The sequence below is a fragment of the [Enterobacter] lignolyticus SCF1 genome (assembly GCF_000164865.1).
GTDB classification, from domain to species: domain Bacteria; phylum Pseudomonadota; class Gammaproteobacteria; order Enterobacterales; family Enterobacteriaceae; genus Enterobacter_B; species Enterobacter_B lignolyticus.
Genome location: NC_014618.1, coordinates 284,472 through 509,195, shown reverse-complemented (window position 1 = coordinate 509,195; position 224,724 = coordinate 284,472). Strand labels below are relative to the sequence as shown.

General features: G+C 57.6%; 226 protein-coding genes, 2 tRNA genes, 4 rRNA genes and 1 pseudogene (2 of these 233 running past the window's edge). 88 read left to right on the top strand and 145 right to left on the bottom strand.

Translation table 11 applies throughout. The annotated features are described in order from the left end of the window. The 3 genes from gltB to dcuC form a co-directional block, all read left to right on the top strand. A protein-coding gene (gene gltB / locus ENTCL_RS02445) for a glutamate synthase large subunit (protein ID WP_013364517.1) crosses the window boundary here: on the top strand, positions 1-3,790 show its 3' portion. 671 nt of this gene lie to the left of the window's left edge; 3,790 of the gene's 4,461 nt are visible here — the last part of the coding sequence; its start codon lies off the left edge, out of view; its stop codon occupies positions 3,788-3,790. Between the two features lie 12 nt (positions 3,791-3,802). Beyond that, positions 3,803-5,221 (top strand): glutamate synthase small subunit, encoded by a 1,419-nt coding sequence (locus tag ENTCL_RS02440; RefSeq protein ID WP_013364516.1) that lies wholly within the window; start codon positions 3,803-3,805, stop codon positions 5,219-5,221. A 354-nt stretch (positions 5,222-5,575) separates the two neighbouring features. Beyond that, the gene (gene dcuC, locus ENTCL_RS02435) at positions 5,576-6,943 is read left to right on the top strand and encodes an anaerobic C4-dicarboxylate transporter DcuC (RefSeq protein WP_013364515.1); all 1,368 of its coding nucleotides are present in this window, start codon (positions 5,576-5,578) and stop codon (positions 6,941-6,943) included. 42 nt (positions 6,944-6,985) lie between these two features. Here dcuC and sspB read toward each other — a convergent pair whose 3' ends face one another. The 5 genes from sspB to zapE all read right to left on the bottom strand — a co-directional run bounded on the left by sspB (position 6,986) and on the right by zapE (position 10,618). Next, a complete protein-coding gene (sspB, locus tag ENTCL_RS02430; RefSeq protein ID WP_013364514.1) occupies positions 6,986-7,471 on the bottom strand; it encodes a ClpXP protease specificity-enhancing factor in 486 nt (161 codons plus the stop codon). Positions 7,472-7,475: 4 nt separating this feature from the next. After that, entirely contained in the window at positions 7,476-8,114 is a 639-nt protein-coding gene (gene sspA / locus ENTCL_RS02425; RefSeq protein WP_013364513.1) for a stringent starvation protein SspA, read from the bottom strand. Positions 8,115-8,428: 314 nt separating this feature from the next. Further along, positions 8,429-8,821, bottom strand: coding sequence for a 30S ribosomal protein S9 (rpsI, locus tag ENTCL_RS02420; RefSeq protein ID WP_000829818.1), 393 nt, complete (start codon positions 8,819-8,821; stop codon positions 8,429-8,431). A gap of 15 nt (positions 8,822-8,836) precedes the next feature. Then, positions 8,837-9,265: a 50S ribosomal protein L13 gene (gene rplM, locus ENTCL_RS02415; protein ID WP_013364512.1), complete on the bottom strand. Its 429-nt coding sequence runs from the start codon at positions 9,263-9,265 to the stop codon at positions 8,837-8,839. 219 nt (positions 9,266-9,484) lie between these two features. Further along, a complete protein-coding gene (gene zapE / locus ENTCL_RS02410) occupies positions 9,485-10,618 on the bottom strand; it encodes a cell division protein ZapE (protein ID WP_013364511.1) in 1,134 nt (377 codons plus the stop codon). Between the two features lie 189 nt (positions 10,619-10,807). Here zapE and zapG point away from each other — a divergent pair, with 189 nt between their 5' ends. From zapG to degS, 3 genes are all read left to right on the top strand, one after another. Then, positions 10,808-11,206 carry a Z-ring associated protein ZapG gene (gene zapG, locus ENTCL_RS02405; RefSeq protein WP_013364510.1) on the top strand — a complete coding sequence of 133 codons (399 nt, stop codon included), beginning with the start codon at positions 10,808-10,810 and terminating at the stop codon, positions 11,204-11,206. Positions 11,207-11,377: 171 nt separating this feature from the next. After that, on the top strand, positions 11,378-12,754 hold the full coding sequence (gene degQ / locus ENTCL_RS02400) for a serine endoprotease DegQ (RefSeq protein WP_013364509.1): 1,377 nt from the start codon (positions 11,378-11,380) through the stop codon (positions 12,752-12,754). A 90-nt stretch (positions 12,755-12,844) separates the two neighbouring features. Next, positions 12,845-13,915, top strand: a complete 1,071-nt coding sequence (gene degS, locus ENTCL_RS02395; protein ID WP_013364508.1) for an outer membrane-stress sensor serine endopeptidase DegS — start codon at positions 12,845-12,847, stop codon at positions 13,913-13,915. A 56-nt stretch (positions 13,916-13,971) separates the two neighbouring features. Here degS and mdh read toward each other — a convergent pair whose 3' ends face one another. After that, a complete protein-coding gene (mdh, locus tag ENTCL_RS02390; RefSeq protein WP_013364507.1) occupies positions 13,972-14,910 on the bottom strand; it encodes a malate dehydrogenase in 939 nt (312 codons plus the stop codon). 413 nt (positions 14,911-15,323) lie between these two features. On the opposite strand from mdh, the gene argR reads away from it, so the two are divergent. The 3 genes from argR (at position 15,324) to yhcN-B (ending at position 16,818) form a co-directional block, all read left to right on the top strand. Beyond that, on the top strand, positions 15,324-15,794 hold the full coding sequence (argR, locus tag ENTCL_RS02385) for a transcriptional regulator ArgR (RefSeq protein WP_013364505.1): 471 nt from the start codon (positions 15,324-15,326) through the stop codon (positions 15,792-15,794). A gap of 380 nt (positions 15,795-16,174) precedes the next feature. Next, positions 16,175-16,438, top strand: coding sequence for a peroxide/acid stress response protein YhcN (yhcN, locus tag ENTCL_RS02380; protein ID WP_013364504.1), 264 nt, complete (start codon positions 16,175-16,177; stop codon positions 16,436-16,438). A 113-nt stretch (positions 16,439-16,551) separates the two neighbouring features. Further along, complete coding sequence (yhcN-B, locus tag ENTCL_RS02375) at positions 16,552-16,818, top strand: DUF1471 family stress response protein YhcN-B (RefSeq protein WP_013364503.1); 267 nt, start codon at positions 16,552-16,554, stop codon at positions 16,816-16,818. Between the two features lie 68 nt (positions 16,819-16,886). Here the strand turns inward: yhcN-B and ENTCL_RS02370 are convergent, their stop codons facing one another. The 4 genes from ENTCL_RS02370 to aaeX form a co-directional block, all read right to left on the bottom strand. After that, a complete protein-coding gene (locus tag ENTCL_RS02370) occupies positions 16,887-17,162 on the bottom strand; it encodes a barstar family protein (RefSeq protein ID WP_013364502.1) in 276 nt (91 codons plus the stop codon). 159 nt (positions 17,163-17,321) lie between these two features. After that, positions 17,322-19,292 carry a p-hydroxybenzoic acid efflux pump subunit AaeB gene (gene aaeB / locus ENTCL_RS02365; protein WP_013364501.1) on the bottom strand — a complete coding sequence of 657 codons (1,971 nt, stop codon included), beginning with the start codon at positions 19,290-19,292 and terminating at the stop codon, positions 17,322-17,324. A 5-nt stretch (positions 19,293-19,297) separates the two neighbouring features. Then, positions 19,298-20,230: a p-hydroxybenzoic acid efflux pump subunit AaeA gene (gene aaeA / locus ENTCL_RS02360; protein ID WP_013364500.1), complete on the bottom strand. Its 933-nt coding sequence runs from the start codon at positions 20,228-20,230 to the stop codon at positions 19,298-19,300. A 7-nt stretch (positions 20,231-20,237) separates the two neighbouring features. Beyond that, complete coding sequence (aaeX, locus tag ENTCL_RS02355) at positions 20,238-20,441, bottom strand: p-hydroxybenzoic acid efflux pump operon protein AaeX (RefSeq protein ID WP_013364499.1); 204 nt, start codon at positions 20,439-20,441, stop codon at positions 20,238-20,240. Positions 20,442-20,568: 127 nt separating this feature from the next. Here aaeX and aaeR point away from each other — a divergent pair, with 127 nt between their 5' ends. Next, on the top strand, positions 20,569-21,495 hold the full coding sequence (aaeR, locus tag ENTCL_RS02350; protein ID WP_013364498.1) for an HTH-type transcriptional activator AaeR: 927 nt from the start codon (positions 20,569-20,571) through the stop codon (positions 21,493-21,495). Here aaeR and fucR read toward each other — a convergent pair. The 9 genes from fucR to csrD form a co-directional block, all read right to left on the bottom strand. Then, positions 21,492-22,211, bottom strand: coding sequence for an L-fucose operon activator (gene fucR, locus ENTCL_RS02345; protein WP_013364497.1), 720 nt, complete (start codon positions 22,209-22,211; stop codon positions 21,492-21,494). The genes aaeR and fucR overlap by 4 nt on opposite strands. A 48-nt stretch (positions 22,212-22,259) precedes the next feature. Then, positions 22,260-23,705 (bottom strand): metalloprotease TldD, encoded by a 1,446-nt coding sequence (tldD, locus tag ENTCL_RS02340; protein ID WP_013364496.1) that lies wholly within the window; start codon positions 23,703-23,705, stop codon positions 22,260-22,262. An 86-nt stretch (positions 23,706-23,791) separates the two neighbouring features. After that, positions 23,792-27,592: an AsmA2 domain-containing protein YhdP gene (gene yhdP / locus ENTCL_RS02335; protein WP_013364495.1), complete on the bottom strand. Its 3,801-nt coding sequence runs from the start codon at positions 27,590-27,592 to the stop codon at positions 23,792-23,794. Positions 27,593-27,629: 37 nt separating this feature from the next. Continuing rightward, on the bottom strand, positions 27,630-29,099 hold the full coding sequence (rng, locus tag ENTCL_RS02330) for a ribonuclease G (protein WP_013364494.1): 1,470 nt from the start codon (positions 29,097-29,099) through the stop codon (positions 27,630-27,632). Continuing rightward, entirely contained in the window at positions 29,089-29,682 is a 594-nt protein-coding gene (locus ENTCL_RS02325) for a Maf family protein (protein ID WP_013364493.1), read from the bottom strand. The genes rng and ENTCL_RS02325 overlap by 11 nt, the downstream gene beginning before the upstream one ends. Before the next feature lie 15 nt (positions 29,683-29,697). Continuing rightward, entirely contained in the window at positions 29,698-30,186 is a 489-nt protein-coding gene (gene mreD, locus ENTCL_RS02320) for a rod shape-determining protein MreD (protein WP_013364492.1), read from the bottom strand. Beyond that, positions 30,186-31,163: a rod shape-determining protein MreC gene (gene mreC / locus ENTCL_RS02315; protein ID WP_013364491.1), complete on the bottom strand. Its 978-nt coding sequence runs from the start codon at positions 31,161-31,163 to the stop codon at positions 30,186-30,188. The genes mreD and mreC overlap by 1 nt, the downstream gene beginning before the upstream one ends. A 69-nt stretch (positions 31,164-31,232) precedes the next feature. Beyond that, complete coding sequence (gene mreB / locus ENTCL_RS02310; RefSeq protein WP_000913396.1) at positions 31,233-32,276, bottom strand: rod shape-determining protein MreB; 1,044 nt, start codon at positions 32,274-32,276, stop codon at positions 31,233-31,235. A 293-nt stretch (positions 32,277-32,569) separates the two neighbouring features. After that, the gene (gene csrD, locus ENTCL_RS02305) at positions 32,570-34,510 is read right to left on the bottom strand and encodes an RNase E specificity factor CsrD (RefSeq protein ID WP_013364490.1); all 1,941 of its coding nucleotides are present in this window, start codon (positions 34,508-34,510) and stop codon (positions 32,570-32,572) included. A 218-nt stretch (positions 34,511-34,728) separates the two neighbouring features. Between csrD and acuI the strand changes: the two genes are divergently transcribed. From acuI to ENTCL_RS22555, 12 genes are all read left to right on the top strand, one after another. Next, positions 34,729-35,703, top strand: coding sequence for an acrylyl-CoA reductase (NADPH) (gene acuI, locus ENTCL_RS02300; RefSeq protein WP_013364489.1), 975 nt, complete (start codon positions 34,729-34,731; stop codon positions 35,701-35,703). Positions 35,704-35,780: 77 nt separating this feature from the next. Beyond that, on the top strand, positions 35,781-36,782 hold the full coding sequence (msrP, locus tag ENTCL_RS02295; RefSeq protein ID WP_044611871.1) for a protein-methionine-sulfoxide reductase catalytic subunit MsrP: 1,002 nt from the start codon (positions 35,781-35,783) through the stop codon (positions 36,780-36,782). Beyond that, the gene (gene msrQ / locus ENTCL_RS02290) at positions 36,783-37,382 is read left to right on the top strand and encodes a protein-methionine-sulfoxide reductase heme-binding subunit MsrQ (RefSeq protein ID WP_013364487.1); all 600 of its coding nucleotides are present in this window, start codon (positions 36,783-36,785) and stop codon (positions 37,380-37,382) included. Between the two features lie 235 nt (positions 37,383-37,617). Next, positions 37,618-38,070, top strand: coding sequence for a type II 3-dehydroquinate dehydratase (aroQ, locus tag ENTCL_RS02285; RefSeq protein ID WP_013364486.1), 453 nt, complete (start codon positions 37,618-37,620; stop codon positions 38,068-38,070). Positions 38,071-38,092: 22 nt separating this feature from the next. Beyond that, a complete protein-coding gene (gene accB / locus ENTCL_RS02280) occupies positions 38,093-38,560 on the top strand; it encodes an acetyl-CoA carboxylase biotin carboxyl carrier protein (protein ID WP_013364485.1) in 468 nt (155 codons plus the stop codon). Between the two features lie 10 nt (positions 38,561-38,570). Further along, positions 38,571-39,920, top strand: coding sequence for an acetyl-CoA carboxylase biotin carboxylase subunit (accC, locus tag ENTCL_RS02275; protein ID WP_013364484.1), 1,350 nt, complete (start codon positions 38,571-38,573; stop codon positions 39,918-39,920). Between the two features lie 102 nt (positions 39,921-40,022). Next, entirely contained in the window at positions 40,023-40,265 is a 243-nt protein-coding gene (locus tag ENTCL_RS02270) for a YhdT family protein (protein WP_013364483.1), read from the top strand. Further along, positions 40,255-41,706 (top strand): sodium/pantothenate symporter, encoded by a 1,452-nt coding sequence (panF, locus tag ENTCL_RS02265; protein ID WP_013364482.1) that lies wholly within the window; start codon positions 40,255-40,257, stop codon positions 41,704-41,706. The genes ENTCL_RS02270 and panF overlap by 11 nt, the downstream gene beginning before the upstream one ends. Before the next feature lie 12 nt (positions 41,707-41,718). Further along, positions 41,719-42,600, top strand: a complete 882-nt coding sequence (prmA, locus tag ENTCL_RS02260; protein ID WP_013364481.1) for a 50S ribosomal protein L11 methyltransferase — start codon at positions 41,719-41,721, stop codon at positions 42,598-42,600. Between the two features lie 356 nt (positions 42,601-42,956). Then, positions 42,957-43,922, top strand: coding sequence for a tRNA dihydrouridine synthase DusB (gene dusB, locus ENTCL_RS02255; RefSeq protein ID WP_013364480.1), 966 nt, complete (start codon positions 42,957-42,959; stop codon positions 43,920-43,922). A gap of 25 nt (positions 43,923-43,947) precedes the next feature. Next, complete coding sequence (gene fis, locus ENTCL_RS02250; protein ID WP_000462905.1) at positions 43,948-44,244, top strand: DNA-binding transcriptional regulator Fis; 297 nt, start codon at positions 43,948-43,950, stop codon at positions 44,242-44,244. Positions 44,245-44,386: 142 nt separating this feature from the next. After that, positions 44,387-44,551: a DUF2556 family protein gene (locus ENTCL_RS22555; protein WP_013364479.1), complete on the top strand. Its 165-nt coding sequence runs from the start codon at positions 44,387-44,389 to the stop codon at positions 44,549-44,551. A gap of 36 nt (positions 44,552-44,587) precedes the next feature. Here ENTCL_RS22555 and envR read toward each other — a convergent pair whose 3' ends face one another. Beyond that, positions 44,588-45,268: an acrEF/envCD operon transcriptional regulator gene (gene envR / locus ENTCL_RS02240; RefSeq protein WP_013364478.1), complete on the bottom strand. Its 681-nt coding sequence runs from the start codon at positions 45,266-45,268 to the stop codon at positions 44,588-44,590. 351 nt (positions 45,269-45,619) lie between these two features. Here envR and ENTCL_RS02235 point away from each other — a divergent pair, with 351 nt between their 5' ends. The 7 genes from ENTCL_RS02235 (at position 45,620) to ENTCL_RS02205 (ending at position 54,959) form a co-directional block, all read left to right on the top strand. Then, positions 45,620-46,759 carry an efflux RND transporter periplasmic adaptor subunit gene (locus ENTCL_RS02235; RefSeq protein WP_013364477.1) on the top strand — a complete coding sequence of 380 codons (1,140 nt, stop codon included), beginning with the start codon at positions 45,620-45,622 and terminating at the stop codon, positions 46,757-46,759. Positions 46,760-46,774: 15 nt separating this feature from the next. Then, positions 46,775-49,885: an efflux RND transporter permease subunit gene (locus tag ENTCL_RS02230; protein WP_013364476.1), complete on the top strand. Its 3,111-nt coding sequence runs from the start codon at positions 46,775-46,777 to the stop codon at positions 49,883-49,885. Positions 49,886-50,106: 221 nt separating this feature from the next. Next, positions 50,107-50,328 (top strand): lipoprotein, encoded by a 222-nt coding sequence (locus ENTCL_RS02225; protein WP_013364475.1) that lies wholly within the window; start codon positions 50,107-50,109, stop codon positions 50,326-50,328. 476 nt (positions 50,329-50,804) lie between these two features. Further along, positions 50,805-51,830, top strand: coding sequence for an amino acid ABC transporter substrate-binding protein (locus tag ENTCL_RS02220; protein ID WP_013364474.1), 1,026 nt, complete (start codon positions 50,805-50,807; stop codon positions 51,828-51,830). Positions 51,831-51,898: 68 nt separating this feature from the next. Beyond that, positions 51,899-53,080, top strand: a complete 1,182-nt coding sequence (locus tag ENTCL_RS02215; protein ID WP_013364473.1) for an amino acid ABC transporter permease — start codon at positions 51,899-51,901, stop codon at positions 53,078-53,080. A gap of 9 nt (positions 53,081-53,089) precedes the next feature. After that, entirely contained in the window at positions 53,090-54,193 is a 1,104-nt protein-coding gene (locus ENTCL_RS02210; protein WP_013364472.1) for an amino acid ABC transporter permease, read from the top strand. 7 nt (positions 54,194-54,200) lie between these two features. Next, positions 54,201-54,959: an amino acid ABC transporter ATP-binding protein gene (locus ENTCL_RS02205; RefSeq protein ID WP_013364471.1), complete on the top strand. Its 759-nt coding sequence runs from the start codon at positions 54,201-54,203 to the stop codon at positions 54,957-54,959. 49 nt (positions 54,960-55,008) lie between these two features. Here ENTCL_RS02205 and rrf (ENTCL_RS02200) read toward each other — a convergent pair. The 6 genes from rrf (ENTCL_RS02200) to ENTCL_RS02175 all read right to left on the bottom strand — a co-directional run bounded on the left by rrf (ENTCL_RS02200) (position 55,009) and on the right by ENTCL_RS02175 (position 60,237). Then, positions 55,009-55,124 (bottom strand): 5S ribosomal RNA (rrf, locus tag ENTCL_RS02200). 39 nt (positions 55,125-55,163) lie between these two features. After that, a tRNA-Thr gene (locus ENTCL_RS02195) sits at positions 55,164-55,239 on the bottom strand. A 14-nt stretch (positions 55,240-55,253) separates the two neighbouring features. Then, a 5S ribosomal RNA gene (gene rrf, locus ENTCL_RS02190) occupies positions 55,254-55,369 on the bottom strand. Between the two features lie 65 nt (positions 55,370-55,434). After that, positions 55,435-58,340, bottom strand: a 23S ribosomal RNA gene (locus tag ENTCL_RS02185). 194 nt (positions 58,341-58,534) lie between these two features. Continuing rightward, positions 58,535-58,610, bottom strand: a tRNA-Glu gene (locus ENTCL_RS02180). A gap of 86 nt (positions 58,611-58,696) precedes the next feature. Continuing rightward, a 16S ribosomal RNA gene (locus tag ENTCL_RS02175) occupies positions 58,697-60,237 on the bottom strand. The 16S, 23S and 5S rRNA genes sit together here with 2 tRNA genes alongside, the layout of an rRNA operon. 460 nt (positions 60,238-60,697) lie before the next feature. Between ENTCL_RS02175 and ENTCL_RS02170 the strand changes: the two genes are divergently transcribed. Further along, on the top strand, positions 60,698-61,252 hold the full coding sequence (locus tag ENTCL_RS02170; RefSeq protein ID WP_013364470.1) for a gamma carbonic anhydrase family protein: 555 nt from the start codon (positions 60,698-60,700) through the stop codon (positions 61,250-61,252). Here the strand turns inward: ENTCL_RS02170 and ENTCL_RS02165 are convergent. From ENTCL_RS02165 to dprA, 6 genes are read right to left on the bottom strand one after another with little or no spacing between them, the layout of a single operon-like run. After that, positions 61,228-61,485 carry a DUF1488 family protein gene (locus ENTCL_RS02165; RefSeq protein WP_013364469.1) on the bottom strand — a complete coding sequence of 86 codons (258 nt, stop codon included), beginning with the start codon at positions 61,483-61,485 and terminating at the stop codon, positions 61,228-61,230. The two genes, ENTCL_RS02170 and ENTCL_RS02165, sit on opposite strands and share 25 nt — an antisense overlap. Next, entirely contained in the window at positions 61,482-62,300 is an 819-nt protein-coding gene (gene aroE / locus ENTCL_RS02160; RefSeq protein ID WP_013364468.1) for a shikimate dehydrogenase, read from the bottom strand. Before aroE ends, ENTCL_RS02165 begins: the two co-directional genes overlap by 4 nt. 4 nt (positions 62,301-62,304) lie before the next feature. Then, the gene (gene tsaC / locus ENTCL_RS02155; RefSeq protein ID WP_013364467.1) at positions 62,305-62,877 is read right to left on the bottom strand and encodes an L-threonylcarbamoyladenylate synthase type 1 TsaC; all 573 of its coding nucleotides are present in this window, start codon (positions 62,875-62,877) and stop codon (positions 62,305-62,307) included. Beyond that, positions 62,867-63,424, bottom strand: a complete 558-nt coding sequence (locus ENTCL_RS22550; RefSeq protein WP_013364466.1) for a DNA topoisomerase family protein — start codon at positions 63,422-63,424, stop codon at positions 62,867-62,869. The genes tsaC and ENTCL_RS22550 overlap by 11 nt, the downstream gene beginning before the upstream one ends. Before the next feature lie 22 nt (positions 63,425-63,446). Further along, positions 63,447-63,920 (bottom strand): DUF494 family protein Smg, encoded by a 474-nt coding sequence (gene smg / locus ENTCL_RS02145; RefSeq protein ID WP_013364465.1) that lies wholly within the window; start codon positions 63,918-63,920, stop codon positions 63,447-63,449. Further along, a complete protein-coding gene (dprA, locus tag ENTCL_RS02140) occupies positions 63,892-65,016 on the bottom strand; it encodes a DNA-protecting protein DprA (RefSeq protein ID WP_013364464.1) in 1,125 nt (374 codons plus the stop codon). Before dprA ends, smg begins: the two co-directional genes overlap by 29 nt. Before the next feature lie 131 nt (positions 65,017-65,147). Between dprA and def the strand changes: the two genes are divergently transcribed. From def to mscL, 5 genes are all read left to right on the top strand, one after another. Continuing rightward, on the top strand, positions 65,148-65,657 hold the full coding sequence (gene def / locus ENTCL_RS02135) for a peptide deformylase (protein WP_013364463.1): 510 nt from the start codon (positions 65,148-65,150) through the stop codon (positions 65,655-65,657). A 14-nt stretch (positions 65,658-65,671) separates the two neighbouring features. Further along, positions 65,672-66,619 carry a methionyl-tRNA formyltransferase gene (gene fmt / locus ENTCL_RS02130; protein ID WP_013364462.1) on the top strand — a complete coding sequence of 316 codons (948 nt, stop codon included), beginning with the start codon at positions 65,672-65,674 and terminating at the stop codon, positions 66,617-66,619. A 52-nt stretch (positions 66,620-66,671) separates the two neighbouring features. Next, entirely contained in the window at positions 66,672-67,961 is a 1,290-nt protein-coding gene (gene rsmB / locus ENTCL_RS02125) for a 16S rRNA (cytosine(967)-C(5))-methyltransferase RsmB (RefSeq protein WP_013364461.1), read from the top strand. Positions 67,962-67,982: 21 nt separating this feature from the next. Beyond that, positions 67,983-69,359, top strand: a complete 1,377-nt coding sequence (trkA, locus tag ENTCL_RS02120; protein ID WP_013364460.1) for a Trk system potassium transporter TrkA — start codon at positions 67,983-67,985, stop codon at positions 69,357-69,359. Between the two features lie 146 nt (positions 69,360-69,505). After that, on the top strand, positions 69,506-69,916 hold the full coding sequence (gene mscL, locus ENTCL_RS02115; protein WP_013364459.1) for a large-conductance mechanosensitive channel protein MscL: 411 nt from the start codon (positions 69,506-69,508) through the stop codon (positions 69,914-69,916). Here the strand turns inward: mscL and ENTCL_RS02110 are convergent, their stop codons facing one another. The 31 genes from ENTCL_RS02110 to rpsJ form a co-directional block, all read right to left on the bottom strand. Beyond that, positions 69,917-70,132: an alternative ribosome-rescue factor A gene (locus ENTCL_RS02110; RefSeq protein ID WP_013364458.1), complete on the bottom strand. Its 216-nt coding sequence runs from the start codon at positions 70,130-70,132 to the stop codon at positions 69,917-69,919. A 57-nt stretch (positions 70,133-70,189) separates the two neighbouring features. Beyond that, positions 70,190-70,615: a Zn(2+)-responsive transcriptional regulator gene (gene zntR, locus ENTCL_RS02105; protein WP_013364457.1), complete on the bottom strand. Its 426-nt coding sequence runs from the start codon at positions 70,613-70,615 to the stop codon at positions 70,190-70,192. Positions 70,616-70,619: 4 nt separating this feature from the next. Next, on the bottom strand, positions 70,620-70,988 hold the full coding sequence (locus ENTCL_RS02100) for a DnaJ family domain-containing protein (protein WP_013364456.1): 369 nt from the start codon (positions 70,986-70,988) through the stop codon (positions 70,620-70,622). A gap of 106 nt (positions 70,989-71,094) precedes the next feature. After that, positions 71,095-71,481 (bottom strand): 50S ribosomal protein L17, encoded by a 387-nt coding sequence (rplQ, locus tag ENTCL_RS02095; RefSeq protein WP_002919206.1) that lies wholly within the window; start codon positions 71,479-71,481, stop codon positions 71,095-71,097. Between the two features lie 40 nt (positions 71,482-71,521). Next, on the bottom strand, positions 71,522-72,511 hold the full coding sequence (locus ENTCL_RS02090) for a DNA-directed RNA polymerase subunit alpha (RefSeq protein ID WP_002209013.1): 990 nt from the start codon (positions 72,509-72,511) through the stop codon (positions 71,522-71,524). 25 nt (positions 72,512-72,536) lie between these two features. Next, positions 72,537-73,157, bottom strand: coding sequence for a 30S ribosomal protein S4 (gene rpsD, locus ENTCL_RS02085; protein WP_013364455.1), 621 nt, complete (start codon positions 73,155-73,157; stop codon positions 72,537-72,539). 33 nt (positions 73,158-73,190) lie between these two features. Next, positions 73,191-73,580, bottom strand: a complete 390-nt coding sequence (gene rpsK, locus ENTCL_RS02080) for a 30S ribosomal protein S11 (protein ID WP_001029684.1) — start codon at positions 73,578-73,580, stop codon at positions 73,191-73,193. 16 nt (positions 73,581-73,596) lie between these two features. Continuing rightward, positions 73,597-73,953 (bottom strand): 30S ribosomal protein S13, encoded by a 357-nt coding sequence (rpsM, locus tag ENTCL_RS02075; protein ID WP_013364454.1) that lies wholly within the window; start codon positions 73,951-73,953, stop codon positions 73,597-73,599. Between the two features lie 146 nt (positions 73,954-74,099). Then, on the bottom strand, positions 74,100-74,216 hold the full coding sequence (rpmJ, locus tag ENTCL_RS22545) for a 50S ribosomal protein L36 (protein ID WP_000868187.1): 117 nt from the start codon (positions 74,214-74,216) through the stop codon (positions 74,100-74,102). A gap of 31 nt (positions 74,217-74,247) precedes the next feature. Continuing rightward, the gene (gene secY, locus ENTCL_RS02070) at positions 74,248-75,579 is read right to left on the bottom strand and encodes a preprotein translocase subunit SecY (RefSeq protein WP_013364453.1); all 1,332 of its coding nucleotides are present in this window, start codon (positions 75,577-75,579) and stop codon (positions 74,248-74,250) included. 7 nt (positions 75,580-75,586) lie between these two features. Continuing rightward, complete coding sequence (gene rplO, locus ENTCL_RS02065; RefSeq protein ID WP_013364452.1) at positions 75,587-76,021, bottom strand: 50S ribosomal protein L15; 435 nt, start codon at positions 76,019-76,021, stop codon at positions 75,587-75,589. Positions 76,022-76,024: 3 nt separating this feature from the next. Continuing rightward, positions 76,025-76,204 (bottom strand): 50S ribosomal protein L30, encoded by a 180-nt coding sequence (gene rpmD / locus ENTCL_RS02060; protein ID WP_001140434.1) that lies wholly within the window; start codon positions 76,202-76,204, stop codon positions 76,025-76,027. Positions 76,205-76,209: 5 nt separating this feature from the next. Beyond that, positions 76,210-76,710 carry a 30S ribosomal protein S5 gene (gene rpsE, locus ENTCL_RS02055; RefSeq protein ID WP_002438697.1) on the bottom strand — a complete coding sequence of 167 codons (501 nt, stop codon included), beginning with the start codon at positions 76,708-76,710 and terminating at the stop codon, positions 76,210-76,212. A gap of 14 nt (positions 76,711-76,724) precedes the next feature. Then, entirely contained in the window at positions 76,725-77,078 is a 354-nt protein-coding gene (rplR, locus tag ENTCL_RS02050; protein WP_000358956.1) for a 50S ribosomal protein L18, read from the bottom strand. A 9-nt stretch (positions 77,079-77,087) separates the two neighbouring features. After that, on the bottom strand, positions 77,088-77,621 hold the full coding sequence (gene rplF / locus ENTCL_RS02045; RefSeq protein WP_013364450.1) for a 50S ribosomal protein L6: 534 nt from the start codon (positions 77,619-77,621) through the stop codon (positions 77,088-77,090). Between the two features lie 12 nt (positions 77,622-77,633). Further along, positions 77,634-78,026, bottom strand: a complete 393-nt coding sequence (gene rpsH, locus ENTCL_RS02040; protein ID WP_012908428.1) for a 30S ribosomal protein S8 — start codon at positions 78,024-78,026, stop codon at positions 77,634-77,636. 33 nt (positions 78,027-78,059) lie between these two features. Beyond that, on the bottom strand, positions 78,060-78,365 hold the full coding sequence (gene rpsN, locus ENTCL_RS02035; protein WP_013364449.1) for a 30S ribosomal protein S14: 306 nt from the start codon (positions 78,363-78,365) through the stop codon (positions 78,060-78,062). A gap of 14 nt (positions 78,366-78,379) precedes the next feature. Then, on the bottom strand, positions 78,380-78,919 hold the full coding sequence (gene rplE / locus ENTCL_RS02030) for a 50S ribosomal protein L5 (RefSeq protein ID WP_001096200.1): 540 nt from the start codon (positions 78,917-78,919) through the stop codon (positions 78,380-78,382). Positions 78,920-78,933: 14 nt separating this feature from the next. Beyond that, positions 78,934-79,248 (bottom strand): 50S ribosomal protein L24, encoded by a 315-nt coding sequence (rplX, locus tag ENTCL_RS02025; RefSeq protein ID WP_000729185.1) that lies wholly within the window; start codon positions 79,246-79,248, stop codon positions 78,934-78,936. Positions 79,249-79,258: 10 nt separating this feature from the next. Further along, positions 79,259-79,630, bottom strand: coding sequence for a 50S ribosomal protein L14 (gene rplN, locus ENTCL_RS02020; RefSeq protein ID WP_000613954.1), 372 nt, complete (start codon positions 79,628-79,630; stop codon positions 79,259-79,261). A 164-nt stretch (positions 79,631-79,794) separates the two neighbouring features. Next, on the bottom strand, positions 79,795-80,049 hold the full coding sequence (gene rpsQ / locus ENTCL_RS02015) for a 30S ribosomal protein S17 (protein WP_000130100.1): 255 nt from the start codon (positions 80,047-80,049) through the stop codon (positions 79,795-79,797). Continuing rightward, positions 80,049-80,240 (bottom strand): 50S ribosomal protein L29, encoded by a 192-nt coding sequence (gene rpmC / locus ENTCL_RS02010; RefSeq protein WP_008457158.1) that lies wholly within the window; start codon positions 80,238-80,240, stop codon positions 80,049-80,051. The genes rpsQ and rpmC overlap by 1 nt, the downstream gene beginning before the upstream one ends. Continuing rightward, positions 80,240-80,650, bottom strand: a complete 411-nt coding sequence (rplP, locus tag ENTCL_RS02005; protein WP_002919759.1) for a 50S ribosomal protein L16 — start codon at positions 80,648-80,650, stop codon at positions 80,240-80,242. Before rplP ends, rpmC begins: the two co-directional genes overlap by 1 nt. A 12-nt stretch (positions 80,651-80,662) precedes the next feature. Continuing rightward, positions 80,663-81,361 (bottom strand): 30S ribosomal protein S3, encoded by a 699-nt coding sequence (gene rpsC, locus ENTCL_RS02000; protein WP_006817277.1) that lies wholly within the window; start codon positions 81,359-81,361, stop codon positions 80,663-80,665. A 17-nt stretch (positions 81,362-81,378) separates the two neighbouring features. Next, the gene (gene rplV / locus ENTCL_RS01995; protein WP_002919773.1) at positions 81,379-81,711 is read right to left on the bottom strand and encodes a 50S ribosomal protein L22; all 333 of its coding nucleotides are present in this window, start codon (positions 81,709-81,711) and stop codon (positions 81,379-81,381) included. Positions 81,712-81,725: 14 nt separating this feature from the next. Beyond that, a complete protein-coding gene (rpsS, locus tag ENTCL_RS01990; protein ID WP_001138115.1) occupies positions 81,726-82,004 on the bottom strand; it encodes a 30S ribosomal protein S19 in 279 nt (92 codons plus the stop codon). Between the two features lie 16 nt (positions 82,005-82,020). Continuing rightward, the gene (gene rplB / locus ENTCL_RS01985) at positions 82,021-82,842 is read right to left on the bottom strand and encodes a 50S ribosomal protein L2 (protein WP_007369812.1); all 822 of its coding nucleotides are present in this window, start codon (positions 82,840-82,842) and stop codon (positions 82,021-82,023) included. A 17-nt stretch (positions 82,843-82,859) separates the two neighbouring features. Then, positions 82,860-83,162 (bottom strand): 50S ribosomal protein L23, encoded by a 303-nt coding sequence (rplW, locus tag ENTCL_RS01980; RefSeq protein WP_013364448.1) that lies wholly within the window; start codon positions 83,160-83,162, stop codon positions 82,860-82,862. Then, a complete protein-coding gene (gene rplD / locus ENTCL_RS01975; protein ID WP_000424395.1) occupies positions 83,159-83,764 on the bottom strand; it encodes a 50S ribosomal protein L4 in 606 nt (201 codons plus the stop codon). Before rplD ends, rplW begins: the two co-directional genes overlap by 4 nt. A 10-nt stretch (positions 83,765-83,774) precedes the next feature. Then, the gene (rplC, locus tag ENTCL_RS01970) at positions 83,775-84,404 is read right to left on the bottom strand and encodes a 50S ribosomal protein L3 (protein ID WP_013364447.1); all 630 of its coding nucleotides are present in this window, start codon (positions 84,402-84,404) and stop codon (positions 83,775-83,777) included. A 32-nt stretch (positions 84,405-84,436) separates the two neighbouring features. Further along, positions 84,437-84,748, bottom strand: coding sequence for a 30S ribosomal protein S10 (rpsJ, locus tag ENTCL_RS01965; RefSeq protein ID WP_001181005.1), 312 nt, complete (start codon positions 84,746-84,748; stop codon positions 84,437-84,439). 378 nt (positions 84,749-85,126) lie between these two features. Between rpsJ and ENTCL_RS01960 the strand changes: the two genes are divergently transcribed. After that, complete coding sequence (locus ENTCL_RS01960) at positions 85,127-85,600, top strand: prepilin peptidase (RefSeq protein ID WP_044612054.1); 474 nt, start codon at positions 85,127-85,129, stop codon at positions 85,598-85,600. Here the strand turns inward: ENTCL_RS01960 and bfr are convergent. The 11 genes from bfr to fkpA form a co-directional block, all read right to left on the bottom strand. After that, positions 85,584-86,060 (bottom strand): bacterioferritin, encoded by a 477-nt coding sequence (gene bfr, locus ENTCL_RS01955; protein ID WP_013364445.1) that lies wholly within the window; start codon positions 86,058-86,060, stop codon positions 85,584-85,586. The two genes, ENTCL_RS01960 and bfr, sit on opposite strands and share 17 nt — an antisense overlap. A gap of 71 nt (positions 86,061-86,131) precedes the next feature. Beyond that, on the bottom strand, positions 86,132-86,326 hold the full coding sequence (gene bfd / locus ENTCL_RS01950; RefSeq protein ID WP_013364444.1) for a bacterioferritin-associated ferredoxin: 195 nt from the start codon (positions 86,324-86,326) through the stop codon (positions 86,132-86,134). A 178-nt stretch (positions 86,327-86,504) separates the two neighbouring features. After that, positions 86,505-87,689 carry an elongation factor Tu gene (tuf, locus tag ENTCL_RS01945; protein ID WP_013364443.1) on the bottom strand — a complete coding sequence of 395 codons (1,185 nt, stop codon included), beginning with the start codon at positions 87,687-87,689 and terminating at the stop codon, positions 86,505-86,507. A gap of 70 nt (positions 87,690-87,759) precedes the next feature. Next, entirely contained in the window at positions 87,760-89,874 is a 2,115-nt protein-coding gene (fusA, locus tag ENTCL_RS01940) for an elongation factor G (RefSeq protein WP_013364442.1), read from the bottom strand. 96 nt (positions 89,875-89,970) lie between these two features. After that, positions 89,971-90,441: a 30S ribosomal protein S7 gene (gene rpsG, locus ENTCL_RS01935; protein WP_013364441.1), complete on the bottom strand. Its 471-nt coding sequence runs from the start codon at positions 90,439-90,441 to the stop codon at positions 89,971-89,973. Between the two features lie 96 nt (positions 90,442-90,537). Further along, positions 90,538-90,912, bottom strand: coding sequence for a 30S ribosomal protein S12 (gene rpsL, locus ENTCL_RS01930; RefSeq protein WP_000246815.1), 375 nt, complete (start codon positions 90,910-90,912; stop codon positions 90,538-90,540). A gap of 124 nt (positions 90,913-91,036) precedes the next feature. Continuing rightward, the gene (gene tusB, locus ENTCL_RS01925) at positions 91,037-91,324 is read right to left on the bottom strand and encodes a sulfurtransferase complex subunit TusB (protein ID WP_013364440.1); all 288 of its coding nucleotides are present in this window, start codon (positions 91,322-91,324) and stop codon (positions 91,037-91,039) included. A 7-nt stretch (positions 91,325-91,331) separates the two neighbouring features. After that, on the bottom strand, positions 91,332-91,691 hold the full coding sequence (tusC, locus tag ENTCL_RS01920; protein ID WP_013364439.1) for a sulfurtransferase complex subunit TusC: 360 nt from the start codon (positions 91,689-91,691) through the stop codon (positions 91,332-91,334). Then, the gene (gene tusD, locus ENTCL_RS01915) at positions 91,691-92,077 is read right to left on the bottom strand and encodes a sulfurtransferase complex subunit TusD (RefSeq protein ID WP_013364438.1); all 387 of its coding nucleotides are present in this window, start codon (positions 92,075-92,077) and stop codon (positions 91,691-91,693) included. The genes tusC and tusD overlap by 1 nt, the downstream gene beginning before the upstream one ends. Further along, on the bottom strand, positions 92,077-92,799 hold the full coding sequence (locus ENTCL_RS01910; protein ID WP_013364437.1) for a helix-turn-helix transcriptional regulator: 723 nt from the start codon (positions 92,797-92,799) through the stop codon (positions 92,077-92,079). The genes tusD and ENTCL_RS01910 overlap by 1 nt, the downstream gene beginning before the upstream one ends. Positions 92,800-92,969: 170 nt before the next feature. After that, the gene (gene fkpA / locus ENTCL_RS01905) at positions 92,970-93,809 is read right to left on the bottom strand and encodes an FKBP-type peptidyl-prolyl cis-trans isomerase (protein ID WP_013364436.1); all 840 of its coding nucleotides are present in this window, start codon (positions 93,807-93,809) and stop codon (positions 92,970-92,972) included. A gap of 217 nt (positions 93,810-94,026) precedes the next feature. Between fkpA and ENTCL_RS01900 the strand changes: the two genes are divergently transcribed. Continuing rightward, positions 94,027-94,245 (top strand): protein SlyX, encoded by a 219-nt coding sequence (locus tag ENTCL_RS01900; RefSeq protein ID WP_013364435.1) that lies wholly within the window; start codon positions 94,027-94,029, stop codon positions 94,243-94,245. 49 nt (positions 94,246-94,294) lie between these two features. Here ENTCL_RS01900 and slyD read toward each other — a convergent pair whose 3' ends face one another. The 4 genes from slyD to kefG form a co-directional block, all read right to left on the bottom strand. Further along, on the bottom strand, positions 94,295-94,882 hold the full coding sequence (slyD, locus tag ENTCL_RS01895) for a peptidylprolyl isomerase (RefSeq protein ID WP_013364434.1): 588 nt from the start codon (positions 94,880-94,882) through the stop codon (positions 94,295-94,297). A gap of 94 nt (positions 94,883-94,976) precedes the next feature. Then, complete coding sequence (locus tag ENTCL_RS01890) at positions 94,977-95,177, bottom strand: YheV family putative zinc ribbon protein (protein WP_013364433.1); 201 nt, start codon at positions 95,175-95,177, stop codon at positions 94,977-94,979. 11 nt (positions 95,178-95,188) lie between these two features. Further along, on the bottom strand, positions 95,189-96,994 hold the full coding sequence (gene kefB / locus ENTCL_RS01885; RefSeq protein WP_013364432.1) for a glutathione-regulated potassium-efflux system protein KefB: 1,806 nt from the start codon (positions 96,992-96,994) through the stop codon (positions 95,189-95,191). Continuing rightward, on the bottom strand, positions 96,994-97,545 hold the full coding sequence (kefG, locus tag ENTCL_RS01880; RefSeq protein WP_013364431.1) for a glutathione-regulated potassium-efflux system ancillary protein KefG: 552 nt from the start codon (positions 97,543-97,545) through the stop codon (positions 96,994-96,996). Before kefG ends, kefB begins: the two co-directional genes overlap by 1 nt. A 124-nt stretch (positions 97,546-97,669) precedes the next feature. On the opposite strand from kefG, the gene ENTCL_RS01875 reads away from it, so the two are divergent. From ENTCL_RS01875 to ENTCL_RS01860, 4 genes are all read left to right on the top strand, one after another. Continuing rightward, positions 97,670-99,574, top strand: a complete 1,905-nt coding sequence (locus tag ENTCL_RS01875) for an ABC transporter ATP-binding protein (RefSeq protein WP_013364430.1) — start codon at positions 97,670-97,672, stop codon at positions 99,572-99,574. A 77-nt stretch (positions 99,575-99,651) separates the two neighbouring features. Next, positions 99,652-100,674, top strand: a complete 1,023-nt coding sequence (locus ENTCL_RS01870; RefSeq protein ID WP_013364429.1) for a hydrolase — start codon at positions 99,652-99,654, stop codon at positions 100,672-100,674. Further along, positions 100,671-100,889 (top strand): YheU family protein, encoded by a 219-nt coding sequence (locus tag ENTCL_RS01865; RefSeq protein WP_013364428.1) that lies wholly within the window; start codon positions 100,671-100,673, stop codon positions 100,887-100,889. The genes ENTCL_RS01870 and ENTCL_RS01865 overlap by 4 nt, the downstream gene beginning before the upstream one ends. 39 nt (positions 100,890-100,928) lie before the next feature. Then, on the top strand, positions 100,929-101,798 hold the full coding sequence (locus tag ENTCL_RS01860) for a phosphoribulokinase (RefSeq protein ID WP_013364427.1): 870 nt from the start codon (positions 100,929-100,931) through the stop codon (positions 101,796-101,798). Positions 101,799-101,865: 67 nt separating this feature from the next. On the opposite strand, the gene ENTCL_RS01855 is transcribed toward ENTCL_RS01860, so the two are convergent. Further along, complete coding sequence (locus ENTCL_RS01855; RefSeq protein WP_013364426.1) at positions 101,866-102,270, bottom strand: OsmC family protein; 405 nt, start codon at positions 102,268-102,270, stop codon at positions 101,866-101,868. Positions 102,271-102,576: 306 nt separating this feature from the next. Between ENTCL_RS01855 and crp the strand changes: the two genes are divergently transcribed. Together crp and ENTCL_RS01845 are read left to right on the top strand one after the other, a co-directional pair. Beyond that, the gene (gene crp / locus ENTCL_RS01850; RefSeq protein WP_000242758.1) at positions 102,577-103,209 is read left to right on the top strand and encodes a cAMP-activated global transcriptional regulator CRP; all 633 of its coding nucleotides are present in this window, start codon (positions 102,577-102,579) and stop codon (positions 103,207-103,209) included. Between the two features lie 53 nt (positions 103,210-103,262). Then, a complete protein-coding gene (locus tag ENTCL_RS01845; RefSeq protein WP_013364425.1) occupies positions 103,263-105,344 on the top strand; it encodes a YccS/YhfK family putative transporter in 2,082 nt (693 codons plus the stop codon). On the opposite strand, the gene argD is transcribed toward ENTCL_RS01845, so the two are convergent. From argD to ppiA, 5 genes are all read right to left on the bottom strand, one after another. After that, positions 105,331-106,554: a bifunctional acetylornithine/succinyldiaminopimelate transaminase gene (argD, locus tag ENTCL_RS01840; RefSeq protein ID WP_013364424.1), complete on the bottom strand. Its 1,224-nt coding sequence runs from the start codon at positions 106,552-106,554 to the stop codon at positions 105,331-105,333. The genes ENTCL_RS01845 and argD overlap by 14 nt on opposite strands. Positions 106,555-106,634: 80 nt before the next feature. Then, positions 106,635-107,198, bottom strand: a complete 564-nt coding sequence (gene pabA, locus ENTCL_RS01835; RefSeq protein ID WP_013364423.1) for an aminodeoxychorismate synthase component 2 — start codon at positions 107,196-107,198, stop codon at positions 106,635-106,637. A gap of 31 nt (positions 107,199-107,229) precedes the next feature. Next, positions 107,230-107,832, bottom strand: coding sequence for a putative adenosine monophosphate-protein transferase Fic (locus ENTCL_RS01830; protein WP_013364422.1), 603 nt, complete (start codon positions 107,830-107,832; stop codon positions 107,230-107,232). Continuing rightward, on the bottom strand, positions 107,822-107,989 hold the full coding sequence (locus tag ENTCL_RS22525) for a YhfG family protein (RefSeq protein WP_013364421.1): 168 nt from the start codon (positions 107,987-107,989) through the stop codon (positions 107,822-107,824). The genes ENTCL_RS01830 and ENTCL_RS22525 overlap by 11 nt, the downstream gene beginning before the upstream one ends. 105 nt (positions 107,990-108,094) lie before the next feature. Then, positions 108,095-108,667 (bottom strand): peptidylprolyl isomerase A, encoded by a 573-nt coding sequence (gene ppiA / locus ENTCL_RS01825; RefSeq protein WP_013364420.1) that lies wholly within the window; start codon positions 108,665-108,667, stop codon positions 108,095-108,097. 277 nt (positions 108,668-108,944) lie between these two features. On the opposite strand from ppiA, the gene tsgA reads away from it, so the two are divergent. Further along, positions 108,945-110,132 carry an MFS transporter TsgA gene (tsgA, locus tag ENTCL_RS01820; RefSeq protein WP_013364419.1) on the top strand — a complete coding sequence of 396 codons (1,188 nt, stop codon included), beginning with the start codon at positions 108,945-108,947 and terminating at the stop codon, positions 110,130-110,132. 9 nt (positions 110,133-110,141) lie between these two features. Here the strand turns inward: tsgA and ENTCL_RS01815 are convergent, their stop codons facing one another. Beyond that, positions 110,142-111,458, bottom strand: a complete 1,317-nt coding sequence (locus ENTCL_RS01815) for a cytosine deaminase (RefSeq protein WP_044611869.1) — start codon at positions 111,456-111,458, stop codon at positions 110,142-110,144. 238 nt (positions 111,459-111,696) lie between these two features. On the opposite strand from ENTCL_RS01815, the gene nirB reads away from it, so the two are divergent. The 3 genes from nirB to cysG are packed head-to-tail and all read left to right on the top strand — an operon-like array spanning position 111,697 to position 115,992. Then, entirely contained in the window at positions 111,697-114,240 is a 2,544-nt protein-coding gene (nirB, locus tag ENTCL_RS01810) for a nitrite reductase large subunit NirB (RefSeq protein ID WP_013364417.1), read from the top strand. Then, positions 114,237-114,563 (top strand): nitrite reductase small subunit NirD, encoded by a 327-nt coding sequence (nirD, locus tag ENTCL_RS01805; protein ID WP_013364416.1) that lies wholly within the window; start codon positions 114,237-114,239, stop codon positions 114,561-114,563. The genes nirB and nirD overlap by 4 nt, the downstream gene beginning before the upstream one ends. Positions 114,564-114,618: 55 nt before the next feature. Beyond that, positions 114,619-115,992, top strand: coding sequence for a siroheme synthase CysG (cysG, locus tag ENTCL_RS01800; protein ID WP_013364415.1), 1,374 nt, complete (start codon positions 114,619-114,621; stop codon positions 115,990-115,992). On the opposite strand, the gene ENTCL_RS01795 is transcribed toward cysG, so the two are convergent. The 20 genes from ENTCL_RS01795 to ENTCL_RS01700 form a co-directional block, all read right to left on the bottom strand. Continuing rightward, positions 115,989-117,080, bottom strand: coding sequence for an aminotransferase class V-fold PLP-dependent enzyme (locus ENTCL_RS01795; protein WP_013364414.1), 1,092 nt, complete (start codon positions 117,078-117,080; stop codon positions 115,989-115,991). The two genes, cysG and ENTCL_RS01795, sit on opposite strands and share 4 nt — an antisense overlap. Before the next feature lie 15 nt (positions 117,081-117,095). After that, positions 117,096-118,400 (bottom strand): YhfT family protein, encoded by a 1,305-nt coding sequence (locus ENTCL_RS01790; protein WP_013364413.1) that lies wholly within the window; start codon positions 118,398-118,400, stop codon positions 117,096-117,098. A 12-nt stretch (positions 118,401-118,412) separates the two neighbouring features. After that, entirely contained in the window at positions 118,413-118,766 is a 354-nt protein-coding gene (locus ENTCL_RS01785) for a DUF2620 domain-containing protein (protein ID WP_013364412.1), read from the bottom strand. A gap of 10 nt (positions 118,767-118,776) precedes the next feature. Continuing rightward, positions 118,777-119,652 carry a phosphotriesterase-related protein gene (locus ENTCL_RS01780; protein ID WP_013364411.1) on the bottom strand — a complete coding sequence of 292 codons (876 nt, stop codon included), beginning with the start codon at positions 119,650-119,652 and terminating at the stop codon, positions 118,777-118,779. Then, positions 119,645-120,877 carry a phosphopentomutase gene (locus tag ENTCL_RS01775; protein ID WP_013364410.1) on the bottom strand — a complete coding sequence of 411 codons (1,233 nt, stop codon included), beginning with the start codon at positions 120,875-120,877 and terminating at the stop codon, positions 119,645-119,647. Before ENTCL_RS01775 ends, ENTCL_RS01780 begins: the two co-directional genes overlap by 8 nt. Continuing rightward, positions 120,877-122,040: a YhfX family PLP-dependent enzyme gene (locus ENTCL_RS01770; protein WP_013364409.1), complete on the bottom strand. Its 1,164-nt coding sequence runs from the start codon at positions 122,038-122,040 to the stop codon at positions 120,877-120,879. Before ENTCL_RS01770 ends, ENTCL_RS01775 begins: the two co-directional genes overlap by 1 nt. 78 nt (positions 122,041-122,118) lie before the next feature. Beyond that, a complete protein-coding gene (locus tag ENTCL_RS01765) occupies positions 122,119-122,469 on the bottom strand; it encodes a hypothetical protein (RefSeq protein WP_013364408.1) in 351 nt (116 codons plus the stop codon). A gap of 16 nt (positions 122,470-122,485) precedes the next feature. Further along, entirely contained in the window at positions 122,486-123,391 is a 906-nt protein-coding gene (gene yhfZ / locus ENTCL_RS01760) for a GntR family transcriptional regulator YhfZ (protein WP_013364407.1), read from the bottom strand. Between the two features lie 183 nt (positions 123,392-123,574). Beyond that, entirely contained in the window at positions 123,575-124,579 is a 1,005-nt protein-coding gene (trpS, locus tag ENTCL_RS01755; RefSeq protein WP_013364406.1) for a tryptophan--tRNA ligase, read from the bottom strand. Then, on the bottom strand, positions 124,572-125,333 hold the full coding sequence (gene gph / locus ENTCL_RS01750) for a phosphoglycolate phosphatase (protein ID WP_013364405.1): 762 nt from the start codon (positions 125,331-125,333) through the stop codon (positions 124,572-124,574). The genes trpS and gph overlap by 8 nt, the downstream gene beginning before the upstream one ends. Continuing rightward, positions 125,326-126,003 (bottom strand): ribulose-phosphate 3-epimerase, encoded by a 678-nt coding sequence (rpe, locus tag ENTCL_RS01745; RefSeq protein WP_013364404.1) that lies wholly within the window; start codon positions 126,001-126,003, stop codon positions 125,326-125,328. Before rpe ends, gph begins: the two co-directional genes overlap by 8 nt. Before the next feature lie 17 nt (positions 126,004-126,020). Next, on the bottom strand, positions 126,021-126,854 hold the full coding sequence (gene dam / locus ENTCL_RS01740; protein ID WP_013364403.1) for an adenine-specific DNA-methyltransferase: 834 nt from the start codon (positions 126,852-126,854) through the stop codon (positions 126,021-126,023). A 68-nt stretch (positions 126,855-126,922) separates the two neighbouring features. Continuing rightward, entirely contained in the window at positions 126,923-128,254 is a 1,332-nt protein-coding gene (gene damX / locus ENTCL_RS01735; RefSeq protein WP_013364402.1) for a cell division protein DamX, read from the bottom strand. A 91-nt stretch (positions 128,255-128,345) separates the two neighbouring features. Beyond that, the gene (gene aroB / locus ENTCL_RS01730) at positions 128,346-129,434 is read right to left on the bottom strand and encodes a 3-dehydroquinate synthase (RefSeq protein ID WP_013364401.1); all 1,089 of its coding nucleotides are present in this window, start codon (positions 129,432-129,434) and stop codon (positions 128,346-128,348) included. 57 nt (positions 129,435-129,491) lie between these two features. Next, complete coding sequence (gene aroK, locus ENTCL_RS01725) at positions 129,492-130,013, bottom strand: shikimate kinase AroK (RefSeq protein WP_013364400.1); 522 nt, start codon at positions 130,011-130,013, stop codon at positions 129,492-129,494. A gap of 280 nt (positions 130,014-130,293) precedes the next feature. After that, positions 130,294-131,532, bottom strand: coding sequence for a DNA uptake porin HofQ (gene hofQ, locus ENTCL_RS01720; protein ID WP_013364399.1), 1,239 nt, complete (start codon positions 131,530-131,532; stop codon positions 130,294-130,296). Beyond that, positions 131,444-131,848: a HofP DNA utilization family protein gene (locus ENTCL_RS01715; RefSeq protein WP_013364398.1), complete on the bottom strand. Its 405-nt coding sequence runs from the start codon at positions 131,846-131,848 to the stop codon at positions 131,444-131,446. Before ENTCL_RS01715 ends, hofQ begins: the two co-directional genes overlap by 89 nt. Further along, positions 131,841-132,275 (bottom strand): HofO family protein, encoded by a 435-nt coding sequence (locus tag ENTCL_RS01710; protein WP_013364397.1) that lies wholly within the window; start codon positions 132,273-132,275, stop codon positions 131,841-131,843. The genes ENTCL_RS01715 and ENTCL_RS01710 overlap by 8 nt, the downstream gene beginning before the upstream one ends. Further along, a complete protein-coding gene (locus ENTCL_RS22370) occupies positions 132,259-132,798 on the bottom strand; it encodes a PilN domain-containing protein (protein WP_013364396.1) in 540 nt (179 codons plus the stop codon). Before ENTCL_RS22370 ends, ENTCL_RS01710 begins: the two co-directional genes overlap by 17 nt. 1 nt (position 132,799) lies before the next feature. Further along, the gene (locus tag ENTCL_RS01700; protein WP_013364395.1) at positions 132,800-133,513 is read right to left on the bottom strand and encodes a type IV pilus biogenesis protein PilM; all 714 of its coding nucleotides are present in this window, start codon (positions 133,511-133,513) and stop codon (positions 132,800-132,802) included. Positions 133,514-133,631: 118 nt separating this feature from the next. Here ENTCL_RS01700 and mrcA point away from each other — a divergent pair, with 118 nt between their 5' ends. Continuing rightward, complete coding sequence (mrcA, locus tag ENTCL_RS01695; protein WP_013364394.1) at positions 133,632-136,184, top strand: peptidoglycan glycosyltransferase/peptidoglycan DD-transpeptidase MrcA; 2,553 nt, start codon at positions 133,632-133,634, stop codon at positions 136,182-136,184. 35 nt (positions 136,185-136,219) lie between these two features. Here mrcA and nudE read toward each other — a convergent pair whose 3' ends face one another. Further along, on the bottom strand, positions 136,220-136,780 hold the full coding sequence (gene nudE / locus ENTCL_RS01690) for an ADP compounds hydrolase NudE (RefSeq protein ID WP_013364393.1): 561 nt from the start codon (positions 136,778-136,780) through the stop codon (positions 136,220-136,222). A gap of 310 nt (positions 136,781-137,090) precedes the next feature. Between nudE and ENTCL_RS01685 the strand changes: the two genes are divergently transcribed. The 5 genes from ENTCL_RS01685 to pckA all read left to right on the top strand — a co-directional run bounded on the left by ENTCL_RS01685 (position 137,091) and on the right by pckA (position 143,242). Further along, complete coding sequence (locus ENTCL_RS01685) at positions 137,091-139,232, top strand: intracellular growth attenuator family protein (protein WP_013364392.1); 2,142 nt, start codon at positions 137,091-137,093, stop codon at positions 139,230-139,232. Between the two features lie 67 nt (positions 139,233-139,299). Further along, positions 139,300-139,968 carry a GMP/IMP nucleotidase gene (yrfG, locus tag ENTCL_RS01680; protein ID WP_013364391.1) on the top strand — a complete coding sequence of 223 codons (669 nt, stop codon included), beginning with the start codon at positions 139,300-139,302 and terminating at the stop codon, positions 139,966-139,968. A 10-nt stretch (positions 139,969-139,978) separates the two neighbouring features. Then, positions 139,979-140,380: a ribosome-associated heat shock protein Hsp15 gene (gene hslR, locus ENTCL_RS01675; protein WP_013364390.1), complete on the top strand. Its 402-nt coding sequence runs from the start codon at positions 139,979-139,981 to the stop codon at positions 140,378-140,380. A gap of 23 nt (positions 140,381-140,403) precedes the next feature. After that, a complete protein-coding gene (gene hslO, locus ENTCL_RS01670) occupies positions 140,404-141,282 on the top strand; it encodes an Hsp33 family molecular chaperone HslO (protein WP_044612050.1) in 879 nt (292 codons plus the stop codon). Positions 141,283-141,622: 340 nt separating this feature from the next. Next, on the top strand, positions 141,623-143,242 hold the full coding sequence (gene pckA / locus ENTCL_RS01665; RefSeq protein ID WP_013364388.1) for a phosphoenolpyruvate carboxykinase (ATP): 1,620 nt from the start codon (positions 141,623-141,625) through the stop codon (positions 143,240-143,242). A gap of 83 nt (positions 143,243-143,325) precedes the next feature. On the opposite strand, the gene envZ is transcribed toward pckA, so the two are convergent. Both envZ and ompR read right to left on the bottom strand, forming a co-directional pair. Continuing rightward, positions 143,326-144,678 (bottom strand): two-component system sensor histidine kinase EnvZ, encoded by a 1,353-nt coding sequence (envZ, locus tag ENTCL_RS01660; RefSeq protein ID WP_013364387.1) that lies wholly within the window; start codon positions 144,676-144,678, stop codon positions 143,326-143,328. Further along, positions 144,675-145,394: an osmolarity response regulator transcription factor OmpR gene (gene ompR / locus ENTCL_RS01655; RefSeq protein ID WP_001157751.1), complete on the bottom strand. Its 720-nt coding sequence runs from the start codon at positions 145,392-145,394 to the stop codon at positions 144,675-144,677. Before ompR ends, envZ begins: the two co-directional genes overlap by 4 nt. Before the next feature lie 227 nt (positions 145,395-145,621). Here ompR and greB point away from each other — a divergent pair, with 227 nt between their 5' ends. The 5 genes from greB (at position 145,622) to feoC (ending at position 151,701) form a co-directional block, all read left to right on the top strand. Next, entirely contained in the window at positions 145,622-146,095 is a 474-nt protein-coding gene (gene greB / locus ENTCL_RS01650) for a transcription elongation factor GreB (RefSeq protein ID WP_013364386.1), read from the top strand. A gap of 103 nt (positions 146,096-146,198) precedes the next feature. Beyond that, positions 146,199-148,532: a Tex family protein gene (locus ENTCL_RS01645; RefSeq protein ID WP_013364385.1), complete on the top strand. Its 2,334-nt coding sequence runs from the start codon at positions 146,199-146,201 to the stop codon at positions 148,530-148,532. 346 nt (positions 148,533-148,878) lie between these two features. After that, the gene (feoA, locus tag ENTCL_RS01640; protein WP_013364384.1) at positions 148,879-149,106 is read left to right on the top strand and encodes a ferrous iron transporter A; all 228 of its coding nucleotides are present in this window, start codon (positions 148,879-148,881) and stop codon (positions 149,104-149,106) included. A 30-nt stretch (positions 149,107-149,136) separates the two neighbouring features. Further along, positions 149,137-151,455, top strand: a complete 2,319-nt coding sequence (gene feoB / locus ENTCL_RS01635) for a Fe(2+) transporter permease subunit FeoB (protein ID WP_013364383.1) — start codon at positions 149,137-149,139, stop codon at positions 151,453-151,455. A 9-nt stretch (positions 151,456-151,464) separates the two neighbouring features. Beyond that, on the top strand, positions 151,465-151,701 hold the full coding sequence (gene feoC, locus ENTCL_RS01630) for a [Fe-S]-dependent transcriptional repressor FeoC (protein WP_013364382.1): 237 nt from the start codon (positions 151,465-151,467) through the stop codon (positions 151,699-151,701). A gap of 39 nt (positions 151,702-151,740) precedes the next feature. Here the strand turns inward: feoC and ENTCL_RS01625 are convergent, their stop codons facing one another. Further along, complete coding sequence (locus ENTCL_RS01625; RefSeq protein ID WP_013364381.1) at positions 151,741-152,010, bottom strand: YdgH/BhsA/McbA-like domain containing protein; 270 nt, start codon at positions 152,008-152,010, stop codon at positions 151,741-151,743. 129 nt (positions 152,011-152,139) lie between these two features. Next, positions 152,140-152,913, bottom strand: coding sequence for a pimeloyl-ACP methyl ester esterase BioH (gene bioH, locus ENTCL_RS01620; protein ID WP_013364380.1), 774 nt, complete (start codon positions 152,911-152,913; stop codon positions 152,140-152,142). Between the two features lie 42 nt (positions 152,914-152,955). On the opposite strand from bioH, the gene gntX reads away from it, so the two are divergent. The 3 genes from gntX (at position 152,956) to gntT (ending at position 155,899) form a co-directional block, all read left to right on the top strand. Then, positions 152,956-153,630 carry a DNA utilization protein GntX gene (gene gntX, locus ENTCL_RS01615; protein WP_013364379.1) on the top strand — a complete coding sequence of 225 codons (675 nt, stop codon included), beginning with the start codon at positions 152,956-152,958 and terminating at the stop codon, positions 153,628-153,630. Positions 153,631-153,688: 58 nt separating this feature from the next. Beyond that, on the top strand, positions 153,689-154,264 hold the full coding sequence (nfuA, locus tag ENTCL_RS01610) for a Fe-S biogenesis protein NfuA (protein WP_013364378.1): 576 nt from the start codon (positions 153,689-153,691) through the stop codon (positions 154,262-154,264). A gap of 318 nt (positions 154,265-154,582) precedes the next feature. Further along, positions 154,583-155,899 (top strand): gluconate transporter, encoded by a 1,317-nt coding sequence (gene gntT, locus ENTCL_RS01605; RefSeq protein ID WP_013364377.1) that lies wholly within the window; start codon positions 154,583-154,585, stop codon positions 155,897-155,899. A 74-nt stretch (positions 155,900-155,973) separates the two neighbouring features. Here gntT and malQ read toward each other — a convergent pair whose 3' ends face one another. Further along, a complete protein-coding gene (gene malQ, locus ENTCL_RS01600) occupies positions 155,974-158,061 on the bottom strand; it encodes a 4-alpha-glucanotransferase (protein ID WP_013364376.1) in 2,088 nt (695 codons plus the stop codon). Between the two features lie 9 nt (positions 158,062-158,070). After that, positions 158,071-160,464, bottom strand: coding sequence for a maltodextrin phosphorylase (malP, locus tag ENTCL_RS01595; protein ID WP_013364375.1), 2,394 nt, complete (start codon positions 160,462-160,464; stop codon positions 158,071-158,073). 567 nt (positions 160,465-161,031) lie between these two features. On the opposite strand from malP, the gene malT reads away from it, so the two are divergent. After that, positions 161,032-163,737 carry an HTH-type transcriptional regulator MalT gene (gene malT / locus ENTCL_RS01590; protein WP_013364374.1) on the top strand — a complete coding sequence of 902 codons (2,706 nt, stop codon included), beginning with the start codon at positions 161,032-161,034 and terminating at the stop codon, positions 163,735-163,737. A gap of 9 nt (positions 163,738-163,746) precedes the next feature. Here malT and ENTCL_RS01585 read toward each other — a convergent pair whose 3' ends face one another. From ENTCL_RS01585 to glpE, 3 genes are read right to left on the bottom strand one after another with little or no spacing between them, the layout of a single operon-like run. Further along, positions 163,747-164,505, bottom strand: a complete 759-nt coding sequence (locus tag ENTCL_RS01585) for a DeoR/GlpR family transcriptional regulator (protein ID WP_013364373.1) — start codon at positions 164,503-164,505, stop codon at positions 163,747-163,749. A gap of 17 nt (positions 164,506-164,522) precedes the next feature. Next, entirely contained in the window at positions 164,523-165,353 is an 831-nt protein-coding gene (gene glpG / locus ENTCL_RS01580) for a rhomboid family intramembrane serine protease GlpG (protein ID WP_044611867.1), read from the bottom strand. Positions 165,354-165,397: 44 nt separating this feature from the next. Beyond that, complete coding sequence (glpE, locus tag ENTCL_RS01575; RefSeq protein ID WP_013364371.1) at positions 165,398-165,724, bottom strand: thiosulfate sulfurtransferase GlpE; 327 nt, start codon at positions 165,722-165,724, stop codon at positions 165,398-165,400. 210 nt (positions 165,725-165,934) lie between these two features. Here glpE and glpD point away from each other — a divergent pair, with 210 nt between their 5' ends. Then, positions 165,935-167,443, top strand: coding sequence for a glycerol-3-phosphate dehydrogenase (gene glpD, locus ENTCL_RS01570; RefSeq protein WP_013364370.1), 1,509 nt, complete (start codon positions 165,935-165,937; stop codon positions 167,441-167,443). A 45-nt stretch (positions 167,444-167,488) separates the two neighbouring features. Here the strand turns inward: glpD and glgP are convergent, their stop codons facing one another. The 6 genes from glgP to asd all read right to left on the bottom strand — a co-directional run bounded on the left by glgP (position 167,489) and on the right by asd (position 178,226). Next, the gene (glgP, locus tag ENTCL_RS01565; RefSeq protein WP_013364369.1) at positions 167,489-169,936 is read right to left on the bottom strand and encodes a glycogen phosphorylase; all 2,448 of its coding nucleotides are present in this window, start codon (positions 169,934-169,936) and stop codon (positions 167,489-167,491) included. A 17-nt stretch (positions 169,937-169,953) separates the two neighbouring features. Beyond that, positions 169,954-171,387: a glycogen synthase GlgA gene (gene glgA / locus ENTCL_RS01560; protein ID WP_013364368.1), complete on the bottom strand. Its 1,434-nt coding sequence runs from the start codon at positions 171,385-171,387 to the stop codon at positions 169,954-169,956. Further along, positions 171,387-172,682: a glucose-1-phosphate adenylyltransferase gene (gene glgC / locus ENTCL_RS01555; protein WP_013364367.1), complete on the bottom strand. Its 1,296-nt coding sequence runs from the start codon at positions 172,680-172,682 to the stop codon at positions 171,387-171,389. Before glgC ends, glgA begins: the two co-directional genes overlap by 1 nt. A gap of 21 nt (positions 172,683-172,703) precedes the next feature. Then, the gene (gene glgX, locus ENTCL_RS01550; protein WP_013364366.1) at positions 172,704-174,686 is read right to left on the bottom strand and encodes a glycogen debranching protein GlgX; all 1,983 of its coding nucleotides are present in this window, start codon (positions 174,684-174,686) and stop codon (positions 172,704-172,706) included. Then, a complete protein-coding gene (gene glgB, locus ENTCL_RS01545; protein WP_013364365.1) occupies positions 174,683-176,869 on the bottom strand; it encodes a 1,4-alpha-glucan branching enzyme in 2,187 nt (728 codons plus the stop codon). Before glgB ends, glgX begins: the two co-directional genes overlap by 4 nt. Positions 176,870-177,119: 250 nt before the next feature. Then, entirely contained in the window at positions 177,120-178,226 is a 1,107-nt protein-coding gene (gene asd, locus ENTCL_RS01540; RefSeq protein ID WP_013364364.1) for an aspartate-semialdehyde dehydrogenase, read from the bottom strand. A gap of 211 nt (positions 178,227-178,437) precedes the next feature. Here asd and ENTCL_RS01535 point away from each other — a divergent pair, with 211 nt between their 5' ends. Beyond that, positions 178,438-179,031 carry a YhgN family NAAT transporter gene (locus ENTCL_RS01535; protein WP_013364363.1) on the top strand — a complete coding sequence of 198 codons (594 nt, stop codon included), beginning with the start codon at positions 178,438-178,440 and terminating at the stop codon, positions 179,029-179,031. Between the two features lie 37 nt (positions 179,032-179,068). On the opposite strand, the gene gntU is transcribed toward ENTCL_RS01535, so the two are convergent. The 5 genes from gntU to ENTCL_RS01510 form a co-directional block, all read right to left on the bottom strand. Beyond that, positions 179,069-180,409 (bottom strand): gluconate transporter, encoded by a 1,341-nt coding sequence (gene gntU / locus ENTCL_RS01530; protein WP_013364362.1) that lies wholly within the window; start codon positions 180,407-180,409, stop codon positions 179,069-179,071. Continuing rightward, complete coding sequence (gene gntK, locus ENTCL_RS01525; RefSeq protein WP_013364361.1) at positions 180,406-180,939, bottom strand: gluconokinase; 534 nt, start codon at positions 180,937-180,939, stop codon at positions 180,406-180,408. Before gntK ends, gntU begins: the two co-directional genes overlap by 4 nt. Positions 180,940-181,065: 126 nt before the next feature. Continuing rightward, on the bottom strand, positions 181,066-182,061 hold the full coding sequence (gene gntR / locus ENTCL_RS01520) for a gluconate operon transcriptional repressor GntR (protein WP_013364360.1): 996 nt from the start codon (positions 182,059-182,061) through the stop codon (positions 181,066-181,068). A 103-nt stretch (positions 182,062-182,164) separates the two neighbouring features. Then, positions 182,165-182,860 (bottom strand): pirin family protein, encoded by a 696-nt coding sequence (locus ENTCL_RS01515; RefSeq protein WP_013364359.1) that lies wholly within the window; start codon positions 182,858-182,860, stop codon positions 182,165-182,167. A gap of 122 nt (positions 182,861-182,982) precedes the next feature. Further along, positions 182,983-184,020 (bottom strand): oxidoreductase, encoded by a 1,038-nt coding sequence (locus ENTCL_RS01510; protein WP_013364358.1) that lies wholly within the window; start codon positions 184,018-184,020, stop codon positions 182,983-182,985. A 393-nt stretch (positions 184,021-184,413) separates the two neighbouring features. Here ENTCL_RS01510 and yhhY point away from each other — a divergent pair, with 393 nt between their 5' ends. Then, entirely contained in the window at positions 184,414-184,908 is a 495-nt protein-coding gene (gene yhhY, locus ENTCL_RS01505) for an N-acetyltransferase (RefSeq protein WP_013364357.1), read from the top strand. A gap of 48 nt (positions 184,909-184,956) precedes the next feature. Here yhhY and ggt read toward each other — a convergent pair whose 3' ends face one another. Further along, positions 184,957-186,708: a gamma-glutamyltransferase gene (gene ggt, locus ENTCL_RS01500; RefSeq protein ID WP_013364356.1), complete on the bottom strand. Its 1,752-nt coding sequence runs from the start codon at positions 186,706-186,708 to the stop codon at positions 184,957-184,959. Between the two features lie 123 nt (positions 186,709-186,831). On the opposite strand from ggt, the gene ENTCL_RS01495 reads away from it, so the two are divergent. Beyond that, positions 186,832-187,173 carry a DUF2756 family protein gene (locus ENTCL_RS01495; protein ID WP_013364355.1) on the top strand — a complete coding sequence of 114 codons (342 nt, stop codon included), beginning with the start codon at positions 186,832-186,834 and terminating at the stop codon, positions 187,171-187,173. Positions 187,174-187,201: 28 nt separating this feature from the next. Here the strand turns inward: ENTCL_RS01495 and ugpQ are convergent, their stop codons facing one another. From ugpQ to livK, 10 genes are all read right to left on the bottom strand, one after another. Further along, positions 187,202-187,942 carry a glycerophosphodiester phosphodiesterase gene (gene ugpQ / locus ENTCL_RS01490; protein WP_013364354.1) on the bottom strand — a complete coding sequence of 247 codons (741 nt, stop codon included), beginning with the start codon at positions 187,940-187,942 and terminating at the stop codon, positions 187,202-187,204. Next, positions 187,939-189,012: a sn-glycerol-3-phosphate import ATP-binding protein UgpC gene (locus ENTCL_RS01485; protein ID WP_013364353.1), complete on the bottom strand. Its 1,074-nt coding sequence runs from the start codon at positions 189,010-189,012 to the stop codon at positions 187,939-187,941. The genes ugpQ and ENTCL_RS01485 overlap by 4 nt, the downstream gene beginning before the upstream one ends. Before the next feature lies 1 nt (position 189,013). Beyond that, a complete protein-coding gene (gene ugpE, locus ENTCL_RS01480; RefSeq protein ID WP_013364352.1) occupies positions 189,014-189,859 on the bottom strand; it encodes a sn-glycerol-3-phosphate ABC transporter permease UgpE in 846 nt (281 codons plus the stop codon). Then, the gene (ugpA, locus tag ENTCL_RS01475) at positions 189,856-190,743 is read right to left on the bottom strand and encodes a sn-glycerol-3-phosphate ABC transporter permease UgpA (protein ID WP_013364351.1); all 888 of its coding nucleotides are present in this window, start codon (positions 190,741-190,743) and stop codon (positions 189,856-189,858) included. Before ugpA ends, ugpE begins: the two co-directional genes overlap by 4 nt. A 105-nt stretch (positions 190,744-190,848) precedes the next feature. Next, on the bottom strand, positions 190,849-192,165 hold the full coding sequence (gene ugpB / locus ENTCL_RS01470) for a sn-glycerol-3-phosphate ABC transporter substrate-binding protein UgpB (protein WP_013364350.1): 1,317 nt from the start codon (positions 192,163-192,165) through the stop codon (positions 190,849-190,851). Between the two features lie 266 nt (positions 192,166-192,431). Beyond that, positions 192,432-193,145: a high-affinity branched-chain amino acid ABC transporter ATP-binding protein LivF gene (gene livF / locus ENTCL_RS01465; protein ID WP_013364349.1), complete on the bottom strand. Its 714-nt coding sequence runs from the start codon at positions 193,143-193,145 to the stop codon at positions 192,432-192,434. Position 193,146: 1 nt separating this feature from the next. Further along, complete coding sequence (livG, locus tag ENTCL_RS01460) at positions 193,147-193,914, bottom strand: high-affinity branched-chain amino acid ABC transporter ATP-binding protein LivG (RefSeq protein WP_013364348.1); 768 nt, start codon at positions 193,912-193,914, stop codon at positions 193,147-193,149. Beyond that, the gene (locus ENTCL_RS01455; protein ID WP_013364347.1) at positions 193,911-195,188 is read right to left on the bottom strand and encodes a high-affinity branched-chain amino acid ABC transporter permease LivM; all 1,278 of its coding nucleotides are present in this window, start codon (positions 195,186-195,188) and stop codon (positions 193,911-193,913) included. The genes livG and ENTCL_RS01455 overlap by 4 nt, the downstream gene beginning before the upstream one ends. Further along, on the bottom strand, positions 195,185-196,111 hold the full coding sequence (gene livH / locus ENTCL_RS01450) for a high-affinity branched-chain amino acid ABC transporter permease LivH (protein ID WP_013364346.1): 927 nt from the start codon (positions 196,109-196,111) through the stop codon (positions 195,185-195,187). Before livH ends, ENTCL_RS01455 begins: the two co-directional genes overlap by 4 nt. Before the next feature lie 50 nt (positions 196,112-196,161). Further along, the gene (gene livK / locus ENTCL_RS01445) at positions 196,162-197,271 is read right to left on the bottom strand and encodes a high-affinity branched-chain amino acid ABC transporter substrate-binding protein LivK (protein WP_013364345.1); all 1,110 of its coding nucleotides are present in this window, start codon (positions 197,269-197,271) and stop codon (positions 196,162-196,164) included. A gap of 419 nt (positions 197,272-197,690) precedes the next feature. Here livK and panM point away from each other — a divergent pair, with 419 nt between their 5' ends. Next, the gene (gene panM, locus ENTCL_RS01440; protein WP_013364344.1) at positions 197,691-198,074 is read left to right on the top strand and encodes an aspartate 1-decarboxylase autocleavage activator PanM; all 384 of its coding nucleotides are present in this window, start codon (positions 197,691-197,693) and stop codon (positions 198,072-198,074) included. Between the two features lie 50 nt (positions 198,075-198,124). On the opposite strand, the gene ENTCL_RS01435 is transcribed toward panM, so the two are convergent. Together ENTCL_RS01435 and ENTCL_RS01430 are read right to left on the bottom strand one after the other, a co-directional pair. Continuing rightward, the gene (locus ENTCL_RS01435; protein ID WP_157865522.1) at positions 198,125-199,228 is read right to left on the bottom strand and encodes a branched-chain amino acid ABC transporter substrate-binding protein; all 1,104 of its coding nucleotides are present in this window, start codon (positions 199,226-199,228) and stop codon (positions 198,125-198,127) included. A gap of 205 nt (positions 199,229-199,433) precedes the next feature. After that, positions 199,434-200,699 (bottom strand): 4-aminobutyrate--2-oxoglutarate transaminase, encoded by a 1,266-nt coding sequence (locus ENTCL_RS01430; RefSeq protein ID WP_013364342.1) that lies wholly within the window; start codon positions 200,697-200,699, stop codon positions 199,434-199,436. Between the two features lie 117 nt (positions 200,700-200,816). Between ENTCL_RS01430 and pdxR the strand changes: the two genes are divergently transcribed. Continuing rightward, positions 200,817-202,295: a MocR-like pyridoxine biosynthesis transcription factor PdxR gene (gene pdxR, locus ENTCL_RS01425; protein ID WP_013364341.1), complete on the top strand. Its 1,479-nt coding sequence runs from the start codon at positions 200,817-200,819 to the stop codon at positions 202,293-202,295. Between the two features lie 28 nt (positions 202,296-202,323). Here pdxR and rpoH read toward each other — a convergent pair whose 3' ends face one another. The 4 genes from rpoH to ftsY all read right to left on the bottom strand — a co-directional run bounded on the left by rpoH (position 202,324) and on the right by ftsY (position 206,609). Continuing rightward, a complete protein-coding gene (rpoH, locus tag ENTCL_RS01420) occupies positions 202,324-203,181 on the bottom strand; it encodes an RNA polymerase sigma factor RpoH (RefSeq protein WP_013364340.1) in 858 nt (285 codons plus the stop codon). Between the two features lie 278 nt (positions 203,182-203,459). Continuing rightward, positions 203,460-204,518 carry a permease-like cell division protein FtsX gene (ftsX, locus tag ENTCL_RS01415; RefSeq protein ID WP_013364339.1) on the bottom strand — a complete coding sequence of 353 codons (1,059 nt, stop codon included), beginning with the start codon at positions 204,516-204,518 and terminating at the stop codon, positions 203,460-203,462. After that, the gene (gene ftsE, locus ENTCL_RS01410; RefSeq protein ID WP_013364338.1) at positions 204,511-205,179 is read right to left on the bottom strand and encodes a cell division ATP-binding protein FtsE; all 669 of its coding nucleotides are present in this window, start codon (positions 205,177-205,179) and stop codon (positions 204,511-204,513) included. The genes ftsX and ftsE overlap by 8 nt, the downstream gene beginning before the upstream one ends. A 2-nt stretch (positions 205,180-205,181) precedes the next feature. Continuing rightward, positions 205,182-206,609, bottom strand: a complete 1,428-nt coding sequence (ftsY, locus tag ENTCL_RS01405; RefSeq protein ID WP_013364337.1) for a signal recognition particle-docking protein FtsY — start codon at positions 206,607-206,609, stop codon at positions 205,182-205,184. A 152-nt stretch (positions 206,610-206,761) separates the two neighbouring features. Between ftsY and rsmD the strand changes: the two genes are divergently transcribed. Together rsmD and ENTCL_RS01395 are read left to right on the top strand one after the other, a co-directional pair. Then, positions 206,762-207,358 (top strand): 16S rRNA (guanine(966)-N(2))-methyltransferase, encoded by a 597-nt coding sequence (gene rsmD, locus ENTCL_RS01400; RefSeq protein ID WP_013364336.1) that lies wholly within the window; start codon positions 206,762-206,764, stop codon positions 207,356-207,358. Beyond that, entirely contained in the window at positions 207,348-207,620 is a 273-nt protein-coding gene (locus tag ENTCL_RS01395) for a DUF1145 family protein (protein ID WP_013364335.1), read from the top strand. The genes rsmD and ENTCL_RS01395 overlap by 11 nt, the downstream gene beginning before the upstream one ends. A 3-nt stretch (positions 207,621-207,623) precedes the next feature. On the opposite strand, the gene ENTCL_RS01390 is transcribed toward ENTCL_RS01395, so the two are convergent. Then, complete coding sequence (locus ENTCL_RS01390) at positions 207,624-207,974, bottom strand: DUF2500 domain-containing protein (protein WP_162098838.1); 351 nt, start codon at positions 207,972-207,974, stop codon at positions 207,624-207,626. A 138-nt stretch (positions 207,975-208,112) separates the two neighbouring features. On the opposite strand from ENTCL_RS01390, the gene ENTCL_RS01385 reads away from it, so the two are divergent. Further along, complete coding sequence (locus ENTCL_RS01385; RefSeq protein ID WP_013364333.1) at positions 208,113-208,739, top strand: lysoplasmalogenase; 627 nt, start codon at positions 208,113-208,115, stop codon at positions 208,737-208,739. Between the two features lie 73 nt (positions 208,740-208,812). Further along, positions 208,813-211,017: a Zn(II)/Cd(II)/Pb(II) translocating P-type ATPase ZntA gene (zntA, locus tag ENTCL_RS01380; RefSeq protein WP_013364332.1), complete on the top strand. Its 2,205-nt coding sequence runs from the start codon at positions 208,813-208,815 to the stop codon at positions 211,015-211,017. Between the two features lie 43 nt (positions 211,018-211,060). Here the strand turns inward: zntA and tusA are convergent, their stop codons facing one another. After that, positions 211,061-211,306, bottom strand: coding sequence for a sulfurtransferase TusA (tusA, locus tag ENTCL_RS01375; RefSeq protein ID WP_013364331.1), 246 nt, complete (start codon positions 211,304-211,306; stop codon positions 211,061-211,063). A 167-nt stretch (positions 211,307-211,473) separates the two neighbouring features. Between tusA and ENTCL_RS01370 the strand changes: the two genes are divergently transcribed. The 16 genes and pseudogenes from ENTCL_RS01370 to ENTCL_RS01295 all read left to right on the top strand — a co-directional run. After that, complete coding sequence (locus ENTCL_RS01370) at positions 211,474-212,139, top strand: 7-cyano-7-deazaguanine/7-aminomethyl-7-deazaguanine transporter (protein ID WP_013364330.1); 666 nt, start codon at positions 211,474-211,476, stop codon at positions 212,137-212,139. 73 nt (positions 212,140-212,212) lie between these two features. Further along, positions 212,213-212,770 (top strand): DcrB family lipoprotein, encoded by a 558-nt coding sequence (locus tag ENTCL_RS01365; protein WP_013364329.1) that lies wholly within the window; start codon positions 212,213-212,215, stop codon positions 212,768-212,770. 349 nt (positions 212,771-213,119) lie between these two features. Next, positions 213,120-213,509, top strand: a complete 390-nt coding sequence (locus ENTCL_RS01360) for a hypothetical protein (protein ID WP_013364328.1) — start codon at positions 213,120-213,122, stop codon at positions 213,507-213,509. Positions 213,510-213,800: 291 nt separating this feature from the next. Further along, entirely contained in the window at positions 213,801-214,520 is a 720-nt protein-coding gene (locus ENTCL_RS01355; RefSeq protein ID WP_013364327.1) for a beta-ketoacyl synthase chain length factor, read from the top strand. Continuing rightward, positions 214,502-215,330 (top strand): annotated as a pseudogene (locus tag ENTCL_RS01350) (lysophospholipid acyltransferase family protein). Before ENTCL_RS01355 ends, ENTCL_RS01350 begins: the two are co-directional and overlap by 19 nt. Further along, the gene (locus ENTCL_RS01345; protein ID WP_013364325.1) at positions 215,305-215,562 is read left to right on the top strand and encodes a phosphopantetheine-binding protein; all 258 of its coding nucleotides are present in this window, start codon (positions 215,305-215,307) and stop codon (positions 215,560-215,562) included. The pseudogene ENTCL_RS01350 and the gene ENTCL_RS01345 overlap by 26 nt, the downstream one beginning before the upstream one ends. Positions 215,563-215,575: 13 nt before the next feature. Then, positions 215,576-215,827 (top strand): acyl carrier protein, encoded by a 252-nt coding sequence (locus tag ENTCL_RS01340; protein WP_013364324.1) that lies wholly within the window; start codon positions 215,576-215,578, stop codon positions 215,825-215,827. A 6-nt stretch (positions 215,828-215,833) separates the two neighbouring features. Then, positions 215,834-216,415, top strand: a complete 582-nt coding sequence (locus ENTCL_RS01335; RefSeq protein ID WP_013364323.1) for a COG4648 family protein — start codon at positions 215,834-215,836, stop codon at positions 216,413-216,415. After that, positions 216,412-217,758, top strand: a complete 1,347-nt coding sequence (locus ENTCL_RS01330) for an AMP-binding protein (RefSeq protein WP_013364322.1) — start codon at positions 216,412-216,414, stop codon at positions 217,756-217,758. Before ENTCL_RS01335 ends, ENTCL_RS01330 begins: the two co-directional genes overlap by 4 nt. Next, on the top strand, positions 217,745-218,098 hold the full coding sequence (locus tag ENTCL_RS01325; RefSeq protein ID WP_013364321.1) for an ApeI family dehydratase: 354 nt from the start codon (positions 217,745-217,747) through the stop codon (positions 218,096-218,098). Before ENTCL_RS01330 ends, ENTCL_RS01325 begins: the two co-directional genes overlap by 14 nt. Further along, positions 218,089-219,768, top strand: a complete 1,680-nt coding sequence (locus tag ENTCL_RS01320; RefSeq protein WP_013364320.1) for a glycosyltransferase family 2 protein — start codon at positions 218,089-218,091, stop codon at positions 219,766-219,768. Before ENTCL_RS01325 ends, ENTCL_RS01320 begins: the two co-directional genes overlap by 10 nt. A 4-nt stretch (positions 219,769-219,772) precedes the next feature. Beyond that, the gene (locus ENTCL_RS01315) at positions 219,773-220,195 is read left to right on the top strand and encodes an acyl-CoA thioesterase (protein WP_013364319.1); all 423 of its coding nucleotides are present in this window, start codon (positions 219,773-219,775) and stop codon (positions 220,193-220,195) included. Further along, positions 220,192-220,797 (top strand): outer membrane lipoprotein carrier protein LolA, encoded by a 606-nt coding sequence (locus tag ENTCL_RS01310; protein WP_013364318.1) that lies wholly within the window; start codon positions 220,192-220,194, stop codon positions 220,795-220,797. The genes ENTCL_RS01315 and ENTCL_RS01310 overlap by 4 nt, the downstream gene beginning before the upstream one ends. After that, entirely contained in the window at positions 220,766-223,108 is a 2,343-nt protein-coding gene (locus ENTCL_RS01305) for an MMPL family transporter (protein ID WP_013364317.1), read from the top strand. Before ENTCL_RS01310 ends, ENTCL_RS01305 begins: the two co-directional genes overlap by 32 nt. Then, positions 223,105-223,686: a DUF3261 domain-containing protein gene (locus ENTCL_RS01300; RefSeq protein ID WP_013364316.1), complete on the top strand. Its 582-nt coding sequence runs from the start codon at positions 223,105-223,107 to the stop codon at positions 223,684-223,686. Before ENTCL_RS01305 ends, ENTCL_RS01300 begins: the two co-directional genes overlap by 4 nt. Before the next feature lies 1 nt (position 223,687). After that, positions 223,688-224,724 carry the 5' portion of a beta-ketoacyl-[acyl-carrier-protein] synthase family protein gene (locus tag ENTCL_RS01295; RefSeq protein WP_013364315.1) on the top strand. It continues 133 nt past the right edge of the window, so only the first 1,037 of its 1,170 coding nucleotides appear in the window; its start codon is at positions 223,688-223,690; the stop codon falls past the right edge of the window.

Sequence of the window (224,724 nt, the reverse complement as noted above, 5' to 3'; positions counted from 1 at the left end):
GCGCTGGCCGCTGGCGCAGCCGTTCCGCTATCTGGCACATAACGGCGAGATCAACACCATCACCGGCAACCGCCAGTGGGCACGGGCGCGTACCTACAAGTTCCAGACGCCGTTGATTCCCGACCTGCACGATGCCGCGCCGTTCGTGAACGAAACCGGCTCCGACTCCAGCTCGATGGATAACATGCTCGAACTGCTGCTGGCAGGCGGGATGGACATTGTGCGCGCGATGCGCCTGCTGGTGCCGCCAGCCTGGCAGAACAACCCGGATATGGACCCGGACCTGCGCGCCTTCTTCGACTTTAACTCCATGCACATGGAGCCGTGGGACGGCCCGGCAGGTATCGTCATGTCGGACGGACGCTACGCCGCCTGTAACCTCGACCGTAACGGCCTGCGCCCGGCGCGCTACGTCATCACCAAAGACAAGCTCATCACCTGCGCCTCTGAGGTCGGCATCTGGGACTACCAGCCTGACGAAGTGGTCGAGAAAGGCCGCGTTGGCCCCGGCGAGCTGATGGTCATCGACACCCGCGTCGGCCGTATTCTGCACTCTGCGGAAACCGACCATGACCTGAAGATCCGCCACCCGTATAAAGAGTGGATGGAGAAGAACGTTCGCCGCCTGGTGCCGTTTGAGGATCTGCCGGACGAGGACGTGGGCAGCCGCGAGATGGGCGATGACATACTCGCCAGCTACCAGAAACAGTTTAACTACAGCGCTGAAGAGCTCGACTCGGTTATCCGCGTACTGGGCGAGAACGGCCAGGAGGCGGTCGGCTCAATGGGCGACGATACCCCCTTCGCCGTGCTCTCCAGCCAGCCGCGCATCATTTACGACTATTTCCGCCAGCAGTTCGCGCAGGTCACCAACCCGCCGATCGACCCGCTGCGCGAAGCGCACGTGATGTCGCTGGCCACCAGCATCGGCCGTGAGATGAACGTCTTCTGCGAAGCGGAAGGCCAGGCCCACCGCCTGAGCTTCAAATCGCCGATCCTGCTGTACTCCGATTTCAAACAGCTGACCACCATGCAGGAGGAGCACTATCGCGCCGACACGCTCGATATCACCTTCGACGTGAGCGAAGCGAGCCTTGAAGCGACGGTGAAAGCGCTGTGCGACAAGGCGGAGCAGATGGTCCGCAACGGTACGGTTCTGCTGGTGCTGTCCGACCGCAATATTGCGAAAAACCGCCTGCCGGTGCCGGCGCCGATGGCCGTGGGCGCGATCCAGACCCGTCTGGTCGATAAGAGCCTGCGCTGCGACGCCAACATCATCGTGGAAACCGCGAGCGCCCGCGACCCGCACCACTTCGCCGTGCTGCTGGGCTTTGGCGCGACCGCGATTTACCCGTACCTCGCCTATGAGACCCTGGCGAAGCTGGTCGACAGCAAAGCGATTGAAAAAGATTACCGCCATGTGATGCTCAACTACCGCAACGGCATCAACAAAGGCCTGTACAAAATCATGTCCAAAATGGGCATTTCGACTATCGCCTCCTACCGCTGCTCGAAGCTGTTCGAAGCCGTCGGCCTGCACGACGACGTCGCCAGCCTCTGCTTCCAGGGCGTGGTCAGCCGCATCGGCGGCGCCGGTTTTGATGACTTCCAGCAGGATCTGCTGAACCTGTCCAAACGGGCCTGGCTGGCGCGTAAGCCGCTGTCCCAGGGCGGCCTGCTGAAGTACGTCCACGGCGGCGAATATCACGCCTACAACCCGGACGTCGTTCGCACGCTGCAGCAGGCGGTGCAGAGCGGCGAATACAGCGATTATCAGCAGTATGCCGCGCTGGTGAACGAGCGTCCTGCCGCCACCCTGCGCGACCTGCTGGCGCTGAACCCTGGCGATGAGGCCGTGAGCATCAACGACGTGGAGCCAGCAAAAGCGCTGTTTAAACGCTTTGATACCGCCGCCATGTCCATTGGGGCGCTGAGCCCGGAAGCGCATGAGTCGCTGGCGGAAGCGATGAACAGCATCGGCGGTTTCTCTAACTCCGGCGAAGGCGGTGAAGACCCGGCGCGCTACGGCACCAGCAAAGTGTCCCGTATCAAGCAGGTGGCCTCCGGCCGCTTCGGCGTCACGCCAGCGTACCTGGTCAACGCCGACGTCATTCAGATTAAAGTCGCTCAGGGCGCGAAGCCGGGCGAAGGCGGTCAGCTGCCGGGCGATAAAGTCACCCCGTACATCGCCAAACTGCGCTACTCGGTACCGGGCGTGACGCTTATCTCCCCGCCGCCGCACCACGATATTTACTCTATCGAGGACCTGGCGCAGCTGATTTTCGATCTCAAGCAGGTCAACCCGCAGGCGATGATCTCCGTGAAGCTGGTCTCCGAGCCGGGCGTGGGCACTATCGCCACCGGCGTCGCCAAAGCCTATGCGGACCTCATCACCATTGCCGGTTACGACGGCGGCACCGGCGCAAGCCCGCTCTCCTCAGTGAAATACGCGGGCTGCCCGTGGGAGCTGGGGCTGGTGGAAACCCAGCAGGCGCTGGTCGCTAACGGCCTGCGCCACAAGATTCGCCTGCAGGTCGACGGCGGCCTGAAGACGGGGCTCGACATCATTAAAGCGGCGATTCTCGGCGCGGAAAGCTTCGGCTTCGGTACCGGCCCGATGGTGGCGCTGGGCTGTAAATACCTGCGTATCTGCCACCTGAACAACTGCGCCACTGGCGTAGCGACCCAGGATGACAAACTGCGTAAGAACCACTACCACGGTCTGCCGTTCAAAGTGACTAACTACTTTGAATTTATCGCCCGCGAAGTGCGCGAGCTGATGGCGCAGCTGGGCGTCAAACGGCTGGTGGATCTCATTGGCCGTACCGACCTGCTCAAAGAGCTGGACGGATTTACCGCCAAGCAGCAAAAGCTGAACCTGGCGAAGCTGCTGGAAACGGCAGAACCTCACCCGGGTAAAGCGCTGTACTGCACTGAAAACAACCCGCCGTTCGACAACGGCGTGCTGAACGCGCAGCTGCTGCAGCAGGCAAAGCCGTACGTCGACGACAAGCAGAGCAAAACGTTCTGGTTCGATATTCGCAACACCGACCGCTCGGTTGGCGCATCGCTGTCCGGCTATATCGCCCGGACGCACGGCGACCAGGGGCTGGCGGGCGACCCGATTACTGCGCACTTTAGCGGTACCGCGGGCCAGAGCTTCGGCGTCTGGAACGCGGGCGGCGTTGAGCTGCACCTGATCGGCGACGCTAACGACTACGTCGGCAAAGGTATGGCGGGCGGACTGATCGCAATTCGCCCACCGGTGGGGTCGTCTTTCCTCAGCCATAAAGCGAGCATCATCGGCAACACCTGCCTGTACGGCGCGACCGGCGGTCGCCTGTACGCCGCAGGCCGCGCTGGCGAACGTTTCGGCGTGCGTAACTCCGGCGCCATCACCGTCGTGGAAGGTATCGGCGACAACGGCTGTGAGTACATGACCGGCGGTATTGTCTGCATTCTCGGGAAGACCGGCGTCAACTTCGGCGCAGGGATGACCGGCGGCTTCGCCTATGTTCTCGACGAAGACGGCGACTTCCGTAAACGCGTCAACCCGGAGCTGGTAGAGGTGCTGGACGTCGACACGCTGGCTATCCACGAAGAGCATCTGCGCGGCTTGATTACCGAGCACGTACAGCTTACCGGCTCCCAGCGCGGCGAAGAGATCCTGGCGAACTGGCCGGCGTTCTCCGCGAAGTTCGCGCTGGTTAAACCGAAGTCCAGCGATGTGAAAGCGCTGTTGGGTCACCGTAGTCGTAGCGCAGCAGAGCTGCGCGTGCAGGCGCAGTAAGGGGTTGTGGTCATGAGTCAAAACGTATACCAATTTATCGACTTACAGCGTGTTGATCCGCCAAAGAAAGCGCTGAAGATCCGTAAAATCGAATTTGTGGAAATCTACGAGCCGTTTTCAGAAGGCCAGGCCAAAGCGCAGGCAGACCGCTGCCTGTCCTGCGGCAACCCGTACTGCGAATGGAAATGCCCGGTGCACAACTACATCCCGAACTGGCTGAAGCTGGCCAACGAGGGGCGTATCTTCGAAGCCGCCGAGCTGTCGCATCAGACCAACACCCTGCCGGAGGTCTGCGGCCGCGTTTGCCCGCAGGACCGCCTGTGTGAAGGTTCCTGCACCCTGAACGAAGAGTTCGGCGCGGTGACTATCGGCAACATCGAGCGCTACATCAACGATAAAGCGTTCGAAATGGGCTGGCGCCCGGACATGACCGGCGTGAAGCAAACCGACAAACGCGTGGCCATCATTGGGGCAGGCCCGGCGGGCCTCGCCTGCGCCGACGTGCTGACCCGTAACGGCGTCAAAGCGGTGGTGTTCGATCGTCACCCGGAAATCGGCGGTCTGCTGACCTTCGGCATCCCGGCCTTTAAGCTGGAAAAAGAGGTGATGACCCGCCGCCGTGAGATCTTCACCGGTATGGGTATCGAGTTCAGACTCAATACCGAAGTGGGTCGCGACGTGCAACTGGATGATCTGCTGAAAGAGTACGATGCGGTGTTCCTTGGCGTCGGTACCTATCAGTCCATGCGCGGCGGGCTGGAGAACGAGGACGCGAACGGCGTCTTCGATGCGCTGCCGTTCCTGATAGCCAACACCAAACAGATGATGGGCTATGGCGAAACTGCCGACGAGCCGTACGTTAGCATGGAAGGGAAACGCGTTGTCGTGCTCGGCGGCGGCGATACCGCCATGGACTGCGTGCGTACCTCCGTGCGTCAGGGCGCCACTCACGTCACCTGCGCCTACCGTCGTGACGAAGAGAACATGCCGGGCTCGAAGCGCGAGGTGAAGAACGCCCGCGAAGAGGGCGTCGAATTCCAGTTCAACGTGCAGCCGCTGGGCGTGGAAATCAACGCCAACGGACGGGTATGCGGCGTGAAGATGGCGCGCACCGAAATGGGCCAGCCGGATGCGAAGGGCCGCCGTCGCGCGGAGATCGTCGCCGGCTCCGAGCACGTTGTTCCGGCCGATGCGGTGGTGATGGCGTTTGGTTTCCGTCCGCACAGCATGGAATGGCTGGCGAAGCACAGCGTCGAGCTGGATTCCCAGGGCCGCATTATCGCCCCGGAAGGCAGCGACAACGCTTTCCAGACCAGCAACCCAAAAATCTTTGCCGGTGGCGACATCGTTCGCGGATCCGACCTGGTGGTGACGGCGATTGCCGAAGGCCGTAAGGCGGCGGACGGGATCATGAGCTATCTGGAAGTGTAAGACGAATCAGGCCTGAAAAACGCCCGGCAAGGCAACCTGCCGGGCGTTTTTTTATTTCCTGTCTACCCGCCAGACCACGGTCGATGATTAGAAATCATATAAAATACAAATATTATTCTTTGCCAGATTAACCATAGTTATTTTAATTCATCTGACCTTTCACCCACTTGATGAAATCTGCGAATGTGAAGTTGATAATTTATCATAACAGCATGGTTTATAACCATAAATCACAAAACAAGCAGTTTAAAAATAAGATGTGCACGCCATAAAATCAGCCAGAAAAAATATAACATCCGTTTTCATATCACCTTTTTACCTAATTTTTCTTCTTTTCTGGCATGGAGTGCAACAATGTTCGGCATCATTATCTCTGTCATCGTTTTATTTACGATGGGTTATTTGATCCTTAAAAATTACAAACCGCAGGTCGTGCTGGCCGCAGCCGGGATCTTCCTGATGTTGTGCGGCGTCTGGCTGGGGTTCGGCGCACTGCTCGCTCCCGATAAAAGCAGCGGCTATCTGTTAGTCGATATCTACAACGAAATTCAGCGGATGCTCGCCAACCGTGTCATGGGGCTGGGGCTTTCCATCATGGCGGTAGGCGGCTATGCCCGCTACATGGAGCGAATTGGGGCCAGCAGGGCCATGGTCAGCCTGCTAAGCCGCCCGCTGAAGCATATCCGCTCACCCTATATTGTACTTGCCGCGACCTATATCATTGGTCAGATTATGGCGCAGTTCATCACCAGCGCATCCGGACTCGGTATGCTGCTGATGGTAACGCTTTTCCCCACCCTCATTAGCCTGGGCGTGAGCCGCCTTTCTGCCGTGGCGGTCATCGCAACAACGATGTCGATTGAATGGGGGATCCTGGAAACTAACTCCATTTTTGCCGCCCAGGTGGCAGGGATGAAGATTGCCACTTACTTCTTTAACTACCAGCTGCCGGTCGCCTCCTGCGTGATTCTCGCCGTCGCCATCACGCACTTTTTCGTCCAGCGCGCATTTGATAAGAAAGCGAAACTCGCCGAAGCTGACAGCGCGGAACAAAAGGCGCTGGAAAATGTGCCGCCGTCCTATTACGCCATACTGCCGGTCATGCCGCTGATCCTGATGCTCGGCTCGCTGTTTCTCACCCATGAAGGTCTGATGAAGGCAGAGTTGAATCTGGTGGTGGTGATGCTGATGAGTATGACGCTGAGCATGTTTGTGGAATTTTTCCGCAAGCACGATCTGCGTGAAACGATGGCTGACGTACAGGCCTTTTTCGACGGCATGGGGACGCAGTTTGCTAACGTCGTGACATTGGTAGTGGCGGGCGAAATTTTCGCGAAAGGCTTAACCACCATCGGAACCGTCGATGCGGTAATTAAGGGGGCGGAACATTCCGGTCTGGGCGGCATCGGCGTGATGATCATCATGGCGCTGGTCATTGCCACCTGCGCGATCGTGATGGGCTCCGGCAACGCGCCGTTTATGTCCTTCGCCAGCCTGATCCCAGATATCGCAGCCGGTCTGCACATTCCCGCCGTGGTGATGATTATGCCGATGCACTTTGCCACCACGCTGGCGCGTGCCGTATCGCCAATTACCGCAGTGATTATCGTGACGTCAGGGATTGCCGGCGTCTCGCCATTTGACGTGGTGAAGCGTACAGCGATCCCGATGGCGGTAGGGTTTGCGGTGAACATGATCGCCACCATCGCACTGTTTTATTAAAACGCGGATAAAAAAACAGGCCCGAGCGGGCCTGTTGGACGACTATTTGACAACGCGCAGTGCCGGACGGCCACCGCGCGGCGGCGGCGTATCGTCCGGATCGTGATCATCAGGCTTATCGCCATCGATAAGCGACATCACCGTATCGCTTTCGGCACTCGCGCCTGCGTCATCGTTGAGGCTCTCGACCTCTTCATCATACGCAGCTTCCGGCTCGAACATGGTGCCCGCGCCGTTTTCACGCGCATAGACAGCCAGTACGGCCGCCAGCGGCACCGATACCTGGCGAGGAACGCCGCCAAAGCGCGCATTAAAGCGCACTTCGTCGTTGGAGAGCTCAAGATTACCGACCGCGCGCGGCGCAATATTCAGCACAATTTGCCCGTCACGCGCATATTCCATCGGAACATGAACCCCTGGCAGCGTCACATCCACCACCAGATGCGGCGTCAGCTCGTTATCCAGCAGCCATTCATAGAAGGCTCGCAGCAGATAAGGGCGGCGTGGCGTCAGTTGTGATACATCCATTCAGTTAGCCCCGGCCAAGACGCATTTCACGTTCGGCTTCAGTTAAAGAGGCGAGGAAAGAGTCACGCTCAAACACGCGCGTCATGTAGCCTTTCATCTCTTTCGCACCCGTGCCAACCAGCTCAACGCCCAGCACCGGTAAACGCCACAGCAATGGCGCCAGGTAGCAGTCAACCAGGCTGAACTCATCGCTCAGGAAATAGGGTTTCTGCGTGAACACTGGCGCAATCGCCAGCAGCTCTTCTCGCAGCTGTTTACGCGCTGCATCAGCCTGAGCGGCGGTGCCGGTCTGGATGGTGTTCATCAGCGTGTACCAGTCTTTCTCGATACGGTGCATATACAGACGGCTTTCACCGCGGGCAACCGGATAAACCGGCATCAGCGGCGGGTGTGGGAAACGCTCATCAAGATATTCCATGATGATGCGGGACTCCCACAGCGTTAGCTCGCGATCCACCAGTGTCGGTACGCTTTGATTCGGGTTGAGGTCGATCAGATCCTGTGGCGGATTGCCCTGCTCCACGTGCTCAATCTCAAAGCTGACACCTTTCTCAGCCAGCACGATGCGGACCTGATGGCTATAGATGTCAGTAGGACCAGAAAACAGCGTCATTACCGAACGTTTGTTGGCAGCGACAGCCATGAAAACCTCCAGGTATATTCAGAATTTTTGTACTGCTGCCAGCCACCGCGTGGCCAGCCAGATGTTAAGCCCGGGTAGCAATGAACGGCATTTCTGTTCACGAACCAAACAAAAAATGAACAATCACCAGCATTTGGGCAGAAAATTGGATGATAGTTTACCAGATTTTATGGGCTTTGTGGTGAAGGGATTCTGGAAATGCTGAAATAAGTGGCGAAAACAGGCGGTTTGGTTGTGGATAAGGGCGGTTTTATCCATAAAAAAACCCGCCGAAGCGGGTTTTTTCGCCAAATGTTCTGCCGAAGCAGAAACAATTAACGCTTGGAGAACTGCGGACGACGACGTGCTTTACGCAGACCGACTTTCTTACGTTCAACCTGACGAGCGTCACGAGTAACGAAGCCAGCTTTACGCAGTTCAGAACGCAGGGACTCGTCGTACTCCATCAGAGCGCGGGTGATACCGTGACGGATCGCACCAGCCTGACCAGAGATACCACCACCTTTAACGGTGATGTACAGATCCAGTTTTTCAACCATGTCGACCAGTTCCAGCGGCTGGCGAACTACCATGCGGGCAGTTTCGCGACCGAAGTACTGTTCCAGAGAACGCTGGTTGATAACGATTTTGCCGTTGCCCGGTTTGATGAACACACGAGCTGCGGAACTTTTGCGGCGACCAGTGCCGTAGTATTGATTTTCAGCCATTGCCTATAATCCCGATTAGATGTCAAGAACTTGCGGTTGCTGTGCCGCGTGGTTGTGCTCGTTACCCGCGTAAACTTTCAGTTTACGGTACATAGCACGACCCAGCGGGCCTTTTGGCAGCATGCCTTTAACCGCGATTTCAATCACACGCTCAGGACGGCGAGCAATCATCTCTTCAAAGGTCGCTTCTTTGATACCACCGATGTGGCCGGTGTGGTGGTAGTACATTTTGTCTTCGCGCTTGTTGCCGGTTACAGCAACTTTTTCTGCGTTCAGAACGATGATGTAGTCACCGGTATCAACGTGCGGTGTGTATTCCGCTTTATGCTTACCGCGCAGGCGACGAGCCAGTTCAGTAGCCAGACGGCCCAGAGTTTTACCGGTCGCGTCAACAACATACCAGTCGCGCTGTACGGTTTCTGGTTTAGCTGTAAAAGTTTTCATTAAAAGCTTACCCAAATAATTAGTTACACGTTGGTGAACACCCAAACGTTTAGTCAGTTGAGGTTCACACGACAAAGTCCGGCAAACCTACCCCTTCGAATAGCCTATGCCGACACATAGAAAGTTTCGGGAAAAAAACCTTCTCGTAACGTGGGGTCGCAAGATTATAGAGAAGTCGAGGTTAAAGATCGACCCCTAAATGTGATTTCCAGCGGGTTTTTAGCCCGCCAGGTGTTCGCGCTTAAGGTACTCTTCGCTCTGCATCTCCTGCAGGCGCGATAAACAGCGCTGAAACTCGAACTTCAGACGCTCGCCCTGATAAATGTTGTACAGCGGCACTTCCGCGCTCACCACCAGCTTTACGTGGCGCTCATAAAACTCATCCACCAGCGCGATAAACCGGCGCGCTTCGTTCTCTGAGTGTGGAGTCATCACCGGCACATCGAACAGCATTACGGTATGAAACAGCCGCGACAGCGCGATGTAGTCATGCTGGCTGCGGGCGTCGACGCACAGCGTGCTAAACGAGACGGCCAGCGTCTGATTCTCTGCGCCCATCGTCTGCAGCGGTCGGTGGTTTATCTCAAGCAACGGCGCGTTTTCTCGCGGCGCGCCGGCCAGCGCCAGCCACAGCTTGTCCATCTGCTGGCGCGTTGACGCCGTCAGCGGCGACAGCCACAGATGGGCCTGGGTCAGGGTGCGCAGGCGGTAGTCAACGCCGGCGTCGACGTTCATTACCTCGCAGTGCGTTTTAATCGCCTCGATAGCGGGCAGGAAGCGCGCGCGCTGCAGCCCGTTGCGGTAGAGCTCGTCCGGCGGAATATTGGATGTCGCCACCAGCGTGATGCCGCGGGCGAACAGGGCTTTCATCAGCCCGCCAAGCAGCATTGCATCGGTAATATCGGAGACAAAGAACTCATCAAAGCACAGCACGTCCGTTTCGGCCTTAAAACGGTCGGCAATGATTTCCAGCGGATCGGTATGCCCCTGCAGCGCCGTTAGCTCCTCATGCACCCGCAGCATAAAGCGATGGAAGTGCAGCCGCTGTTTGCGCCCCTCCGGCAGGCTATGGTAGAAAAGATCCATCAGCCAGGTTTTCCCCCGCCCAACGCCGCCCCACATATATAGCCCACGCACTGACGGCACGACGACGGGTTCGCGTTTGCCCAGCAGCCTGCTGAACGTCGCACGCAATCCTCCGTTGTTCGTTACCGCTGCGGAGTGTGGACGAGACGTTAGCGCCTGGTAGATAGCCTCGAGCCTGGCAACCGCCTCTTGCTGGACGTCATCGGGCTGATGGCTGCCCGCGCTCAGGGCTTCCAGATATCGCGATGTAGGGGTAATGCTTTGCATAAGTTGTTGTTATTCCCTGAAAAGCAACGTGCCGTAGTTCACGGTTGTCGAAAAAAAGGCCGTTCTACACTACGCGATGTGCGCCCGGGATTCCACTTCTAAGGGAATAGCGGTTATAGTGGCACTATCGGGCGCAGGCGAAGAGCCTCAGAGCCACCCTACGGAACCACAAAATAACGGGAGAAGTTCATGACCTGGGAATATGCGCTAATTGGATTAGTCGTCGGTATCATCATTGGCGCCGTCGCGATGCGTTTTGGTAACCGCAAATTGCGTCAACAGCAGGCACTGCAGTACGAACTGGAAAAAAACAAAGCAGAGCTGGATGAGTATCGTGAAGAGCTGGTCAGCCATTTTGCCCGCAGCGCGGAGCTGCTCGACACGATGGCTCACGACTACCGCCAGCTGTATCAGCACATGGCGAAAAGCTCCAGTAGCCTGCTGCCGGAAATGAGCGCGGAGTCCAATCCGTTCCGCAACCGTCTGGCCGAATCCGAAGCCGGCAACGATCAGGCGCCGGTGCAGATGCCGCGCGACTACTCCGAAGGCGCCTCTGGCCTGCTGCGCAGCGGCGCAAAACGCGATTAACGCCTTATTACAGTTATTTTTTACGGGCGCAGCCGCTGCGCCCGCCCTTCCCGACTCATCCCAGCTATTATTTAATCACCAGCCTCATTGTTAGCCGTTTGAAAATTCAATAACATCGGATTGTTTTAGGCGGTCTTTTTCTCACACCTCAGGTTACGAGAGCCAGCATCGATGAAGAAAAATACATTACTATTAAGTGCATTAGCGTTAAGTGTTGGATTATCTCTCGGCGCCGCTGCGCCGGTCGCCGCCTCTCTGCCGACGCAGGTCCCGGGTCAGGGTCAGCTGCCAAGCCTTGCGCCGATGCTGGAAAAGGTTCTCCCGGCTGTCGTGAGCGTGCAGGTTGAAGGAACCGCCACGCCCGCTCAGCGTGAACAGATACCGGAAGAGCTGAAAAAGTATTTTGGCGAAGGGGGGCCGGACAGTCAGCAGGCGCAGCCTTTCGAAGGGCTGGGCTCGGGCGTCATCATCGATGCGAAAAAAGGCTATGTGCTGACCAATAACCACGTTATCAGCCAGGCGCAGAAAATCAGCGTTCAGCTCAACGACGGCCGTGAATTCGACGCCAAACTGGTCGGCAGCGACGACCAGAGCGATATCGCGCTGATTCAGATTCAAAACCCCAGCAACCTTACGCAGATAGCCATCGCCGACTCCGACAAACTGCGCGTCGGCGATTTCGCCGTCGCCGTCGGCAACCCGTTCGGCCTTGGGCAAACCGCTACCTCAGGCATTATCTCCGCGCTGGGACGCAGCGGCCTGAACCTTGAAGGCCTGGAAAACTTCATCCAGACCGATGCCTCTATCAACCGGGGCAACTCCGGCGGGGCTCTGCTGAACCTTAACGGCGAACTCATCGGCATCAACACCGCGATTCTGGCGCCCGGCGGCGGCAGCATCGGCATTGGCTTCGCCATCCCGAGCAATATGGCGCAGACGCTCGCCGATCAGCTGATTAAGTACGGCGAAATCAAGCGCGGCCTGCTGGGCATCAAGGGCATGGAGATGACCGCAGATATCGCGAAGGCCTTTAATATCAACGTTCAGCGCGGCGCCTTCGTCAGCGAAGTGCTGCCAGGCTCCGGCTCAGCGAAAGCAGGTATTAAATCCGGGGACGTTATCGTCAGCCTCAACGACAAGCCGCTCAGCAGCTTTTCCGAGCTGCGCTCGCGCATCGCCACGACGGCGCCGGGCACCAAAGTGAAACTCGGCCTGCTGCGCGACGGGAAACCGCTGGACGTTGAGGTCACGCTGGATAAGAGCACCTCGTCGACCGCCAGCGCCGAGCTTATCTCGCCGTCGCTGCAGGGGGCGTCGCTCAGCGACGGCCAGATGAAGGATGGCACCAAAGGTATTGTCATTAATGACGTCGACAAGGCCAGCCCCGCCGCTCAGGCCGGTCTGCACAAGGACGATGTGATCATTGGCATCAACCGCCAGCGGATACAGTCGATTGCCGAAATGCGTAAGCTTCTGGAGGCAAAACCGGCGATTATTGCGCTGAACGTCATGCGCGGTAATCAGAGCCTCTACCTGATCCTGCGCTAACGGCTGCACGCTTACGGACATCGCCCGCGTGTGATGTCCGGTTAAGTCGTGGTATGCTGCGCCAGTTTCCTTACCAGCGATAACTGCATCATGTTTGTAAAGCTCTTACGTTCGGTCACAATCGGTTTGATTGTCGGCGGCCTGCTGTTGGTCGCTATGCCCTCTTTACGCCAGTTTAACGCGCTGTCGTCGGTCCCTTACGACAGCGCCGATGAGTCGCCGGCGAGCTATAACCCGGCGGTAAAACGCGCGGCGCCTGCGGTGGTGAACGTCTATAACCGCGGGGTGAATTCCAGCAGCAATAACCGGCTGGAGATCCGCACGCTTGGCTCCGGCGTCATCATGGATGAACGCGGCTATATCATCACCAACAAACACGTCATCAACGATGCCGACCAAATTATTGTCGCGTTGCAGGATGGCCGCGTCTTCGAAGCGCTGCTCGTCGGCTCCGACAGCCTGACTGACCTTGCGGTGCTGAAAATCAATGCCGCCGGCGGTCTTCCGGTCATCCCCATCAACCCAAAACGCATACCGCACATTGGGGACGTGGTACTGGCCATCGGCAACCCCTATAACCTCGGACAAACCGTGACTCAGGGGATTATCAGCGCCACCGGGCGTATTGGTTTAAACCCGTCGGGCCGACAAAACTTCCTGCAAACCGATGCGTCGATTAACCACGGCAACTCCGGCGGCGCGTTGATTAACTCGCTGGGCGAGCTGATGGGCATCAACACGCTGTCGTTTGACAAGAGCAATGACGGCGAAACACCGGAGGGGATCGGCTTCGCCATTCCTTTCCAGCTGGCGACCAAGATCATGGATAAGCTGATTCGCGACGGGCGGGTTATCCGCGGCTATATCGGCATTGGCGGCCGCGAAATTACGCCAATGCACGCGCCGCAGGGCGGCGGGCTCGATCAGATTCAGGGTATTGTGGTGAATGAAGTCTCCCCAGGCGGCCCGGCCGCGCTGGCAGGCATCCAGGTGAACGACGTCATCATCAGCGTCAACGGCAAACCGGCCATCTCGGCGCTGGAGACCATGGACCAGGTTGCAGAGATCCGCCCGGGCTCCGATATCCCGGTGGTGGTGATGCGTGACGACAAGCAGATAACCCTGAAGGTTACCGTGCAGGAATATCCGGCAACCAACTGACAGCCATAAAAAAACCGGAGCATTTCAGCTCCGGTTTTTTTCAGGACGCGCTTCGCTTATTTGTTCACGAACTCTTCGCCCAGGGTGATATCTTTCTTCAGCGTGTCCAGCATGCCTTCCAGCGCCTGCTGTTCAAACGCGCTCAGGGCGCCAATCGCACGACGCTCTTCGATACCGTTTTTGCCCAGCAGCAGCGGCTGAGAGAAGAAACGCGCATACTGGCCGTCACCTTCTACATAGGCGCATTCAACCACGCCTTTCTCGCCCTGCATGGCGCGCACCAGAGACAGGCCGAAACGAGCTGCCGCCTGGCCCATAGACAGCGTTGCCGAACCGCCGCCCGCTTTTGCTTCAACCACTTCGGTACCCGCATTCTGGATACGTTTGGTCAGGTCAGCGACTTCCTTCTCGGAGAAGCTTACGCCCGGGATCTGCGACAGCAGCGGCAGAATGGTCACGCCGGAGTGTCCGCCGATAACCGGCACTTCAACGTCGGTCGGCTGCTTGCCTTTCAGTTCGCCCACAAAGGTGTTTGAACGAATGATGTCCAGCGTGGTGACGCCGAACAGTTTGTTCTTGTCGTAAACGCCCGCTTTTTTCAGCACTTCGGCCGCGATAGCCACCGTGGTGTTAACCGGGTTAGTAATAATGCCGATGCAGGCTTTCGGGCAGGTTTTCGCAATCTGCTGCACGAGGTTTTTCACGATGCCGGCGTTAACGTTGAACAGATCGGAGCGATCCATCCCAGGCTTGCGCGCTACGCCTGCGGAGATCAGCACCACGTCTGCGCCTTCCAGCGCCGGTGTTGCATCTTCACCGGAGAAGCCTTTGATTTTTACTGCGGTCGGGATATGGCTGAGGTCAACTGCCACACCAGGGGTCACTGGCGCGATATCGTACAGAGAAAGTTCTGAGCCGGAAGGCAGTTGGGTCTTAAGTAGTAGGGCAAGCGCCTGGCCAATACCGCCAGCTGCGCCGAGGACTGCGACTTTCATCCTAAACTCCTTATTATGGTTAATTTCATCTACCGTAACTCCGTTGCGGCAACCTTAATTCACGAGGTTAATAATGACAATAAACTTAGCAGAAGAATGCGGGGTTCCCCGCAGCAATGCATGTCATCGCACATTCTGCAACCTGTGACAGGTATCCGCGACAACGTAATCGGTAGACTGCTGGTTACAATACACCCGGCAACTGCGGCAAAACAACATCATTTTTATAACAATTGGTTTACTTTTTCCCTTATTTGCGTCCCGTGACGAAAGCATGTTTCTCGATAACAAATTTTGATAAAATCTGCGGCTTTCATAACATTATTTCAGCCATTATCACGGCAGATAGTTTGCATAAAAATTCATCCATATGCATAATAATGTTGTTTTTACGGCCATTACACGGGTGACTTATGCGAAGCTCGGCGAAGCAAGAAGAATTAATCAAGGCGTTCAAATCGCTGCTTAAAGAAGAAAAATTCAGCTCTCAGGGAGAGATAGTCCAGGCGCTGCAGGAGGAGGGCTTCGATAATATCAATCAGTCCAAGGTCTCCCGCATGTTAACGAAGTTTGGCGCCGTGCGTACCCGCAACGCCAAAATGGAGATGGTCTATTGCCTCCCGGCGGAGCTTGGCGTTCCGACCACCTCCAGCCCGCTGAAAAACCTGGTGCTGGATATCGACTACAACGATGCCGTCGTCGTCATCCATACCAGCCCGGGCGCCGCGCAGCTTATCGCCCGCCTGCTGGATTCATTGGGCAAAGCCGAAGGTATCCTCGGCAGCATTGCCGGTGACGACACGATTTTCACGACGCCCGCCCGCGGTTTTACCGTGAAAGATCTCTACGAAGCCATTCTGGTGCTGTTCGAACAAGAGCTCTGATCCCCCTTCACTCTCCGGCCTGGGTCGGAGAGTTTTCCCGTTACTGATGCCAACGCAGCCGCTACATTCCCCCGCTGTTTATTTAACATTTAGTGCGTTTCACCACCCAAAATCATTCACCCAGTGAATACAACTAAGCAAAATCGCACAAAACATCAAACCCACTTATCGCCATGATTTAATTATAAATATTTTCAATTCCATGCCTGTTAATCACATTTTTAATTCTTTTGCGTTATAAAAATGACGTTTTTTGACATTTAATTACCCAAGCAACAATTAGCAGAGTATTAATTTACGCGGTGACTAGTGTATACTTGATTTTGTGATGAGGGTCACGAAACAAAGGCCCTGATAAAAAATTCGACGAGGTGAATATTATGAAAATCAAAACCACAGTTGCCGCTCTGAGCATCCTTTCCGTTCTCTCTTTCGGCGCTTTCGCAGCAGATTCCATCAATGCAGATCAGGCGGCAAACCGCCAGTCCCTCGGTACCGTATCCGTGGGCGCAGTAGGGTCTTCACCGATGGACATGCACGACATGCTGAATCAAAAAGCGCAGGAGCAAGGCGCTTCTTCTTATCGCGTCATTGAAGCACGCACCGGCGACCACTGGCACGCGACTGCTGAACTGTACAAATAAGGTTTTCCGATAGTCGGACATACATGTTGAATTTTCCGTTGCGGCACCAGGCATAAAAAAACGCTGTTCACACCTTCTTGCCGCAATGAGCACCCTATTCCGGAGTAAAGATCATGAAAAAAGCACTTATCATCGCATCACTGGGCCTGGCTTCCGTTCTTTCCTTTAGCGCAGGCGCTGCAGTACATCAGGTTACCGCCGAGCAGGCGCAAAACCTGCAGTCTATGGGGACTATCTCTGTCTCCCAGATTGGCAGCGCGCCGATGGATATGCGTCAGGAGCTGGCAGCAAAAGCCCAGCAGGAAGGCGCCAGCAGCTACCGTATTATTGAAGCGCATACCGGCGACACCTGGCATGCGACTGCAGAACTGTACAAATAAACCCTCGTCGTCTAATCCGACGACTTGCCCCCGCCTGTCGGGGGCTTTTTTTTTGGGTTTATTGCGCTTTACCGGTGACGTACGTTAAAACGCAGCGCCCCTTCCAGCTCTTCCTCCGCCTCATCGAACAGTAAAATCAGCGCACCGTAGCGCCGACGCTGCTTTTCCGCCAGATGGATAAACTCTATCTCCAGCGGAAGCGGGAGGTCGCTGCGGGTGACGACCTTCCAGAGTGAATCAAGATCGCTGACATCATCGCGTTGCAAGGCAAATACCTGAGAAAACTCGCGATAAAAATCCCCCTGAGTGTCTATCTTATTAAAATCAAACGTGTAGATTTTCATAGCCTGCGCTCTCCTCCCCCGACGGGCAGCCGTGGCCGCCCTGACCTTTATCGCTCACCATCCCCCGATGTACAGACGGTCGCCCCCGGCCTGGTTATGCCTTTTACTAACGAGTAAGTATAGCGATAAAAAAACCGACGCTTTCGGCGTCGGTTCTCGCTATTGGCTTTCCGTCAGCGCACGCTGGTATTTGCGCAGCATCCCCGCCAGGCGCTCCACAGGCTCCGTCACCTGCGGCGGCGCCTCCCAGATTCGCAGCTTCTCCTGGTAGACATCCAGCTCTTCCAGCAAGCGGTTAAAGTAGCGGCGCCGCCGGTCATCGCTGCTGGCGGAAATCAGCTTATCCGCCGTCCGTCGCATCTGGCGGTGAAACAATGAGAGGTCGTCATTCACCGGCACCGGCGCATCGCGCAGGCGCTGATGGGCGATGATGAGCGTCAGCGCGAGGCGAAACTTCGCCAGATCGCCGGGAAATTTATTCAGCAGTAAAAACAGCTGCTGGTACAGCGCCGGCAGGTGGTTTTCCTTACGACGCGCCGTATTGGTCGTCAGCGACGAGACTGCCGCCGACACAAACTGGTTCAACAGCACGCGCCCAGTGCGCGACTGCGAATTGTCGCGCACCAGCAGAATGACCATCAGCGCCACAAAGCAGCCCACCAGCTGGCCCAACGCGCTGTCGAGAAACTGGCTGAAGTGGAAGGTCATGGGGTTATCAAGCACGATAATATTAATGGTGCTGGCCAGCGCGCCCAGCGACCCCAGCCGCCGTTTCTGCACCTCAATACCGATAAAGAACGCCAGCACCGCCAGGCTCAGGCAGAGCAGCAGCATGCTTTGCTGCGTCGAGGGGATAACCACCAGGAAGAAAAAAGCGCCAATCGGCAGCGCGGCGACCGTGCCATACAGAAAGTCGATGGCAACCATACGCGGGTTGGGCAGACGCATCGCCAGCGAGGTCACAACGGCGATCATCACCATAGCGCCGCTGCCGGATGTCCAGCCGGTCCACAGCCAGAACAGCGTGCCGAGCATGCAGGAGAGTGTGGTACGCCAGAAGTTGATCATTGCGTGGTGGCGCTCAGCGGACTCCGCCTTCACTACCACTTCGCCCTGCAGAATCTCCTCTTCACGGGTGCTAATCTTCGCATTGCCGACGACGCCGCGCTTGAGCAGCTGATAGCGAGTCGCGGCCCCGACCCAGCTGTACAGGGTGACCGGCGTATCGTGTTCACCGGTCCAGCTCAGGATACGGCGCATACGCTTGAGCTGTTTATGCACGTCCTGCGCCGTTTGCGCCGGCGCGTTAAACATTTCGCGCCAGGCGTCGGTAATCAGCTCGGGGCGCGTATTCTGAATAAGGTACGTTTCACACGCCTGGGTGATGAGCGTCAGCGACAGCGTATTCAGCGCCTTCAGACGGCGGTTGGCTTTCGCCCAGCGGGAAGATTCCATATTCAGGTTGCTGCGCATGCCGTCCAGCGCCTGCGTACGCCGCACCAGCGCGCTCCAGGCGTTATCCACTGCAATGCTGTCGCCGTGACGGATGCAAAGCTGCATCAGGGCGTACTGATCCACCAGCAGAGCGTCCAGTTCGCGGTCGATCTCCTGTTTGATGGATCGGGGAGAAAAGAGCAGATCGGCGACGATCGCGCAGACAATGCCAATCACGATTTCGCTGCAGCGCTCAACGGCAAACTGCGGCGTCAGCAGCGGCGCGCTCTGAATGGTGATAATAATGATAAGCGCGGTGTATCCCGCCAGCCCCCAGGCGTAGGAGTTTTCTACCCGCACCAGGGAAGAGATCCAGGTACAGAAACCGGCCCACAGGCAGCAGACCAGGATCATCAGCAGCGGCGCGCGGATCATCACAATGATAATCGTCAGCGCCGCAATACAGCCGATGAACGTGCCGCAGATACGCAGCATCCCGCGATAGCGGATGGCGCCGGACCACGGTTCGCCGCCTGCGGCAAACGCCGGGCCTGCCGCCACAATCGCCGCGGTGAGCACCGCCCAGCGCGGCGTTTCCAGTTCGAAATGAAAGCCGACAAACAGCGCCAGCACGATGGCGCAGGCGAGCTTAACCGCAAAGCGCAGGTGCTGGGGGGCAATAGTGAAGATCCCCATCGCGATTAACCGAACTCACGCAGGCGCATGGCGAGCTTCTGGAAGACGGTCATCTGTTGCGTATCGCGGTCTTTCTCGCCGGTGATAATCACCGTCGCGGTCGTGCCCGCAGGCCAGAGCTCCCCCTGCTGCGCATCAAGACGAATACGCACCGGAACGCGCTGGGCAAGGCGCACCCACTCAAGATTAGAGTCAACGGTCGCCATGCCTTTTGCATCGCGGCTGCTGCTGGCATTCGTCACGCCCGCCGCCATGCTATCCACCGTACCTTTGATAACCCGGCTGCTGCCCAGCGGCGTAATCTCCGCCCGGTAGCCGGGACGGACGCCTTCCAGCTTGGTTTCTTCCATATAGGCCATCACGTAGAAAGAGTCTTTTTTTACCAGCGCCACCGCCGTTGAGCCGCGGGTTATAAACTCACCGCTATATACATTCAGGTTCGTCACCCAGCCATCGGCGGGGGCGCGAATCACGGTCCGCTCGAGATCCAGACGCGCCAGATCCCGCGTCGCCTGCGCTTTAGCAAGCTGATGCTCGACGGTCTGCAGAATATTGTTCGCCTGGTCTATTTCCTCGCGCGACATGGCCTGAACGCCAAGCTGATTACGACGCCCCGCTTCGCGGCGCTTTTCGGAGGCCAGCGCCTGATAGTAGGCAACGTCGGCATCGGCTTCCTCAAGCGCTTTCTGATAGCGCGGCTGATCGATGGTAAACAGCACCTGATTTTTACGCACCAGTTGGTTATCCTTGACCTCAACGTCGGTGATAAGCCCGGCGACATCAGGCGCAATAGCCACGACGTCGGCGCTGAATCGGGCGTCGCGGGTCCACGGGGATTCGGTGTAATAGACCCAGGCGCGAAAGATAGCGATGAACGCCAGCAGCACCAGAATCAGCGTGATGGCGGTACGGGAAATTTTTGTTGTTAGTGTTTTCACAACGACCTCAGACGAACAAGCGCGATATCAAATAAAACAGGCAGCAATACAGCGCCGTATTGAACAGCGCCGGATGCCAGACAAAGTCGTAAATCCCGGTAGGGACCAGCACCCGACGCAGTAGCCAGAACAGGGCCAGCGACAATAGCAACTCAAAGAAGATCGGCGGAAACGAGAGGCCGAAAATCACAATGACGGGAAAGAGACTCATGTTGACCTTGACTTAGAGAGCAGGTGAGAAGCGATGCTTTTATTATTCAGCTAACAGTATTTTAACGTAACTGTGAGTCGGTTATCTATAATGTGTGATCTAAATCACTTTTAAGCCAGAGTGAATAATGGAACGATTAAAACGCATGTCGGTATTCGCCAAAGTGGTTGAGTTTGGCTCGTTTACCGCCGCCGCAAAGCAGCTACAGATGAGCGTTTCCTCCATCAGCCAGACGGTCTCCAGGCTGGAGGATGAGCTGCAGGTCAAGCTCCTGAACCGCAGTACGCGCAGCATTGGCCTGACGGAAGCGGGTAAAATCTACTACCAGGGCTGCCGCCGGATGCTGCATGAAGTTCAGGATGTTCACGAGCAGCTTTACGCCTTTAACAACACCCCCATCGGCACGCTGCGCATCGGCTGTTCTTCAACCATGGCGCAAAATGTGCTCGCAAAAATCACCGCCGAGATGCTGAAAGAGTACCCGGGACTGACGGTCAACCTGGTCACCGGCATCCCGGCGCCCGACCTTATCGCCGACGGTCTGGATGTCGTCATCCGCGTCGGCGCGCTGCAGGACTCAAGCCTGTTTTCACGGCGCATCGGCTCCATGCCGATGGTCGTCTGCGCCGCCAAAAGCTATCTGCAGCAGGCGGGGACGCCGGAAAAGCCCGCCGACCTCGCCAGCCACTCCTGGCTTGAATATAGCGTTCGTCCATACAATGAATTCGAGCTTATCGGCCCGGAGGGGATCGCCACCCGTCTTACCCCGCAAGGCCGCTTCGTCACCAACGATCCGATGACGCTGAGCCGCTGGCTAAACGCCGGCGCCGGAATCGCCTACGTGCCGCTGATGTGGGTGATCGATGAGATCAACCGGGGCGAGCTGGAGATCCTGCTGTCCCGCTACCAGTCCGACCCGCGCCCGGTGTACGCCGTGTATACCGAAAAGGATAAACTGCCGCTGAAGGTGCAGGTCTGCCTCGACGCGCTGAGCGACTATTTTGTGGAGGTCTCACAGCTTTTTCAGGACGCGCGCAGCCGTGGGAAAGTTTAGGGCGCCAGCTCCGGTTCCGCGTCGGAAACCAGGTGCGTGACCTCGCTCAGCGGGCCAATGCGCACCACGCTCGCGCGGTTGAACTTGCTTTTATCCATCAGCAGGAGCGACTGGGACGCCCGCTTCAGCAACAGCGACTTAAAGCGGGCGTTATGCTCGCTGGAATCCCACAGGATACCGTCGCCATCCACGCCTTCGCAGGAAAAAATAAACAGATCGATTTCCAGCCCCTTAAGCTGCGAGGCCAGCGCCGGATTCAGGTAATAGCCAAACTGACGCTGCAGCTGCCCGCCGGAACTGATGAGCTGCACGCGCTCGCGCTTGCCTAACTCGACGCAAACCGGATGGCTGTTCGTGAAGACGGTCAGCGCGATATCCGGCAGCTGGCGCGCCAGAAACCAGCAGGTGGAGCTGGCATCAAGGGCGATGGTCATGCCCTGTTCTATCCACGCCAGCGCGTGTCGGGCAATATCTGACTTGTGGGCGTAATGGCGCTTGAGGCGAGTCTGGAAGGGGGATTCGTTGTTGTGATTATCATGCCGGATAATCCTCGCCTGGCCGTGGCTGCGCTGGATCATACCGCGCTGCTGCAGGGCGCTGAGATCGCGGCGGATCGTCTCGATACTGACGTTCAGCCGGGCAGCCAGCGATTCGGTCGTCAGGCTCTGCGCCTGATGCAGAAGCTCAAGAATGGCCTGTTGGCGCTCAGCTTTCACACCGCCTCTCCCTAAAAAAATGCCCGCAAAACGCGGGCATTATCGCCGTCAGGCGGTTCCGCCTACCGTGAGGTTGTCCACCTTAAGCGTGGGCTGCCCTACGCCGACCGGCAGGCTTTGGCCCTCTTTGCCGCAGACGCCGACGCCGTTATCGAGCTTCAGGTCGTTGCCGACCATCGAGATCTGCTGCATCGCCTCAATGCCGGAGCCGATAAGCGTTGCGCCTTTCACCGCTTTGGTCACTTTGCCTTTTTCAATCAGGTACGCTTCGGAGGTCGAGAAAACAAACTTACCGGAGGTGATATCGACCTGGCCGCCGCCGAAGTTCGGCGCATAAATCCCATAGTCTACGGATTCAATGATTTCCTGCGGCGTGGACTTGCCCGCCAGCATATAGGTGTTGGTCATGCGCGGCATCGGCAAATGCGCATACGATTCACGCCGCCCGTTGCCGGTTGGGTTAACCCCCATCAGGCGCGCATTGAGCTTGTCCTGCATATATCCTTTCAGTACGCCGTTTTCGATAAGCACGTTGTACTGCCCCGGCGTACCTTCGTCATCAATGGCCACAGAGCCACGACGATCGGCGATCGTACCGTCGTCCACGACGGTGCACAGCTCAGAGGCCACCAGCTGTCCCATCTGCCCGCTGAAGACCGAGGTGCCGCGGCGGTTGAAGTCGCCTTCCAGACCGTGCCCTACCGCCTCATGCAGCAGCACGCCCGGCCAGCCCGCGCCCAGCACGACCGGCAGCGTACCCGCAGGCGCCGCCACGGCGGAGAGGTTAACCAGCGCCATACGCACCGCCTCTTTCGCCCAGGCGTCCGCCCGCACCTCGCCATCGAGGTCGGCCAGGAAATAGTCGTAGCCGAAGCGTCCGCCGCCGCCGCTGGAGCCGCGCTCGCGCTTGCCGTCCTCTTCCACCTGCACGCTGACGGACAGACGCACCAGCGGACGAACGTCCGCCGCCAGCGTACCGTCCGTGGCGGCCACCAGAATCAGCTCATAGACGCCGGTCAGGCTGGCGGTGACTTCCTGCACGCGCTTATCGGCGGCGCGAGCGGTTTTATCCACCCGACGCAGGATGTCCAGCTTCTCTTCACGGCTCATGCTCTGTAGCGGGTCGATACTGGTATAGAGCGGCGAATGGGCCACGGCGCCCAGGGTTTTCACCTTCCCGTCGCCGCTGTCGCGCACGATGGTCCGCGCCGCCTGCGCGCTCTGCTCCAGCGCCAGCAGGCTTATCTGGTCGGCGTAGGCAAAACCGGTTTTCTCGCCGCTGACCGCACGAACGCCGACGCCCTGGTCAATATTGTACGAACCGTCTTTAATGATGCTGTCTTCTAACACCCAGGATTCGTGATAACTCGACTGGAAATAGAGATCGCCATAATCAAGACGGCGCTCAGCCAGTTGGCCAAGTATGGCAAACAGGTCCTGATGACTCAGGCCGTTTGCCGACAGCAGATGTTCACTTACCAGGTTCAGACTCATCGTTTTGCTACTCTTCGGTGACCGCTAACAGGGCGGAAAATCAGTTTTATCTATTGAGAGTGGGGTAATTTACTACGCCCGTCAAATCATTGCTTTTTGTTGTCGCTTCGCGCCTGACGCAGCACCTCGTTGATCTGCGGCTGATCGATTGGGCCGACAATGCGGTAGCGAAGAATGGAGACTTTGCTCCATAGCGGCCCCAGCACCTTACTGGCGGCAAAGACCGCCGCGCCGACGATCGGGTTAATGGCAAACGCCGTAGCGACCCCCACCGTGGCGGAGATTTCCGGCGCAACGATCGCCTCCATATCAAGCCGGCGGCGAACGAGGTCAACGGAGCCTTTCATTGCAATATCCGCTTCCAGACCGTCCACCAGGGTATCGTCCGTATTCAGCACGCCGTCTTTGATCCACGCGGTGCTGTGAATGGAGTCAAACCAGAAGCCTTCGCTGAAGGTATCGCTGAAATCAAAACGCAGTTTGCGCAGCAGAGCATCCACGCTCAGCAGGCGCAGCAGCTGACCCGCGTGGCCGGTGCTGATATCGGTAAACTCGCCTTTCCCCAGCGTGGTTTTCAGGATGCCGTTCAGTGACGCGACATCCGGTTTCCATGGCGAGGCGCGCCAGTGCAAATCGTAGTCCACATCAAACGATGAGCCGCGAATCGGGGTGGAAACGCCGAAGAAATCAGCCGCCGTATTCAGGTTTTTACCTTTTACCCGGCCCTTGAGCGACGTCCGCTCGCCGCCCGGCGCGTTCACCCATTCACCGTCGGACGTCAGGCGAGAAAAACCGGTATCGATCAAACCGTTGGACAGCGAAAGCGTGTCGCCTTTTACCGCGAAATCCCCGTCGATGCGGCCATATTTCTGTCCCCACAGCCAGCATTCGGCGCAGCGCAGCTGCAGATCGGGCCAGCCGCGGAAGCTAATTCGCTTATCGCCGGGCGCGGCATCTACCGCCGTCAGGTTGTTCGACGACACCGCCGACGGGTTGTAGTAGAGATAACGAATCGTCGCCTGCCACGGCGCGTTATTGCGAATGGCCAGCGTGGCGTTGATTTCACGTCCCTGGGCCTCCACCCGGGTGCCGTTCGCCTGCGGCTGCGAGACGATGCTCAGGTTGTTCCACTGCTGTCCCGCCATCGTCAGCGCCGGTGTACGCAGCGTCACCTGTTCAGGGAAGACCGCGGCGCCGCTGACGGTGTCTGCCGCCCCCTGGCGGAAGAGCGCCAGCCACTGCGCGCCGTCCATCGGCGGCAAATTCAGCTCAACGCCCGCCGCATCCGGCAGCGGCGGTACGCTGCGGCTGTCCGACGCCCAGATGGCGCGATCCAGCGTCAGCTTCTTATTCAGCAGCCAGCGGCTGTTGATGTGGTTATTGCCGCCGATATTGCCCGTCAGATCAAATTGATTCAGACCGCCGTCGACGTTAATTTTCATCGGCAGCGGTTTACCCGCGGTTTTGTCTGCCGGAGCCGGTAAGCGACTGCTTACATTTTTCAGATCGCCGGTGAGCGCGACCTTGTAGTTCACGCTGCCGTGGTACGGCAGATCGATAGCGACATTTCCCTGCCACGGCACGCTGCCGCTAAGGGTATCGTCCATCGCCTTCGGCAGCAGACCGGTGCGCGCGGGCTGCCAGTCGGCGTCCATATTCACCGATACCTGATAGGACTTCGCGCCTTCGGTCGTGGTGAAACCGACGTTCAGCGGCTGATTAAACCAGTTCGCCGTCAGCGGCCCGCTTTTCAAATCGCCATTGGCAAAGCTGAACTGGCCGCGCAGGTTCTTTAAGGTGCTGTTCAGCGGCTTGATAAACAGATCGTTGTCCTTCAGGCGGACATCGCCCGTGGCCAGCACCTTTTTGCCATTGAGCGGGATATCAAGGTGTAAGCGAGCATTCACATCGCCACTCAGCTGAAGCTCATCAAGCGTTGCGCCGAGCGAATCCTTTAGCGGCGTCTCGTTAAAGTACGGACCGACGGCCTTACCCGGACCGTTGATATCCGCATCAATCAGCAGCTTTTCGTCGGCATAATCGGGAATGTTCGCCGTCAGGTTCGATGCCGTGACGCCGCCAAGCCCCACCTTATCCGACTGCATCCACAGACCGTCGTTAAGGAAGTTGAGGTTGATGTCCAGGTTCGTCAGCGCAGGCCAGTCGGGCTGGAAAGCAAAGGTCGCCTTATGCAGCGGCACCCACACCTGAAACTGCCCTTCGTTGTGCTTATACGGGAACAGATGCGGGTTACCGCCGTACACCAGCGTGGCGTTTTCCGCCTGCCCGCCCTGAATGGCGCCGCTGAGGTAATCCACCAGCGCCTTGCCCATCAAGTTTTCCGGGAAGTAGCGCCAGGCCTGACCGCCGTCGTTGGTGCTGATACCGGCCAGGATGCCAAGCCAGGGCTCGTCGCCCTCCGGCTGCAGCCAGCGGAACCCGCCGTGCGCGCGTACGCCGGTCGCCTGGACGTCAATATCGCGGCCATCGAGCATAAAACCCTTTTCGTTCTTCACCCACTGCAGGTTGGCCACGCCTTTGGCAACCTCCAGCGGCGCGCGGAATACGGTTTCGTACGGCATTTTAGCCTGCGCCACCGTCAGGTTCAGCGCGCCGTTTTCAACGCTGCCTTGCGCGCGCCCGGAAAGATGCTCCACGCCCGGCAGCAGCTTCCACTGCTTCCATGCCAGGTTGCTCCACGCGGCCTGAAAACGGGTTTTCTCGGTTGCGCTTAGCGGAATATCCAGCGCCAGCGTGTCAATCTGCCCGCTGGGCTGCATCGTTTGCCAGATATCGCCAAGCGACGGCGAAAGCTTCGCCGCAATCGGCAGCAGGCCGGTCATATCGCCCAGCTCAAGGTTGCTGGCGCGAATACGCAGCTCGTCGCTTCGCGCGCGGTCTTTACCGCCCACCGCCTGATTCGGGAACCAGGCCAGGGTCAGCGCGCCCTGCGGCCAGCGTTTGCCGTCAATCGCGATGCGGGTATCCGGAATGCGGAACTGCCAGCCGCCCTGCTCGCTGGAGACATGGGCCGTCAGGTTATCGACAACAAGATCGTGGGTGCGTTTGTCGCCTTTCCAGCTGGCGCCGCCCTGCTTCAGCCAGACGTCGCCGCTGGCGATATCGCCTTTATCCAGCGTCATCCAGCCCTCAAGGCTGAACCGCGCCGACGTCAGCGCGATATTGTCCTGCATCCAGCGGCCAAGCCAGGGCTTCACGTCGATATCATCGGCCTGCAGCCAGACGCGCCCTTCGTTCAGCAGACCGTTTTCATCGCGCAGATCCATGCGCACCTTCATCACGCCGTGCTGCCCGGTCAGACTCGACAGGCTGAGCTCGCCCTCGGCCCGGTGACGGTTTTTACCGTTAACCCAGGTGAGCTGTGGGATCGACAGTTCGGCCCGCTGCCCGGAAAGGGTCAGGAAGCTCAGGTGGCTGTCACGCAGGGTGAAATGGTCGAACTGGCGTAAAAAGAGATCGCCGATGCGATCGGTTTTCAGCGGTTCGCCTTCGGTATTGCGCTGCAGCGGCGTGTTGGTGCGAATCTGCAGCTGCCAGAAGGTGAGCTGGCGGAACTGCCAGCGCATATGCAGGAGGCTTTGCCAGACGTCCAGCGCCAGCGTCACGCGCCGCGCCGAGAGCGTGCCGCCGTCATTAAGCTCGGTTTTGATGTCGCGAACGTCGAGCGTCGGCCCAAAGTTTTGCCAGTTTGCCGTAAGCTCAGACGCCTCCACCCGGTGGCCGGTGGCCTGCGAAATTTTCGCCAGCAGCTGCGGGCGCCAGTCGTTCAGATGCGGCAAAACGAGACGCAGGCCACTCACCAGCAGCGCGACGGCGACAATCAGTGTTGCAACGGTGAGCAGAATAATCCCCGGCAAACGCCTCACGCATCTCTCCTTGTTAACCGAACGGCAAGCAGCGTACTTACATCATTACTACGTCAAACTGCTCCTGATTATAGAGCGGCTCAATTTGTACTTTGACCTGTTTGCCGACGAAAATCTCAACTTCCGCCAGCGCGTGGGACTCTTCCCCTTTCAGGGTTTCTGCAACCGCCGGAGACGCATAGACCAGGAAGCGGTCGGAATCATAGGCATGATGTACGCGAACAATCTCGCGCATAATTTCGTAGCAGACCGTTTCGACCGTTTTCACCGTCCCGCGGCCATGGCAGGTTGGACATTCGTTACACAGCACATGTTCCACGCTCTCGCGGGTGCGCTTGCGGGTCATTTCCACCAGCCCCAGCTGCGAGAAGCCGTTAATGCTGGTTTTCACGCGATCTTTGCTCAGCGCCTGTTCCAGTGAGTGCAGCACGCGACGACGGTGATCTTCATTGCTCATGTCAATAAAGTCGATGATGATGATGCCGCCAAGATTGCGCAGGCGAAGCTGGCGCGCAATGGCCTGCGTCGCTTCGATATTGGTATTGAAAATCGTGTCGTCAAGGTTACGGTGGCCGACGAACGCCCCGGTGTTGATGTCGATGGTGGTCATCGCTTCGGTTTGATCGATGATCAAATAGCCGCCGGACTTCAGCTCGACCTTGCGCTCCAGCGCGCGCTGAATTTCATTTTCGACATCGTAGAGATCGAAAATCGGCTGACGCCCGCTGTAGTGCTCCAGCTTGCTGGTCATCTCCGGGATGTACTCGGCGGTAAACTCGAGCAGCGCGTCGAACGTCAGGCGGGAGTCTACGCGGATGCGGTCAAGCTGCGCGTCGGCAAAATCGCGCAGCACGCGCTGCGCCAGCGCCAGCTCGCCGTACAGCTGGTAGCGGGTCTGATGGCGTTTTTTCCTCTCCATGACCTTGGTCCATACCCGCTTAAGATAGGCGGCATCGGAGGCTAAATCCTCTTCGCACACCCCTTCCGCCGCGGTACGGATAATAAAGCCGCCCTGCTCATCGCAGTAGTCGGTGACCACTTTTTTCAGACGCTCGCGCTCGGCTTCGCTCTCAATGCGCTGGGAGACCCCAACGTGCGAGGCGCCGGGCATAAACACCAGATAGCGTGACGGCAGGGTAATGTCGGTCGTCAGGCGCGCGCCTTTCGTGCCGAGGGGGTCTTTCACCACCTGCACCATGAGATCCTGCCCCTGGCGCACCAGTTCGGAAATGTCGCGGACCGCGAACTGCTTTTGCTCTTCGCCGGCAACGCATTCGGTATGCGGCATGATGTCCGAGGCGTGGAGGAACGCGGCCTTATCCAGACCAATATCTACAAAAGCCGCCTGCATACCCGGTAGGACACGGCTTACGCGACCCTTGTAGATATTGCCTACTATTCCGCGCCGCGCTTCGCGCTCAATATGGATTTCCTGCAGAATGCCACCGTCGATGTACGCCACGCGCGTCTCCGATGGCGTGATATTTACTAATAATTCAGCCGTCATGTTTATCCCTTTGCTCACGCAGTGAGTTAAAGTTACCGAGCAACTCATACGTTTCCACCAGCGGTAAGCCGACTACGGCGTGATAGCTGCCATTTATCTTCCTGACAAAACAGCCACCCAGCCCTTGAATACCGTATGCACCTGCTTTATCCATAGGTTCACCGCTGGCGATATAGCCGGCGATCTCCTCGTCTGACAATACTCTGAACGTCACGTCTGTCATCACCAGGCAGTCGATGACCTGCTGCCTGTCGGCCAGCGCCACCGCCGTCATTACCTGATGCGTTTGCCCGGAAAGCTGGCGCAGCATTGCCGCGGCATGCGCCGCGTCACGCGGCTTTTCCAGCACTTCGCCGTTCAGCACGACTATCGTATCCGCTCCCAGCACCGGCAGGTCGCGCGCGGCCAGCGCGACGCCCGCCTGCGCTTTCTCACGCGCCAGTCGGGCAACGTAGTGCGGCGCGCTTTCCTGCGGCTGGCGTTGTTCTTCAATACCGGGCACCAGACGTTCAAAGGTGACGCCCAGTTGGGTCAGCAACTCCTGACGACGGGGAGAGCCGGAAGCAAGATACAGCATAGTCATAGAAACCTTTATTGCTTATTGCACCGCGAATTGCTGGCGAATTTTACGCATCAGCAGGAACAGCCAGGGCCAGAGTACGCCGTTAACTACACTACTCCAGAACACTTCCGGTCGGAAAGAGACGTTGATCACTAAAAACTCTGCCCAGAAAACAACGACATCCACCGCCAGCGACAGCAGCATGACCACCAGAGCCTGCTGCCACAGCGCCAGGTTGCGGAACAGCTGATACTTAAGCGCGACCAGATACGCAATGATGCTAAGCGACAGGGCGCGGACGCCCAGCGTTGAGCCACTGATCAGATCCAGTATGGCACCCATGATAAAACCCGTGCCGACATTGACCCGATGCGGCAGCGCCAGAATCCAGTAAAGCAGGATCAACAACACCCAGTTTGGCCGGAATACGATCAGCGTATCCGGCCAGGGCATAACTTGCAGCAAAAGTGCTATCAGAAACGAAAGCCAGATGACCCAACGTCCCTGGCTACGGTAGCTCGACACTATTGCCCTCCTGGGGAAGGAGGTTGCGACATTCCGGTCGCAGGCGCCGGAGGCCCCATGGTGTCAGCCGGCGGCAATACCTGCGGCATCATCTGCATCAGGCGCTCGTTTGCCACACGGTGAACCTCTTCCGGCGTCATGGGGTTGCTGCCGTTGCGATCGGCGCCCCACAGCAGCAGCAGATAGCGCAGGCGCTGCAGCCCCGCCGTCGGACGCGCCTGAATCACGGTGTAAGCGCGCTGGGTATCCAGCTTCACGGAGGAGACCACCGCAACCGGGTAGCCTTCCGGGAAGCGACCGCCAAGGCCGGAGGTCACCAGCACATCGCCGACGCGAATATCGGTGTTGGCTGGCAGATGCTCAAGCTGCAGATCGTCCGTGCAGCCGTTACCCGCCGCAATTACGCGGATATCGTTACGCAGCACCTGAATCGGCAGCGCATGGGTGGCATCGCAAATCAGCAGCACGCGGCTGGTCAGTTTTGCTACGGCGACCACCTGACCGACGACGCCTTTGTCGCTGATCACCGGCTGGCCTTCGTAAACGCCGTTCACGCTTCCCTTGTCGATAACAACCTGATCGCTATAGGGATCGTTAACGGTTGAAATCACCTGGGTGACCATTTTCTGCTCGTCCTGACGCAGCGGCGAACCTAAAAGCTCGCGCAGGCGGGCGTTCTCCTGCTTGTACTGCCCCAGCATCAGGAGATCGCTGTTTTTCAGCAGCAGTTCCTGGCGCAGCGCACGGTTTTCCAGCTCCAGCCGATCGCGAGAGGCGAGCGTTTGCGAGATGCTGTCCAGTAATTCACGGGGACCGTTAGAAACAAAGTAGAAAGGACTGACGGCGGTATCCATGTACGTTCGGATCTGGCTGAACGTACCGAGGCGGCTGTCGGCGATAATGACGCCGAGCGCCACCAGCACCGCCAGAATAAGGCGAATCTGTAGCGACGGGCCACGGCTAAAAATGGGCTTCATAGGCTATGCGTATTCTCGTGTCAGTGAAATCAAGGGGCAACGGCATCGTTACCCCAGACTTCAGGCTGACTACTCTTCGCTGAACAAGTCGCCGCCGTGCATGTCGATCATTTCCAGCGCCTTGCCGCCGCCACGCGCGACACAGGTCAGTGGATCTTCTGCAACTACGACAGGAATTCCTGTCTCTTCCATTAACAGGCGGTCGAGGTTACGCAGCAGCGCACCACCACCGGTCAGAACCATACCGCGCTCGGAAATATCGGAAGCCAGTTCCGGCGGGCACTGCTCCAGCGCCACCATCACCGCGCTCACGATACCGGTCAGCGGCTCCTGCAGCGCTTCCAGAATTTCGTTCGAGTTCAGGGTGAAGCCGCGCGGCACGCCCTCAGCCAGGTTACGGCCGCGAACTTCGATTTCGCGCACTTCGTCGCCCGGGTAAGCAGAACCGATTTCGTGCTTGATACGCTCAGCGGTCGCTTCACCGATCAGGGAGCCGTAGTTACGACGAACGTAATTGATGATGGCTTCGTCGAAACGGTCGCCGCCGATACGGACAGAAGAGGAGTACACCACGCCGTTCAGGGAGATAACCGCCACCTCAGTGGTACCGCCACCGATATCCACCACCATAGAGCCGGTCGCTTCAGACACCGGCAGGCCGGCGCCGATAGCTGCCGCCATCGGTTCTTCAATCAGGAAAACCTCACGAGCGCCAGCGCCCTGAGCGGATTCACGGATCGCGCGACGTTCAACCTGGGTGGCGCCAACCGGCACACAAACCAGTACGCGCGGGCTTGGGCGCATGAAGCTGTTGCTGTGCACCTGCTTAATGAAGTGCTGCAGCATTTTCTCCGTGACGAAGAAGTCAGCGATAACGCCGTCCTTCATCGGGCGAATCGCTGCGATATTACCCGGTGTACGGCCGAGCATCTGTTTAGCATCATGACCGACCGCTGCCACGCTTTTCGGCGAACCGGCACGATCCTGGCGAATGGCCACAACAGAAGGCTCATTCAGTACGATGCCTTGTCCTTTCACATAAATGAGGGTATTCGCGGTACCCAGGTCAATGGACAGGTCATTGGAAAACATGCCACGAAATTTTTTCAACATACTAAGGGATAATCCTGAAAGCTGGGGCGGAAAACAAAATCCGCTTACTTTACCAACCACACGCAGCAGCGACAAGGCGCAAAAATCATCTGCTACGGTGAAAATTAGTGCAGTTCGTTTCCTTTGTTACAAATTCGATCCGATATCCTCAGGATCGCAGCGCTCCTCGCTGACATTGCAACCTGTCAAAGGACGATCACCGTCATTTCGCTCGAATCACCGGACGGGCAGACATGCATATCCCCGGAGAAACAGCGCGCGTTATTCTACGTGAATTCACGCTAAACGGCAGGTCAAACAGAGTATCTTTGCGAATATTTTTTCACGTTCGTGTCAAGTGGTTGTGACGCGGCAAAAAATTCGCCCTGACCACCAGAGACACCACACTCAGCAAGCACCTGCCATTCGTTTCGACTACGTAAACCGGTGGCGAATACCCGGGTCGGGGTGCCTTTGCAGGCCTCGACCAGGCTTTGCACCAGCAGCTGGTTTTCACTACGTTTCTCAATATTACGCACGATCCCCGGATGGAGCTTGATGATCTCCACCGTCAACTGCTTGATCCAGCCCGTCCCGACCAGCGTGAAACCCGCCTGGATCACCGCAACTCTCACCCCTAACGCATTGACTAAACGCATCACGGGCTGCAAACGGCTGATATGTTGACAAACATCGGCCTCTGCAAGTTCAAAAATAATCCGTTTACGCTGCGCTTTTTCACACTGCATTAACGTATCACGCAGCCAGCGCTGGAAGCGAGGGCGAATCAACGCCTCTGCCGTGACCTGTAGCGCGAGGGTCTCCTCCGGCCAGAACGTCAGGAACGGCAGGAGCCTGGTTATCTGCAAGCGGTCATACTCTTCGGCCAGACCGAACTCCAGCACCATCGGCATATACTCCGCCGCGCTGACCTCTTCTTTACCGTCAAAAAGGCGGCACATCAGCTCGCGATGGTGGACGTATCCGTCGCGCATGACGGCGGGCTTCTGATAAAAACGCGGACCGCCGCGGCTGAGCATCTGTTCGATAAGCGTGCGCCAGCGCACGTTGCCGCGCCCTTTCTCGGGCAGGGTGTCGTCGTATACGGCCCAGCTGTTGCTGCCCTGCAGGACCGCGTTACGTACAGCGGCTTCGGCATGCTCCATAACCTGCAGCGGAGTCTGCCCGCTGCGCCAGGCGCAGACGCCGATGTGCATCATGTCGTCGCTGTCGAGAATTTTACTGGCCGGCAGCGCATCCAGCGCTTTAAGCAGCTGGCCCGCGATGCTGTCGGCCTCTTTTAAGGTGCGATGCGGCAGCAATACCGCGAAGTCGCTGCGGTGGTAACGCGCCAGCAGCGCGCCGGGATAGCGCATCATAAAGGTCGAGAGCAGATTAATAATGGTAAAGAAGTGTTCTTCCGCGGCCGCCCGCCCCCAGTTGTCGCGGACCAGATCAAACTCCGGCAGGCGAATCAGCATCACAATGCCGTGCGCGCCGACTTTTTCCTGGTCCTCAAGCAAGGTCGCCAGCTGGTTATCGAAGAACGCGCGGTTGTTCAGGCCGGTTTTGGTGTCCTGCGCGGCGTAGGAGCGAATCAGCGTGTCCATGCGGCTGCGCTGTTCGCTGGCGAACTGAATTTCAGACAACAGGGCATCCAGCGCGCTGCTGGTACGGGCCGGCCACTCATGCACGTTGCCCCGCACCTGGCTGCCGCGTTCACCGTTAAGAATGCGCGTTGAGCGCAGCTCCAGCAGCTCCTGGCCGGAAAGCTGGTTACGCAGCCAGCGTACGGAAAAGAAGATCACCAGCACCATAAAGCCGATAGCGACCGTTAACGGCGCGGTGGTTAACAACGAATGAAAGTAGTTCACCATCGGATCCTGATACACCATATGAAGGGTCATACCAGGGTGTTTTATCAACGGGACGGAGACTTCACGGTATTGGTAGCTGCTGCCCATCGGCCGATAGCTGCTGGCGCGCGAATGGCTGAATACGGTTTTGTCGTTGACGACAGCATCCATACGGACGATGTCAACCGGCACCAGCAGCTCGTCCAGCTGGTTGTCTATCTTATCAAAAGAGGTGGTCAACAGACGGGAATCGATAACGGTCGCAACGGCGCGGACGCGGTACTCTAGCTTGTACTGAATACCGTTATAAAAGCTCAATGAACTGCCGATAAGCGTGACAAAGATAGCCAGACCGGTCAGCAACGTCATAAAGGCTGAAAATTTCGTCGTTAATCGCATCCCTGTATTAACTCCGTTGGTTAAAAACATCCCGGACTCGCATCCGGCGCCCGCATTGACGCAAAAAATGAGTAAGCACTAACTTTCCTGAAGAACTCAGCATACTACCAGAGAGAGTAGATCTGGCAATTTATTGCGATAAGTCGGCATCAACTTTTCGTTAGCGAGTATAGTCATCAGAAATTATTTTCCAATCGTTGTTCAACTGAGGAAGGGCTATGCAAGCATTAATCTTGGAACAGCAGGACGGTAAAACCCAGGCGTCGGTGCAATCCATCACGGATGACCAGCTGCCGCAGGGCGATGTGATGGTCGACATCCAGTGGTCCAGCCTGAATTATAAGGATGCGCTGGCGATCACCGGCAAGGGTAAAATTATCCGCAGCTTTCCGATGGTGCCCGGCATCGACTTCGCAGGTATTGTGCACAGCAGTGAAGATCCGCGTTTTCATGCCGGCCAGCAGGTCGTGTTGACCGGCTGGGGCGTTGGGGAAAACCACTGGGGCGGACTGGCTCAGCGCGCCCGCGTCAGGGGCGAATGGCTGGTAGCCCAACCTGAAGGGCTAAGCAGCCGCCAGGCGATGATTATCGGCACCGCAGGCTTTACCGCCATGCTGTGCGTGATGGCGCTGGAGGATGCCGGTATTCGTCCGCAGGACGGTGAAATCGTGGTGACCGGCGCCAGCGGCGGCGTCGGCAGCGCGGCGGTGGCTATCCTGCATAAGCTGGGTTATCAGGTCGTCGCCGTTTCCGGTCGCGAAAGCACCCATGACTACCTGCGCCAGCTGGGCGCAAACCGGATCCTTGGCCGCGAAGAGTTCGCCGAAACTCGTCCGCTGGAAAAACAGCTGTGGGCCGGTGCGGTTGATACCGTGGGCGATAAGGTGCTGGCGAAAGTTCTGGCGCAAATGAACTACGGCGGCTGCGTTGCCGCCTGCGGCCTGGCAGGCGGTTTTGCGCTGCCGACCACGGTGATGCCGTTCATTTTGCGTAATGTGCGTCTGCAGGGCGTCGATTCGGTGATGGCGCCTGCCGCGCTGCGCGTACGGGCATGGAAGCGCCTGGTACAGGATCTGCCTTCTTCTTTTTATACCCAGAGCGCGACCGAAATCACGCTGGCGCAGGCGCCGGAGTATGCCGCGCGCATCATGAACAACCAGACCCAGGGCCGCACGTTGGTAAAAATCGCCTAATCTTCAAATTTTCGTGACATATTCGCGTAAATGACCGCCCTCCGTCATGCTTAGGAAAACGTATGACGGAGGGCGCCATGAAGCCGAAAAAGTTGACGGAAGCCGATGTAACGGCGGAATCCGTATTTTTGTTGCAGCGCCGCCAGGTGCTGAAAATGCTGGGGATCAGCGCCACCGCGTTGAGCCTGTCGCCCAGCGCGCAGGCGGATTTACTGAGCTGGTTTAAAGGGCACGACCGCCCGCCGGCCCCCTCCGGTAAACCGCTCGATTTTACGCGCCCCGCCGAATGGCAAAACTCGTTGACGCTTACGCCGGAAGACAAAGTGACCGGGTACAACAACTACTATGAGTTTGGTCTGGATAAGGCCGACCCGGCGGCCAATGCCGGGAGCCTGAAAACCGACCCGTGGACGCTGACGATTAACGGTGAAGTCGCCAAACCCCTGACGCTCGACCACGATGCCCTCACCAAACGTTTCCCGCTGGAAGAGCGCATTTACCGGATGCGCTGCGTCGAGGCCTGGTCCATGGTGGTGCCATGGATAGGTTTCCCCCTCCATAAGCTGCTGGCGCAGGTCGAACCCACCAGCAATGCCAAATACGTGGCGTTTAAAACCATTTATGCGCCGGAACAAATGCCGGGCCAGAAAGACCGCTTCATCGGCGGCGGGCTGGAGTATCCCTATGTCGAAGGGCTGCGGCTTGATGAGGCCATGCACCCCCTGACGATGCTCACCGTCGGCGTCTATGGCAAAGCGCTACCGCCGCAAAACGGCGCCCCCATCCGCCTGACGGTGCCGTGGAAATACGGCTTTAAGGGGATTAAGTCGATTGTCAGCATCACGCTGACCCGCGAACTGCCGCCAACCACCTGGAACCTGGCGGCGCCGAACGAGTACGGGTTTTACGCCAACGTGAACCCGCACGTCGATCACCCACGCTGGTCGCAGGCGACAGAGCGCTTTATCGGTCCTGGCGGCCTGCTGGACGTCAAGCGCCAGCCGACATTGTTGTACAACGGTTATGCCGAGCAGGTCGCGCCGCTGTATCGCGGCCTGAATTTACGGGAGTATTTCTGAGTGCGTTTAACGGCAAAACAGGTCGTCTGGCTCAAGGTCGCGCTGCACTTAGCGGCATTTTTACCTTTTCTTTGGCTCTTCTGGGCGGGTTATCAGGGCTATTTCAGCGCCGATCCGGCAAAAGACATCCAGCATTTTACGGGCAGGATGGCGCTAAAACTGCTGCTGGCGACGCTGCTGGTATCGCCACTGGCGCGCTACGCGAAACAGCCGCTGCTAATCCGCACCCGCCGCCTGCTGGGGCTATGGTGCTTTGCCTGGGCGACGCTGCATTTAACCAGCTATGCGCTGCTCGAGCTGGGGATCCATAATCTGGGGCTGCTGGGGCAGGAGGTGGTCAACCGCCCCTACCTGACGCTCGGGCTGATAAGCTGGGTTATCCTGCTGGCGCTGGCGGCAACCTCTCTTCAGCTTGCCCAGCGAAAACTTGGCTCGCGCTGGCAGAAACTGCATAACTTCGTCTATCTGGTGGCGATCCTCGCCCCCATCCACTACCTCTGGTCGGTGAAAATTTTGTCGCCGCAGCCTATCATCTACGCCTTTCTTGCCGTTATCCTGTTGGGATGGCGCTACAAGAAGTTCCGCCAGTGGTTCCGTTAATGCACGATTCTGTGCGATTTCCCGCAGATCTTCCGCCTGATGCTGAACTTTTTCGGACAGGCGGTTGATTATCTTCCCTGATAAGACCAGTATTTAGCTGCCAAATGCTACGAAATCGTTATAATGTGCGACTTTGGTTTTCCTGACAGGGGATTTTCTCCTCTGAAAAGGTGACAAGTGCGTATCGAAGGTATATTTTGTTTTTTACCGGAGAGTTGCAGGAGATAGCTGCATAATGGCAGACAAGTTTCGCATTTTGCTTTTGAACGGACCGAACCTGAATATGCTCGGAACCCGCGAGCCGGAGAAGTACGGCACCCTCACGCTCACGGAAATTGTTAACCGTTTGACGGCAGAAGCTGACGCGCTGAACGTGTCGCTCGACCATTTGCAGTCCAATGCTGAGTACGTCATCATCGACCGAATTCATCAGGCTAAAGACGTTATTGACTATATCCTGATCAATCCGGCCGCGTTTACGCACACGAGCGTGGCGATTCGTGATGCGCTGCTGGCGGTGAGTATCCCGTTTATCGAGATTCACCTGAGCAACGTGCACGCGCGGGAGCCTTTCCGGCACCATTCATATCTCTCTGACATCGCCGCTGGCGTCATCTGCGGATTAGGCGCTGACGGCTATTCATACGCTTTACAGACGGCAGTAAAACGCCTGTCACAATCACACTAAACAAAGAGTACGGAACCCACTCATGGATATTCGTAAGATTAAAAAACTGATCGAGCTGGTTGAAGAATCAGGCATCGCTGAACTGGAAATTTCTGAAGGCGAAGAGTCTGTACGTATTAGCCGTGCGCCGGCAGCAAACGCTTTCCCGATGATGCAGCAGGCTTATGCGGCGCCGATGATGCAGCCGCAGATGGCTCCGGCCGCCGTCGCCGCGCCAGCAGCAGTTGCTGAAGCGCCAGTAAAAGCGGAAATCAGTGGCCACATCGTACGTTCCCCGATGGTTGGTACTTTCTACCGTACGCCAAGCCCGGATGCGAAAGCGTTTGTGGAAGTTGGCCAGAAAGTGAATGCAGGCGATACCCTGTGCATCGTTGAAGCGATGAAAATGATGAACCAGATCGAAGCCGACAAATCGGGCGTGGTGAAAGCCATCCTGGTCGAAAGCGGTCAACCGGTAGAATTTGACGAGCCGCTGGTCGTCATCGAGTAACGAGGCGTACATGCTGGATAAAATTGTTATCGCCAACCGCGGCGAAATCGCATTGCGTATTCTTCGTGCCTGTAAAGAGCTGGGCATCAAGACCGTCGCCGTGCATTCAAGCGCGGACCGCGATTTAAAACACGTATTGCTGGCGGATGAGACGGTCTGTATCGGCCCGGCTCCGTCCGTGAAAAGCTATCTGAACATCCCGGCCATCATCAGCGCCGCTGAAATTACCGGCGCAGTCGCTATCCATCCGGGTTACGGCTTCCTGTCCGAAAATGCCAACTTTGCCGAGCAGGTTGAACGTTCAGGCTTTATCTTCATCGGCCCGAAAGCCGACACCATCCGCCTGATGGGCGACAAAGTGTCTGCGATCACCGCGATGAAAAAAGCAGGCGTTCCGACCGTACCAGGCTCTGACGGCCCGCTGACCGACGATATGGATGCTAACCGCGCTCATGCCAAACGCATCGGCTATCCGGTTATCATCAAGGCGTCCGGCGGCGGCGGCGGTCGCGGTATGCGCGTTGTACGCAGCGATGCCGAGCTGGCGCAGTCCATTTCCATGACCAAAGCTGAAGCAAAAGCTGCGTTCAGCAACGATATGGTATACATGGAAAAATACCTGGAAAATCCTCGTCATATCGAGATTCAGGTGCTGGCTGACGGCCAGGGCCACGCCATCTACCTGGCTGAACGTGACTGCTCCATGCAGCGCCGCCACCAGAAAGTGGTCGAAGAAGCGCCGGCGCCGGGCATCACCCCGGAACTGCGCCGCTACATCGGCGAGCGCTGCTCCAAAGCGTGTATTGATATCGGCTACCGCGGCGCAGGCACCTTCGAGTTCCTGTTCGAAAACGGCGAGTTCTACTTCATTGAAATGAACACCCGTATTCAGGTTGAACACCCGGTTACCGAGATGATTACCGGCGTAGACCTGATCAAAGAGCAGCTGCGTATTGCGGCCGGTCAGCCGCTGTCCATCAAGCAGGAAGACGTGGTGGTTAAAGGCCATGCGGTAGAGTGCCGTATCAACGCCGAAGACCCGAACACCTTCCTGCCGAGCCCGGGCAAAATCACCCGCTTCCACGCGCCTGGCGGTTTTGGCGTGCGTTGGGAATCGCATATCTACGCCGGTTACACCGTACCGCCGTACTATGACTCAATGATCGGCAAGCTGATTTGCTACGGCGAAACCCGCGAGGTGGCTATCTCCCGCATGAAGAACGCGCTGCAGGAGCTTATCATCGACGGCATCAAAACCAACGTTGATCTGCAGACTCGCATCATGAACGACGAGAACTTCCAGCATGGTGGGACTAACATCCACTATCTGGAGAAAAAACTCGGTCTTCACGATAAGTGATCCTGACGCGTAGAGAAAAAGGCCGGCCTACCGGCCTTTTTTTTCGCCCGTATTTTTCCCATGCGGTACAATCCCCGCTTTCTTGACACTTAGGGAATATCCATGGACAAGCGTTTTGTTCAGGCCCACAAAGAAGCACGCTGGGCGCTGGGGCTAACCCTTCTTTATCTTGCAGCATGGTTAGTGTTTGCTTACTTACCTGATTCTCAGCAGGGTATCACCGGTTTACCGCACTGGTTCGAGCTTGCCTGCCTGCTGATCCCGCTGGTATTCATCCTGCTATGCTGGCTGATGGTGCGTTTTGTGTTCCGCGACATCTCCCTGGAGAATAACGATGCAGCATGAAGTTATCGCCGCGCTAATCATTTATCTGCTGGTTGTGTTCGGCCTTTCCATTTACGCCATGCGCCAGCGTCGAACCGGCACCTTCCTGAGCGAATACTTCCTCGGCAGTCGCTCAATGGGCGGATTCGTGCTCGCCATGACCCTGACCACCACCTATATCAGCGCCAGCTCGTTTATCGGCGGGCCGGGCGCCGCCTATAAGTACGGCCTGGGATGGGTGTTGCTGGCCATGATCCAGGTGCCGACTATCTGGCTGTCGCTGGGGATTCTGGGCAAGAAGTTCGCCATCCTCGCCCGTCGCTATAACGCCATTACGCTGAACGATATGCTGCAGGCGCGCTACCAGAGCCGCGTGGTGGTGTGGGTCGCCAGTATCAGCCTGCTGGTCGCGTTTGTCGGCGCGATTGCGGTGCAGTTTATCGGCGGCGCCAGACTGCTGGAGACCGCCGCAGGGATCAACTATGAGACCGGGCTGCTCATCTTCGGGATCACCATCGCGCTGTATACCGCCTTTGGCGGTTTTCGCGCCAGCGTGCTGAACGACACCATGCAGGGGATGGTAATGCTGGTCGGGACTATCGTCCTGCTGGTTGGCGTCATTCATGCCGCAGGCGGCCTGCACAGCGCCGTAGACAAGCTCCAGCACATCAATCCCCAGCTGGTGACGCCGCAGGGGGCGGATAATATCCTGACGCCGACGTTTATGACCTCCTTCTGGGTGCTGGTCTGCTTCGGGGTGATTGGGCTACCGCACACGGCGGTGCGCTGTATCTCTTATAAAGACAGTAAGGCCGTCCATCGCGGCATTCTTATCGGCACCGTCGTGGTGTCGCTGCTGATGCTGGGGATGCATCTGGCCGGCGCCCTGGGCCGCGCCGTGATTCCTGACCTCACGGTTCCGGATCTGGTCATCCCAACCCTGATGCTGCAGGTACTGCCGCCGTGGGCGGCGGGACTTTTCCTCGCAGCGCCGATGGCGGCGATTATGTCCAACGTGAACGCGCATCTGCTGCAGGCGTCCGCGACCATCATCAAAGACCTGTGGCTCAGCGCGCATCCCGCTAAACTGCATAATGAGCAGCGTCTGAAGCGCATCTCAACGGCCACGACGCTCGTCATCGGCGTGCTGATGATGCTGGCCGCCTGGCGTCCGCCGGAAATGATAATCTGGCTGAATCTACTGGCCTTCGGCGGGCTTGAAGCGGTGTTCCTCTGGCCGCTGGTGCTCGGGCTGTACTGGGAGCGCGCCAACGCCGCTGGGGCGCTCAGCGCCATGCTGGTCGGCGGCGTGCTGTATGCCGTGCTCGCCACCCTGAAAATACAGTATCTGGGCTTTCATCCGATCGTCCCATCGTTACTGCTTAGCTTGCTGGCTTTCGTTATCGGGAACCGTTTCGGTCACCCCGTACCGCAGGCCGCCAGCATCACTGTTAATGACTAAAAGAGTTTTGCCATGCCATGGATCCAACTGAAACTGAATACCACGGGTGCGAATGCTGAAGAGCTTAGCGATGCGCTAATGGAAGCGGGCGCCGTTTCCATCACTTTTCAGGATACCCACGATACGCCCGTATTTGAGCCGTTGCCGGGTGAAACCCGCCTGTGGGGCGATACCGACGTCATCGGGCTGTTTGACGCTGAAACCGACATGAAAGAGGTGGTGGCGATCCTGGAGCATCACCCGCTGCTTGGCGCAGGTTTTGTGCATAAGATCGAGCAGCTGGAAGACAAAGACTGGGAGCGCGAATGGATGGATAACTTCCACCCGATGCGCTTTGGCGAACGCCTGTGGATTTGCCCGAGCTGGCGCGACGTGCCGGACAAGAATGCGGTTAACGTCATGCTCGATCCGGGCCTGGCGTTCGGCACCGGCACGCATCCGACAACGTCGCTGTGCCTGCAGTGGCTGGACGGCCTCGATCTGAACGGCAAGACGGTGATCGATTTTGGCTGCGGATCCGGGATCCTCGCCATCGCCGCGCTGAAGCTTGGCGCGGCAAAGGCTATCGGGATCGATATCGATCCACAGGCCATCCAGGCCAGCCGCGATAACGCCGAGCGTAATGGCGTCTCTGAGCGTCTGGAGCTGTATCTGCCGAAGGACCAGCCAGAGGCCATGAGAGCCGATGTGGTGGTCGCCAACATCCTGGCTGGCCCCTTACGCGAGCTGGCGCCGTTAATCAGCGTGCTGCCCGTTGAGGGCGGTTTGCTGGGCCTTTCCGGTATCCTTGCAAGCCAGGCCGACAGCGTGTGCGAAGCGTACGCCGATCTCTTCCGCCTCGACCCGGTCGTGGAAAAAGAAGAATGGTGCCGTATTACGGGTCAGCGTAAGTAATTTCCGCATGCGGCCTGCGGGCCGCATGTCGTTTTGCCCCTACCGGATAATTGACAAAAATGGGAGCCACATCTCATTACGATGCCCTTTTTTGCTCACAAAAACAGCGTTTTATTCCACATAAACGACTTCTGAAACAACAAAAAATGAGAAGTTGTACGATTTTATAATTGGACATAAAACCATCATAAAAAAATAACCTAATGATTAATATGATTATTTACCATATGAATTTCCCTTTCCCGGCGATTCATTGATCTACAACACGGGATTGCTCAAAGTTTGGCCTTTCATCTCGTGCAAAAAATGCGTAATATACGCCGCCTTGCAGTCACAGTATGGTCATTTCTTAACTCATGCGCATCGGACACTACCAGCTCAGAAATCGCCTGATCGCAGCACCTATGGCTGGCATTACAGACAGACCATTCAGGACGCTGTGCTACGAGATGGGAGCCGGTTTAACCGTTTCCGAGATGATGTCCTCCAACCCACAGGTGTGGGAGAGCGACAAGTCCCGTCTGCGGATGGTGCACGTTGATGAACCAGGTATTCGTACCGTGCAAATTGCCGGTAGCGTGCCTGAAGAGATGGCGGAAGCCGCGCGTATTAACGTTGAAAGCGGCGCCCAAATTATTGATATCAATATGGGTTGCCCGGCAAAGAAAGTGAATCGCAAGCTTGCAGGTTCAGCCCTTTTGCAACACCCGAGTCTGGTGGAGTCGATCCTGACCGCGGTGGTGAAGGCAGTGGACGTTCCTGTCACTCTCAAGATTCGCACTGGCTGGGCGCCGGAACACCGTAACTGTGTAGAGATTGCCAAGCTGGCTGAAGGTTGTGGCATTCAGGCTCTGACTATTCACGGACGCACTCGCGCCTGCTTGTTTAACGGAGACGCTGAATACGACAGCATTCGGGCAGTTAAGCAGACAGTTTCCATTCCGATTATCGCGAATGGCGACATTACTGACCCGCTTAAAGCCAGAGCGGTACTGGACTATACGGGGGCGGATGCCCTGATGATAGGACGTGCTGCTCAGGGAAGACCCTGGATCTTTCGGGAAATCCAGCATTATCTGGACACTGGAGAGCTGCTCCCTCCCCTGCCTCTGGCAGAGGTGAAGCGCTTACTTTGCGCACATGTTCGGGAATTGCATGACTTTTATGGCCAGGCAAAAGGGTACCGAATCGCGCGAAAACATGTCTCCTGGTATCTCCAGGAACATGCTCCGGATGACCAGTTTCGGCGCACATTCAACGCCATTGAGGACGCCAGCGAACAGCTGGAGGCGTTGGAGGCATACTTCGAAAATTTTGCGTAAACAGAAATAAAGAGCTGACAGAACTATGTTCGAACAACGCGTAAATTCTGACGTACTGACCGTTTCTACCGTTAACTCTCAGGACCAGGTAACTCAAAAACCTCTGCGTGACTCGGTAAAACAGGCACTGAAGAACTATTTTGCTCAACTGAATGGTCAGGACGTTAATGACCTCTATGAGCTGGTACTGGCTGAAGTAGAACAGCCCCTGTTGGACATGGTGATGCAATACACCCGTGGTAACCAGACCCGCGCAGCCCTGATGATGGGCATCAACCGCGGTACTCTGCGTAAGAAACTGAAAAAATACGGCATGAACTGATTCAGTTTATGACGGATAAAAAGGCGCTAACCGGCATGGGGAAGCGCCTTTTTTATTACCGCCGCCTCTCTCTCCTCTCTTGCCAGCCCCCGTTTTCGTGTATATTGCCAGCCATTCACGCAATCAATCATCAGGTGCCGTTATGCTCCGTAAGTACGGGTGGCTCATCGTTTTCACGCTGTTTATGTTCCTGTTTGACACTCTCATCATGCAGTGGATTGAGCTGCTGGCGACCGACTACGAGAAGTGCCGCAACATGGACTCCGTCAACCCGCTCAAGCTGGTCAACTGCGCCGAGCTCAAATAGCGCGGTAACGTCGTATTACCGCGCGAAGAGATGCGCTCACCCCGCTCTGGCGGCCCGCATAACGACGGGAGAGGAGATTTTCCCGACGGAGGAGAGCGGCAAATGGGAAGACGCAAAGGTCGCCAGTATATTATCCACCAGCAAAGGCGCCTGCTGCTGAAGGTTGAATCTTTCCGGATCCATCAGCCAGTTTTTTACCACACCGCTGAAGAAGCTGTGCAATATCATTAGCATTAACTCGACATTGGTGTCAGCAGATATACTGCCGTTACGGATACAGGCCTGCAGTAAATGACGTACGTTGTCATAGCGAAAGCCAATTCGTTGCCGTATTTCACTTTCAGACATCATATCTTTGTTGAATTCACACTTATGATACAAAATTTGCATCAACGCCCGCATGCGCGGCGTCACCGCAATATATATCAGCGAAACAACAAATAGCTCACGCATATATTCAAGAGGATTATCCTTTTCGCATTGTATCAAGCTGTGTTCAATGATGTCACGAAAGGGAATTTGTTCTCGCCATATTTCATTAAATAGCTCGTTTTTATTATTGAAATGCCAGTACACTGCGCCACGCGTGACGCCAGCGGCATCGGCAATATCTGTCAGCGTCGTGTCGGACACGCCGCGCAGCGCAAATTGCTCGATAGCGGACTCAATGAGCAGTCGCCGCGTTAGCAGTGCATCGGCCTTTGTTTTCCTGGCCATAGCATAACCTCTGAGTTGCAGAACAGAACGATAGGGAAAGCAATAATATTTCGATCGCTGATTTATCCGAAGCGGATTATTAACCAGAAAAAACACATTGTCGATATCCTCTCAATATATAAAGACAACAAATAAAACAAGCAAACATATTCACGGAACAAATAAATATTAGCGCTCAACGATTTATAAAGAGACCGCCGTCGTTTTTTTGTTTATGCGTGCTTTTGCCGCCATATTAAAAATATCATCACTTACATCCTGTGTTTTTTATTTGTAGCATAGCAAGCTGTTTTTATTTTCTCTTTCACCGACGCAGTCGTTTTTCGCTACGTCGGTTATTAAGGACTTGCAATGACGACTCACGCCAGGATTACTTTATTAACCAGCCTGATAGTTTCGGCTGTACTGCTTACCGGGTGCGATGGCTCGGGAAATCAACAAGTTCACGCTCAGGCGCCGCAGGTTAGCATTCATGTGGTAAGCCAGGCGCCCATTTCCGTCACCACCGAGCTGCCGGGCAGAACCAGCGCGTTTCGCGTTGCAGAAGTTCGTCCGCAGGTAGACGGCATCATTCTGCATCGCAACTTTGTCGAAGGTAGCGATATCCAGGCGGGCGAGTCGCTTTATCAAATCGACCCGGCGACCTATCAGGCGGCCTGGGACAGCGCCAAAAGCGACGAAGCCAAAGCCGAAGCGGCGGCGACTATCGCTCACCTGACCGTGAAGCGCTATGCTCCGCTGCTGGGTACCCAGTACGTCAGCCACCAGGATTACGATCAGGCCGTCGCCAACGCGCGTCAGGCGGATGCCGCCGTGCTGGCAGCGAAAGCCGCCGTTGAAAGCGCCCGCATCAATCTGGCGTATACCAAAGTCTCTTCCCCCATCAGCGGCCGTATCGGTAAATCCAACGTAACGGAAGGCGCGCTGGTCACCAACGGTCAGTCTTCCGCCCTTGCGACCGTCCAGCAGCTGGATCCCATTTATGTCGACGTCACGCAGTCCAGCAGCGACTTCATGCGTCTGAAGCAGGAAAGCCTGCAGCGGGGCAGCGATACCAAAAGCGTGCAGCTGCTGATGGAAAACGGCCAGCCTTATGCGCTGAAAGGGTCGCTGCAGTTCTCCGACGTCACGGTGGATGAAAGCACCGGCTCCATTACCCTGCGCGCTATTTTCCCGAACCCGCAGCACACGCTGCTGCCCGGCATGTTTGTCCGCGCGCGCATTGATGAGGGCGTCGACCCGCAGGCCATTCTGGTCCCTCAGCAGGGCGTAACCCGTACGCCGCGCGGCGATGCGACCGTGATGCTGGTCAATGACAAAAACCAGGTCGAAGCGCGTACCGTCGTGGCCACGCAGGCCATCGGCGACAAGTGGCTTATCGCCAGCGGCCTTAAGCCCGGCGACAAAGTAATCGTCAGCGGCCTGCAAAAAGTGCGCCCGGGCGTAACCGTGAAGGCTGAAGAGGACGCCGCGGCGTCTGTCGCGCAATAAGGTACGGATCACGCTATGTCTAAGTTTTTTATCTACCGACCGGTATTTGCCTGGGTGCTGGCAATTATCATGATGATTGCGGGCGGCCTTGCGATTTTGCAGCTGCCTATCGCCCAATATCCGACAATCGCGCCGCCTGCCGTAGCTATTTCCGCCACCTACCCCGGCGCAGACGCCCAGACGGTACAGGATACCGTGACCCAGGTTATCGAACAGAATATGAACGGTATCGATAACCTGATGTATATGTCCTCCACCAGCGACTCCGCGGGCGGCGTCACCATCACGCTGACCTTTAAATCAGGGACCGACCCGGATATCGCCCAGGTACAGGTGCAGAATAAGCTACAGCTGGCGACGCCGCTGCTGCCGCAGGAGGTTCAGCAGCAGGGGATCAGCGTTGAAAAGTCGAGCAGCAGTTTCCTGCTGGTCGCCGGGTTTATTTCCGATAACCCGACCACCTCTCAGGATGATATCTCCGACTACGTCGCCTCAAACGTCAAAGACGCCATCAGTCGTCTCAACGGCGTGGGCGACGTTCAGCTGTTTGGCGCGCAGTATGCAATGCGTATCTGGCTCGACGGCAATTTGCTGAACAAATACAACCTGACGCCGGTCGACGTTATCAACCAGTTGAAAATCCAGAACGATCAGATTGCCGCAGGCCAGCTCGGCGGAACGCCGGCGGTCAAAGGGCAGCAGCTCAACGCCTCGATAATCGCCCAGACCCGCCTGAAGGACCCGGTAGAGTTCGGTAACGTCACGCTGCGGGTAAATGCCGACGGCTCCGTCGTTCATCTGAAGGACGTGGCGCGCATTGAGCTTGGCGGCGAGAACTATAACGTCGTCGCCCGCATCAACGATAAACCAGCCTCTGGCCTGGGTATCAAGCTCGCCACCGGCGCCAACGCCCTCGACACGGCGGCGGCGATTAAGGCGAAGCTCGCCGAACTGCAGCCCTTCTTCCCCCAGGGAATGAAGGTGGTTTATCCGTATGACACAACGCCGTTCGTGAAGATTTCCATTCACGAAGTGGTGAAGACGCTGTTTGAAGCGATAATCCTCGTCTTCCTCGTCATGTATCTGTTTTTGCAGAACATGCGGGCCACGCTTATCCCAACCATCGCCGTACCCGTCGTGCTGCTAGGGACCTTCGCAGTATTATCGGCATTTGGCTACTCCATCAATACGTTAACGATGTTCGGGATGGTGCTCGCGATAGGCCTGCTCGTCGATGACGCCATCGTGGTGGTAGAAAACGTCGAGCGCGTAATGGTCGAAGACAAGCTGCCGCCAAAAGAAGCGACCGAAAAATCGATGTCGCAAATCCAGGGCGCGCTGGTCGGCATCGCCATGGTGCTGTCGGCCGTGTTTGTGCCAATGGCCTTCTTCGGCGGCTCCACGGGCGCGATTTACCGCCAATTTTCTATCACCATCGTCTCGGCGATGGCGCTGTCGGTACTGGTGGCGCTGATCCTGACCCCGGCGCTGTGCGCCACCCTGCTGAAACCCGCGGCGGCGGATCACCACGAGAAGAAGGGTTTCTTCGGCTGGTTTAACGCGAAGTTCGATAACAGCGTAAACCACTACACCAATAGCGTAAGCCGCATTCTGCACGGCACCGGGCGCTATCTTCTCATCTATGTACTCATCGTCGCCGGAATGGCGGTACTGTTCATGCGCCTGCCCACCTCCTTCCTGCCGGAAGAGGACCAGGGGGTATTCATGACCATGATCCAGCTGCCTTCCGGCGCCACGCAGGAGCGTACGCAAAAGGTGCTGGATGAGGTCTCTCACTACTACCTGAATAATGAGAAAGCCAACGTTGAAAGCGTCTTTACGGTTAACGGCTTTAGCTTCAGCGGTCAGGGACAAAACTCCGGGATGGCGTTTGTCAGCCTGAAGCCCTGGGAAGAGCGGAGCGGTACGGCCAACAACGTAGAGTCGATCATCAAGCGCGCCACCATGGCCTTTAGCCAGATAAAAGACGCAATGGTGTTCCCGTTCAACCTGCCGGCCATTATCGAGCTGGGCACCGCCACCGGTTTTGACTTCGAGCTTATCGACCAGGGCAACCTGGGCCACGATGCGCTCACCCAGGCGCGTAACCAGCTGCTTGGTATGGTGAAACAACATCCGGACCAGCTGGTCCGCGTTCGTCCGAACGGCCTCGAAGATACGCCGCAGTTTAAGCTCGATGTGGATCAGGAAAAAGCGCAGGCGCTGGGCATTTCGCTTTCCGATATCAACGAGACCATTTCGGCGGCGCTCGGCGGGTACTACGTCAACGACTTCCTTGACCATGGTCGAGTGAAGAAGGTCTACGTCCAGGCCGACGCCCGCTTCCGTATGCTGCCTGGCGATATCAACAATATGTACGTTCGCAGCGCCAACGGCGAGATGGTGCCGTTCTCCTCGTTCGTCACCTCGCACTGGGTGTACGGCTCGCCGCGCCTGGAGCGCTACAACGGTCTGCCGTCGATGGAGCTGCTCGGTGAAGCGGCGCCGGGTAAAAGTACCGGGGATGCGATGCTCCTGATGGAGCAGCTGGCGGGCCAGCTGCCAACGGGTATCGGCTATGACTGGACCGGAATGTCTTATCAGGAGCGGCTCTCGGGCAACCAGGCGCCTGCCCTGTACGCTATTTCGCTGATCGTGGTGTTCCTGTGCCTGGCCGCGCTGTATGAAAGCTGGTCGATTCCCTTCTCGGTGATGCTGGTCGTGCCGCTGGGGGTCATTGGCGCGCTGCTGGCCGCATCGCTGCGCGGTCTGAATAACGACGTTTATTTCCAGGTTGGCCTGCTCACGACGATCGGCCTGTCCGCGAAGAACGCCATCCTGATCGTCGAGTTCGCCAAGGACCTGATGGAAAAAGAGGGTAAGGGCATCATCGAAGCCACGCTTGAAGCATCGCGTATGCGATTACGCCCGATTCTGATGACCTCACTGGCGTTTATTCTGGGCGTAATGCCGCTGGTGATCAGCCGCGGTGCGGGAAGCGGCGCGCAGAATGCGGTAGGCACCGGCGTGATGGGCGGGATGCTGACCGCAACGCTGTTGGCCATCTTCTTTGTTCCGGTGTTTTTCGTCGTCGTCAGGCGGCGGTTCACCAAACACGCCGACTAAATTCCCCATCACCAACAGGCGCCTTCCCGGCGCCTTTTTTTTCGCCTGCATCATTTCTACATAATTAGCGCGTCGGCCTGACCGTTTCTCCACGATGTTTACGAAGCTCATAAATTGAGATTATTTCCTCTGCCCATCCCCCTTATCAGCAGTGGTAAAATAAGCTATTCCGTAATGCGCCATACGCTGGTGTAAGAGACGGATTATTCAGAGGTAACATTATGAAAAAATTAATTTTAGTGACGCTGCTAACGACGTTACTGGCGGGTTGCGCCCATGACTCTCCCTGTGTCCCCGTTTATGACGACCAGGGCCGACTGGTTCATACCAATACCTGTATGAAAGGCACCACTCAGGATAACTGGGAAACCGCAGGGGCAATTGCCGGCGGCGCCGCCGCGCTGGCAGGCCTGACGTTAGGCATTGTGGCGTTAACCAAATAACCGGTAAAGCGCGGGTTCTCCCGCGCTTTGCGCCATCTCTGAGCACAACGTTTTGTATTAATTCAGAAAGCCAGCGCCCTATCTGCCTTTCCAGACAATTAACCCATGTTAATTCTCGTAAAATAGTCCTTTTCTCTTATTGCTTTCTTATTTCTCCGCACGCTAATTCATACGACATTAGCCATTCATTTTCAGATTAATATTCACCTGAGAAATCAATTTTTATTTATCCCCCGTCACAAAACTATTTCGCTCCAATTTGTGGCGCAGGTTGTAATTTTGCACCACTGCGGGGCGCTTGTTTTTTTCTTTCCTGTCTACACTCACTTTATTGCCTCTCGGCTACTTAGCATTTGGTCGATTGCAATTCTGGCATTCCCTTTGCTTGAACAGGAATGGCCACAGCCAAAGACAAGGTCTGACGTTCTTCTGAGCGTCTCATTTATAACGATAAATTTCGCCACACAGGATGCTTTATGAAAAAGACGACAATCGCCAGTTTTGTCGCGGCGGGGGTGCTGTTCGCCATTGCCTCCCAGGCGCATGCCGGTGCCACCTTTGACGCAATAAAGAAAAAAGGTTTTGTGCAGTGCGGTATTAGCGATGGTTTACCTGGCTTCTCCTATGCCGACGCTGACGGCAAATTTACCGGTATTGATGTTGACGTGTGCCGCGGCGTTGCCGCTGCCGTATTTGGCGATGCCAGCAAGGTGAAATATACCCCGCTGACGGCGAAAGAGCGCTTCACGGCGCTGCAGTCCGGCGAAGTGGATCTGCTGTCGCGCAATACCACCTGGACGTCATCGCGTGATGCCGGAATGGGCCTGTCTTTTACCGGCGTAACCTATTACGACGGCATTGGCTTCCTGACGCACGACAAGGCCGGGCTTAAAAGCGCGAAAGAGCTGGATGGCGCGACCGTCTGTATTCAGGCCGGTACCGATACCGAGCTGAACGTGGCGGATTATTTTAAAGCCAACAACATGAAATACACCCCGGTGACGTTTGACCGTTCTGATGAATCGGCGAAAGCGCTGGAGTCCGGGCGCTGCGATACGCTGGCCTCGGATCAGTCTCAGCTGTATGCGCTGCGCATCAAGCTGAGTAAGCCGACCGAATGGGTGGTTTTGCCAGAAGTTATCTCTAAAGAGCCGCTGGGGCCGGTCGTTCGCCGTGGTGATGACGAGTGGTTTGCCATCGTTCGCTGGACGCTGTTCGCCATGCTGAACGCCGAAGAGATGGGCATCAACTCGAAGAACGTCGACGAAAAAGCGGCAAATCCGTCAAACCCGGATATGTCGCACCTGCTGGGTAAAGAAGGGGATTTCGGCAAAGACCTGAAGCTGGATAACAAGTGGGCCTATAACATCATCAAGCAGGTGGGCAACTACGCCGAGATTTTCGATCGTAACGTAGGTGCCGACAGTCCGCTGAAGATTAAGCGCGGACAGAACAACCTCTGGAATAACGGCGGTATTCAGTACGCTCCGCCGGTACGTTAATGCAGTTGCGGTAACGGGCATCGCGTCAGCGGTGCCCACTCTGAAGTCCTGGTTGCTGAGGTTTTCTTATGTCCCATCGCCGCCTGACCGTGAAAGGATCGCTCTCCCTTTCAAACCCTACGGTTCGCGCCTGGTTGTTTCAGATTGTCGCCGTCGTGGCGATCGCCAGCATCGTTATTTATCTGATACATAACACCATTACGAATCTGAACAACCGCGGTATCACCTCGGGATTTGCTTTTCTCGATCGCAGCGCCGGGTTCGGTATCGTGCAACATCTGATTGACTATCAGGAAGGCGATACCTATGGCCGCGTGTTCGTCGTCGGATTACTGAATACCCTGCTGGTCTCCGCGTTGTGCATTGTTTTTGCCTCAATCATCGGTTTTTTTCTGGGGCTGGCCCGCCTGTCGGAAAACTGGCTGCTGCGCAAACTCTCCACGCTGTACATTGAGGTTTTTCGCAACATTCCGCCCCTGCTGCAGATTTTCTTCTGGTACTTCGCCGTACTGCGCAACCTCCCCGGGCCGCGGCAGGCGGTTGACGCCTTCGACCTTGTGTATCTGAGCAACCGCGGGCTATATATCCCCGCGCCGCAGCTCGGCGAAGGCCTGCTGGCATTTACCGGCGCTGTGCTTCTCGCCATCGTGATTTCCATCGGACTGTACCGCTATAACCAAACGCACCAGATCAAAACGGGGCAGCTACGCCGCACCTGGCCGACGGCGCTCGGCCTGCTCATTTTCCTGCCGCTGCTGGCGCACTGGACGTTTGGCGCAGCGATACACTGGGATATCCCGCAGCTTCGCGGTTTTAACTTCCTCGGCGGTATGGCCCTGATCCCGGAGCTGGCGGCGCTGACGCTGGCGCTGTCGGTCTATACCTCAGCGTTTATTGCCGAGATAATTCGCGCCGGTATTCAGGCCGTTCCGTACGGGCAGCATGAGGCGGCGCGTTCGCTGGGCCTGCCGAACCCGGTGACGTTGCGCCAGGTGATTATCCCGCAGGCGCTGCGCGTGATTATCCCGCCGCTCACCAGTCAGTACCTGAATATCGTCAAAAACTCCTCGCTGGCGGCGGCCATCGGCTATCCCGATATGGTGTCCCTGTTCGCCGGAACCGTGCTTAATCAGACCGGACAAGCTATTGAGACGATTGCCATTACTATGTCGGTATACCTGATTATCAGCCTGAGCATTTCGCTGCTGATGAATATCTATAACCGCCGTATGGCGCTGATTGAGCGTTAAGGAGCCATGATGACAAAAGCACTTCTGTCACCGTCTTCCCGCCCCGTCGGCGCAGGGAAAAACCCGGCGGTTGTCTGGGCGCGTAAAAACCTGTTCTCCAGCTGGTCCAACACTCTGCTGACGCTATTCTGCCTGTGGCTGCTGTGGAAGCTTCTGCCGCCGCTGATCGACTGGGTATTTTTGCAGGCGAACTGGGTCGGCAGCACCAGAGCGGATTGTACGAAATCCGGCGCCTGTTGGGTCTTTATCCGTGAGCGCTTCGGACAGTTCATGTATGGGCTCTATCCGCACGATCAGCGCTGGCGAATCCACCTGGCGCTGGTTATCGGCGTGCTGACGATTATCCCGATGTTCCTGAAAAGGCTCCCGCAGCGCGGACGTTATATTGCCTGCTGGGCCGTGCTGTATCCGCTGATCGTCTGGTGGCTGCTGTATGGCGGCTTTTTCGGCCTCGATCGCGTTGAGACCCGGCAGTGGGGCGGACTGACCCTGACGCTGATTATTGCCTCGGTGGGCATCGCCGGCGCGCTTCCCTGGGGCATTCTGCTGGCGCTGGGGCGTCGCTCGACCATGCCCGTGGTCCGCATTCTGTCAGTTATTTTTATTGAATTCTGGCGCGGCGTGCCGCTCATCACCGTACTGTTTATGTCCTCGGTGATGCTCCCCCTGTTTATGTCGGAAGGCACCAGCATCGACAAGCTTATCCGCGCGCTGGTCGGCGTGATTCTGTTCCAGTCAGCCTATGTGGCGGAAGTCGTGCGCGGCGGCCTGCAGGCCTTACCAAAAGGGCAATATGAAGCTGCGGAATCGCTGGCGCTGGGATACTGGAAAACGCAGGGGCTGGTGATTTTACCTCAGGCGCTGAAGCTGGTTATCCCAGGGCTGGTGAATACCATCATCGCCCTGTTTAAAGACACAAGCCTGGTGATCATCATCGGGCTTTTCGATCTGTTCAGCAGCGTGCAGCAGGCTACCGTTGATCCGGTATGGCTTGGGATGTCCACCGAGGGATATGTGTTTGCCGCACTGATCTACTGGATCTTCTGCTTTAGCATGTCGCGCTACAGCCAGCACCTGGAAAAGCGCTTTAACACCGGGCGTACACCGCACTGAGGACACTATGAGTCAAACGATCTTACAACCGGCCGACGCGATGATTACGCTGGAAAACGTGAATAAATGGTACGGCCAGTTCCATGTATTAAAAGACATTAACCTGAACGTTAAGCACGGTGAGCGTATTGTGCTGTGCGGTCCCTCAGGATCGGGAAAATCGACGACTATCCGCTGTATTAACCATCTTGAAGAGCATCAGCAGGGGCGGATTGTTGTCGATGGCATCGAGCTCAACGAGGATATCCGCAATATCGAGCGCGTCCGTCAGGAAGTCGGGATGGTGTTTCAGCACTTCAATTTATTTCCCCACCTGACCGTGCTGCAAAACTGCACGTTGGCCCCTATTTGGGTGCGAAAAATGCCGAAAAAGGAAGCGGAAGCCCTGGCGATGCACTACCTGGAGCGGGTACGTATTACTGAGCACGCCAACAAGTTTCCTGGCCAGATCTCCGGCGGCCAGCAGCAGCGTGTCGCCATTGCGCGTTCGCTGTGCATGAAGCCGAAAATTATGCTGTTCGATGAACCTACCTCCGCGCTGGACCCGGAGATGGTAAAAGAGGTACTTGATACGATGATTGGTCTTGCGCAGTCGGGGATGACGATGCTCTGCGTCACGCATGAGATGGGTTTTGCCAGAACCGTTGCTGACCGGGTTATCTTTATGGATCGCGGTGAAATTGTGGAACAGGCGCCGCCAGACGAATTCTTTGCCCACCCGAAATCAGAACGTACGCGGGCATTTCTGTCGCAGGTTTTGCATTAGCAGAAAGCAAAAAGGCCATCCTTTCGGATGGCCTTTTTGCTTGTTTGATGTCTGGCAGTTCCCTACTCTCACATGGGGAGACCCCACACTACCATCGGCGCTACGGCGTTTCACTTCTGAGTTCGGCATGGGGTCAGGTGGGACCACCGCGCTTTTGCCGCCAGACAAATTCTTTTTAACTTGCCGAACTTTAACCTTAAAAACTGGTGCTGATACCCAGAGTCGAACTGGGGACCTCACCCTTACCAAGGGTGCGCTCTACCAACTGAGCCATATCAGCACACTAAATTTGATGCCTGGCAGTTCCCTACTCTCACATGGGGAGACCCCACACTACCATCGGCGCTACGGCGTTTCACTTCTGAGTTCGGCATGGGGTCAGGTGGGACCACCGCGCTTTTGCCGCCAGGCAAATTCTGTTATCTGTATCAGGCTGAAAATCGTCTCAAATCCGCCAAAACATCTTCGGCGTTGTAAGGTTAAGCCTCACGGTTCATTAGTACCGGTTAGCTCAACGCATCGCTGCGCTTACACACCCGGCCTATCAACGTCGTCGTCTTCAACGTTCCTTCAGGACTCTCAAGGAGTCAGGGAGAACTCATCTCGGGGCAAGTTTCGTGCTTAGATGCTTTCAGCACTTATCTCTTCCGCATTTAGCTACCGGGCAATGCCATTGGCATGACAACCCGAACACCAGTGATGCGTCCACTCCGGTCCTCTCGTACTAGGAGCCAGCCCCCCTCAATTCTCCAGCGCCCACGGCAGATAGGGACCGAACTGTCTCACGACGTTCTAAACCCAGCTCGCGTACCACTTTAAATGGCGAACAGCCATACCCTTGGGACCTACTTCAGCCCCAGGATGTGATGAGCCGACATCGAGGTGCCAAACACCGCCGTCGATATGAACTCTTGGGCGGTATCAGCCTGTTATCCCCGGAGTACCTTTTATCCGTTGAGCGATGGCCCTTCCATTCAGAACCACCGGATCACTATGACCTGCTTTCGCACCTGCTCGCGCCGTCACGCTCGCAGTCAAGCTGGCTTATGCCATTGCACTAACCTCCTGATGTCCGACCAGGATTAGCCAACCTTCGTGCTCCTCCGTTACTCTTTGGGAGGAGACCGCCCCAGTCAAACTACCCACCAGACACTGTCCGCAACCCGGATCACGGGTCCACGTTAGAACATCAAACATTAAAGGGTGGTATTTCAAGGTTGGCTCCATGCAGACTGGCGTCCACACTTCAAAGCCTCCCACCTATCCTACACATCAAGGCTCAATGTTCAGTGTCAAGCTATAGTAAAGGTTCACGGGGTCTTTCCGTCTTGCCGCGGGTACACTGCATCTTCACAGCGAGTTCAATTTCACTGAGTCTCGGGTGGAGACAGCCTGGCCATCATTACGCCATTCGTGCAGGTCGGAACTTACCCGACAAGGAATTTCGCTACCTTAGGACCGTTATAGTTACGGCCGCCGTTTACCGGGGCTTCGATCAAGAGCTTCTCCCTAAGGATAACCCCATCAATTAACCTTCCGGCACCGGGCAGGCGTCACACCGTATACGTCCACTTTCGTGTTTGCACAGTGCTGTGTTTTTAATAAACAGTTGCAGCCAGCTGGTATCTTCGACTGATTTCAGCTCCACCCGCAGGGGCTTCACCTACATATCAGCGTGCCTTCTCCCGAAGTTACGGCACCATTTTGCCTAGTTCCTTCACCCGAGTTCTCTCAAGCGCCTTGGTATTCTCTACCTGACCACCTGTGTCGGTTTGGGGTACGATTTCGTGTTACCTGATGCTTAGAGGCTTTTCCTGGAAGCAGGGCATCTGTCACTTCAGCACCGTAGTGCCTCGTCATCACGCCTCAGTGTTGAAGTGCTCCGGATTTGCCTGGAACACACACCTACACGCTTAAACCGGGACGACCGTCGCCCGGATGACATAGCCTTCTCCGTCCCCCCTTCGCAGTAACACCAAGTACAGGAATATTAACCTGTTTCCCATCGACTACGCCTTTCGGCCTCGCCTTAGGGGTCGACTCACCCTGCCCCGATTAACGTTGGACAGGAACCCTTGGTCTTCCGGCGAGCGGGCTTTTCACCCGCTTTATCGTTACTTATGTCAGCATTCGCACTTCTGATACCTCCAGCAACCCTCACAGGCCACCTTCAACGGCTTACAGAACGCTCCCCTACCCAACAACACATAGTGTCGCTGCCGCAGCTTCGGTGCATGGTTTAGCCCCGTTACATCTTCCGCGCAGGCCGACTCGACCAGTGAGCTATTACGCTTTCTTTAAATGATGGCTGCTTCTAAGCCAACATCCTGGCTGTCTGTGCCTTCCCACATCGTTTCCCACTTAACCATGACTTTGGGACCTTAGCTGGCGGTCTGGGTTGTTTCCCTCTTCACGACGGACGTTAGCACCCGCCGTGTGTCTCCCGTGATAACATTCTTCGGTATTCGCAGTTTGCATCGGGTTGGTAAGTCGGGATGACCCCCTAGCCGAAACAGTGCTCTACCCCCGAAGATGAATTCACGAGGCGCTACCTAAATAGCTTTCGGGGAGAACCAGCTATCTCCCGGTTTGATTGGCCTTTCACCCCCAGCCACAAGTCATCCGCTAATTTTTCAACATTAGTCGGTTCGGTCCTCCAGTTAGTGTTACCCAACCTTCAACCTGCCCATGGCTAGATCACCGGGTTTCGGGTCTATACCCTGCAACTTAACGCCCAGTTAAGACTCGGTTTCCCTTCGGCTCCCCTATTCGGTTAACCTTGCTACAGAATATAAGTCGCTGACCCATTGTACAAAAGGTACGCAGTCACCCCATTAAGAGGCTCCCACTGCTTGTACGTACACGGTTTCAGGTTCTTTTTCACTCCCCTCGCCGGGGTTCTTTTCGCCTTTCCCTCACGGTACTGGTTCACTATCGGTCAGTCAGGAGTATTTAGCCTTGGAGGATGGTCCCCCCATACTTCAGACAGGATACCACGTGTCCCGCCCTACTCTTCGAGTTCACAGCGTGTGCATTTTCGTGTACGGGGCTGTCACCCTGTATCGCCGGACTTTCCAGACCGTTCCACTAACACACGCGCTGATTCAGACTCTGGGCTCCTCCCCGTTCGCTCGCCGCTACTGGGGGAATCTCGGTTGATTTCTTTTCCTCGGGGTACTTAGATGTTTCAGTTCCCCCGGTTCGCCTCATTAACCTATGGATTCAGTTAATGATAGTGTGACGGATCACACTGGGTTTCCCCATTCGGACATCGCCGGGTCAAAGGTTCATATCACCTCGCCGGCGCTTTTCGCAGATTAGCACGTCCTTCATCGCCTCTGACTGCCAGGGCATCCACCGTGTACGCTTAGTCGCTTAACCTCACAACCCGAAGATGTTTCTTTCGATTCATCACCGGCTTGCGATAATTTGAGAGACTCGAACACACCATTAAAGATGTGTCGTTTCAATTTTCAGCTTGATCCAGATTTTTAAAGAGCAAATATCTCAAACGTGACTCGGAAGTCAGTTTTGAGATACTGAGGCAGGCGACTTTCACTCACACAACCAGCAAGTGGCGTCCCCTAGGGGATTCGAACCCCTGTTACCGCCGTGAAAGGGCGGTGTCCTGGGCCTCTAGACGAAGGGGACACTGAAGTCTGCTTCGGCAAGACGCCTTGCTTTTTACTTTTCATCAGACAATCTGTGTGAGCACTACAAAGGCAGGTTCTTTAAGGTAAGGAGGTGATCCAACCGCAGGTTCCCCTACGGTTACCTTGTTACGACTTCACCCCAGTCATGAATCACAAAGTGGTAAGCGCCCTCCCGAAGGTTAAGCTACCTACTTCTTTTGCAACCCACTCCCATGGTGTGACGGGCGGTGTGTACAAGGCCCGGGAACGTATTCACCGTGACATTCTGATTCACGATTACTAGCGATTCCGACTTCATGGAGTCGAGTTGCAGACTCCAATCCGGACTACGACATACTTTATGAGGTCCGCTTGCTCTCGCGAGGTCGCTTCTCTTTGTATATGCCATTGTAGCACGTGTGTAGCCCTGGTCGTAAGGGCCATGATGACTTGACGTCATCCCCACCTTCCTCCAGTTTATCACTGGCAGTCTCCTTTGAGTTCCCGGCCTAACCGCTGGCAACAAAGGATAAGGGTTGCGCTCGTTGCGGGACTTAACCCAACATTTCACAACACGAGCTGACGACAGCCATGCAGCACCTGTCTCACGGTTCCCGAAGGCACTAAGGCATCTCTGCCGAATTCCGTGGATGTCAAGACCAGGTAAGGTTCTTCGCGTTGCATCGAATTAAACCACATGCTCCACCGCTTGTGCGGGCCCCCGTCAATTCATTTGAGTTTTAACCTTGCGGCCGTACTCCCCAGGCGGTCTATTTAACGCGTTAGCTCCGGAAGCCACTCCTCAAGGGAACAACCTCCAAATAGACATCGTTTACGGCGTGGACTACCAGGGTATCTAATCCTGTTTGCTCCCCACGCTTTCGCACCTGAGCGTCAGTCTTCGTCCAGGGGGCCGCCTTCGCCACCGGTATTCCTCCAGATCTCTACGCATTTCACCGCTACACCTGGAATTCTACCCCCCTCTACGAGACTCAAGCCTGCCAGTTTCGAATGCAGTTCCCAGGTTGAGCCCGGGGATTTCACATCCGACTTGACAGACCGCCTGCGTGCGCTTTACGCCCAGTAATTCCGATTAACGCTTGCACCCTCCGTATTACCGCGGCTGCTGGCACGGAGTTAGCCGGTGCTTCTTCTGCGAGTAACGTCAATCACTGCGGTTATTAACCACAATGCCTTCCTCCTCGCTGAAAGTACTTTACAACCCGAAGGCCTTCTTCATACACGCGGCATGGCTGCATCAGGCTTGCGCCCCATTGTGCAATATTCCCCACTGCTGCCTCCCGTAGGAGTCTGGACCGTGTCTCAGTTCCAGTGTGGCTGGTCATCCTCTCAGACCAGCTAGGGATCGTCGCCTAGGTGAGCCGTTACCCCACCTACTAGCTAATCCCATCTGGGCACATCTGATGGCATGAGGCCCGAAGGTCCCCCACTTTGGTCTTGCGACGTTATGCGGTATTAGCTACCGTTTCCAGTAGTTATCCCCCTCCATCAGGCAGTTTCCCAGACATTACTCACCCGTCCGCCACTCGTCACCCGAGAGCAAGCTCTCTGTGCTACCGTTCGACTTGCATGTGTTAGGCCTGCCGCCAGCGTTCAATCTGAGCCATGATCAAACTCTTCAATTTAAAAGTTTGATGCTCTTAGAATTAAACTTCGTAATGAATTACGTGTTCACTCCAGAGACTTGGTATTCATTTAGTGTCCGAGGACATTAAGAATCCATGTCACTTTGAGTGCCCACACAGATTGTCTGATAAATTGTTAAAGAGCAGTTGCGACGCGCTTCAGCGCTCTGTCGCGAGGTGGCGTATATTACGCTTTCCTCTTTCAGAGTCAACCCTGATTTTCAGGATTTTTTCTCTTCGTTGCTACGACCATCTGGTGAAGTGTTTCACGTTGTCGTCTCAACGGAGGCGCATTATAGGGATCCCAGTTTTTAGCACAAGTGTTTTTTAGATCTTTTTTTCCAACTGCTGTTTTTTCACTCTTTTTGCTGCGATCCCGTACGATCTGCTTATTTTTTGAGGCGAATCCCGCCCTTATAAGGCGATAATACCCTTCTGAGCGATCGTAATTGAGGTAATCATGTCTGCAAATATCCGTCCCTATAAAACCATATGCCCCACTCTGGGCCAGCGCATAATGATCGACGCCACCAGCGTCGTCATTGGCGACGTCCGTCTTGCCGACGATGTCAGTATCTGGCCGTTGGTCGCGATTCGCGGCGACGTTAACTATGTCGGGATCGGTCCTCGCACCAATATTCAGGATGGCAGCGTTCTGCACGTGACCCACAAATCCTCTTATAACCCTGAAGGTAACCCGCTGGTTATCGGCGCCGACGTCACCGTTGGACACAAGGTCATGCTGCACGGCTGCACCATAGGAAATCGGGTGCTTGTCGGGATGGGGTCTATCGTACTCGACGGCGCGGTGATTGAAGATGATGTCATGATTGGGGCAGGTAGCCTGGTGCCGCAAAACAAGCGCCTGGAAAGCGGCTACCTTTACCTCGGCAGCCCAGTAAAACAGATCAGGCCGTTAAGAGACGACGAACGGGAGGGGTTGAAATACTCGGCGAACAACTATGTGAAATGGAAAGACGAGTATCTGGATCAGGACAACCAGATCCAGCCCTGATCGTCTTCGCAATTATCACGAATCGCCGCTTCCGCTTCATCCTCAAGATCCCAGCGATGAAGCCTGAAAGCCTCTAACCACTGTGCTGGCGTATCCCCACCGAAGCGATGCGCCAGCGTCACAGCGCCGACGGCGCAGGTCATCTGCATCCCGTTGACCAACGCCGGGAAGCAGATGCAATGCTTTTGCGCATCCCACATTTCTCGATCGGGAAACTGGATCGCCTGATTCATCGGGCAAGCTCCTGCCCAAGCGCAGCGATCACCGGCTCCGTCTGCGGCAAGACGCCATGCCACAGTAAAACCGCATGCGCCGCCTGGGCCACCAGCATACCGAGCCCGTCAGCACAATGTTTTGCCCCGTGCTGCTCACACCATGCAAGGAACGGCGTGGTTCCTTTCTGATAGAACATGTCATAACAGTAGACGGTCGGGTGGATCAGCGATGCTGGAATGGCCGGGACATCCCCGCTTATTCCGCTGGAGGTCGCATTAATGATGAGGTCGAATTCACACTCCGCCAGCGCCTCCATCGCTATCGCCCCGACGCTCCCCGTGTGGGCAAAGAGGTTCGCCAGCTCGCGCGCCCGGGAAAAGGTACGGTTGGCGATCGTTACCGCGCAGTTCAGCGATAAAAGCGGCAAAATGACGCCGCGCGCCGCGCCGCCAGCGCCAATCAGCAAAATACGGCAGCCCGGCCTGATAAAGGAGAGCCGTTCCAGGTCGCTTAGCAGGCCGATACCGTCGGTGTTGTCCCCCAGCAGGCGGCCATCCTCCAGACGCTTGAGCGTATTCACCGCTCCGGCGAGCGCCGCGCGCTCGGTCAGCTCATCGGCTCTGGCGAAGGCCTCTTCTTTAAACGGCACCGTCACGTTGGCGCCCTTGCCGCCCTGGCGAAAGAACGCATCAAGGGTATTCAGGAAATCATCCAGCGGCGCCAGTACGCGACCATAAGGATGTTCAATCTTCAGCTGCTGCGCAAAACACTGATGAATAAAGGGCGACTTGCTGTGAGCAATCGGGTTACCAAATACCGCGTAAGTTTCCATCGTATTACCCCTGGCGGAAGAGTTCGCCCGTCAGGGCATCGCGAATTTCAGAAGGGTTCAGGCGCCCTCCGGTTTCACCGACAACGACCGGAAAATGCTCACCGAACTGCGCAAGCACCTCTGCCGTTGTCCGGCACGGCGGGAGCCCGGTAAGGTTCGCGCTGGTGGAAACCAGCGGTTTGCCATAGGCCTCGCATAGCGCCACCACCAGCGGATGGTCGGTAACCCGTACGGCAAGAGAATCAAACTTGCCGGTAAGCCAGCGCGGCGTTTGCTCACGGGCAGGAAAGACAAAGGTGACCGGACCCGGCCAGCGGGCGAATACCGCCTCGCGCTGCGCCGGCGTCAGCACTGAGTCATCAATATAGGGCTTCAGTTGCTCAAAGCTCGCCGCGATCAGAATCAACCCTTTCTCGACGGGACGTTGCTTAAGCTCAAGCAGGCGCATGACCGCAGTTTCACTGTCCGGATCACATCCGACGCCAAATACGGCTTCGGTGGGATAGGCGATAACATTTTTATTGTTCAGCGCCGCAACGGCACGCGCGATGGACTCTGTTTGCAGGTTACTGTTCACTGATTTGTTCCGCCGGTATCGGCTTTCCACATTGTTTACTGGCACAAAAGCGCTTCACGCCCTGTGCCGTTTTCTTTTCAATAAGCAGCGGGTAATGGCACTCGGGGCACTCCCCGGCTACAGGCTTAGCGTTAATAACAAACTGGCAATCCGGGTAGCGATCGCAGGAATGGAAGGTTTTACCGAAGCGCGAACGGCGCTGAACCAGATGGCCCTCATGGCACTGCGGACACGCGATGGAGGTGTCGTCAGGCTTATCGATAAGTTCCGTATGCTCACACTCCGGGTAGCGGCTGCAGCCGATGAACATCCCGAAGCGCCCCTGCCTAAGCACCAATTCAGCGCCGCAGGCAGGACATAGCTGCCCCTCCAGAACCTTAACGATATGTCCGTCCGCCTGGCTCTTCAGGGGACGGACATAATCACATTCTGGATAATGGGAACAACCGAGAAACGGTCCGTGCTTACCGGACCGAATAACCAGTTCGGCCCCGCACTGCGGGCAGGGCTCATGTTTACGCACCGAAAACAGTGCTGATTTGGCCATAACAACTCTTGTAGCTGCAAAATTAGTGCAGCATACCTTCATTCACTTCGAAGAGTAACTCTTCCATTTGTTGATACGCATTTTCACAGCCCGGGATATTAAACAGAACCATCAGAATGACCCATTTCAGATCTTCCAGCTCAAATTCTGCGGTATCCAGCGCCATGACTCGCTCAATCACCATTTCACGCGTTTCGAGGTTCAGCACCTGAATCTGTTCCAGGAATAACAAAAATCCCCGGCAACTGGCATCTAACCTTTCACACTCTTCAGCCGTATAAATACGTACGGAGAGCGGATCCGAAGCGAGCTGCATCGGTTCGGCAAGGCCTTCCTGATAATCAGCTAACTTCTCAAGCCATAACAAAGCGTTATAAATGTCTTCCCGATCAAACCCCGCATCGGTAAGATCCCGTGTCAGTTTGTCCTGATCCACCCGCATTTCTGCTTCATTGTGGATATAAGTCTCAAACAAATACATGAGTACGTCGAACATGGCATGCCCTCCTTAATCGGACATAGCCGCCGGGTACAGCTGCGATCCATCCTGCTAACTCCAGTTCAAGCAGCTGGGCTACCGTTTCTGGCACAGGTTGGCCGGCACGTTCAGCGACAACGTCAACAGGTGTTACCTCATCTCCTACGTTAGCCAGGAGTGCCGGAAATGGCAATGCTACCTCTTCCGTATCTATGGAATAATTTGAGAATTCAGTCCTGTCTGGCAACCAGCGTAAACCATACTGCAAGCTTTCAAGAATCTCCTCCGCCGACGTCACCGGCGTGGCGCCCTGCTTGATCAGCCAGTGCGGTCCTTCACAGCCTGGATTGCCCAGCGGCCCGGGGATCGCATACACCTCCCTTCCCTGTTCGGCGGCGATGCGCGCCGTCACTAAAGAGCCGCTTTTTATCGCCGCTTCAACCACCAGCACGCCCCGGCTGAGCCCGCTGATGATCCGGTTGCGTCGGGGGAAATGCGGCGCCCGTGGCGGTTGATCGAGAGGAAACTCCGACACCAGCGCACCGCCGCTGTCGAGGATGTGTTGGGCAAGCGATGCGTGACAGCGAGGATAGTGATGAAACAGGCCATTGCCGAGAACCGCAACGGTTTTACCGCCGACGGCCAGCGCGGCACGGTGCGCGACGCTGTCGATACCCCGCGCCAGCCCGCTGGTTATCGTCAGCTGATGCCTCGCCAGCGTTTCACAAAACACGCATCCCCAGCGTTCGCCATACCAGCTGTGATTGCGGCTGCCGACGACGGCCAGCTGCTGGGATGACAGCAGCTCCGGCGGCCCGGCGACAAAAAGCGCGGCGGGGTAATCGACGATAGCGCGAAGCGACTCGGGGTATAAAGGGTCCGTCGCCAGCAGCAGATGGCGATCGTGCGCATCAAGCCAGCGCAGCGTTTTTTCCACTGACGATTCAGGAAACGCCATAAACTGGGCAAACTGTTTTGCCGTCAGAGGGGCGTTTTCAGGCACCAGCTTCCCGGCTGCGGCTAAGGAAATGAGTTTTTCGGCAGCCTCACGCATCCGCTCGCCGTATAACCCATTGACCGACATTAGACGAATCCAAATTTCAGTGGGCGCCATCTCCCTCTCTCCTTGCCATAAGCGGCTCCGGCAATCCTTGCGATTGGTCAGTGATGCTGTCAATCAGAGGGGGATTTGTCTAGAATAGAGGTAATAATCTTTCCAACTCCTGAACTCAACTCTGGATAACTATGGCAGTTTTGCAAGTGTTACACATTCCGGACGAGCGCCTTCGCAAAGTCGCCGAGCCGGTACAAGAAGTAAATGCAGAGATTCAGCGTATCGTTGATGATATGTTCGAAACGATGTACGCCGAAGAAGGCATTGGTCTGGCTGCTACCCAGGTGGATATCCATCAGCGTATCATCGTTATCGATGTTTCTGAGGATCGCGAACAGCAGCTGGTCCTGATTAACCCTGAGCTGATTGAGAAAGACGGCGAAACGGGCATCGAAGAAGGCTGTCTGTCCGTCCCTGAACAGCGCGCGCTGGTGCCTCGCGCCGAAACGGTAAAAGTCCGCGCGCTCGATCGTGACGGCAAGCCGTTTGAATTAAACGCCGATGGCCTTCTGGCTATCTGTATCCAGCACGAAATGGATCATCTGGTAGGTAAGCTGTTTATCGATTATCTGTCCCCGCTGAAACAGCAGCGTATTCGCCAGAAGGTCGAAAAACTGGATCGCATGAAAGCCCGTGCTTAAGGACAAGAACTAACGTGTCAGAATCACTTCGCATCATTTTCGCTGGTACCCCTGACTTTGCAGCGCGTCATCTTGACGCGCTGTTGTCGTCCGGCCACCAGGTCGTCGGCGTGTTCACTCAGCCCGACAGGCCCGCGGGCCGCGGTAAAAAACTCATGCCAAGCCCGGTCAAAGTGCTGGCGGAAGAAAAAGGTCTGCCGGTTTTCCAACCCGTCTCGCTGCGTGCGCAGGAAAACCAGCAGCTCGTTGCCGCGCTCAATGCCGACGTTATGGTTGTGGTGGCCTATGGCCTGATTCTGCCTAAAGCCGTGCTGGATATGCCGCGCCTGGGCTGCATCAACGTTCATGGTTCGCTGCTGCCGCGCTGGCGCGGCGCGGCGCCAATTCAGCGTTCGCTGTGGGCTGGCGACGCCGAAACCGGCGTGACCATCATGCAGATGGATGTTGGTCTGGACACCGGCGATATGCTCTACAAGCTGTCCTGCCCGATTACCGCCCAGGACACCAGCGCGACGCTGTATGACAAACTGGCCGAACTGGGGCCGCAGGGGCTTATCGCCACGCTAAAACAGCTGGCGGAGGGCGCAACGCGACCCGAAGTTCAGGATGAATCACAGGTTACCTATGCGGAGAAGCTGAGCAAAGAGGAAGCCCGCGTCGACTGGACGCTTTCCGCGGCTCAAATTGAACGCTGCATCCGGGCATTTAATCCGTGGCCGATGAGCTGGCTGGAAATCGACGGTCAACCGGTAAAAGTATGGCAAGCGGCGGCGCTCCCGGGCCCTGTCAACGCCGAGCCGGGCACAATCCTCGACGCCAGCAAGCAGGGTATTCAGGTCGCAACAGGCGACGGTATTCTGAGTCTGCAATCGCTCCAGCCTGCGGGCAAAAAAGCGATGAGCGCCCAGGATCTGTTGAATTCACGCCGGGAGTGGTTTATTCCCGGTAACCGTCTCGCCTGATATTAATTATCTCTAAAGCCCGGTACTGCCGGGCCTTTTCATTTTTGCGCTTATGAAAAAACATCAAAACTTACGCAGCCTGGCCGCCCAGGCCGTTGAACAAGTCGTAGAGCAGGGCCAGTCGTTAAGCAACGTTCTGCCGCCTTTACAGCAGAAAGTCGCCGACAAAGACCGGGCGCTGCTGCAGGAGCTGAGCTTTGGCGTGCTACGCACGCTCCCACAGCTGGACTGGTTGATTACTCAACTGATGTCCCGCCCGATGACCGGAAAACAGCGCACCGTCCACTATCTGATTATGGTGGGTCTGTACCAGCTGCTGCATACCCGTATCCCTGCGCATGCCGCGCTCGCCGAAACGGTTGAGGGCGCCGTCGCTATCAAACGTCCTCAGCTAAAAGGGCTGATAAACGGCGTACTGCGCCAGTTCCAGCGTCAGCAGGAGGCGCTGCTGGCCGAGTTCGCGACCAGCGACAGCCGCTTCCTGCATCCGGACTGGCTGGTTAAACGCATCAGAAAAGCCTACCCGCAGCAGTGGCAGGCCGTTCTGGAGGCCAATAACCAGCGCCCGCCAATGTGGCTGCGCGTCAACCGCACGCATCATACCCGTGATGCCTGGCTGACTCTGCTGGAAACGTCCGGGCTTAAAGGGTATACCCATCCACGCTACCCAGACGCGGTAAGGCTCGAAACACCGACGTCCGTTCAGGCGTTGCCCGGGTTTGATGCCGGATGGGTCACCGTGCAGGACGCCTCAGCCCAGGGCTGTATGCGTTTTCTGATGCCGGAAAACGGGGAGACAATCCTCGATCTCTGCGCGGCGCCCGGCGGTAAGACCACCCATATTCTGGAAGTGGCTCCTGAGGCGAACGTTCTGGCCGTCGATATTGATGAGCAAAGGCTTTCCCGCGTGTATGACAACCTCAAGCGTCTGGGCATGAAGGCCGAGGTTAAGCAGGGTGACGGCCGCTATCCGTCGCAGTGGTGCGATGGGCGACAGTTCGATCGTATTCTGCTGGATGCACCCTGCTCCGCGACGGGCGTTATCCGCCGTCACTCCGACATAAAATGGCTGCGCCGCGACCGCGATATCGCCGAGCTTGCGCTGCTGCAGGCGCAAATTCTGGATGCCGTCTGGCCACACCTGAAGCCTGGCGGTACGCTGGTTTATGCGACATGCTCCATTTTACCGGAGGAGAACGCGGAGCAGATCGCGGCCTTCCTGAAGCGTACCGGCGACGCGGTACTCAGCGAAACAGGAACGCCGGAGCAACCCGGGCTGCAAAATCTCCCGGCGGCAGATGAAGGTGACGGCTTCTTTTACGCTAAGCTCATCAAACGGTAACAGGATAACGGGCGACGACTGATGAAAATTATCATTCTTGGGGCCGGACAGGTCGGCGGTACGCTGGCAGAAAACCTGGTAGGCGAGAACAACGATATCACCATTGTCGATACCAATGGCGATCGTCTGCGCAGCCTGCAGGATAAGTTTGACCTGCGCGTCGTTCAGGGCCATGGTTCACACCCGCGCGTCCTGCGCGAGGCGGGGGCGGACGATGCCGACATGCTGGTTGCCGTAACCAGTTCAGATGAAACGAACATGGTCGCCTGCCAGGTGGCCTACTCCCTGTTCAATACGCCAAACCGCATTGCGCGCATCCGCGCGCCGGACTATGTCCGCGATGCGGAGAAGCTTTTTAATTCCGATGCCGTCCCCATCGATCACCTTATCGCACCAGAACAGCTGGTCATTGACAGCATATACCGTCTGATTGAGTATCCGGGCGCGCTGCAGGTGGTTAACTTCGCCGAAGGCAAAGTGAGCCTCGCGGTGGTGAAGGCCTACTATGGCGGCCCGCTGGTCGGTAACGCGTTGTCGACCATGCGTGAACACATGCCGCATATCGACACCCGTGTCGCGGCGATTTTTCGCCATGACAGACCTATCCGTCCCCAGGGCTCAACCATTGTCGAAGCCGGCGATGAGGTCTTCTTTATCGCCGCCTCGCAGCATATTCGCGCGGTGATGAGCGAGCTCCAGCGTCTCGAAAAACCGTATAAGCGGATTATGCTGGTCGGCGGAGGGAACATCGGGGCAGGGCTCGCGCGTCGTCTTGAAAAAGACTATAGCGTGAAGCTTATCGAGCGCGATCAGCAGCGGGCATCTGAGCTGGCTGAAAAATTGCAGAATACCATCGTCTTCTACGGTGATGCGTCGGATCAGGAGCTGCTGGCAGAAGAGCATATCGATCAGGTCGATCTGTTTATCGCCGTCACCAACGATGACGAGGCCAATATTATGTCCGCCATGCTCGCCAAGCGCATGGGCGCCAAGAAGGTGATGGTACTCATCCAGCGTCGCGCCTATGTAGACCTGGTGCAGGGCAGCGTCATTGATATTGCTATCTCGCCTCAGCAGGCAACCATTTCGGCTCTGCTGAGCCACGTACGTAAAGCGGATATCGTCGGCGTGTCTTCGCTTCGGCGCGGCGTCGCTGAGGCCATCGAAGCGGTGGCCCACGGCGACGAAAGCACGTCACGCGTGGTTGGCCGGGTTATCGACGATATTAAGCTGCCGCCGGGTACGATTATTGGCGCCGTCGTACGGGGTAATGAGGTTCTTATTGCGAACGATAATTTGCGTATCGAGCAGGGCGATCATGTAATTATGTTCCTGACGGATAAAAAATTTATTACCGACGTCGAGCGGCTTTTCCAGCCAAGCCCCTTCTTCCTGTAATTCCCCAGGGCGCCCCAACGGCGCCCTTTTTATTAACCCCTGAAATATGAAGGGGTTAATAATTATCTGCTGAGCAACGCTGTGTAATGGAAAATGACTAAACATTTGTTAAACTAATAAATGTCAGCAGGTTCAAGGAGAATAAAATGAGCTTTATTAAAGAGTTTCGCGAATTCGCGATGCGTGGAAATGTTGTCGACCTGGCGGTGGGTGTCATTATCGGCGCAGCATTCGGTAAGATTGTCTCGTCGCTGGTTGCCGATATTATTATGCCGCCGCTCGGGCTTCTGATTGGCGGTGTAGACTTCAAACAGTTCGCCATCACGCTACGCGCAGCGCAGGGAGATGTACCGGCCGTCGTCATGCACTATGGCGTATTTATTCAGAATATTTTTGATTTCGTCCTCGTCGCCTTCGCCATCTTTATGGCAATTAAGCTGATGAACCAGCTCAACCGTAAAAAAGAAGAGCCCGCAGCCGCGGCAGCGCCGTCAAAAGAAGAAGTTCTGCTTACCGAGATTCGCGATCTGCTGAAAGAACAAAACAAGCGTTCGTAATCAGGCCGCAGAAAGCAGAAGGCCAGTGGTAAAAAAGCGAATCACTTTCTTGCCACTGGCCTCCCAGTTACCCCGGTTACCTTGTTTTCCTTTGCGCTGATAGCTTCCTTTCCCCTTCTTATTTTTCTCCACGCGCTGTCGAAACAGCGGATCGTGCAATAACGCTTCTATCGCATTATCCTTAATTTGCCCTTTGGTGTGCTGATACCGGCTCATGGTGTCTCCAGATGTGAGTGTAAATCGCCGCGAGTGTAGTCCTGGGTCTGAAAATAATCAACACCCAGGTTTGCTGGTTTCCGCGCCCTGCTCAAGGGCTTCAAGAATCGAGCAGTAAACGCTGCTGTGCGCGGTGCCGCAGCAGGCGTCGTTCAGTCGCTGCAGCGAGCGCCGCATCGTTTGTAATTCTTCAATACGCGCTTCCACTTCGCTTAGCCGTGCCTGAACGATCCCTTTCGACTCCTGACAGGTATGATGTTCAGGATCGATACGGATCGACAATAATTCGCGGATCGCCTCAAGGGTAAATCCGAGCTGACGGCCGTGACGGATAAAACGCAAGCGCTGCAGGTCGCTGTCCGTATACAGGCGAAAGCCGCCTTCGGTGCGAATATCATGATCCATCATCTGCTGCTTTTCGTAATAACGAATGGTATCCGGCGTTACGCCCGCCAGCTTCGCCAGTTCGCCAATGCGATACATAGTATTACTCCTCGGAGATTTTATGCGTGAGCTTATCAGCATACGCGCCATGAAGAAAATCCGTACTCAGCCCGGCCTGCCGCAGCTTCACTTCAAGCAGCGTCAGACGTTTGCTGACCTCCTGGTACCGCGGATCTTCCCGTCGAATACCCTTCAGTATGTCGAGTAACTCGATCGCTTCTTTGCGTTGTTCAAGCTCCGGTGGCAAACAGCCGGAATTTTTGAGCAACCGATAGCCCGCGCGCAGTTCGATAGGGACATGGGAATCATCATCCAGCGCCAGCGGTTCACCGCTGCCGGGAAGATTATTCAGCTCGCCCTTGCGCATAGCATCAACGATATGACGTTCCGCCCACTGGTCGAGCAACCACATGGCAACACCCCGAGGTGAACAAAAAGAATACAGATATTGTAGGTAAGTGGGGGCTCTGAGGATATAAAAAAACCCGCCGGGGCGGGTTTTTTTAATTCACTGCAGATTACTCTGCAGCTGCTTCTGCTTTCGGCTCAGCACGATCAACCAGCTCGATGTATGCCATCGGCGCGTTGTCGCCTGCACGGAAGCCACACTTCAGAATGCGAGTGTAACCACCGGCGCGGCTCGCGAAACGCGGGCCCAGCTCGTTAAACAGTTTTGCCACGATCTCGTTATCACGAGTACGGGCGAATGCCAGACGACGATTAGCAACGCTATCAGTCTTGGCAAGAGTAATCAGCGGCTCAACTACGCGACGCAGCTCTTTCGCTTTAGGCAGGGTCGTCTTGATGATCTCATGACGAACCAGTGAACCTGCCATATTGCGGAACATAGCCTGGCGATGGCTGCTGTTGCGGTTCAGTTGACGACCACTCTTACGATGGCGCATGACCTTATCCTTCTCAGTAAAACCTTAACCTGTGATCCGGTTACTCGTCAGCAATGCTTGCCGGCGGCCAGTTTTCCAGGCGCATGCCCAGAGACAGACCACGAGAGGCCAGCACGTCTTTAATCTCGGTAAGAGATTTTTTACCCAGGTTCGGCGTTTTCAGCAACTCAACCTCGGTACGCTGTACCAGATCACCGATATAGTGGATAGCTTCTGCCTTGAGGCAGTTAGCAGAGCGGACAGTCAATTCCAGATCGTCAACAGGGCGCAGCAGGATCGGATCGAATTCTGGTTTCTCTTCTTTCACTTCCGGCTGACGTACATCACGTAAGTCAACGAAAGCTTCCAGTTGTTCTGCCAGGATGGTTGCCGCACGACGAATCGCCTCTTCAGGATCGATTGTGCCGTTGGTTTCCATTTCGATGACCAGCTTGTCCAGGTCGGTACGCTGTTCTACACGCGCAGCTTCAACATTGTAGGCAATACGCTCTACAGGGCTGTAGCAGGCGTCGACCAGCAGACGGCCGATTGGGCGCTCATCTTCTTCCGAATGAATTCGGGCAGAAGCCGGCACATAACCGCGACCGCGCTGAACTTTGATACGCATATTGATAGATGCGTTCTCATCAGTCAGGTGGCAGATCACGTGCTGCGGCTTGACGATTTCGACATCACCGTCGTGGGTAATGTCGGCTGCAGTCACAGGGCCAATGCCAGATTTATTCAGAGTAAGAATAACTTCATCTTTGCCCTGAACTCTCACCGCCAGCCCTTTCAGGTTGAGCAGGATTTCAAGGATATCTTCCTGAACGCCTTCTTTGGTGCTGTACTCGTGCAGTACACCATCAATCTCAACCTCGGTCACCGCGCAACCCGGCATCGATGAGAGCAGAATACGGCGCAGTGCGTTACCCAGAGTATGGCCGAAGCCACGCTCTAAAGGCTCAAGGGTCACCTTGGCGTGCGTCGAACTCACTTGCTCGATATCGACCAGGCGCGGTTTTAGAAACTCTGTCACAGAACCCTGCATTGTGTCCTCTCTTTGGTACTAAGCTTTACTTGGAGTAAAGCTCGACGATCAGGTGTTCGTTAATGTCCGCAGACAGATCAGAACGCTCCGGCTGACGCTTGAACGTACCTTCCATCTTGCCAGCATCAACTTCCAGCCAGGTTGGCTTTTCACGCTGCTCAGCCAGCTCCAGAGCGGCTTTCACGCGAGATTGCTTTTTCGCTTTCTCACGAACGCTGACAACGTCATTCGCTTTAACCTGATAAGAAGCGATGTTAACAACACGACCGTTTACCATAATTGCTTTGTGGCTAACCAGCTGGCGTGCTTCTGCACGAGTGGCGCCGAAGCCCATACGGTATACAACGTTGTCCAGACGACCTTCCAGCAGAGCCAACAGGTTTGCACCGGTGTTGCCTTTCAGACGTGCTGCTTCTTTGTAGTAGTTACGGAACTGACGCTCCAGCACACCGTAGATACGGCGAACTTTTTGCTTTTCACGCAACTGCACACCATAGTCAGACAGACGCGGTTTACGCGCACCGTGCTGGCCAGGAGCTTGTTCAATTTTACACTTGGTATCGATCGCGCGAACGCCAGACTTAAGGAATAAGTCGGTGCCCTCACGACGGCTCAGCTTGAGCTTAGGACCCAAATATCTTGCCATTTTCTTTCTCCAACAAACCTGGAAAACGAAGCGTTATACGCGACGTTTCTTCGGCGGACGACAACCGTTATGAGGGATCGGAGTCACATCAGTAATGTTAGTGATGCGGAAACCAGCGGCGTTCAGAGCACGAATAGTAGATTCGCGGCCTGGACCCGGACCTTTAACCATAACTTCCAGATTCTTGATACCGTATTCTTTAACGGCATCTGCACAACGCTCTGCAGCAACCTGAGCTGCGAACGGAGTGGATTTGCGAGAACCACGGAAACCGGAACCACCGGCTGTTGCCCAACCCAATGCGTTACCCTGACGATCAGTAATAGTAACGATGGTGTTGTTGAAAGAAGCATGGATATGAGCCACGCCGTCAGAGACTTGCTTTCTTACACGTTTACGTGCACGAATTGGTGCCTTTGCCATTATTCAATCACCCCGATTATTTCTTGATCGGTTTGCGCGGACCCTTACGGGTACGTGCGTTGGTCTTGGTACGCTGACCGCGAACCGGGAGACCACGACGATGACGCAAACCGCGATAGCAACCAAGATCCATCAGGCGCTTGATGCTCATGCTAATTTCACGGCGCAGATCACCTTCAACGACAAATTTGGCAACTTCGTCACGCAGCGTGTCGATTTGTCCTTCAGACAGCTCACTGATCTTAACATTTTCAGCGATACCCGCAGCAGCCAGGATGGCTTTAGAACGGGTCTTGCCGACGCCGTAGATCGAAGTTAATGCGATCACAGCATGTTTCTGATCAGGAATGTTAATGCCTGCTATACGGGCCACTATGCACTCCTACTATTTAATATGTACGCACCATGCTGAAAAGCCCGTTTTCAGGATACTCAAATGGAAACGTACAGACATACAAAAGATTGGCTGGCTAATCTAGCCAGCTCAATCCAACTTTGCAAGAAAAATATGCGAAAAAATCAGCCTTGGCGCTGTTTATGCTTCGGCTCGGCACTGCAAATCACGCGGATGACGCCATCACGCTTAACGATTTTGCAGTTACGGCATAATTTCTTGACGGAAGCACGAACTTTCATTTTTACTCTCCGTAACTTCTCGGGCGACCAGTTAGCGGCCGTAGCCTTTCAGGTTCGCCTTCTTCAATGCAGACTCATACTGACTGGACATCATCAGAGTTTGCACTTGAGCCATAAAGTCCATAATCACGACGACAACGATAAGCAGCGAAGTCCCACCGAAGTAGAACGGCACTTTCATTGCATCACGCATGAACTCCGGGATCAGGCAGATAAAAGTGATGTACAACGCACCGACCAGGGTCAGACGAGTCATTACTTTATCGATATACTTCGCCGTTTGCTCTCCCGGACGAATTCCTGGTACAAATGCACCGGACTTCTTCAGGTTATCTGCTGTTTCACGCGGGTTGAAGACCAACGCCGTGTAGAAGAAACAGAAGAAGATGATTGCAGACGCATAGAGTAACACATAAAGCGGTTGCCCAGGCTGCAAATACAGCGAAATTGTTGTCAGCCAGTTCCAACCAGTACCGCCCCCGAACCATGACGCGATGGTCGCCGGGAACAGAATAATACTGGAAGCGAAAATTGCCGGGATTACCCCCGCCATATTCACTTTCAGCGGTAAATGTGTGCTCTGTGCAGCATAGACACGACGACCCTGTTGACGTTTCGCGTAGTTTACCACAATGCGGCGTTGACCACGTTCAACGAAGACAACAAAGAAGGTCACTGCAAATACTAATACTGCAACCAACAGCAACAGGAGGAAGTGCAGGTCGCCTTGACGCGCTTGCTCGATAGTGTGGGCGATGGCTGGCGGGAGACCCGCAACGATACCAGCGAAGATAATGATCGAGATACCGTTACCGATACCACGCTCAGTAATCTGTTCGCCGAGCCACATCAGGAACATAGTTCCTGTGACCAGACTTACAACAGCGGTGAAATAGAATGCAAAGCCTGGGTTAATCACCAGGCCATGCATACCAGGCATATTCGGCAGACCGGTAGCAATACCGATCGACTGGAATATCGCCAGCACCAGAGTGCCGTAGCGGGTGTACTGGCTGATCTTACGACGGCCAGATTCCCCTTCCTTCTTGATCTCCGCCAGCGTCGGGTGAACCACCGTCAGCAGCTGGATAATAATCGATGCCGAAATGTACGGCATGATACCCAGAGCAAAGATAGAAGCACGGCTGAGAGCACCACCAGAGAACATGTTGAACATTTCAATGATGGTGCCTCGCTGTTGCTCAAGCAGTTTGGCAAGTACAGCGGCATCAATACCAGGGATCGGAATAAAAGAGCCAATACGGAACACAATCAGCGCACCGATTACAAACAACAGTCTGCGTTTCAGCTCGCCTAAGCCACCTTTGGCACTTTGAAAATCTAATCCCGGTTGTTTAGCCATCTGCTACTTATTCCTCGATTTTACCGCCAGCAGCTTCGATAGCAGCACGAGCGCCTTTAGACACACGCAGGCCACGAACAGTTACCGGACGAGTTACCTCACCAGCCAGGATCACTTTCGCGAACTCGATCTGGATACCGATAATGTTAGCTGCTTTCAGCGTGTTCAGGTCTACTACGTCGCCTTCTACTTTAGCCAGATCGGACAGACGAATTTCTGCCGTGATCATTGCTTTACGAGAAGTGAAACCGAATTTCGGCAGACGACGGTACAGAGGCATCTGACCACCCTCGAAACCGCGACGTACGCCACCGCCAGAACGAGACTTCTGACCTTTGTGACCACGACCACCGGTTTTACCGAGGCCAGAACCGATACCACGACCCAGGCGTTTACCCGCCTTTTTGGAGCCTTCGGCCGGAGACAGAGTATTTAAACGCATCTCTTACTCCTCAACTTTAACCATGAAGGAAACCGCGTTGACCATACCACGAACAGCAGGAGTATCCTCACGCTCTACGGTGTGGCCAATACGACGCAGACCCAGGCCAAGCAGCGTTGCCTTGTGTTTCGGCAGACGACCGATTGCACTGCGGGTTTGAGTAATTTTAATAGTCTTTGCCATGGTCATTACCCCAGAATTTCTTCAACGGATTTACCACGCTTGGCAGCGACCATTTCTGGAGAATTCATATTTTCCAGGCCATCGATAGTTGCACGAACCACGTTAATCGGGTTGGTGGAACCATACGCTTTAGCCAGAACGTTATGAACTCCAGCGACTTCCAGAACGGCGCGCATTGCACCACCGGCGATGATACCGGTACCTTCGGAAGCCGGCTGCATGAATACACGAGAACCCGTGTGAACACCTTTAACCGGGTGCTGCAGGGTGCCGTGGTTCAGCGCGACGTTAATCATATTGCGACGGGCTTTTTCCATCGCTTTCTGGATCGCTGCTGGAACTTCACGCGCTTTACCGTAACCAAAACCAACGCGACCGTTACCATCGCCAACTACAGTCAGAGCTGTGAAGGAGAAAATACGACCACCTTTAACGGTTTTAGATACGCGGTTTACCGCGATCAGCTTTTCCTGCAGTTCGCCAGCTTGTTTTTCGATGTGAGCCATCTTACACCTCTACCTTAGAACTGAAGGCCAGCTTCACGGGCAGCATCTGCCAGTGCCTGGACACGACCATGATATTGGAACCCGGAACGGTCAAAGGACACATCTTTAATGCCTTTTTCCAGAGCGCGTTCAGCGACAGCTTTACCCACAGCTGCGGCCGCGTCTTTGTTACCGGTGTACTTCAGTTGTTCAGCGATAGCTTTTTCTACAGTAGAAGCAGCTACCAGAACTTCAGAACCGTTCGGTGCAATTACCTGTGCGTAAATATGACGCGGGGTACGATGTACCACCAGGCGAGTTGCGCCCAGCTCTTTGAGCTTGCGGCGTGCGCGGGTCGCACGACGGATACGAGCAGATTTCTTATCCATAGTGTTACCTTACTTCTTCTTAGCCTCTTTGGTACGCACGACTTCGTCGGCGTAACGAACACCCTTGCCTTTGTAAGGCTCAGGACGACGGTAGGCGCGCAGATCTGCTGCAACCTGGCCGATCACCTGCTTATCAGCGCCTTTCAGCACGATTTCAGTCTGAGTCGGACATTCTGCAGTGATACCCGCCGGCAGCTGATGGTCAACTGGGTGAGAGAAACCTAAAGCCAGGTTTACTACGTTCCCTTTGACCGCTGCACGATAACCTACACCAACCAGCTGCAGCTTCTTAGTGAAGCCTTCGGTAACACCGATAACCATTGAGTTCAGCAGGGCACGCGCGGTACCAGCCTGAGCCCAGCCATCCACGTAACCATCACGCGGACCGAAGGTCAGAGCATTATCAGCATGTTTAACTTCAACAGCATCGTTGAGAGTACGAGTCAGCTCGCCGTTTTTACCTTTGATCGTAATAACCTGACCGTTGATTTTTACATCAACGCCGGCAGGAACAACGACCGGTGCTTTAGCAACACGAGACATTTTTTCCTCCGATTAGGCTACGTAGCAGATAATTTCGCCACCAAGACCAGCCTGGCGCGCTGCACGATCAGTCATAACACCTTTAGAGGTAGAAACAACCGCGATACCCAGACCCGCCATAACTTTCGGCAGCTCATCTTTACGTTTGTAGATGCGCAGACCTGGGCGACTGACACGCTGAATGCTTTCTACAACAGCTTTACCCTGGAAGTACTTCAGAGTCACTTCCAGTTCCGGCTTGGTGTCGCCTTCAACTTTAAAATCTTCAATAAAACCTTCTTCCTTCAGCACGTTGGCGATTGCCACTTTCAGCTTGGAGGAAGGCATGGTGACCGCAGCTTTGTTCGCGGCCTGACCGTTACGGATACGGGTCAGCATATCCGCGATCGGATCTTGCATGCTCATCTGTCTTTACTCCCGTGATTCAATTGGTGACAATTACCAGCTAGCCTTTTTCAGACCCGGGATTTCACCGCGCATTGCGGCTTCACGGACCTTGATACGGCTCAACCCGAACTTCCGCAGGAAACCATGCGGACGACCAGTTTGACGGCAGCGGTTACGCTGACGAGACGGGCTGGAATCACGCGGCAGAGACTGCAGCTTGAGAACAGCATTCCAACGATCTTCGTCGGAAGCGTTCACATCAGAAATGATCGCTTTCAGTTCAGCGCGTTTAGCGAAGAATTTATCAGCTAAAGCTACGCGCTTTACTTCGCGTGCTTTCATTGATTGCTTAGCCATTCAGTAACCCTACCTTACTTGCGGAACGGGAAGTCAAAGGCAGCCAGCAGAGCACGGCCTTCTTCGTCAGATTTCGCAGTAGTGGTAATGGTAATATCCAAACCACGCACGCGGTCGACTTTATCGTAGTCGATTTCTGGGAAGATGATCTGCTCACGGACACCCATGCTGTAGTTACCACGGCCATCGAATGACTTAGCGGACAGGCCACGGAAGTCACGGATACGCGGTACAGCAATAGTGATCAGGCGCTCAAAGAACTCCCACATGCGTTCGCCACGCAGAGTTACTTTACAGCCGATCGGATAGCCCTGACGGATTTTGAAGCCTGCAACTGATTTGCGTGCTTTGGTGATCAGCGGTTTTTGACCGGAGATTGCTGCCAGGTCAGCTGCTGCGTTATCCAGCAGTTTCTTGTCAGCGATCGCTTCACCAACACCCATGTTCAGGGTGATCTTCTCGACCCGAGGGACTTGCATGACAGAATTGTAGTTAAACTCAGTCATGAGTTTCTTAACTACTTCGTCTTTGTAGTAATCATGCAGTTTCGCCATCGTACTACTCCAAATTACTTGATAGTTTCGCTGTTAGACTTGAAGAAACGGACTTTTTTGCCGTCTTCGAATCTAAAGCCTACACGGTCAGCCTTGCCGGTTGCCGCATTGAAGATTGCAACGTTAGAAACCTGAATAGCAGCTTCTTTTTCAACGATGCCACCCGGTTGGTTCAGAGCCGGAACCGGCTTCTGGTGTTTCTTAACCAGGTTGATACCTTCAACAATGACCTTGCCGGAAGACAGGACATTCTTAACTTTACCGCGCTTACCTTTATCTTTACCGGTTAACACGATAACTTCGTCATCACGACGGATTTTCGCTGCCATGATTCGCTCCTTAGAGTACTTCTGGTGCCAGAGAGATAATTTTCATGAACTTCTCGTTACGAAGTTCACGAGTTACCGGCCCAAAAATACGCGTACCGATAGGCTGCTCGCTGTTATTGTTTAAAATAACGCATGCATTACCATCGAAGCGAATGACAGAACCGTCCGGGCGACGAACACCCTTCTTGGTGCGCACCACTACCGCCTTCAGCACATCACCTTTTTTGACCTTACCACGCGGAATTGCTTCTTTGATGGTGATCTTGATGATGTCGCCTACGCCTGCGTAGCGACGGTGCGAGCCACCCAGAACCTTGATACACATTACGCGACGTGCACCGGAGTTGTCGGCGACGTTCAGCATAGTCTGTTCTTGGATCATTTCAGTGCTCCGCTAATGTCAACTACTACTGAGACCCGAAATCAGGTCGTTAAAAAAGCCCCATATCGGGGGCGCGGCATTATAACACCGCTCAAACGATATGGGTAGAAAAAATAAACGGCCCATCGCTGAGCCGTTTATTCGTATCGAGAATGCGTACTGTATTACAGAACCGCTTTCTCTACAACGCGAACCAGCGTCCAGGACTTAGTCTTGGACAGCGGACGGCATTCGCGGATTTCAACCACGTCACCGATACCGCATTCGTTGTTCTCGTCATGTACGTGCAGTTTGGTCGTACGCTTGATGAATTTACCGTAGATCGGGTGTTTCACAAAACGTTCGATAGCAACAACAATGGATTTCTCCATTTTGTCGCTAACTACGCGACCTTGCAGAGTACGGATTTTATCGGTCATTACGCACCCGCCTTCTGAGTCAGTAAAGTCTTAACGCGTGCGACATCACGACGCACTTGCTTCAACAGGTGAGTCTGTTGCAGCTGGCCACTTGCAGCCTGCATGCGCAGGTTGAACTGTTCGCGCAGCAGATTCAGCAGCTCAGTGTTCAGCTCTTCAACGCTTTTTTCACGCAGCTCTTTTGCTTTCATTACATCACCGTCTTAGTTACAAAGGTGGTTTTGATAGGCAGTTTCGCTGCTGCCAGGCCGAAGGCTTCACGGGCCAGCTCTTCCGGAACACCGTCCATTTCATACAGGACTTTACCCGGCTGAATCAAGGCAACCCAGTACTCCACGTTACCTTTACCTTTACCCATACGAACTTCCAGCGGCTTTTCGGTGATCGGTTTGTCCGGGAATACACGGATCCAGATCTTACCTTGACGCTTAACTGCACGGGTCATTGCACGACGTGCTGCTTCGATCTGACGTGCAGTCAGACGACCACGGCCAACAGCTTTCAGACCGAAAGTGCCGAAGCTAACATCCGTACCCTGCGCCAGACCACGGTTGCGGCCTTTGTGCACTTTACGGAATTTTGTACGCTTTGGTTGTAACATCAGCGACGCTCCTTATTTACGGCCTTTACGCTGCTGCTTTTTAGGTTGAGCAGCCGGTTCCGGTTGTTCAACAGCAGCCATACCACCCAGGATCTCACCTTTGAAGATCCATACCTTAACGCCGATTACACCATAAGTGGTGTGCGCTTCAGAGGTGTTGTAGTCGATGTCAGCACGCAGAGTGTGCAGCGGAACGCGACCTTCACGGTACCATTCGGTACGTGCGATTTCCGCGCCGCCCAGACGGCCGCTAACTTCAACTTTGATACCTTTAGCGCCCAGACGCATTGCGTTCTGTACAGCACGCTTCATCGCACGACGGAACATAACGCGACGTTCCAGCTGAGAAGTAATGCTGTCAGCAACCAGTTTTGCGTCCAGTTCAGGTTTACGCACTTCGGCGATGTTGATCTGTGCAGGAACGCCAGCGATATCCGCTACGACCTTGCGCAGTTTTTCTACGTCTTCGCCTTTCTTACCGATAACGATGCCCGGGCGAGCGGTGTGAATGGTCACACGGATGCTCTTAGCCGGACGCTCGATAACGATACGAGATACGGACGCTTTAGCCAGTTCCTTAGTCAGGTACTGACGTACTTTAAAGTCGCTGTCCAGGTTGTCAGCGAATTCTTTGGTGTTCGCAAACCAGGTTGAGTTCCATGGTTTTACAATACCCAGGCGAATACCATTAGGATGTACTTTCTGACCCATTGCTAGTCTCCAGAGTCTCAGCGATCGGACACAACCACAGTGATGTGGCTGGTGCGCTTCAGGATGCGATCTGCACGACCTTTTGCACGCGGCATAATGCGCTTCATGCTCGGGCCTTCGTCTACGAAAATTTTCGCAACTTTCAGATCGTCAATGTCAGCGCCATCGTTGTGTTCAGCGTTAGCAATGGCAGATTCCAGAACTTTCTTGACCAGTACAGCCGCTTTCTTATTGGTGTAGGTCAGAATATCCAGGGCCTGCGACACTTTCTTACCGCGAATCAGGTCAGCAACAAGGCGAACCTTCTGAGCAGAAGAACGAGCATGGCGATGTTGAGCTAAAGTTTCCATCTCTTCCTCCTACCTTATTTCTTCTTCGCTTTTTTATCAGCAGCGTGGCCGCGATAAGTACGAGTCGGTGCGAATTCACCCAGTTTGTGACCGACCATTTCGTCGGAAACAAATACTGGAACGTGCTGACGACCATTATGGACAGCGATGGTCAAACCGATCATGTTAGGAAAGATCGTTGAACGACGGGACCAAGTGCGCAGGGGCTTCTTGTCTCCGCTTTCCACCGCTTTCTCTACCTTCTTCAGCAAGTGCAGGTCAATAAAAGGACCTTTCTTGAGAGAACGTGGCATGGCTTATCCTCTAAAATTATTTGCTACGGCGACGTACGATGAATTTATCAGTACGCTTGTTGCTGCGGGTCTTCTTACCTTTGGTCTGAACGCCCCACGGAGTTACCGGGTGCTTACCAAAGTTACGACCTTCACCACCACCATGTGGGTGGTCGACTGGGTTCATCGCAGTACCGCGAACGGTAGGACGAACACCACGCCAGCGTGCAGCACCTGCTTTACCCAGAACGCGCAGCATATGCTCAGCATTGCCAACTTCGCCCAGAGTAGCGCGGCACTCTGCTTCGACTTTACGCATTTCACCAGAGCGCAGACGCAGGGTGACATAAGCACCGTCACGAGCAACGATCTGAACGTAAGTACCAGCGGAACGTGCCAGCTGACCGCCTTTACCTGGTTTCATTTCTACGTTATGAACGGTAGAACCCACCGGGATATTGCGCATCGGCAGGGTGTTGCCTGCTTTGATTGCAGCATCAACGCCAGACTGAATCTGGTCGCCAGCTTTCAGGCCTTTAGGGGCCAGGATGTAACGGCGTTCGCCATCTTTGTACAGAACCAGCGCGATGTTCGCGGAACGGTTCGGATCGTACTCAAGACGCTCAACAACTGCCGGGATACCGTCTTTGTTGCGTTTAAAGTCAACAATACGATAAGCCTGCTTGTGGCCACCACCGATGTGACGAGTGGTGATACGGCCATTGTTGTTACGACCACCGGATTTGCTGTTTTTTTCCAGCAGCGGAGCAAAAGGTTTGCCCTTGTGCAGCTCTGGGTTAACCACTTTAACGACGTGGCGACGACCCGGAGATGTCGGTTTACATTTAACAACTGCCATTGTATTACTCCTCCGACTTACTCAGCGCCGCCAACGAAGTCCAGATTCTGGCCTTCTTCCAGGGTGACGTAAGCTTTTTTCCAGTCGCTACGACGACCGACACGCTGTCCGTGACGCTTCACCTTGCCTTTAACAACCAGGGTACGTACGGTATCAACTTTGACTTCAAACAGTTTCTGCACAGCAGCTTTGATTTCTGCTTTAGTCGCGTCTTTAGCAACTTTGAGAACGATGGTGTTTGTTTTTTCCATCGCAGTAGACGCTTTTTCAGAAACGTGCGGTGCGCGCAGCACCTTCAGCAGACGTTCTTCACGAATCATGCCAGCATCTCCTCAACTTGCTTAACAGCATCAGCAGTCATTACGACTTTGTCGAAGGCGATCAGGCTAACCGGGTCGATACCAGTCGCGTCACGTACGTCAACCTTGTGCAGGTTACGTGCGGCCAGGAACAGGTTCTCGTCCAGCTCACCGGTGATGATCAGCACATCTTCCAGAGCCATGTCTTTCAGTTTCTGTGCCAGCAGCTTGGTTTTCGGCGCTTCAACAGAGAACTTCTCGACAACGATCAGACGATCCTGACGTACCAGTTCGGACAGAATGCTTTTCAGCGCGCCGCGGTACATCTTTTTGTTAACTTTTTGACTGTGGTCCTGCGGACGAGCAGCGAAGGTTACGCCACCGGAACGCCAGATCGGGCTCTTGATAGAACCAGAACGCGCACGGCCGGTACCTTTCTGGCGCCACGGTTTTTTACCGGAACCAGTTACTTCAGCACGGGTCTTCTGAGCACGAGTACCCTGACGAGCACCAGCTGCGTAAGCAACAACAACCTGATGTACCAGCGCTTCGTTGAAATCACGACCGAAGGTAGTTTCGGAAACAGTCAGCGCGCTCTGCGCGTCTTTCAATACTAATTCCATTGCTATCTCCTCACGCCTTCACAGCTGGTTTAACGATCAGGTCGCTACCGGTTGCACCCGGGACAGCACCTTTAACCAGCAGCAGGTTGCGCTCAGCGTCAACACGTACTACGTCCAGGCTCTGAACGGTTACACGCTCGTTACCCAGCTGACCTGCCATTTTCTTGCCTTTGAACACTTTGCCCGGAGTCTGGTTCTGACCGATAGAACCCGGAACGCGGTGAGACAAGGAGTTACCGTGAGTAGCGTCCTGGGTACGGAAGTTCCAGCGCTTAACGGTACCAGCGAAACCTTTACCTTTAGAGGTGCCGGTTACGTCAACTTTTTTAACTTCAGCAAACAGTTCAACGCTAATGCTCTGACCTACGGTGAACTCTTCGCCTTCAGCCAGACGGAATTCCCACAGACCACGGCCAGCTTCTACGCCAGCTTTAGCGAAGTGACCCGCTTCCGGCTTGGTTACACGGTTAGCTTTTTTAGCACCGGTGGTAACCTGGATAGCACGGTAGCCGTCGTTAGCCAGATCTTTAACCTGAGTAACGCGGTTTGCTTCAACTTCGATTACGGTTACTGGGATAGAAACGCCATCTTCAGTGAAGATGCGGGTCATGCCCACTTTTTTACCGATTAAACCAATCATTGTATCAACCTCTCAATCGCTCGATGACCTGATTAACCCAGGCTGATCTGCACGTCTACACCGGCAGCCAGATCCAGACGCATCAGAGCATCAACGGTTTTCTCGGTTGGCTCAACGATGTCAACCAGACGCTTATGAGTGCGGATTTCGTACTGATCGCGCGCGTCTTTGTTAACGTGCGGGGAGATCAGAACGGTAAAGCGCTCTTTGCGGGTCGGCAGCGGGATCGGACCACGGACTTGCGCACCAGTGCGCTTAGCAGTCTCGACGATTTCCGCGGTTGATTGATCGATCAGACGATGATCAAACGCTTTCAGGCGGATACGGATTCTTTGGTTCTGCATGAGACCAGAGCTCCAATTATTTTATAAACGAAAATGATTACTCCTCTAGCCCATTACGATTGATGGGTGAGTGTAACCGTTCTTGCGTAGTTCCCCGATTGGGAACATTGTTTGACAGTAAAATTTACTGTCAGGGTTCATATCGAACCTGCCGTCAATTTTGACAAGCCCGCGCATTATACGCAAATTACAGCGCGAAGCAAGCGGTGTTTATAAAATCAGCAACGCTGAAGTGCGGCGGTGATTCCCGGCGCGACGGCAAGTCATGTAACGCAGGCAGTATGAGCGGAAGCCCTCACGCATTGTCGGTAACGGACGTTTGCCAGACCGGGACGTACGCCCTCACACTCCTGGCAACGCTGTTGCTGGACAACCATGATGATAACCGCCCTCCCCTTCCTGCTGATTTACCTGATGCTGAATGTCGCTCTGAGCCTTTGCGATCTCAAACGTCACCTTTTGCCCGATGCGCTTACCTGCCCGCTGCTCTGGTTCGGGCTGCTTTTTAATCTTGTCTGCCATGAAGCGCGGTTGCCGCAGGCCGTCCTCGGCGCCATCGCCGGCTATTGCGCATTCGCAGCGGTGTACTGGGGATATAAGCTCATTCGAAAACGGGAAGGGCTGGGATACGGCGATGTTAAACTGCTGGCTGCGCTGGGCGCCTGGCATGGCGGGTCGCTGCTTCCCTGTCTTGTCACGCTGGCGTCGGCTCTGGCGCTGTTGACTCTGGGGGTTCAGATGGCCCGCAGGCGATCCCTGCAGGCAATAAAAAACCCGCTGCCGTTTGGGCCATATCTGGCGGCAGCGGGTCTTATCTGCGGGTGGAAGAACCTGCTTATTCTTCCACTTTAATTTGCGACTGGAGGTAGTTTTGCAGGCCGATTTTACCTATCAGATCCAGCTCGGTTTCAAGCCAGTCGATGTGCCCTTCTTCATCCTTCAGAATTTCGATCATCATGTCACGGCTGACGTAGTCATGCACGCTGTCAGCATAGGCGATCGCTTCACGCAGGTTCTTTGCCCCATCCAGCTCTAGCGCCAGATCGGAACGCAGCATCTCTTCGACATCTTCGCCAATCCCGAGCTTACCGAGATCCTGCAGATTGGGAATCCCCTCAAGAAACAGAATACGCTCGATGTATTTATCGGCGTGCTTCATTTCATCAATGGATTCGTGATATTCAACATCGTTGAGGCGCATCAGGCCCCAGTTCTTAAACATTCTCGCATGGAGAAAGTACTGGTTTATCGCGACAAGCTCATTTCCCAATAATTTATTGAGATAATTTATGACCTTAACATCACCTTTCATTTTGTAGTCCCTCCGCTTCCACTCATTGAAGCGTAGATCGGGCTACCGGGATGTCAAAAAAAGATTAGACCTCAGGCAATCTCTTTATATTCCGGCATCTGCGTTAATTCATCTTGCATGATTTCACGCGCGGCGCGAACGCATTTACCGCATTGATTTCCCACAGGAATAAATTTACGGAGCTGCTGGAAGGATTGCGGATGGAACTGACGTACAGCCTGGCGAATTTTTTTATCGCTTACACCATTACACAAACAAACGTACATGATCGCTCCCGTTCAATTTATGCGCAAAGTGTAAATGAGAATAGTTATAATTACAATAGCACAAATAAGGAACCGGTGCGGTGAGACGCCAATAAAATGCGATCAAATGTGTCGTCGTAAATAACAGACAACAAAAAGGGCGCCGAAGCGCCCTTTTTAATTCGGGGATAATAAATTATTAGCCCAGAACTTTCGCTACAACGCCCGCGCCAACGGTACGGCCGCCTTCACGGATTGCGAAACGCAGACCATCGTCCATCGCGATCGGGTGGATCAGGGTAACAACCATTTTGATGTTGTCGCCCGGCATTACCATCTCTACGCCTTCCGGCAGTTCGATGGTGCCAGTCACGTCAGTTGTACGGAAGTAGAACTGCGGACGGTAGCCTTTGAAGAACGGAGTGTGACGGCCGCCTTCGTCTTTGGACAGGATGTACACTTCAGATTCGAACTTGGTGTGCGGGTTGATGGTGCCCGGCTTCGCCAGTACCTGACCACGTTCGATTTCTTCACGTTTGATACCACGCAGCAGAACGCCAACGTTCTCACCCGCACGGCCTTCATCCAGCAGTTTGCGGAACATTTCAACGCCAGTACAGGTAGACTTCGCAGTCTCTTTGATACCAACGATTTCAACTTCTTCGCCAACTTTGATGATACCGCGCTCTACACGACCGGTAACAACGGTACCACGACCGGAGATGGAGAATACGTCTTCGATCGGCAGCAGGAACGGCTTGTCAATCGCACGCTCTGGTTCCGGGATGTAAGAATCCAGGAAGCCAGCCAGTTCGATGATTTTCGCTTCCCACTCTGCTTCGCCTTCCAGCGCTTTCAGAGCAGAACCACGAACGATCGGCGTGTCGTCGCCCGGGAAATCGTACTGAGACAGCAGTTCACGCACTTCCATCTCAACCAGTTCCAGCAGCTCTTCGTCATCAACCATGTCGCATTTGTTCAGGAACACGATGATGTACGGAACGCCTACCTGACGACCCAGCAGGATGTGCTCACGGGTCTGCGGCATCGGGCCGTCAGTCGCAGCAACAACCAGGATCGCGCCGTCCATCTGCGCAGCACCGGTGATCATGTTTTTAACATAGTCGGCGTGGCCCGGGCAGTCTACGTGCGCGTAGTGGCGAGTCGGGGTGTCATATTCAACGTGAGAGGTGTTGATGGTGATACCACGAGCTTTTTCTTCCGGCGCGTTATCGATCTGGTCGAATGCGCGAGCGGAACCACCGTAGGTTTTAGCCAGAACGGTAGTGATGGCAGCGGTCAGGGTAGTTTTACCATGGTCAACGTGGCCGATAGTGCCGACGTTGACGTGCGGTTTTGTACGTTCAAATTTTTCTTTAGACACGGCTATATTCCTTACTATAGTGCTCTCCCCTTCAGGAGAGAGCACGGGACTTTGGTTTTAACCCTGCGGCTTATTTACCACGGGCTTCAATAACGGCCTGAGCAACGTTGTTCGGCGCATCATCATACTTCAGGAATTCCATGGTGTATGACGCACGACCTTTGGTCAGAGAACGCAGCTGAGTTGCGTATCCGAACATTTCAGACAGCGGTACTTCAGCGTGGATCTTAACGCCAGTCACTTCAGTTTCCTGACCGCGCAGCATACCACGACGACGGCTAAGGTCACCGATAACGTCACCAGTGTTCTCTTCCGGCGTTTCTACTTCAACCTTCATGATCGGCTCAAGCAGAACAGGTTTTGCTTTCTTAAAGCCTTCTTTAAAGGCGATAGAAGCTGCCAGTTTAAACGCCAGCTCGGAGGAGTCAACGTCATGGTAAGAACCGAAGTGCAGACGCACGCCGAGATCAACTACCGGGTAACCCGCCAGCGGACCTGCTTTCAGCTGCTCCTGGATGCCTTTATCAACGGCCGGGATGTATTCGCCAGGAATTACACCACCTTTGATGTCGTTGATGAACTCGTAACCTTTCGGGTTAGAGCCCGGCTCCAGCGGGTACAGGTCGATCACAACGTGACCGTACTGACCACGACCACCAGACTGCTTGGCGTGTTTACCTTCAACATCGGTAACTTTCGCGCGAATCGCTTCACGGTAAGCAACCTGAGGTTTACCGACGTTCGCTTCAACGTTGAATTCACGCTTCATACGGTCAACGATGATGTCGAGGTGCAGTTCACCCATACCAGCGATGATGGTCTGGTTAGATTCTTCGTCAGTCCATACGCGGAAAGACGGGTCTTCTTTCGCCAGACGGCCCAGAGCCAGACCCATTTTTTCCTGGTCAGCTTTGGTTTTCGGTTCTACTGCGATGGAGATTACCGGCTCCGGGAATTCCATACGTTCCAGAATGATCGGCGCATCCGGGTCACACAGGGTGTCACCAGTAGTTACGTCTTTCAGACCGATAGCTGCAGCGATGTCGCCAGCGCGAACTTCTTTGATCTCTTCACGCTTGTTAGCGTGCATCTGAACGATACGACCGAAACGCTCACGTGCAGATTTCACGGAGTTCAGTACGGTATCGCCAGAGTTAACCACACCGGAGTACACACGGAAGAAGGTCAGGTTACCAACGAACGGGTCGGTAGCGATTTTGAACGCCAGCGCAGAGAACGGCTCGTCGTCGCTTGCGTGACGCTCAGCCGGAGTATCTTTACCGTCGTCCAGAATACCGTTGATCGCAGGAACGTCAGTCGGCGCCGGCAGGTAATCAATTACCGCATCCAGCATTGCCTGAACACCTTTGTTCTTGAACGCAGAACCACAGGTTACCAGGATGATTTCGTTGTTCAGAACGCGCTGACGCAGAGCTTTTTTGATCTCTTCTTCAGTCAGTTCTTCACCACCCAGGTATTTTTCCATCAGCTCTTCAGAAGCTTCAGCTGCGGATTCGATCAGGTTCTGGTGCCATTCGTCAGCCAGGTCCTGCATGTCAGCCGGGATATCTTCGTATTCGAAGGTAACGCCCTGATCTGCATCGTTCCAGTTGATGGCTTTCATTTTCACCAGGTCAACAACGCCGGTGAAACCTTCTTCAGCACCAATTGCCAGCTGCAGCGGAACCGGGTTCGCGCCCAGACGGCTTTTGATCTGACCAACAACTTTCAGGAAGTTAGCGCCCATACGGTCCATTTTGTTAACGAACGCGATGCGCGGAACTTTATATTTGTTAGCCTGACGCCATACGGTTTCAGACTGCGGCTGAACACCACCAACTGCGCAGTAAACCATTACCGCACCATCAAGAACACGCATGGAACGTTCTACTTCGATAGTGAAGTCAACGTGCCCCGGGGTGTCGATGATGTTTACGCGGTGCGGTTCATACTGTTTAGCCATACCAGACCAGAATGCAGTAGTCGCTGCAGAGGTAATGGTAATACCACGCTCCTGCTCCTGCTCCATCCAGTCCATGGTAGCGGCGCCGTCGTGAACTTCACCGATTTTGTGGTTTACACCGGTGTAGAACAGAATACGTTCGGTAGTAGTGGTTTTACCGGCGTCGATGTGCGCACTGATACCGATGTTACGGTAGCGTGCGATGGGTGTTGTACGAGCCATTTGATTCCTCGTTTATTTCTTTAGGCGTTCAGTTAAGTTATCCAGAGCGGGCGGCTTACCTGAAGCGCCCGCCTGGTGACTATGACTCCGAAGGGATTACCAACGGTAGTGAGCGAACGCCTTGTTGGCTTCGGCCATACGGTGAACGTCTTCACGTTTCTTAACTGCAGTACCTTTGTTGTCTGCAGCATCAGTGAGTTCGTTCGCCAGGCGCAGAGCCATGGATTTATCACCGCGTTTACGAGCAGCTTCAACGATCCAACGCATTGCCAGAGCATTACGACGAACCGGACGGACTTCAACTGGAACCTGATAAGTAGAACCACCTACGCGGCGGGACTTAACTTCGACGGTCGGGCGCACGTTTTCGAGCGCAACTTCGAAGGCTTCCAGTTCATTTTTACCAGAGCGCTGAGCCAGGGTCTCAAGAGCACTGTATACGATTGATTCTGCAGTAGATTTTTTACCATCTACCATCAGGATATTGACAAATTTAGCCAGCAGTTCTGATCCGAACTTCGGATCCGGCAGAATTTTACGCTGACCAATGACGCGACGACGTGGCATGGAAATACTCCGTTGTTAATTCAGGATTGTCCAAAACTCTACGAGTTTAGTTTGACATTTAAGTTAAAACGTTTGGCCTTACTTAACGGAGAACCATTAAGCCTTAGGACGCTTCACGCCGTACTTGGAGCGAGCTTGCTTACGGTCTTTAACGCCGGAGCAGTCAAGCGCACCACGAACGGTGTGGTAACGAACACCCGGGAGGTCTTTAACACGACCGCCACGGATCAGGATCACGGAGTGCTCCTGCAGGTTGTGACCTTCACCGCCGATGTAGGAGGTGACTTCGAAACCGTTAGTCAGACGCACACGGCAAACTTTACGCAGTGCGGAGTTCGGTTTCTTAGGGGTGGTGGTATATACGCGAGTACATACACCACGTTTCTGCGGGCAGGCTTCCAGCGCTGGCACGTTGCTTTTAGCAACTTTGCGAGCACGTGGTTTGCGAACCAGCTGGTTAACTGTTGCCATTAAATAGCTCCTGGTTTTAGCTTTTGCTTCGTAAACACGTAATAAATCGCCTCATATAATATGAGGACGCGAAATTTTAGGGCCATGCCGAAAGGGTGTCAAGAAATATACAACGATCCCGCCATTACCAGGCCAGATGCGCCGGATGCTGAACCGCAAGTCTGACGAAATCAGTATAGTCAACCCTGACAACGCTGCTCGAAATTTGACCGGAAAGCCCACGGGCTTCAATGTCTTCCTGCAGGGCATACAAGGTTATGGGGGCGGCGAGAAGAATATCAAGGAAGCGGTTCCCCTCAAGGGCGGCGACAACGCCATCCGACAGTAGCAGCAGCGCGTCGCCCTCTTTGACGAGACGGAGTTTAGCTACAAGATCGTTTTGCCAGGGAGAATCGCTGAGCGTATGCAGCATGTCGGCCTCAGAATCGTAAAATCACATCGTAGTCGTCAAGACGCTGGCGCAGCGCGTCCGGCTCCAGCTCCTGCGCGTCGACCACCCGCGGCAGGGCGTCGGGCAGACCGCGCTCCCGCCAGGAGGCGGCGCACAGCCAGCAGCTTTCAATATCGTAGAGGGGCAGCAGCCTGAAGGTGGCGATATAGTCGCGGGCGAGGATCCCGGCGGGCTGCTGATCTTTGAGCAGCTGGAACACGCCGTCGCCGACAAAAAAGACGCCGATATCTTCCGTTAATGCGGACGTCGCCAGCAGCGCGTCCAGCCCTTCCCTGCCCGCGCTCGAACCGTGCGGCGCGCTCATAAACACAATAGCGACACGTTTCATCAGAATTGCACCATACGATCGCAGGTTAATGACGCCTCGGCCAGCGCCCCAAGACCGCTCAGCGTAAAGCCTGGCTGCAGGTTAAACGTCGCAAGCCCCAGCTGTCCGGCCTCGGTTTCATCCGCGATCCCGCGCCGTAACGCCGCCGCCACGCAGATATGTAGCGCCACGCCGTGCTCCTCGTGCAGCGCCTGCCAGGCGCGCACAAGATCGAACTCATCGCTGGCGGGCGACGTGAGCTGGTTGGCGTTATACACCCCTTCGCGGTAGAAAAAGACGCTGATGAGCTCATGGCCTTCCGCCAGTAGCGCCCGGGCAAACTGCCAGGCGCTGCTGGCCTGCTGCGTACCGTAGGCCGGGCCCGTCACCATCAGGGCAAAGCGCATTACTTGTCCTGCCCCTGGAAATCACCGCTCTTGAACTGGCGAATATAGAGGTACACCGTGTGCTTCGAGATATTCAGACGGTCGGCGACCTGGTTAATCGCGTCTTTAATATCAAAAATCCCTTTCTCATAAAGGTTAAGGACGATCTGACGGTTTTTAGCGTTATTGGAAACGTTTCGATCGGCATTGACCTCTTCGATAGTGAACTCCAGCGTTTGGGTTACCAGGTCCTCAACGGACGAGGCGAAGTTAACCTGGGAGTTCACCTCCGGAGTTTCCGGCGGAATAAAGGTGCTCATGATTTGCGAGAACGGGACATCGAGGTTCATGTTGATGCACAGCAGACCGATGACCCGGTGATCGCGATTACGAATCGCAATCGTCACCGACTTCATCAATACGCCGCTTTTGGCGCGAGTGAAGTAGCATTTGGAAACGCTGCTATCCGCCCCGGTCATATCGTGCAGCATGCGCAGCGCGAGATCGGTAATCGGCGACCCAATTTTGCGGCCGGTATGTTCACCGTTAGCGATACGAATGGCGGAGCATTTAAGATCCTGCAAGGAATGCAGCACGATTTCGCAATGAGAGCCAATGAGCATCGCTAACCCATCCACCACCGCTTCGTACGACTTCAGAATATCGAAATCGGTCTGGTCGAAAGGACGTTGATCCAGCAAATCAAGCTCACTGGTTTCGTTGGTTAATAGCGACCTGGACATGAAAAAAGCACTCCTTTTCAGGAGCCTGTCGTTAGGTTGTCAGGGCAGGCTCATTATCATCATCAAAAATAAGGCATCTAAAGTAATACGCGCACCAGACGCTTTCCAGCGTTAATTATATTGCGCCCAATAAAAAACCGCCGCCCTTTCGGACGGCGGCTTTCACAGACTTACTTTTTCGTGGCGTCTGCTGCGGCTTTGCTGTCTGCGGCGGCGGCAGGCGCTGCATCCGCTTTGGTATCCGCTTTCGCCGCTGGTTTGATGTCCAGCAGCTCTACGTCGAAGACCAGCGTAGAGTTAGCCGGGATACCCGGAACGCCGGTTTTGCCGTAGGCCAGATCCGGTGGGATGACCATCTTGATTTTGCCGCCTTTCTTGACGTTCTTCAGGCCTTCAGTCCAGCCCGGGATAACGCCATCAAGACGGAAGGAGAGCGGTTCGCCGCGGGTGTAAGAGTTGTCGAACTCTTTACCGTCAATCAGCGTGCCTTTGTAGTTGACGACGACGGTGTCGCTGTCTTTGGGCGCATCGCCGGTCCCTTCTTTCTCTACTTTGTACAGCAGGCCGGTAGAGGAGGTTTTCACGCCCTTCTCTTTGGCGAAGGCGTCACGGAAGGCTTTGCCTTTCGCTTCGTTATCAGCAGCGTCTTTTTCCATTTTATCCTGAGCTGCGGTCTTCACGCGGGTCTCAAAGGCCTGCAGAGTCTGCTCGATTTCCTGGTCGGAGAGCTTGCTCTTATCAGCAAAAGCATCCTGAACACCGGCGATCAGCTGCGCTTTATCCAGTTTGATGCCCAGTTTTTCCTGCTCTTTCAGGGAATTTTCCATGTAACGACCCAGCGAAGCGCCCAGTGCGTAGGCGGATTTCTGGTCGTCATTTTTGAATGCTGCTTTGCTGTCGGCAGCCGGTGCCGCTTTTGCTGCGGCCGCATCGGCGGCAAAGGTCAACGGTGCATTCAGCGCAACGGCCATCGTGGTTGCCAGCAGCGTTACTTTAAACAGTGATTTCATCCATTTCTCCAGGGCCGGGGCATCTCACCCCAGGGTTAACGTCAATGAGAAGCGTACTATAAAACGTTGTAGAAGAAATCTACATACGCACGCTTCTGAATGTCAGATCTTTTCAGACTATTTTTGTGTAAATTAGTTTCCTCTTCACGCGGATAAAGCTGCATGCGGCGACAAAGTTAAGTAGAATCCGCCACCGAATTGGGAAAAGGGGTGAAAGATGAACGATACCGCACTGGAAACGCGTCTGGCAGAACTGGAAAGCCGGCTGGCATTTCAGGAAATCACCATTGAAGATCTCAACCGAACCGTCACGGCGCACGAGATGGAGATGGCGAAATTGCGCGACCATATTCGCCTGATGGCGGAAAAGCTGAAGGCGACGCAGCCCTCGCTGATGGCCTCACAGTCCGAAGAAACGCCGCCGCCGCACTATTGAGACGTAAAAAAAGCGGGTTTCCCCGCTTTTTTTATGCCTGAAGGCGAAATCAGTGGCAGCCGCAGCCGCCGTTTCCGCCGCAACCACCTTTGCCGTGCTCGTGGTCATGACCGTGGCCATGGCCGCCGCAGCAACCGTCGTGGTCATGGTCATGATCGTGGTGGTGATCGTGCTCGCCGTGAACGTGGCCATGAGCCAGTTCTTCCGCCGTTGCTTCACGAATCGCCACGACTTCCACGTGGAACTTCAGGTTCTGGCCAGCCAGCATGTGGTTGCCATCGACGACCACGTGGTCATCTTCAACTTCAGTGATTTCAACCGGTACCGGACCCTGGTCGGTTTCCGCCAGGAAACGCATACCCACCTGCAGCTCGTCAACGCCCATGAAGACGTCTTTCGGTACGCGCTGTACCAGGTTTTCATCATACTGACCGTAGGCGTCGTTGGCGCCAACTTCAACGTCAAACTTATCGCCCGCTTCGTGACCGTCCAGCGCATTTTCCAGGCCGGAGATCAGGGAACCGTGACCATGCAGGTAGTCCAGCGGCGCACTCACCGGAGACTCATCAACCAACACACCGTCTTCTGTACGTACCTGATAGGCCAGGCTGACCACCAGGTCTTTTGCTACTTTCATGATATCTCCTGAGCATGGGAAGAATAGTGGCGCAGATTGTAGCGGAATTCTGCAGCCGTGTACCCCTTAGCTTAAAAAAAGGCGCTGGAGATCGCTAGTCCGGATGGAAAATGCCAATCACCTGTTCGTCTTTGCGTACGTGCTCGCGGGCTTCTTTATCCGCTTCGCGCATCTGGTGACCGCACTTAACGCATTCAACAATATCGACATTGTTCTCGCGCCACATGGCCAGTGAATCCTGCGCCTGGCAGGCCGGGCATTTCGCTCCGGCAATAAAACGTTTACGTACCGCCATCACTCACCTTCTTATTCAAATTCATCCCAACCGTCCGGCTGGCGACGTTCCTGCTGCATTTCCCGGTGGAAAATTTCTTCCAGCTCTCGCCGGGCTTCCCGCACGCGGGAAATTTGCTGCGTATCGCTGTGCACCGGCATCAGCTCGCGCAGCATCCGCATATCCAGACGGCGAAAGTGCAGCTGGGCGCGATGCGCCTGATGCGGATGCATCCCCAGCGAGATTAGCGCCTTCCGGCCAAGCTCCAGCGCGCTGGAAAACGTCTCGCGGGAAAACAGTCTGACCCCCGCCTGCAGTAGCTCATGCGCCTCCACGCGGCCGCGGGCGCGCGCAAGGATATGCAGGTGGGGAAAATGCTGCTGGCAAAGCTCCACCAGCTTCATCGTATCTTCCGGCTCATTGCAGGTTATCACGATAGACTGCGCCTGCTCCGCGCCAGCGGAGCGCAGCAGCTCAAGCTGCGTGGCGTCGCCGTAATACACTTTATACCCGTATTTACGCATCAGGTTGACGGCGCCGATATCGCGCTCCAGTACGGTAATACGCATCTTATTGGCCATCAGCAGGCGACCTATCACTTGGCCGAAGCGCCCGAAACCGACAATGATGACCTGGGGTTTATCGTTTTCCACCCACTGCGCTTCACCTTCCTCTTCCGGGCCGTTCAGGCGACGGGCCAGCAGCGCGTCAATGGCTTTCATCAGCAGCGGCGTCGTCACCATCGATAGCGTCACGGTCACCAGCAGCAGCGCCATCTGGTCATGCTGGAACAGCCGCTGCGACGACGCGGTAGAAAATAGCACGAAGGCGAACTCGCCGCCCTGGCTCAGCACCCCGGCAAACTGCATACGCTCAGAGCTTCTCAGGCCGTAGACGCGCGCCAGCACGTACAGCACCAGCGTTTTCACCATCACCAGCGCCACAACGCCGCCGACCACCAGCAGCAGGTGGTGATACAGCACGCCGAGGTTCAGCGCCATACCGACCGAGATAAAAAACAGCCCCAGCAGCAGCCCTTTGAAGGGTTCAATGGCGATTTCCAGCTCGTGGCGGTATTCGCTTTCCGCCAGAAGAACGCCCGCGATAAAGGTGCCCAATGCCATCGACAGCCCCAGGGAATCCATAAACAGCGCCGAGCCCAGCACCAGCAGCAGGGTTGCGGCGGTAAACACCTCCCTGACGCCGGAGCCGGCAATAAAGCGGAAAACGGGGCGCAGCAGAAAGCGCCCGCCAATCAGCATACCTGCGAACGCCAGCACCTTCAGACCAAGAGTAAGCCAGTCCGGATGCTCATCGCCGCTCCCCGCCAGCAGCGGCACCAGCGCCAGCGCCGGGATCACCGCCAGGTCCTGGAACAGCAGCACGGAAAAGCCGAGCTGCCCGACCTCGCTGCGGTTCATCCCCCTTTCCCGCATCAGCTGTAGCGCCATCGCCGTTGAGGACATCGCCAGGCCGATCCCCCCGACGACCGCCGCCTGCCAGGAAAAATTCGTCAGCATCAGCAAACCGCCGAGAACCGCGGCGCTAATGGCGACCTGCAGCGCGCCAACGCCAAAAATCGAGCGTCTCAGTTGCCAGAGCTTCAAGGGGTTCAGCTCAAGGCCGATGATAAACATCAGGAACACCACCCCAAGCTCGGAGAAATGAAGGATCTCCTCCACATCGCTGATAAACCCAAGCCCCCAGGGGCCGATAGCGATCCCGGCGAGCAGGTACCCCAGCACAGCGCCAATACCGATGCGCGCCGCCAGCGGCACTGCGACAACGGCGGCGAACAAAAACAGCACGCCCGCCAGCAGAAGACCTGTTCCTTCCATCATCGGCCTCCCGGGGTAATGGGTGACGCCAGCCATTCGCCATACGCTTTGGCATGGCTTGCCAGCTCTTCCGGCGGCTGACGGCGCGCCCAGTAGATAATGATGGGCGTCATCCAGTGCATACGGCACATTGCGGCCGTCAGCTCGAACGGACGCAGAATATCGCTCATCGGATAGCGGTTGAGGCCATCGTAGCGGTACGCCGCCTCCGGCTCGCCGGTGGTGATGACGCTACGCCAGTACTTTCCCGCCAGCTGATTCCCCCCGGCTCCGCTGGCAAAACCGCGGCTTAATACCCGGTCGAGCCACTCTTTCAGCAGCGACGGGCAGCTATAGGTATAAAGCGGGTGCTGAAACACGATAACGTCATGCTCGCGCAGTAACGCCTGTTCATACGGAATATCGATAAAAAAATCGGGGTAGTGCGCGTACAGGTCGTGTACGGTCACATTTTCTAATTGCCGCGCCGGCTTGAGCAAAACCCGGTTTGCCACCGAGTCCTGTGATTCCGGATGGGCATACAGCAGCAAAACTTTCGCTGTCTTTGACATCACCCCCTCCCGGTTTTGTGTATTGTTGTCGTTTTGGGCTACCATGGCGCCCCGGTGCGGCAATGGAACCACACCTTACATTATCATAATGACAATTTAACATAGTCTGAACATACGGCGCCTTATGATTGTTTTCTCCTCGTTACAAATTCGTCGCGGCGTGCGCGTCCTGCTGGATAACGCCACTGCCACCATTAACCCGGGCCAAAAAGTCGGCCTGGTGGGCAAAAACGGCTGTGGGAAATCCACGCTCCTGTCGCTGCTGAAAAACGAGATAGCCGCGGATGCCGGTAGCTTTACGTTTCCCGGCAACTGGCAGCTGGCCTGGGTCAACCAGGAAACCCCGGCGCTGGCGCAACCGGCGCTGGAGTACGTCATTGACGGCGATCGCGAATATCGCCAGCTGGAAGCCGAACTGAATGCCGCCAACGCGCGCAACGACGGCCACGCCATTGCCACCGTTCACGGCAAGCTCGACGCCATCGACGCCTGGACTATCCGCTCGCGCGCCTCCAGCCTGCTGCACGGTCTGGGCTTTAGCAACGAACAGCTGGAGCGCCCGGTCAGCGACTTCTCCGGCGGCTGGCGTATGCGCCTCAACCTCGCGCAGGCGCTGATTTGCCGCTCCGACCTGCTGCTGCTCGACGAACCGACCAACCACCTCGATCTCGACGCCGTTATCTGGCTGGAGAAGTGGCTGAAGAGCTATCAGGGCACGCTGATCCTCATCTCCCACGACCGGGACTTCCTCGATCCGGTGGTGGGCAAAATTATTCATATCGAACAGCAGACCCTGTTCGAGTACACCGGCAACTACTCATCGTTTGAGATTCAGCGCGCGACTCGCCTTGCCCAGCAGCAGTCGATGTACGAAAGCCAGCAGCAAAAAGTGGCGCATTTGCAGAGCTTTATCGACCGCTTTAAGGCGAAAGCCTCAAAGGCCAAACAGGCCCAGAGCCGCATCAAAATGCTGGAGCGCATGGAGATGATCGCCCCGGCGCACGTCGATAACCCGTTTCATTTCAGCTTCCGCGCGCCGGAGAGCCTGCCCAACCCGCTGTTGAAGATGGAGAAAGTCAGCGCCGGCTACGGCGAACGCACCATTCTGGACTCCATTAAGCTCAACCTGGTGCCGGGTTCGCGCATCGGTCTGCTGGGGCGTAACGGCGCCGGTAAATCCACGCTTATCAAGCTGCTGGCCGGCGAGCTGCAGCCCATGCACGGCGAGATTGGCCTGGCGAAGGGCATCAAGCTCGGCTATTTCGCCCAGCATCAGCTCGAGTATCTGCGCGCCGATGAGTCTCCGCTGCAGCATCTGGCGCGCCTGGCGCCGCAGGAGCTGGAGCAGAAGCTGCGCGACTACCTCGGCGGCTTCGGCTTTCAGGGCGATAAGGTGACGGAGAACACCGAGCGTTTCTCCGGCGGTGAAAAAGCGCGTCTGGTCCTGGCGCTTATCGTCTGGCAGCGTCCGAACCTGCTGCTGCTCGACGAACCGACCAACCACCTCGATCTGGATATGCGCCAGGCGCTGACCGAAGCGCTGATCGATTTCGAAGGCGCGCTGGTCGTCGTTTCGCACGACCGTCACCTGCTGCGCTCCACCACCGACGATCTCTATCTGGTCCACGACGGCAAGGTTGAGCCGTTTGACGGCGACCTGGAGGATTACCAGCAGTGGCTGAGCGACCTGCAAAAGCAGGAAAGCCAGCCTGATGACGCGCCAAAGGATAACGCCAACAGCGCCCAGGCGCGTAAAGACCAGAAGCGCCGGGAAGCGGAGCTCCGTACCCAGACGCAGCCGCTGCGTAAAGAGATTGCCCGTCTGGAAAAAGAGATGGAAAAGCTGCACGCGCAGCTGGCGAAAGCGGAAGAGAAGCTGGGAGACAGCGGGCTGTATGATGTCGAGCGAAAAGCGGAACTGGCAGAGTGCTTACAGCAGCAGGCCAGCGCGAAATCCGGGCTTGAAGAGTGTGAAATGGCCTGGTTAGACGCGCAGGAGCAGCTTGAGCAAATGATGCAGGAAAGTTAATTCTGGCTCGAATTCATAAACACGAAATCTGTCTGGCGGTATAGTAAAACGTAGAATCTTGATAACATCGCACCGTTATGGCTCAAATTACCCCAGTAGATTTCGAACTACCGCCCGCAAACAGCGCTGATTTCATCCCGATGCGGGGTGTGCGTAACCGCCACCTGCAAACGATGATCCCGCGGCTGATCCGCCGTCGGTTAAAATTCACCCCGCACTGGCAGCGGCTTGATCTTCCCGACGGCGACTTTGTCGATCTCGCCTGGAGTGAAGACCCGCAGCAGGCGAGACACAAACCGCGGCTGGTGGTGTTCCACGGCCTTGAAGGCAGCTTATACAGCCCCTACGCCCACGGATTGATTCATGCCGCGAAACAGCGCGGCTGGCTCGGCGTGGTGATGCATTTCCGCGGCTGCAGCGGCGAACCTAACCGCAATCAGCGAATTTACCACTCCGGCGAAACAGAAGACGGCACCTGGTTTTTACACTGGCTGCGCCGTGAATTCGGTACGGTGCCGACCGCGGCCGTCGGCTACTCGCTGGGGGGCAATATGCTCGCCTGCCTGCTGGCCAAAGAGGGCGCCAGCGCGCCATTGGATGCCGCGGTTATCGTCTCCGCGCCGTTTATGCTCGAGGCCTGCAGCTACCACATGGATAAAGGCTTCTCGCGGGTCTACCAGCGCTATCTGCTGAATCTGCTCAAAGCGAACGCCTCGCGCAAGCTCAAAGCGTATCCCGGCACGCTGCCCGTCGATCTTAAACAGCTCAAGAGCGTGCGCCGCATCCGCGACTTCGACGATCTGATCACCGCGAAAATCCACGGCTTTGCCGATGCGATAGACTACTATCGCCAGTGCAGCGCAATGCCGGTGCTGAGCCAGATAACCCATCCGACGCTGATTATCCACGCGAAGGACGATCCGTTTATGGATCATCACTCCATTCCCGCTCAGGAAGAATTGCCAGCGAATATTCAGTATCAGCTGACGGAGCATGGCGGTCACGTAGGCTTTGTCGGCGGCACCCCGCGGCGCCCGCAGATGTGGCTGGAACAACGCATTCCGGACTGGCTGACGCGCTGGTTAGGAGCCGCGCCATGATCATTCCCTGGCAGGAACTCGATCCGCAGACGCTGGATAATCTGATTGAAAGCTTTGTCTTGCGTGAAGGCACCGATTATGGTGAACATGAACGAACGCTTGAAGACAAGGTCGCCGACGTCAAACAACAGCTACAACGCGGGGAAGCCGTACTGGTGTGGTCAGAACTGCACGAGACGGTCAATATTATGCCCCGCACCCAGTTTCGCGGCTGACTATACTAAAACAATTGCTTATTCAGGGAGTTGTTCGACATGTCAGCCAAACATCCGGTGATCGCCGTAACCGGCTCCAGCGGCGCAGGAACCACCACAACCAGCCTCGCCTTTCGTAAAATCTTTGCCCAACTGAACCTCCGCGCGGCGGAAGTGGAAGGCGACAGCTTTCACCGCTACACCCGTCCGGAGATGGACATGGCCATCCGTAAGGCGCGCGATTTAGGCCGTCATATCAGCTACTTCGGTCCGGATGCTAATGATTTTGGCCTGCTGGAGCAGACCTTTACCACCTACGGGCAAACGGGGAGCGGCCAGTCGCGCAAATACCTGCACACCTACGATGAAGCGGTACCCTGGGACCAGGTGCCGGGAACCTTTACCCCCTGGCAACCGCTGCCGGAGCCTACCGACGTGCTGTTCTACGAAGGGCTGCACGGCGGCGTCGTGACGCCGCAGCACGATGTGGCGCGCCATGTGGACCTGCTGGTCGGCGTGGTGCCCATCGTCAACCTGGAGTGGATCCAAAAGCTCATTCGCGATACCAGCGAGCGCGGCCACTCCCGCGAAGCGGTGATGGATTCGGTAGTGCGCTCAATGGAAGACTACATCAACTTTATCACGCCGCAGTTTTCGCGCACCCATATCAACTTCCAGCGCGTGCCGACGGTCGATACCTCGAACCCGTTCGCCGCCAAAGGCATCCCCTCGCTGGATGAGAGCTTCGTGGTGATTCATTTCCGCAATCTGGAAGACATTGACTTCCCATGGCTGCTGGCCATGCTGCAGGGCTCATTCATTTCACATATGAATACGCTGGTGGTGCCGGGCGGCAAGATGGGGCTGGCAATGGAGCTTATCATGACGCCGCTGGTGCAGCGGCTGATGGAAGGGAAGCGGATCGCCTGATCATAGTCCCTCTCCCGGTCAGGAGAGGGTCAGGATGAGGGCATCAACGCGCACGATGCCCCCTCCATTACGCCTCAATCACTTCGTATGAATGCGTGATATTCACCGCTTTCTCCAGCATTAACGCCACCGAGCAGTATTTTTCCGCCGAAAGATCCACCGCGCGCGATACGGCCGCATCCTTAAGCGCTTTGCCTGTCACGATGAAGTGCAGGTTGATGTGGGTAAACAGGCGCGGCGCCTCTTCGCGGCGCTCGGAAGTCAGCTTCACTTCGCAGTCGGTCACGTCGTTGCGCCCTTTTTGCAGAATCGACACCACGTCAATAGCGCTACAGCCGCCTGCCGCCATCAGCACGACTTCCATCGGGCTTGGCGCTTTATCACCGGAGTTGCCATCCATCAGGATCTGGTGGCCGGAAGCTGACTCACCCAGAAAGGTTAAACCTTCGACCCACTTCACTCGCGCTTGCATATTCGTTAACTCCTGGTTGCATTTTTTCTGACAGATTACGCGTACATAACATTTCTCGCAACGGAAGGCGACCTGCGTCATGCTGAAGCGAGACACCAGGAGACATGCGGCGAAAGCTATGCTAAAACAGTCGGGATGCTACAGTAATACATTGAAGTACTGCATGTATGCAGAGGACATCTCAATTACAGGCTGCATCAAAATCCGACAGCCGACTTCCCAGGTACAGGGAAGGATACGATTGCAAAGCCAGTGGCAATCTCATTGCTGCCGCTGGAGAAAGCTTATAACAGAGGATAACCGCGCATGGTGCTTGGCAAACCGCAAACAGACCCGACTCTTGAATGGTTCTTGTCTCATTGCCACATTCATAAGTACCCATCGAAGAGCACGCTGATTCACCAGGGTGAAAAAGCAGAAACGCTGTATTACATCGTGAAAGGCTCCGTTGCAGTACTCATCAAGGATGAAGAAGGGAAAGAGATGATCCTCTCTTACCTGAACCAGGGCGATTTCATCGGTGAATTAGGCCTGTTTGAAGAAGGTCAAGAGCGTAGTGCCTGGGTACGTGCTAAAACTGCATGTGAAGTGGCTGAAATTTCATACAAAAAATTCCGTCAGCTGATCCAGGTTAACCCGGATATTCTGATGCGCCTCTCTTCTCAGATGGCTCGTCGCCTGCAGGTGACCTCTGAAAAAGTCGGCAACCTCGCCTTCCTGGACGTTACGGGTCGTATCGCGCAAACCCTGCTGAACCTGGCGAAACAGCCGGACGCCATGACGCACCCGGACGGTATGCAGATCAAAATCACCCGTCAGGAAATTGGTCAAATCGTGGGCTGTTCTCGCGAAACGGTAGGCCGTATCCTGAAAATGCTCGAAGATCAGAACCTGATCTCCGCCCACGGTAAAACCATCGTGGTTTACGGTACCCGCTAAGTCCACCACACGGCGTATTGCCCCCGCAACACGCCGTTTTTGTCTTTATACTCATGTGGCGCCGACTGATTTATCACCCCGAAGTTAACTACGCATTGCGGCAGACGCTGGTGCTCTGCCTGCCGGTTGCCGTCGGCCTGTTCCTGGGCTACCTGAACTACGGTCTGCTGTTTTCCCTGGTCCCCGCCTGCTGCAACGTCGCCGGCCTCGACACGCCCCATAAGCGCTTTTTCAAGCGCCTGATTATCGGCGGCTCGCTGTTTGCCGGCTGCAGCCTGGCGGTACAGCTGCTGCTGGCGCAGGACGTTCCTTTGCCGCTGATCCTCACCGGGCTTGCCATGACGCTCGGCGTCACCGCCGAGCTCAGCAGCCTGCACGCGCGCCTGCTCCCGGCCTCGCTCATCGCCGCCATCTTTACGCTCAGCCTTGCGGGCAATATGCCGGTGTGGGAGCCGCTGTTGATCTACGCCTGCGGCACCCTCTGGTACGGCGTATTTAACTGGTTCTGGTTCACCCTGTGGCGCGAGCAGCCGCTAAGAGAATCCCTCAGCCTGCTCTACCGCCAGCTTGCCGACTACTGCGAAGCCAAATACAGCCTGCTGACCCAGCATACCGACCCGTCGACCGCGCTGCCGCCGCTGCTGAACCGCCAGCAAAAGGCGGTTGACCTGATCACCCAGTGCTACCAGCAGCTGCACATGCTCGCGGCCAATAAGAACAGCGAATATAAGCGCCTGCTGCGCGCTTTTCAGATGGCGATGGATCTGCAGGAGCATATCTCCGTCAGCCTGCACCTGCCGGAAGAGGTGCAGAAGCTGGTCGAACGCAGCCACGCCGAAGCGGTGATCCGCTGGAACGCGCAGACGGTCGCCGCGCGCCTGCGGGTAATGGCTGACGATATCCTCTACCACCGCTTCCCGCAGCGCTTTTCAATGGACAAACAAATAGGCGCGCTGGAAAAAATCGCCCGCCAGCATCCGGATAACCCGGTCGGGCAGTTCTGCGCCTGGCACTTCAGCCGGATCGCGCGCGTTTTGCGCCTCCAGCGGCCGCTGTACCCGCGCAATCTTATGGCGGATAAAGAGCGTCGCCTGCCGCTGATCCCTGCGCTCAGAAGCTATCTGTCGCTTAAATCACCGGCCTTTCGCAACGCCGCGCGCATCAGCGTGATGCTGAGCGTCGCCAGCCTGATGGGGGTGGCGCTGCATCTGCCGAAGCCGTACTGGATAATGATGACGGTGCTGTTTGTGACGCAAAACGGCTATAGCGCGACCCGGGTCAGAATCTTTCACCGGGCGGCGGGAACGCTGGTCGGACTGGTTATCGCCGCCGGGGCTCTGCATTTCCACGTGCCGGAAGGCTACACTCTGGCGGCGATGCTGCTCATTACGCTCATCAGCTACCTGACGATTCGGAAAAACTACGGTTGGGCGATGGTCGGTTTTACCGTCACGGCGGTGTACACGCTGCAGCTGCTGACCCTCAACGGCGAGCAGTTTATCGTCGCCCGCTTTATCGATACGGTAATAGGCTGTCTGATAGCGCTTGGCGGGATGGTCTGGCTCTGGCCGCAGTGGCAGAGCGGCCTGCTGCGCAAAAACGCCCACGACGCGCTGGAGGCCGACCAGGACGCGATGCGTCTGATCCTGAGCGATGACCCGCAGGCGCCGACGCTCGCCTACCAGCGTATGCGGGTCAATCAGGCTCACAACGCGCTGTTTAACTCGCTCAACCAGGCCATGCAGGAGCCCGGCTTCAATTCGCACTATCTGGCGGATATGAAGCTGTGGGTGACCCACAGCCAGTTTATCGTCGAACATATCAACGCCATGACCACGCTGGCGCGCGAGCATAATATGCTGACGCCGGATCTGGCCGAGCGCTACCTGCAGTCGTGCGAAATCGCTCTGCAGCGCTGCCAGCAGCGCCTTGAGTATGACGAGCCCGGCGGCAGTAACGATGCCAACATCATGGAGTCGCCTGAAATGCTGTCCCATGGTCCGTTAAGCACCATGGAGCAGCACCTGCAGCGCGTGCTTGGCCACCTCAGCACCATGCACACCATTTCGTCGGTGGCCTGGCGCCAGCGCCCGCGTCATGGGATCTGGCTGCGCACCCGGCTTAGCGAGCGCTAACCACCGCGCCGACCGCACGGGCAAAGCGCGCCATCCCTTCATCGATGTCCGCGCTTTCCACCACCAGCGACGGCGCAAAGCGCATTACGTCCGGCCCGGCGTTAAGCACCATCACTCCCGCCTGCGCGCCCGCGTGTAAAAACTCGCGCGCGCGCCCTTTGTACTGCGGTTTTAGCTCGGCGCCGATCAGCAGCCCCATCCCGCGGATCTCGCTGAAGACATCAAACTGCGCGTCTATCTGCTGCAAATGACCGACGAACTGCTCACGTTTGGCGCTCACGCCGTTCAGCACTTCAGGCGTATTGATAATGTCAAATGCCGCCCCGGCGACCGCACTGGCCAGCGGGTTGCCGCCATAGGTTGAGCCGTGCGACCCCACATGAAAGGCGCTGGCGATATCCTGTGTGGTCAGCATCGCACTGACCGGAAAACCGCCGCCCAGCGCTTTCGCGGTGGTGAGAATATCCGGGGTCACACCGTAGTGCATATAGGCAAACAGCGACCCGGTACGCCCCATGCCGGACTGCACCTCATCAAACACCAGCAGCGCCTGATGCTTATCGCACAGCTCGCGCAGACCCTGCAAAAACGCGGGCGTCGCCGCCGTCACGCCGCCTTCGCCCTGAATCGGCTCCACCACCACCGCGCAGGTATGGTCATCCATCACCGCGGCAACGGCGTGCAGATCGTTAAACGGCACATGGATAATATCGGCCGGTTTGGGACCGAAGCCATCGGAGTATTTCGGCTGTCCGCCAACGGAGACGGTAAACAGCGAGCGCCCGTGGAAGGCGTTATGGAAGGCGATAATTTTGCTTTTATACGGGCTGTGGCGGGTTGAGGCATAGTAGCGCGCCAGCTTAAAGGCGGTTTCATTGGCCTCGGTCCCGGAGTTCATAAACACCACGCGCTCGGCAAAGGTCGCATCAATCAGCTTACGCCCCAGACGCAGCGCCGGTTCGTTAGTAAACACGTTGCTGGTGTGCCACAGGGTTTCGCCCTGGCGCTTGAGCGCCTCCACCAGCGCCGGATGGCAGTGCCCCAGCGCCGTTACGGCAATGCCGCCCGCGAAATCAATATACTCCTTGCCCTGCTGATCCCACACACGGCTTCCCTGCCCTTTCACCGGAATAAATTCCGCCGGGGCATAGATAGGGAGGATCACTTCATCAAAAGTCGCGCGGGTAATTGCGGGTTGAACGGTCGCCATGTCGGTCCTCTTATGCTGCTGTGATTATGAAAATATAATCACAAAATATGCATAAAAAATCATTACATGGCAACCAGAATTCAACGATTCAGAAAGTTCGCCAGCAGGGCGTGCCCCTGTTCGCTCAGGATGCTCTCCGGGTGAAACTGTACGCCTTCGAGATCCCACTCGCGGTGGCGGATCCCCATAATCTCGCCGCTCTCGCTCCAGGCCGTCACCTCAAAACACGCTGGCAGGGTGGCCGGGTCTATCACCAGAGAATGGTAGCGCGTCACCGTCAGCGGATTATTCAGCCCGAGGAAAACGCCCTCGCCGCAATGGCTGACCGGGGAGGTTTTTCCGTGCATCACCTTTGCCGCCCGCACGATGGCGGCGCCGAACGCCTGCGCTATCGCCTGATGGCCGAGACAGACGCCAAGAACGGGCGTTTTACCGGCGTAATGGCGAATCACCTCAAGGGAAACGCCGGACTCATCCGGCGTGCAGGGCCCCGGCGAAATGACGATTTTCGTCGGCTGAAGGCGGGCAATCTCCGCAAGCGTCACCTCATCGTTACGCCGCACCAGCACCTCCGCGCCCAGTTCACAGAAATACTGGTAGAGGTTCCAGGTAAACGAATCATAGTTATCGATAAGCAGGATCATGACGGCTCCGGTGACAGCAAACCGCGCTATTCTACTCAGAATCCTGCGCTTCGCTCACCACTTTAGTGAACAATTCCGTTAAGGGCGCCGGGTCGCCCATCGCTCCGCTTTGATTTGCCTGGCTCCACGCCTCGGGCGTTATTCCCTGCCAGTCGAGCAGGTAGCCTGCGTGAATGGCGAGCTGCTCGAAAAACACCCTCTGCGCCAGCCCGCTGCCAATGCGAAACGGGTGCAGAACGTTAATCTCGCAGTAGTAATGCGCCAGCCGCGCCACAAACGCCGTTTTATCGAGGCCGGAAAGGTATGCCTCCTCTTCCAGCGCGCGCATCAGCGCATTGCCCTCTTTCTCTATCCAGGCAAAGTGGCAGAAGCGGGTATCGCCCTGGTAGATATCGACTTCGCGGTATTTCCCCGCCCAGTCGAAAATATCCTGGTACAGCGCGTGATGGATGGCGCAGAGCCAGGGAAGCCCTCGCACCTGCGGGCCTAACGTCAGCGTCGCGGCACGCAGCGCCGTAAATTCCCAGGCAGCCTGCTCAAGTTTGCGCGTCTGGTGGATCCCCAGCCGGTTGCGCATCACGTTAAGACCGGGATACAGGTAAGGATCGCGATCGTCGCCGTATTTATCGCTCATAGTGCCTCCTGAGCGCCTCAAGACGTTCCCGCGCCTGCTCGTCGGTGAGTATGACCCTGGCGATTTCGACCCCTTCAAGGCGACGGCTGGCCTGAAAATTGGCATTACGGGTGTGTTCCCAGAGCCGGGACTTCTGCTTGTCGGTGAGTTTTTTCATCTGAACCTCCCTGACGCTTCCCCTTTTGCCACAAGTATAAGCAGCAATTTCAGGTTGCGCAGGAAGGTGGAAATTGCGCGGGCGGCTTACCCGCGCAGGAGGCGATTACGGCAGGAGTTTTGCAGACAGGATAACCACCGGCTTGGACGGCACATTCTGGTACGGGCCGACGTCGTGAGTCGGAACCTGGGAAATTTTATCCGCCACGTCCATCCCTTTTACCACCTTACCAAACACCGCATAGCCAAAATCACGCTGGCCGTGATCGAGGAAAGCGTTGTCGGCAACGTTGATGAAGAACTGGCTGGTCGCGCTGTCTTTATCGGCAGTACGCGCCATCGCGATGGTGCCGCGGGTATTACGTAACCCGTTATCCGCTTCATTTTTGATTGGCGGATTAGGCTGCTTTTGCTGCATTTGCTCGGTAAAACCACCGCCCTGAACCATAAAGCCCGGGATCACGCGGTGGAATGTGGTGTTGTTATAGAAACCGCTGTTCACATACTTCAGGAAGTTTTCTACTGATACTGGCGCTTTCTGGCTGTTCAACTCCAGCTCAATATTGCCCGCAGAGGTCGTCAGCAGCACGTGCGGGTCGCCTTTCGCGGCCAGCGCAGCGGGAGAAATCGCCGAGATTGCAAAAACAGCCGCCACGGCAGCGAGCGTAGATTTGAGCATGTAAATTCCTTAACGGGAGCAGTAGAAAAAGCAAGTGGCTTGATTCTAAAAGGCGATCGGCTGGCAGGCCAGCCTTTTACTTAATTTTACGCATTAGAAATAGTTGTAACGTCAGTGCCGCCCCACGACAAATAGCTAGATGTGACAAACATCACTTTCACGAATGTATTTTTTCATGAATTACAGAATAAACCTTTGCCGCCGTCACTATAATGAATAAAATCCGCCCACCCAACGCATTGTCAATGCGCTTTACGTTTCTATTCACAGGCCAGTCATGACTAACAGCAATCGTATTAAGCTCACATGGATCAGCTTTTTCTCCTACGCCCTCACCGGTGCGTTAGTGATTGTTACCGGGATGGTAATGGGAAATATTGCCGATTATTTCCATTTACCCGTTTCCAGTATGAGCAACACGTTTACCTTCCTCAACGCCGGGATCCTGATCTCTATTTTCCTTAACGCCTGGCTGATGGAGATCGTGCCGCTGAAAACGCAGCTGCGCTTTGGCTTCCTGCTGATGGTACTGGCGGTGCTGGGGCTGATGTTCGGCCAGAGCCTGACGCTGTTCTCGCTGTCGATGTTTGTTCTGGGCCTGGTCAGCGGGATCACCATGTCGATTGGCACCTTCCTGATTACCCACATGTATGAAGGCCGTCAGCGCGGCGCGCGCCTGCTGTTTACCGACTCCTTCTTCAGCATGGCCGGGATGATTTTCCCAATGGTAGCCGCCTGGCTGCTGGCCCGCACCATTGAGTGGTACTGGGTGTACGCCTGCATCGGCCTGGTCTACGTCGCGATTTTTGTGCTGACCCTGGGCTGTGAGTTCCCGGTGCTGGGCAAACAGGCGAAGCCGGAAGCCGACCAGCCGGTAGCGAAAGAGAAATGGGGCGTCGGCGTGCTGTTCCTGTCTATTGCCGCGCTCTGTTACATCCTCGGCCAGCTGGGCTTTATCTCCTGGGTGCCGGAATATGCGAAAGGCCTCGGCATGAGCCTGAACGACGCCGGTAAGCTGGTCAGCGATTTCTGGATGTCGTATATGTTCGGCATGTGGGCGTTCAGCTTTATCCTGCGCTTCTTCGATCTGCAGCGCATCCTGACCGTTCTGGCAGGTATGGCGGCGGTGCTGATGTATCTGTTCATCCACGCCAGCCCGGAAAATATGCCGTGGTTTATCCTGACGCTGGGCTTTTTCTCCAGCGCTATCTACACCTCCATCATCACGCTCGGCTCTCTGCAGACGAAAGTCGCTTCGCCGAAGCTGGTTAACTTTGTGCTCACCTGCGGCACCATCGGCACCATGCTGACCTTCGTGGTCACCGGCCCTATCGTGGCGCATAGCGGCCCGCAGGCCGCGCTGATGACCGCAAACGGCCTGTATGCTGTGGTGTTTATCATGTGTTTCGCGCTCGGTTTTGTTACCCGTCACCGCCAGCACAACGCGGCGACGTCCGCCCACTAAGCGCCTTGCTTACGCCCCTTTGCTGTCGGTGAAGGGGCTGTTTCGGGTAAAAAACATCTCTTCGCCGCCGTTATCCATCTGGATCCAGGTTTGCGCCAGCTGGGTGCTGGCAATCACCCGCCCCTGGCGAATCGACCAGCGCACCGGCACCTGGCAGCGCACCGCCTCAAAGCCGTTTTCCGCAGGCAAAATCACCAGATTCGCCGGATTCCCCTCGGCGATACCGTACTCCGTCAGGCCAAAGGCGCGCGCGCTGTTGTCGGTAATCAGCTTCAGGCTGTCGTTGATTTGCGGGTATCCCATCATCTGGCAAACGTGCAGCCCCATGTGCAGCACCTGCAGCATGTTGCCGGTACCCAGCGGGTACCATGGGTCAAAGACATCGTCATGGCCGAAGCAGACGTTGATTCCCGCGTCGAGCAGCTCCTTTACCCGGGTAATGCCGCGGCGTTTCGGATAATCGTCGAACCGCCCCTGCAGATGGATATTCACCAGCGGGTTCGCCACAAAGTTGATACCGGACATCTTCAGCAGGCGAAACAGCCGCGACGTATAGGCACCGTTGTAGGAGTGCATCGCCGTGGTGTGGCTCGCCGTCACCCGCGCGCCGATTCCCTCCTTCAGCGCCAGAGCCGCAACCGTCTCCACAAACCGCGACTGTTCGTCATCGATTTCATCGCAGTGGATGTCCAGCGGGCGGTCATACTTCTTCGCCAGCGCAAAGGCGATATGCAACGACTCCACGCCATACTCGCGGGTAAACTCGAAGTGAGGGATTGCGCCGACCACGTCCGCCCCCAGCTGTAACGCCTTTTCCAGCAGCCCAGCGCCGCCGGGGTAAGAGAGAATCCCCTCCTGCGGGAAAGCGACTATCTGTAACGTCACCCAGGGCGCCACCTCCTGCTTTACTTCCAGCATCGCCTTCAGCGCCGTGAGCGTCGGGTCGGAAACATCCACATGCGTGCGGACGAACTGAATACCGTTGGCGATTTGCCACTTCAGCGTCTTCCAGGCCCGGGCCTTCACGTCCTCGTGGCTCAGCAGCGCCTTGCGCTCCGCCCAGCATTCGATACCTTCAAACAGCGTGCCGGATTCGTTCCAGCGCGGCTCCCCGGCGGTCTGGGTCGTATCCAGGTGAATATGCGGCTCAATAAACGGCGCGACGGCCAGACCGCCGCGCGCGTTAAGTACCTCTAAACTCTCATGCCGGCTTTCCCCCATCGGAGTAATCGACCGAAAGCGGCCGCCCTCAATGCCCAGCTGCCATAGTCCGTCACGCCCAGCCAAACGCACATTCTCAATCAGCCACAACGGTGTCGTGCTCATCCTCATCTCCCCGTACTGCATGTTGAACGCTCTGCCTATTTTTTACGTCAAAACCCCTGCTTTTTGTACATAAATCCGACAGGCGTGAAAAGCCAGCGAATTCCGTCACTTATAAATTTCCTGACAAATCAATCGCATACCCATTAAGTGGTAGGTAAAGCCGTATTTGATTTGCATCAATAAGCGCGCAAGCTGAATCGTTAAGGTAGGCGGTAATAGAAAAGAAATCGAGGCAAAAATGAGCAAAGTCAGACTCGCTATTATCGGTAACGGCATGGTCGGCCACCGCTTTATTGAGGATCTTCTCGATAAAGCACCGGCGGACCAGTTCGATATTACCGTTTTCTGTGAAGAGCCGCGTATCGCCTACGACCGCGTCCACCTCTCCTCCTACTTCTCTCACCACACGGCGGAAGAGCTGTCGCTGGTACGCGAGGGCTTCTACGAGAAGCACGGCATCAAGGTACTGGTCGGCGAACGGGCGATCACTATCAACCGTCAGGAAAAAGTGATCCACTCCAGCGCGGGCCGTTCCGTGTTTTACGACAAGCTGATCATGGCGACCGGCTCTTACCCGTGGATCCCGCCGATCAAGGGCGCGGAGACGCAGGATTGCTTTGTTTATCGCACCATTGAAGACCTCAACGCCATCGAATCCTGCGCTCGCCGCAGCAAGCGCGGCGCCGTCGTCGGCGGCGGCCTGCTGGGCCTCGAAGCGGCCGGCGCGCTGAAAAACCTCGGCGTGGAAACCCATGTGATCGAATTCGCCCCCATGCTGATGGCGGAACAGCTCGATCGGATGGGCGGCGAGCAGCTGAAGCGCAAAATTGAAAGCATGGGCGTGAAGGTTCACACCAACAAGAACACCAAAGAGATCGTTCAGGAAGGCAGCAACGCGCGTAAAACCATGCGCTTTGCCGACGGCAGCCACCTTGAAATCGACTTCATCGTATTCTCCACCGGCATTCGCCCGCGCGATAAGCTGGCCACCCAGTGTGGTCTGACGGTCGCCGAACGCGGCGGGATCATGATTAACGATACCTGCCAGACCTCCGATCCGGATATTTACGCCATCGGCGAATGCGCGAGCTGGAACCGTCGTGTTTACGGCCTGGTCGCGCCCGGTTACAAGATGGCGCAGGTCGCCGTTGACCATATCCTTGGGACGGAAAATACCTTTGAGGGCGCCGACCTGAGCGCCAAGCTCAAACTGCTGGGCGTCGACGTTGGCGGCATCGGCGATGCCCATGGCCGTACGCCGGGCGCCCGCAGCTACGTTTACCTCGACGAAAGCAAAGAAGTTTACAAGCGCCTCATCGTAAGCCAGGACAACAAAACGCTGCTCGGGGCGGTGCTGGTCGGCGATACCAGCGACTACGGCAACCTGCTGCAGCTGGTGCTGAACGCCATCGAACTGCCGGAAAACCCGGACTCGCTGATTCTCCCGGCGCACGCCAGCCACGGCAAACCGGCTATCGGCGTTGATAAACTGCCGGACAGCGCGCAGATTTGCTCCTGCTTCGACGTCACCAAAGGCGCGCTTGTCGCCGCCATCAACAAAGGCTGCCATACCGTAGCCGCGCTGAAGGCCGCAACCAAAGCCGGTACCGGCTGCGGCGGCTGTATCCCGCTGGTCACGCAGGTGCTGAACGCCGAGCTCGCCAGACAGGGCATCGAAGTCAACAACAACCTCTGCGAACACTTTGCCTTCTCGCGCCAGGAGCTGTATCACCTGATTCGCGTGGAAGGGATCAAATCCTTCGACGAGCTGCTGGCGAAATACGGTAAAGGCTACGGCTGCGAAGTGTGTAAACCTGTCGTCGGTTCGCTGCTGGCATCCTGCTGGAACGAGTATGTGCTCAAGCCTCAGCACACGCCGCTGCAGGACACCAACGATAACTTCCTGGCCAATATCCAGAAAGACGGCACCTACTCGGTTATCCCTCGCTCTGCGGGCGGCGAGATTACCCCTGAAGGGCTGCTGGCCGTCGGTCGTATCGCGCGCGAATTTAACCTGTATACCAAAATTACCGGCTCCCAGCGCATCGGCCTGTTCGGCGCGCAAAAAGACGATCTGCCGGAAATCTGGCGCCAGCTGATTGAGGCGGGCTTCGAAACCGGTCACGCCTACGCTAAAGCGCTGCGCATGGCGAAAACCTGCGTCGGCAGCACCTGGTGCCGTTACGGCGTGGGCGACAGCGTCGGCTTCGGCGTCGAGCTGGAAAACCGCTACAAAGGGATTCGCACCCCGCACAAAATGAAGTTCGGCGTGTCCGGCTGTACCCGCGAATGTGCGGAAGCCCAGGGCAAAGACGTCGGGATTATCGCCACCGAAAAGGGCTGGAACCTGTACGTCTGCGGCAACGGCGGCATGAAGCCGCGCCACGCCGACCTGCTGGCGGCGGACCTCGATCGCGAGACGCTGATCAAATACCTCGACCGCTTTATGATGTTCTATATCCGCACCGCCGATAAGCTGACCCGTACCGCGCCGTGGCTGGACAACATGGAAGGCGGTATTGATTACCTTAAGAGCGTCATCATCGACGATAAGCTCGGCCTGAACGCCCACCTCGAAGAAGAGCTGGCGCGCCTGCGCGAGGCTTTCGCCTGCGAGTGGACCGAAACCGTCAACAACCCTGCCGCTCAGGGCCGTTTCAAACACTTTATCAACAGCACCCAGCGCGATCCGAACGTTCAGATTGTCCCTGAACGCGAGCAGCACCGTCCGGCCACGCCGTACGAGCGTATTCCGGTCACGCTGGTGGAGGAAAACGCATGAGCCAGTGGGTAAACATCTGCAACATCGACGATATTCTGCCAGCGACCGGCGTGTGCGCGCTGCTGGGCAATGCGCAGGTCGCGATTTTCCGTCCACATCATGATGAACAGGTCTTCGCCATCAGCAACATAGACCCGTTCTTCGACGCAAGCGTGCTCTCCCGCGGCCTTATCGCAGAACACAATGGTGAGCTGTGGGTCGCCAGCCCGTTGAAAAAACAGCGTTTCCGTCTGCGTGACGGCCTGTGCATGGAAGATGAAAGCCGCTCCGTTGCACATTTCGACGCGCGCGTGAAGGACGGTCAGGTACAATTGAAAGCCTGATAGCGTAGCCCGGCGGCCCCTGTCGCCGGGTCTTTACTCCTTGTGCGAGATTCCTATGGATCATTTACCCATCTTTTGCCAGCTGCGCGGCCGCGACTGCCTGCTGGTTGGCGGCGGCGATGTTGCCGAACGGAAAGCGCGTCTGCTGCTGGATGCCGGCGCGAAGCTGACGGTTAACGCCCTCGATTTCGTCCCTCAGTTTCGCGTCTGGGCCGACGCCGACATGCTGACGCTGGTCGAAGGTGAGTTTAATGCAGCGCTGCTGGACGCCAGCTGGCTGGCGATCGCCGCCACCGACAGCGACACCGTCAACGCGCGCGTCAGCGCGGCCGCCGAATCTCGCCGTATTTTCTGCAACGTTGTGGACGCGCCGAAGCAGGCAAGCTTCATTATGCCGTCGATTATCGATCGCTCGCCGCTGATGGTCGCCGTCTCGTCAGGCGGCACATCGCCGGTGCTGGCGCGCCTGCTGCGGGAAAAGCTGGAATCTCTGCTCCCTCAGCACCTCGGGCAGGTGGCGCATTACGCAGGAGCGCTGCGCGCCCGCGTAAAGCGGCAGTTTGCCACCGTCGGCGAGCGCCGCCGCTTCTGGGAAAAGCTGTTTGTTAACGACAGGCTGGCGCAGTCGCTGGCGAATCAGGACCTTAAAGCGATTGAGGACACGACCGAAACGCTGCTTCGCGAGCCGCTGGAGCATCGCGGTGAAGTGGTGCTGGTCGGCGCCGGTCCCGGCGATGCCGGACTGTTAACCCTCAAGGGCCTGCAGCAGATCCAACAGGCGGATATCGTCGTCTATGACCGCCTGGTCTCCGATGAGATCATGAATCTGGTTCGCCGCGATGCCGACCGCATATTCGTCGGCAAGCGCGCGGGCTACCACTGCGTTCCCCAGGAAGAGATCAACCAGATCCTGCTGCGCGAAGCGCAAAAGGGAAAACGCGTGGTGCGCCTGAAGGGCGGCGACCCGTTTATTTTCGGCCGCGGCGGCGAAGAGCTGGAAACGTTGTGCAGCGCGGGCATTCCGTTCTCCGTGGTGCCGGGCATTACCGCCGCCTCAGGCTGCTCAGCGTACGCCGGCATTCCGCTGACCCATCGCGATTATACCCAGAGCGTGCGCCTGGTTACCGGACACCTGAAAACCGGCGCAGAGCTGGACTGGCAAAATCTGACGGCAGAGAAACAGACGCTGGTGTTTTACATGGGGCTTAACCAGGCCGCCACTATCCAGCAGAAGCTGATCGAGCACGGTATGCCGAAAGAAATGCCCGTCGCGCTGGTTGAAAACGGCACCGCCGTCCAGCAGCGCGTGGTCGACGGGACGCTGGCCGACCTGAACGAACTGGCAGGCCAGGTCGTCAGCCCCTCGCTTATCATCGTCGGGCGCGTCGTAGCCCTGCGCGAGAAGCTGAACTGGTTTTCACACCATTAACCGCCAGAGGCTGCGCAGCTCTGCTGTAAAATCCGCAGTACGGTCTCTTCTCCGCTGCGATTAGGGTTAATGCGGATTGCGTAGCGTTCTATCCCGGGATTCGCTTCGCGAAAGGTTCCGGACAGCCGATAGAACAATGGCGGGATCTCATATTTTGACTCCGCCCCCACCGGATACGGCAGCGCCCCCAGGCGCTGCGCGTGCTCCAGCACCTGCATAGCGATTGGCCGATGAAACTCCACCAGCAGTACCTTTGACTGCGCATTAGCCACCACCGCCTGCTTCACCTCAGGAACAGCGCCGTTGTTCAGCATGATCTGCAGGCGCTCGGTAACGCCCGCCTGCACCGCGTGCATTACCGGCGCAAACGCCAGCCCGCGCAGTACCTCCAGCGCCTGCGCCCCCTGAATCTGACTACCTCCGGAGTACATCGTGGCGCGGATGCGGGCAATGGCCTCCGTATCACCCACGACTACGCCAACGCCCTCGGGGCCGAACAGCTTAAAACTGGAAAAGGTAGACAGCGTGGCGCCATATTCACAGCCGATAGACGGCGTCTTCATCACCGCATAGTTATCGTCGGTCAGCGTGGGAATACCGGCCGTATGGAGCAGTCCCAGCACCGCATCCAGCCGATACTTGTCCTCCGGACGCTGACGGGTATGCTGCACCAGCGCGGCATTTGGTCGCTGCTCCTCAATGGCGCTGGCAAGTGAGGCCGGGTCATTAAAATCGACGGGCGTCAGCGTCAGCCCCATTTGCTCGATGATGACCGCCGTCGTCGGATAAACGGGCGCATCATGAATCAATAATCGCGTCCCTGGGCCTGTCAGCGCCGCCAGTCCGGCCCGAATCGCGCCGGTCCCGGCGCCCTGCACCAGAACCGCCGCCCCGGCATGAAAGACCTCTGCCAACACAGCCTCCACCCGCTGCGTTGTACGGGGCTGGTTCAGACCGGGCACCAGCCCCAGGTCGCCGCCGCCAAGAAAATCAGCGCCAGGGAAATGTCGGCAAATCGCGTCCACCAGCGCGAACTGCTTATGCTGCGCTTCCACCAGCGTCATGCTCTGTAACGGATACGTTTTCATCGCGTTATCTAAACCTTATGCCGGAATAAATAAACCAAGCCAGTACAGCAGGTTCAGTACAATGCCGGTGATCAACACCGCCACCACCGGAGCCGCCATTTTTTGTACCGGACGTCCCAGCGCTTCGTTGAAGAAATACAGCGCCGCCGCGATAGAGAAACCGGTATAGCCTGCCATTTTAATCGCCGCGAAGATGGAACCCACCAGCAGCGCCAGTTCCATCAGCATATTCATGGCGTTACGAATGTTGTCCGAGGCGTTGCGTACCGACGGATAGCGCCCCAGCCATTTGCCGATAGAGCGCAGCAGCAGCACCTCGGCAGAAATCACCAGCGCACCCAGCACGGCCGCCAGCAGCGGGTTTGGCACCAGATATCCCACCGCATAAACGAAAGTAAACCCCGCCACCGCGTACACGCCTGTCGCCAGCGCGGTAGTCGCAATCATCGGCACAAACCCCAGACCGCGCATAAATTCCGCCAGCGCCGCCTGGTTAATCAGTGACTGGGACTGCTCCGGCGTAACGCCCGCTGCATAGGCTTTTTCCAGCGTAAAGATAGAGACCTCGCTACCCGCGAAAATTTTCATGCTGGCGACAGCAGCAATCAGCGCTCCCACAATCGCGATATAAGGTAAGTTTTTAATAATGCGTGAGGTTCGCTCCTCAAATACCGACATACCGCTGGCATCCTCTTCACCCTGGCCGCGGTGGCGTAAATCCCGGGTAATGGCAATACCCAGCAGCACGACCATGCCAACAAAGATCTCAATGGACTCCGGGCTCAGGTGTGGGAAGAAACGCACCACCACTACGCGGGTCATCAGTACGATGACAGCAGCAACCAGCCCGCTTTTCCAGCCGAACTGGTAGAAAATCGCCACCAGCGGAAACAGCGCAAATGCCGACACTACCGGAGAGCTTAGTTCGCCCAACGAGCCCAGCACATCGACAGGCAACGCGGTAAGCAGGTGGTTCACCGGCAGCAGGCAGGTCAGGATCAGAATGCCCCACACCGCCCCCATGCCAAACGCCAGAATACTATTGGCGGCCAGCACGCCCAGAATATCCGTCGGTAAAAACAGCAGCCACGCATTGAGTAGCCCCGTCTTCAGGGTAAACGAGATCCCAACCGACGCGACAAAGCCAATACTCAAGCCAAAGGCGATGCTCCCCGCCTCGCGACGGTTCATATAACCCTCAATCAGCTGCGGCAAAATGGGTCGTATACCGTCGTGAAAAACGGCGGCGGAGCGGTGTGCCAGCAGCGACGTCATTCCGGTCAGACAGGCGACCACAATAAGTTGTATATAGAACGCCATACGTGAGCCTTTTTATTTTAAGTGGTTGATAAGCAGAGGTATCGCATGTTCGACATGCTCAACAGAGAGGCCAAACGCCACTTTCCCTTCCGCGATCATTTTGGCGATATGTTCGTCTTTCGCCTTAATACCCGGTTTGGCAATGGTGCAGCTTTTGTTAAAACCAATCACTGCAATGGCAATCGACAAGGCCGCGCCAGCACCGGTGTTACAAGCGCCGATGTAGTAATCCAGTTGGCCGGATTTCACCTTCATCGCCGCTTCCATATCGTTGTAAATAAACACCTCAAAGCAGCCAGGCGCCGTGGTTTCGATGGTTTTCTTAATCTGTTCACGCTGTAAGCCAGCAACACCAATTTTTTTCATCTTGTTATCCTTACCGGAAAAAACGAGCAGGGTTATCGCGCAGCATCAGATCCACGTCAGCCTGGCTAAACCCGGCCTGATGAAGCTGCGGTACAAAGGTTGTCAGCAGATAGTCGTAACCATTACCGCCATTGGCCTTCAGGTGAGAACGGCGCGTCACGTCCATCGACAGCATTACGTGCCCCAACAGCCCGCGCTCGCGCAAGGCACTCAGCATCTGGATGCGTTTTTCGTCGGGGTAGTAGTTGTTTTTACCGATAGTGTCGAACTGCACATAAGCGCCGGAATCAATCATGCGCAGAATGTTGTCGAGGTTGTCTTTCAGGTCACAATGACCGATCACGACCTGTGAGAGATCTACGCTGTATTTTTTCAGCAGCGCAATCTGTTCAAGTCCCATCGTGCTGAAAGAGGTATGGGTTGAGACGGGACGTCCGGTTTCGTTGTGCGCTACGGCAGCGGCATAAAACACCTTCTCCTCAAGCCCGGTGATTACACCTTTGCTGGAGCCGATTTCAGCAATAACGCCCGCTTTCAGCCCGGTGTCGTCGATGCCGATTTCTATCTCATCGATCATCTCCTGCGCCAACTGCCGGACAGAGCGCTCTGCAACATGCTCAGGAAAGAATGCGTGCTGATAATATCCGGTGCAGGCAATCACGTTGATGCCGGTATCATGCATTAAATCCAGTAAAAACTGTGGATTACGCCCCATATAGCGGTTGGTCATTTCAACGATATTGCGCACTCCACGCTGTACCAGAGTGTGCATTTCGTCGCAAATGAACGCGTACTGATCCAGGCGGCAATCGATGTCGCCCTTAAAGCCCGATAAATCAATATGCAGGTGCTCGTGAGCATAGGTGTAGCCAGAGGGATCAATCATCTTTCGAATTCCTCGCGGACATGATGAGCGGAAGAAAAGAGCGACCGTTCTCGGGCGCCTCGGCGCCAAAAAACGCGCAGACGGTAGCGCCGACATCAGACAACGTGGCGCGCAAGCCAAGCCTGGCCGGGGCCTGTCCCGGCCGCCAGATAAGCAGAGGAACGTTTTCGCGGGTGTGTTTGCTGTGCCCGATAGTAGGATCATTACCGTGGTCAGCCATCACTATCAGACAATCGTCGGGCGTCATCTCATCAATGAGCAGAGCCAGTTCACGGTCGACCAGCCGTAGCCTGTCGGCATAGCGTGCGGTATCCTGCGCATGCCCGGCGAGGTCGGTTTCCTGAATATTGGTACAGATAAAAACCGTTTCCCTGGCCGTAAAGGCCTGGCGGGTGATGTCCATAATGCGCTGACTATCCACTATGTTCTGCCAGCTTTCGCCATGCGGGTTACTGACGATATCTGCCACTTTGCCAACCAGCACGGTCGTAACGCCACCGTCATGAAGACGGGCCGGAACCTGCACCGTCTCGTCTACGCCATACCCCATATGCACTACCTGAAAGCCGTGCTGGTACACCCCCGAACGCGGCGCATTGATACCAACATAACGCTGCTCTTTTTCCTCAACGGCAGCGAAAATTTGCCGCGTGCTGGCAAGCTTCCCGCCAAAAGCGATAACGCGACCAACCTCGACCTGCTCACGCACCACGCGGCCGATGGCTTTCACCTCGTCAAAGCTTTTCTCACTGAGATTGCCGGTAATGTTGTAGACCTGCCCCAGATCGGCCTCGAGGTTATCCCCCACCGCCACGGCGCCATCCACCAGCAGCCACGACAACCCCTCACCTTGCCGTTCCGTGTGCCAACCCGCTATACGGAGCGCCGACTCAACCTTATCGATGACCGCGCTAAAGGGCATACGCAGCGGCGTACGCGGTCGGGTACCGAGAATCTCCTGATGCCCCATGAACGTATCGCCCCCCTCATGCTGTAGCTCGGCGACACCCCAGACGGCGTCAGGAGATGGTTGCATCATGCCAGGCGTATAGCCGAGCGCATTTATCAGCCCCAGTTTCTCCAGCGTCGGTAGACTCAGCGCGGGAAAGGCCTCCAGAATATGTCCGCAGGTATTTGCGCCGATATCCTGGGGGCGAACCTGCGGTACGTCCGCCATTGCGCCAACGCCAAAGCTGTCTATCACCACCACCACGAATCGCGCCATTACGCCTCCAGACTATTGCCGAGACTGTCATAACGCGCCGCGATACAGGGCTCCCCCTGCTGTACCCCACAAACCAGCACCACATCGCTGCGGGTCACAAATATCTGCGTGCGAAAACAAAAAAGGACAGCGCTCCCCACCGGATAGTTGCCCTCAAGCGGCAGGTAGTAATCGATACTGCTGTCGTCGATTGTTCCCAGGCGCGCATCGCAGGCGCTGTCGCTTCCCGGCGTAAACACCAGCGCGTTTCTGGCATGCCCGCGGCGATAATAGCCGCCGCCGTAGCAGTAGCTGCGACCGCGAAAGTGATGCGAGATCTCACTCAGCCAAAGCATGGCGATATGCTCGGGCTGATCGCCTCTCTGGTTGGCCGGAATCGTCCCCGTCAGCGCATGTCCGGGTTCAGAGTGGGTCACGCCGTAACCAGCAAGCAAAGGTAACGATGTGCAGCTGGTCGCCGATGGCGCATTTAACTGTGCTAACGCTACCCCCTGCGCCAGCAGCGTATCGCGCGCGCTCACCAGCGAGTGCAAATTGGGCGTCGGCATAATTTCCCCTAGCGCATCGTCCCAAAGCAGACAGGGGAAATGCGTCAGACCGACCAGCTGAATTCCAGGCATTACCTGCAGCGCCTCTACGGCGGCGGCCAGGTCAGACAACGCAAATCCGCTCTCTTGTCCCGGGTAGAGGAAATCCTGCTCGCCGTAGACCTTCAGCATCACGGACTGCGTCACTCCCGCCCGTACCGCCGCACGGGAAACTTCATGGGCTTTTTCCAGCGAGAACAACGTAATCACCTCCGTCCCCTCCCGAACGGCCGCCTCGACCTGCGCCGACGGGATTTGCACCAGATGTCCCTGATGAGCCACTTTCAGACCGGCGCGACGCATTACCCGGCTTTCCTTGTAATCCACTGCGACAATGCCCTGATAGCCAAGCTCCAGAAGCCTCTGCGCAAGCCAGGGGTTCCGCCCCAGCTGCTTGGTCATCAGGTACAGCGTAATGCCGTGTCGTCGTGCGACATCAACCAGCAATCGACCATTTTCCAGTACCTGATCGACGTCGATGACCCAGCTATCCGGTGCGATTTTGCCCTGCTGCCATAGCCGATGCGCGGCGCTGATGAGTGCAGGGTTCTGGCGCTTTAATGCTTCAACAAACATCGTATTGCCCCATATCCATTTACCAGACAAATATTCATTTTTTTGAATATTTAACCTAAAAACGTCAACGTCAGCGAGTTAATCCGCCATCCACAACCCGTACAGGTTTGCCAGCAGATATCCTTCTTCATTTTCATGTACGGTGACCGCAAACTCCTGTAGCAGGGCGCAATGTGCCTGGTGTACCTGAGACCAGATGCTGGATAGCCTTATCTCCTGCAGGAGATCGCCATCAAGAGGTTCGATAACCTCCCCGCGGCGGCTGCGCATCAACGCGCTGGCCATGTGGGTAACCGCCATCGCCCCCTGCTCGCTATAGACCGGAAGCTGCCACTCTTTATCCAGCCGTTGAACCACCTTCAGCATGCCGCTACAGATATCGCGGTCGATGACGCCTGCTTCACACAGCAGATTGAGCCTGTTTTCCATCTCATTCGCCTTCATATTAATAACTGGGTTCCTGCTCGCCGTTCACCACGCGTTGCTGGTGCGCCAGCAGCGCATTTTCATCCACCACGGCCCTGATCAGCTGCTGCATGGGATAATCATCGGCACGCGTTAAGATAACCGCCTCCGTTGCCTGCAAAAACTGCGGTTCCTCCCTTAACGCAATGGCTTCAAGTCCTAACATTGTCAGCTCAGCCTCGGCGGCGACGTTCCAGATAACGGCATCGATATCCCCCTTCACGATGCGCGGCAAACTCTCATGGTACGAGAGATCAACGCGCTCAACGGGGCGACCCGCGAAGTAAACTTCGGTCATAATCTTCTGGTCCGCAGAGCGGTTATCGAGTCCGACACGTTTGACGGTATCCGCCTCTCCCTTGCGGCAAATCAGCTTATGCTCGCCGACGTAGGTATGCGGCCCCAGCGCCAGCGCGATATGCAGGCCGTTATGCGTCAGATAGCTTTCTGCCGCCAGCCGCGATACCACCGCCATGTCATATACGCCGTTAAGCAGACATTCAACGCGAATATCGGCACCGCGCATATGGGCGTAATAGAACGGGATATCCTCAAACTGCGCCTTTAACCCACTCGCCAGCCCTTCGTACAGACGCGTATAGGGCAACGGCATCGCGCAAACCACGCTACTGATATCCAGATGCGCCAGCAGCGCCTTGTTGTCCATATCCACCAGAAAGCTACCGTTGCGACCGCGGCGCTCAATGCGAATTGCTCCGCCCGCCTCCAGCGTTTTCAGGGCAGCCTGCGTCAGCCCAACGGACGTGCCGCATTCAGCTGCCAGTTCTTCTATGGTTTTTAATCGGTTACCGCGCTCCTGACCCAGCAAATAGCGAGCCAGCGTGGTTAACGTCATTCCTTCTTTTTTTATAAACGTCCGATGCATCTTTTATCTTCAGTATTTTGAATATTTATATCTTCAACAAAATGAAAATAAGGCACAAGCCCCAATAGCGCAAAGGGTGAATGGGGTCACACAATACGGAATTATTCTCTTTCAGGCAGGTGCAGGGATAAAAAAACCGGGGTCTGAGTGGACCCCGGTACGGTTAGCAACGGCTCGTCGTAATTACGGATGTGCCACAAAACCGATCGCTTCATACACCGCCTTCAGCGTTTCAGAAGCGCGGGCACGCGCTTTGGCGGCGCCCTCTTTCATGACGTTCTGCAGGAAGGCTTCATCGTTGCGATAGCGGTTATAGCGCTCCTGCAGCTCGCTCAGCATACCGGATACCGCATCGGCAACGTCGCCCTTCAGATGGCCGTACATTTTGCCTTCGAAATGCTGCTCCAGTTCCGGAATGCTCTTGCCAGTGACGCCGGCCAGGATATCCAGCAGGTTGGAAACGCCCGCTTTGTTCTGCACGTCGTAGCGAACCACCGGCGGCTCGTCGGAATCCGTCACCGCGCGTTTAATTTTCTTCACGACCGACTTCGGATCTTCCAGCAGGCCGATAACGTTGTTGCGGTTATCGTCAGACTTGGACATCTTCTTCGTCGGCTCCAGCAGGGACATCACGCGCGCGCCGGATTTCGGAATAAACGGCTCCGGCACCTTGAAGATATCGCCGTAGATAGCGTTAAAACGCTGCGCGATATCGCGGCTCAGCTCCAGATGCTGCTTCTGATCTTCGCCGACCGGCACCTGATTGGTCTGATACAGCAGAATGTCCGCCGCCATCAGCACCGGGTAGTCGAACAGGCCGGCGTTGATGTTTTCGGCATAGCGCGCGGACTTGTCCTTAAACTGGGTCATACGGCTCAGTTCGCCGAAATAGGTGTAGCAGTTCAGCGCCCAGCTCAGCTGCGCGTGCTCCGGCACGTGAGACTGGACGAAGATAGTGCTTTTTTCCGGGTCGATGCCGCAGGCGAGGTACAGCGCCAGCGTATCCAGCGTCGCTTTACGCAGCGCCTGTGGGTCCTGACGCACGGTGATCGCATGCTGGTCAACAATGCAATAAATGCAGTGGTAGTCGTCCTGCATGTTTACCCACTGACGCAGCGCACCCATATAGTTACCGATGGTCAGTTCACCTGAAGGCTGTGCGCCGCTAAAAACGATGGGCTTAGTCATTTTTTAATTCCTGATGTTCACTGTGCGGGAGCCCGAGAGCGGGCAATAAATCGTTAAAATGGTCAAAGAGGAAGTCCGGATTGCTGAGCGCAATCGCCTCGCCGTAGTTATAGCCGTAGGTCAGGCCGACGGAGCAGCAGCCGGCCGCCGCAGCGGCGAGAATATCATTGCGCGAATCCCCGACAAAGAGCAGCTCTTCCGGTTTCAGGGATAATTTTCCGGCCACCAGCAGCAGCGGCTCCGGGTGCGGCTTTTTGTTCTTCACGTCATCGCCGCCCACCACCACGGTGAAATATTTGGCGATATCCAGCGCTTCCAGCAGCGGCGCAACGAACGGCGTCGGCTTGTTGGTTACTAACGCCAGCGGCAGGCCTTTGGCATGCAGCGCGCCCAGCGTATCGGCGACGTCCGGGAACAGGAAGCTGCCCTCTTCGGCAAACTCGGCATAGTAGCGGTCAAACAGCTTACGCAAAATACGCTGCTGTTCAGGCTTTGAAATATCGTCGCCCTCGACGGACGGTTTACCCTGCGCGGCACGCTGAACGGCACGCTCCTGACGCGCCCAGGTCAGGGCGCGTTCCATCAGCACATCGGCGCCGTTGCCAATCCAGGTCACGACGCGCTCTTCGCCCGCCGTCGGCAGCTCCAGCGCGTAAAGCGCGCTGTCCACAGCCGCGGTCAGACCCGGCGCGCTATCAACCAGCGTACCGTCGAGGTCGAACGCAACACCCCGAATTGCCTGTAATTTACTCATGACTTACCTTTGCCAGTTCACGGCGCATTTCATCAACCACTTTCCTGTAGTCGGGCTGATCGAAGATAGCGGAGCCTGCGACAAACATGTCTGCGCCTGCCGCTGCGATTTCTGCAATGTTGCTCACTTTAACACCGCCGTCCACTTCGAGGCGAATATCATAGCCGGATTCGTCAATACGACGGCGCACTTCACGCAGCTTATCCAGCGTCTGCGGAATGAAAGATTGCCCGCCGAAGCCCGGGTTCACCGACATCAGCAGAATCACGTCCAGCTTATCCATCACGTAGTCCAGATAGCTCAGCGGCGTCGCCGGGTTAAAGACCAGGCCCGCTTTACAGCCGTGTTCTTTAATCAGCTGCAGCGAACGGTCGACGTGCTCAGAGGCTTCCGGGTGGAAGGTAATAATGCTGGCGCCCGCCGCGGCGAAATCAGGAATGATGCGATCGACCGGTTTCACCATCAGGTGAACGTCAATCGGGGCAGTGATGCCGTATTTACGCAGAGATTTCAGCACCATCGGGCCGATGGTCAGGTTGGGCACGTAGTGGTTATCCATCACATCGAAATGCACCACATCCGCACCCGCTGCCAGCGCTTTCGCAGTATCTTCACCCAGACGGGCAAAGTCGGCCGACAGAATTGAAGGGGCAATCAAAAACTGTTTCATCCGCATCTCCTTGAAAACTATTTTTTGCTTTTGGTGGCCGGGCGATACAGCGCCAGCAGTTCATCCACCTTCTTACGCGTGCCGCCATTACTGCTGATGCTGCGTCGTACCTTCACGACGTGCAGTTTGTTGGCCTGTTGATACCATTCACGGGTCAGCGCCGTGTCATGGTTTGAAATTAACACCGGGATCCGCTTGCTGACCAGTTCTTCCGCTATTTCAGCCAGGTGAGCCTGCTGCTCCTGGCTGAAGCTGTTGGTGTGGTAGGCGGTAAAGTTGGCCGTCGCCGATAGCGGCGCATAGGGCGGATCGCAGTACACCACGGAACTGGCGTCGGCTCGCGCCATGCTCTGGGCGTACGACTCGCAGTAAAACTCCGCGTTCTGCGCTTTGTGCGCGAAGTGGCGCAGCTCATTTTCCGGGAAATAGGGCTTCTTATAACGGCCAAACGGCACGTTAAACTCACCCTTGAGGTTGTACCGGCACAGGCCATTGTAACCGTGGCGGTTCAGGTACAAAAACAGCACCGCGCGGCGAAACGCGTCCTGGCTTTGATTAAATTCGTCGCGGAGCTGGTAATAGACGTCCGCATCGTTAGTTGTCGGGGAGAACATCGCCTGCGCCGCCGCGATGTATTCATCGGTACGCGTTTTAACGATGTTATAGAGATCGATGAGATCGCTGTTGATATCGGCAAGGATATAACGTGAAAAATCGGTGTTCAGGAACACCGATCCGGCCCCGACAAAGGGCTCGACAAGACATTCGCCCTTCGGCAAATGTTTTTCGATATCGTTCAGCAGGGGGAATTTCCCCCCTGCCCACTTCAGAAAAGCGCGTTTCTTTTTCATGCTGTCTGACTGCTTACCACTTTCTCCGGCTGTGGAGAAAAAGCTCCGACAGCATCCTGCGCTTAACATTACTTCAGATCGGACTGTACCTGATGCAGCGGTTTCGCCCACGGGTTTTTCGCCTGCACATCGGCTGGCAAAGTCGCTACCGCGCGTTTCGCATCTTCTTTAGTCGGATACATGCCGCTCACCAGCACATACCACGGCTGACCGTTGCGGGTCGTCTGATAAACCACATAGCTCTTCAGATTCTCTTTCTTCGCCCAATTGTTGAGATTGTCGTAGTTAGAAGAGGAGCTCAACTGCAGCGTATAGTGGCCTGACGGCGCGGACTTCAGCGAACCGACATCGCCGGCCTCTTTCCCGCCTGCCGCCGTTGGCGCTGCCGTCGCTGCCGTTGCCGCCGTTGCGGCTGGCGCCGCGGTTGCCGCAGGAGCAGAGGTCGTAGCCGCCGGTTTCGTCGGCGCTGGCGCCGTAACCGGTGCCGTCTGCTTCACGGGCGCTGGCGTTGCCGCAACGGTCGTTTCCGTACGTTTCGGCTGTGCAACCGGCTTCGGTTCGGTCATCGTTTTCGCCGTTGCCTGAGGCTTGGTCTGCGGCTTCGGCTCGATAACGGCATGTTTACGTTCCGGACGAGCGGCTTCGGTGCGCGGCTCGCTGGTCGTCGTTACCTGACGCGGCGCGCTGCCGCCGCGAACCGGCGCGACGGTTGCCGGTTCCGTTGGCAGCGTGGAGTTCACCGCGCTGTCAACCTGACCCTGCTGCTGCGTTAAGGCATTGTTCAGGTCGCCCTGAACCTCGACACGCTGCTGGCCTTCAGGCGCTGCGGCGTTTTGCCCCTGCGTTGGGGTAGAAGAGATTGGCGGTAAAGAGACATCCTGCGAAGGCGCGCCAGCGGTCTGCTGGCCTGCCGGAGCCGCCGCGCCAGGCGCAGGCTGCGCGCCGTTGGCCTGATCGGCGCTCGCTGCGCTATTCGCGGACAGATCGATGTTCTTTTCCGCTGTGGAAGCCTGCTCGCTGGAAGGCGCGGACGGCGCTTTCAGCGCAGAACCAATACCCACAATCAGCAGCAGCAGAACCAGAATGCCCAGCCCCATCATGATGTACTGACGAGAGGCAGGTTTGCGGGGCGGTGATTTTTTACGTTTACGCGGACGACGCTCTACGGCCTCTTCAGACCCTTCGTCGTCATCCGATGCGTGATATTCTTCTTCATCGTCGCGCGCGCGTGTTTCGCGAACTTTGCGGGTGCGTGACGGGCGAGGCTCATCCGCATCGAGATCCAGCTCGTCAAAGTTGATCTGCGGTTCGCTATCGCGATCGGAAGATTGACGGGAACGACCAGCACGACGATCGCTGGGATCGGGTTTCAGCTCGTCTTCTGGTTTGAATTCATCCATTTAACACCCCACTAAAAGGCTTATGCCAACGACAATTGCACATCACCTGAAGTTATAAAGCCGCATGGCGCGGCCTGACCTTTCTTATTCGTTACGCCTGCTGGCAATCAGCAATCGCGCCAAGTACGACATCGTGCGCGACACCGCCACGCACTTCACTTTTACCTATCGCCAGCGGCAGCACTAAACGCAGCTCGCCAGCCAGCACCTTTTTATCACGCATCATATGCGGCAGATACGCCTGCGCTGACATTTCCCGCGGACCCGTCACCGGCAGCTTCGCACGCTTGAGCAGCGTAATAATGCGCTGCGTATCCTGCGCGCTAAACTGGCCAAGACGCTCCGATGCGCGCGCCGCCATCACCATACCGGCGGCAACAGCCTCACCGTGGAGCCAGTTTCCGTAGCCCATTTCCGCTTCAATGGCATGACCAAACGTATGCCCAAGATTCAGTAAAGCACGTAAGCCGGTTTCGCGCTCATCTGCAGCAACAACTTCGGCTTTCAGCTCACAACAACGGCGAATACAGTACGCCATCGCTTTTTCATCCAGCGCCATTAGCGCATCGATGTTGTTTTCCAGCCACTGGAAGAACTCGCCGTCCAGAATGATGCCGTACTTAATCACCTCAGCGAGGCCGGAAGAGAGTTCACGCGCGGGCAGCGTTTTCAGACAGTTGAGATCGACCACAACCGAAACGGGCTGCCAGAAGGCGCCAATCATGTTTTTACCGAGGGGATGGTTGACCGCCGTTTTACCGCCAACGGAAGAATCAACCTGAGACAGTAGCGTGGTCGGAACCTGAATAAAACGCACGCCTCGCTGATAGCTCGCCGCCGCAAATCCGGTTAAATCGCCCACCACGCCGCCGCCCAACGCGACCAGCGTTGTATCGCGGCCGTGGGGTTTTTTAAGCAATGCGGTGAATACCGTGTCCATCACCGCCAGCGTTTTGTACTGCTCGCCGTCAGGGAGGATGACGCTGTCGACCTTAACACCCGATTGCTCCAGCACGGCGCGAACCGTGTCCAGATACAGCGGCGCCAGCGTTTCGTTGGTGACCAGCATGACCTGGTCGCCCGACTTGAGTGGCATGAAGGAAGCTGGGTCGTTAAACAAACCAGCCGCGATGGTAATCGGGTAACTGCGTTCCCCGAGAGTTACTGTGAGCCTCTCCATAACGCGACATCCACCTTAGTTGCTTAAATTCACTGATGTTAAGCTAGTCAACCAGAATCAGTTGCTTTCCAGCATATGAATAATCTGGTTCGCGACGACTTTCGCGCTCTGATCGTCAGTCCGGATGGTGACATCAGCGATTTCTTCATACAGCGGATTGCGTTCGTCAGCCAGCGCTTCCAGAACTTCACGCGGCGGAGTCGCAACCTGCAGCAGCGGGCGCTTCTTGTCGCGCTGCGTGCGCGCCAGCTGTTTCTCAATAGTGGTTTCCAGGTACACCACAACGCCGCGGGCGGAGAGACGATTGCGCGTTTCGCGGGATTTCACAGAGCCGCCGCCAGTTGCCAGCACAATACCCTGTTTTTCCGTCAGCTCATTGATGATTTTTTCTTCACGATCGCGGAAACCTTCTTCGCCTTCAACGTCGAAGACCCAGCCTACGTCAGCACCAGTGCGTTTCTCAATCTCTTGATCAGAATCGTAGAATTCCATGTTGAGCTGTTGGGCTAACTGGCGCCCAATAGTGCTTTTGCCGGCACCCATAGGCCCAACCAGAAAGATATTGCGTTTCTCTGCCATTTTTTCGGTACTACTAAGACTATTCGTTAATAATAAACCCGCGACGCAGATACCCAGCGCCGCAGGACATGAACTGAAACCTCATATGCGATAGTGCGAGAGTCAGATCAAAAATTATCTCAATACTCCGACAGGTTTGGCAACTCGAATTATTGTGAGCATACATCGCCGGATTTTGCGGGAGACAGACTCTCAAATCGGTACTCCTTGTATGCTAAATCCGGCCTCACGTCAAACACCTGAAACGTGTTCAGCGAGAAAAACTCCGGGTACGAATCCCCTACTGTACAGAAATGATACGCGGCGTGATAAAGACGACAAGCTCGCGCCGCTCATGGTCTTTCCCGTCGTGGCGGAAAAGTTGCCCAAGCCAGGGGATGTCTCCCAACAGCGGGATGCCGTCGCGCGCTGATTTGTTTTTTTGCGAGAAAATCCCGCCCAACGCCAGCGTTTCTCCGCTTTTAACCTCAACCTGCGTTTCAATTTCCTGTTTGTCGATGGCCAGCACTTCGCCGTCAGCCTGCTGCAGCACCTGCCCCGGCATGTTCTCGCTGATGCGCAGCTTGAGGCGCACGCGCCTGTCGTCCAGAACGGTGGGCGTGACCTCCATCCCCAGCACCGCCTCTTTAAATTCAACCGACGTCGCGCCGCTATCGCCGCTGGATACCTGATAGGGAATTTCGCTCCCCTGTTTGATGCTGGCGGGCTGCAGATGCGAGGCAAGCAGGCGCGGGCTGGCGATAATCTCAAGCTGCTGCTGTTGCTCCAGCGCCGAAAGCTCAAACTCCAGCAGGCGCCCGTTGATACGTCCGATATTAAACCCTGCCCGGCTGGTGGCATCCGTTACGGATAAATCGCTCGACAGCGTGGTGAATTTCCCCCGCCCGGGAGGGCTGTCGGCATCCGCCAGGGTCCACTTCACCCCAAGCTCCCGCAGGCTCTTCTCATTCATCGTCACAATATGCGCCGCCAGCTCCACCTGCCCGACGGGCTTGTCCATCTCCTCCGCCCAGGTCTGAATATCGCTAAGATGGCGCTCGTCGTCGCGCACCAGCAGACGGTTTGTCCGCTTATCCACCGTCATCGCGCCGCGGGGGCTGAGCAGCTTTTCCCCGGCCTTCGCCAGCTCTCCGGCATCGGCATAGCGCAGCGCGATGCTCTGCCCGCGCAGCGGCAGCGTCTGCCGACGCTTCTCCTGCTCCGTTTCAAGCCGCGACTGCTTTGCTTCCTGCCAGGCATGGCTGTGGATAAACAGCACCGCGCCCTGCGAGGTCATCGTCAACCCGGCGCTGCTCAGTACGGTTTGCAGCGCCTGCATCCAGGGGATGTTGGTAAGCTGCAGCGACAAAACGCCATCCACCTCCGGACCGATAACGATATTCCGCCCATCCAGCGCCGCCAGGGTCTGCAGCACCTGCGCCACCGGCACCTCATCGACGGTCAGCGTGACGGCGTTGACCTTTCCCTTCGCGGGCGCTGTCGCCAGCAGCAGCGTCAGCAACACGTCTGTGGTTTTCATGATTGTTCGCTCCCTCTTTTTGCCAGCGCCACGCGGCGGACTCGCAGCGCTCTCCGGCCCGCACCTCAATTTCCTCTGGCGACAGCCGGATTATCCGCCAGCCGTTTTCCAGTACCTGCCCCTGGATTAGCCGCTGCCATTTCCCCGCGTTATCCATCACCAGGCCAATCGCAAACCGCTCGCTGCTGACGACGCCGCGATAGCGCCATTGGGACACCTGCGCCACGGCGCAGGTGTCTACCGCGGGCTGGAAAGGGTCGCGCATCGCCAGCAGCAAAGGGAGAAAAACCAGAAGCACGACGCGCCCGCTAGCCACGATCGAGCGACTCCAGGCGCAGCGTCAGCTGCAGCCGACCGTTTTCCGGCGCCAGCCGAAAGCTTTTTACCGCCATGCCTCGCCGGGTGAGTGCGGTGAAAATGTCGGGGACGACGGGCCACTCCACGCCAAGCGCCAGCTCCCCGCCGCTGTCGTCAGGCAACCAGCGCAGCAGCGTGCTGCCCGGCATCTGAAAATCGACGGGGGAAAATGCCAGCGTCCTTTCCGGCGCTTTTTCATTGCGGGTCGACGACAGCGCCAGCGTTTTACGCCACTGCGCCCGCAGCGCCGGCTGCGCATTTACAGACGGAATATCCCGGCTCACCGCGACCTCTCCCGCCCCATACGCAAGGAGTAAAACGGCGCACCACGTTCCCCAGCGGATTTTCGCCGAACAGCGGCACCAGCGTTCAGGGAGATGTCGCATTCGCGTCTCCTGGCAACAGCTGTACGTTAAACTGCCAGCGGCCGTCGGCATCCCGCAGCGTTGCGCCCGGTTTTCCTCGCCGCAGCCCGGGAAGCTCCGCAAGCGCGCGATCCAGCGCGGCCAGCGCCGGGAAGCGATTCGCCTTGCCCGCCAGCGCCAGCGCGCCTCCCTGCCACTCAAGCGCGGTAAGCCAGGCCTGTTCCGGTAGCGCGTCGCCTATCGCCGCAAGCCACAGCGACCAGCGTCGTGTCTCCTGCTGGCGAACCAGAATTTGCGCCAGCGCGGTGCGCTGTGCGGCATCTGCGGCCAGCCGCTGCTCACGTACGGTCAGCGCCTGCTGTAAACGGCGCGCCTCCTGTACCCAGAGCGTATTCAAGGCGCGGTCAGACATATTCATCGCCACGTTTACGGCAAGATTCAGGGCAACCATCAGCAGCCCGCCGATAAACATGAGCGCCCAGAAGCGCAGGCGCTGCCGCCGTAGGGCGTCCCGCCAGGGCAGCAGGTTCACCATCGCCGCCATATCAGTGCCCCCCTGCCGCCAGGGCGATGGCTATCGCAAAGTCATCCGCCGCCTGCGGCAACGGAGGATAAAGCTGGCTTACCGTCTTCCAGGGATTAAAGTAGCGACGCTCATCAGGATCGGCCGCGCACTGCAGCAGGCCCGGTTCGGCCTCCTGGCTGCATCCCCAGCCGCTATGGGTCGCCCACAGCCACTGTTCGCCGTTATGCCAGGTCACGCCCGGCTGGTCATCCGCAAGCCACGGCAGGAAATTTTGCAAAGCGCAGGCATCGGGCGTGATAGCGTCCACCCGGACGCCCGCCGCGGCGAGCGGCTCCTGTAGCTGCGCGATATCGCGCTTACGGGCCGCCGTCACGGTAAATTCAGTCGTATCGCGGGCAGTGTAATCAAAGACCAAATCCGCCTGCGGCATGTCCAGATGCTGCGCCAGCGTAGCGGCTATCCACCGGCTTTCATCGCTCTCCAGCAGCGCCAGCTGCGGCCTGGGAAGCGTTTTTTGCAGCGTTTTCGCGGCGGGAAACGCCAGCATGATGCGATGCTGCAGCGGGAGCTCCTGCCGCCACTGCCGCAGACGAACAGCATCGCCGGGCTCGCCCTCAAGAGGCAGCCGCCACCAGCGGCGAAGGGCCCATCCGGCCCGCGTACGCTGCAGCGCCACGCTGAGAACACAATCTGGTTGGATATGCAGTCCGACATGCCAGCGCCTGTAAGCCATTCTTACGATCTCCTTATCCGTCAAACCATTCCGGCTATATCAATGCTTCTGGCTTGCCTTTATACTACCGCGCGTTTGTTTATAAACTGCCCAATTGAAACGAAATGGGAAATCTCCGGTGAAGTTCGTAAAGTATTTATTCATCCTTGCAGTCTGTTGCATTCTGCTGGGAGCAGGCTCGATCTACGGCCTCTACAAGTATATTGAGCCCCAGCTCCCCGACGTCGCCACGCTGCGGGATGTACGCCTGCAAATTCCAATGCAGGTCTATAGCGCTGAAGGCGAGCTTATCGCCCAGTATGGCGAGAAGCGTCGTATTCCCGTGACGCTGAACCAGATACCGCCAACCCTGGTGAAAGCGTTTATCGCGACGGAAGACAGCCGCTTCTATGAGCACCACGGCGTCGACCCGGTAGGGATCTTCCGTGCGGCCAGCGTGGCGCTGTTCTCCGGCCATGCGTCGCAGGGCGCCAGCACCATTACCCAACAGCTGGCGCGTAACTTCTTCCTCAGCCCTGAAAAGACGCTGATGCGTAAGATCAAGGAAGCGTTTTTGGCGATTCGCATCGAGCAGTTGCTGAATAAAGACGAAATCCTTGAGCTCTATCTGAACAAGATTTACCTCGGCTATCGCGCTTACGGCGTCGGGGCGGCGGCCCAGGTCTACTTCGGGAAAACCGTCGACCAGCTGACGCTCAACGAGATGGCGGTGATTGCCGGTCTGCCGAAAGCGCCGTCGACCTTCAACCCGCTGTACTCCATGGATCGCGCCACCGCGCGTCGGAACGTGGTGCTTTCGCGTATGCTGAGCGAGGGATACATCACGCAGGCGCAGTACGATGAAACCAGTCGCGAACCCATTGACGCAAGCTACCATGCCCCGGAAATCGCCTTCTCTGCGCCGTACCTGACCGAAATGGTGCGCCAGGAGATGGTCAACCGCTACGGCGATAAAGCTTACGAAGACGGCTATCGCATCTACACCACCATCACCCGTAAGGATCAGCTGGCCGCCCAGCAGGCCGTACGTAACAACGTGATGGATTACGACATGCGCCACGGCTACCGCGGCCCGGCAAACGTGCTGTGGAAAGTGGGCGAAACGCCGTGGGACAGCAAGAAAATCACCGATTCGCTGAAAAGCCTGCCGACCTACGGGCCGCTGGAGCCTGCGGTGGTGACTGCGACAGGTCCGCAGGAAGCGACGGTGATGATGGCGGACGGCACCTCTGCCGCGCTGAGCATGGACGGTATGCGCTGGGCGCGTCCGTATCGTTCGGACACCCTGCAGGGCGCCACGCCGCGCAAGGTGACCGATGTGGTGCAGACCGGTCAGCAGATCTGGATCCGCCAGGTGAACAACAGCTGGTGGCTGGCCCAGGTGCCGGACGTGAACTCCGCGCTGGTCTCCGTCAATCCGCAAAACGGCGCGATTATCGCGCTGGTCGGCGGCTTCGACTTTAACCAGAGCAAGTTCAACCGCGCCACCCAGGCGCTGCGCCAGGTCGGCTCCAACATTAAGCCGTTCCTCTACACCGCCGCCATGGACAAAGGGTTAACGCTGGCCAGCGTACTCAACGACGTACCGATCTCCCGTTGGGATGCGGGCGCCGGCTCCGACTGGCGGCCGAAAAACTCGCCGCCGGAGTATGCCGGTCCTATCCGTCTGCGCCAGGGCCTGGGGCAGTCGAAAAACGTGGTGATGGTTCGCGCCATGCGCGCGATGGGTGTTGACTATGCCGCTGAGTATCTGCAGCGCTTCGGCTTCCCGGCCGACAACATCGTCCACACCGAATCGCTGGCACTGGGTTCGGCCTCCTTTACGCCGCTGCAGGTCGCGCGCGGCTATTCGGTGATGGCCAACGGCGGCTTCCTGATAGACCCCTACTTCATCAGCAAGATTGAAAATGACCAGGGCAACGTGCTGTTTGAGGCCAAACCGAAAATTGCCTGCGCCGATTGCGATATCCCGGTAATTTACGGCGATACGCCGAAATCTAACGTGCTGGAAAACAAAGATGTTGAAGATGTGGCTATCTCCCAGGAGCCGCAGAACGCCAACGTGCCAATGCCCAGCCTTGAGCAGGCCAACCAGGCCTTAGTCGCCCGCAGCGGCGGCCAGGAATATGCGCCGCACGTCATCAGCACACCGCTGGCGTTTCTGATCAAGAGCGCGCTGAACACCAACATCTTCGGCGAACCGGGCTGGCAGGGCACCGGCTGGCGTGCAGGCCGCGACCTGCAGCGTAAGGATATCGGCGGGAAAACCGGTACCACCAACAGCTCGAAAGATGCCTGGTTCTCCGGCTACGGTCCGGGCGTCGTCACCTCGGTGTGGATTGGCTTTGACGATCACCGCCGCGACCTGGGCCGGACGACGGCGTCGGGCGCCATTAAGGATCAGATCTCCGGCTACGAAGGCGGCGCCAAAAGCGCGCAACCGGCGTGGGATGCCTTTATGAAGAGTGTGCTTCAGGGCGTTCCTGAGCAGCCGCTGACGCCGCCTACCGGCGTGGTGACGGTCAATATCGACCGCAGCACCGGGCAGCTCGCCAACGGCGGCAACAGCCGTGAAGAGTACTTTATTGAGGGCACGCAGCCGACGCAGCAGGCGGTGCATGAGGTGGGAACCACGCTTATCGATAACGGCGAGACCCACGAGCTGTTCTGATCGAAAAAGGCGCCGCTGGCGCCTTTTTTATTGGGTTACAGTTTTCCCTGCGCCTGCAGCCACTCTCGAAGCAGGAACAGCGCGCTGACGTTGCGGGCTTCGTTGAAGTCCGGGTCCTCAAGCAGGTCCATCAGATGCGTAAGCGGCCAGCGAACCTGCGGCAGCGGTTCAGGCTCATCGCCCGGCAGGGATTCCGGGTAGAGGTTTTCCGCGACCACGATGTTCATTTTGCTGGAGAAGTACGACGGCGCCATGCCGAGCTTGCGCAGGAACGTCAGGTCGTTCGCGCCGAAGCCGACTTCTTCTTTCAGCTCGCGGTTAGCGGCTTCAAACACGCTCTCGCCCGGATCGATAAGCCCTTTGGAAAACCCGAGCTCATAGGATTCAGTGCCGACGGCGTATTCGCGGATCAGGATCAGATGGTCGTCAATAATCGGCACAATCATCACGGCTTCCCGCGAAGAAGGACGCATGCGCTCATAAACGCGACGCTCGCCATTACTGAATTCCAGGTCCACACTTTCAACGGTAAACAGCCGGGAGCGGGCAACCGCTTCAACATTCAGAATGGTGGGTTTTTTTAGTGGTTTATCCATAGTGCCGGGTCTTTGCTGTGGAAACAGGGTAATTGTGCGACATACCGCACGGTTTCGGCAATTCCTATCATCTGATATTTACATTTCTGCAACCTTTAGCATCAACTCCTTTTTTAGACAAAAAGTCAAGAGGTTGCAAAGGTTTTGAGAATTTGCTGATATTCCCCTGCGTCGGCCTTTGATACTCTTAAACGTTGCTTCAGAATGTGTAACGTTCTGTGCGACACGTGCCGATAGCTAACTACGGGCTCACGTTCAGCGTTAATGGTCAACCGACGAAACCTGTAAGAATAAGTATGATGGGAAAAGCATGGGCACATTTTTGATTTTCTTCGCTGCTATGCTGGCCTGCGCATTGCTTGCAGGGTGGTTATTCCGGTTGCGCGCGCAGCGCCGACGCCTCCCCTTGTTGCATGCCTTTGCCGGCGCAACAACGCGTAAGCTGACGGACGAAGAGCGCAGCGCCGTTGAAGGCTATCTCGATGGTCTGAACCATGTACTGCAGGTTCCGGCGTCCGGCGCCGCGCCTGACGCCATGGCGCTCACGGCGCAAAGCCATACCGTCTTTGCCGTCACCCGCGCGATCACCCGCTACGGCATCACCACCGACGATCCGCATAAATGGCGCTACTTCCTTGATGCCGTCGAAGTCCATTTGCCGCCCTTCTGGGAACAGTACATCACGGATGAAAACAGCGTTGAGCTAATCCATACCGATGCGATGCCGCTGATTATTTCCCTGAACGGCCACACCCTTCGCGATCACAAGCAGGAGGCCCGCGGCTACGCGCTGGAGCAGCGCTCCGCTACCCAGGCCTCCATTCGCGGCGAAGAGAGCGAGCAGATAGAGCTGCTGAACATTCGCCAGGAAACCCACGAAGAGTATGCGCTTGGCCGCCCTGACGGCCTGCGCGAAGCGCTGCTGGTCGTCAGCGCCTTCGCGCTGTTTTACTGCTGCCTGATAGCCCCCGACGTTTTTGCGCCATGGCTGGTCGGCGGCGCTACCCTGCTGCTGGCCGCGGGTTTGTGGGGGCTGTTCGCCCCGCCGCCTAAAACGGCGCTACGTGAAATCCACTGCCTGCGCGGTACGCCGAAGCGCTGGGGTCTGTTCGGTGAAAACGATCAGGAACAGATTAACAATATTTCGCTCGGCATTATCGATCTCATCTACCCACGCCACTGGCAGCCGTATATTGCGCAGGATCTCGGCCAGCAGACGGATATCGATATCTACCTCGACAGGCATGTCGTCCGCCAGGGGCGTTTTTTATCGCTGCATGATGAAGTGAAGAACTTCCCGCTGCAGCACTGGCTGCGCAGCGCCGTCATCGCGGGCGGCGCTCTGCTCATCGTCATTATGCTGTGGGTAAGCGTACCGCTCGGCATGCCGTTCAAATTCACCCTCTCATGGCTTAAGGGCGCCCAGACCATCGAGGCCACCACGGTCAATCAGCTGGAGAAAGCGGGCGTCAGAATCGGCGATACCCTGCATCTGAAGGGGACCGGGATGTGCAACATTCGCACCCCGGGCTCGTGGACTGCCCAGGAAAACTCGCCGTTTACCCCGTTTGACTGCTCGCAGATCATCTGGAACGACGCCCCGCCGCTGCCGCTGCCGGAATCTGACACCGTGACCAAAGCCACCGCGCTGATGCAGGCGGTAAACCGTCAGCTGCACCCAAGCCCCGACGACAGCTCGCGCGTCAGCCCGGCGCTGCGCTCAGCCATTCAAAAATCCGGGATGGTGCTGCTGGATGATTTTGCGGATATCGTTCTGAAAACCCAGGATTTATGCGCAGGAGAAGACGAATGCGCGCGGCTGAAAAACGCGCTGGTGAACCTCGGCAACACCCGCGACTGGGAGACGCTCACCAAGCGTGCCAGCGCCGGGAAGCTGGACGGCGTCAATGTGCTGCTGCGTCCGGTAAGCGCCGAGTCGCTGGAAAATCTGGTCACCACCTCGACCGCGCCGTTCGTGATGCGGGAGACCGCCCGCGCGGCCCAGGCGCTCAATAGCCCGGCGCCCGGCGGTTTTCTTATCAGCAGCGACGAGGGCAGCGATTTAGTATCGCAGCCGTGGCCTGCGGTTTCGCTGTACGATTATCCAGCCCATGAACAGTGGGGCGAGTTCCAGCGGCTGGCGGGGATGCTGATGCATACGCCGTTCAGCGCCGAAGGCATTGTGACCAGCGTTTACACCGACGCCAACGGCACGCAGCATATCAATCTGCACCGTATTCTCGACAGAGCGGGGCTGTGGCGCTATCTCGGCACCACGCTGCTGATGCTGACGATGCTGGTCTGCGCCGCCTGGAACGGCGTGCTTGCGCTTCGCCGCTATCAGCGCCATCGCGAGCGCGTGGCTGAGATCCAGAAATACTACGACAGCTGTATGAACCCGGTGCTTATCCCTTCACCCGAATCGCTGCATTCGGACACGCCCGATCGCTGACGCCCGAACTCCTGAAGCGCGGCAGGTTGTGATACCCTGTCGCGCAATTCTTCCGCGGAGGTTTAGCATGCATCTGAATATTGCCTGGCAGGAGGTCGATACCGTTCTGCTTGATATGGACGGCACCCTACTCGATCTCGCGTTCGATAACTATTTCTGGCAAAAGCTGGTGCCGGAAACCTACGGCGCACGGCTCGGTATCTCCCCGCAGGAAGCGCAGCTGGCTATCCGCCAGGAGTACCACGCCGTGCAGCATACGCTAAACTGGTACTGTCTGGATTACTGGAGCGAACGCCTGGGGCTGGATATCTGCGCCATGACGACCCGGGAAGGCCCGCGCGCCGTGCTGCGCGACGACACCGTACCGTTTCTCGACGCCCTGAAAGCCTGCGGTAAGAAGCGGATTTTGCTCACCAACGCGCACCCGCATAACCTCGCGGTCAAGCTGGAGCATACCGGGCTTGCCTCGCACCTTGATTTATTGCTTTCCACCCACACATTTGGTTATCCGAAAGAGGATCAGCGCTTGTGGCAGGCGGTGGCGTCTGAAACCGGCCTCAACGCAGACAAAACGCTGTTTATCGACGACAGCGAGCCGATTCTTGATGCCGCGGCCCGGTTTGGCATTCGCTACTGCCTGGGCGTCACCAACCCGGATTCTGGGCTGGCGGAAAAGACCTACCAACGTCATCCGGGGTTAAATGATTATCGCCGCCTGATCCCTGCGCTCAGGTGAAGGAGCCGTCATGAATGACAAACCCGCCGAGGCCGTGCGTCTCGATAAATGGCTGTGGGCAGCCCGGTTTTATAAAACCCGCGCGGTCGCTCGCGAGATGATCGAAGGCGGAAAGGTGCACTACAACGGCCAGCGCAGCAAGCCCAGCAAAGTGGTGGAGCTGAACGCGACGTTGACTCTTCGCCAGGGAAACGACGAGCGCACGGTGGTGGTGAAAGGCATTACCGAGCAGCGGCGCCCGGCAAGCGAAGCCGCGCTGTTATACGAAGAAACGGCGCAAAGTATTGAGAAAAGGGAAAAAGTGGCGCTGGCGCGCAAAATGAACGCGCTTACCATGCCGCATCCTGACCGTCGTCCGGACAAAAAAGAGCGCCGCGACCTGATGAGATTTAAATCTGGAAACAGTGAATAACTGGCTCCCCGAGAGAGAAAATGATGATTCAACACGATCAATTACATCGCTATCTGTTTGAAAACGTTGCCGTACGCGGCGAGCTGGTTACCGTATCGGAAACCCTGGACCAGATTCTGGCAAACCACAGTTACCCGCAGCCGGTGAAAACCGTGCTGGCGGAGCTGCTGGTCGCCACTAGCCTGCTGACCGCCACCCTGAAATTCGCAGGCGACATCACCGTGCAGCTGCAGGGCGATGGCCCCATGTCCCTGGCGGTGATTAACGGCAACCACAACCAGCAGCTGCGCGGCGTGGCGCGTATCCAGGGCGACATTCCGCAGGATGCGTCGCTGAAAACGCTGGTCGGCAACGGCTTCCTGGTCATCACCATCGCGCCGGAAGAGGGTGAACGCTACCAGGGCGTCGTCGGTCTGGAAGGCGATACCCTGGCGGCCTGCCTGGAAGACTACTTCATGCGCTCCGAGCAGCTGCCGACGCGTCTGATTATCCGTACCGGCGAGCACGACGGTAAGCCCGCGGCGGGCGGTATGCTGCTGCAGGTGATGCCGGCGCAGAACGCGCAGACGCAGGATTTTGAACACCTGGCGACGCTGACGGAAACCATCAAAGCCGAAGAGCTGTTTACGCTGCCGGCCAACGACGTGTTGTGGCGCCTGTATCATGAAGAGGAAGTGACGCTTTATGACCCGCAGTCCGTTGAGTTCAAGTGCACCTGCTCCCGCGAGCGCTGCGCCGATGCGCTGAGAACGCTGCCGGATGAAGAGGTCGACAGCATCCTCGCCGATGACGGCGAGATAGACATGCACTGCGACTACTGCGGCAACCACTACGTGTTCAACGCGATGGATATCGCCGAGATCCGCAACAACGCCTCCCCGGCGGATCCGCAGATCCACTAAGCCAGCCGCGCGCCTGCCCTTCTCCTCTGCCGGAGAAGGGTTGATGGCCCCCGCGACCTGAATCGATTTTCCCTGAAAGTTTTTCGTTATTTTCTTTCAGGAATGCGATTACCTTCACATTAACGCAGTTATTTAAACCATTCTTTAACCATTTAAGAACATTTCCCCCAAATAAAGCGCCATTCCTGACATAATCCGTCTCCTTCGAGACAGGAGTCACAGAGTTTTTCGTAAGTACGCGGTTTTTCCGGATACGTAAATCTATGAGCCTGGTCGCGGTCAATCGACCCATGACAACCCTACAATCATTAGCAGTATATATTGGCTAAGGAGCAGTGAAATGCGCGTTAAAGGTATAACCCCGCAGGATCTCAAGGCTTATGGAATCAACGACGTTCAGGATATCGTCTACAACCCCGACTACGATACGTTGTATCAGGAAGAGCTCAATCCCAACCTGGAAGGTTACGAGCGCGGTGTGTTAACGAATCTTGGTGCTATCGCCGTCGACACCGGTATTTTTACCGGCCGTTCGCCGAAAGATAAGTATATTGTCCGCGACGACACGACACGGGATACCGTGTGGTGGTCAGATAAAGGTAAAGGGAAGAACGATAACAAACCGCTCTCCCCGGAGACCTGGCAGCACCTGAAGCAGCTGGTGACTCATCAGCTTTCCGGCAAGCGACTGTTTATCATCGACGCTTATTGTGGCGCAAACGCCGATACGCGTCTGTGCGTCCGTTTTATCACCGAGGTGGCCTGGCAGGCGCACTTCGTGAAAAACATGTTCATTCGCCCAACCGACGAAGAGCTGGCAACATTCAAGCCGGATTTCGTGGTCATGAACGGTGCGAAGTGCGTGAACCCGCAGTGGCAGGCGCAGGGGCTGAACTCCGAAAACTTCGTGGCCTTCAACCTGACCGAGCGTATTCAGCTTATCGGCGGCACCTGGTACGGCGGCGAAATGAAAAAAGGGATGTTCTCGATCATGAACTACCTGCTGCCGCTGAAAGGCATCGCGTCGATGCACTGCTCCGCTAACGTGGGCGAGAAAGGCGACGTGGCGGTGTTCTTCGGGCTTTCCGGCACCGGTAAAACCACCCTGTCCACCGACCCGAAACGTCGCCTGATCGGCGATGACGAACACGGCTGGGACGATGACGGCGTGTTCAACTTCGAAGGCGGCTGCTACGCGAAGACCATCCGTTTGTCAGAAGAAGCGGAACCGGACATCTATCACGCCATCCGCCGCGATGCGCTGCTGGAAAACGTCACCGTGCTGGCCGACGGCACCATCGATTTCGACGATGCGTCGAAAACGGAAAACACCCGCGTCTCTTACCCGATTTACCACATCGACAACATCGTGAAGCCGGTGTCGAAAGCCGGGCACGCCACCAAGGTGATTTTCCTGACCGCGGACGCCTTCGGCGTACTGCCGCCGGTTTCCCGCCTGACGGCGAACCAGACGCAGTACCACTTCCTTTCTGGCTTTACCGCGAAGCTCGCCGGTACCGAGCGCGGCGTCACCGAGCCGACGCCAACCTTCTCCGCCTGCTTTGGCGCAGCGTTCCTCTCCCTGCACCCGACCCAGTATGCAGAAGTGCTGGTGAAGCGTATGCAGGCGTCCGGCGCGCAGGCCTATCTGGTGAACACCGGCTGGAACGGCACCGGCAAACGTATCTCCATTAAGGATACCCGCGCCATTATCGATGCCATTCTCGACGGCTCTCTGGATAACGCCGAAACCTTTACTCTGCCGATGTTCGATCTGGCGATCCCAACGGCGCTGCCAGGCGTGGATACGCATATCCTCGACCCGCGCAACACCTACGGTTCACCGGAGCAGTGGCGTGAGAAAGCGGAAACGCTGGCGAAGCTGTTTATTGAGAACTTTGAGAAGTATACCGATACCCCGGCAGGCGAAGCGCTGGTGAGTGCGGGTCCGAAACTGTAAAGAACGGGTCGGGGGCGCGACGCGCGCCCGACCAACCGTTCAGGCACCGGCCGGGCAGGCGACATCGCTGCCCGGCCTTTTTTTTAACTCTCTTTCGTCTGCCCCTGCACTTTCGCGACAGGAACCGGCAGCCAGGCGCGAATCAACAGCCCGCCCCGCTTGCTGGTATCAATTTCCAGCAGGCCGTTATGGTTGTCGATAATCCGCTGCACGATAGCCAGCCCCAGGCCGGTGCCGCTGGTGCTGCGGGCGCTGTCGCCGCGCACGAACGGCTGGAACAGATGCTTGCGCTGCTCAGGCTTGATGCCCGGACCGTCGTCCTCCACCTGGAACCAGACCCGATTCGGCTCGCGGCCGCTGCTGACCTTGATCCATCCGTTGCCATAGCGCGCGGCGTTCACCACCATATTTGCGACGGCGCGTTTAATGGAGAGCGGATGCATACGCACCGGGATGTCGCCCGGCTGAAGCTCGGTTTCAATTTCCCGCTCATAGCCGCTTTCCGCCGCCACCACTTCACCCAGCACCGCGTTGAGATCCGCAAGCTCCATCGGCATCTCCTGGCCGGTGCGCAGGTAGTCGATGAACTGCTCGATAATGGCGTTACACTCTTCGATGTCTTTGTTAATCGACTCCGCGAGATAGCCATCCTCTTCGCCCATCATTTCCGTCGCCAGACGAATGCGCGTCAGCGGCGTGCGCAGGTCATGGCTGACCCCCGCCATCAGCAGGGTACGATCGTCCGCCAGCTGCTTCACGCCTGCGGCCATATGGTTAAAGGCCCGGGTCACGGAGCGCACCTCGGACGCGCCATACTCACGCAGCGGTGGAGGAATAATGCCTTTACCGACCTGCAGCGCCGCGTGCTCCAGGTCGACCAGCGGTCGGTTCTGGATGCGGATAAACAGCCACGCGCCGCCGATAGCCAGCAGCATAATCGCCAGCGTATAGCGGAACAGCGGCGAGAAGTCGCCCTGATGGATTTCGGTCAGCGGTACGCGCACCCAGATATTGGGCGACAGCCAGGTTTTCAGCCACACCACCGGCGAGCTCTTGTTGACCTCAACGCGCACTTCCGTCGGGCCGCCCAGCTGCTGCGCCATCTGCTGGCTTAAAAATTCATAGTGCTGCGCCCAGCGCAGCCCTGCATCTTCCGCCGCTTCGTCGGAATAGAGCGAGATGCCCAACTCGCGGTAGATCTCGCGCCTGAACGCCGGCGGCACCACCAGCTGCGTACCGTCCTCCAGCTGCAGCTTGTCGGTCATCAGCATACGGACTTCGTACGCCAGCACCTTATTAAACTGCTGGAGGCTCGGCAGGATGGCGAAGTTAAGCACCACCAGGTAGGTCGTCACCAGGCTGACGAACAGCAGGGTGACGATAAGCAGCAGGGTACGGGCAAACGAACTTCGCGGCGAGAAGCGCATTCGCCTCATGCTTTAGAGCCGTCCGGTACGAACACGTAGCCCAGGCCCCACACGGTCTGGATATAGCGCGGATGCGCCGGATCCTCTTCCACCATGCGGCGCAGGCGGGAGATTTGCACGTCGATGGAGCGTTCCATCGCGGAATATTCGCGGCCACGGGCAAGGTTCATCAGCTTGTCACGGGACAGCGGCTCGCGGGGGTGGCTGACCAGCGCCTTCAGCACCGCGAATTCGCCGCTGGTGAGCGGCATCGGCTCGTCTTCACGGAACATCTCACGGGTGCCGAGGTTAAGCTTGAACTTACCGAAGGCAATAACCGCTTCTTCCTGCGACGGCGCGCCCGGCAGTTCGTTCGCCTGACGGCGCAGCACGGCGCGAATACGCGCCAGCAGCTCGCGCGGGTTGAACGGTTTAGGAATATAGTCATCGGCGCCGATTTCGAGACCGACAATGCGGTCAACCTCTTCGCCTTTCGCCGTTACCATAATGATCGGCATCGGGTTGCTCTGGCTGCGCAGACGGCGGCAAATAGACAGTCCGTCTTCGCCAGGCAGCATCAGATCCAGCACCATCAGGTGGAAAGATTCGCGGGTCAACAGGCGGTCCATTTGTTCCGCATTCGCCACACTTCGAACCTGGAAGCCCTGCTCGGTCAGATAACGCTCGAGTAACGCACGCAGACGCATGTCGTCATCAACAACCAGAATCTTATAATTCTCTTGCATCGTTTTTACTCCCAAAGGTTCACAACAATCATGAGTGCGTATTCTCAAAAAAGCGTACGCCGCGCTCCAGCTAAATCTGGTATAAATTCTAGCCGAAATTGTTACAAAGCATATTTAACAGCAGCTTATCTGTACATTTCATCACAATAAACCATTTTTCACTCAACTGGATTATGATGTGAGACGTATTGTGCGCAAGTTCAGGCAGCAGAAGGTAACGGAACGCGATGAAAACGCCGCTGATCACCCGCGAGGGTTATGAAAAACTCAAGAAAGAGCTGGACTACCTCTGGCGTGAAGAACGCCCGGAGGTGACGAAAAAAGTGACCTGGGCGGCAAGCCTTGGCGATCGCAGCGAAAACGCTGACTACCAGTACAACAAGAAACGCCTGCGCGAAATCGACCGCCGGGTACGCTACCTGACCAAGTGTCTGGAGCATCTGAAAATTGTCGATTACTCTCCGCAGCAGGAGGGCAAAGTCTTCTTCGGCGCCTGGGTTGAAATTGAAAACGACGACGGCGATATCAAGCGCTTTCGCATCGTCGGCTACGACGAAATTTTTGGTCAAAAGGACTACATCTCCATCGATTCGCCGATGGCGCGGGCGCTGCTGAAAAAAGAGGTGGGCGACCTGGCGACCGTACAGACCCCGGGCGGCGAAGCGACCTGGTATGTGAACGACATCGAATATGTGAAGTAGCCTGCCCGGAACACTCCGATTGCCGCCCCGGACGGCTGGCATTTTTGTCAGCCAGTCCGTATAACTATCCCCTGATTTTCGATCCACAAGATGAAAAATAGCCATGATGAATGATTCGCTCTGCCGCATTATTGCGGGTGAACTTCAGGCCAGAAACGAACAGGTAGAAGCTGCCGTTCGCTTGCTTGATGAAGGGAACACCGTGCCGTTTATCGCACGTTATCGTAAGGAAGTTACCGGGGGGCTGGACGACACGCAGCTGCGCCAGCTGGAAACCCGTCTTGGCTATCTGCGCGAACTGGAAGATCGCCGCCAGGCGATTCTCAAATCGATCGGCGAACAGGGTAAGCTCACCGACGAGCTGGCGAAGGCCATCAACGGCACGCTGAGCAAAACCGAGCTGGAAGACCTTTACCTGCCCTATAAGCCCAAGCGCCGCACCCGCGGGCAAATCGCGATTGAAGCCGGTCTGGAGCCGCTGGCCGACCTGCTGTGGAACGAGCCCTCGCGCGATCCGGACGCCGAAGCGGCAAACTATATCAACGCCGACAACGGCGTCGCTGACGGCAAAGCCGCGCTGGATGGCGCCCGCTACATCCTGATGGAGCGTTTTGCCGAAGATGCCGCCCTGCTGGCGAAAGTGCGCGACTACCTGTGGAAAAACGCGCACCTGGTTGCCGCCGTGGTCAGCGGTAAAGAGGATGAAGGCGCGAAGTTCCGCGACTACTTCGACCACCATGAACCGATCGCGACCGTCCCGTCGCACCGCGCGCTGGCGATGTTCCGCGGGCGCAACGAAGGCGTACTGCAGCTGTCGCTTAACCCTGACCCGCAGTTCGACGAGCCGCCGAAAGAGAGCCACTGCGAACAGATCATTATCAACCATCTCGACCTGCGTCTGAACAACGCCCCGGCGGACAGCTGGCGCCGCGGCGTGGTGAGCTGGACCTGGCGCATCAAGGTGCTGATGCACCTCGAAACCGAACTGATGGGCACCGTGCGCGAGCGCGCGGAAGATGAGGCGATCAACGTCTTTGCCCGCAACCTGCACGATCTGCTGATGGCCGCTCCCGCCGGGCTGCGCGCCACTATGGGACTCGATCCTGGTCTGCGTACCGGCGTGAAGGTGGCGGTAGTTGACGGTACCGGCAAGCTGGTGGCGACCGACACCATTTATCCGCACACCGGCCAGGCGGCCAAAGCGGCGGTGGCCATCGCCGCGCTGTGCGAAAAATATAACGTGGAGCTGGTGGCTATCGGCAACGGTACCGCCTCGCGCGAAACCGAGCGTTTTTACCTCGACGTGCAAAAGCAGTTTCCGAAGGTCACGGCGCAAAAGGTTATCGTCAGCGAAGCCGGCGCATCGGTCTATTCCGCCTCCGAGCTCGCGGCGCTGGAATTCCCGGACCTCGACGTCTCCCTGCGCGGCGCGGTGTCTATCGCCCGTCGTCTGCAGGACCCGCTGGCGGAGCTGGTGAAGATCGACCCGAAATCGATCGGCGTGGGCCAGTACCAGCACGACGTCAGCCAGACGCAGCTCGCGCGTAAGCTCGATGCGGTGGTGGAAGACTGCGTAAACGCCGTCGGCGTTGACCTTAATACCGCCTCCGTGCCGCTGCTGACCCGCGTGGCGGGCTTAACCCGCATGATGGCGCAGAATATCGTGGCGTGGCGTGATGAGAACGGCCAGTTCCAGAACCGCCAGCAGCTGCTGAAAGTGAGCCGTCTGGGGCCAAAAGCCTTCGAGCAGTGCGCGGGCTTCCTGCGCATCAACCATGGCGATAACCCGCTCGATGCCTCAACCGTCCACCCGGAAGCCTATCCGGTGGTCGAACGCATCCTTGCCGCCACCCGACAGGCGCTGAAGGATCTGATGGGCGACAGCAGCGCGCTGCGCGACCTGAAGGCGGTGGATTTTACCGACGACCGCTTCGGCGTCCCGACGGTGACCGACATCATCAAAGAGCTGGAAAAGCCGGGCCGCGACCCGCGTCCGGAATTCAAAACGGCGCAGTTTGCCGACGGCGTGGAAACCATGAACGACCTGCTGCCGGGAATGGTGCTGGAAGGGGCGGTCACCAACGTCACCAACTTCGGCGCCTTCGTCGACATTGGCGTACACCAGGATGGGCTGGTGCATATCTCCTCTCTTGCCGATAAGTTTGTGGAAGATCCGCACACCGTCGTCAAAGCGGGCGATATCGTGAAGGTCAAGGTGCTGGAGGTCGACCTGCCGCGTAAGCGCATCGCCCTGACCATGCGTCTGGACGAGCAGCCCGGCGACAGCAATGCGCGCCGTGGCGGCGGCGGCGCGCGCGAGCAAAACGGCGCGCGTCCGGCGGCAAAAGCGGCCAAACCGCGCGGCCGCGACGCCCAGCCCGCGGGCAATAGCGCAATGATGGACGCGCTGTCCGCGGCGTTTGGTAAGAAGAAATAATACATCCGCAATAAGCCTTCTCATTATTTATGAGAAGGCTTACCCGCTGGCAATGATTAAGAAACATTAACCTTCATTGCATCCATGAAATATTAGAACGCCATTTCTTACACCATTAACATTCCGGACAATTTCGCTGTCTGCCAAAAATTGAGCAATGTCAAAAGTCCCGCGGATTATTGGCTAATTCCACATCCCGTCACAGTTTATCGATTGAAGATAAAAACCATTCTCATTATCATTGTATGCGTTGATGTTTTATTCTTTTTCCCGTGGGTATTACGTTGGTTTCATGCGCACCCCGCGCGTATGAAGGGATTTTCGGTTAACGAAAGAAGCAGGTCCTATGCAATTCACTCCTGACAGTACGTGGAAAATCACCGGGTTCTCCCGTGAAATTAGCCCGGCTTATCGGCAAAAACTGCTTTCACTGGGCATGCTGCCCGGCTCCTCATTTCATGTCGTGCGCGTCGCGCCGCTCGGCGACCCCGTTCATATCGAAACGCGCCGCGTCAGCCTGGTATTACGTAAAAAAGATTTGGCGTTAATAGAAACCGAAGCGTTGAACCGCTAATACGCCTCTGGCAACAGCGAGCCCAGAAAAATGAAAAAATTGACCATTGGCCTTATTGGTAATCCAAACTCCGGTAAAACGACGCTTTTTAACCAGCTAACCGGCGCGCGCCAGCGCGTGGGCAACTGGGCGGGCGTTACCGTCGAGCGCAAAGAGGGGCATTTTTCGACCACCGACCATCAGGTCACGCTTGTCGACCTGCCAGGCACCTATTCACTGACGACGATTTCGTCGCAGACGTCGCTGGATGAGCAGATTGCCTGCCACTACATTCTCAGCGGCGACGCCGACCTGCTGATCAACGTCGTCGATGCTTCCAACCTCGAACGCAACCTCTACCTGACGCTGCAGCTGCTGGAGCTCGGCATCCCCTGCGTTGTGGCGCTGAACATGCTGGATATCGCTGAAAAGCAGCAGGTTCGCATCGACGTTGACGCCCTGTCCGCCCGTCTCGGCTGCCCGGTGATTCCGCTGGTCTCCACCCGCGGCCGCGGCATTGAAGCGCTGAAAATGGCCATTGACCGCCATCGCGCTAACCGCGAGCTGGAGCTGGTGCACTACCCCCAACCGCTGCTGCGTGAGGCCGACTGGCTGGCGGCAGAGATCTCGCACGAAATGCCGCAAAAGCAGCGCCGCTGGTTAGGGTTGCAGATGCTTGAAGGCGATATCTATAGCCGCGCCTACGCCGGCGACGCCGCGCACAAGCTGGGCATCGCCCAGGCGCGCCTGAGCGAAGAGATTGACGACCCGGCGCTGCATATCGCCGACGCCCGCTATCAAACTATCGCCGCTATCTGCGATGCGGTCAGCAACACGCTGACGGCGGAACCGAGCCGTTTCACGGCGGCAATAGACAAAATCATTCTCAACCGCTTCCTCGGTCTGCCTGTCTTTTTATTCGTGATGTACCTGATGTTCCTGATGGCGATCAACATCGGCGGCGCCTTGCAGCCTATTTTCGACGCCGGCTCCGTGGCTATCTTTATCCACGGTATCCAGTGGCTCGGGGCGCTGCTGCACTTCCCGGAATGGCTGACCAATTTCCTGGCCCAGGGGCTCGGCGGCGGTATCAACACCGTGCTGCCGCTGGTGCCGCAAATCGGCATGATGTACCTGTTCCTCTCCTTCCTGGAGGACTCCGGCTACATGGCCCGCGCGGCGTTCGTGATGGACCGTCTGATGCAGTCCCTCGGCCTGCCGGGGAAATCCTTTGTGCCGCTGATTGTCGGCTTCGGCTGTAACGTTCCGTCGGTGATGGGCGCCCGCACCCTCGATGCCCCGCGTGAACGCCTGATGACCATTATGATGGCGCCGTTTATGTCCTGCGGCGCGCGCCTGGCGATTTTCGCCGTCTTTGCGGCGGCATTCTTTGGTCAGCAGGGGGCGCTGGCGGTCTTCTCCTTGTATGTGCTGGGGATCGTCATGGCCATTCTCACCGGCCTGATGCTCAAGCACACCATCATGCGCGGCGAAGCATCGCCGTTCGTTATGGAGCTGCCGGTCTACCACGTGCCGCACGTTAAAAGCCTGATCATTCAGACCTGGCAGCGCCTGAAAGGCTTCGTCCTGCGCGCCGGTAAGGTCATCGTTATCGTCAGCATCTTCCTCAGCGCGCTGAACAGCTTCACGCTGAGCGGGAAAGCGGCCGATAACATCAACGACTCGGCGCTGGCCTCCGTCAGCCGCGTCATTACGCCGCTGTTTAAGCCGATTGGCGTGCATGAGGATAACTGGCAGGCGACGGTGGGTCTGTTTACCGGCGCCATGGCCAAAGAGGTCGTCGTCGGTACGCTGAACACGCTCTATACCGCAGAAAACATTCAGTCCCAGGCGTTCAACCCGGCTGAGTTTAACCTGCTGGGCGAGCTGGGCGCGGCGGTCGACGAAACCTGGCAGAGCCTGAAAAATACGTTCAGTCTAAGCGTTCTGGCGAACCCCATCGAAGCCAGCAAAGGCGACGGCGAAATGGGGACTGGCGCAATGGGCGTCATGAGCAGCAAGTTCGGCAGCGCGGCGGCAGCCTACAGCTACCTGATTTTCGTCCTGCTCTATATCCCCTGCATCTCGGTGATGGGCGCTATCTCGCGCGAGTCCAGCCGCGGCTGGATGTTCTTCTCCATCCTGTGGGGGCTGAACATCGCCTATTCGCTGGCCACCGTGTTCTACCAGGTCTCGAGCTTCAGCACGCATCCGCAGTACAGCACGGTCTGTATTCTGGCGGTTATCCTGTTTAACATTGTGGTGCTTGGCCTGCTGCGTCGCGCGCGCAGCCGCGTGGATGTCAATCTTCTGGCGACGAGGAAAACCGCCAGCAGCTGCTGCGACAGCCCGGCGGGCAACTGCCACTAAGGAGAGACGATGGCTTCGCTAATTGAACTGCGGGATATGCTGGCGCTCCAGGGGCGGATGAACGCCCAGCAGCTCAGCCGCGCGCTGCGCACGCCGCAGCCGATGGTCGACGCCATGCTCGCTCGCCTGGAGGCCATGGGTAAAGCGCGCCGCGTTCAGGAGGATGCTGAGAATTGTCTTTCAGGAAGCTGCCGTAGCTGCCCGGAGGGCAAAGCCTGCCAGCCGGAATGGTGGGTGCTGCAGTAACGCGAAAAGAAAAAGCGGGTTCAGCACCCGCTTTTTTTATTATTTGTAGACGTCCGCATTGGCGTGAACGGTTTTCTCGTTCTTCTCGCCAGCAATCACCACAAAGTACTTACCGCCCATTTCGTCGGCTTTTTTCGACAGATCGTGTCGTGCGTCCATCGGGGATGTGGTTTTAGAGGTGGTGATAGAACCCAGCTTCGTCAGGTGCATTTTCGCCACATCTTCTTTGCTGATTTCTTTGGCTGCAAACACGCCAAAAGAGACGGAACCCATCACCAGTGCTGCAACAATACCCTTAACCAGTTTCATAGCCTAACTCTCCATAGATTTATAGTGGTCATGTGAAACATGATGAATAACGTTAAACCCAGCGGTAACCGTAACATCGTCCTAAGTATTGTTCTGGTACGTCATTTTCGCCAGTCCGTGGCAAAAAAATCAGCTTAACCGCGAGGTTAGCGACAGCAGCGTCTCGCAAAACAGCTGTGGATGGGAGATAAACGGCGCGTGCGCCGCTTTCTCGACAATGAGGGATTGGCTCTGCGGCAAGGCCGTATCGAGCAGCGCGGCCACCTTACGTGGAACCAGCCCATCGAGGGCGCCGTACAGGCGCAGAAAAGGCACCTGCAGCGCGGTCAGCTCCTCGCGCAGATCGACGGTCTTCAGGATCTCCAGCCCGCCGTTCAGCACCTCCGTCGGCGGCATCGGCAGCGCCAGCACCGCGCTTTTCAGCTTCCGGGCATCCTGCCGGGCGCTCTCGGTTCCCAGCGTTTGCAGCGCCAGAAAGCGCTCGACGGTGCGCTGGAAATCTTCGTTCAGCTGCTGCTGAAAGCCGCTCAGAACGTCCGGTTTGATGCCCGGCCAGTCCTGATGGGCGCTAAAGCACGGCGATGATGCGACCGTCACCAGCGCCTGGACCCGCTGCGGCGCGTCCAGCGCAATACGGCTGGCGACCAGGCCGCCAAGACTCCAGCCGAGCCAAATCGCCCGCGCTGGCGCCTGGGCCTGCACCAGACGCGCCATCTCGTCCAGCGTCAGCGCGCCAAATCCCTGGCTGCGGCCATAGCCGGGCAGATCGACCAGGTGCAGCGTAAAATGCGTACTCAGTTCCGGCGTAATGCAATCCCATACCTGTGCATTCAGCCCCCATCCGTGCAGCAGCACAAGATGACAATCTCCTTCGCCTGTGGTTTGCCACCAGATGTTGTTCATCAGCTATTGTTCTCATTCACTATTTTTTCAGGGAGTGAAGATATGCTAACAGCCCACGGCTTGTGCTGGCTATGCCAAATGCCGCTGGCGATGGCGCACTGGGGAGTGTGTTCATTCTGTACCCGCGTCCTGTGCCGACCGCGCCTGCGCTGCCCGCAGTGCGGGTTAACGGCCGCTCACCCGCACCTGCCCTGCGGGCGCTGCCTGCAAAAAGCGCCGCCGTGGCAGCGCCTGGTCGCGGTGAATGACTACGCCGCGCCCTTAAGCCCGCTCGTCGCACAGTATAAATTCAGCGCCAGGCCGGAGCTTGCCGCGGCGCTTGCCCGCCTTCTTCTGCTACAGGTAAAAGCGCGCTCCGCGATAATCCGCCCCAGCCTGCTGGTGTCGGTTCCCCTGTGGCAGCCTCGCCGCTGGCGGCGCGGCTACAACCAAAGCGACCTGCTCTGCCGCCCGCTGGCGCGCTGGCTGGGGTGCGGTTATACCGACGAGGCGCTGCGGCGCATCCGCCCTACCGCCACCCAGCATCAGCTCTCCGCCAGGCTGCGCAAACGGAACCTGAAAAACGCCTTTCGTCTTGATATTCCGGTCGCGGGACACCATATCGCCATTGTGGACGATGTCGTCACGACGGGCGCGACCGCAGCGGAGATTTCCCGCCTGCTTTTGCAAAGCGGCGCGGCGTCAGTTCAGGTATGGTGCCTGTGTCGCACCTTGTAGACCCCCGGTAATGGGCGTATTATAACCCAGTAAAATAGTCAACTATTAGGCCAACGCTATGATCCGTATTTCCGATGCTGCACAAGCGCACTTTGCCAAACTGCTGGCAAATCAGGAAGAAGGGACACAAATCCGCGTATTTGTGATTAACCCGGGCACCCCGAATGCTGAGTGCGGCGTATCCTATTGCCCGCCGGATGCGGTGGAAGCCACCGATACTGCAATGGAGTTTGAACAGCTTACCGCCTATGTCGATGAGCTGAGCGCTCCGTATCTGGAAGATGCCGAAATTGATTTCGTGACCGACCAGCTGGGTTCTCAGCTGACGCTGAAAGCGCCGAACGCCAAGATGCGCAAAGTCTCCGACGACGCCCCGCTGATGGAGCGCGTGGAGTACCTGCTGCAGTCGCAAATCAACCCGCAGCTGGCAGGCCACGGCGGCCGAGTGTCGCTGATGGAGATAACCGACGAAGGCTATGCCATTCTGCAGTTCGGCGGCGGCTGCAACGGCTGCTCAATGGTTGACGTGACGCTGAAAGAAGGGATTGAAAAGCAGCTGCTGAACGAATTCCCGGAGCTGAAAGGCGTACGCGACCTGACCGAACACCAGCGCGGCGAGCACTCCTACTACTAAGTTTCCCCGACGTTCCCGGCGGCGTTCTGCCCGTCGGGGCGCCGTCTTCCCTCCCTTCCCTCCTCAGACTGCCTCAACGCAATAACTTGACCTGCGTCCCATAATGAACATTTTGCCGCCTCAGGTGATTCTCAAACACCGAATGTTACCCGTATCATTCACAGCAAGTACTGTTGCAAGAAAAATAGCCAACCGTCCCCTGGGGATGGAAGGAAGACTGAAGCGGTGCCTGATTTACTTAATTACCCGGATTCAGCATCTGGACGCTGTTGCTGAAACATTAACGTTACCCATAACAAAACAAAGGCCAGGTTAATCATGCCATTAGTCATCGTCGCTGTCGGTGTCGTCTTGTTATTACTGTTGATGATCCGCTTCAAAATGAACGGATTTATCGCACTGGTGCTGGTGGCGCTTGCCGTCGGCTTAATGCAAGGCATGCCGCTGGCTAAAGTTATCGTCTCCATCAAAAACGGCGTAGGCGGAACCCTCGGCAGCCTTGCGCTGATCATGGGCTTCGGCGCTATGCTCGGCAAAATGCTGGCGGACTGCGGCGGCGCGCAGCGCATCGCCACCACGCTTATCGCCAAATTTGGCAAAAAGCATATCCAGTGGGCGGTGGTATTAACCGGCTTCACCGTGGGCTTCGCGCTGTTCTATGAAGTGGGCTTCGTGCTGATGCTGCCGCTGGTGTTCACCATCGCCGCCGCCGCGAATATCCCGCTGCTGTACGTCGGCGTACCGATGGCTGCTGCGCTCTCCGTGACCCACGGCTTCCTGCCGCCGCACCCGGGCCCGACCGCTATCGCGACGATTTTCCATGCCGATATGGGCAAAACCCTGCTGTTCGGCACCATCCTCGCTATCCCGACCGTTATTCTGGCCGGTCCGGTGTACGCGCGTTTCCTGAAGGGCATCGACAAGCCGATCCCGGAAGGTCTGTACAGCGCAAAAACCTTCACTGAAGCAGAGATGCCGGGCTTTGGCGTCAGCGTCTGGACCTCTCTGGTACCGGTTATCCTGATGGCGATGCGCGCCGTCGCGGAAATGATCCTGCCGAAAGGCCACCCGTTCCTGTCCGTTGCCGAGTTCCTGGGCGACCCGGTCATGGCGACGCTGATTGCCGTACTGATTGCGATGTTCACCTTCGGTCTCAACCGTGGCCGCTCGATGGATCAGATCAACGATACCCTGACCTCCTCCATTAAAATCATCGCCATGATGCTGCTGATCATCGGCGGCGGCGGCGCGTTCAAACAGGTACTGGTCGACAGCGGCGTGGATAAATACATCGCCTCTATGATGCAGGAAACTAACGTATCGCCGATCTTTATGGCCTGGTCTATTGCCGCCGTACTGCGTGTCGCGCTGGGTTCAGCCACCGTTGCGGCTATCACCGCAGGCGGTATCGTCGCCCCGCTCATCGCCACTACCGGCGTAAGCCCGGAGCTGATGGTTATCGCGGTAGGTTCCGGCAGCGTGATTTTCTCTCACGTCAACGACCCGGGTTTCTGGCTGTTCAAAGAGTACTTTAACCTGACTATCGGCGAGACCATTAAGTCCTGGTCGATGCTGGAAACCATTATCTCGGTGTGCGGTCTGGTGGGCTGTCTGCTGCTGAATATGGCTATCTGATGTAAAAAGCCGGGCGGCGGTTGCGCCTTACCCGGCCTGCACTTCCTTCCCTCTCCTTCAACGGAGAGGGAAAATCACCGCTTCTTACCCAATGCCTTCCTGCGCTTATCCAGATCCTTAATCAGCTTGTTGACCCGGTCATCGGCGAACATCGCCTCCAGCGAGGTGGAAAGTTTGCGACGCCAGTTCGGGTACTGATCGCTGGTGCCGGGAATGTTCACCGGCTCCGGCATCTCCAGCCAGTCTTCCGGCTGTAGCCCCAGCAGGGCGCTGTTGCTGTCAGCAATAAAGCGCTGCATCCCGCGGTTAAGCGTGGGGGTCATCCCCATCAGCGAGGCGTGGCGCCCGACGCGTTTCGGCAGGCAGCCGTATTTGTGCAGCGCATTCAAAAGCCCCTGCTTCGCCTTTTCCCTGTCCTGATACAGCCCGCGCAGCACGACCTCGTCCGGGTAGAGCCCCAGCGTTTTGCCAAGCGTCAGATCGCCGCTCTCCCAGTAGCCGCGAAGCGTCGGCAGGTCATGGGTGGTGGCGACCGCCATCGACTGGACCGGATACGCCTTCGGCGCCCGGAAGGTCTTCCCGGCGTCGTTTTCGAAATACAGCACCTTGTAGGAATAAACGCCGCTCTTACGCAGCTTGCCGACGATCTCTACCGGCACGGTGCCCAGATCTTCGCCGATCACCATGCACTGATGGCGTTTGCTCTCCAGCGCAAGGACTGACAGCAGCGCATCGACCGGGTACTGCACATACGCTCCGTGGTCCGCCGTTTCACCGTAGGGGATCCACCACAGCCGCAGCACCGACATGACGTGATCGATACGCAGCGCGCCGCAGTTTTGCATATTGGCGCGCAGCAGTTCGATAAACGGCTCGTAGGCTCTGGCGACCATCACGTGCGGATCCATCGGCGGCAGCCCCCAGTTTTGCCCCAGCGGACCGAGGATATCCGGCGGCGCGCCGACGGAGGCTTTCAGGCAGTACAGCTCCCGGTCGCACCAGGTCTCAGCGCCGCCCTCCGCAACGCCGACCGCAAGATCGCGGTACAGGCCGATGGGCATCTCATGCCGCTGGCTCTCCTGCCAGCAGGCGGCAAACTGGCTCCAGGCCAGCCACTGCAGCCAGAGGAAGAAATCCACCTCGTCGGCGTGCTGTTCGCAAAACGCGCGCACCTGCGGGCTGCTAATGTCCTGCAGCGCCTTCGGCCACGCCGGCCACCCCCAGCGCAGCGGGTCGAGCTTCACCTGCTGCGCGTGCAGGGCGTCAAACGCCGCCTGCCAGTACAGGCTTTCGCCCTCCTGCGCCACAAAGCGGCGAAACGCCGCCATCGGCTCATCATCGCGGGCGGAAAAGTCTTCCCACGCCATGCGCAGCGCCGTCATCTTCAGCCGGGTCACCGCGGTGTAATCGACCTGCTCAGCCTCCCGCGCCGCGCGCAGCGCCTGCTGCGTGGCGGGGAGCTGCCACCACGCCTGCGCGGCGCGGCTGGTGCGAAAATCGTCGACGGCGTTGACGTCAATGTAGATAACGTTCAGCCAGCGGCGGGACGATGGGCTATAGGGGCTGGCGCTTTCCGGGTTCGCCGGATAGAGCGCATGGATGGGGTTCAGGCCGATAAAAGCGCCGCCGCGACGGGCAATCTCCGGCAGCATCGCCTGCAGATCGCCGAAATCGCCGATGCCCCAGTTATGTGCCGAACGCAGGGTATACAGCTGCACGCAGCTGCCCCACAGCTTCTCCCCCTGCTTTAGGGCCTGCGGCTCGTAGCAGCGCTCCGGCGCGACGATGACCCGGCAGTGCCAGCGATGCGCCTGCTGGGTCAACGTCAGGGAGTGATAGCCTTCCGGCAGACGGGCCGGCAGGTTGAGCGCCTTCCCGCCGCTGGCAACCCCCTGGTGCAGTACGCCCTCTTCGGTGGTCAGCAGCCACTGGTATTCGCCGTGCCCCTCTACCGCCAGCGCCATCTTTTTCCCGTGGGTGAACACCGTCACGTTAGGTACCGGCGTAACTGCCGCCGGACGGCCCTGGGTGGCGTGGTGCATAGCGTCGAGCAAGCGCCGTTTGGTGTCGGCACCAATAGACTGCGGTTTGCCGTGGGCATTGATATAGTTCGGGCTGATGCCCGCCGCCAGCGCGGCATTATCCAGACGTTTGCTCTCCATAGCGTTTCCTTAACGTTTTGCCTGCCAGATACGGTGTTGATAATCGCGAATGGAGCGGTCGGAGCTGAACATCCCGCAGCGCGCGGAGTTGAGAATGGCCGCGCGGGTCCAGGCCTCCTGGTCGCGGTACAGCACGTCGACCTGCTTTTGCGCCTCGACATAGGCGGCAAAGTCCGCCAGCACCAGGTACGGATCGCCGCCCTGCTTGCCGATACTGTGCAGCATCTGGTCAAACGCGTGCTTGTCGCCGCCGCTGTACTTGCCGCTCTCCAGCTCTTTTAGCACCGCGTCCAGCAGCTTATCTTTTTTGCGCCACTTCAGCGGGTCATAGCCTTTGGCCTTCAGGGCTTTAACCTGTTCCACGGTATGGCCGAAGATAAAAATATTCTCTTCGCCGACCTGCTCGGCAATTTCCACGTTGGCGCCATCCAGCGTCCCTACGGTCAGCGCGCCGTTAAGCGCCAGCTTCATGTTGCCGGTGCCGGAGGCCTCTTTACCGGCCGTCGAAATCTGTTCCGACACGTCCGCCGCCGGGATCAGCATTTCCGCCGCCGATACGCAGTAGTCCGGCAGGAACACCACCTTCAGCTTATCGCCCACCAGCGGGTCGTTGTTCACCGCCTCGGCGACCTTATTGATGGCGAAAATGATGTTCTTCGCCAGGTAGTAGCCCGGCGCCGCCTTGGCGCCGAACAGGAACACGCGCGGGACGCGGTTCGCCTTCGGGTTTTCACGAATCTCTTTGTACAGCGCCAGAATATGCAGCAGGTTCAGGTGCTGACGCTTGTACTCGTGCAGACGTTTGATCTGGATATCAAAGATGGCCTGCGGGTTGATATCAATCCCGGTGCGGGCTTTGACGAATGCCGCCAGACGCACTTTGTTCGCCTGCTTAATCTCGCGATACTGCTTGCGAAACGCCGCGTCGTCGGCCTGTTTTTCCAGATGAATAAGCTGGTCCAGATCGTTGGCCCACTCTTTTTTCAGCGTCTTATCAAACAGCGCGGCCAGGGCCGGGTTGCACTGCTTGATCCAGCGGCGCGGCGTGATGCCGTTGGTGACGTTATGGAACTTGTTCGGCCAAAGCTCATGATATTCCGGGAACAGGTCCTTCACCACCAGCTCGGAGTGCAGCGCCGCCACGCCGTTGACGGCGAAGCCGCTCACCACGCACAGGTTCGCCATGCGTACCTGTTTGTCATGCACCACCGCAAGCCTGGCCCACACGGCCTTATCGCCAGGCCAGGTTTTCTTCACCAGCGCTTTGAAGCGCTCGTTGATCTCGTTGATTATCTGCATATGGCGCGGCAGCAGCGCTTTCACCAGCTTCTCATCCCAGCACTCAAGCGCTTCCGGCATCAGCGTGTGGTTGGTGTACGCGAAGGTCCGGCTGGTGATGGCCCATGCGTCGTCCCAGCTCAGCTGGTGCTCATCGATAAGCACGCGCAGCAGCTCCGGAATAGCGATCGTCGGGTGGGTATCGTTAAGCTGAATAACCTCGAATTTCGGCAGTTCGGCGAGCTTGCGCCCCGCCAGGTGATGGCGACGCAGAATATCCGCCACCGAGCAGGCGCACTGGAAATACTGCTGCATCAGGCGCAGCTTTTTGCCGGCGAGGTGGTTGTCGTTCGGGTAGAGCACTTTGGTCAGCTTTTCGGCGTCGATGCCCTGCTGCTCGGCGCGCAGGAAGTCGCCGTCGTTAAATTTGGTCAGGTTGAAGGGATGCGCGTGCTTCGCCTGCCACAGGCGCAGCGGCTGCGCGACGCCGTTACGGTAGCCCAGCACCGGCAGATCCCAGGCTTCGCCGACGAGGGTAAAGCCCGGCACCCAGTGGCCGCTTTTCGACACCTTGCCGCCAATACCCACCTGCACATCAAGCTGCGCGTTGTGGCGAAACCACGGGTAGCTGCCGCGCTGCCAGTCGTCCGGCGCCTCCATCTGCTGCCCGTCGGCGAAGGACTGGCGAAACAGCCCGTACTGGTAGTTGAGGCCGTAGCCGATCGCCGATTGCCCGACGGTCGCCATGGAGTCGAGGAAGCAGGCCGCCAGCCGACCGAGGCCGCCGTTGCCCAGCGCCGGGTCGGTCTCCTGCTCCAGCAGGTCGCTCAGGTTAACGTCGTACCCTTTCAGCTCATCGCTCACCGCCTGATACCAGCCGAGGTTCAGCAGGTTATTGCCGGTGAGGCGGCCGATCAGAAACTCCATCGAAATGTAGTTCACGTGACGCTGCTCTTTAGCGGGTTTCACCGCCGGCTGAGCGGCCAGCATTTCCGCCAGCGCGGCGCTCACGGCCTGCCACCACTGGCGCTGCGTCATCTCCTGCGCGGTCTGTAAACCCAAACGCTGCCACTGACGCGTCAGCGCTGCCTGAAACTGTTCCTGGTTGAAGATCGTCTGTGACATAAGTAATCAAATCCTGTTAATTAACACGTTGTCGTTAGTGTCTCAGGCTGCCCCGCCAGCGTCCTCATCCTGCCGGGGATTAGGCAGGGAGGAGCAGCAGGGATGAGCAAAAAGTGTGATCGCGGCCACCTTAACGTTAGCCTTTCACGGTAAATCTGCCCTGTTTTACCGGCTCTGGATGACAAAAAGTGAAAGGTTATTTTGCAAAATATCGGCAGGAACGGAAATGCGGCAAGCGTTAAATACGCATTCCCTGGCAGATGTCGGCCTTTTTCGTTATTTATGTCGGCACAATGACACAATTTTAAATAACGACCCGCCAGCGTAATATCGTAGAGCAACGATTTCGCAACATTAAATCCCCCTGCGCCGCCAGGTTTTACGCGCACTGGCGCCGGTTTCAGCGACAGCATTTAACAAATCGAAGGATTTGTGACAGAGCGCAAATTCGCAAGCATTAAATTTGGACATAACTTGCAATACATTTCTGTTTATCCGAACGTAGCAAACATTAATTACGAAGCGCGAAAAAAATATCTCCTCCCCTCACAGTGAAGTGATTAGCTTATGTTGATTCCGTCCAAACTAAGTCGTCCGGTTCGTCTTGAGCACACCGTGGTTCGGGAACGTCTGCTGGCCAAACTTTCCGGCGCGAACAATTACCGTCTGGTGCTAATTACCAGCCCGGCGGGATATGGCAAAACAACGCTCATTTCACAGTGGGCGGCGGGAAAGCACGATCTCGGCTGGTTCTCGCTGGATGAGGGAGATAATCAGCAGGAGCGTTTCGCCAGCTATCTTATTGCCGCCATTCAGCAGGCCACCGGCGGCCACTGCGCCGCCAGTGAAACCATGGTGCAAAAACGCCAGTACGCCAGCCTGACGTCGCTGTTCGCGCAGCTGTTTATCGAGCTGGCGACGTGGCAGCGCCCGCTGTATCTGGTGATTGACGACTACCATCTCATCACCAATCCGGTCATCCATGACGCGATGCGCTTTTTCCTGCGCCATCAGCCGGAAAATATGACCCTGCTGGTGATGTCGCGCAATCTGCCGCAGCTTGGCATCGCCAACCTGCGCGTGCGCGATCAGCTGCTGGAGATCGGCAGCCAGCTGCTGGCGTTTAACCATCAGGAGGCCCAGCAGTTTTTCGACTGCCGCCTCGCCTCGCCAATCGAGGCCGAAGAAAGCCGCCAGATGTGCGATGACGTGGCCGGCTGGGCGACAGCGCTGCAGCTGATTGCCCTTTCCGCCCGCCAGAACAACAGCGCCGCAAGCCATTCCGCGCGCCGCCTTGCCGGTATCAACGCCAGCCATCTCTCCGACTACCTCGTGGATGAGGTACTGGATAACGTTGACGCGCCAACCCGCAGCTTTCTGCTGAAAAGCTCGCTGCTGCGCTCGATGAACGATGCGCTGATCGTCCGCGTGACCGGTGAGGAAAACGGTCAAATGCGGCTGGAAGAGATTGAGCGCCAGGGGCTCTTTTTACAGCGTATGGACAACTCCGGCGAATGGTTCAGCTACCATCCGCTGTTCGGCAGCTTCCTGCGCCAGCGCTGCCAGTGGGAGCTGGCGACGGAGCTGCCGGAAATTCACCGCGCGGCGGCAGAGAGCTGGATGGCGCAGGGTTTTCCCAGCGAGGCCATCCATCACGCGCTGTCGGCGGGCGACCCGCACATGCTGCGCGATATTCTGCTGAATCACGCCTGGGGCCTGTTCCACCACAGCGAACTGGCGCTGCTCGAAGAGTCGCTGGCGGCGCTCCCCTGGGAGAGCCTGCTGGAGAACCCGCGCCTGGTGCTACTGCAGGCCTGGCTGATGCAAAGCCAGCACCGCTACAGCGAAGTGAACACCCTGCTGGCGCGCGCCGAGCAGGAGATGCCGGTCGATATGGACGCCTCCCTGCACGGCGACTTTAACGCCCTGCGCGCCCAGGTCGCCATTAACGACGGCGACCAGGAGGAGGCCGAGCGTCTGGCGATGGTCGCGCTGGAGGAGCTGCCGCTCGCCAGCTACTACAGCCGTATCGTCGCGACATCGGTGCACGGCGAAGTGCTGCACTGTAAAGGCCAGCTCAGTAAATCGCTGACGGTGATGCAGCAGACGGAACAGATGGCCCGCCGCCATGACGTCTGGCACTACGCGCTGTGGAGCCTGATTCAGCAAAGCGAAATTCTGTTTGCCCAGGGATTTTTACAGGCGTCCTGGGAAACCCAGGAGAAAGCCTTTCAGCTTATCCGCGACCAGCATCTGGAACAGCTGCCGATGCACGAGTTCCTGCTGCGCATTCGCGCGCAGCTGCTGTGGGCGTGGGCGCGAATGGACGAAGCCGAGCACAGCGCGCGTCACGGTATGGAGGTGCTTGCCGACTACCAGCCTCAGCAGCAGCTGCAGTGTCTGGCCCTGCTGGTGCAGAGTTCGCTGGCCCGCGGCAATCTGGACAATGCCCGCAACCACCTGAACCGTTTAGAAAACCTGCTCGGCAACGGCCAGTACCACAGCGACTGGGTCTCCAACGCCGACAAGGTGCGCGTGATCTACTGGCAGATGACGGGGGACAAAAAGGCGGCGGCCAACTGGCTGCGCCAGACGCCGAAGCCTGCATTCGCTAATAACCACTTTCTGCAGGGCCAGTGGCGCAATATCGCCCGGGCGCAAATCCTGCTGGGCGAGTTTGACGCCGCGCAAGAGGTGCTGGAGGAGCTCAACGACAACGCGCGTTCGCTGCGCCTGATGAGCGATCTCAACCGCAACCTGCTGCTGCTCAATCAGCTGTACTGGCAGTCGAACCGAAAAACCGACGCTCAGCGCATGCTGCTGGAGGCGCTCACCCTGGCCAACCGCACCGGCTTTATCAGTCATTTTGTCATTGAGGGTGAAGCCATGGCGCAGCAGCTGCGCCAGCTTATCCAGCTCAACACGCTGCCGGAGCTGGAGCAGCATCGCGCCCAGCGTATTTTGCGCGAGATTAACCAGCATCATCGGCATAAGTTCGCCCATTTTGACGAGAATTTCGTCGAACGCCTACTGAATCATCCGGAAGTGCCGGAGCTTATCCGCACCAGCCCGCTGACCCAGCGCGAATGGCAGGTGCTGGGGTTAATCTATTCCGGCTACAGCAACGAGCAGATCGCCGGCGAGCTTGACGTCGCGGCCACGACCATCAAAACCCATATCCGCAATCTGTATCAGAAACTCGGGGTTGCGCACCGCCAGGACGCCGTCCTGCACGCCCAGCGGCTGCTTAAAATGATGGGATACGGCGTGTAGCGGCTGACGTCAGCACAGCTCCAGCTGGATGTTGTGCTCGGCAATCACCTGCATCACGCCTGCGGGCGGCATAATGTCGGTATACACCGCATCCACCATGCTGATGCTGCCCATATTGACCATTGCGTTACGGCCAAATTTCGAGTGATCCACCACCAGCATCGTATGGCGCGAGTTCTCGATGATCGCGCGTTTGGTGCGCACCTCGTGGTAGTCGAACTCCAGCAACGAGCCGTCGCTGTCGATGCCGCTAATCCCCAGAATGCCGTAGTCCAGGCGGAACTGGGAGATAAAGTCGAGCGTCGCTTCGCCGATGATGCCGCCGTCCCGGCTGCGCAGCTCGCCGCCGGCCAGGATAATGCGAAAATCGTCTTTCGCCATTAAGGTATTGGCGACGTTCAGGTTGTTGGTCACGATACGCAGGTCAGAATGGTGCAGCAGCGCATGAGCGACCGCTTCCGGCGTGGTGCCGATATCAATAAACAGCGCGGCGCCGTCCGGGATCTGGCTTGCCACCTTCCGGGCGATGCGCTCTTTCTCCGCCGCCTGGGTCGTACGGCGGTCCTGCCACGAGGTATTCACCGCGCTGGACGGCATTGCCGCTCCGCCGTGGTGGCGCAGAATCATCTTCTGCTCGGCTAAATCGTTCAGGTCGCGACGAATGGTTTGCGGGCTGACGGCGAACTGCTCCACCAGCTCTTCCGTGCTGACATAACCCTGTTTTTTTACCAGCTCGATAATCGCGTCATGACGTTGTGTTTGTTTCATGAAATATCCCTGGAAAATTATGTTCGTTTTCGCACATTTTGAGTGTCCGCAAACGCCATGGCGAGGCCAACGGCCAGCCCGGCCACATGGGCGCCGTTTGCAATCGACATACCAAATAGATCAAACCAGCCGGCGACCAGCCACAGCAGGGAGAACAGTATCAACCCGCGCTGCAGATACACGCCGCTTTGCGGGTCGCGCTCGCCGCGCAGCCAGACGTACCCCATCAGCGCGTAAACCACTCCGGATAAACCGCCGAACCACGGTCCGCTGAATTTCTGCTGAATAAAGCCGCTGAGCAGCGCGCTTATCACCGTAATCACAATGAGTTTGCCGCTGCCGAGGCGCTTCTCGACCGCGCCGCCAAGATACCACCACCATAGCAGGTTAAAGAGGATATGCAGCAGCGAGAAATGCATAAAAGCATGGGTAACGTAGCGCCAGAGCTCAAAATTCAGAGAGGGATCATACGGCCACGCCAGCCAGCCCATTACCGCCCGATCGCCAACGATGTTCATCACGATAAACACCAGAATGCAGGCCATCATGATGCACCAGGTAAAAGGTCCGGCGTTGTTCTTCAACGTCGCGAGAAACGGGAAACGGCGGTAGTGCAGGCCGCTGTTGGTATGGCCCGACTGCCAGCTCGCCGCCAGATAGCGCGGATCGGCGGGGTTTTCCAGAAAGCAGGCCAACTCCTGCTGAACCCGTCCGGCCTGGCTTTCGTCGGCGAGCCAAATGTCGCTCTGAGTATGTTGCTGAATGGTCAGGATAATACCCTGCGTCGCCATATAGTCGACAAACGCCTGGGCGACGCGCGGGTTTGCAAAAGAGGTGATCATCAACATGCAGAGAGTCGCTTATTCCACACAAAAGGAGACAGTATACGCCGTCATGCGTCGCGCGCCACCTCTGCCGGGAAATGGCGATGCCAGGCGTCAAACCCGCCGTCAACGCTGTAGACCTGGTCATAGCCCTGCTGCAACAGATACTGCGCCGCCCCCTTACTGCTGTTGCCGTGGTAGCACATCACCATCACCACGGTATCGAAATCGTGATCGCGCATAAACGCGCCCAGCGTATCGTTGGTCAGATGGAACGCGCCGGGCGCATGGCCAAGCGCATAGCTCTGCGGGTCGCGGATATCCACCAGTACCGCCATGCCCTGCTGCAGCTTCTGATGCGCTTCTTCTACATTAATACACTCGAATTGTTCCATGACGCTCTCTTTGATGTTGTTCAGGTGGGTGCGGGCAAAACCAGCGCACTATTTTACCTTTTAGTGTACGTCCTGACGGGAGATAAACACTAATTTGTTATACGCATCACTCTGAAATGTTTTTTTGATGTTACTAAAAGCGCGTTTGTTTGCTATGATGAGCGATATCGAACATTTATGAGCTTTAACGAAAGTACACGAGGGTGCAGCATGGAAACCAAAGATCTGATTGTGATAGGCGGTGGCATCAACGGTGCCGGCATCGCGGCAGACGCCGCTGGACGCGGTTTATCCGTGCTGATGCTCGAAGCGCAGGACCTTGCCTGCGCCACCTCAAGCGCCAGTTCGAAGCTTATTCATGGCGGTCTGCGCTACCTTGAACACTACGAATTCCGCCTGGTGAGCGAGGCGCTGGCCGAACGTGAAGTGCTGCTGAAGATGGCGCCGCACATCGCCTTCCCGATGCGTTTTCGTCTGCCCCACCGTCCGCATCTGCGTCCGGCGTGGATGATCCGCATTGGTCTTTTTATGTACGACCACCTCGGAAAACGCACCAGCCTGCCGGGCTCTGCCGGATTGCGATTTGGCGCAGAATCGGTCCTCAAGCCGGAAATTGTGCGCGGTTTCGAATATTCCGACTGCTGGGTGGATGATGCGCGTCTGGTGCTGGCTAATGCGCAGATGGTGGTGAAAAAAGGCGGCGAAGTGCTGACCCGCACCCGCGCAACCGCCGCCCGTCGCGAAAACGGCCTGTGGATTGTCGACGCGGAAGATATCGATACCGGCAAGAAATACAGCTGGCAGGCGAAAGGCCTGGTCAATGCCACCGGCCCGTGGGTGAAACAATTCTTTGACGACGGCATGCACCTGCCGTCGCCGTACGGCATCCGCCTGATTAAGGGCAGCCATATCGTAGTGCCGCGCGTTCACACCCAGAAGCAGGCCTATATCCTGCAAAACGAAGATAAACGCATCGTGTTCGTGATCCCGTGGATGGACGAATTCTCCATCATCGGCACCACGGACGTGGAATATAAAGGCGACCCGAAAAACGTTGAGATCGACGAGAGCGAAATCAGCTACCTGCTGAAGGTCTATAACGCGCATTTCAACAAGCAGCTTGGCCGTGACGATATCGTCTGGACCTACTCCGGCGTCCGTCCGCTGTGCGATGATGAATCCGACTCGCCGCAGGCCATCACCCGCGACTATACGCTGGACATCCACGACGACCACGGCAAAGCGCCGCTGCTGTCGGTCTTTGGCGGTAAGCTCACCACCTACCGTAAGCTGGCGGAACACGCGCTGGAAAAACTGACGCCGTACTATCGGGGCATCGGCCCGGCGTGGACCAAAGGCGCGGTGCTGCCCGGCGGAGAGATCGGCGGCGATCGCGACGATTTTGCCGCCAGACTGCGCCGTCGCTATCCGTTCATCAGCGAATCATTAGCCCGCCACTTTGCCCGCACCTACGGTAGCAACAGCGAGCAAATCCTTGGCGAAGCGAAAGATATTGCGGATCTCGGCGAACATTTCGGCCACGAGTTCTATGAAGCCGAGCTGCGCTATCTGGTGGAGCATGAGTGGGTGCGCCGTCTGGACGATGCCATCTGGCGTCGCACGAAACAGGGGATGTGGCTGAATGCGGAGGAGCAGTCGCGCGTCGCGCAGTGGCTGTTACAGCATGCGGGAAAGCGTGAACTGTCGTTAGCGTCATAGTTCTTTATTGCCCGACCCCGCATACCGGGGTCGGGCAACGTACATTTACAGCCTCACCGGATCGATATGCCAGATGTGATCCGCATACTCCTGAATAGTCCTGTCTGATGAGAAGTAGCCCATATTGGCGATGTTGCGCATCGCTTTGGTGGTCCACTCCTCCGGGTTCAGGTACAGATCGTCCACCTTATCCTGACAGTCCACATAGCTGCGGTAATCCGCCAGCACCTGATAGTGGTCGCCGAAGTTAATCAGCGAATCCACCAGGTCGCGGTAGCGTCCGGGTTCCGCCGGGCTGAACACGCCGCTGCCGATTTGCGTCAGCACCTGATGCAGTTCTTCATCCTGCTCATAATAGTCGCGCGGCTTGTAGCCCTTCTGGCGCAGCGCCTCAACCTCTTCCGCCGTGTTGCCGAAAATAAAGATATTGTCGGCCCCTACGTGCTCGAGCATTTCGACGTTGGCTCCGTCCAGCGTGCCGATGGTCAGCGCGCCGTTCAGCGCGAACTTCATGTTGCTGGTGCCGGACGCTTCGGTGCCCGCCAGCGAAATCTGCTCAGAGAGGTCGGCCGCCGGGATAATCACCTGCGCAAGGCTTACGCTGTAGTTTGGAATGAACACCACCTTCAGCCTGTCGCCAATTTCCGGGTCGTTGTTCACCACCGCCGCAACGTCGTTGATCAAGTGGATAATATGCTTCGCCATGTAGTACGCCGACGCCGCCTTACCGGCAAAGATATTCACGCGCGGCACCCACTCGGCGTCAGGATCGGACTTGATACGGTTGTAGCGCGTAATCACATGCAGCACGTTCATCAGCTGACGCTTGTACTCATGGATGCGTTTGATCTGTACGTCAAACAGCGATTTCGGGTTCACCACCACGTTCAGCTGCTGGGCGATGTAGTTCGCCAGCCGCTTCTTATTTTCCAGTTTGGCATGATGCACAGCCTGGTTAACGGTGGGGTAATCGATATGCTGTTCGAGATCGCTCAGCTGGCTTAAGTCGGTACGCCAGGTGCGGCCGATATTTTCATCCAGCACCTCCGAGAGCGGCGGGTTCGCCAGCGCCAGCCAGCGCCGCGGCGTCACGCCGTTGGTGACGTTGGTAAAGCGCATCGGGAAGACGGCGGCGAAATCGGCAAACAGCGACTGCACCATCAGGTTCGAGTGCAGCTCGGAAACGCCGTTGACCTTGTGGCTGACCACCACCGCCAGCCACGCCATACGCACGCGGCGGCCGTTGGACTCATCGATGATCGACGTGCGGCTCAGCAGCCCGGTGTCGTTCGGATACTGCCCCTGCAGCGTTTTCAGGAAGTAGTCGTTGATTTCAAAGATGATCTGCAGGTGGCGCGGCAGAATTTTGCCAAGCATATCCACCGGCCAGGTTTCCAGCGCTTCGCTCATCAGGGTGTGGTTGGTGTAGGAGAACACCTGGCAGGCCACCTCAAAGGCATCGTCCCAGCTGTACCGGTGCTCGTCGATAAGCAGGCGCATCAGCTCAGGAATCGACAGCACCGGATGGGTGTCGTTGAGGTGGATAGCTATTTTGTCCGCCAGGTTGCTGTAGGTTTTATGCAGCTGGTAATGGCGGCTCAGAATGTCCTGCACGGTAGCGGAAACCAGGAAATACTCCTGGCGCAGGCGCAGCTCGCGCCCGGAGTAGGTCGAGTCGTCAGGATAGAGCACGCGCGAGACGTTTTCGGAGTGGTTTTTATCCTCCACCGCCGCGAAGTAGTCGCCCTGGTTGAATTTACCAAGGTTGATTTCGCTGCTCGCCTGAGCGCTCCACAGCCGCAGCGTGTTGGTCGCATCGGTATCGTAACCGGGGATTATCTGGTCGTAGGCTTCGGCGAGGATCTCTTCGGTCTCAATCCAGCGGCTTTTCTTGCCTTCCTGCTGAACGCGCCCGCCAAAACGGACCTTATAGCGCGTATTGTGGCGTTCAAACTCCCACGGGTTGCCGTACTCCAGCCAGTAGTCCGGCGACTCCTTCTGACGGCCGTCGACAATGTTCTGCTTGAACATGCCATAGTCATAGCGAATGCCGTATCCGCGGCCCGGCAGCCCCAGGGTGGCCAGCGAGTCGAGGAAGCAGGCGGCCAGGCGCCCCAGACCGCCGTTGCCAAGGCCCGGGTCGTTTTCTTCGTCAATCAGCTCTTCGAGATCCAGCCCCATCGCCGACAGCGCGCTTTGCACGTCATCGTAAATCCCCAGCGACAGCAGGGCGTTGGAAAGGGTGCGTCCAATCAGAAATTCCATCGACAGGTAGTAAACCTGACGAACCTCCTGAGAAAGTTGCGCACGATTAGAACGCAGCCAGCGCTCCACCAGACGGTCACGAACGGCAAACAGCGTGGCGTTCAGCCATTCGTGCTTGTTGGCAATCGCCGGGTCTTTCCCTATGATAAACATCAGCTTATAGGCAATAGAGTGCTTCAGTGCCTCAACGCTGAGTGTCGGTGATGCATACGTAAAGGGTGCATTCATAGAAATGGTTCCTGTCATTACATCAAGCGTTGATAAAGTTCGCGGTAAGCGTGCGCCGCTACTTGCCAGCTAAAATCCATGCTCATTGCCTGACGCTGCACGTAACGCCAGAGCGACGGGCGCGACCACAACACGAACGCACGCCGAATCGCTCTTAGCAGCGACCAGGCATTACTGTCTTCAAAGACAAAACCGCTGGCAATACCGTCCGCCAGGTTCTCCAGCGAGCTGTCGGAAACGGTGTCCGCTAACCCGCCGGTGCGGCGCACCAGCGGCAGCGTGCCGTACTTCAGACCATACAGCTGGGTCAGCCCGCAGGGCTCAAAGCGCGACGGCACCAGAATCACGTCCGCGCCGCCCATGATCCGGTGCGAGAAGGCTTCATGGTAGCCAATCTGAACGCCCACCTGGCCCGGATGCTCCGCCGCAGCGGCAAGGAACCCTTCCTGCAGCACCGGGTCGCCCGCTCCCAACAGCGCCAGCTGACCGCCCTGCTCCAGCAGCCCTGGCAAGGCCTCCAGCACCAGATCCAACCCTTTCTGGCTGGTCAGGCGGCTGACGACGGCGAACAGCGGGACTTTGTCATTCACCTTAAGCCCCATCGCAATCTGCAGCTGGCGCTTGTTTTCCGCTTTCTCCTCCAGCGTATCGCGCATATAGCGCGAAGCCAGCAGCAGATCGTGCTCAGGGTTCCAGATTTTGTCGTCAACGCCGTTGAGAATACCGGACAGACGCCCCTCCGTATGGCGCTGGCGCAGCAGCCCTTCCATTCCGTAGGCGAACTGCGGCTCGGTAATTTCACGCGCATAGGTCGGGCTCACCGCCGTAATGTGGTCGGCGTAATAGAGCCCCGCTTTGAGAAACGATATCTGCCCATTGAACTCCAGCCCATGCATGTTATAGAACGACCATGGCAGTTGAATGTCATTCATATGGCGGGCGTAGAACATCCCCTGATAGGCCAGGTTATGTACCGTAAACACCGACTTCGCCGGCCGCCCGCGGGCGGCGAGGTAGGCAGGCGTCAGCCCGGCATGCCAGTCGTGCGCATGCACGACGTCCGGGCGCCAGAACGGGTCCAGCCCGCAGGCCATCTCGCAGCCCACCCACCCTAACAGCGCGAATCGCAGCACGTTGTCGGTATACGCATGCAGATTCGTGTCGTGATAGGGGCTCCCCGGACGGTCATAGAGATGCGGCGCGTCGATCAGATAGATGCCGACGCCGTTGAAGTGGCCGAACAGCAGCGTAATGCGCCCGGCGAACGTCTCGCGTCGCGTCACCACCTGCGCGTCCGGCACCCCGCGGCGAATATCCGGAAACGCGGGCAGCAGCACGCGGGTATCCACCCCATCGGCGATCTGTGCGGCCGGTAATGCGCCAATGACGTCCGCCAGCCCGCCGGTTTTCAGCAGCGGGAACATCTCTGAACATACATGTAAGACCAGCATTATCGCTCCTGTTTGTGCCCCAGCTTGCGCAGCATTTCGCGCGTAACCAGCACGATACCTTCCTCAGAACGATAGAAGCGACGAGCGTCCTCTTCCGCGTTCTCACCAATGACCATGCCTTCCGGGATAACGCAGGCGCGGTCGATAATGCAGCGGCGCAGACGGCACGAGCGGCCTATCCACACCTCCGGCAGCAAGACTGCCGAATCAATGTTACAGAATGAGTTAATCCGCACGCGCGGGAACAGCACCGACTGCACCACCACCGAGCCGGAGATAATGCAGCCGCCGGACACCAGCGAGTTCAGGGTCATACCGTGACTGCCCGAACGGTCCTGAACGAATTTTGCCGGCGGCAGCGGTTCCATATGGGTGCGAATCGGCCAGTTCTGATCGTACATGTCCAGCTCCGGCATAACGGATGCGAGGTCGAGGTTCGCTTTCCAGTAGGCTTCCAGAGTTCCCACATCGCGCCAGTACGGCTCCGAGTTCGGGTCGGACTGCACGCAGGACAACGGGAATGGATGTGCATACGCCATGCCAGCTTTGGTGATTTTAGGAATGATGTCTTTGCCGAAATCGTGGCTGGAGTTTTCGTCGAGGTCGTCCTCTTCCAGCAGCTCATAAAGATAATCAGCATCAAAGACATAAATCCCCATGCTGGCTAACGATTTGTTCGGATCGTTAGGCATCGCAGGCGGATTCGCCGGTTTTTCCACAAAGTCGATAATCTTTTCGCGCTCGTCGACGGCCATCACGCCGAAGGCTGTTGCCTCCTCAATGGGCACCGGCATACAGGCCACGGTGCAGCGCGCCCCTTTTTCGACATGGTCGATCAGCATGCGCGAGTAGTCCTGTTTGTAAATATGGTCACCCGCGAGAATGACGACATACTCCGCCTTATAGCGACGGATGATGTCGAGGTTCTGCGTCACCGCATCCGCCGTACCGCGGTACCAGTTTTCACCGTGCACGCGCTGCTGGGCGGGGAGCAGATCGACGAATTCGTTCATCTCTTCGCTAAAGAACGACCAACCGCGCTGGATGTGCTGCACCAGCGTATGGGACTGATACTGCGTGATAACGCCAATACGACGAATACCGGAGTTAATACAGTTAGATAACGCAAAGTCGATAATGCGGAACTTGCCGCCGAAGTGCACTGCGGGTTTTGCGCGCTTGTTCGTCAGATCCTTCAGGCGGGTACCACGTCCCCCCGCCAGGATCAGCGCCACTGATTTAATCGGCAGTTGACGAGCCAGCATCAACGGATCATTTTTTTCCAGGCCTACCATGATTAACTCCTTTTATACTCTTCAGAACATTGACCTTTCAAAGACACACACTCCGTGCGCGGGTCCATGCCAGACAGCCATAATGACCGGATTGTCCTCTCCGGCGAACGGGGGAATGGCGCGCCAGTTCCCAGTGGGTAACACAATTTCTGCAACCTCCGCAGAGGCGTTGAGGGTGATAAGCCAACGCTGCGCAAGCAGGATCTGCATGCGCGGAACGCCGTGCTGCCACTCCTCTGCGCTCAGAGGTTGCGCATCCTTATTGAGCCAACAAACGCTGCCGTCGCCCTCCTGCCACCAGCGATCGCCGGTCAGCGCCGGGATCTTCTGGCGCAGGTGGATCAACGCCGCGGTAAACGTAGTGAGCCCGGCATTCGCCTGTTCCCAGTCAAGCCAGGTTAAGGCGTTGTCCTGACAGTAGGCATTGTTGTTGCCATGCTGGCTGTGCCCATGCTCATCACCGGCCAATAGCATCGGCGTCCCTTGCGAAAGCAGCAGCGTCGCTATCAGCGCATGAAGGCTGGCCCGCCGCCGCTCTATCACATCAAGACGACCGCCTAATCCTTCTATACCATGGTTATTACTATGGTTATTGTTAGTACCGTCGCGGTTCTCCTCTCCGTTTGCCTCATTATGTTTCTGATTGAAACAAACGCAGTCGCGCAGGGTAAAACCGTCGTGCGCCGTGATCAGATTGATGGACGCCGAAGGCGGTCTCCCGTTGCGTTGAAACAGATCGCTTGAGGCGGCAAAGCGTTGAGCAAAATCGCCAAGCGAAAGCGACTGCTGCAACCAGAAGCGCCGCATGCTGTCGCGAAAATGGTCGTTCCACTCGGCGAACAGCGGCGGAAAGTTGCCGACCTGGTAGCCGCCCGGGCCGATATCCCAGGGTTCGGCAATCAGCTTGACCGCCGACAGCACCGGATCGCGCCGGATAGCCTCAAACAGCGGCGCATCCTGGCGAAATTCCGGCGTGCGCCCCATCACCGAGGCCAGATCGAAGCGAAAACCATCGACATGGCATTCATCCACCCAAAAACGCAGGCACTGGCGGGCGTACTCCACCACGTCAGGCGCACTCAGGTTGAGGGTGTTGCCGCAGCCGGTCCAGTTATGGTAATCGCCGTCTTCCCTTATCCAATAATAGCTACGGTTATCAATTCCACGCAGGGAGAAGGTCGGCCCTTCCAGATCGATCTCCGCGCTGTGGTTCAGCACCACGTCGAGGATCACCTCGATCCCCGCCTTGTGCAGCGCCTTAACCGCATCGCGAAACTCGCTCAGCGCGGATGCCGCCGCCGTCGCATAGCGGGGATCGAGCGCAAATATCGCCAGCGGGTTATAGCCCCAGTAGTTGGACAACCCGAGGCGCTGCAGGCGCGCCTCGCTGACAAAATGGGCGACCGGCATCAGCTCCAGCGCGGTAATGCCCAGCTGTTTGAAGTAGCTGAGCATCTGCGGATGCGCAAGCGCCTTATAGGTGCCGCGTATCTCCTGAGGAATAGCGGGATGCTGAAAGGTCAGCCCCTTCACGTGCGCTTCGTAGATAACCGTGTTGCCCCACGGTGTACGGGGCGCGGTATCGCCGCCCCAGTCGTAGTGCAGATCCACCACCACCGACTTCGGCGCCACGGGGGCGCTGTCGCGGTGGTCAGGCTCATCGAAACCGCCGTGCAGGCGCGGCTCATCCTTGAGCTCCCCCGATACGCGACAGGCGCACGGGTCGAGCAGCAGCTTCGCCGGGTTAAAGCGGTGCCCCTGCGCAGGCTCCCACGGTCCGTGAACGCGAAAGCCGTAGCGCAAACCGGGGCGCGCCGCCGGCAGGTAGCCGTGCCAGACGTTGCCGGTCCGTGACGGCAAGTCCTCGCGATGCTCATTGCCGTCCTGGTCAAACACACAGAGTTCCACCCGCTGCGCGTGGGCGGAAAACAGCGTGAAGTTCACGCCGTTGCCGTCATAACGCGCGCCCAGAGGCGCAGGTGTTCCCGCCGTGAGTTTTTTCATTCCCCCTCCCGCACCAGCCACAGGGTGGACAGCGGCGGCAGCGTCAGCGACAGCGAATGCTGGCGGCCGTGGCTCGCTATCTCATCGCTCTGCACTGCGCCGCCGTTACCGGCGTTGCTGCCGTGGTAGTGCGTCGAATCGGTGTTCATCTCTTCGCGCCAGCGGCCCGGCTGGTTAATACCGAAGCGGTAATGGTGACGCGGCACCGGCGTAAAGTTGCTGATGACGATGATTTCGTTGCCCTGGCGGTCGCGGCGCACGAACGCCAGCACCGAACGCTCGTTATCGTCGACCACCAGCCACTCAAAGCCGTACGACTCGAAATCCAGCTCGTGCAGCGCTTTATGGTGACGGTAGGTGTGGTTGAGGTCGCGCACCAGGCGCTGTACGCCGTGGTGCCAGTTATCCCCGCCCTCCAGCAGATGCCAGTCAAGGCTGCTGTCATGATTCCACTCGCGTCCCTGGGCGAATTCGTTGCCCATAAACAGCAGCTTTTTACCCGGGAAGGCGAACATCCAGCCGTAGTAGGCGCGCAGGTTGGCGAACTTCTGCCACGCATCGCCCGGCATCCGGTCGAGAATCGATTTCTTACCGTGCACCACTTCGTCGTGCGACAGCGGCAGGATGAAGTTCTCGGTGTAGTTGTAGAGCATGCCGAAGGTGAGCTTGTCGTGGTGATACTGACGGTGCACCGGATCGAGCTTCATGTAGTCGAGCGTGTCGTGCATCCAGCCAAGGTTCCACTTGAACCAGAAGCCGAGGCCGCCCATCGACGCCGGGCGCGAGACGCCGGCAAAATCGGTCGACTCTTCCGCCATGCTCACCGCGCCCGGCACCTGCTCGCCAAGAATGCGGTTGGTGCTGCGCAGGAACTCAATAGCTTCCAGATTTTCACGCCCGCCGTGCTCGTTCGGGATCCACTCGCCCTCTTTGCGGCTGTAGTCGCGGTAGATCATCGACGCCACCGCGTCCACGCGCAGGGCGTCGATGCCGAAGCGTTCGATCCAGTACAGCGCGTTGCCCACCAGATAGTTGGCGACTTCGCGGCGACCGTAGTTATAGATAAGCGTATTCCAGTCCTGGTGATAGCCTTCGCGCGGGTCGCTGTGCTCGTACAGCTCGGTGCCGTCAAAGCGCGCCAGGCCAAAATCATCGGAGGGGAAATGCCCCGGCACCCAGTCAAGAATGACGTTAAGCCCGGCGGCGTGCGCGGCGTTGATGAAGTAACGGAAGTCGTCGCGGGTGCCGAAACGGCGCGTCGGCGCATACAGCCCGGTAGGCTGATAGCCCCAGCTGCCGTCGAACGGATGCTCGTTAACCGGCATCAGCTCGAGATGGGTGAAGCCCATCCACTTCGCGTAGGGCACCAGCTGATCCGCCAGCTCGCGGTAGCTCAGCCAGAAGTTGTTGTCGGTATGGCGGCGCCAGGAGCCGAGATGCACCTCGTAAATGGAAATCGGCGCGTCGAACTGGTTGGCCCTGCGGCGCGACTCCGGCTGCTCGACCTTCTCCGGCAGTCCGCAGATAAGCGAGGCGGTTTCCGGGCGCATCTGCGCTTCAAAGGCGTACGGGTCGGCCTTGATGCGCAGCTTGCCGTGCGCATCAATCATTTCGAACTTATACAGCTGGCCGTGCTGCGCGCCGGGGATAAACAGCTCCCAGATGCCGGACTCCGCGCGCAGGCGCATCGGATGACGACGGCCGTCCCAGTAGTTGAACTGACCCACCACGGAGACGCGACGGGCGTTTGGCGCCCAGACGGAGAAGCGGGTGCCGGTCACGCCATCCATGGTATCCGCGTGCGCCCCCAGCGTTTCGTACGGCCGCAGGTGCGTACCTTCCGACAGCAGCCAGGCGTCCATCTCCTGCAGCAGCGGGCCAAAGCGATACGGATCGTCAATCAGGTTCTGCTGGCCATGCCACATGACGGCCAGCTGGTAGCGGAAAGGGTTTTTACGACGCGGCAGCACGCCGCAAAAGAAACCACGCGAATCGAGGCACTCCAGCTTGCCCACTTTACGCCCGGTTTTCGGCTCAATGACCCACACGTCGGTGGCGTCAGGTAAGAGTGCGCGGACTTCCAGTCCTGCGTCGGTACTATGCATGCCAAGCACGGAAAATGGGTCCGCAAAGTGGCCGGCAATAAGGGCATTAATCACGTCTCTATCGATACGATCGGACATGTTCATCATCCTGTTTTATGTGTCGCCACATTCCTGTTCCTACGGCGACATTTTTTTTGACCTGACGGTGCAATACATTACGTTGCTTTTGCACCATCCCACCTTCAGGGAAAACGCTCCCTTAAAGCATAGCCAAGACGCTATCTGACTCCTGGTAAAAATTTAGGCATACGTATTTACTCCTTGTACTACGTATAAAGTTGCAGACATAAAAAAGGGGTGACAGCGCACCCCTTTTTACAGTTTTCTTTTACGCGAGCTGCCGCAGTATGCGGCGCAGCGGCTCGGCGGCGCCCCACAGCAGCTGGTCGCCGACCGTAAAGGCGGAGAGATACTCCGGCCCCATATTCAGCTTACGCAGACGGCCTACCGGCGTCGTCAGGGTGCCGGTCACCGCGGCCGGGGTCAGCTCGCGCATGGTGATTTCGCGATCGTTAGGCACCACTTTCGCCCACGGGTTGTGCGCCGCCAGCAGCTCTTCCACCGTCGGAATCGACACATCTTTTTTCAGTTTGATGGTAAACGCCTGGCTGTGGCAGCGCAGCGCGCCGATGCGAACGCACAGGCCATCCACCGGGATGGTTTTCCGGGTGGCGAGAATTTTGTTGGTTTCCGCCTGGCCCTTCCACTCTTCGCGGCTCTGGCCGTTGTCGAGCTGCTTGTCGATCCACGGAATCAGGCTACCGGCCAGCGGTACGCCGAAGTTATCGGTCGGCAGAGCGCCGCTGCGGGTAAGCTGGGTCACTTTGCGCTCAATATCCAGAATCGCCGAGGCCGGGTTCGCCAGCTCGTCCGCCACGTGATGCTGTAGCTGGCCCATCTGGCTCAGCAGCTCGCGCATGTGGCGCGCGCCGCCGCCGGATGCCGCCTGATAGGTGGCGACCGAAACCCACTCCACCAGGTCATGGGCAAACAGGCCGCCGAGGGACATCAGCATCAGGCTGACGGTGCAGTTGCCGCCCACGAAGGTTTTGACGCCGCTGTTTAAGCCGTCGGTGATGACGTGCTGGTTGACCGGGTCAAGAATAATGATGGCGTCATCTTTCATGCGCAGCGAGGAGGCCGCGTCAATCCAGTACCCCTGCCATCCGCTTTCACGCAGCTTTGGATAAATTTCGTTGGTATAATCGCCGCCCTGGCAGGTGACAATAATGTCGAGCGCCTTCAGCGCGTCAAGATCGAAAGCATCCTGAAGCGTTCCACCGGTGGTTGTGCCAAACGCAGGCGCAGCCTGACCATGTTGAGACGTGGAAAAGAAGACCGGGCGGATAGCGTCGAAGTCGCGCTCTTCTACCATGCGTTGCATGAGTACGGAGCCGACCATACCGCGCCAACCGATAAAACCAACATTTTTCATAGCGTGTTTTCCTGCAGAGGTGTGTGCTGTTTGTTCTGAACCCATTTATTCAGATTGATACTGGGATATCCCTCACATTACAAAAAGCAGCCAAAGTCGCAAGTGAAAATAATCAATGATGCGTAATCATTAAGTAAAGCAACTTATTTATATTTCAGTTATGCCCGCCAGGCATAGCAAAAATCCGGGCAATTATCAGGGAAATTGAGTGATGAGTGAAATCCTTTCCGCGGCCGTTTTGTTGATCCTGATTATGGATCCATTAGGAAACTTACCGATTTTTATGTCGGTGCTGAAACACACGGAACCCAGGCGCCGCAGGGCGATCATGATACGTGAGCTATTCATCGCACTTCTGATAATGCTGATTTTCCTCTTCGCCGGAGAGAAGATTCTGGCGTTTCTGAACCTCAGCGCGGAGACGGTTTCCATCTCCGGAGGCATTATTTTATTTTTGATCGCCATAAAGATGATTTTTCCCGGCGCCGAGGGCAGCAGCAGCGGATTGCCCGCCGGTGACGAACCCTTCATCGTGCCGCTGGCGATCCCGCTGGTCGCCGGGCCGTCGCTGCTGGCGACGCTGATGCTGCTGTCGCACCAGTATCCGAACCAGATGGGGCATCTGGTCATCGCGCTGATGCTGGCCTGGGGCGGTACGGTGGTGATTTTACTGCAGTCGACGCTGTTCTTGCGCCTGCTGGGCGAGAAAGGGGTGAACGCGCTGGAGCGCCTGATGGGACTGATTCTGGTGATGATGGCGACCCAGATGTTCCTCGACGGCGTGCGGGTGTGGATGAAGGGATAAGTCAGGCCCGGCGGTAGTCCGCCGCCGGGCAAAACGCTTAGCTCAGCAGCGTAAAGGCAATCATCCCGACCACCGCGCCGGTGGTGCCCAGAATGGTTTCCATCAGCGTCCAGGTTTTCAGGGTTTGCGCTTCGGTCGCGCCGGTGAATTTGCCGTACAGCCAGAAGCCCGCGTCGTTGACGTGGCTGACCACGATAGAGCCGCCCGCGATGCAAATCGACAGCGCCGCCAGCTGCGCGCCGCTGAAGTGCAGCTGCTCAATCACCGGCATCACCAGCCCCACCGCCGTCAGGCAGGCCACTGTCGCCGAGCCCTGAATAATGCGCACCGCCGCGGCAAGGACAAAGCAGGTAATCGCAATCGGCAGCCCCATGCCGGTCAACGCTTCGCCCAGCGCCGGGCCGACGCCGGAGTCCACCAGCACCTGCTTGAACACGCCGCCTGCGCCGATCACCAGCAGGATGATGCCCGCCGGCTGCAGCGCGTGACCGCAGATTTCCATGACCTTATCTTTCGCCATGCCCTGACGCATCGCCAGGCCGTAAATCGCGACCAGGCATGCCACCAGAATGGCGGTAAACGGATGGCCGATAAACTCGAACCACTCGTACGCAGTAGAGCCCGGCGCCACGAAGCGGGCGGCGATAGTTTTCAGCCCCACCAGCACCAGCGGCAGCAGGATCAGCGCCAGGCTGAAGCCGAAGGACGGCATTTTGCCTTCGCCAAGGTGCGGCTCGGTGACGTCGTCAGGAATATGCAGCTCAACGTAGCGGCCGATAAAGTTGCCGAACAGCGGCCCGGCGATCAGCATGCCCGGAATCGCCGCGCACAGACCAATCAGGATCATCCAGCCGAAATCGGCGTGCATCTGGGACGCCAGCAGCATCGGCGCCGGTCCCGGCAGCAGAAACGCCGCGGCGGCGGCTACACCCGCAAACAGCGGGATCACCAGCTTCACGAGGTTCGTGCCGGTATGGCGCGCCATGGAGAACGCCACGCTAATCAGCAGCACGATCGCCACTTCGAAAAACAGCGGCAGCGCGCAAATCAGCCCCGCCAGACCAATGGCGTAATGCGCCCGGCTGTGGCCGAAGGATTTGAGCATTTTGACCGCTATCTGGTCGACGGCGCCGGTTTCATGAAGAATTTTGCCAAACATCGCCCCCAGCGCGACCACGATCGCGAGAAAACCCAGGGTGCCGCCCATCCCTTTTTCCATGGTTGCCGCAATCTTATCGAGCGGCATACCGGAAAAGAGTCCTGCGCCAATAGATACCACCATTAAAGCGACGAAGGCGTGCATACGCGCCTTCATCACTAAAAACAGCAGCAGCAACACCGAGCCGACTGCCGTTAAAACCAGCGTTAATGTACTCACTCTTTACGGCCCTGGTTGATCAGCGCAATGGTGCTGGCGACGACGCCGTCCAGCGGCTGATCGATATCGACAATCAGCACATCTTTCTCATCCGCGCCCGGCTCCTGCAGCGTTTCAAACTGGGTCACCAGCATCTGCGTTTTGAAGAAATGGCCTTTACGCGCCTTCAGACGGTTTTCAATCACCGAGAAGTCGCCTTTCATGTAGATGAAAGAGAGGTTGGGGTTCCCTTCGCGCAGGAGGTCGCGATAGGATTTTTTCAGCGCGGAACAGACGATAAGCGACACCTTATTCGTACGCTGCATAGCAAAAGCCGCATCGTTCAGCGCCTGCAGCCACGGCTTGCGATCGTCGTCATTCAGCGGTTCGCCGGAGGACATTTTGACAATATTGCGGCGCGGGTGAAGGAAGTCGCCATCGAGAAACGCGGCATTCAGTTGATGCGCCACTTCGCTGGCAACGGCTGATTTCCCGCTGCCGGATACGCCCATCAGGACGTAAACGTGGTTATCGTGGTTTGTCGTGCTCAAAGCAGGCCCCTCAGTCAATTGTTACGGGTAACAGTTATCGGTAACATTGTCCTGCCGGGGCTATAGAGAAGCAATATCCAAACGCGTGTGAAATGAATATGTGTGATCTACTTCAAACTTGTCAGACTAAATAGATCCGCCTGGTGACAAGGTGAAACCTAAATCTAACATTTTTGGCGTAACGGTTTCGCCACGGATGCGCGCCAGCAGGCGTTCTGCGCCAATGCGCCCCATCCGCTCACGCGGCGTCAGCACGCTGGCTAGCCGCGGCTCCATCACCTGACCGATATCGTGGCCGTGGAAACCGGCGATCGCCATATCGCCCGGAATGCTCAAACCCAGGCGCTGACATTCGAACGCCGCGCCGACCGCCAGGTCATCGTTGGTACAAAAGATACCGTCAAGTTGCGGATACTCCCGCCGCGCCTGGCGCATCAGTTCAATACCCGATGAGTAAGAAGAGGACTGCTCCACCATCACGCTATAAGGCACCAGACCCGAGTCGCGCATCGCCTGCTCATAGCCCTGCTGTTTCATGATAGTACGTTCGTCAAGACGCGCGCCAAGATAGGCGATATGACGATGACCGCGGGCGATAATGGCGGCGGTCATCTGTCGCGCCGCCTCAAAGTTATCGAAGCCGACGGCGATATCAAGGCACGGCGACCGGCTGTCCATCAACTCCACCACCGGAATTCCCGCCACCTCAATCATTTTGCGGGTGCGGGCGGTATGGGTACGTTCCGACAGAATAAGCCCGTCGATATTCCACGACAGCATCGACTCCAGCCGATCCTCTTCCATTTCCGGCTTATAGCCGTAGTGGGCCAGCATCGCCTGATAGCCGTACGCATCGGTGACGCTTTCGATGCCCTTGAGCACCTCTGCGAACACCTGGTTGGTGAGCGAGGGAAGCAGGACGCCAATCGCGCGGCTGGTGGCGTTGGAGAGAATATCGGGCGCGCGGTTGGGGATATAACCCAGTTCATCAAGAGCGGCGGCTATCTTGCCACGCAACGCCACGGAAACCTGTTCCGGGTTACGTAAAAACCGGCTGACCGTCATTTTGGTCACGCCGACGCGATCGGCCACATCCTGAAGTACGGGTCTTTTCTTTTTCATCGTCCTGACTGTGATAAACGGGGAGACATTCTTTCAGTTTATCACGGACAAAGCCCAACCTTCCCCTGTCAAAAAGGAAGGTTGGGTATTTATTTATGAATTATCAGACCGGCGGCAGGTCGAACAGCAGAATTTCGCTGTCGCTGTCGGCGTGCACCGAAATCGCCTGATCGTCCCAGATGGCCAGGCCATCGCTGGTGGTCGCTTTCGTGCCGTTGATGGACACGTTGCCTTTCACGACCTGGATCCACACCCGGCGGTCAGCGGCAATCTGATGCACCGACTGCTCGTCTTTCGCCAGCGCCCAGCGGTACAGCTCCATATCCTGGTACACCTTCAGCGAACCGTCGCGGGCATCCGGCGAGAGCACCAGCTGTTTGCCCTGGGCGGCGTCGAAGCGGCGCTGCTCGTAGCGCGGCGTAATGCCGTTTTCCTGCGGAATGATCCAAATCTGGTACAGGTGCAGACGCGCGGTGTCGCTCGGGTTGTACTCAGAGTGACGAATACCGGTACCGGCGCTCATAATCTGGAACTCGCCCGCAGGCACCTGCTCTTTGTTGCCCATGCTGTCCTGGTGCTCTACCGCGCCTTCCAGCACATAGGTCAGAATTTCCATGTCCTTGTGCGGGTGGGTGCCGAAACCCTGGCCTGCCTCAATCACGTCATCGTTGATCACCCGCAGCGCCGAGAACCCCATAAAGTTCGGGTCATAGTAGTTGGCGAAAGAGAAGGTATGCCAGGAGTCCAGCCAGCCGTGGTTCGCGTGACCGCGTTCGTTTGCTTTGCGTAAGTAGATCATGATGTTCACCCCGTGTTCGTTTCGATGGATGTAGTGTGGACCCGAACCGCTCAGGATGATAGTGGGTGAAAATTGACTCCTCTGTTCAAAAAATATGAATAAGAACAGAGGAGCTTACTGCACTACTTTGACAGGCCTATCGTCGCCGGAGACGGCTGTTCGAAACCGCGCTGGAGGATCTCAAGATTGGTGAGAACGTCAGATTCCTTGACGTAATTTGGCGCGCCGTTAACCAGCGTCTCGTACAGCGCATCATAGACCCGGCCATAGTCGCCGGTCTCCGGCACCATCTCTTCGCGCACGCTCACCCCGTCGACATTCACATACTCAAGCACGCCGACGGAATCGTCCACCGCAAACCCCGGCTCGCCCGGCATGATGTTCGCCTTGAGGCTGGTTTCCTGCTGGTCGATACCGTATTTCACAAACGAGCCTTTGGTCCCGTGCACGATAAATTTCGGGTACTCGATTTTCACCAGGTGGCTGGTTTTGACGATGGCCTTCAGATTGCCGTAGAACAGCTGCGCTTCGAAGGTGTCGTCCGGATTCGCCCTGTTGCGCAGGCTGCGGATGTCATAGGCGACGTGGTCCGGGCGGCCAAACAGCGAGATGATTTGATCGAGGGTATGCACGCCAAGACCGTAGAACGCGCCGTCCTGCGGCAGGCCAGGTTTGCTTTCCGCCACCGGGCGGTAGTAGTCAAAATGGCTCTCTATTTCGACGATATCGCCAAGCTTACCGCTCTCAATGGCTTTTTTGGCGGTCAGGAAGCAGGAGTCAAAGCGGCGGTTTTGATACGGCGTGACCGTCAAACCCTTGCTTTGCGCCAGCTCGAACAGCACTTTCGCCTCGGTGAGCGTCGGAGTGAACGGCTTCTCGACCAGCACGTTTTTACCCGCCTCCAGCGCGCGGCGGGCGTAGTCAAAATGGCTGTCGGCGTGGGTGCAGACGATGACCAGTTTGACCTGCGGGTCGTCCAGCACCTCGTACAGGTCGCTGGTGAAATGAATATGGGAGTACTGCGGATGCTGCTCCTCCGGCTTCGCGTGACGGCGGAAAATATGCGCCACATGCCAGCGGTCCCGGCGGTTAAGAACGTAAGGAAGATGATAGCGGGTGGTACTTTTACCGAACCCGATAAATGCGCAGTGCAGAGTCATGATTCAGTCCTTTTTCAGTGGTCTGAAGATACCTTAGCGCAAATGCGGGCTGATATCTGCCGTCGGTGGCGCAGCCAGTTTGTTCACGGAAAGCGCACAGCCACCGGAGCGTACTCCGCGTACGTGAGGATGGCGAGCACTTCCCGGGGACAAAATGGCAAGTAAACCAGGCTGAAAAAAAAGCCAGCGCGAGGCTGGCTATAAAAATAATACTGGAAGCAATGTGAGCAATGTCGTGCTTTCAGGTTCTCCGCAAGGGTCTCCCTGAACGCGAGTTAATAATAATCATTATCATTCGCACCTGTCTACTACTTTTTGCAAAAAATGTGTATTGACGGCATTTCGCTTCTCGGTGATGTTAAAAGGGACAACTAACCGAAAAGGAGATGAGGAATGAGTGACATAGTGATACGCCACGTCGAAGCCAGCGATGCAGATGCCTTACGTCAGATTAATGCTCACCACGATGTGTATCACTCCACGCTACAAATTCCTCATCCTTCAATGGACATGTGGCATGAAAGGGTCATGCGCAAGCCCGGAAGACGGCAGCTAGTCGCATGCATTGATTCCAACGTGGTCGGGCATCTGGTGCTGGATGTCATGGAGAACCCTCGTCGTAGCCACGTCGCAACCTTTGGTATTGGCATTGCGGCAGATGTGCAAAATCAGGGCGTGGGCAGCGCGCTGATGCGAGAAATGATTAATCTTTGCGACAACTGGCTGCGCATCGAGCGCATCGAACTGACGGTGTTTACCGATAACGCTACCGGAATCGCTTTGTATCGCAAGTTCGGTTTCGAAATCGAAGGCACCGGCAAACAGTTTGCCCTGCGCGACGGTGAGTACGTGGACGCGTACTACATGGCGCGGGTGAAACCGCATTAACTGAACTTGCCGGACGGCGCGGACGCCTGTCCGGCAATCAGCCAGGAATCAATACCCCGCCGTTAAGTCATCCACCGAGCGCGGATCGGACGCGCCGTACAGCATGCCGTCCGGCCCTGCCATAATGCTTTGCGTGCTGCCCATCGCCTCTTTCACCACCACGTTCTGCCCCTTCTGCTCGAGCAGTTTTACCGTGTCCGGGCTAAAGCCCTTCTCCACGCGCAGCTCGTCCGGCAGCCACTGATGATGGAAGCGCGGCGCATTGGTCGCTTCCGCTACGTTCATCCCAAAATCGATGGTGTTCACCACCATTTGCAGCACGGTGGTGATGATACGGCTGCCGCCAGGGCTGCCGGTCACCAGCCAGGTTTTCCCGTCCTTGACCACAATCGTCGGCGACATCGACGACAGCGGACGCTTTTTCGGCCCCACGGCGTTAGCATCACCGCCGACAAGTCCGTAAACGTTCGGCACCCCCGGCTTCGCCGAGAAGTCGTCCATCTCGTTATTCAGCAGAATGCCGCTGTTGCCCGCCACGATGCCGGTACCGAAGGTGGTGTTCAGCGTGTAGGTGACCGCCACCGCATTGCCGTCTTTATCCACCACGGAAAAATGGGTGGTCTGGTTGCTCTCATACGGCGCCAGTTTTCCCGGACGGATCTGGTTTGAGGGTTTCGCTTTGTTGAGGTCTATCTCCGCGGCTATCGCCTTTGCATACGCCTTGTTGGTCAGCGCCTGCCACGGCACCTTGACGAAATCCGGGTCGCCCAGGTACTCAGAACGATCGGCATAGGCATGTTTTTCCGCCTCGGCCATGATCTGCATGGCGTCCGCACTGCCGAAGCCGTACTGCTTCATGTCGAAGTTTTCCAGAATATTGAGGATCTCCACGATGTGGATCCCACCGGAGGACGGCGGCGGCATGGAGTAGACCTCATAGCCGCGGTACTGACCGCTGATGGGCGTCCGCTCGACTGCCTTATAACCGGCCAGGTCCTCTTTAGTGATAAGCCCGCCGTTTTTCTGCATCTCGGCGGCTATCTCATCGGCAATCGGCCCTTTATAGAACGCGTCGGGCCCGTTTTCCGCGATAAGCTCCAGGCTTTTCGCCAGATTCGCCTGCACCAGCCGGTCGCCCTTTTTCAGCGGCTCGCCGTTTTTCCAGAAGATGGCTTTGCTGTTGTCATGTTGAGGTATCACCTCGCTGCCGTAGATTTTCAGGTCGTCGGCCAGCGCATCGTTCACGACAAAGCCCTCTTTGGCGAGCGTCATCGCCGGGCGAATCACCTTGTTCAGCGGCAGCGTGCCGTATTTCTCCAGCGCCAGCGAGAAGCCGGCCACCGTCCCCGGCGTCCCGGAGGCCAGATGCGAGGTCAGCGACTTTTTGCTGTCAGGGTTGCCCTGAGCGTCGAGGAACATATCGCGGCTGGCCTGTGCCGGCGCCATTTCGCGAAAATCGATCGCCGTGGTTTTGCCGTCTTTGGTGCGCAGCAGCATAAAGCCGCCGCCGCCCAGGTTTCCGGCCTGCGGGTGGGTCACCGCCAGCGCGAAGCCAACCGCCACGGCGGCATCCACCGCATTACCGCCCTGCTTCAGGATATCGACGCCAACCTGGGTCGCCATCGCATCGACAGAAGCGACCATCCCATGCGCGGCGCGAACCGGGTGAAAGACGTCCTCTTCAACGCCGTAGGAGACCGGTGGCGCTGCGGGCGGCGGCGTGTTGGCCGCCACGCTGAACGTTCCGCCAGCCATTAATGCCGCAATGGCGACCCACCGCCAGAATCTTGGTTTCATCATTGTTATTCTCCAGGTGAAAGGGGTTATGCTCCCGCTTAATCCTGGTTCACAACGCTTAAAAAATCATCGTGCTGGGTGAAAGCGGGGTAAACTTAAAGAAGACCTCACAAGGGGGAAAGGGAAATGAAACGACTTTTACTGCTTGCGGCGTTACTGCCGTTTACCGTCCTCGCGCAGCCGCTGAACGTGACCAACAATCCGAATCAGCCGGGATATATCATCCCCAGCCAGCAGCGGATGCAAAATCAGATGCAAAGTCAGCAGATTCAACAACAAGGGATGCTGAATCAGCAGGTGCAAAACCAGTCGCAGATGCAGCAGCAGCGTCTGCAGTCGCAGCTGAACAACAATCAGCAGCGGGTGATTGACCTGCAGCCGGGCCAGCAGATGTTGCCTAACAGCAACGGCGGAATGCTCAACGGCGGCGGCTCCAGCGGCCAGCAGCACATGCTGCCGCAAAATTAGACGGCCGCCGGGCGGCGGCCGGAAGGGATCAGGCCTGGAAATCCGGGCCGATGACGTCAATCGCATCAGTACAAATGCAGTCGACTCCCCAGCGCAGCAGCTCTGCCGCCCGCTGGGGCGCGTTGACGGTATAGACGAGAATATGCAGACCCGCGTCCTTCAGCAGACGCACCCGGGCCTCATCGAGCAGCGCGTGGTTCAGGTGAATCGACACGCAGCCCAGCCGCGCGGTGAGTTCGCGCCAGTCATCCCGCCATTCGTCCAGCAGCAGACCGCGCGGCAGCTCCGGTACAGCCTGCTGCGCCGCCTCAAGGGCGTCGATTTCAAATGACGACAGCAGCGGCGCCGTCATCCCCTGCCACAGCTCACGGGCAGCCAGCGCAATCATTTTGCCGGTCAGCGGCCCTGTGCCGGTGGTAGGTTTGATTTCGATATTAGCCATCATGCCGTGCTCGCGGCAGCGCCCGGCCACCTGCGAAAGCAGCGGCAGCGGTTCGCCTTTGAACTCGCCGCTGTACCAGCTTCCGGCGTCGACCTTCAGCAAATCGTCCCACACCAGCTCCCCGGCAATGCCCCAGCCGTTGCTGGTGCGCTCAAGGCTGTCGTCATGCAGCAGGAAAATCTGCCCGTCCTTCGACAGCTTGGCGTCAAACTCAATCATCGTGTGGCCGTAATGCGCCCCCACGTCGATCGCCGCCAGGGTATTTTCCGGCGCGCGTTTGCCGCCGCCGCGATGGGCGACGATACGGGGATAAGGCCAGTTGCTCATAGTCGTAGTCCTGTTTCACCCTCAAAGAGGTGCAGATGATTCCCCGGCAGGTGCAGCCACAGCGTGCTGCCCGCCTGCGGGCGATGCTGATGCGGTAAGCGTACCACCAGTTTCTGTGAACCCCAGCGGCCATGCGCCAGGTTATCCGCCCCTAAAATTTCCAGCGTCTCCACCGCCATCGGTACGCCACCGTCCGCCTGCGAGCTTAGCGCAATATGCTCCGGGCGGATACCCAGCGTCATTTTGCGCCCGGCATAGCTGCGATATTGCCCGTTCAGCGGCAGCGCCATTCCGCTATCGATCTCAAAATGGGTGCCCGATGCGCTGATGTTGCCATCAAGCAGGTTCATGGCCGGACTGCCGATGAAGCTGGCGACAAAACGGGTGGCCGGCTTCTCATACACCTCCACCGGCGTGCCGACCTGCTCGGCAATGCCCTTGTTCATCACCATCACCCGCTGGGCGAGGGTCATGGCCTCCACCTGATCGTGGGTGACGTACAGGCTGGTGGTGTTCAGACGACGGTGCAGCTGCTGCAGCTCAAGGCGCATCTGCACGCGCAGCTTGGCGTCGAGGTTTGACAGCGGCTCATCAAACAGGAATACCGCCGGGTCGCGTACGATGGCGCGGCCCATCGCCACGCGCTGGCGCTGGCCGCCGGACAGCTCGCGCGGACGACGCTTAAGCAGGTGTTCAAGTTCGAGGATCCGCGCCGCGTCCTGCACGCGCCCGGCGATATGCGCCTTGCCCATGCCGCGAATTTTTAACCCCCACGCCATGTTTTCTTCCACGCTCATATGGGGATAGAGCGCATAGTTCTGAAAGACCATCGCAATACCGCGCTCTTTCGGCTCAAGCTCGGTCACGCGCTGATTATCAATCCAGATATCGCCGCTGCTGACGCGCTCAAGACCCGCCACCATGCGCAGCAGCGTCGATTTACCGCAGCCGGACGGCCCGACCATCACAATGAATTCGCCGTCGGCGATGTCCACCGTCAGCGGCTGGATCACCTGCGTTTTGCCGCCGTCCCAGCTTTTGGTTACTGCCTGTAATTTCAAACCTGCCATCTTATTTCTCACTGTCCACTAAACCACGCACGAACGCGCGCTGCATGGCTAAAACAATCATGACCGGCGGGATGAGCGTGAGCAACATCGCCGCCATCACCTGGTTCCATTGGGTGGTGCCTTCGCCAGTGGCAATCATGCCTTTGATGCCCGCCACCGCCGTGCCTAAATCGACATTGGTCACGATAAGCAGCGGCCACAGATACTGGTTCCAGCCGTAGATAAAGGTGATAACAAACAGCGCCGCCAGGTTGGTTTTCGACAGCGGCAGCACGATATCGCGAAAAAAACGCATCGGCGATGCGCCGTCGATACGCGCCGCCTCCATCAGTTCATCCGGCAGGGTCATAAAGAACTGCCGGAACAGGAAGGTCGCCGTGGCGGAGGCCATCAGCGGCAGCGTCAACCCGGTATAGCTGTCGAGCAGCCTCAGGTTAGCGATGACCTCCACCGTCGGGAAAATACGCACCTCGACCGGCAGCATCAGGGTGATAAAAATCATCCAGAAGAACAGGTTGCGCAGCGGAAAACGAAACCAGACGATGGCGAACGCCGACAGCATCGACACGGCGATTTTGCCCACCGTGATGGTAAAAGCCATGATGAAGCTGTTGAGCAACATCAGCCAGAACGGCGCGCTGTTCACGCCCACGCCCTGCAGCCAGATGGTTGTCATGTTTTCCAGCAGATGCCCGCCTGGCATGAGCGTCATCGGCGTTTCGAAGACGGCTTTGTTATCCAGGGTCGCCGCCACAAAGGCGACGTACAGCGGAAACAGGATCACCGCAATCCCCAGAATCAACATAGTGTGGCTAAACCAGGTCAGCCCGCGACGATTCTCAATCATTGATAACGCACCTTACTTTCCACATAGCGGAACTGCACCACCGTCAGCACAATCACCAACGCCATCAGCACCACCGATTGCGCCGCGGAGGAGGAGAGATCCAGCCCGGCGAACCCTTCACGGTAGATTTTGTAGATAAGCGTGGTCGTGGCCTGTACCGGGCCGCCCGCCGTCGCGGCGTCGATCACCGGGAAGGTATCGAAGAAGGCGTACACCAGGTTCACCACCAGCAGGAAAAAGCTCACCGGCGCTATCAGCGGCAGCGAAATCGTAAAGAAGCGGCGCACCGGCCCGGCGCCGTCAATCGCGGCGGCCTCCATCAGCGAACGCGGGATCGACTGCAGCGCGGCGAAGAAAAACAGGAAGTTATAGCTAATCTGCTTCCACACCGACGCGAATACCACCAGGAACATCGCCTGGCCGCTGTTTTGCGCGTGGTTCCAGTAGTAGCCCATGCCTTCCAGCCAGTGCGTGACCAGACCGCGTCCCGGGTTAAACAGGAAGATCCACAGCACGGCGGCCACCGCCGGGGCGACGGCGTACGGCAGCAGCATCAGCGTCTGGTAAACGCGTCTGCCGCGCACGACATAATCCACCAGCGCGGCGAAAAACAGCGAGACCAGAAGCCCGCTGAACGTCACGAGGCTGCTGAACTTGATGGTGGTCCAGAAGGCGTCCAGATAGTAGCTGTCGCGAAACAGCGTGGTGAAATTATCCAGGCCGACAAAATGGCTGGAAAGCCCAAACGGATCGACGCTTTGTACCGAGTACCACAGCGCCTCGCCTGCGGGCCAGATAAAGAAAATGACGGTGATGACCAGCTGCGGCGCGACCAGAAGATAGGGCAGCCAGCGGGATCGGAACACCGGACGGGATGAAGACATTGAGGTTTGGTTCCTGAACAATGCCGGGTGCGGCTACGCCCAACCCGGCCTACATGTGGCACATCGTAGGCCCGGTAAGCGCAGCGCCACCGGGCAAGTCACAAATTACGATTTAGTGGACTGCTCAAAGCGACGCAGCAGCTGGTTACCACGCTCGACGGCCGCGTCCAGCGCCTGCTGCGGAGTTTTCTTGCCGGTCCAAACGCTTTCCAGCTCCTCGTCCACAATGGTGCGAATCTGCGGCATATTGCCCAGACGCAGGCCTTTGGTGAACGGCAACGGCGGCTTGTTCAGCATCTGACGCGTCGCAATATCGGCGCCCGGATTCTTATCATAGAAGCCCTGCTTACGGGTCAGGTCATAGGCGGCGGTAGTGATCGGCAGATAGCCGGTCTTCTGGTGCCATTCGGCCGCGATTTCCGGTTTAGCCAGGAAGTCGAGGAACTCGGCGACGCCTTTATAGGTGTCTTTATCCTTGCCCTGCATCACCCACAGGCTCGCCCCGCCGATGATGGCGTTCTGCGGCGCGCCTTTCACCTCGGCGTCGTAAGGCATCATCCCCACGCCATAGTTGAACTTCGCGTACTGACGGATATCCGCCAGCGAGCCGGAAGAGGCCGTGGTAATGGCGCAATCGCCGTTGTAGAACTTCTCGGTGGATTCGTCTTTACGCCCGAAGTAGCTGAAATCGCCCTTCTTGTTCAGATCGGCAAGCATCGCGATGTGCTTCACCTGCTCCGGCTTGTTGAACTCCAGTACCGCGTCGGTGCCGTCGAAACCGTTGTTTTTGGTCGCGAACGGCAGGCCGTGCCAGGCGCTAAAGTTTTCCAGTTGGATCCAGCCCTGCCAGCCGCTGGCGTAGCCGCACTTCATGCCCGCGGCTTTCAGCTTCGCGGTATAAGAAGCCAGATCCTGCCAGGTTTTCGGCGGCTGCTCAGGGTCAAGACCCGCCTTTTTGAAGGCGTCTTTGTTGTAGTACAGCACCGGCGTGGAGCTGTTGAACGGCTGAGACAGCAGATGGCCGGTCTTCGAGTCGGTGTAGTACCCGGCAACCGTCGGCACAAACCGGGACTCGTCAAACTTGATGCCGGCATCGTTAAAGACTTCGTATACCGGTTTAATCGCCTTCGAGGCCATCATGGTTGCCGTGCCGACTTCATACACCTGCAGCAGGGCAGGCGCGTTGCCGGTACGGAAAGCGGCAATCCCGGCGGCCAGGCTCTGCTCGTAGTTGCCTTTGTAGACCGGGACGATTTTGTAATCCGGATGGGTTTCATTGAAACGTTGCGCCAGGGAGTCAACCTCTTTACCCAGCTCGCCTTCCATGGAATGCCAGAACGGTATTGTCGTGGCAGCCATTGCCTGACTGGCGAAGGCCAGACCCAGCGTCACTGCCAAAGCTGTATGTCGTAACGATGTCATTCGGATATCTCTCTTGTTGTGCCGGATGCGCGAAATCACGCGTTTTATGCTCGCGAGGTAACATGACATGCGCGAATGACAGAAAAATAACCTTTTAATTACAGAACGATGACAAAAAAACGGCAAAGGGATGATGGTTGTGTGAAGGGGTTTGGGGTAAGGAGTTGCCTGATGCCCTCACCCCAGCCCTCTCCCACGGGGAGAGGGAGAAAAGCGATCGGTTCCCTCTCCCCGTGGGAGAGGGTTAGGGTGAGGGGGAAACGCGATTAACCGCCTAAATACGCGCTACGCACCGCTTCGTTGGCCAGAAGCGCGTCGCCGGTATCCTCCAGCACCACGTGACCGTTTTCCAGCACGTAGCCGCGATCGGCAAGCTTCAGCGCCTGGTTGGCGTTTTGCTCCACCAGGAAGATGGTCATCCCTTCTTTACGCAGTTGCTCAATCGTGTCGAAAATCTGCTGAATGATGATTGGCGCCAGCCCAAGCGACGGCTCATCCAGCAGCAGCAGCCGGGGCTGGCTCATCAGCGCGCGGCCGATGGCCAGCATCTGCTGCTCGCCGCCGGACATGGTGCCTGCACGCTGAATACGGCGCTCCCACAGGCGCGGGAACAGCTCGTAGACCCACTTGATGCGCTGCTGGTACTGGGCGCGGTCGGTAAAAAAGCCGCCCATCGCCAGGTTCTCCTCCACCGTCATCCGGGAAAATACGCGGCGCCCTTCCGGGACGATAGCCACCGCTTCACGCATGATGCGGGCGGTCTGCCAGTCGGTAATATCTTTATCATCAAAGACAATACGTCCGCTGCTGGCGCGCGGGTCGCCGCACAGCGTGCCGAGCAGCGTCGTTTTCCCGGCGCCGTTAGCGCCGATAAGCGTGACGATTTCGCCCTGCTTGATGTGCAGACTGACCTCGTGCAGCGCCTGAATCTTGCCATAGTGGGCGCTGACCTTGTCAAAAGACAACATGACTTTTTCCATCTTATGCCTCACCCAGGTAAGCGCGAATGACGTCCGGGTTGTTGCGGATCTGTTCCGGCGTGCCGTTTGCCAGCGGCGTCCCCTGGTTCACCACGTAAATACGGTCGGAGATGCCCATCACCAGCTTCATATCATGCTCGATAAGCAGAATGGTGGTGTTGTGATGGGTACGCAGCTCGACGATCAGTTCGTCCAGCTCTTTGGTCTCTTTCGGGTTAAGCCCTGCCGCAGGCTCATCGAGCATCAGGATCTCCGGCTGCGTCACCATGCAGCGGGCAATCTCCAGGCGGCGCTGATCGCCGTAGGCCAGGTTACCGGCCTGGCGGTTGGCGTGCCCCAGCAGGCCGATACGCTCAAGCCAGGCCGCCGCGCGGTCAAGCGCGTCGTTCTGCGCTTTGCGAAACGACGGCGTCTTCAGCAGGCCGGAGAACACCCCGGTTTTCAGCTGCTGGTGCTGCGCCACCAGCAGGTTTTCAATCACCGTCATTTCACGAAACAGGCGCACGTGCTGGAAGGTACGCACCACGCCCATCTGGGCGATTTTCTGCCCCGGCAGCCCTTCCAGATGCTGGTCGCGCAGCATAATGGTGCCGCCCGTCGGCTTATAAAAACCGGTCAGGCAGTTAAAAACCGTCGTCTTTCCGGCGCCGTTTGGCCCGATAAGGGAAACAATCTCCTGCGGGCGCAGCTCCAGCGACACGTTATTGACCGCCAGCAGGCCGCCAAAGCGCATCATCAGACCGCTCACGGATAATAATGGCTGACTCATGCCTGCTCTCCTTTGGTCTGCCCGTTTTTAAGCTTCAGTTGCACACGGGTCATCGGCAGCAAGCCTTGCGGACGCCAGATCATCATCAGCACCATCAAACCACCCAGCATTAGCATGCTGTACTCGTTCAGATCGCGCATCAGCTCGCGCGATACCACCAGCAGAATCGCCGCGAGGATCACCGCAAACTGCGAGCCCATACCGCCCAGCACCACAATCGCCAGCACGAACGCCGATTCGGCGAAGGTGAACGACTCCGGGCTGACGAAGCCCTGGCGCGCCGCAAACAGCGTACCGGCGAACCCGGCGAACGCCGCGCTGATGGTAAAGGCGGTCAGCTTGATGCGCGTCGGGCTCAGACCCAGCGAGCGGCAGGCAATCTCATCTTCACGCAGCGCTTCCCACGCGCGTCCCAGCGGCATGCGCAGCAGGCGGTTAATCACGAACAGGGTCGCCACGACCAGCAGCAGCGCCACCAGGTAGAGGAACACCACGCGGTCGTTCGGATCGTACTTGACGTTAAAGAAGTTGCTGAAGGTGTCCCAGCCGCCTTCGCGGGCGGTACGGCTGAACTCCAGGCCGAACAGCGTCGGTTTCGGGATCTGGCTGATGCCGTTCGGGCCGCCGGTCACTTCGGTATTGTTAAGCAGCAGGATACGAACAATCTCGCCAAAGCCGAGGGTGACAATCGCCAGATAGTCGCCGCGCAGGCGCAGCACCGGGAAGCCCAGCAGAAAACCCGCCGCCGCAGAGACCAGCCCGGCCAGCGGCAGGCAGGTCCAGAAGCCGAGACCGTAGTAGTGGTTCAGCAGCGCAAAGGTGTACGCGCCGATGGCGTAAAAGCCGCCGTAGCCCAGCACCAGCAGGCCGGAAAGGCCAACCACGACGTTCAGGCCAAGACCGAGAATGATGTAGATCATGGTCATGGTGGCGATATCCACCGCCCCGCGCGACACCATAAACGGCCACGCCACGGCAATCACCAGCAGGGCAATCAGGAACAGCTTCTGCTTAACGGTAGAACCGTCGATCGCCGGCAGAATAAACTTCGGCCCGGACACGCTTTTCAGGCCCTTCTGAAACAACGGGCGCAGCATCTGGAAGAAAAAGACCACGGCGGTGCCGATAAAGATCCACTGCCAGCGGATATCCGCCGCCTTCGCCACCACCAGTTTGGTGCCGTCCAGCTCAAGCTGAACGCCCATAAAGACGCCCGCCAGCACGAAGAACATGGCGGCAGAGAGCAGCGCCATTGCAAAATGCATCGGTTTCATACTTTCTCTACCTCCGGACGACCCAGGATGCCGGTCGGCATCACCAGCAGCACCACAATCAGCAGGGCGAAGGCCACGACGTCTTTATATTCGGTGCTCAGGTAGGCGGAGGAGAGCGCTTCGGCGATACCCAGCACCAGGCCGCCGATCATCGCGCCAGGAATACTGCCGATACCGCCGAGAACCGCCGCGGTGAAGGCTTTCATCCCGGCCATAAAGCCGATGTAAGGGTTAATCACCCCGTAGAACTGACCGAGCAGCACGCCCGCTACCGCCGCCATTGCCGCGCCGATAACAAACGTCAGCGCGATGACGCGGTCTGTGTTGATGCCGAGCAGACTCGCCATTTTCAGATCTTCCGCGCAGGCGCGGCAGGCGCGCCCCATACGGGAGTAGCGAATGAACAGCGTCAGCGCCAGCATCGCGATAAAGGTAACGACCCAGATAACCAGCTGCATGGTGGTGATGCTGGCCGAGAAGCTATCGCTGCTGCCCACCACCCACTGGCCGTTAAACAGGCTCGGCAGGGCGATGTCGCGCGACCCTTCCGTCAGGCTGACGTAGTTTTGCAGGAAGATAGACATGCCGATCGCCGAGATCAGCGCGATCAGGCGCTTGGAGCTACGCACCGGCCGGTATGCCACCCGCTCAATGCTCCAGCCGTAGGCGCTGGCGATAACGATAGCGCCAATAAAGCCTGCCGCCACCAGCAGCCAGCTGGTATCAATGCCCATCATCATCAGCGCGGCGATGATCATGAACGAGACATAGCTGCCTATCATGTAAACCTCGCCGTGGGCGAAGTTAATCATGCCGATAATGCCGTAGACCATGGTGTAGCCGATGGCGATCAGCGCATAGGTGCTTCCCAGCGTGACGCCGTTAAACATCTGCTGCAGAAAATAGAGGAACTGCTCTGACATAAGGTAACCTTTCTAAACCCGCCCGGACTCGCCGGGCGGTGGGATAATGGTTATTTGGCGACCGTGGAAGACCCATCGGCGTGCCACTGGAAGACACCAAACTCAAATCCCTTCAGATCGCCTTTCTCATCCCAGTTCAGCGGCCCAATCACGGTTTTCGCGCCGTGCGCTTTCAGATCGTTAATTAACGCCAGCGGCTCCTGGTTGCCGGTACGGTCCATTGCCGTCGCCAGCGACTGTACCGCCGCATAGGTGATCCACACGTACGGACCGCTCGGATCTTTCTTCTGCGCTTTCAGCTCGGCAACGATAGCGCTGTTGGCCGGATCCTGGTCATAGCGTTTCGGCATGGTGACCAGCATGCCTTCCGCCGCGTCGCCCGCAATGTTCGACAGCGAGGCGTTGCCCACGCCTTCCGGCCCCATAAACTGGGTTTTCAGACCCACGGCGCGCGCCTGGCGCAGCATCTGGCCCATTTCCGGGTAGTAGCCGCCGTAGTAAACGAAATCGATATTTTCTTTCTGCAGGCGGGCAATCAGCGCAGAGAAATCTTTTTCTCCGGCGGTGATGCCGTCGAAGAACACCACGTTCGCGCCGCCCTTCTTCAGGCCATCCTGCACGGAGCGCGCCAGGCCTTCGCCGTACTGCTGCTTGTCATGAATAATAGCAATACGCTGCGGCTTCACTTTCTCAAGGATGTATTTCGCGGCGGTCGGCCCCTGGGAAGAGTCGAGGCCCGCGGTGCGCATGATGTGCTGATAGCCGCGCTGGGTCAGCTCAGGGTTCGTCGCCCCCGGGGTAATCATCAGAATGCCTTCGTCTTCATAGATATCGGACGCCGGCTGCGTGGAAGAAGAGCACAGATGGCCGATAACGTATTTGATGCCGTCGTTAACCACTTTGTTGGCCACCGCCACCGCCTGCTTCGGGTCGCAGGCGTCGTCATATTCCACGGCGACCAGCTTATCTCCCTTGATGCCGCCGCTGGCGTTAATGTCCTTAATCGCCTGACGCGCGCCGTTGAACTCCATGTCGCCCCACTGCGCGACCGGGCCGGACATCGCCCCGATCACGGCGACCTTAATCTCTTTCGCCATAGCCGTGTGCGACATCGCCAGTGCGATCATCCCCGCGACCAGTGTCTTCGCGTTGCGTTTCATGTCAAATCCCCACTCGTGATGTGTCGTAAAAATATTGTTTTTATTTGGTTAAAAAGCATTCTGTACTTTTAATGAACAACGCTATTTTTACCAGTCTCTTTAATGATTTAGCGAGGCTTTTAGCGAAAACAAAGGCTAAAATCTCTATTTTTCAGTCTATTAAGCAAAGATAATATTCTGTATTCAAGCAGAGATAAACAAAAAAAAGTCCAGTTTTCAGCATAAAATAAGGGCATAAAGAGCCGAATAAATCACTACCCATTAGGTTAAAATTCTGCTTAATTTTCGATCCATGACGCATTGCTCTGCGGCGAAGAAAGGGGGAAAACGAATCCCCTGGGATCGCGAGCAAAAAGAGAAACGCGTAAGACGTGAAATTGGGTACACTTTGGATAAATTTTTTTTCGGGATAGCTTCACATGAAACTGACGATCATCAGGCTGAACACCTTTAGCGAACAGGACCGCATCGATCTGGGTAAGATCTGGCCGGAATACAGCGCCTCGTCGCTGAAGGTGGACGAAACGCACCGGATCTACGCGGCGCGCTTTAATGAACGCCTGCTCGGCGCGGTGCGCGTTACCCTGCGCGGCCGCCAGGGCGCGCTCGACTCCCTGCGGGTGCGCGACATCACCCGTCGCCGCGGCGTTGGGCAATACCTGCTCGAAGAAGTGCTTGCGGATAATCCGGAGATTAGCGACTGGTGGATGGCGGATGTTGGCGTGGAGGACCGCGCGACCATGGCCGCCTTTATGCAGGCGCTGGGGTTTGCGGACCAGGCGGATGGTTGGGTGAAGCGCTAGCGGTCCCCCCTCGCCCCGGCGCTTTCAGGCCAGGGCGAGGGTCATCAATGTTATTTAGCGTCTGTCGCCGTACCGTTGGCATGCCATGTGAACACGCCAAACTCAAAGCCCTTCAGGTCGCCCTTCTGGTCCCAGGAGAGCGGGCCCATTACGGTATCAACGCTGTTGGCTTTCAGCCACTCGGCAATCTTCGCCGGGTCATTGCTCTGGTTCAGGCCCGCTGACAGCGACTGCAGCGCCGCATAGGTGGTCCAGACGAACGCGCCGCTTGGATCCTGTTTCTTGGCTTTGATCGCCTCTACGATAGGTTTGTTCGCCGGAACCTGGTCATAGTTCTTCGGCTTGGTCACCAGCATCCCTTCAGCAGAATCACCGGCGATGTTAGACAGCGATACGTTCGCCACCCCTTCCGGGCCCATAAACTGGGTTTTCAGACCCGCCGCGCGGGACTGGCGCAGGATCTGCCCCATTTCCGGGTGATAGCCGCCGTAGTAAACGAAATCGATATTCTCTTTCTTCAGGCGCGCCACCAGGGTAGAGAAATCTTTTTCACCCGCGGTGATACCGTCAAAGAACACCACGTTGGCGTTGCCCTTTTTCAGCGCGTCCTGTACCGCGCGCGCCAGGCCTTCGCCGTACTGCTGCTTGTCATGAACAATGGCGATACGCTTCGGTTTCACCGTATTCAGGATATATTTTGCCGCGGTCGGGCCCTGGTCAGAGTCCAGGCCGGTGGTGCGCAGGATAAGCTTATAGCCGCGCGCGGTCAGCTCCGGCGCGGTCGCTGCCGGGGTGATCATCAGAATGCCTTCGTCTTCATAGATGTCGGACGCCGGCTGCGTGGAAGAGGAGCACAGGTGGCCGATAACGTATTTGATGCCGTCGTTAACCACTTTGTTAGCCACCGCAACCGCCTGTTTCGGGTCGCAGGCGTCATCATATTTTACGATCTGCAGCTTATTACCTTTGATGCCGCCCTTGGCGTTAATATCGGCAACCGCCTGCTCAGCCCCTGTGAACTCCTGGTCACCGTACTGCGCAACCGGACCGGACATCGCACCGACGACGGCAACTTTAATATCTTCAGCCCATGCCGCATGACTCATCGCCAGCGCGATACATCCTGCCAGTAACGCTTTACCCTTCATTTTCATCCTGAGATTCCCCATTGTTATGGTTATTGCGTTTGTTGTGATGTTGTTTTTTAGCGCTTTATTTCAGTTTATGGTCTGCCAATCGCGCTTTTTCAGCATACTCTGCTAAAACATACCCCATTTTTCAGAATTTGGAACGAGAAATTTGACGATTCTGTAACAGAAAAAAGACGAAAAAAAAGCCGCTCCTGAGAGCGGCCCGCCATTAGCGGCTGAGGGAGTGTCGAATAATGTCCAGCGCCTTGCGGAACTGGGCTTCAGGGATGGTCAGAGGGTAAAGGAAGCGGATAACGTTGCCGTAGACGCCGCAGCTCAGCAGCAGCAGACCTTGTTGCAGCGCTTTATCCTGGAACTGTTTGGTAAATTCCGGCGACGGTTCGCCGCTGTGCGGGTCGTTGAACTCCACGGCCACCATGGAGCCCTGCGCGCGGACGTCGGCGATATACGGACAATCGGCCTTCGCGTTGTTCAGCACTTCCACCAGATGGTGGCCCAGCTCGGCGGAACGGGCGCACAGCTTCTCTTCGTCGATGACGTCCAGCACCGCATGCGCCGCGGCGATCGCCAGCGGGTTACCGGCGTAGGTGCCGCCCAGACCGCCTGGCGCCGGGGCGTCCATCACCTCCGCGCGACCGGCGACGGCCGACAGCGGCATACCGCCCGCCAGGCTCTTCGCCATGGTCATCAGGTCCGGCTTGACGTCGTAGTGCTCCATCGCGAACAGCTTACCGGTACGGGCAAAGCCGGTCTGCACTTCGTCAGCGATCAGCAGAATGCCGTGGGTGTCGCAAATCTTACGCAGCCCCTGCATGAAATCGGCTGGCGCCACGTTAAAGCCGCCCTCTCCTTGCACCGGCTCAAGGATAATGGCCGCCACCTGATCCGGGGCGATGTCGGCTTTGAAAATACGCTCAAGGCTTTTCAGCGCATCGGCGGTGCTGACGCCGTGCAGCGGGTTCGGGTACTGCCCGTGGAACACCGAGCCCGGGAACGGCCCGAAGCCAATCTTGTACGGCGCCACTTTGCCGGTCAGCGCCATGGTCATAAAGGTACGGCCGTGGAAGCCGCCGCCGAAGGTAATCAGCCCCGGACGTTTAGTGTAGAAGCGGGCAATCTTCACGGCGTTTTCCACCGCTTCCGCGCCGGTGGTGAAGAACGCGGTCTTCGCCGGACCGTTGACCGGAACGCGGGCGTTAATACGCTCGGCCAGCGACACATAGCTTTCGTAAGGAACAATCTGATAGGCCGTATGGGTAAAGGCGCGCAGCTGTTTTTCAACCGCCGCGACCACCTTCGGGTGGCGGTGGCCGGTGTTGAGCACGGCGATACCGGCCGCGAAATCGGTGACCTCGTTGCCGTCCGTATCCCACAGGGTGGCGTTTTCCGCTTTTTCGGCATAGAACCCGCACATGACGCCAATCCCACGCGGCGTCGCCTGCAGGCGGCGCTGATTCAGTTCGTTATTTTTCATCGACCTTACCCCATTTATTGATTCGTTTAGCGTTAACAACTTTGAAACAATGTCATGGTTTTACCTCCTGAGCGGTCCTATAATCGAGTACCAGTTTTGAATAATTGAGGGATCCAATTGCGTTCTTTAGTGTGCGATCTCCTGCAGCTGCGCCTGGATGACCAAAAGGACGGTAAGCTGCATAAGCGGCTCTATAACGCCATCCGGCTGTCGATTCTCGACGGCAGCCTGCCGCCGCAAAGCCGGCTTCCGCCCTCGCGGGATCTCGCAAACCAGCTGGCCCTGTCCCGCAACACGGTGCTGACGGTGTACGAACAGCTGCTGGCGGAAGGGTATGTCGTTTCGCGCTCCGGCAGCGGCACCTTTGTGTCGCGCACCGTCCCGGACAGCCTGCTGTTTTCCTCTGACGCCTCCCCGCAAAGCCGGCATGCGCCGCAGCAGGCGATACTGTCGGCGCGTGGCGAAGCGCTGCTGACGCACAGCCGCGCCAGCTCCCGGCAGTGGGGCGCTTTTCTGCCCGGCGTACCGGACGTCAGCGAGTTCCCGCACGCCCTGCTGCGCAAAATCTACACCCGCCTCAGCCGCCGCCCGCCCGCCGTGCAGCTCTCCTACAGCCCGTCCGGCGGCAGCCCAACGCTTCAGCAGGCGCTGATGGAGTACCTGCGGGTGGCGCGCTCCGTACGCTGCAACCCGGAGCAGATCCTGATAACCGAAGGGATCCATCAGGCTATCGATCTGGTCTCGCGGATGCTGTGCAACCCCGGCGATCGCGCGTGGATCGAGGAACCGGCCTACTGGGGGATCCGCAACGTGCTGCAGATGAACGGCGTGGATCTGCAGGCCATCAACGTCGATCTCAGCGGCATGAACCCGCCGGAACCGGGCGACGCCCCGCCGCGGCTTATCTTTGTCACGCCATCGCACCAGTATCCGCTGGGCTGCGTCATGAGCCTCGAGCGCCGCCAGCGGCTGCTCACGCTGGCGCGGCAAACCGGCAGCTGGATTGTGGAAGATGATTACGACAGCGAATTCCGCTTCTCAGGCCAGCCCATTCCCGCCCTCCAGGGGCTGGTGGAGGATGCGCCGGTCATCTACATCGGCACCTTCAGCAAAACCCTGTGGCCCGGGCTGCGCCTGGGGTACGTGGTACTGCCGCAGCCGCTGGCGCAGGCGCTCAAAACCGCCCATGCCGAGCTGTACCGCGGCGGGCGCCTGCTCGACCAGGAGGCGCTGGCGCAGTTTATTACCGAAGGGCACTACACCGCCCATATCCGCCGGATGCGTTTGCTCTACGCCCGCCGACGCCAGCGCCTGACCGCGCTGATTAGCCAATACCTGGGCAAAGCGGCGCTCAGCGAGTTTAACGACAACGCCGGGCTGCATCTGGTGTTAAAGCTGGCTGACGACTGTGACGACGTCGCGCTGGCGAAGGCCGCCAATGACAAAGGGGTGCTGGTGCGCCCGCTGTCGCGCTATTACCTGGGCGATACGCCGCAGCGCGGGCTACTGATGGGTTTTGCCGCCATGAAGGAAGAGGAGATGGAGGGCGCGTTTAAGGTGTTAGTGGCGTGTATAAATAGCAAAAGCCGGGCATAACCCGGCTTCTTTGCGGTGCGATTTCGGCTTATGCTTCGATCGCGGCGCGCAGTTTTTTCATCGCGTTCTTTTCAAGCTGACGCACGCGCTCTGCGGAAACGCCGTAGCGGTCGGCCAGCTCCTGCAGCGTGGACTTGTTGTCTTCGTCCAGCCAGCGGGCGCGGATGATGTCCTGGCTACGCTCGTCCAGACCCTGCATCGCATCGGTCAGCTTATTAGCCGCCTGCTCTTCCCAGTTATCATCTTCAATGCCGTCGGCAAAGTTAGACGATTTATCCTGCAGATAGAGTACCGGCGCCATCGGCTGGCCGTCCTGCGCGTCGTCGTCCGGCCCCAGATCGAAGGTCATGTCCTGAGCCGCCATTCGCGACTCCATCTCACGCACGTCTTTGCTGGAAACGCCCAGCTCGCGAGCGACCATCTCCACTTCGTCCTGATTAAACCAGCCCAGACGCTGCTTGGTTTTGCGCAGGTTGAAGAACAGCTTGCGCTGCGCTTTCGTGGTCGCAACCTTTACGATACGCCAGTTGCGCAGAACGTATTCGTGAATTTCGGCTTTGATCCAGTGAACGGCGAAGGAAACCAGGCGCACACCCACTTCCGGGTTAAAACGGCGCACGGCTTTCATCAGACCGATGTTACCTTCCTGGATCAGATCCGCCTGCGGAAGGCCATAGCCCGAGTAGTTACGAGCAATATGAACAACAAAGCGCAGGTGAGACAGAATCAGCTTCTTAGCTGCTTCCAGATCGCCCTGGTAATGCAGCTTTTCAGCCAGTGCCCGCTCTTCATCAGCCGATAACATCGGCCAGGCGTTCGCCGCCCGGATATACGACTCCAGGTTGCCAACAGGGGCTAAAGCTAAATTTTGCATTTCTTTGGTCATTCAAATCCTCTCAATTTCCGTTCTGGCCTGAGCGCCCCCCATCGGGCAACAATCGGGCCAGAATCTTACGAGCAACGAGATTATCATTCAGTCTTTTATCAGACAGTGATTTTATCCACAAGTTCAATGCAACGCTGTGAATAAATTACGCACAAAATGTGACACCACGATGATGATTGTTGAAGGCAGGAAAAGCGGATGGGTTGCAAACTCTCTCCCTGCGGACAGGAACTCATTGCAGCAGGGAGAGAGTATATCAGACTTTTAGCGGCCGGGTATTACTCAGGCGTAAAGTGGCGTAAATGTTGAATTGTCGCCAGCCACGCCGCGACCCAGCCAATCATCGAGCAGACAATCAGCATCAGCAGGCACTCGTCCAGCCCCAGTCCCGTCAGCTCAAACTGGGTGCCGAAGACTTTGGCCACCTCGGTCACCGCCGAGGAGAGGCGCATCACCAGAATCTCGGAGAGGATCAGCGATAAAAACGCCCCGGAGAAACCGAGCAGCGCGCCGCCGTAGAGGAACGGGCGCAGAATGAAGCCGTCGGTCGCGCCGATGAGCTTCTGCACGTTGATGGTGTCGCGGCGGGCAAAGATGCTCAGGCGCACGCTGTTGCCGATGACGAGGAACACCGCCGCCACCATCAGCACGCCGATCATCGCCGACACGCGCCCCACCAGGCCGGTGATAGAGGCCAGACGGGCGAACCAGCTGTCGTCCATGCGTACTTCATCAATTCCCTGAATACGGGATACGCGGTCGCGCAGGCTGTTCAGCGCTTCGGTGCCCTGGAAATCCAGCTTCGGAATGACGATAGCTACCGCTGGCAGCGGGTTCTCTTCGAGCATATCCAGCGCGCCGCCAAAACCGGACCAGTTGCGGAACTCGCCCAGCGCCTCGTCGCGGGAAAGGTAGTTGACCTTCTCCACGCCCTGCTCCGCCTGCAGCTGTCCCACCACTTTCGCCGCGGCGTCATCGTCCAGCGTCTTTTGCAGGTAAACGGTTATCTGCGGCGACGGATAGTACTGCGACGCCGCGGTGTTGACGTTTTTGTACACCATGTAGCAGACGCTCGGCAGCGTCAGCGAAATAGCGATCACCATCACCGTCAGGAAGGTGGCAAGCGGCTTGCTTTTCAGATCCTGCAGCGCGCCGTGCCAGGCATAGCGAACCTGTTCGTTGAAGACGTTGGATTTACGCGAATTCGCCTTCGGCGCCGCTTTCGGCCGCTTCGGCGCGTTGCGCCCGCCGTCGCCGCCGACACCGGCAGATTTGCGCAGACGGTCGAGCCGGCCGCCAAACTGCCTGATTTGATTGAGTGCCTCGCGTTTATTCACTGGTGTGGCCTCCGTGCAAATGGCCGTCGCTAAGGGTCATCATGCGGTAGGACCGGCTGGAGATAAGCCCCAGGTCGTGGGTCGCCATCAGCACCGTCACCCCTACGCGGTTAAACTCTTCAAACAGACGTAAAATCCCTTCCGACAGCGCTTCATCAAGGTTACCGGTAGGTTCGTCCGCCAGCAGCACCGCCGGTTTGTTCACCACCGCGCGGGCGATCCCGACGCGCTGCTGCTCACCGCCGGAGAGCTGAATCGGGAAGTTTTTCGCTTTGTCGAGCAGCCCCACCTTATCCAGCGCCGCCGAGACGCGGCGGCGAATATCGTCGCCGCTGGCGCCCGCGATGATCAGCGGAATCGCCACGTTGTCAAACACGGTTCTGTCCATCAGCAGATGGTGATCCTGGAAGATCATGCCGATCTGGCGGCGTAAAAACGGCACCTCACGGTTTTTCAGGCGGCTGATATCGTGACCGCCGAACAGGATTTTCCCTGCGCTCGGGCGCTCGATGCCGCAGATGAGCTTCAGCAGGGTACTTTTCCCCGCGCCGGAGTGGCCGGTCAGAAAGGCCATCTCGCCCGGCCGCAGGTGGAAGGTCACCCCCTGCAGCGCTTGTCTCCCGCCGAGATAGGCTTTGCTGACGTGTTCAAAGCGAATCATTGTTAATCCTCTCGGGCAAAAAGTGCCTCTATAAAATCGTCCGCCTTGAACGGACGCAAGTCTTCGATACGTTCGCCGACGCCGATGTAGCGAATCGGGATGCCGAACTGGTCAGCAACAGAGAAGATCACCCCGCCCTTTGCGGTGCCGTCCAGTTTGGTCAGCGTGATGCCGGTCAGGCCCACCGCCTCATGGAATAACTTCGCCTGGCTTATCGCATTCTGTCCAGTGCTGGCGTCGATGGTCAGCATCACCTCGTGCGGCGCCTCTTCATCGAGCTTTTTCATCACGCGGACGATTTTCTTCAGCTCTTCCATCAGGTGCGATTTATTCTGCAAACGCCCTGCGGTATCGGCGATCAGCACGTCGATATTGCGCGCCTTCGCGGCCTGAATGGCGTCGAAAATCACCGAGGCGGAATCCGCGCCGGTATGCTGCGCAATTACCGGGATGTTGTTGCGCTGGCCCCAGACCTGGAGCTGCTCAACGGCGGCGGCGCGGAACGTATCCCCTGCCGCCAGCATCACCGATTTACCCTGCTGCTCAAACTGGCGCGCCAGTTTGCCGATAGTGGTGGTTTTACCGACGCCGTTAACGCCGACCATCAAAATGACGAACGGGGTTTTGCCTTCAATATTAAGCGGTTCATCGACTTTTGCGAGAATTTCGCCCATTTCGTCTTTCAGCAGGCCGTACAGCGCTTCCGCATCGCGCAGCTGCTTACGGCTCGCGCCTTCGGTCAGGTTGGCGATGATCTTACGGGTGGTCTCTACGCCAACGTCGGCAATCAGCAGCTGCTCTTCCAGCTCCTCAAACAGATCATCGTCGATTTTCTTGCCGCGGAACAGGCTGATAAATCCGGAACCGAGGTTTTCTTTGGTCTTCAGCAGGCTGCGCTTCAGACGGGCAAAAAAGCCCTCTTTCGTCGGTTTTTCCTGCTCCTGCTGCACCTCGTCGTGCTGCTCTTCAGGCTGTTCTTCCGCCGCCAGCGCCTGGGCTTCCAGCTCGTCGTCGGAAATCAGGCTGTCCTCGTCGATAACCTCGTCGTCAACGCGCCCGGCGATCGCGTCGATTTCCGGTTCGAGCTCCGGTTCAGGTTCCGGCTCTGCTTCAGGTTCCGCTTCCGGCACAGGTTCGGCCGCCGGTTCCTCGATGACTTCCGCGGCAACCGCTACCGGTTCAGGCTCTTCGGACGGCTGCGGCTTTTCGCTTTCCGCCGCATTTTCGGTGACGTCCACCACCTCATCGGCGAAATCCCGGGCCTCTTCTTCGCTGTGCGCGACGTGCTCCGCCTCAGGCTCGACAACCTGCTCTACGGCAGGCTCGGCGGGCGTTTGCTGCGCTTCGGGTTGCTGCTGTTGCTGGGCCTCTTGCTCTTTCTGTCCAAAGCCGAGCCAGGAAAAAAAACCACGTTTTTTGTCTTTTGCCATCTGCGACCACACTCTTCGCTGTTGATTCCCGGCACCGCGTTCCCGCTATGTACATGGAAGCTAAAAAAATGATGAAATAGTCTATCACTTTACTTAACGCACATCACCGCCTGGAATAGTAAGGCAGCGCTGAGCTGAGCAATGAAAACGATATGAAGAAACCTAACCACACCGGCAGCGGCCAGATCCGCATCATCGGCGGACAATGGCGCGGCCGGAAGTTACCGGTACCGGACAGCCCGGGCCTGCGCCCGACAACCGACCGCGTACGTGAAACCCTGTTTAACTGGCTGGCGCCGCACATGGTCGACGCCCGCTGCCTCGACTGCTTTGCCGGCAGCGGCGCGCTGGGGCTTGAAGCCTTATCGCGTTACGCCGCCAGCGCGACGCTGCTGGAGATGGAGCGCAACGTCGCGCAGCAGCTGCAAAAAAACCTCGCGACGCTAAAGGCCGCCAACGCCCGCGTGGTCAACGCCAATACGCTCGCCTTCCTGGCCGCGCCCGGCACGCCGCACGACGTGGTCTTTATCGACCCGCCGTTTCGCAAAGGGCTGCTGGATGAAACGCTGCGCCTGCTGGAAAGCAACGGCTGGCTGGCTGACGATGCGCTGATTTACGTCGAAAGTGAAGTGGAAAACGGTCTGCCGCCGGTGCCGGCAAGCTGGGAACTACACCGCGAGAAGGTGGCCGGACAGGTCGCGTATCGCCTCTACCATCGTCAACAGCAGGGAGAAAACGATGCTGCTTAATCTGGGACGTTTACTCATGCTGTGCGTCTGGGCGTTTCTGCTGCTTAACCTGTTCCAGCCGTTTCCACGGCCGCTGAACATTTTCGTCAACGTCGCGCTGTTCTTTATGATCCTGATGCATGGCCTGCAGATGACGCTGCTGAAGGCGACGCTGCCAAAGGACGCGCCGCCGATGAGCCGAAGCGAGCAAATCCGAATTTTCCTGTTCGGCGTGTTTGAGCTGATTGCCTGGCAGAAAAAACTCACTCCGAAGAAAAAGTAGCGCTTACGGGTCAGGCGTAAACGCGACGAAGCGCGTCCCTTTGTAGCTCAGGGTGCCTTTGTCGCCCACCGTCAGCTGGTTATAAGGTTTCTCGTCGAGGCGGAACGTCACCTCCAGCCCGCCGTTCTCCGGCCGGAAGCTCACGTCATAGCGCAGATCGCTGCCCGCCGGGGCGACGATCTGCTGGCGCGAGCGCCGGTCGTTGCGCAGCGTTTCCCGCTTATTGCTCACTACTACCCGCTTTTGCAGCAGCGGCGCGGCGTCGTTGTCCATCTTCTCCCGCCGCTGCTGCACAAAGCGAAAAGAGGCGGCGATAACGATAATTGCCACGACGACGATGAAAAAAAGCGGCATCTTGCTCATTGTTAAATCCCATCAGATTATGCGGAAATCAGGATACCCCGCTTTGGCCGGCATTGTCATCCGCCTGCCCAAGCCACTACACTGGTTCAGAATCTGATTATTCAACACGAACAGAGACAGGGACTTACTATGCTTTGGTCATTTATTGCTGTCTGTTTTTCCGCCTGGCTGTACGTTGACGCCAGCTACCGTGGTCCGGCCTGGCAACGCTGGGTGTTTAAACCGATCACCCTGATTTTGCTGCTGGTGCTGGTCTGGCAGGCGCCTATCTTCAACGCCATCAGCTATCTGGTGGTGGCCGGTCTGTGCGCCTCGCTGATTGGCGACGCGCTCACCCTGCTGCCGCGCCAGCGCCTGCTGTACGCCGTCGGGGCTTACTTTCTCTCCCACCTGCTGTACACCATCTGGTTCGCCAGCCAAATGACGCTGTCGTTCTTCTGGCCGCTGCCGCTGGTGCTGCTGGCGATCGGCGCGCTGCTGATTGCCGTCATCTGGAGTCGTCTGGAAGAGCTGCGGATGCCGGTATGCACTTTCATCGGCATGACGCTGGTGATGGTCTGGCTGGCAGGCGAGCTGTGGTTCCTCCGGCCAACGGATACCGCGCTGTCGGGCTTCCTCGGCGCGTCGCTGCTGCTTATCGGCAACATCGTCTGGTTAGGCAGCCACTACCGCCGCCGTTTCCGCGCCGATAACGCCATCGCCGCCGCCTGCTACTTTGCCGGGCACTTTTTTATCGTTCGGGCGCTTTATCTGTAAAATTGCCCTTGACTCTGGAGTCGACTCCAAAGTGTATGATCCTCGTTAATGAGAATTATTACCAGGAGGATACATGTCGACTCCCGATTCAAACCGTAAACCTGCCCCGCAGTTTTCATCGCTGCGCTTTTCTCCCGCTGCGGCGCAAAACGATGACGCCTGCGGCTGCGACGGCGCCTGCGAGGCGCCCGCCACTTCCGCGCCAAAGAGCGTTCAGGGCAGCCGCTTTAGCTGGAACGTCAACGGCATGGACTGCGCCGCCTGCGCCCGCAAGGTGGAAAATGCCGTTCTCCAGGTCAGCGGCGTCAGCCAGGTGCAGGTGGTTTTCGCCACCGAAAAGCTGCTGGTCGATGCCGACCGCGACGTCCGCCAGCAGGTGGAAAACGCGGTTACCGCCGCGGGCTACCAGCTGCGCAATACCGACGCCCCCCAGGAGGCTGCGCCGTCACGCCTGCGCGAAAACCTGCCGCTTATCTCTCTCATCATCATGATGGCGCTGAGCTGGGGGCTTGAGCAGATCAACCACCCGGCGGGCCAGCTGGCGTTTGTCGCCACCACTCTGGTCGGCCTGTTCCCGATTGCCCGCCAGGCGCTGCGCCTGATCAAAAGCGGCAGCTGGTTCGCCATTGAAACGCTGATGAGCATTGCCGCCATCGGCGCGCTGTTTATCGGCGCGACGGCGGAGGCGGCGATGGTGCTGCTGCTGTTCCTGATTGGCGAGCGCCTCGAAGCCTGGGCCGCCAGCCGCGCCCGTCAGGGGGTTAGCGCGCTGATGGCGCTAAAACCGGAAATCGCCGTGCGGGTTCGCGACGGGCAGCGTGAAACCGTCGCCCAACGCGACCTGCGTCCCGGCGATGTGATTGAAGTCGCCGCTGGCGGACGTCTTCCGGCCGATGCCACCCTGCTGTCGCCGTTTGCCAGCTTTGACGAAAGCGCCCTGACCGGCGAATCGGTGCCGGTGGATCGCAATGCCGGCGAGCGCGTTGCCGCGGGCGCCACCAGCGTCGACCGCCTGGCCCAGCTCACCGTCGTGTCCGAGCCCGGCGACAGCGCCATCGACCGCATTCTTAAGCTGATAGAGGAAGCCGAAGAGCGCCGCGCGCCGATCGAACGTTTTATCGACCGCTTCAGCCGTATTTACACCCCGGCGATTATGCTGGTGGCGCTGCTGGTTGCCGTGGTGCCGCCGCTGATGATGTCCGCCGCCTGGCTGCCGTGGATCTACAAAGGGCTGACGCTGCTGCTGATCGGCTGTCCGTGCGCGCTGGTGATTTCAACACCGGCGGCCATTACCTCCGGGCTTGCCGCCGCCGCGCGTCGCGGCGCGCTGATTAAAGGCGGCGCCGCGCTGGAGCAGTTGGGCCGCGTACGCCAGGTGGCGTTCGATAAAACCGGTACGCTGACCGTCGGCAAACCGCAGGTGACCGCCATCATCGGCGCAAACGCGATGAACAACAATGATCTGCTGGCCCTCGCCGCCGCGGTGGAACAGGGTTCCTCGCACCCGCTGGCGCAGGCCATCGTGCAGGAGGCGCAGTCTCGGCAGCTCACCATCCCGGCCGCCGCCGCCCAGCGCGCGCTGGCTGGCTCAGGGATTGAGGCCGAGGTGAACGGGCAGAAGGTGCTTATCTGCGCCGCCGGTAAATTTCCGGCGCCGGAGTGGGACGAGCAGGTTCAGCAGCTGGAGAACGCCGGGCAAACGGTGGTTATCGTCGCGCAAAACGATACTCTGCTGGGGCTCCTCGCCCTGCGCGATACGCTGCGCGCCGACGCCCGCGAAGCGGTGGACGCGCTGCATCAGATTGGCGTACAGGGGGTGATCCTGACCGGGGATAACCCGCGCGCCGCGGCGGCTATCGCCGCAGAGCTGGGGCTTGATTACCGCGCCGGTCTGCTGCCGGCGGATAAAGTCACCGAGGTGAACGCCCTGAATGCCCGCGCGCCGCTGGCGATGGTGGGCGACGGCATCAACGACGCCCCGGCCATGAAGGCGGCGACCATCGGCATCGCCATGGGCGGCGGCACCGACGTGGCGCTGGAAACGGCCGATGCGGCGCTCACCGGCAACCGTCTGACCGGGCTGGTGCAGATGATCCGCCTGGCGCGCGCCACCCACGCCAATATCCGGCAAAACATCGCCATTGCGCTGGGTCTGAAGGGGATATTTCTGGTGACCACGCTGCTCGGCATCACCGGGCTGTGGCTGGCGGTGCTGGCCGATACCGGAGCGACCGTACTGGTGACCGCCAACGCCCTGCGGCTGCTGCGTAAGAAGTAAAACACAACGGCGCGCGCCAGCAGGAAGGGGCGTGCGCCGTCGGTTAGTGCCCTTTACGAATCAAATAGCGGTAAGGCAGCGATTCTGACTGCTGCGCCACCAGCTCATGCTCCATAAACCGACAAAAACCGGGAATATCGCGGGTGGTCGCCGGATCGTCGGCAATAATCAGCAGCGTTTCGCCGACCTGCATATTGCGCACGGTTTTGCGCACCATCATGACCGGCTCCGGGCAGCGAAGGCCCTGGGCGTCAAGCGTATGGTCGGGGCTGGAAAACAGATCGCTCATTATTATCTCGCGTCGAAAAAAAACGCCCCTAGTTTACGCGGCCAGGTCAAGGACGCAAGCAGGTTAACGATTGCGTGAAAATTAGCCATTGCATTACCCGCCCAAAGCAGTATTATGCGGCGGTTTTTATTGGGTTCCCTCACCCCAACCGCCAAAAAGGTCACAATATGACGACGTTTTCTGTATTACAGCGCAAACACGCGCTGGTCTGGCTATCGCTATTTCATCTGCTGGTGATCACCTCCAGCAACTATCTGGTACAGCTGCCGGTATCCATTTTTGGTTTTCATACCACCTGGGGCGCGTTCAGTTTTCCGTTCATTTTCCTCGCCACCGATCTGACCGTGCGCATTTTCGGCGCCCCGCTGGCGCGCCGGATTATCTTTGCGGTGATGATGCCGGCGCTGCTGATTTCGTATACGGTTTCTGCGCTGTTTTATATGGGCGAATGGCAGGGCTTTGCCGCGCTGGGCAGCTTTAACCTGTTCGTGGCGCGCATTGCGGCGGCAAGCTTTATGGCCTATGCCCTGGGGCAGATCCTTGACGTCCATGTGTTTAACCGCCTGCGTCAGAGCCGCCGCTGGTGGCTGGCGCCGACCGCCTCCACGCTGTTTGGCAACGTCAGCGATACGCTGGCCTTTTTCTTCATCGCCTTCTGGCGCAGCCCCGATCCGTTTATGGCGGCGCACTGGGTAGAAATTGCGCTGGTGGATTACACCTTTAAGGTGCTTATCAGCATGGTGTTCTTCCTACCGATGTACGGCGTACTGCTCAATATGCTGTTGAAAAAGCTGGCAGACAAATCTGAAATCTCGGCATTTCAGCCAGGTTAAGGGTTCGCTTCGCGGGTTGTGGTAAGATAGGCGAATGTGCCGTTAGTGGCCGTTTATCGAAAGGAAGATGTCAATGCGCAATTTGGTTAAATATGTCGGTATTGGCCTGCTGGTGATGGGGCTTGCGGCCTGTGACAACAGCAACAGCAAAACACCTGCTCAGGGCGCGTCAGCGGAAAGCAAAGCGGCCAGCCAGCCGGTAAGCCTGCTGGACGGAAAGCTCAGCTTCTCCCTGCCTGCGGATATGACCGATCAGAGCGGCAAGCTGGGGACGCAGTCTAATAATATGCACGTGTATTCCGACGCCACCGGTCAGAAAGCGGTCATCGTTATCGTCGGCGATAACACCAGCGAAGATCTGGCCGCCATGGCGAAACGCCTGGAAGACCAGCAGCGCAGCCGCGACCCGCAGCTGCAGGTCGTCACGAATAAATCCATCGAGCTGAAAGGCCACACCCTGCAGCAGCTGGACAGCATTATTTCGGCAAAAGGCCAGACCGCCTACTCTTCCGTTGTGCTGGGCAAAGTCGATAACAAGCTGCTGACCCTGCAGGTCACCCTTCCCGCGGATAACCAGCAGCAGGCGCAGTCCGCCGCTGAGAGCATTATCAATACTATCGTCATCAACTAATTTAATTCGTTGACTAAGAGGCCCCCGGATTCAGAATTCGAGGGCCTCTTTATTTTATTCGCAAATAAAGATCCCGTCGCCGCTGTTTCTTTAAATCGCCTTAGCAACATTTCCACAATATCCACTTAACGGAAATCCCCCCGCTATTTTTTGTATTCTCTTTTGGCTTGCCGGGATATTCGCATTCCCTTATCATTTTACAATTAGCGCATTAAACCCATTGATAATAATAAATTTATCTTAAGTGCCCTGATCCATGGCGTATCCGGGATAAATAATCTGCAGATGATGCATCCGTATTCGCCAGCGGTTCAGGTAATTGTTTCATTCAATTGAGATGGAGTTTTTGATGAAAAAGAGGATGAAGTGGTTAGTCGCGGCGGCAATCGTCGGGCTTCTGGCAGGATGCGCGCGTACAGCGCCGGTCACGCAGGTAAAGAGCACCGTCAGCGCAGGCCACACGGAATATCAGGTCCGCGCCGCCATTCTTAAGGCCGGTCTGAACCGTAAGTGGGTCATGTCCGATGCGGGTCCTGGCCTCATTAAGGGTCGCCTGCAGGCGCGCGACCACACTGCCGAAATAAGCATTCCGTATTCCGCGACCGGTTATTCAATCAACTATGTCAGCAGTCTGAACCTGATGGCGTCAGACGGCCAGATCCACAAAAGCTATAACCGCTGGGTGCAAAACCTTAACCAGGACATTCAGTTAAACCTCTCCGCAGGCGCGCAGCAGTAATATCAGCGCGGGTCGCCGGGCGGCCCGCGCTGACGCTGAATTGATATCTATATTCGCAAGCCAGCCAACAACACGGTACGATACAGCCAGCAATACTCAAAATGGTCACTGTGCCGCGGCCTCAAAAAGCAGGTTTATCTCATCGTTGTCGCCTCTCCCCAGGGATATGCTGTGCGACACGCCTTTTCCTGCTAACACCAGTATTTGATGGCACGCCGTTATATCGGTATCTGGAATCGCCGGGTATTAAAGAATTAAAGAGCAGAAAAGAACACTCACAGACGCACACTAATGAAATTTGCACTACACCTCACCGACTGGCAGGCCATGGCCCCGGGGCTTAGCGACCCGGACCAGTGGTGCGCCTGGGCGCAGCAGCAGACGCCCATCGACCCGGCGGCGCCGCAGGCAAAGCTCACCGCGCTGCCGATGATGGCGGCCCGCCGCCTGAGCTCCGGCAGCAGGCTGGCGGTAGAGTGCGGCCTGTCGATGGTGCGCAAACACGCCGTAGACGCCGTACTCTATACCAGCCGTCACGGTGAACTGGAGCGCAACTACCGGATCCTGGAAGCGCTGGCGACCGGTCAGGACGTCTCTCCTACCGATTTTGCGCTTTCCGTGCATAACTCCGCCGTCGGCAACCTGACGATTGTGGCGCAAAAACCGCTGGTGTCCTCGTCGCTTTCCGCCGGCAGAGATACCTTCCAGCAGGGGCTGCTGGAGGTGATAAGCCTGCTGCATGCAGGCCACCAGCGCGTGCTGATGGTCGACTTTGACGGCGCGCTGCCCGCGTTCTACCACCCGGCGCTGCCGCCCGCCATGCCAACCTGGCCGTGGGCGGTCGCCATGGTCTTTGAGGCCGGGAACACCCTGACCTGCGCCACGTCGCCCGGCGGCGATGATGTCGAGCCCGCGCTGCCGCAAAGCCTGCAGTTTTTACAGCACTACCTGAACAACACGCCGCAGTTCACCCTTAGCGGTGAAGCCGCGCAATGGCGCTGGAGCCGATAATGCGCAGCCCTTTCGCCACGTTAAACCGCCTCTGGCGGGCGCTAATGACCGGAGCGTGCTTTACGCTCTTCGGTATCGGCGGCCTGCTGCTGTCGTTAATCTGGTTTAATATTCTTTTGCTCGTGGTTCGCGATACGCAGCGCCGCCGCCGTCTGGCCCGCCGCAGTATCGCCGCCAGCTTTCGCTTTTTCCTCTGGGTGGTCAAAAGCGTCGGCGTGCTGGACTACGAGATTCGCGGCGTCGAGGCGCTACGCCAGGACAGCGGCTGTCTGGTCGTCGCCAACCACCCGTCGCTGATTGACTATGTGATGCTGGCCTCCGTGATGCCGGAGACCGACTGCCTGGTGAAAAGCGCGCTGCTGAGCAACCCGTTCGTCAGCGGCGTGATCCGCAGCGCGGACTATCTGGTCAACAGCCAGGGCGACACGCTGCTGCCCGCCAGCCGCCAGCGTCTGGCGCGCGGCGATACGATCCTTATTTTCCCGGAAGGCACCCGAACGCGCCCGGGCGAAGAGATGAAGCTGCAGCGCGGCGCGGCCAATATCGCCATCCGCTGCGGCTGCGATGTCCGCGTGGTCACCATCCGCTGCACTGAACGCATGCTGGATAAACACAGCAAATGGTATGATGCCCCGCCAACCAAACCGCATTTTGTGGTGGACGTACGTGAGCGGATCGCCATCAGCGATTTTTACGACGCAGCTCAACAAGAACCGACGGTGGCCGCACGGCAGCTAAACCGACAACTGTTGCGTCAGTTACAATATTTTGGCAGGAGTTAATGATGCAATCGCTCTATCTGGAAATTAAAAACCTCATCATCAGTACCCTAAACCTTGATGAACTGTCAGCGGACGATATCGATACCGATGCCCCTCTGTTTGGCGACGGCTTAGGTCTGGACTCCATCGACGCGCTTGAGCTGGGCCTGGCGGTGAAAAACCAGTACGGCGTGACGCTCTCCGCCGAAAGCGAAGAGGTGCGCCAGCATTTCTACTCCGTTGCCACTCTGGCGTCTTTTATCCACGCACAGCGTGCCTGAAAACGAGTTCGTTATGACAAAACAACAAACCATCTACGCCGAGGTTTCAACGCTGCTCAGCGACCTGTTTGAAATCGACCCTCAGGACATTAAGCCGGAATCCCGCCTGAATGAGGATCTGGATCTCGACAGTATCGACGCCGTTGATATGATCGTGCACCTGCAGAAAAAAACCGGTAAGAAAATCAAGCCCGAGGAGTTTAAGTCGGTGCGTACCGTGCAGGACGTGGTGGATGCGGTAGGCCGTATGCTACCGGACGCCTGACGCGTCATGACCGGGAAGCACGCACAGCAGGCGCTTCGGCTGCTGGCGATGGTGATGATTATCGCCTGGCCGTTAGCCATCAGCAGCGGCCTGGCGCACAACAGCCTGAACTGGCTGTTGCCGCTGTTTGCGCTGGTGTTTTTGCTGCGCCTGTGGCAAACCCGGCGCGAGGCCGGGCCGCTGCGCTATCTTACGCTGACGACCGCGCTGCTGGGCGCGACGCTGTGCGTTGCAAGCTGGATACTCAAAAGCCATCAGTGGCTGCTTTACTACCCGGTCGTTATTAATCTTGCGCTGCTGACGGTGTTTGGCGGCTCGCTGTGGACATCCATGCCGCTCGTCGAGCGCATCGCCCGTCTGCGTGAGCCTGATTTGCCTCCCGCCGCCGTGCGCTATACCCGTAACGTTACCCGCGTCTGGTGCCTGTTTTTTATCGCCAACGGCTCGATTGCGCTGCTGACCGCGGCGCATGGCGATATGCGGCTCTGGTCGGCGTGGAACGGCGCTCTCTCCTACGTGATGATCGGCCTGCTGATGGCCGGCGAGTGGTGCGTGCGCCAACGGGTCAGAAAACGGGAACACTTATGAGCAGGACGCTTCCGCTCTCACAATGGTTAAGTACGGACAGGCCCGACGATACGCTGGTGGCCTGGCAAGGCGCGCGGCAGTGGACGCTTAAAAACCTGCGCGGCGATGTCGCTCGCCTGCAGGCCCAATTGCAGGCTCACCCCGGCATGCGCTGGGCGCTGTGCGCGGAAAACAGCTATCTGTTCCTTGTCGCCCTGCTGGCGCTGCTGCACAGCGGAAAGACGCCGGTCATCCCGGGCCATCAGCGCCCGGCATGGCTGGAGGAGCAGCGCGACCGTCTCGACGGCGTAATCAGCGAGACGCCGGTCGCCTTCAGCAAAACGGTAATCACGGTGGAATGCGGCGAGAACCCCGCGCATCCCCTGCCGCCGGTGGACCCGAATGCGACAATTGAGCTCTACACCTCCGGCTCTACGGGCGAACCGCAGCGGGTGGTCAAACCGGTCGCCCTGCTGGACGCCGAGGCGTCGCTGGTGGCCGGACGTTTCGCCGCCCGGCTCGATGGCTGCCGCGTGGTCTCCTCGGTCACGCCGCAGCACCTCTACGGCCTGACGTTCCGCCTGTTTATGCCGATGGCGCTGGGCCTGCCGCTGCATGCCGCAATGCTGCAGTTTCCGGAGCAGCTGGCGGCGCTCGACGGCGCCCATACCTATGCCTTTATCAGCAGCCCGGCGTTTCTCAAACGGCTCGACCCTGCCCTTACGCCGCCGCCGCTGGCGTTTTTGCTCTCGGCAGGCGGCGCGTTCGCCTGGCCTGACGTTAAGCGCACCGCGGCCTGGTGCAACGTCTGGGCCGATGAGATTTACGGCAGCACCGAGACGGGCGTCATCGCCTGGCGCCAGCGCACCGACAACAGCACCGCCTGGCAGCTGTTTCCCGACGTTATCCTGCGGGCGGAAGGCGACGGCTGGCGCGTGCTGTCGCCGCTGATTGCCGATAGCGAAGGCCTGCCGCTCGACGACAGGCTGGAGTTCGTCAGCGACGGTTTTCGCATCACCGGACGCCGCGATCGGGTGGTGAAGATTGAGGAAAAACGCGTTTCGCTCAGCGACGTTGAGCAACGCCTGCGCGCCCTGGAGGGCGTCCGCGACGCGGCGGTCGTGCCGCTGCTTCACCGCAGCCGCCAGACCACCGGGGCGGTGCTGGTGCTTGATGAAGCCGCCCTGGCGCAGTGGCGGCAGCACCCCGGCGAAACCGAACGGCAGTGGCGCCAGACGCTGCGCCGCTGGCTCGAACCGGTGGCGATACCGCGCTGCTGGCGCGTCGTCGACGCGATTCCGGTCAACAGCCTGAACAAGCGCGTGTACGACAAGCTACAGGAGCTATTCAATGATGCCCCATGAGCTCGCCCGGCGACAGGTTCAGCCTCATACGATAGAGATTGATCTCTGGCTCGATCCGGCGATGTTCTGGTTCCGCGGGCATTTCGCCGTTCAGCCGCTGCTGCCGGGCGTCGCCCAGGTGGAGTGGGCCGTCCGTTACGGCATTGAACTGCTCGCCCCCGGCTACCGCTTTCACAGCATCCCGAACGTGAAATTCCAGGCCCCGCAGCTGCCGGAAAGCACGGTGACGCTGACGCTGACGTGGCAGCCCGAGCGCGAGACCCTCAGCTTCCGCTACCAGCGTCACGACGGCGATGCGCGCCACACCGCCAGCAGCGGGAAGATCCGCTTATGCCAGTGACCTTCACGCCGTGCGTGCTCATTCCCTGCTATAACCACGGCGCCATGATGGCGCAGGTGCTGGCGCGGCTGCAGGGCTTCGACCTGCCCTGCATCATCGTCGATGACGGCAGCGACGACGTGACGCGCCGGACGCTGGAGCAGCTTGCCGCCGCACGCCACGGTATAACGCTGGTGCGCCTGGCGCAAAACGCCGGTAAGGGCGCGGCGGTGGTTCGCGGTCTGCAGGAGGCCCAACGCGCCGGGTTCAGCCACGCGGTGCAGGTGGACGCCGACGGCCAGCACGCCATTGAGGATATTCCGCGCCTGCTCGCGCTCGCCCACGCCCATCCCGAGGCGCTGATTTCCGGCCAGCCCGTTTACGATGACTCCATTCCCCGCTCGCGCCTGTACGGCCGCTGGGTTACGCACGTCTGGGTATGGATAGAAACGCTGTCGCTACAGCTTAAAGACAGCATGTGCGGCTTTCGCGTCTACCCGGTGGCGCCCACCCTGGCCCTTGCCGGGCGCGTGGCGCTCGGCAGCCGGATGGATTTCGACACCGAGGTCATGGTGCGCCTCTACTGGCAGGGCAATACCAGCTATTTTGTCCCCACTCGGGTTACCTATCCCGCCGACGGTGTGTCGCATTTTGACGCGCTGAAGGACAACCTGCGCATCTCCTGGATGCACACCCGGCTGTTCCTCGGCATGCTGCCGCGTATTCCGTCGCTGCTGGCCCGTCGGCGCCACGCGCACTGGGCGCGCCAGCAGGAGCTGAAAGGGCTATGGGGGATGCGGCTGATGCTGTGGGTATGGCGCGTGCTGGGGCGTAAGGCGTTCTCCTGCCTGCTGTGGCCGGTGACCGCCGTCTACTGGCTTACCGCCGCCGCCCAGCGTCAGGCCTCGCGGCAGTGGCTTGCCCGGGTGCGCCGGACGCTCGCCGCGCGCGGCGAGCCCCTGCCCGCGCGGCTCAACAGCGTTCACCACTTTCTGCGCTTCGGCCACGCCATGCTCGATAAAATCGCCAGCTGGCGCGGCGAACTCAGGCCGGGGCGCGACGTCGTCTTTGCCGATGGCGCCGAAGCCGCGCTGGATATGGCCTCGCCGACCGGCAAACTGATCCTCGCGTCGCATCTGGGCGATATCGAGGCCTGCCGCGCGCTGAGTACGAAAACCATCACCGCGCTGGTGTTCAGCGATAACGCCCAGCGCTTTAAGCAGATCATGCAGGAGGCCGCGCCGCAGTCGGCCATGAACCTGATCCCGGTAACCGATATCGGACCGGATACCGCCATGCTGCTCAAGGAAAGGTTGGATCGCGGGGAATGGGTCGCCATCGTCGGCGACCGCATCGCCGTGAACCCGCAGCGCGGTGGCGACTGGCGCGTGGTCTGGAGCGACTTTATGGGCCAGCCGGCGCCGTTTCCGCAGGGGCCGTTTATTCTGGCCTCCGTGCTACGCTGCCCGGTGGTGCTCATCTTTGCGCTCAAGCAGCAGGGCAGGCTGCGGGTCTACGCCGAACGCTTCGCCGACCCGCTGCCGCTGCCCCGCGACGCGCGCCAGGCGGCGCTGCAGCAGGCCGTCGACCGCTACGCCCAGCGGCTTGAGCACTACGCGCTGATGTCGCCGCTTGACTGGTTTAACTTTTTTGATTTCTGGCGGCTGCCGGATACCACGGATAAGGAGTAAAAGGGTGCTTAACGATCCCCGCTTTACCACCGAAGTCGAACTGACCGTCCCCTTCCACGACGTGGATATGATGGGCGTGGTCTGGCACGGCAACTATTTTCGCTATTTTGAGATAGCCCGCGAAGCGCTGCTGAACCAGTTTAACTACGGCTACCGCCAGATGCGGGATTCCGGCTACGTCTGGCCGGTAGTGGATACGCGGGTGAAATACCGCGATGTGGTGACCTTCGAGCAGCGTATCCGCGTGCGGGCGCACATCGACGAATATGAAAACCGCCTGCGCATCGTCTATCAGATTTTCGATGCACAGACCGGCAAGCGCACCACCACCGGCTACACCGTTCAGGTCGCCGTCGATATCGCCAGCAAAGAAATGTGCTTTGTCAGCCCTGACATCCTGTTTGAACGTATGGGGGTGACGCCATGAAATTCTGGCCGCTCATTGTCCTGCTGCTCGCCCCGCTGGCGCAGGCCATCACCCTGGATACGCTGCAGCAGCGTTTCACCCGGCAGCCGGTTATCCGCGCGCACTTTGAACAGACCCGCACCATCAAGGATCTGCCGCAGCCGCTGCGTTCCTCCGGCGAGATGCTGATCGCCCGCGACACCGGGCTCTTATGGGATCAAAAAACGCCGTTCCCGATGCAGCTGATGCTGAATGATGCGCGGATGGTGCAGTCGGTCAACGGCCAGCCGCCGCAGGTCATTACCGCTGACAACAACCCGCAGATGTTCCAGTTAAACCATCTGCTGCGCGCGCTGTTCCAGGCCGACCGCAGGGTGCTGGAGCAAAACTTCCGCATCGATTTTCAGGACAAAGGCGACGACCGCTGGACGCTGCGCCTGACGCCCACCACCACGCCGCTGGACAAAATTTTCAGCTCCATCGACCTGGCGGGACAGCAATATCTTGAAAGTATTAAACTTAATGATAAACAGGGCGATAAAACAGATATCACGCTCTCGCAGCATCGCCTGACCCCGACCACATTAACCGATGACGAACGCCAACGTTTTGCCGCCCGCTAAGGCCCGCCCGCTCGCCCTCGCCTGGGGCGCCATCTGCCTGCTGCTGCTGGGCCTGCTCTGCGCGCTGCTGCCCGGCGCGCGGCTGAACAGCAGCGTGCTGGCGATGCTGCCGAACCAGACGCTGGGGGCTATCCCTCCGGCGCTGAACGACGGTTTCCTGCAGCGGCTGGATAAGCAGCTGGTCTGGCTGGTCAGCTCCGGCAAAAGCGCCGACCCGGCGGTGGCGCAGCGCTGGCTGTCGCTGCTGGAAGGCTCGGGCCAGCTTAGCGAGGTGAAAGGCCCGATGGACGCCAGCCGCCAGCAGGCGTGGGGCGCTTTCTTCTGGCAGCACCGCAACGGGCTCGTCGACAGCGCCACCCGCACGCGGCTGGACCACGGCGGCGAGGCGCAGGCGCAGTGGATCCTTTCCCAGCTGTACTCGGCGTTTTCCGGCGTCAGCGGCAAAGAGCTGCAAAACGATCCGCTGATGCTGACGCGCGGCGCGCAGCTGGCAATGGCGCAGAACGGCCAGACGCTGCGGCTGATGGACGGCTGGCTGGTCGCTCAGGACGCGCAGGGCAATTTCTGGTACCTGCTGCACGGCGAGCTTAAAGGGTCGTCGTTTGATATGCGGCAAACCCACGCGCTGGTCACGCGTCTCTCCGCGCTGGAGGCCGAGCTGAAGGCGCAGTATCCGCAGGCGCAGCTGCTCTCCCGCGGCACCGTTTTTTACAGCGACTACGCCAGCCAGCAGGCGAAGCACGACATCGCCACCCTCGGCACGGCGACGGTGCTGGGCGTCATTTTGCTGATCCTTGCCGTCTTCCGCTCCCCGCGCCCGCTGCTGCTGTCTGTCCTGTCGATCGCCATCGGCGCGCTGGCGGGCACGGTGGTTACGCTGCTGCTGTTCGGCGAGCTGCACCTGATGACGCTGGTGATGAGCATGAGCATCATCGGCATTTCGGCGGACTACACGCTCTATTACCTGACCGAACGCATGGTGCACGGCGAGTCGACCTCGCCGTGGCAAAGCCTTGAGAAGGTGCGCGGCGCGCTGCTGCTGGCGCTGCTGACCACGGTGGCGGCCTGGCTCATCATGCTGCTCGCCCCCTTCCCAGGCATTCGCCAGATGGCGGTTTTTGCCGCCGCGGGGCTGAGCGCCTCCTGCCTGACGGTTATCTTCTGGCACCCCTACCTGTGCCGCGGCCTGCCGGTGCGCCCGGTACCAGCCATGGCGCTGCTGCTGCGCTGGCTGGCGGCCTGGCGGCGCAATAAAGCGCTGACGGTCGGCCTGCCGCTGGCGATGGCGCTGTTTTCGCTGGCCGGGCTGGCGATGATGCGGGTGGATGACGATATCTCTCAGCTGCAGGCGCTGCCGCAGCACCTGCTCGCGCAGGAAAAAGTCATTACGCGGCTGACCGGCCAGAGCGTCGACCAGAAGTGGTTTGTGGTATGGGGCGACAGCCCGCAGCAGACGCTGGAGCGGCTGGAGGCCTTTACGCCAGCGCTTGCCCGCGCGCAGCGGGAAGGGCTGATGGCCCGCTACCGTACGGTGCCGCTGAACTCTCTGGCGCGCCAGCGGGACGACCTCAGCCTGCTGCGCGACGCCGCGCCGGCTATCGCCAAAGCGCTACAGGGCGCGGGCGTACCGCGCGTCGCGCCGGATCTTTCGCCGATGCCGGTGAGCGTTGACGACTGGCTCGCCAGTCCGGCAAGCGAAGGCTGGCGCCTGCTCTGGCTGTCGCTGCCAGACGGCCGCAGCGGCGTACTGGTGCCGGTCGATGGCGTGGCCCACAGCGCGGCGCTGAAGGCGCTCGCCGAACGCGCCGCCGGCGTGGTATGGGTCGATCGCAAGGCCAGCTTCGACGCGCTTTTCGCCCTGTATCGCCTGCTGCTGAGCGGCCTGCTCGGCGTCGCGCTGCTGGTGATTGCCTGCGGCGCCATGCTGCGCCTTGGCGCGCGCAGAGGGCTGATAAGCCTGCTGCCGTCGCTGCTGTCGCTGGGCTGCGGCCTGGCGGTGCTGACCGTGACCGGCCATACCGTTAACCTGTTCTCCATGCTGGCGCTGGCGCTGGTGCTGGGGATCGGCATTAACTACACGCTCTTTTTCAGCAATCCGCGCGGCACGCCGCTGACCTCCCTGCTGGCGGTGACGCTGGCGATGATGACGACCCTGCTGACGCTGGGCATGCTGGTGTTTAGCGCCACCCAGGCGATCGGCAGCTTCGGCATCGTACTGGTCAGCGGTATTTTCGCCGCATTCGTTCTCTCGCCGCTGGCGATGCCGGTGAAAAGCCGCAAAACCCATCACAAAAAAGAGAAAGCACGATGATGATACGCCCCGTTTGCCGCGTCCTCGCACTGGTCGCCGCGCTTATCCTCACCGGGTGCAGCCACTCGTCGCCGGACAACGGCCGCCCGCAGGCGTGGTTGGCGCCGGGCGTCAACGTGACGCTGCCGCCGCCGGGCATCGCCCCGGCCATCAGCTCGCAGCAGCTGTTAACCGGCCGCTTTAACGGCCAGAGCCAGTCGCTGCTGGTGATGCTCAATGCCGACGATAAAAAAGTGACCCTCGCGGGGCTGTCGTCCGTCGGTATTCGCCTGTTTCTCGCCACCTACGACGACCGCGGCATTCACACCGAGCAGTCCGTCGTCGCGCCGCAGCTGCCGCCCGCAGGCCAGGTGCTGGCGGACGTGATGCTCAGCCACTGGCCGCTCAGCGCCTGGCAGCCGCAGCTGCCGAAAGGCTGGACGCTGCTTGATAAGGGTGATAAACGTGAACTTCGCGATGCTCGCGGCAGGCTGGTGACCGAAATCACCTACCTGCAGCGCAAAGGGAAACGCGAGCCGGTCAGCATTGAGCAGCACGTATTCAACTACCACATCACCATTCAATATCTGGGCGACTGATATGATCTTTATTTCTGCCGCAGGCACGATCAACGCACTGGGCAACGCGCCGGATGAAATCGCCCGCAACCTGACGCGCGGCGTCGCGCCGGGCATGCGAGCGCGCGAAGGCTGGCTGCGGGGGGATACCCCGGCGGTGCTGGGCGGAGTGGATGGCGAATTACCGGCCATTCCGGACGCCTTTGCCGCTCACCGCAGCCGCAACAACCAGCTGCTGCTGGCGGCGCTCGCCCAGATCCAGCCGCAGGTGGATGAGGCTATCGCACGCTATGGCCGCGACAGGGTGGCGGTGATAATGGGCACCAGCACCTCCGGGCTGGATGAGGGCGACCGTCACGTGACGAAAACGCTGAATCATCTCGACGGCTCCCGCTGGCGCTACCCGCAGCAGGAGCTCGGCGACCCGTCGCGTTTTCTGCGCAACTGGCTGCGCCTTTCCGGCCCGGCCTACACCCTTTCCACCGCCTGCTCCTCCAGCGCGCGCGCGATAATCAGCGGCAAACGCCTGATAGAGGCGGGGCTGGCGGACGTGGCCCTCGTCGGCGGCGCGGACACCCTAAGCCGGATGCCGGTAAACGGTTTTCACAGCCTGGAGTCGCTCTCGATAACGCGCTGCCAGCCCTTTAGCCGCGACCGCTGCGGCATCACCATCGGCGAGGGCGCCGCGCTGATGCTGCTGACCCGCGAACCGCAGCCGGTAGCCCTGCTCGGCGTCGGCGAATCCAGCGACGCGCACCATATTTCCGCCCCGCACCCGCAGGGCGAAGGGGCGATTCGCGCCATTCGTCAGGCGCTGGCGGACAGCGGACTGACGCCGGATGACGTGGGCTATATCAACCTGCACGGCACCGCCACGCCGCTCAATGACCGGATGGAATCGCAGGTCATTCACGCGCTGTTCGGCGACCGCGTCCCGTGCAGCTCGACCAAACATCTGACCGGCCATACGCTAGGCGCCGCCGGGATAACCGAAGCGGCGCTGTCGATGCTGATTCTGACCCACGGCCTGCCGCTGCCGCCGCAGGATTTCAGCCGGTC

What these genes read in the sequence shown, in the direction of transcription:
- ENTCL_RS02440 (WP_013364516.1), top strand. Translation starts at nt 3,803, where the DNA reads ATGAGTCAAAACGTATACCAATTTATCGACTTACAGCGTGTTGATCCG.
- dcuC (WP_013364515.1), top strand. Translation starts at nt 5,576, where the DNA reads ATGTTCGGCATCATTATCTCTGTCATCGTTTTATTTACGATGGGTTAT.
- sspB (WP_013364514.1), bottom strand. Translation starts at nt 7,471, where the DNA reads ATGGATGTATCACAACTGACGCCACGCCGCCCTTATCTGCTGCGAGCC.
- sspA (WP_013364513.1), bottom strand. Translation starts at nt 8,114, where the DNA reads ATGGCTGTCGCTGCCAACAAACGTTCGGTAATGACGCTGTTTTCTGGT.
- rpsI (WP_000829818.1), bottom strand. Translation starts at nt 8,821, where the DNA reads ATGGCTGAAAATCAATACTACGGCACTGGTCGCCGCAAAAGTTCCGCA.
- rplM (WP_013364512.1), bottom strand. Translation starts at nt 9,265, where the DNA reads ATGAAAACTTTTACAGCTAAACCAGAAACCGTACAGCGCGACTGGTAT.
- zapE (WP_013364511.1), bottom strand. Translation starts at nt 10,618, where the DNA reads ATGCAAAGCATTACCCCTACATCGCGATATCTGGAAGCCCTGAGCGCG.
- zapG (WP_013364510.1), top strand. Translation starts at nt 10,808, where the DNA reads ATGACCTGGGAATATGCGCTAATTGGATTAGTCGTCGGTATCATCATT.
- degQ (WP_013364509.1), top strand. Translation starts at nt 11,378, where the DNA reads ATGAAGAAAAATACATTACTATTAAGTGCATTAGCGTTAAGTGTTGGA.
- degS (WP_013364508.1), top strand. Translation starts at nt 12,845, where the DNA reads ATGTTTGTAAAGCTCTTACGTTCGGTCACAATCGGTTTGATTGTCGGC.
- mdh (WP_013364507.1), bottom strand. Translation starts at nt 14,910, where the DNA reads ATGAAAGTCGCAGTCCTCGGCGCAGCTGGCGGTATTGGCCAGGCGCTT.
- argR (WP_013364505.1), top strand. Translation starts at nt 15,324, where the DNA reads ATGCGAAGCTCGGCGAAGCAAGAAGAATTAATCAAGGCGTTCAAATCG.
- yhcN (WP_013364504.1), top strand. Translation starts at nt 16,175, where the DNA reads ATGAAAATCAAAACCACAGTTGCCGCTCTGAGCATCCTTTCCGTTCTC.
- yhcN-B (WP_013364503.1), top strand. Translation starts at nt 16,552, where the DNA reads ATGAAAAAAGCACTTATCATCGCATCACTGGGCCTGGCTTCCGTTCTT.
- ENTCL_RS02370 (WP_013364502.1), bottom strand. Translation starts at nt 17,162, where the DNA reads ATGAAAATCTACACGTTTGATTTTAATAAGATAGACACTCAGGGGGAT.
- aaeB (WP_013364501.1), bottom strand. Translation starts at nt 19,292, where the DNA reads ATGGGGATCTTCACTATTGCCCCCCAGCACCTGCGCTTTGCGGTTAAG.
- aaeX (WP_013364499.1), bottom strand. Translation starts at nt 20,441, where the DNA reads ATGAGTCTCTTTCCCGTCATTGTGATTTTCGGCCTCTCGTTTCCGCCG.
- aaeR (WP_013364498.1), top strand. Translation starts at nt 20,569, where the DNA reads ATGGAACGATTAAAACGCATGTCGGTATTCGCCAAAGTGGTTGAGTTT.
- tldD (WP_013364496.1), bottom strand. Translation starts at nt 23,705, where the DNA reads ATGAGTCTGAACCTGGTAAGTGAACATCTGCTGTCGGCAAACGGCCTG.
- rng (WP_013364494.1), bottom strand. Translation starts at nt 29,099, where the DNA reads ATGACGGCTGAATTATTAGTAAATATCACGCCATCGGAGACGCGCGTG.
- ENTCL_RS02325 (WP_013364493.1), bottom strand. Translation starts at nt 29,682, where the DNA reads ATGACTATGCTGTATCTTGCTTCCGGCTCTCCCCGTCGTCAGGAGTTG.
- mreC (WP_013364491.1), bottom strand. Translation starts at nt 31,163, where the DNA reads ATGAAGCCCATTTTTAGCCGTGGCCCGTCGCTACAGATTCGCCTTATT.
- mreB (WP_000913396.1), bottom strand. Translation starts at nt 32,276, where the DNA reads ATGTTGAAAAAATTTCGTGGCATGTTTTCCAATGACCTGTCCATTGAC.
- csrD (WP_013364490.1), bottom strand. Translation starts at nt 34,510, where the DNA reads ATGCGATTAACGACGAAATTTTCAGCCTTTATGACGTTGCTGACCGGT.
- acuI (WP_013364489.1), top strand. Translation starts at nt 34,729, where the DNA reads ATGCAAGCATTAATCTTGGAACAGCAGGACGGTAAAACCCAGGCGTCG.
- msrP (WP_044611871.1), top strand. Translation starts at nt 35,781, where the DNA reads ATGAAGCCGAAAAAGTTGACGGAAGCCGATGTAACGGCGGAATCCGTA.
- aroQ (WP_013364486.1), top strand. Translation starts at nt 37,618, where the DNA reads ATGGCAGACAAGTTTCGCATTTTGCTTTTGAACGGACCGAACCTGAAT.
- accB (WP_013364485.1), top strand. Translation starts at nt 38,093, where the DNA reads ATGGATATTCGTAAGATTAAAAAACTGATCGAGCTGGTTGAAGAATCA.
- accC (WP_013364484.1), top strand. Translation starts at nt 38,571, where the DNA reads ATGCTGGATAAAATTGTTATCGCCAACCGCGGCGAAATCGCATTGCGT.
- ENTCL_RS02270 (WP_013364483.1), top strand. Translation starts at nt 40,023, where the DNA reads ATGGACAAGCGTTTTGTTCAGGCCCACAAAGAAGCACGCTGGGCGCTG.
- panF (WP_013364482.1), top strand. Translation starts at nt 40,255, where the DNA reads ATGCAGCATGAAGTTATCGCCGCGCTAATCATTTATCTGCTGGTTGTG.
- prmA (WP_013364481.1), top strand. Translation starts at nt 41,719, where the DNA reads ATGCCATGGATCCAACTGAAACTGAATACCACGGGTGCGAATGCTGAA.
- dusB (WP_013364480.1), top strand. Translation starts at nt 42,957, where the DNA reads ATGCGCATCGGACACTACCAGCTCAGAAATCGCCTGATCGCAGCACCT.
- fis (WP_000462905.1), top strand. Translation starts at nt 43,948, where the DNA reads ATGTTCGAACAACGCGTAAATTCTGACGTACTGACCGTTTCTACCGTT.
- ENTCL_RS22555 (WP_013364479.1), top strand. Translation starts at nt 44,387, where the DNA reads ATGCTCCGTAAGTACGGGTGGCTCATCGTTTTCACGCTGTTTATGTTC.
- envR (WP_013364478.1), bottom strand. Translation starts at nt 45,268, where the DNA reads ATGGCCAGGAAAACAAAGGCCGATGCACTGCTAACGCGGCGACTGCTC.
- ENTCL_RS02235 (WP_013364477.1), top strand. Translation starts at nt 45,620, where the DNA reads ATGACGACTCACGCCAGGATTACTTTATTAACCAGCCTGATAGTTTCG.
- ENTCL_RS02230 (WP_013364476.1), top strand. Translation starts at nt 46,775, where the DNA reads ATGTCTAAGTTTTTTATCTACCGACCGGTATTTGCCTGGGTGCTGGCA.
- ENTCL_RS02225 (WP_013364475.1), top strand. Translation starts at nt 50,107, where the DNA reads ATGAAAAAATTAATTTTAGTGACGCTGCTAACGACGTTACTGGCGGGT.
- ENTCL_RS02220 (WP_013364474.1), top strand. Translation starts at nt 50,805, where the DNA reads ATGAAAAAGACGACAATCGCCAGTTTTGTCGCGGCGGGGGTGCTGTTC.
- ENTCL_RS02215 (WP_013364473.1), top strand. Translation starts at nt 51,899, where the DNA reads ATGTCCCATCGCCGCCTGACCGTGAAAGGATCGCTCTCCCTTTCAAAC.
- ENTCL_RS02210 (WP_013364472.1), top strand. Translation starts at nt 53,090, where the DNA reads ATGACAAAAGCACTTCTGTCACCGTCTTCCCGCCCCGTCGGCGCAGGG.
- ENTCL_RS02205 (WP_013364471.1), top strand. Translation starts at nt 54,201, where the DNA reads ATGAGTCAAACGATCTTACAACCGGCCGACGCGATGATTACGCTGGAA.
- ENTCL_RS02170 (WP_013364470.1), top strand. Translation starts at nt 60,698, where the DNA reads ATGTCTGCAAATATCCGTCCCTATAAAACCATATGCCCCACTCTGGGC.
- ENTCL_RS02165 (WP_013364469.1), bottom strand. Translation starts at nt 61,485, where the DNA reads ATGAATCAGGCGATCCAGTTTCCCGATCGAGAAATGTGGGATGCGCAA.
- aroE (WP_013364468.1), bottom strand. Translation starts at nt 62,300, where the DNA reads ATGGAAACTTACGCGGTATTTGGTAACCCGATTGCTCACAGCAAGTCG.
- ENTCL_RS22550 (WP_013364466.1), bottom strand. Translation starts at nt 63,424, where the DNA reads ATGGCCAAATCAGCACTGTTTTCGGTGCGTAAACATGAGCCCTGCCCG.
- smg (WP_013364465.1), bottom strand. Translation starts at nt 63,920, where the DNA reads ATGTTCGACGTACTCATGTATTTGTTTGAGACTTATATCCACAATGAA.
- dprA (WP_013364464.1), bottom strand. Translation starts at nt 65,016, where the DNA reads ATGGCGCCCACTGAAATTTGGATTCGTCTAATGTCGGTCAATGGGTTA.
- def (WP_013364463.1), top strand. Translation starts at nt 65,148, where the DNA reads ATGGCAGTTTTGCAAGTGTTACACATTCCGGACGAGCGCCTTCGCAAA.
- rsmB (WP_013364461.1), top strand. Translation starts at nt 66,672, where the DNA reads ATGAAAAAACATCAAAACTTACGCAGCCTGGCCGCCCAGGCCGTTGAA.
- trkA (WP_013364460.1), top strand. Translation starts at nt 67,983, where the DNA reads ATGAAAATTATCATTCTTGGGGCCGGACAGGTCGGCGGTACGCTGGCA.
- mscL (WP_013364459.1), top strand. Translation starts at nt 69,506, where the DNA reads ATGAGCTTTATTAAAGAGTTTCGCGAATTCGCGATGCGTGGAAATGTT.
- ENTCL_RS02110 (WP_013364458.1), bottom strand. Translation starts at nt 70,132, where the DNA reads ATGAGCCGGTATCAGCACACCAAAGGGCAAATTAAGGATAATGCGATA.
- zntR (WP_013364457.1), bottom strand. Translation starts at nt 70,615, where the DNA reads ATGTATCGCATTGGCGAACTGGCGAAGCTGGCGGGCGTAACGCCGGAT.
- ENTCL_RS02100 (WP_013364456.1), bottom strand. Translation starts at nt 70,988, where the DNA reads ATGTGGTTGCTCGACCAGTGGGCGGAACGTCATATCGTTGATGCTATG.
- rplQ (WP_002919206.1), bottom strand. Translation starts at nt 71,481, where the DNA reads ATGCGCCATCGTAAGAGTGGTCGTCAACTGAACCGCAACAGCAGCCAT.
- ENTCL_RS02090 (WP_002209013.1), bottom strand. Translation starts at nt 72,511, where the DNA reads ATGCAGGGTTCTGTGACAGAGTTTCTAAAACCGCGCCTGGTCGATATC.
- rpsD (WP_013364455.1), bottom strand. Translation starts at nt 73,157, where the DNA reads ATGGCAAGATATTTGGGTCCTAAGCTCAAGCTGAGCCGTCGTGAGGGC.
- rpsK (WP_001029684.1), bottom strand. Translation starts at nt 73,580, where the DNA reads ATGGCAAAGGCACCAATTCGTGCACGTAAACGTGTAAGAAAGCAAGTC.
- rpmJ (WP_000868187.1), bottom strand. Translation starts at nt 74,216, where the DNA reads ATGAAAGTTCGTGCTTCCGTCAAGAAATTATGCCGTAACTGCAAAATC.
- secY (WP_013364453.1), bottom strand. Translation starts at nt 75,579, where the DNA reads ATGGCTAAACAACCGGGATTAGATTTTCAAAGTGCCAAAGGTGGCTTA.
- rplO (WP_013364452.1), bottom strand. Translation starts at nt 76,021, where the DNA reads ATGCGTTTAAATACTCTGTCTCCGGCCGAAGGCTCCAAAAAGGCGGGT.
- rpmD (WP_001140434.1), bottom strand. Translation starts at nt 76,204, where the DNA reads ATGGCAAAGACTATTAAAATTACTCAAACCCGCAGTGCAATCGGTCGT.
- rpsE (WP_002438697.1), bottom strand. Translation starts at nt 76,710, where the DNA reads ATGGCTCACATCGAAAAACAAGCTGGCGAACTGCAGGAAAAGCTGATC.
- rplR (WP_000358956.1), bottom strand. Translation starts at nt 77,078, where the DNA reads ATGGATAAGAAATCTGCTCGTATCCGTCGTGCGACCCGCGCACGCCGC.
- rplF (WP_013364450.1), bottom strand. Translation starts at nt 77,621, where the DNA reads ATGTCTCGTGTTGCTAAAGCACCGGTCGTTGTTCCTGCCGGCGTTGAT.
- rpsH (WP_012908428.1), bottom strand. Translation starts at nt 78,026, where the DNA reads ATGAGCATGCAAGATCCGATCGCGGATATGCTGACCCGTATCCGTAAC.
- rpsN (WP_013364449.1), bottom strand. Translation starts at nt 78,365, where the DNA reads ATGGCTAAGCAATCAATGAAAGCACGCGAAGTAAAGCGCGTAGCTTTA.
- rplE (WP_001096200.1), bottom strand. Translation starts at nt 78,919, where the DNA reads ATGGCGAAACTGCATGATTACTACAAAGACGAAGTAGTTAAGAAACTC.
- rplX (WP_000729185.1), bottom strand. Translation starts at nt 79,248, where the DNA reads ATGGCAGCGAAAATCCGTCGTGATGACGAAGTTATCGTGTTAACCGGT.
- rplN (WP_000613954.1), bottom strand. Translation starts at nt 79,630, where the DNA reads ATGATCCAAGAACAGACTATGCTGAACGTCGCCGACAACTCCGGTGCA.
- rpsQ (WP_000130100.1), bottom strand. Translation starts at nt 80,049, where the DNA reads ATGACCGATAAAATCCGTACTCTGCAAGGTCGCGTAGTTAGCGACAAA.
- rpmC (WP_008457158.1), bottom strand. Translation starts at nt 80,240, where the DNA reads ATGAAAGCAAAAGAGCTGCGTGAAAAAAGCGTTGAAGAGCTGAACACT.
- rplP (WP_002919759.1), bottom strand. Translation starts at nt 80,650, where the DNA reads ATGTTACAACCAAAGCGTACAAAATTCCGTAAAGTGCACAAAGGCCGC.
- rpsC (WP_006817277.1), bottom strand. Translation starts at nt 81,361, where the DNA reads ATGGGTCAGAAAGTACATCCTAATGGTATTCGCCTGGGTATTGTAAAA.
- rplV (WP_002919773.1), bottom strand. Translation starts at nt 81,711, where the DNA reads ATGGAAACTTTAGCTCAACATCGCCATGCTCGTTCTTCTGCTCAGAAG.
- rpsS (WP_001138115.1), bottom strand. Translation starts at nt 82,004, where the DNA reads ATGCCACGTTCTCTCAAGAAAGGTCCTTTTATTGACCTGCACTTGCTG.
- rplB (WP_007369812.1), bottom strand. Translation starts at nt 82,842, where the DNA reads ATGGCAGTTGTTAAATGTAAACCGACATCTCCGGGTCGTCGCCACGTC.
- rplW (WP_013364448.1), bottom strand. Translation starts at nt 83,162, where the DNA reads ATGATTCGTGAAGAACGTCTGCTGAAGGTGCTGCGCGCACCGCACGTT.
- rplD (WP_000424395.1), bottom strand. Translation starts at nt 83,764, where the DNA reads ATGGAATTAGTATTGAAAGACGCGCAGAGCGCGCTGACTGTTTCCGAA.
- rplC (WP_013364447.1), bottom strand. Translation starts at nt 84,404, where the DNA reads ATGATTGGTTTAATCGGTAAAAAAGTGGGCATGACCCGCATCTTCACT.
- rpsJ (WP_001181005.1), bottom strand. Translation starts at nt 84,748, where the DNA reads ATGCAGAACCAAAGAATCCGTATCCGCCTGAAAGCGTTTGATCATCGT.
- ENTCL_RS01960 (WP_044612054.1), top strand. Translation starts at nt 85,127, where the DNA reads ATGATAACCGCCCTCCCCTTCCTGCTGATTTACCTGATGCTGAATGTC.
- bfr (WP_013364445.1), bottom strand. Translation starts at nt 86,060, where the DNA reads ATGAAAGGTGATGTTAAGGTCATAAATTATCTCAATAAATTATTGGGA.
- bfd (WP_013364444.1), bottom strand. Translation starts at nt 86,326, where the DNA reads ATGTACGTTTGTTTGTGTAATGGTGTAAGCGATAAAAAAATTCGCCAG.
- fusA (WP_013364442.1), bottom strand. Translation starts at nt 89,874, where the DNA reads ATGGCTCGTACAACACCCATCGCACGCTACCGTAACATCGGTATCAGT.
- rpsG (WP_013364441.1), bottom strand. Translation starts at nt 90,441, where the DNA reads ATGCCACGTCGTCGCGTCATTGGTCAGCGTAAAATTCTGCCGGATCCG.
- rpsL (WP_000246815.1), bottom strand. Translation starts at nt 90,912, where the DNA reads ATGGCAACAGTTAACCAGCTGGTTCGCAAACCACGTGCTCGCAAAGTT.
- tusB (WP_013364440.1), bottom strand. Translation starts at nt 91,324, where the DNA reads ATGCTGCATACGCTCAGCGATTCTCCCTGGCAAAACGATCTTGTAGCT.
- tusC (WP_013364439.1), bottom strand. Translation starts at nt 91,691, where the DNA reads ATGAAACGTGTCGCTATTGTGTTTATGAGCGCGCCGCACGGTTCGAGC.
- tusD (WP_013364438.1), bottom strand. Translation starts at nt 92,077, where the DNA reads ATGCGCTTTGCCCTGATGGTGACGGGCCCGGCCTACGGTACGCAGCAG.
- ENTCL_RS01910 (WP_013364437.1), bottom strand. Translation starts at nt 92,799, where the DNA reads ATGTCCAGGTCGCTATTAACCAACGAAACCAGTGAGCTTGATTTGCTG.
- fkpA (WP_013364436.1), bottom strand. Translation starts at nt 93,809, where the DNA reads ATGAAATCACTGTTTAAAGTAACGCTGCTGGCAACCACGATGGCCGTT.
- ENTCL_RS01900 (WP_013364435.1), top strand. Translation starts at nt 94,027, where the DNA reads ATGAACGATACCGCACTGGAAACGCGTCTGGCAGAACTGGAAAGCCGG.
- slyD (WP_013364434.1), bottom strand. Translation starts at nt 94,882, where the DNA reads ATGAAAGTAGCAAAAGACCTGGTGGTCAGCCTGGCCTATCAGGTACGT.
- ENTCL_RS01890 (WP_013364433.1), bottom strand. Translation starts at nt 95,177, where the DNA reads ATGGCGGTACGTAAACGTTTTATTGCCGGAGCGAAATGCCCGGCCTGC.
- kefB (WP_013364432.1), bottom strand. Translation starts at nt 96,994, where the DNA reads ATGGAAGGAACAGGTCTTCTGCTGGCGGGCGTGCTGTTTTTGTTCGCC.
- kefG (WP_013364431.1), bottom strand. Translation starts at nt 97,545, where the DNA reads ATGTCAAAGACAGCGAAAGTTTTGCTGCTGTATGCCCATCCGGAATCA.
- ENTCL_RS01875 (WP_013364430.1), top strand. Translation starts at nt 97,670, where the DNA reads ATGATTGTTTTCTCCTCGTTACAAATTCGTCGCGGCGTGCGCGTCCTG.
- ENTCL_RS01870 (WP_013364429.1), top strand. Translation starts at nt 99,652, where the DNA reads ATGGCTCAAATTACCCCAGTAGATTTCGAACTACCGCCCGCAAACAGC.
- ENTCL_RS01865 (WP_013364428.1), top strand. Translation starts at nt 100,671, where the DNA reads ATGATCATTCCCTGGCAGGAACTCGATCCGCAGACGCTGGATAATCTG.
- ENTCL_RS01860 (WP_013364427.1), top strand. Translation starts at nt 100,929, where the DNA reads ATGTCAGCCAAACATCCGGTGATCGCCGTAACCGGCTCCAGCGGCGCA.
- ENTCL_RS01855 (WP_013364426.1), bottom strand. Translation starts at nt 102,270, where the DNA reads ATGCAAGCGCGAGTGAAGTGGGTCGAAGGTTTAACCTTTCTGGGTGAG.
- crp (WP_000242758.1), top strand. Translation starts at nt 102,577, where the DNA reads ATGGTGCTTGGCAAACCGCAAACAGACCCGACTCTTGAATGGTTCTTG.
- ENTCL_RS01845 (WP_013364425.1), top strand. Translation starts at nt 103,263, where the DNA reads ATGTGGCGCCGACTGATTTATCACCCCGAAGTTAACTACGCATTGCGG.
- argD (WP_013364424.1), bottom strand. Translation starts at nt 106,554, where the DNA reads ATGGCGACCGTTCAACCCGCAATTACCCGCGCGACTTTTGATGAAGTG.
- pabA (WP_013364423.1), bottom strand. Translation starts at nt 107,198, where the DNA reads ATGATCCTGCTTATCGATAACTATGATTCGTTTACCTGGAACCTCTAC.
- ENTCL_RS01830 (WP_013364422.1), bottom strand. Translation starts at nt 107,832, where the DNA reads ATGAGCGATAAATACGGCGACGATCGCGATCCTTACCTGTATCCCGGT.
- ENTCL_RS22525 (WP_013364421.1), bottom strand. Translation starts at nt 107,989, where the DNA reads ATGAAAAAACTCACCGACAAGCAGAAGTCCCGGCTCTGGGAACACACC.
- ppiA (WP_013364420.1), bottom strand. Translation starts at nt 108,667, where the DNA reads ATGCTCAAATCTACGCTCGCTGCCGTGGCGGCTGTTTTTGCAATCTCG.
- tsgA (WP_013364419.1), top strand. Translation starts at nt 108,945, where the DNA reads ATGACTAACAGCAATCGTATTAAGCTCACATGGATCAGCTTTTTCTCC.
- ENTCL_RS01815 (WP_044611869.1), bottom strand. Translation starts at nt 111,458, where the DNA reads ATGAGCACGACACCGTTGTGGCTGATTGAGAATGTGCGTTTGGCTGGG.
- nirB (WP_013364417.1), top strand. Translation starts at nt 111,697, where the DNA reads ATGAGCAAAGTCAGACTCGCTATTATCGGTAACGGCATGGTCGGCCAC.
- nirD (WP_013364416.1), top strand. Translation starts at nt 114,237, where the DNA reads ATGAGCCAGTGGGTAAACATCTGCAACATCGACGATATTCTGCCAGCG.
- cysG (WP_013364415.1), top strand. Translation starts at nt 114,619, where the DNA reads ATGGATCATTTACCCATCTTTTGCCAGCTGCGCGGCCGCGACTGCCTG.
- ENTCL_RS01795 (WP_013364414.1), bottom strand. Translation starts at nt 117,080, where the DNA reads ATGAAAACGTATCCGTTACAGAGCATGACGCTGGTGGAAGCGCAGCAT.
- ENTCL_RS01790 (WP_013364413.1), bottom strand. Translation starts at nt 118,400, where the DNA reads ATGGCGTTCTATATACAACTTATTGTGGTCGCCTGTCTGACCGGAATG.
- ENTCL_RS01785 (WP_013364412.1), bottom strand. Translation starts at nt 118,766, where the DNA reads ATGAAAAAAATTGGTGTTGCTGGCTTACAGCGTGAACAGATTAAGAAA.
- ENTCL_RS01780 (WP_013364411.1), bottom strand. Translation starts at nt 119,652, where the DNA reads ATGATTGATCCCTCTGGCTACACCTATGCTCACGAGCACCTGCATATT.
- ENTCL_RS01775 (WP_013364410.1), bottom strand. Translation starts at nt 120,877, where the DNA reads ATGGCGCGATTCGTGGTGGTGGTGATAGACAGCTTTGGCGTTGGCGCA.
- ENTCL_RS01770 (WP_013364409.1), bottom strand. Translation starts at nt 122,040, where the DNA reads ATGTTTGTTGAAGCATTAAAGCGCCAGAACCCTGCACTCATCAGCGCC.
- ENTCL_RS01765 (WP_013364408.1), bottom strand. Translation starts at nt 122,469, where the DNA reads ATGGAAAACAGGCTCAATCTGCTGTGTGAAGCAGGCGTCATCGACCGC.
- yhfZ (WP_013364407.1), bottom strand. Translation starts at nt 123,391, where the DNA reads ATGCATCGGACGTTTATAAAAAAAGAAGGAATGACGTTAACCACGCTG.
- trpS (WP_013364406.1), bottom strand. Translation starts at nt 124,579, where the DNA reads ATGACTAAGCCCATCGTTTTTAGCGGCGCACAGCCTTCAGGTGAACTG.
- gph (WP_013364405.1), bottom strand. Translation starts at nt 125,333, where the DNA reads ATGAGTAAATTACAGGCAATTCGGGGTGTTGCGTTCGACCTCGACGGT.
- rpe (WP_013364404.1), bottom strand. Translation starts at nt 126,003, where the DNA reads ATGAAACAGTTTTTGATTGCCCCTTCAATTCTGTCGGCCGACTTTGCC.
- dam (WP_013364403.1), bottom strand. Translation starts at nt 126,854, where the DNA reads ATGAAAAAGAAACGCGCTTTTCTGAAGTGGGCAGGGGGGAAATTCCCC.
- damX (WP_013364402.1), bottom strand. Translation starts at nt 128,254, where the DNA reads ATGGATGAATTCAAACCAGAAGACGAGCTGAAACCCGATCCCAGCGAT.
- aroB (WP_013364401.1), bottom strand. Translation starts at nt 129,434, where the DNA reads ATGGAGAGGCTCACAGTAACTCTCGGGGAACGCAGTTACCCGATTACC.
- aroK (WP_013364400.1), bottom strand. Translation starts at nt 130,013, where the DNA reads ATGGCAGAGAAACGCAATATCTTTCTGGTTGGGCCTATGGGTGCCGGC.
- hofQ (WP_013364399.1), bottom strand. Translation starts at nt 131,532, where the DNA reads ATGAAAACCACAGACGTGTTGCTGACGCTGCTGCTGGCGACAGCGCCC.
- ENTCL_RS01710 (WP_013364397.1), bottom strand. Translation starts at nt 132,275, where the DNA reads ATGCGACATCTCCCTGAACGCTGGTGCCGCTGTTCGGCGAAAATCCGC.
- ENTCL_RS22370 (WP_013364396.1), bottom strand. Translation starts at nt 132,798, where the DNA reads ATGGCGGCGATGGTGAACCTGCTGCCCTGGCGGGACGCCCTACGGCGG.
- ENTCL_RS01700 (WP_013364395.1), bottom strand. Translation starts at nt 133,513, where the DNA reads ATGGCTTACAGGCGCTGGCATGTCGGACTGCATATCCAACCAGATTGT.
- nudE (WP_013364393.1), bottom strand. Translation starts at nt 136,780, where the DNA reads ATGGATAAACCACTAAAAAAACCCACCATTCTGAATGTTGAAGCGGTT.
- ENTCL_RS01685 (WP_013364392.1), top strand. Translation starts at nt 137,091, where the DNA reads ATGGGCACATTTTTGATTTTCTTCGCTGCTATGCTGGCCTGCGCATTG.
- yrfG (WP_013364391.1), top strand. Translation starts at nt 139,300, where the DNA reads ATGCATCTGAATATTGCCTGGCAGGAGGTCGATACCGTTCTGCTTGAT.
- hslR (WP_013364390.1), top strand. Translation starts at nt 139,979, where the DNA reads ATGAATGACAAACCCGCCGAGGCCGTGCGTCTCGATAAATGGCTGTGG.
- hslO (WP_044612050.1), top strand. Translation starts at nt 140,404, where the DNA reads ATGATTCAACACGATCAATTACATCGCTATCTGTTTGAAAACGTTGCC.
- pckA (WP_013364388.1), top strand. Translation starts at nt 141,623, where the DNA reads ATGCGCGTTAAAGGTATAACCCCGCAGGATCTCAAGGCTTATGGAATC.
- envZ (WP_013364387.1), bottom strand. Translation starts at nt 144,678, where the DNA reads ATGAGGCGAATGCGCTTCTCGCCGCGAAGTTCGTTTGCCCGTACCCTG.
- ompR (WP_001157751.1), bottom strand. Translation starts at nt 145,394, where the DNA reads ATGCAAGAGAATTATAAGATTCTGGTTGTTGATGACGACATGCGTCTG.
- greB (WP_013364386.1), top strand. Translation starts at nt 145,622, where the DNA reads ATGAAAACGCCGCTGATCACCCGCGAGGGTTATGAAAAACTCAAGAAA.
- ENTCL_RS01645 (WP_013364385.1), top strand. Translation starts at nt 146,199, where the DNA reads ATGATGAATGATTCGCTCTGCCGCATTATTGCGGGTGAACTTCAGGCC.
- feoA (WP_013364384.1), top strand. Translation starts at nt 148,879, where the DNA reads ATGCAATTCACTCCTGACAGTACGTGGAAAATCACCGGGTTCTCCCGT.
- feoB (WP_013364383.1), top strand. Translation starts at nt 149,137, where the DNA reads ATGAAAAAATTGACCATTGGCCTTATTGGTAATCCAAACTCCGGTAAA.
- feoC (WP_013364382.1), top strand. Translation starts at nt 151,465, where the DNA reads ATGGCTTCGCTAATTGAACTGCGGGATATGCTGGCGCTCCAGGGGCGG.
- ENTCL_RS01625 (WP_013364381.1), bottom strand. Translation starts at nt 152,010, where the DNA reads ATGAAACTGGTTAAGGGTATTGTTGCAGCACTGGTGATGGGTTCCGTC.
- bioH (WP_013364380.1), bottom strand. Translation starts at nt 152,913, where the DNA reads ATGAACAACATCTGGTGGCAAACCACAGGCGAAGGAGATTGTCATCTT.
- gntX (WP_013364379.1), top strand. Translation starts at nt 152,956, where the DNA reads ATGCTAACAGCCCACGGCTTGTGCTGGCTATGCCAAATGCCGCTGGCG.
- nfuA (WP_013364378.1), top strand. Translation starts at nt 153,689, where the DNA reads ATGATCCGTATTTCCGATGCTGCACAAGCGCACTTTGCCAAACTGCTG.
- gntT (WP_013364377.1), top strand. Translation starts at nt 154,583, where the DNA reads ATGCCATTAGTCATCGTCGCTGTCGGTGTCGTCTTGTTATTACTGTTG.
- malQ (WP_013364376.1), bottom strand. Translation starts at nt 158,061, where the DNA reads ATGGAGAGCAAACGTCTGGATAATGCCGCGCTGGCGGCGGGCATCAGC.
- malP (WP_013364375.1), bottom strand. Translation starts at nt 160,464, where the DNA reads ATGTCACAGACGATCTTCAACCAGGAACAGTTTCAGGCAGCGCTGACG.
- malT (WP_013364374.1), top strand. Translation starts at nt 161,032, where the DNA reads ATGTTGATTCCGTCCAAACTAAGTCGTCCGGTTCGTCTTGAGCACACC.
- ENTCL_RS01585 (WP_013364373.1), bottom strand. Translation starts at nt 164,505, where the DNA reads ATGAAACAAACACAACGTCATGACGCGATTATCGAGCTGGTAAAAAAA.
- glpG (WP_044611867.1), bottom strand. Translation starts at nt 165,353, where the DNA reads ATGTTGATGATCACCTCTTTTGCAAACCCGCGCGTCGCCCAGGCGTTT.
- glpE (WP_013364371.1), bottom strand. Translation starts at nt 165,724, where the DNA reads ATGGAACAATTCGAGTGTATTAATGTAGAAGAAGCGCATCAGAAGCTG.
- glpD (WP_013364370.1), top strand. Translation starts at nt 165,935, where the DNA reads ATGGAAACCAAAGATCTGATTGTGATAGGCGGTGGCATCAACGGTGCC.
- glgP (WP_013364369.1), bottom strand. Translation starts at nt 169,936, where the DNA reads ATGAATGCACCCTTTACGTATGCATCACCGACACTCAGCGTTGAGGCA.
- glgA (WP_013364368.1), bottom strand. Translation starts at nt 171,387, where the DNA reads ATGCTGGTCTTACATGTATGTTCAGAGATGTTCCCGCTGCTGAAAACC.
- glgC (WP_013364367.1), bottom strand. Translation starts at nt 172,682, where the DNA reads ATGGTAGGCCTGGAAAAAAATGATCCGTTGATGCTGGCTCGTCAACTG.
- glgX (WP_013364366.1), bottom strand. Translation starts at nt 174,686, where the DNA reads ATGAAAAAACTCACGGCGGGAACACCTGCGCCTCTGGGCGCGCGTTAT.
- glgB (WP_013364365.1), bottom strand. Translation starts at nt 176,869, where the DNA reads ATGTCCGATCGTATCGATAGAGACGTGATTAATGCCCTTATTGCCGGC.
- asd (WP_013364364.1), bottom strand. Translation starts at nt 178,226, where the DNA reads ATGAAAAATGTTGGTTTTATCGGTTGGCGCGGTATGGTCGGCTCCGTA.
- ENTCL_RS01535 (WP_013364363.1), top strand. Translation starts at nt 178,438, where the DNA reads ATGAGTGAAATCCTTTCCGCGGCCGTTTTGTTGATCCTGATTATGGAT.
- gntR (WP_013364360.1), bottom strand. Translation starts at nt 182,061, where the DNA reads ATGAAAAAGAAAAGACCCGTACTTCAGGATGTGGCCGATCGCGTCGGC.
- ENTCL_RS01515 (WP_013364359.1), bottom strand. Translation starts at nt 182,860, where the DNA reads ATGATCTACTTACGCAAAGCAAACGAACGCGGTCACGCGAACCACGGC.
- ENTCL_RS01510 (WP_013364358.1), bottom strand. Translation starts at nt 184,020, where the DNA reads ATGACTCTGCACTGCGCATTTATCGGGTTCGGTAAAAGTACCACCCGC.
- yhhY (WP_013364357.1), top strand. Translation starts at nt 184,414, where the DNA reads ATGAGTGACATAGTGATACGCCACGTCGAAGCCAGCGATGCAGATGCC.
- ggt (WP_013364356.1), bottom strand. Translation starts at nt 186,708, where the DNA reads ATGATGAAACCAAGATTCTGGCGGTGGGTCGCCATTGCGGCATTAATG.
- ENTCL_RS01495 (WP_013364355.1), top strand. Translation starts at nt 186,832, where the DNA reads ATGAAACGACTTTTACTGCTTGCGGCGTTACTGCCGTTTACCGTCCTC.
- ugpQ (WP_013364354.1), bottom strand. Translation starts at nt 187,942, where the DNA reads ATGAGCAACTGGCCTTATCCCCGTATCGTCGCCCATCGCGGCGGCGGC.
- ENTCL_RS01485 (WP_013364353.1), bottom strand. Translation starts at nt 189,012, where the DNA reads ATGGCAGGTTTGAAATTACAGGCAGTAACCAAAAGCTGGGACGGCGGC.
- ugpE (WP_013364352.1), bottom strand. Translation starts at nt 189,859, where the DNA reads ATGATTGAGAATCGTCGCGGGCTGACCTGGTTTAGCCACACTATGTTG.
- ugpA (WP_013364351.1), bottom strand. Translation starts at nt 190,743, where the DNA reads ATGTCTTCATCCCGTCCGGTGTTCCGATCCCGCTGGCTGCCCTATCTT.
- ugpB (WP_013364350.1), bottom strand. Translation starts at nt 192,165, where the DNA reads ATGACATCGTTACGACATACAGCTTTGGCAGTGACGCTGGGTCTGGCC.
- livF (WP_013364349.1), bottom strand. Translation starts at nt 193,145, where the DNA reads ATGGAAAAAGTCATGTTGTCTTTTGACAAGGTCAGCGCCCACTATGGC.
- livG (WP_013364348.1), bottom strand. Translation starts at nt 193,914, where the DNA reads ATGAGTCAGCCATTATTATCCGTGAGCGGTCTGATGATGCGCTTTGGC.
- ENTCL_RS01455 (WP_013364347.1), bottom strand. Translation starts at nt 195,188, where the DNA reads ATGAAACCGATGCATTTTGCAATGGCGCTGCTCTCTGCCGCCATGTTC.
- livH (WP_013364346.1), bottom strand. Translation starts at nt 196,111, where the DNA reads ATGTCAGAGCAGTTCCTCTATTTTCTGCAGCAGATGTTTAACGGCGTC.
- livK (WP_013364345.1), bottom strand. Translation starts at nt 197,271, where the DNA reads ATGAAACGCAACGCGAAGACACTGGTCGCGGGGATGATCGCACTGGCG.
- panM (WP_013364344.1), top strand. Translation starts at nt 197,691, where the DNA reads ATGAAACTGACGATCATCAGGCTGAACACCTTTAGCGAACAGGACCGC.
- ENTCL_RS01435 (WP_157865522.1), bottom strand. Translation starts at nt 199,228, where the DNA reads ATGAAAATGAAGGGTAAAGCGTTACTGGCAGGATGTATCGCGCTGGCG.
- ENTCL_RS01430 (WP_013364342.1), bottom strand. Translation starts at nt 200,699, where the DNA reads ATGAAAAATAACGAACTGAATCAGCGCCGCCTGCAGGCGACGCCGCGT.
- rpoH (WP_013364340.1), bottom strand. Translation starts at nt 203,181, where the DNA reads ATGACCAAAGAAATGCAAAATTTAGCTTTAGCCCCTGTTGGCAACCTG.
- ftsE (WP_013364338.1), bottom strand. Translation starts at nt 205,179, where the DNA reads ATGATTCGCTTTGAACACGTCAGCAAAGCCTATCTCGGCGGGAGACAA.
- ftsY (WP_013364337.1), bottom strand. Translation starts at nt 206,609, where the DNA reads ATGGCAAAAGACAAAAAACGTGGTTTTTTTTCCTGGCTCGGCTTTGGA.
- rsmD (WP_013364336.1), top strand. Translation starts at nt 206,762, where the DNA reads ATGAAGAAACCTAACCACACCGGCAGCGGCCAGATCCGCATCATCGGC.
- ENTCL_RS01395 (WP_013364335.1), top strand. Translation starts at nt 207,348, where the DNA reads ATGCTGCTTAATCTGGGACGTTTACTCATGCTGTGCGTCTGGGCGTTT.
- ENTCL_RS01390 (WP_162098838.1), bottom strand. Translation starts at nt 207,974, where the DNA reads ATGCCGCTTTTTTTCATCGTCGTCGTGGCAATTATCGTTATCGCCGCC.
- ENTCL_RS01385 (WP_013364333.1), top strand. Translation starts at nt 208,113, where the DNA reads ATGCTTTGGTCATTTATTGCTGTCTGTTTTTCCGCCTGGCTGTACGTT.
- zntA (WP_013364332.1), top strand. Translation starts at nt 208,813, where the DNA reads ATGTCGACTCCCGATTCAAACCGTAAACCTGCCCCGCAGTTTTCATCG.
- tusA (WP_013364331.1), bottom strand. Translation starts at nt 211,306, where the DNA reads ATGAGCGATCTGTTTTCCAGCCCCGACCATACGCTTGACGCCCAGGGC.
- ENTCL_RS01370 (WP_013364330.1), top strand. Translation starts at nt 211,474, where the DNA reads ATGACGACGTTTTCTGTATTACAGCGCAAACACGCGCTGGTCTGGCTA.
- ENTCL_RS01365 (WP_013364329.1), top strand. Translation starts at nt 212,213, where the DNA reads ATGCGCAATTTGGTTAAATATGTCGGTATTGGCCTGCTGGTGATGGGG.
- ENTCL_RS01360 (WP_013364328.1), top strand. Translation starts at nt 213,120, where the DNA reads ATGAAAAAGAGGATGAAGTGGTTAGTCGCGGCGGCAATCGTCGGGCTT.
- ENTCL_RS01355 (WP_013364327.1), top strand. Translation starts at nt 213,801, where the DNA reads ATGAAATTTGCACTACACCTCACCGACTGGCAGGCCATGGCCCCGGGG.
- ENTCL_RS01345 (WP_013364325.1), top strand. Translation starts at nt 215,305, where the DNA reads ATGCAATCGCTCTATCTGGAAATTAAAAACCTCATCATCAGTACCCTA.
- ENTCL_RS01340 (WP_013364324.1), top strand. Translation starts at nt 215,576, where the DNA reads ATGACAAAACAACAAACCATCTACGCCGAGGTTTCAACGCTGCTCAGC.
- ENTCL_RS01335 (WP_013364323.1), top strand. Translation starts at nt 215,834, where the DNA reads ATGACCGGGAAGCACGCACAGCAGGCGCTTCGGCTGCTGGCGATGGTG.
- ENTCL_RS01330 (WP_013364322.1), top strand. Translation starts at nt 216,412, where the DNA reads ATGAGCAGGACGCTTCCGCTCTCACAATGGTTAAGTACGGACAGGCCC.
- ENTCL_RS01325 (WP_013364321.1), top strand. Translation starts at nt 217,745, where the DNA reads ATGATGCCCCATGAGCTCGCCCGGCGACAGGTTCAGCCTCATACGATA.
- ENTCL_RS01320 (WP_013364320.1), top strand. Translation starts at nt 218,089, where the DNA reads ATGCCAGTGACCTTCACGCCGTGCGTGCTCATTCCCTGCTATAACCAC.
- ENTCL_RS01310 (WP_013364318.1), top strand. Translation starts at nt 220,192, where the DNA reads ATGAAATTCTGGCCGCTCATTGTCCTGCTGCTCGCCCCGCTGGCGCAG.
- ENTCL_RS01305 (WP_013364317.1), top strand. Translation starts at nt 220,766, where the DNA reads ATGACGAACGCCAACGTTTTGCCGCCCGCTAAGGCCCGCCCGCTCGCC.
- ENTCL_RS01300 (WP_013364316.1), top strand. Translation starts at nt 223,105, where the DNA reads ATGATGATACGCCCCGTTTGCCGCGTCCTCGCACTGGTCGCCGCGCTT.